Source organism: Chryseobacterium sp. MA9, from assembly GCF_024399315.1.
Taxonomy (GTDB): domain Bacteria; phylum Bacteroidota; class Bacteroidia; order Flavobacteriales; family Weeksellaceae; genus Chryseobacterium.
This window is the reverse complement of record NZ_CP075170.1, coordinates 3,287,276-3,517,961: the sequence shown is the minus strand read 5'-3', so window position 1 is coordinate 3,517,961 and position 230,686 is coordinate 3,287,276. Positions and strand designations below refer to the sequence as shown.

The 230,686-nt window shown below is 36.4% G+C and carries 230 protein-coding genes and 7 tRNA genes (2 of these 237 cut by a window edge); 131 read left to right on the top strand and 106 right to left on the bottom strand.

Going from position 1 to position 230,686, the window contains the following annotated elements:
* The 3 genes in view from KIK00_RS16070 to hflX are tightly spaced (at most 21 nt apart) and all read right to left on the bottom strand, a layout consistent with a single transcriptional unit that may run on beyond the window.
* Positions 1–1,241, bottom strand: partial view of a sodium:proton antiporter gene (locus KIK00_RS16070; protein WP_255813377.1) — the 5' portion only. Its footprint begins 46 nt before the window's first position; the window shows 1,241 of its 1,287 coding nt (coding positions 1–1,241); its start codon is at positions 1,239–1,241; its stop codon lies beyond the left edge, outside the window.
* Between the two features lie 21 nt (positions 1,242–1,262).
* Positions 1,263–1,898, bottom strand: coding sequence for a DUF4919 domain-containing protein (locus KIK00_RS16065; RefSeq protein ID WP_255813376.1), 636 nt, complete (start codon positions 1,896–1,898; stop codon positions 1,263–1,265).
* Positions 1,898–3,124 carry a GTPase HflX gene (hflX, locus tag KIK00_RS16060; protein ID WP_149387511.1) on the bottom strand — a complete coding sequence of 409 codons (1,227 nt, stop codon included), beginning with the start codon at positions 3,122–3,124 and terminating at the stop codon, positions 1,898–1,900. The genes KIK00_RS16065 and hflX overlap by 1 nt, the downstream gene beginning before the upstream one ends.
* Positions 3,125–3,317: 193 nt before the next feature.
* Here hflX and KIK00_RS16055 point away from each other — a divergent pair, with 193 nt between their 5' ends.
* From KIK00_RS16055 to KIK00_RS16040, 4 genes are all read left to right on the top strand, one after another.
* Positions 3,318–4,025 carry a LytTR family DNA-binding domain-containing protein gene (locus KIK00_RS16055; protein ID WP_255813375.1) on the top strand — a complete coding sequence of 236 codons (708 nt, stop codon included), beginning with the start codon at positions 3,318–3,320 and terminating at the stop codon, positions 4,023–4,025.
* Positions 4,026–4,184: 159 nt separating this feature from the next.
* Positions 4,185–4,658 carry a T9SS type A sorting domain-containing protein gene (locus KIK00_RS16050; protein WP_255813374.1) on the top strand — a complete coding sequence of 158 codons (474 nt, stop codon included), beginning with the start codon at positions 4,185–4,187 and terminating at the stop codon, positions 4,656–4,658.
* 6 nt (positions 4,659–4,664) lie between these two features.
* A complete protein-coding gene (locus KIK00_RS16045; protein ID WP_255813373.1) occupies positions 4,665–7,187 on the top strand; it encodes a collagen-like protein in 2,523 nt (840 codons plus the stop codon).
* Between the two features lie 6 nt (positions 7,188–7,193).
* Positions 7,194–7,613 carry a hypothetical protein gene (locus KIK00_RS16040; protein WP_255813372.1) on the top strand — a complete coding sequence of 140 codons (420 nt, stop codon included), beginning with the start codon at positions 7,194–7,196 and terminating at the stop codon, positions 7,611–7,613.
* Positions 7,614–7,718: 105 nt separating this feature from the next.
* On the opposite strand, the gene KIK00_RS16035 is transcribed toward KIK00_RS16040, so the two are convergent.
* A complete protein-coding gene (locus KIK00_RS16035; RefSeq protein ID WP_255813371.1) occupies positions 7,719–8,153 on the bottom strand; it encodes an META domain-containing protein in 435 nt (144 codons plus the stop codon).
* An 86-nt stretch (positions 8,154–8,239) separates the two neighbouring features.
* Here KIK00_RS16035 and KIK00_RS16030 point away from each other — a divergent pair, with 86 nt between their 5' ends.
* From KIK00_RS16030 to KIK00_RS16020, 3 genes are all read left to right on the top strand, one after another.
* Positions 8,240–10,447, top strand: coding sequence for a S46 family peptidase (locus KIK00_RS16030; protein WP_255813370.1), 2,208 nt, complete (start codon positions 8,240–8,242; stop codon positions 10,445–10,447).
* A gap of 78 nt (positions 10,448–10,525) precedes the next feature.
* Positions 10,526–11,002 (top strand): YdeI/OmpD-associated family protein, encoded by a 477-nt coding sequence (locus KIK00_RS16025; RefSeq protein ID WP_255813369.1) that lies wholly within the window; start codon positions 10,526–10,528, stop codon positions 11,000–11,002.
* Between the two features lie 131 nt (positions 11,003–11,133).
* The gene (locus KIK00_RS16020; protein WP_255813368.1) at positions 11,134–12,360 is read left to right on the top strand and encodes a spondin domain-containing protein; all 1,227 of its coding nucleotides are present in this window, start codon (positions 11,134–11,136) and stop codon (positions 12,358–12,360) included.
* A 218-nt stretch (positions 12,361–12,578) separates the two neighbouring features.
* On the opposite strand, the gene KIK00_RS16015 is transcribed toward KIK00_RS16020, so the two are convergent.
* Together KIK00_RS16015 and KIK00_RS16010 are read right to left on the bottom strand one after the other, a co-directional pair.
* Entirely contained in the window at positions 12,579–12,701 is a 123-nt protein-coding gene (locus KIK00_RS16015; protein WP_255813367.1) for a hypothetical protein, read from the bottom strand.
* 162 nt (positions 12,702–12,863) lie between these two features.
* Positions 12,864–15,971: a non-ribosomal peptide synthetase gene (locus tag KIK00_RS16010; RefSeq protein WP_255813366.1), complete on the bottom strand. Its 3,108-nt coding sequence runs from the start codon at positions 15,969–15,971 to the stop codon at positions 12,864–12,866.
* A gap of 526 nt (positions 15,972–16,497) precedes the next feature.
* Here KIK00_RS16010 and KIK00_RS16005 point away from each other — a divergent pair.
* A complete protein-coding gene (locus KIK00_RS16005; RefSeq protein ID WP_255813365.1) occupies positions 16,498–17,430 on the top strand; it encodes an MBL fold metallo-hydrolase in 933 nt (310 codons plus the stop codon).
* 30 nt (positions 17,431–17,460) lie between these two features.
* Here KIK00_RS16005 and KIK00_RS16000 read toward each other — a convergent pair whose 3' ends face one another.
* The 10 genes from KIK00_RS16000 to KIK00_RS15955 all read right to left on the bottom strand — a co-directional run bounded on the left by KIK00_RS16000 (position 17,461) and on the right by KIK00_RS15955 (position 31,515).
* Complete coding sequence (locus tag KIK00_RS16000) at positions 17,461–18,996, bottom strand: YifB family Mg chelatase-like AAA ATPase (protein ID WP_255813364.1); 1,536 nt, start codon at positions 18,994–18,996, stop codon at positions 17,461–17,463.
* Between the two features lie 751 nt (positions 18,997–19,747).
* Positions 19,748–20,710 (bottom strand): T9SS type A sorting domain-containing protein, encoded by a 963-nt coding sequence (locus KIK00_RS15995; RefSeq protein WP_255813362.1) that lies wholly within the window; start codon positions 20,708–20,710, stop codon positions 19,748–19,750.
* A gap of 45 nt (positions 20,711–20,755) precedes the next feature.
* Positions 20,756–22,156, bottom strand: a complete 1,401-nt coding sequence (locus KIK00_RS15990) for a porin family protein (protein WP_255813361.1) — start codon at positions 22,154–22,156, stop codon at positions 20,756–20,758.
* Positions 22,149–22,715: an RNA polymerase sigma factor gene (locus tag KIK00_RS15985; RefSeq protein ID WP_255813360.1), complete on the bottom strand. Its 567-nt coding sequence runs from the start codon at positions 22,713–22,715 to the stop codon at positions 22,149–22,151. Before KIK00_RS15985 ends, KIK00_RS15990 begins: the two co-directional genes overlap by 8 nt.
* 99 nt (positions 22,716–22,814) lie before the next feature.
* A complete protein-coding gene (locus KIK00_RS15980) occupies positions 22,815–23,393 on the bottom strand; it encodes a DUF4840 domain-containing protein (RefSeq protein WP_255813359.1) in 579 nt (192 codons plus the stop codon).
* A 257-nt stretch (positions 23,394–23,650) separates the two neighbouring features.
* On the bottom strand, positions 23,651–25,066 hold the full coding sequence (locus KIK00_RS15975) for an efflux transporter outer membrane subunit (RefSeq protein ID WP_255813358.1): 1,416 nt from the start codon (positions 25,064–25,066) through the stop codon (positions 23,651–23,653).
* Positions 25,053–28,211: an efflux RND transporter permease subunit gene (locus KIK00_RS15970; protein WP_255813357.1), complete on the bottom strand. Its 3,159-nt coding sequence runs from the start codon at positions 28,209–28,211 to the stop codon at positions 25,053–25,055. The genes KIK00_RS15975 and KIK00_RS15970 overlap by 14 nt, the downstream gene beginning before the upstream one ends.
* 29 nt (positions 28,212–28,240) lie before the next feature.
* Entirely contained in the window at positions 28,241–29,362 is a 1,122-nt protein-coding gene (locus KIK00_RS15965; protein WP_255813356.1) for an efflux RND transporter periplasmic adaptor subunit, read from the bottom strand.
* A 273-nt stretch (positions 29,363–29,635) separates the two neighbouring features.
* Entirely contained in the window at positions 29,636–30,400 is a 765-nt protein-coding gene (locus KIK00_RS15960; protein WP_255813355.1) for a LytTR family DNA-binding domain-containing protein, read from the bottom strand.
* Positions 30,397–31,515, bottom strand: coding sequence for a sensor histidine kinase (locus KIK00_RS15955; protein WP_255813354.1), 1,119 nt, complete (start codon positions 31,513–31,515; stop codon positions 30,397–30,399). Before KIK00_RS15955 ends, KIK00_RS15960 begins: the two co-directional genes overlap by 4 nt.
* A 229-nt stretch (positions 31,516–31,744) precedes the next feature.
* Here KIK00_RS15955 and KIK00_RS15950 point away from each other — a divergent pair, with 229 nt between their 5' ends.
* From KIK00_RS15950 to KIK00_RS15895, 12 genes are all read left to right on the top strand, one after another.
* Positions 31,745–32,569, top strand: coding sequence for a universal stress protein (locus tag KIK00_RS15950; protein ID WP_255813353.1), 825 nt, complete (start codon positions 31,745–31,747; stop codon positions 32,567–32,569).
* A 317-nt stretch (positions 32,570–32,886) separates the two neighbouring features.
* Entirely contained in the window at positions 32,887–33,441 is a 555-nt protein-coding gene (locus tag KIK00_RS15945) for a hypothetical protein (RefSeq protein ID WP_255813352.1), read from the top strand.
* Positions 33,442–33,453: 12 nt separating this feature from the next.
* Positions 33,454–34,098 (top strand): hypothetical protein, encoded by a 645-nt coding sequence (locus KIK00_RS15940; protein WP_255813351.1) that lies wholly within the window; start codon positions 33,454–33,456, stop codon positions 34,096–34,098.
* Between the two features lie 13 nt (positions 34,099–34,111).
* Complete coding sequence (locus KIK00_RS15935) at positions 34,112–34,882, top strand: sensor histidine kinase (RefSeq protein ID WP_255813349.1); 771 nt, start codon at positions 34,112–34,114, stop codon at positions 34,880–34,882.
* Entirely contained in the window at positions 34,879–35,523 is a 645-nt protein-coding gene (locus tag KIK00_RS15930; RefSeq protein ID WP_129038916.1) for a response regulator transcription factor, read from the top strand. The genes KIK00_RS15935 and KIK00_RS15930 overlap by 4 nt, the downstream gene beginning before the upstream one ends.
* Before the next feature lie 263 nt (positions 35,524–35,786).
* Positions 35,787–36,632 (top strand): caspase family protein, encoded by an 846-nt coding sequence (locus tag KIK00_RS15925; protein WP_255813346.1) that lies wholly within the window; start codon positions 35,787–35,789, stop codon positions 36,630–36,632.
* Positions 36,633–36,705: 73 nt separating this feature from the next.
* Positions 36,706–37,716 (top strand): serine protease, encoded by a 1,011-nt coding sequence (locus KIK00_RS15920; RefSeq protein ID WP_255813345.1) that lies wholly within the window; start codon positions 36,706–36,708, stop codon positions 37,714–37,716.
* Positions 37,717–37,863: 147 nt separating this feature from the next.
* The gene (locus KIK00_RS15915; RefSeq protein ID WP_255813344.1) at positions 37,864–38,373 is read left to right on the top strand and encodes a hypothetical protein; all 510 of its coding nucleotides are present in this window, start codon (positions 37,864–37,866) and stop codon (positions 38,371–38,373) included.
* Positions 38,370–38,717 (top strand): tRNA-binding protein, encoded by a 348-nt coding sequence (locus KIK00_RS15910; RefSeq protein WP_255813343.1) that lies wholly within the window; start codon positions 38,370–38,372, stop codon positions 38,715–38,717. Before KIK00_RS15915 ends, KIK00_RS15910 begins: the two co-directional genes overlap by 4 nt.
* A gap of 19 nt (positions 38,718–38,736) precedes the next feature.
* Positions 38,737–39,438, top strand: a complete 702-nt coding sequence (locus tag KIK00_RS15905) for a 3'-5' exonuclease (RefSeq protein ID WP_255813342.1) — start codon at positions 38,737–38,739, stop codon at positions 39,436–39,438.
* 3 nt (positions 39,439–39,441) lie between these two features.
* Positions 39,442–39,768, top strand: coding sequence for an SUF system Fe-S cluster assembly protein (locus KIK00_RS15900; RefSeq protein ID WP_034691980.1), 327 nt, complete (start codon positions 39,442–39,444; stop codon positions 39,766–39,768).
* A gap of 14 nt (positions 39,769–39,782) precedes the next feature.
* Positions 39,783–39,926 carry a hypothetical protein gene (locus tag KIK00_RS15895; RefSeq protein ID WP_255813341.1) on the top strand — a complete coding sequence of 48 codons (144 nt, stop codon included), beginning with the start codon at positions 39,783–39,785 and terminating at the stop codon, positions 39,924–39,926.
* 65 nt (positions 39,927–39,991) lie between these two features.
* On the opposite strand, the gene KIK00_RS15890 is transcribed toward KIK00_RS15895, so the two are convergent.
* Positions 39,992–40,828, bottom strand: coding sequence for a sulfurtransferase (locus KIK00_RS15890; RefSeq protein ID WP_255813340.1), 837 nt, complete (start codon positions 40,826–40,828; stop codon positions 39,992–39,994).
* 154 nt (positions 40,829–40,982) lie between these two features.
* Positions 40,983–41,831, bottom strand: coding sequence for a hydroxymethylglutaryl-CoA lyase (locus KIK00_RS15885; protein WP_255813339.1), 849 nt, complete (start codon positions 41,829–41,831; stop codon positions 40,983–40,985).
* Between the two features lie 187 nt (positions 41,832–42,018).
* Here KIK00_RS15885 and pepT point away from each other — a divergent pair, with 187 nt between their 5' ends.
* From pepT to KIK00_RS15850, 7 genes are all read left to right on the top strand, one after another.
* Positions 42,019–43,266, top strand: coding sequence for a peptidase T (gene pepT / locus KIK00_RS15880; protein ID WP_255813338.1), 1,248 nt, complete (start codon positions 42,019–42,021; stop codon positions 43,264–43,266).
* Positions 43,267–43,272: 6 nt separating this feature from the next.
* Entirely contained in the window at positions 43,273–43,839 is a 567-nt protein-coding gene (locus KIK00_RS15875) for an energy transducer TonB (protein WP_255813337.1), read from the top strand.
* A 154-nt stretch (positions 43,840–43,993) separates the two neighbouring features.
* Positions 43,994–45,301 (top strand): hypothetical protein, encoded by a 1,308-nt coding sequence (locus KIK00_RS15870; protein ID WP_255813336.1) that lies wholly within the window; start codon positions 43,994–43,996, stop codon positions 45,299–45,301.
* A 166-nt stretch (positions 45,302–45,467) separates the two neighbouring features.
* Entirely contained in the window at positions 45,468–45,707 is a 240-nt protein-coding gene (locus tag KIK00_RS15865; RefSeq protein ID WP_255813335.1) for a hypothetical protein, read from the top strand.
* Between the two features lie 153 nt (positions 45,708–45,860).
* Positions 45,861–46,454 carry a porin family protein gene (locus tag KIK00_RS15860; protein WP_255813334.1) on the top strand — a complete coding sequence of 198 codons (594 nt, stop codon included), beginning with the start codon at positions 45,861–45,863 and terminating at the stop codon, positions 46,452–46,454.
* Positions 46,455–46,532: 78 nt separating this feature from the next.
* Complete coding sequence (locus KIK00_RS15855) at positions 46,533–47,594, top strand: sensor histidine kinase (protein WP_255813333.1); 1,062 nt, start codon at positions 46,533–46,535, stop codon at positions 47,592–47,594.
* Entirely contained in the window at positions 47,584–48,318 is a 735-nt protein-coding gene (locus KIK00_RS15850) for a LytTR family DNA-binding domain-containing protein (RefSeq protein WP_255813332.1), read from the top strand. Before KIK00_RS15855 ends, KIK00_RS15850 begins: the two co-directional genes overlap by 11 nt.
* Positions 48,319–48,419: 101 nt before the next feature.
* Here the strand turns inward: KIK00_RS15850 and KIK00_RS15845 are convergent, their stop codons facing one another.
* The 5 genes from KIK00_RS15845 to KIK00_RS15825 all read right to left on the bottom strand — a co-directional run bounded on the left by KIK00_RS15845 (position 48,420) and on the right by KIK00_RS15825 (position 53,360).
* Complete coding sequence (locus KIK00_RS15845; RefSeq protein ID WP_255813331.1) at positions 48,420–49,328, bottom strand: DUF6268 family outer membrane beta-barrel protein; 909 nt, start codon at positions 49,326–49,328, stop codon at positions 48,420–48,422.
* Positions 49,329–49,413: 85 nt separating this feature from the next.
* Entirely contained in the window at positions 49,414–50,649 is a 1,236-nt protein-coding gene (locus tag KIK00_RS15840) for a multidrug effflux MFS transporter (RefSeq protein WP_255813329.1), read from the bottom strand.
* A 165-nt stretch (positions 50,650–50,814) separates the two neighbouring features.
* Entirely contained in the window at positions 50,815–51,636 is an 822-nt protein-coding gene (locus KIK00_RS15835) for a helix-turn-helix domain-containing protein (protein WP_255813328.1), read from the bottom strand.
* Between the two features lie 98 nt (positions 51,637–51,734).
* A complete protein-coding gene (gene thiL / locus KIK00_RS15830; RefSeq protein ID WP_255813327.1) occupies positions 51,735–52,787 on the bottom strand; it encodes a thiamine-phosphate kinase in 1,053 nt (350 codons plus the stop codon).
* A 78-nt stretch (positions 52,788–52,865) separates the two neighbouring features.
* Entirely contained in the window at positions 52,866–53,360 is a 495-nt protein-coding gene (locus tag KIK00_RS15825) for a thioesterase family protein (RefSeq protein ID WP_255813326.1), read from the bottom strand.
* 114 nt (positions 53,361–53,474) lie between these two features.
* Here KIK00_RS15825 and KIK00_RS15820 point away from each other — a divergent pair, with 114 nt between their 5' ends.
* From KIK00_RS15820 to KIK00_RS15800, 5 genes are read left to right on the top strand one after another with little or no spacing between them, the layout of a single operon-like run.
* Positions 53,475–54,677: an NAD(P)/FAD-dependent oxidoreductase gene (locus tag KIK00_RS15820; RefSeq protein ID WP_255813325.1), complete on the top strand. Its 1,203-nt coding sequence runs from the start codon at positions 53,475–53,477 to the stop codon at positions 54,675–54,677.
* Between the two features lie 31 nt (positions 54,678–54,708).
* Positions 54,709–56,010, top strand: coding sequence for an alpha/beta fold hydrolase (locus KIK00_RS15815; RefSeq protein ID WP_255813324.1), 1,302 nt, complete (start codon positions 54,709–54,711; stop codon positions 56,008–56,010).
* 19 nt (positions 56,011–56,029) lie between these two features.
* Positions 56,030–56,443, top strand: coding sequence for an energy transducer TonB (locus KIK00_RS15810; RefSeq protein WP_255813323.1), 414 nt, complete (start codon positions 56,030–56,032; stop codon positions 56,441–56,443).
* 5 nt (positions 56,444–56,448) lie between these two features.
* Positions 56,449–57,087, top strand: coding sequence for a DUF2306 domain-containing protein (locus KIK00_RS15805; RefSeq protein WP_255813322.1), 639 nt, complete (start codon positions 56,449–56,451; stop codon positions 57,085–57,087).
* Positions 57,084–58,004: a YARHG domain-containing protein gene (locus KIK00_RS15800; protein WP_255813321.1), complete on the top strand. Its 921-nt coding sequence runs from the start codon at positions 57,084–57,086 to the stop codon at positions 58,002–58,004. Before KIK00_RS15805 ends, KIK00_RS15800 begins: the two co-directional genes overlap by 4 nt.
* 17 nt (positions 58,005–58,021) lie before the next feature.
* Here KIK00_RS15800 and KIK00_RS15795 read toward each other — a convergent pair whose 3' ends face one another.
* The 3 genes from KIK00_RS15795 to KIK00_RS15785 form a co-directional block, all read right to left on the bottom strand.
* On the bottom strand, positions 58,022–58,423 hold the full coding sequence (locus KIK00_RS15795) for a DUF2809 domain-containing protein (protein WP_255813320.1): 402 nt from the start codon (positions 58,421–58,423) through the stop codon (positions 58,022–58,024).
* 70 nt (positions 58,424–58,493) lie between these two features.
* The gene (locus KIK00_RS15790; protein ID WP_255813319.1) at positions 58,494–59,147 is read right to left on the bottom strand and encodes a thioredoxin family protein; all 654 of its coding nucleotides are present in this window, start codon (positions 59,145–59,147) and stop codon (positions 58,494–58,496) included.
* Between the two features lie 10 nt (positions 59,148–59,157).
* Complete coding sequence (locus KIK00_RS15785) at positions 59,158–59,646, bottom strand: TlpA disulfide reductase family protein (protein ID WP_255813318.1); 489 nt, start codon at positions 59,644–59,646, stop codon at positions 59,158–59,160.
* 263 nt (positions 59,647–59,909) lie between these two features.
* Here KIK00_RS15785 and KIK00_RS15780 point away from each other — a divergent pair, with 263 nt between their 5' ends.
* The 7 genes from KIK00_RS15780 to KIK00_RS15750 all read left to right on the top strand — a co-directional run bounded on the left by KIK00_RS15780 (position 59,910) and on the right by KIK00_RS15750 (position 61,782).
* Entirely contained in the window at positions 59,910–60,104 is a 195-nt protein-coding gene (locus tag KIK00_RS15780; protein WP_255813317.1) for a hypothetical protein, read from the top strand.
* Positions 60,105–60,228: 124 nt separating this feature from the next.
* The gene (locus KIK00_RS15775; protein WP_255813316.1) at positions 60,229–60,606 is read left to right on the top strand and encodes a hypothetical protein; all 378 of its coding nucleotides are present in this window, start codon (positions 60,229–60,231) and stop codon (positions 60,604–60,606) included.
* A gap of 114 nt (positions 60,607–60,720) precedes the next feature.
* A complete protein-coding gene (locus KIK00_RS15770; protein WP_156118377.1) occupies positions 60,721–60,882 on the top strand; it encodes a hypothetical protein in 162 nt (53 codons plus the stop codon).
* A gap of 42 nt (positions 60,883–60,924) precedes the next feature.
* Positions 60,925–61,080 (top strand): hypothetical protein, encoded by a 156-nt coding sequence (locus tag KIK00_RS15765; RefSeq protein WP_236852263.1) that lies wholly within the window; start codon positions 60,925–60,927, stop codon positions 61,078–61,080.
* Between the two features lie 29 nt (positions 61,081–61,109).
* Positions 61,110–61,268 (top strand): hypothetical protein, encoded by a 159-nt coding sequence (locus KIK00_RS15760; RefSeq protein ID WP_255813315.1) that lies wholly within the window; start codon positions 61,110–61,112, stop codon positions 61,266–61,268.
* A gap of 160 nt (positions 61,269–61,428) precedes the next feature.
* Positions 61,429–61,593: a bacteriocin gene (locus tag KIK00_RS15755; protein ID WP_255813314.1), complete on the top strand. Its 165-nt coding sequence runs from the start codon at positions 61,429–61,431 to the stop codon at positions 61,591–61,593.
* Between the two features lie 30 nt (positions 61,594–61,623).
* A complete protein-coding gene (locus tag KIK00_RS15750; RefSeq protein ID WP_255813313.1) occupies positions 61,624–61,782 on the top strand; it encodes a hypothetical protein in 159 nt (52 codons plus the stop codon).
* Positions 61,783–61,814: 32 nt separating this feature from the next.
* On the opposite strand, the gene mutS is transcribed toward KIK00_RS15750, so the two are convergent.
* Positions 61,815–64,406, bottom strand: a complete 2,592-nt coding sequence (gene mutS, locus KIK00_RS15745; protein WP_255813312.1) for a DNA mismatch repair protein MutS — start codon at positions 64,404–64,406, stop codon at positions 61,815–61,817.
* A gap of 124 nt (positions 64,407–64,530) precedes the next feature.
* Here mutS and KIK00_RS15740 point away from each other — a divergent pair, with 124 nt between their 5' ends.
* Positions 64,531–65,061, top strand: coding sequence for a GNAT family N-acetyltransferase (locus KIK00_RS15740; RefSeq protein ID WP_255813311.1), 531 nt, complete (start codon positions 64,531–64,533; stop codon positions 65,059–65,061).
* 116 nt (positions 65,062–65,177) lie between these two features.
* Here the strand turns inward: KIK00_RS15740 and KIK00_RS15735 are convergent, their stop codons facing one another.
* Positions 65,178–66,056: a cupin-like domain-containing protein gene (locus KIK00_RS15735; RefSeq protein ID WP_255813310.1), complete on the bottom strand. Its 879-nt coding sequence runs from the start codon at positions 66,054–66,056 to the stop codon at positions 65,178–65,180.
* A gap of 264 nt (positions 66,057–66,320) precedes the next feature.
* Here KIK00_RS15735 and KIK00_RS15730 point away from each other — a divergent pair, with 264 nt between their 5' ends.
* Positions 66,321–67,199: a bestrophin family protein gene (locus KIK00_RS15730; RefSeq protein WP_255813309.1), complete on the top strand. Its 879-nt coding sequence runs from the start codon at positions 66,321–66,323 to the stop codon at positions 67,197–67,199.
* Positions 67,200–67,211: 12 nt separating this feature from the next.
* On the opposite strand, the gene KIK00_RS15725 is transcribed toward KIK00_RS15730, so the two are convergent.
* A complete protein-coding gene (locus KIK00_RS15725; RefSeq protein ID WP_255813308.1) occupies positions 67,212–67,811 on the bottom strand; it encodes a hypothetical protein in 600 nt (199 codons plus the stop codon).
* Between the two features lie 64 nt (positions 67,812–67,875).
* On the opposite strand from KIK00_RS15725, the gene KIK00_RS15720 reads away from it, so the two are divergent.
* The 9 genes from KIK00_RS15720 to KIK00_RS15680 all read left to right on the top strand — a co-directional run bounded on the left by KIK00_RS15720 (position 67,876) and on the right by KIK00_RS15680 (position 75,326).
* Positions 67,876–68,487: a toxin-antitoxin system YwqK family antitoxin gene (locus KIK00_RS15720; protein WP_255813307.1), complete on the top strand. Its 612-nt coding sequence runs from the start codon at positions 67,876–67,878 to the stop codon at positions 68,485–68,487.
* Between the two features lie 5 nt (positions 68,488–68,492).
* On the top strand, positions 68,493–69,023 hold the full coding sequence (locus KIK00_RS15715; protein WP_255813306.1) for an RNA methyltransferase: 531 nt from the start codon (positions 68,493–68,495) through the stop codon (positions 69,021–69,023).
* Between the two features lie 187 nt (positions 69,024–69,210).
* A complete protein-coding gene (locus KIK00_RS15710) occupies positions 69,211–69,864 on the top strand; it encodes a CBS domain-containing protein (RefSeq protein ID WP_047375984.1) in 654 nt (217 codons plus the stop codon).
* Position 69,865: 1 nt separating this feature from the next.
* The gene (locus KIK00_RS15705) at positions 69,866–70,732 is read left to right on the top strand and encodes an NAD kinase (RefSeq protein WP_047375982.1); all 867 of its coding nucleotides are present in this window, start codon (positions 69,866–69,868) and stop codon (positions 70,730–70,732) included.
* A gap of 70 nt (positions 70,733–70,802) precedes the next feature.
* Positions 70,803–71,873, top strand: a complete 1,071-nt coding sequence (gene fbaA / locus KIK00_RS15700; protein WP_255813304.1) for a class II fructose-bisphosphate aldolase — start codon at positions 70,803–70,805, stop codon at positions 71,871–71,873.
* Positions 71,874–71,962: 89 nt separating this feature from the next.
* Entirely contained in the window at positions 71,963–72,817 is an 855-nt protein-coding gene (accD, locus tag KIK00_RS15695; RefSeq protein ID WP_121486672.1) for an acetyl-CoA carboxylase, carboxyltransferase subunit beta, read from the top strand.
* Positions 72,818–72,871: 54 nt separating this feature from the next.
* Positions 72,872–73,381, top strand: a complete 510-nt coding sequence (locus KIK00_RS15690) for a hypothetical protein (RefSeq protein ID WP_255813303.1) — start codon at positions 72,872–72,874, stop codon at positions 73,379–73,381.
* 112 nt (positions 73,382–73,493) lie between these two features.
* Positions 73,494–74,897, top strand: coding sequence for a nucleoside recognition domain-containing protein (locus KIK00_RS15685; protein WP_255813302.1), 1,404 nt, complete (start codon positions 73,494–73,496; stop codon positions 74,895–74,897).
* Between the two features lie 36 nt (positions 74,898–74,933).
* Positions 74,934–75,326, top strand: coding sequence for a hypothetical protein (locus KIK00_RS15680; RefSeq protein WP_047375971.1), 393 nt, complete (start codon positions 74,934–74,936; stop codon positions 75,324–75,326).
* 14 nt (positions 75,327–75,340) lie between these two features.
* On the opposite strand, the gene KIK00_RS15675 is transcribed toward KIK00_RS15680, so the two are convergent.
* From KIK00_RS15675 to KIK00_RS15660, 4 genes are all read right to left on the bottom strand, one after another.
* Positions 75,341–76,225 carry a ferric siderophore ABC transporter substrate-binding protein gene (locus tag KIK00_RS15675; RefSeq protein ID WP_255813301.1) on the bottom strand — a complete coding sequence of 295 codons (885 nt, stop codon included), beginning with the start codon at positions 76,223–76,225 and terminating at the stop codon, positions 75,341–75,343.
* A 35-nt stretch (positions 76,226–76,260) separates the two neighbouring features.
* The gene (locus tag KIK00_RS15670) at positions 76,261–76,659 is read right to left on the bottom strand and encodes a biopolymer transporter ExbD (protein ID WP_255813300.1); all 399 of its coding nucleotides are present in this window, start codon (positions 76,657–76,659) and stop codon (positions 76,261–76,263) included.
* Between the two features lie 12 nt (positions 76,660–76,671).
* The gene (locus KIK00_RS15665; protein WP_047422081.1) at positions 76,672–77,376 is read right to left on the bottom strand and encodes a MotA/TolQ/ExbB proton channel family protein; all 705 of its coding nucleotides are present in this window, start codon (positions 77,374–77,376) and stop codon (positions 76,672–76,674) included.
* 174 nt (positions 77,377–77,550) lie between these two features.
* A complete protein-coding gene (locus tag KIK00_RS15660; protein ID WP_255813296.1) occupies positions 77,551–78,012 on the bottom strand; it encodes a hypothetical protein in 462 nt (153 codons plus the stop codon).
* A gap of 169 nt (positions 78,013–78,181) precedes the next feature.
* Between KIK00_RS15660 and KIK00_RS15655 the strand changes: the two genes are divergently transcribed.
* Genes KIK00_RS15655 through KIK00_RS15645 form a run of 3 tightly spaced genes read left to right on the top strand, consistent with a single transcriptional unit; the run spans position 78,182 to position 80,995 of the window.
* Complete coding sequence (locus tag KIK00_RS15655; RefSeq protein WP_255813295.1) at positions 78,182–79,978, top strand: DUF885 family protein; 1,797 nt, start codon at positions 78,182–78,184, stop codon at positions 79,976–79,978.
* A 6-nt stretch (positions 79,979–79,984) separates the two neighbouring features.
* Complete coding sequence (locus KIK00_RS15650; RefSeq protein ID WP_255813293.1) at positions 79,985–80,542, top strand: hypothetical protein; 558 nt, start codon at positions 79,985–79,987, stop codon at positions 80,540–80,542.
* 6 nt (positions 80,543–80,548) lie between these two features.
* The gene (locus KIK00_RS15645; RefSeq protein ID WP_255813292.1) at positions 80,549–80,995 is read left to right on the top strand and encodes a DinB family protein; all 447 of its coding nucleotides are present in this window, start codon (positions 80,549–80,551) and stop codon (positions 80,993–80,995) included.
* 191 nt (positions 80,996–81,186) lie between these two features.
* On the opposite strand, the gene nth is transcribed toward KIK00_RS15645, so the two are convergent.
* A complete protein-coding gene (gene nth, locus KIK00_RS15640) occupies positions 81,187–81,807 on the bottom strand; it encodes an endonuclease III (RefSeq protein ID WP_047375946.1) in 621 nt (206 codons plus the stop codon).
* Positions 81,808–81,840: 33 nt separating this feature from the next.
* Here nth and bcp point away from each other — a divergent pair, with 33 nt between their 5' ends.
* Positions 81,841–82,290, top strand: a complete 450-nt coding sequence (gene bcp, locus KIK00_RS15635) for a thioredoxin-dependent thiol peroxidase (protein WP_255813291.1) — start codon at positions 81,841–81,843, stop codon at positions 82,288–82,290.
* 79 nt (positions 82,291–82,369) lie between these two features.
* Here bcp and KIK00_RS15630 read toward each other — a convergent pair whose 3' ends face one another.
* Genes KIK00_RS15630 through KIK00_RS15610 form a run of 5 tightly spaced genes read right to left on the bottom strand, consistent with a single transcriptional unit; the run spans position 82,370 to position 86,569 of the window.
* On the bottom strand, positions 82,370–82,903 hold the full coding sequence (locus tag KIK00_RS15630; RefSeq protein ID WP_255813290.1) for a GNAT family N-acetyltransferase: 534 nt from the start codon (positions 82,901–82,903) through the stop codon (positions 82,370–82,372).
* A complete protein-coding gene (locus KIK00_RS15625; RefSeq protein WP_255813289.1) occupies positions 82,872–83,534 on the bottom strand; it encodes a hypothetical protein in 663 nt (220 codons plus the stop codon). The genes KIK00_RS15630 and KIK00_RS15625 overlap by 32 nt, the downstream gene beginning before the upstream one ends.
* Before the next feature lie 32 nt (positions 83,535–83,566).
* Complete coding sequence (locus tag KIK00_RS15620; RefSeq protein ID WP_255813288.1) at positions 83,567–84,649, bottom strand: mannose-1-phosphate guanylyltransferase; 1,083 nt, start codon at positions 84,647–84,649, stop codon at positions 83,567–83,569.
* A 2-nt stretch (positions 84,650–84,651) separates the two neighbouring features.
* Positions 84,652–85,245, bottom strand: a complete 594-nt coding sequence (locus KIK00_RS15615; RefSeq protein WP_255813287.1) for a SprT-like domain-containing protein — start codon at positions 85,243–85,245, stop codon at positions 84,652–84,654.
* 1 nt (position 85,246) lies between these two features.
* Positions 85,247–86,569, bottom strand: a complete 1,323-nt coding sequence (locus KIK00_RS15610; RefSeq protein ID WP_255813286.1) for a TolC family protein — start codon at positions 86,567–86,569, stop codon at positions 85,247–85,249.
* Between the two features lie 186 nt (positions 86,570–86,755).
* Here KIK00_RS15610 and KIK00_RS15605 point away from each other — a divergent pair, with 186 nt between their 5' ends.
* The 4 genes from KIK00_RS15605 (at position 86,756) to KIK00_RS15590 (ending at position 89,464) form a co-directional block, all read left to right on the top strand.
* Positions 86,756–88,000: a folylpolyglutamate synthase/dihydrofolate synthase family protein gene (locus KIK00_RS15605; RefSeq protein ID WP_255813285.1), complete on the top strand. Its 1,245-nt coding sequence runs from the start codon at positions 86,756–86,758 to the stop codon at positions 87,998–88,000.
* Positions 88,001–88,042: 42 nt separating this feature from the next.
* Positions 88,043–88,117: transfer RNA gene (locus KIK00_RS15600), tRNA-Val, on the top strand.
* 33 nt (positions 88,118–88,150) lie between these two features.
* Positions 88,151–88,225: transfer RNA gene (locus tag KIK00_RS15595), tRNA-Val, on the top strand.
* Between the two features lie 117 nt (positions 88,226–88,342).
* Positions 88,343–89,464: a hypothetical protein gene (locus tag KIK00_RS15590; RefSeq protein ID WP_255813284.1), complete on the top strand. Its 1,122-nt coding sequence runs from the start codon at positions 88,343–88,345 to the stop codon at positions 89,462–89,464.
* Here KIK00_RS15590 and KIK00_RS15585 read toward each other — a convergent pair.
* The 4 genes from KIK00_RS15585 to KIK00_RS15570 are packed head-to-tail and all read right to left on the bottom strand — an operon-like array spanning position 89,454 to position 92,213.
* On the bottom strand, positions 89,454–90,377 hold the full coding sequence (locus tag KIK00_RS15585; protein WP_370647753.1) for a glycosyltransferase family 9 protein: 924 nt from the start codon (positions 90,375–90,377) through the stop codon (positions 89,454–89,456). The two genes, KIK00_RS15590 and KIK00_RS15585, sit on opposite strands and share 11 nt — an antisense overlap.
* Positions 90,378–90,427: 50 nt before the next feature.
* Complete coding sequence (locus KIK00_RS15580) at positions 90,428–90,847, bottom strand: SufE family protein (protein ID WP_047375924.1); 420 nt, start codon at positions 90,845–90,847, stop codon at positions 90,428–90,430.
* Between the two features lie 47 nt (positions 90,848–90,894).
* On the bottom strand, positions 90,895–91,989 hold the full coding sequence (locus tag KIK00_RS15575; protein WP_255813282.1) for a glycosyltransferase: 1,095 nt from the start codon (positions 91,987–91,989) through the stop codon (positions 90,895–90,897).
* Positions 91,989–92,213, bottom strand: a complete 225-nt coding sequence (locus KIK00_RS15570; RefSeq protein WP_255813281.1) for a uroporphyrinogen decarboxylase — start codon at positions 92,211–92,213, stop codon at positions 91,989–91,991. Before KIK00_RS15570 ends, KIK00_RS15575 begins: the two co-directional genes overlap by 1 nt.
* Before the next feature lie 151 nt (positions 92,214–92,364).
* On the opposite strand from KIK00_RS15570, the gene KIK00_RS15565 reads away from it, so the two are divergent.
* Positions 92,365–94,902 (top strand): ATP-dependent Clp protease ATP-binding subunit, encoded by a 2,538-nt coding sequence (locus tag KIK00_RS15565; RefSeq protein ID WP_255813280.1) that lies wholly within the window; start codon positions 92,365–92,367, stop codon positions 94,900–94,902.
* A 163-nt stretch (positions 94,903–95,065) separates the two neighbouring features.
* On the opposite strand, the gene KIK00_RS15560 is transcribed toward KIK00_RS15565, so the two are convergent.
* Positions 95,066–95,593, bottom strand: a complete 528-nt coding sequence (locus tag KIK00_RS15560) for a hypothetical protein (protein ID WP_255813279.1) — start codon at positions 95,591–95,593, stop codon at positions 95,066–95,068.
* Positions 95,594–95,787: 194 nt separating this feature from the next.
* Here KIK00_RS15560 and mnmA point away from each other — a divergent pair, with 194 nt between their 5' ends.
* Both mnmA and KIK00_RS15550 read left to right on the top strand, forming a co-directional pair.
* Positions 95,788–96,975, top strand: coding sequence for a tRNA 2-thiouridine(34) synthase MnmA (gene mnmA / locus KIK00_RS15555; protein WP_255813278.1), 1,188 nt, complete (start codon positions 95,788–95,790; stop codon positions 96,973–96,975).
* Between the two features lie 137 nt (positions 96,976–97,112).
* Complete coding sequence (locus KIK00_RS15550; RefSeq protein ID WP_255813277.1) at positions 97,113–97,292, top strand: hypothetical protein; 180 nt, start codon at positions 97,113–97,115, stop codon at positions 97,290–97,292.
* A gap of 91 nt (positions 97,293–97,383) precedes the next feature.
* On the opposite strand, the gene KIK00_RS15545 is transcribed toward KIK00_RS15550, so the two are convergent.
* Both KIK00_RS15545 and KIK00_RS15540 read right to left on the bottom strand, forming a co-directional pair.
* Positions 97,384–97,734 carry a hypothetical protein gene (locus KIK00_RS15545; protein WP_255813276.1) on the bottom strand — a complete coding sequence of 117 codons (351 nt, stop codon included), beginning with the start codon at positions 97,732–97,734 and terminating at the stop codon, positions 97,384–97,386.
* An 11-nt stretch (positions 97,735–97,745) separates the two neighbouring features.
* A complete protein-coding gene (locus KIK00_RS15540) occupies positions 97,746–98,483 on the bottom strand; it encodes a hypothetical protein (RefSeq protein WP_255813275.1) in 738 nt (245 codons plus the stop codon).
* A 138-nt stretch (positions 98,484–98,621) separates the two neighbouring features.
* Between KIK00_RS15540 and KIK00_RS15535 the strand changes: the two genes are divergently transcribed.
* Together KIK00_RS15535 and KIK00_RS15530 are read left to right on the top strand one after the other, a co-directional pair.
* Entirely contained in the window at positions 98,622–99,518 is an 897-nt protein-coding gene (locus tag KIK00_RS15535; protein WP_255813274.1) for a hypothetical protein, read from the top strand.
* A gap of 214 nt (positions 99,519–99,732) precedes the next feature.
* On the top strand, positions 99,733–100,959 hold the full coding sequence (locus KIK00_RS15530; protein ID WP_255813273.1) for a DUF6051 family protein: 1,227 nt from the start codon (positions 99,733–99,735) through the stop codon (positions 100,957–100,959).
* A gap of 123 nt (positions 100,960–101,082) precedes the next feature.
* On the opposite strand, the gene KIK00_RS15525 is transcribed toward KIK00_RS15530, so the two are convergent.
* From KIK00_RS15525 to KIK00_RS15480, 10 genes are all read right to left on the bottom strand, one after another.
* Positions 101,083–101,826, bottom strand: a complete 744-nt coding sequence (locus KIK00_RS15525; RefSeq protein ID WP_255813272.1) for a LytTR family DNA-binding domain-containing protein — start codon at positions 101,824–101,826, stop codon at positions 101,083–101,085.
* Between the two features lie 68 nt (positions 101,827–101,894).
* The gene (locus KIK00_RS15520; RefSeq protein WP_255813271.1) at positions 101,895–102,161 is read right to left on the bottom strand and encodes a 2TM domain-containing protein; all 267 of its coding nucleotides are present in this window, start codon (positions 102,159–102,161) and stop codon (positions 101,895–101,897) included.
* A 30-nt stretch (positions 102,162–102,191) separates the two neighbouring features.
* On the bottom strand, positions 102,192–102,488 hold the full coding sequence (locus tag KIK00_RS15515) for a 2TM domain-containing protein (RefSeq protein WP_255813270.1): 297 nt from the start codon (positions 102,486–102,488) through the stop codon (positions 102,192–102,194).
* Positions 102,489–102,613: 125 nt separating this feature from the next.
* Positions 102,614–103,183, bottom strand: a complete 570-nt coding sequence (locus KIK00_RS15510; RefSeq protein WP_255813269.1) for an isoprenylcysteine carboxylmethyltransferase family protein — start codon at positions 103,181–103,183, stop codon at positions 102,614–102,616.
* 56 nt (positions 103,184–103,239) lie between these two features.
* On the bottom strand, positions 103,240–103,545 hold the full coding sequence (locus tag KIK00_RS15505) for a 2TM domain-containing protein (RefSeq protein WP_255813268.1): 306 nt from the start codon (positions 103,543–103,545) through the stop codon (positions 103,240–103,242).
* Between the two features lie 4 nt (positions 103,546–103,549).
* On the bottom strand, positions 103,550–104,863 hold the full coding sequence (locus tag KIK00_RS15500; protein WP_255813267.1) for a 2TM domain-containing protein: 1,314 nt from the start codon (positions 104,861–104,863) through the stop codon (positions 103,550–103,552).
* A gap of 141 nt (positions 104,864–105,004) precedes the next feature.
* A complete protein-coding gene (locus KIK00_RS15495; RefSeq protein WP_255813266.1) occupies positions 105,005–105,664 on the bottom strand; it encodes a hypothetical protein in 660 nt (219 codons plus the stop codon).
* A 51-nt stretch (positions 105,665–105,715) separates the two neighbouring features.
* Positions 105,716–107,962, bottom strand: a complete 2,247-nt coding sequence (locus KIK00_RS15490) for a TonB-dependent receptor (RefSeq protein ID WP_255813265.1) — start codon at positions 107,960–107,962, stop codon at positions 105,716–105,718.
* Between the two features lie 93 nt (positions 107,963–108,055).
* A complete protein-coding gene (locus tag KIK00_RS15485; RefSeq protein WP_255813264.1) occupies positions 108,056–108,958 on the bottom strand; it encodes a GyrI-like domain-containing protein in 903 nt (300 codons plus the stop codon).
* Between the two features lie 87 nt (positions 108,959–109,045).
* Positions 109,046–109,693 carry a 4'-phosphopantetheinyl transferase superfamily protein gene (locus KIK00_RS15480; protein WP_255813263.1) on the bottom strand — a complete coding sequence of 216 codons (648 nt, stop codon included), beginning with the start codon at positions 109,691–109,693 and terminating at the stop codon, positions 109,046–109,048.
* Between the two features lie 235 nt (positions 109,694–109,928).
* On the opposite strand from KIK00_RS15480, the gene KIK00_RS15475 reads away from it, so the two are divergent.
* Positions 109,929–110,432 carry a superoxide dismutase family protein gene (locus KIK00_RS15475; RefSeq protein WP_255813262.1) on the top strand — a complete coding sequence of 168 codons (504 nt, stop codon included), beginning with the start codon at positions 109,929–109,931 and terminating at the stop codon, positions 110,430–110,432.
* Positions 110,433–110,484: 52 nt separating this feature from the next.
* Here KIK00_RS15475 and KIK00_RS15470 read toward each other — a convergent pair whose 3' ends face one another.
* Positions 110,485–112,614, bottom strand: coding sequence for a carboxy terminal-processing peptidase (locus KIK00_RS15470; RefSeq protein WP_255813261.1), 2,130 nt, complete (start codon positions 112,612–112,614; stop codon positions 110,485–110,487).
* A gap of 344 nt (positions 112,615–112,958) precedes the next feature.
* Here KIK00_RS15470 and KIK00_RS15465 point away from each other — a divergent pair, with 344 nt between their 5' ends.
* Both KIK00_RS15465 and surE read left to right on the top strand, forming a co-directional pair.
* Positions 112,959–113,129, top strand: a complete 171-nt coding sequence (locus tag KIK00_RS15465) for a lmo0937 family membrane protein (protein WP_184558962.1) — start codon at positions 112,959–112,961, stop codon at positions 113,127–113,129.
* A gap of 402 nt (positions 113,130–113,531) precedes the next feature.
* Positions 113,532–114,320, top strand: coding sequence for a 5'/3'-nucleotidase SurE (gene surE / locus KIK00_RS15460; RefSeq protein WP_255813260.1), 789 nt, complete (start codon positions 113,532–113,534; stop codon positions 114,318–114,320).
* Between the two features lie 58 nt (positions 114,321–114,378).
* Here surE and KIK00_RS15455 read toward each other — a convergent pair whose 3' ends face one another.
* The 3 genes from KIK00_RS15455 to KIK00_RS15445 are packed head-to-tail and all read right to left on the bottom strand — an operon-like array spanning position 114,379 to position 116,777.
* Complete coding sequence (locus tag KIK00_RS15455; protein ID WP_047377905.1) at positions 114,379–115,782, bottom strand: radical SAM protein; 1,404 nt, start codon at positions 115,780–115,782, stop codon at positions 114,379–114,381.
* Positions 115,783–115,800: 18 nt separating this feature from the next.
* Positions 115,801–116,028: a hypothetical protein gene (locus KIK00_RS15450; protein WP_255813259.1), complete on the bottom strand. Its 228-nt coding sequence runs from the start codon at positions 116,026–116,028 to the stop codon at positions 115,801–115,803.
* A complete protein-coding gene (locus tag KIK00_RS15445; RefSeq protein ID WP_255813258.1) occupies positions 116,025–116,777 on the bottom strand; it encodes a prolipoprotein diacylglyceryl transferase in 753 nt (250 codons plus the stop codon). Before KIK00_RS15445 ends, KIK00_RS15450 begins: the two co-directional genes overlap by 4 nt.
* A gap of 61 nt (positions 116,778–116,838) precedes the next feature.
* Between KIK00_RS15445 and KIK00_RS15440 the strand changes: the two genes are divergently transcribed.
* The gene (locus KIK00_RS15440) at positions 116,839–117,879 is read left to right on the top strand and encodes a GMP reductase (RefSeq protein ID WP_255813257.1); all 1,041 of its coding nucleotides are present in this window, start codon (positions 116,839–116,841) and stop codon (positions 117,877–117,879) included.
* Between the two features lie 48 nt (positions 117,880–117,927).
* Here the strand turns inward: KIK00_RS15440 and KIK00_RS15435 are convergent, their stop codons facing one another.
* The 5 genes from KIK00_RS15435 to KIK00_RS15415 all read right to left on the bottom strand — a co-directional run bounded on the left by KIK00_RS15435 (position 117,928) and on the right by KIK00_RS15415 (position 123,847).
* Entirely contained in the window at positions 117,928–119,247 is a 1,320-nt protein-coding gene (locus tag KIK00_RS15435) for a DUF6056 family protein (RefSeq protein WP_255813256.1), read from the bottom strand.
* Positions 119,248–119,250: 3 nt separating this feature from the next.
* A complete protein-coding gene (gene fabG / locus KIK00_RS15430) occupies positions 119,251–119,994 on the bottom strand; it encodes a 3-oxoacyl-[acyl-carrier-protein] reductase (RefSeq protein ID WP_047377912.1) in 744 nt (247 codons plus the stop codon).
* Positions 119,995–120,164: 170 nt separating this feature from the next.
* Positions 120,165–121,676: a WG repeat-containing protein gene (locus KIK00_RS15425; RefSeq protein WP_255813255.1), complete on the bottom strand. Its 1,512-nt coding sequence runs from the start codon at positions 121,674–121,676 to the stop codon at positions 120,165–120,167.
* Positions 121,677–121,682: 6 nt separating this feature from the next.
* Entirely contained in the window at positions 121,683–122,357 is a 675-nt protein-coding gene (gene rsmI, locus KIK00_RS15420; RefSeq protein WP_047377914.1) for a 16S rRNA (cytidine(1402)-2'-O)-methyltransferase, read from the bottom strand.
* A gap of 2 nt (positions 122,358–122,359) precedes the next feature.
* Positions 122,360–123,847, bottom strand: a complete 1,488-nt coding sequence (locus KIK00_RS15415) for a hypothetical protein (protein ID WP_255813254.1) — start codon at positions 123,845–123,847, stop codon at positions 122,360–122,362.
* Between the two features lie 61 nt (positions 123,848–123,908).
* Between KIK00_RS15415 and KIK00_RS15410 the strand changes: the two genes are divergently transcribed.
* From KIK00_RS15410 to KIK00_RS15385, 6 genes are all read left to right on the top strand, one after another.
* Positions 123,909–124,496 (top strand): thymidine kinase, encoded by a 588-nt coding sequence (locus KIK00_RS15410; protein ID WP_047377916.1) that lies wholly within the window; start codon positions 123,909–123,911, stop codon positions 124,494–124,496.
* A gap of 149 nt (positions 124,497–124,645) precedes the next feature.
* Positions 124,646–127,093: a bifunctional UDP-N-acetylmuramoyl-tripeptide:D-alanyl-D-alanine ligase/alanine racemase gene (locus KIK00_RS15405; RefSeq protein ID WP_255813252.1), complete on the top strand. Its 2,448-nt coding sequence runs from the start codon at positions 124,646–124,648 to the stop codon at positions 127,091–127,093.
* A gap of 2 nt (positions 127,094–127,095) precedes the next feature.
* Positions 127,096–129,255 carry a patatin-like phospholipase family protein gene (locus tag KIK00_RS15400; RefSeq protein WP_255813251.1) on the top strand — a complete coding sequence of 720 codons (2,160 nt, stop codon included), beginning with the start codon at positions 127,096–127,098 and terminating at the stop codon, positions 129,253–129,255.
* Between the two features lie 5 nt (positions 129,256–129,260).
* A complete protein-coding gene (gene ybeY, locus KIK00_RS15395; protein ID WP_255813250.1) occupies positions 129,261–129,680 on the top strand; it encodes an rRNA maturation RNase YbeY in 420 nt (139 codons plus the stop codon).
* A 147-nt stretch (positions 129,681–129,827) separates the two neighbouring features.
* On the top strand, positions 129,828–131,690 hold the full coding sequence (mnmG, locus tag KIK00_RS15390) for a tRNA uridine-5-carboxymethylaminomethyl(34) synthesis enzyme MnmG (RefSeq protein ID WP_255813249.1): 1,863 nt from the start codon (positions 129,828–129,830) through the stop codon (positions 131,688–131,690).
* Positions 131,691–131,804: 114 nt separating this feature from the next.
* Positions 131,805–132,626 (top strand): bifunctional 2-polyprenyl-6-hydroxyphenol methylase/3-demethylubiquinol 3-O-methyltransferase UbiG, encoded by an 822-nt coding sequence (locus tag KIK00_RS15385; RefSeq protein ID WP_255813248.1) that lies wholly within the window; start codon positions 131,805–131,807, stop codon positions 132,624–132,626.
* Between the two features lie 1,506 nt (positions 132,627–134,132).
* Here KIK00_RS15385 and pgk read toward each other — a convergent pair.
* The gene (gene pgk / locus KIK00_RS15380; protein ID WP_142717580.1) at positions 134,133–135,323 is read right to left on the bottom strand and encodes a phosphoglycerate kinase; all 1,191 of its coding nucleotides are present in this window, start codon (positions 135,321–135,323) and stop codon (positions 134,133–134,135) included.
* A gap of 643 nt (positions 135,324–135,966) precedes the next feature.
* Between pgk and rpiB the strand changes: the two genes are divergently transcribed.
* From rpiB to tsaB, 8 genes are all read left to right on the top strand, one after another.
* On the top strand, positions 135,967–136,401 hold the full coding sequence (gene rpiB / locus KIK00_RS15375; protein ID WP_255813247.1) for a ribose 5-phosphate isomerase B: 435 nt from the start codon (positions 135,967–135,969) through the stop codon (positions 136,399–136,401).
* Between the two features lie 337 nt (positions 136,402–136,738).
* The gene (gene rnr, locus KIK00_RS15370) at positions 136,739–138,892 is read left to right on the top strand and encodes a ribonuclease R (protein ID WP_255813246.1); all 2,154 of its coding nucleotides are present in this window, start codon (positions 136,739–136,741) and stop codon (positions 138,890–138,892) included.
* Positions 138,893–139,140: 248 nt separating this feature from the next.
* Positions 139,141–139,827 (top strand): LysE family translocator, encoded by a 687-nt coding sequence (locus tag KIK00_RS15365; protein ID WP_255813245.1) that lies wholly within the window; start codon positions 139,141–139,143, stop codon positions 139,825–139,827.
* A complete protein-coding gene (locus KIK00_RS15360; protein WP_255813244.1) occupies positions 139,824–140,753 on the top strand; it encodes an LD-carboxypeptidase in 930 nt (309 codons plus the stop codon). The genes KIK00_RS15365 and KIK00_RS15360 overlap by 4 nt, the downstream gene beginning before the upstream one ends.
* 43 nt (positions 140,754–140,796) lie before the next feature.
* On the top strand, positions 140,797–141,168 hold the full coding sequence (locus tag KIK00_RS15355) for a YraN family protein (RefSeq protein WP_255813243.1): 372 nt from the start codon (positions 140,797–140,799) through the stop codon (positions 141,166–141,168).
* 55 nt (positions 141,169–141,223) lie between these two features.
* Complete coding sequence (locus KIK00_RS15350; protein WP_255813242.1) at positions 141,224–141,619, top strand: tautomerase family protein; 396 nt, start codon at positions 141,224–141,226, stop codon at positions 141,617–141,619.
* Between the two features lie 15 nt (positions 141,620–141,634).
* Positions 141,635–142,384, top strand: a complete 750-nt coding sequence (locus KIK00_RS15345; RefSeq protein WP_255813241.1) for an SDR family NAD(P)-dependent oxidoreductase — start codon at positions 141,635–141,637, stop codon at positions 142,382–142,384.
* A 79-nt stretch (positions 142,385–142,463) separates the two neighbouring features.
* Complete coding sequence (gene tsaB, locus KIK00_RS15340) at positions 142,464–143,138, top strand: tRNA (adenosine(37)-N6)-threonylcarbamoyltransferase complex dimerization subunit type 1 TsaB (RefSeq protein WP_255813240.1); 675 nt, start codon at positions 142,464–142,466, stop codon at positions 143,136–143,138.
* A gap of 67 nt (positions 143,139–143,205) precedes the next feature.
* Here the strand turns inward: tsaB and KIK00_RS15335 are convergent, their stop codons facing one another.
* The 4 genes from KIK00_RS15335 to KIK00_RS15320 form a co-directional block, all read right to left on the bottom strand.
* On the bottom strand, positions 143,206–145,785 hold the full coding sequence (locus KIK00_RS15335) for a lipopolysaccharide assembly protein LapB (protein ID WP_255813239.1): 2,580 nt from the start codon (positions 145,783–145,785) through the stop codon (positions 143,206–143,208).
* A gap of 150 nt (positions 145,786–145,935) precedes the next feature.
* Entirely contained in the window at positions 145,936–146,499 is a 564-nt protein-coding gene (locus KIK00_RS15330) for a Maf family nucleotide pyrophosphatase (protein ID WP_255813238.1), read from the bottom strand.
* Positions 146,500–146,506: 7 nt separating this feature from the next.
* Positions 146,507–147,025, bottom strand: a complete 519-nt coding sequence (locus KIK00_RS15325; protein WP_255813237.1) for an HAD family hydrolase — start codon at positions 147,023–147,025, stop codon at positions 146,507–146,509.
* Positions 147,015–147,764 (bottom strand): Rossmann-like and DUF2520 domain-containing protein, encoded by a 750-nt coding sequence (locus KIK00_RS15320; protein ID WP_255813236.1) that lies wholly within the window; start codon positions 147,762–147,764, stop codon positions 147,015–147,017. Before KIK00_RS15320 ends, KIK00_RS15325 begins: the two co-directional genes overlap by 11 nt.
* Positions 147,765–147,946: 182 nt before the next feature.
* Between KIK00_RS15320 and KIK00_RS15315 the strand changes: the two genes are divergently transcribed.
* The 5 genes from KIK00_RS15315 (at position 147,947) to lepA (ending at position 152,679) form a co-directional block, all read left to right on the top strand.
* Complete coding sequence (locus KIK00_RS15315) at positions 147,947–148,498, top strand: RNA polymerase sigma factor (RefSeq protein ID WP_142717485.1); 552 nt, start codon at positions 147,947–147,949, stop codon at positions 148,496–148,498.
* A gap of 19 nt (positions 148,499–148,517) precedes the next feature.
* Positions 148,518–149,060: a hypothetical protein gene (locus KIK00_RS15310; RefSeq protein WP_255813235.1), complete on the top strand. Its 543-nt coding sequence runs from the start codon at positions 148,518–148,520 to the stop codon at positions 149,058–149,060.
* A 6-nt stretch (positions 149,061–149,066) separates the two neighbouring features.
* Positions 149,067–149,576, top strand: a complete 510-nt coding sequence (locus tag KIK00_RS15305) for a hypothetical protein (RefSeq protein ID WP_255813233.1) — start codon at positions 149,067–149,069, stop codon at positions 149,574–149,576.
* 96 nt (positions 149,577–149,672) lie between these two features.
* Complete coding sequence (locus KIK00_RS15300; RefSeq protein ID WP_255813232.1) at positions 149,673–150,698, top strand: hypothetical protein; 1,026 nt, start codon at positions 149,673–149,675, stop codon at positions 150,696–150,698.
* A gap of 184 nt (positions 150,699–150,882) precedes the next feature.
* A complete protein-coding gene (gene lepA / locus KIK00_RS15295; protein WP_255813231.1) occupies positions 150,883–152,679 on the top strand; it encodes a translation elongation factor 4 in 1,797 nt (598 codons plus the stop codon).
* Between the two features lie 48 nt (positions 152,680–152,727).
* Here lepA and KIK00_RS15290 read toward each other — a convergent pair whose 3' ends face one another.
* Positions 152,728–153,372 carry a DUF1579 domain-containing protein gene (locus tag KIK00_RS15290; protein WP_255813230.1) on the bottom strand — a complete coding sequence of 215 codons (645 nt, stop codon included), beginning with the start codon at positions 153,370–153,372 and terminating at the stop codon, positions 152,728–152,730.
* Positions 153,373–153,494: 122 nt separating this feature from the next.
* Between KIK00_RS15290 and KIK00_RS15285 the strand changes: the two genes are divergently transcribed.
* The 15 genes from KIK00_RS15285 to KIK00_RS15215 all read left to right on the top strand — a co-directional run bounded on the left by KIK00_RS15285 (position 153,495) and on the right by KIK00_RS15215 (position 165,277).
* Positions 153,495–154,190: an NUDIX domain-containing protein gene (locus KIK00_RS15285; protein ID WP_034694004.1), complete on the top strand. Its 696-nt coding sequence runs from the start codon at positions 153,495–153,497 to the stop codon at positions 154,188–154,190.
* 296 nt (positions 154,191–154,486) lie between these two features.
* Positions 154,487–155,029: an NADAR family protein gene (locus tag KIK00_RS15280; RefSeq protein WP_255813229.1), complete on the top strand. Its 543-nt coding sequence runs from the start codon at positions 154,487–154,489 to the stop codon at positions 155,027–155,029.
* 28 nt (positions 155,030–155,057) lie between these two features.
* The gene (locus KIK00_RS15275) at positions 155,058–155,606 is read left to right on the top strand and encodes a 2OG-Fe(II) oxygenase (RefSeq protein WP_255813228.1); all 549 of its coding nucleotides are present in this window, start codon (positions 155,058–155,060) and stop codon (positions 155,604–155,606) included.
* Positions 155,607–155,684: 78 nt separating this feature from the next.
* Positions 155,685–156,020, top strand: coding sequence for a hypothetical protein (locus KIK00_RS15270; protein WP_255813227.1), 336 nt, complete (start codon positions 155,685–155,687; stop codon positions 156,018–156,020).
* A 2-nt stretch (positions 156,021–156,022) separates the two neighbouring features.
* Entirely contained in the window at positions 156,023–156,877 is an 855-nt protein-coding gene (locus KIK00_RS15265; RefSeq protein ID WP_255813226.1) for a hypothetical protein, read from the top strand.
* A 76-nt stretch (positions 156,878–156,953) separates the two neighbouring features.
* Positions 156,954–158,024, top strand: coding sequence for an adenylosuccinate synthetase (locus tag KIK00_RS15260; RefSeq protein ID WP_255813225.1), 1,071 nt, complete (start codon positions 156,954–156,956; stop codon positions 158,022–158,024).
* 65 nt (positions 158,025–158,089) lie between these two features.
* Positions 158,090–158,509, top strand: coding sequence for an ADP-ribosylation/crystallin J1 (locus tag KIK00_RS15255; protein WP_255813224.1), 420 nt, complete (start codon positions 158,090–158,092; stop codon positions 158,507–158,509).
* A 1-nt stretch (position 158,510) separates the two neighbouring features.
* Complete coding sequence (locus KIK00_RS15250) at positions 158,511–159,020, top strand: O-acetyl-ADP-ribose deacetylase (protein WP_255813223.1); 510 nt, start codon at positions 158,511–158,513, stop codon at positions 159,018–159,020.
* Positions 159,017–159,601 carry an SMI1/KNR4 family protein gene (locus tag KIK00_RS15245; protein ID WP_255813222.1) on the top strand — a complete coding sequence of 195 codons (585 nt, stop codon included), beginning with the start codon at positions 159,017–159,019 and terminating at the stop codon, positions 159,599–159,601. Before KIK00_RS15250 ends, KIK00_RS15245 begins: the two co-directional genes overlap by 4 nt.
* Positions 159,598–160,284 carry an NAD-dependent deacylase gene (locus tag KIK00_RS15240; RefSeq protein ID WP_255813221.1) on the top strand — a complete coding sequence of 229 codons (687 nt, stop codon included), beginning with the start codon at positions 159,598–159,600 and terminating at the stop codon, positions 160,282–160,284. The genes KIK00_RS15245 and KIK00_RS15240 overlap by 4 nt, the downstream gene beginning before the upstream one ends.
* A complete protein-coding gene (locus KIK00_RS15235; protein WP_255813220.1) occupies positions 160,284–161,225 on the top strand; it encodes an ADP-ribosylglycohydrolase family protein in 942 nt (313 codons plus the stop codon). The genes KIK00_RS15240 and KIK00_RS15235 overlap by 1 nt, the downstream gene beginning before the upstream one ends.
* 10 nt (positions 161,226–161,235) lie before the next feature.
* Complete coding sequence (locus KIK00_RS15230; protein ID WP_255813219.1) at positions 161,236–161,778, top strand: RNA 2'-phosphotransferase; 543 nt, start codon at positions 161,236–161,238, stop codon at positions 161,776–161,778.
* A gap of 2 nt (positions 161,779–161,780) precedes the next feature.
* A complete protein-coding gene (locus KIK00_RS15225) occupies positions 161,781–162,509 on the top strand; it encodes a metallophosphoesterase family protein (RefSeq protein WP_255813218.1) in 729 nt (242 codons plus the stop codon).
* Positions 162,510–162,663: 154 nt separating this feature from the next.
* On the top strand, positions 162,664–164,388 hold the full coding sequence (locus KIK00_RS15220; RefSeq protein WP_255813217.1) for a hypothetical protein: 1,725 nt from the start codon (positions 162,664–162,666) through the stop codon (positions 164,386–164,388).
* A gap of 100 nt (positions 164,389–164,488) precedes the next feature.
* Positions 164,489–165,277 carry a T9SS-dependent choice-of-anchor J family protein gene (locus KIK00_RS15215; protein WP_255813216.1) on the top strand — a complete coding sequence of 263 codons (789 nt, stop codon included), beginning with the start codon at positions 164,489–164,491 and terminating at the stop codon, positions 165,275–165,277.
* A gap of 52 nt (positions 165,278–165,329) precedes the next feature.
* On the opposite strand, the gene KIK00_RS15210 is transcribed toward KIK00_RS15215, so the two are convergent.
* On the bottom strand, positions 165,330–166,211 hold the full coding sequence (locus KIK00_RS15210; RefSeq protein WP_255813215.1) for a cupin-like domain-containing protein: 882 nt from the start codon (positions 166,209–166,211) through the stop codon (positions 165,330–165,332).
* A gap of 563 nt (positions 166,212–166,774) precedes the next feature.
* On the opposite strand from KIK00_RS15210, the gene KIK00_RS15205 reads away from it, so the two are divergent.
* Positions 166,775–169,477 carry a Plug and carboxypeptidase regulatory-like domain-containing protein gene (locus KIK00_RS15205; protein ID WP_255813214.1) on the top strand — a complete coding sequence of 901 codons (2,703 nt, stop codon included), beginning with the start codon at positions 166,775–166,777 and terminating at the stop codon, positions 169,475–169,477.
* Positions 169,478–169,534: 57 nt separating this feature from the next.
* On the opposite strand, the gene KIK00_RS15200 is transcribed toward KIK00_RS15205, so the two are convergent.
* Positions 169,535–170,032, bottom strand: a complete 498-nt coding sequence (locus KIK00_RS15200; protein WP_255813213.1) for a DinB family protein — start codon at positions 170,030–170,032, stop codon at positions 169,535–169,537.
* A 181-nt stretch (positions 170,033–170,213) separates the two neighbouring features.
* Between KIK00_RS15200 and KIK00_RS15195 the strand changes: the two genes are divergently transcribed.
* The 8 genes from KIK00_RS15195 to KIK00_RS15160 all read left to right on the top strand — a co-directional run bounded on the left by KIK00_RS15195 (position 170,214) and on the right by KIK00_RS15160 (position 179,510).
* The gene (locus KIK00_RS15195) at positions 170,214–171,113 is read left to right on the top strand and encodes a GLPGLI family protein (protein ID WP_255813212.1); all 900 of its coding nucleotides are present in this window, start codon (positions 170,214–170,216) and stop codon (positions 171,111–171,113) included.
* A gap of 181 nt (positions 171,114–171,294) precedes the next feature.
* Positions 171,295–171,501, top strand: a complete 207-nt coding sequence (locus KIK00_RS15190; RefSeq protein WP_052184769.1) for a FeoA family protein — start codon at positions 171,295–171,297, stop codon at positions 171,499–171,501.
* A complete protein-coding gene (gene feoB / locus KIK00_RS15185) occupies positions 171,501–173,534 on the top strand; it encodes a ferrous iron transport protein B (RefSeq protein ID WP_255813211.1) in 2,034 nt (677 codons plus the stop codon). Before KIK00_RS15190 ends, feoB begins: the two co-directional genes overlap by 1 nt.
* A gap of 217 nt (positions 173,535–173,751) precedes the next feature.
* Positions 173,752–174,768, top strand: coding sequence for a DUF4421 family protein (locus KIK00_RS15180; protein ID WP_255813210.1), 1,017 nt, complete (start codon positions 173,752–173,754; stop codon positions 174,766–174,768).
* A 68-nt stretch (positions 174,769–174,836) separates the two neighbouring features.
* Positions 174,837–176,219, top strand: a complete 1,383-nt coding sequence (glmM, locus tag KIK00_RS15175) for a phosphoglucosamine mutase (protein WP_255813209.1) — start codon at positions 174,837–174,839, stop codon at positions 176,217–176,219.
* A gap of 22 nt (positions 176,220–176,241) precedes the next feature.
* Positions 176,242–176,847, top strand: a complete 606-nt coding sequence (locus tag KIK00_RS15170; RefSeq protein ID WP_255813208.1) for a Crp/Fnr family transcriptional regulator — start codon at positions 176,242–176,244, stop codon at positions 176,845–176,847.
* 104 nt (positions 176,848–176,951) lie between these two features.
* Positions 176,952–177,920 (top strand): zinc-binding alcohol dehydrogenase family protein, encoded by a 969-nt coding sequence (locus KIK00_RS15165; protein WP_255813207.1) that lies wholly within the window; start codon positions 176,952–176,954, stop codon positions 177,918–177,920.
* 207 nt (positions 177,921–178,127) lie between these two features.
* Positions 178,128–179,510: a tetratricopeptide repeat protein gene (locus tag KIK00_RS15160; RefSeq protein ID WP_255813206.1), complete on the top strand. Its 1,383-nt coding sequence runs from the start codon at positions 178,128–178,130 to the stop codon at positions 179,508–179,510.
* Between the two features lie 45 nt (positions 179,511–179,555).
* On the opposite strand, the gene KIK00_RS15155 is transcribed toward KIK00_RS15160, so the two are convergent.
* Genes KIK00_RS15155 through KIK00_RS15140 form a run of 4 tightly spaced genes read right to left on the bottom strand, consistent with a single transcriptional unit; the run spans position 179,556 to position 182,426 of the window.
* A complete protein-coding gene (locus KIK00_RS15155; RefSeq protein WP_255813205.1) occupies positions 179,556–180,422 on the bottom strand; it encodes a hypothetical protein in 867 nt (288 codons plus the stop codon).
* Between the two features lie 47 nt (positions 180,423–180,469).
* Complete coding sequence (locus KIK00_RS15150) at positions 180,470–181,348, bottom strand: DMT family transporter (protein ID WP_255813204.1); 879 nt, start codon at positions 181,346–181,348, stop codon at positions 180,470–180,472.
* Entirely contained in the window at positions 181,335–181,988 is a 654-nt protein-coding gene (gene aat, locus KIK00_RS15145; protein ID WP_255813203.1) for a leucyl/phenylalanyl-tRNA--protein transferase, read from the bottom strand. Before aat ends, KIK00_RS15150 begins: the two co-directional genes overlap by 14 nt.
* Before the next feature lie 60 nt (positions 181,989–182,048).
* Positions 182,049–182,426 (bottom strand): DUF3127 domain-containing protein, encoded by a 378-nt coding sequence (locus tag KIK00_RS15140; RefSeq protein WP_255813202.1) that lies wholly within the window; start codon positions 182,424–182,426, stop codon positions 182,049–182,051.
* A gap of 179 nt (positions 182,427–182,605) precedes the next feature.
* On the opposite strand from KIK00_RS15140, the gene KIK00_RS15135 reads away from it, so the two are divergent.
* From KIK00_RS15135 to KIK00_RS15115, 5 genes are all read left to right on the top strand, one after another.
* Positions 182,606–182,687 (top strand) — tRNA-Leu (locus KIK00_RS15135).
* A 4-nt stretch (positions 182,688–182,691) separates the two neighbouring features.
* A tRNA-Gly gene (locus tag KIK00_RS15130) sits at positions 182,692–182,767 on the top strand.
* Between the two features lie 6 nt (positions 182,768–182,773).
* Positions 182,774–182,857 (top strand) — tRNA-Leu (locus tag KIK00_RS15125).
* Positions 182,858–182,977: 120 nt separating this feature from the next.
* A tRNA-Leu gene (locus KIK00_RS15120) sits at positions 182,978–183,059 on the top strand.
* A 75-nt stretch (positions 183,060–183,134) separates the two neighbouring features.
* Positions 183,135–183,218 (top strand) — tRNA-Leu (locus KIK00_RS15115).
* Between the two features lie 47 nt (positions 183,219–183,265).
* Here the strand turns inward: KIK00_RS15115 and KIK00_RS15110 are convergent.
* Positions 183,266–183,424, bottom strand: a complete 159-nt coding sequence (locus KIK00_RS15110; RefSeq protein ID WP_255813201.1) for a hypothetical protein — start codon at positions 183,422–183,424, stop codon at positions 183,266–183,268.
* A gap of 130 nt (positions 183,425–183,554) precedes the next feature.
* Positions 183,555–183,899: a helix-turn-helix domain-containing protein gene (locus KIK00_RS15105; protein ID WP_255813200.1), complete on the bottom strand. Its 345-nt coding sequence runs from the start codon at positions 183,897–183,899 to the stop codon at positions 183,555–183,557.
* Between the two features lie 331 nt (positions 183,900–184,230).
* Here KIK00_RS15105 and KIK00_RS15100 point away from each other — a divergent pair, with 331 nt between their 5' ends.
* The 3 genes from KIK00_RS15100 to KIK00_RS15090 are packed head-to-tail and all read left to right on the top strand — an operon-like array spanning position 184,231 to position 186,553.
* Entirely contained in the window at positions 184,231–184,599 is a 369-nt protein-coding gene (locus KIK00_RS15100) for a hypothetical protein (RefSeq protein ID WP_255813198.1), read from the top strand.
* Between the two features lie 41 nt (positions 184,600–184,640).
* Positions 184,641–186,056, top strand: a complete 1,416-nt coding sequence (locus KIK00_RS15095; RefSeq protein WP_255813197.1) for a PLP-dependent aminotransferase family protein — start codon at positions 184,641–184,643, stop codon at positions 186,054–186,056.
* Positions 186,057–186,070: 14 nt separating this feature from the next.
* A complete protein-coding gene (locus KIK00_RS15090) occupies positions 186,071–186,553 on the top strand; it encodes a GNAT family N-acetyltransferase (protein ID WP_255813196.1) in 483 nt (160 codons plus the stop codon).
* 74 nt (positions 186,554–186,627) lie between these two features.
* On the opposite strand, the gene KIK00_RS15085 is transcribed toward KIK00_RS15090, so the two are convergent.
* From KIK00_RS15085 to KIK00_RS15060, 6 genes are all read right to left on the bottom strand, one after another.
* The gene (locus KIK00_RS15085) at positions 186,628–188,481 is read right to left on the bottom strand and encodes an alkaline phosphatase family protein (RefSeq protein WP_255813194.1); all 1,854 of its coding nucleotides are present in this window, start codon (positions 188,479–188,481) and stop codon (positions 186,628–186,630) included.
* 407 nt (positions 188,482–188,888) lie between these two features.
* Positions 188,889–189,557 (bottom strand): HAD-IA family hydrolase, encoded by a 669-nt coding sequence (locus KIK00_RS15080; protein ID WP_255813193.1) that lies wholly within the window; start codon positions 189,555–189,557, stop codon positions 188,889–188,891.
* A 7-nt stretch (positions 189,558–189,564) separates the two neighbouring features.
* Positions 189,565–190,719 carry a TIGR03364 family FAD-dependent oxidoreductase gene (locus tag KIK00_RS15075; RefSeq protein WP_255813192.1) on the bottom strand — a complete coding sequence of 385 codons (1,155 nt, stop codon included), beginning with the start codon at positions 190,717–190,719 and terminating at the stop codon, positions 189,565–189,567.
* Between the two features lie 11 nt (positions 190,720–190,730).
* Positions 190,731–192,029 carry a DUF5690 family protein gene (locus tag KIK00_RS15070; RefSeq protein ID WP_255813191.1) on the bottom strand — a complete coding sequence of 433 codons (1,299 nt, stop codon included), beginning with the start codon at positions 192,027–192,029 and terminating at the stop codon, positions 190,731–190,733.
* A gap of 9 nt (positions 192,030–192,038) precedes the next feature.
* Complete coding sequence (locus KIK00_RS15065) at positions 192,039–194,864, bottom strand: TonB-dependent receptor (RefSeq protein ID WP_255813190.1); 2,826 nt, start codon at positions 194,862–194,864, stop codon at positions 192,039–192,041.
* 539 nt (positions 194,865–195,403) lie between these two features.
* A complete protein-coding gene (locus KIK00_RS15060; protein WP_255813189.1) occupies positions 195,404–195,973 on the bottom strand; it encodes a helix-turn-helix domain-containing protein in 570 nt (189 codons plus the stop codon).
* A gap of 206 nt (positions 195,974–196,179) precedes the next feature.
* Between KIK00_RS15060 and KIK00_RS15055 the strand changes: the two genes are divergently transcribed.
* The 10 genes from KIK00_RS15055 (at position 196,180) to KIK00_RS15010 (ending at position 205,564) form a co-directional block, all read left to right on the top strand.
* On the top strand, positions 196,180–196,887 hold the full coding sequence (locus KIK00_RS15055; RefSeq protein WP_255813188.1) for a response regulator transcription factor: 708 nt from the start codon (positions 196,180–196,182) through the stop codon (positions 196,885–196,887).
* Positions 196,888–196,890: 3 nt separating this feature from the next.
* Positions 196,891–198,291 carry a HAMP domain-containing sensor histidine kinase gene (locus tag KIK00_RS15050; protein WP_255813187.1) on the top strand — a complete coding sequence of 467 codons (1,401 nt, stop codon included), beginning with the start codon at positions 196,891–196,893 and terminating at the stop codon, positions 198,289–198,291.
* Between the two features lie 231 nt (positions 198,292–198,522).
* On the top strand, positions 198,523–199,017 hold the full coding sequence (locus KIK00_RS15045) for a hypothetical protein (protein WP_255813186.1): 495 nt from the start codon (positions 198,523–198,525) through the stop codon (positions 199,015–199,017).
* A gap of 28 nt (positions 199,018–199,045) precedes the next feature.
* Positions 199,046–199,873, top strand: a complete 828-nt coding sequence (locus tag KIK00_RS15040) for a YoaK family protein (RefSeq protein ID WP_255813184.1) — start codon at positions 199,046–199,048, stop codon at positions 199,871–199,873.
* Positions 199,874–200,187: 314 nt separating this feature from the next.
* On the top strand, positions 200,188–201,978 hold the full coding sequence (gene mutL / locus KIK00_RS15035) for a DNA mismatch repair endonuclease MutL (RefSeq protein WP_255813183.1): 1,791 nt from the start codon (positions 200,188–200,190) through the stop codon (positions 201,976–201,978).
* A 6-nt stretch (positions 201,979–201,984) separates the two neighbouring features.
* Positions 201,985–202,713, top strand: a complete 729-nt coding sequence (locus KIK00_RS15030) for a rhomboid family intramembrane serine protease (protein ID WP_255813182.1) — start codon at positions 201,985–201,987, stop codon at positions 202,711–202,713.
* A 9-nt stretch (positions 202,714–202,722) separates the two neighbouring features.
* On the top strand, positions 202,723–203,715 hold the full coding sequence (locus tag KIK00_RS15025; protein WP_255813181.1) for an endonuclease/exonuclease/phosphatase family protein: 993 nt from the start codon (positions 202,723–202,725) through the stop codon (positions 203,713–203,715).
* Between the two features lie 73 nt (positions 203,716–203,788).
* Positions 203,789–204,760, top strand: a complete 972-nt coding sequence (locus KIK00_RS15020; protein WP_255813180.1) for an endonuclease/exonuclease/phosphatase family protein — start codon at positions 203,789–203,791, stop codon at positions 204,758–204,760.
* A gap of 4 nt (positions 204,761–204,764) precedes the next feature.
* Entirely contained in the window at positions 204,765–205,127 is a 363-nt protein-coding gene (locus KIK00_RS15015; RefSeq protein ID WP_255813179.1) for a hypothetical protein, read from the top strand.
* Between the two features lie 26 nt (positions 205,128–205,153).
* Positions 205,154–205,564: a hypothetical protein gene (locus KIK00_RS15010; RefSeq protein WP_255813178.1), complete on the top strand. Its 411-nt coding sequence runs from the start codon at positions 205,154–205,156 to the stop codon at positions 205,562–205,564.
* 95 nt (positions 205,565–205,659) lie between these two features.
* Here the strand turns inward: KIK00_RS15010 and KIK00_RS15005 are convergent, their stop codons facing one another.
* From KIK00_RS15005 to mraZ, 17 genes are all read right to left on the bottom strand, one after another.
* Entirely contained in the window at positions 205,660–207,174 is a 1,515-nt protein-coding gene (locus KIK00_RS15005) for a GH3 auxin-responsive promoter family protein (RefSeq protein ID WP_255813177.1), read from the bottom strand.
* A gap of 105 nt (positions 207,175–207,279) precedes the next feature.
* Positions 207,280–207,690, bottom strand: coding sequence for a BrxA/BrxB family bacilliredoxin (locus KIK00_RS15000; protein WP_027372869.1), 411 nt, complete (start codon positions 207,688–207,690; stop codon positions 207,280–207,282).
* Between the two features lie 457 nt (positions 207,691–208,147).
* Positions 208,148–208,594: a GatB/YqeY domain-containing protein gene (locus KIK00_RS14995; RefSeq protein WP_255813176.1), complete on the bottom strand. Its 447-nt coding sequence runs from the start codon at positions 208,592–208,594 to the stop codon at positions 208,148–208,150.
* Positions 208,595–208,685: 91 nt separating this feature from the next.
* On the bottom strand, positions 208,686–210,599 hold the full coding sequence (gene ftsZ, locus KIK00_RS14990; RefSeq protein WP_255813175.1) for a cell division protein FtsZ: 1,914 nt from the start codon (positions 210,597–210,599) through the stop codon (positions 208,686–208,688).
* 120 nt (positions 210,600–210,719) lie between these two features.
* Positions 210,720–212,105: a cell division protein FtsA gene (gene ftsA / locus KIK00_RS14985; protein ID WP_255813174.1), complete on the bottom strand. Its 1,386-nt coding sequence runs from the start codon at positions 212,103–212,105 to the stop codon at positions 210,720–210,722.
* Positions 212,106–212,192: 87 nt separating this feature from the next.
* On the bottom strand, positions 212,193–213,164 hold the full coding sequence (locus tag KIK00_RS14980; protein WP_255813173.1) for a cell division protein FtsQ/DivIB: 972 nt from the start codon (positions 213,162–213,164) through the stop codon (positions 212,193–212,195).
* Between the two features lie 65 nt (positions 213,165–213,229).
* The gene (murC, locus tag KIK00_RS14975) at positions 213,230–214,588 is read right to left on the bottom strand and encodes a UDP-N-acetylmuramate--L-alanine ligase (RefSeq protein WP_255813172.1); all 1,359 of its coding nucleotides are present in this window, start codon (positions 214,586–214,588) and stop codon (positions 213,230–213,232) included.
* A gap of 81 nt (positions 214,589–214,669) precedes the next feature.
* Positions 214,670–215,767: an undecaprenyldiphospho-muramoylpentapeptide beta-N-acetylglucosaminyltransferase gene (gene murG / locus KIK00_RS14970; RefSeq protein WP_255813171.1), complete on the bottom strand. Its 1,098-nt coding sequence runs from the start codon at positions 215,765–215,767 to the stop codon at positions 214,670–214,672.
* Position 215,768: 1 nt separating this feature from the next.
* Positions 215,769–217,007 (bottom strand): FtsW/RodA/SpoVE family cell cycle protein, encoded by a 1,239-nt coding sequence (locus KIK00_RS14965; RefSeq protein ID WP_255813170.1) that lies wholly within the window; start codon positions 217,005–217,007, stop codon positions 215,769–215,771.
* A gap of 65 nt (positions 217,008–217,072) precedes the next feature.
* The gene (gene murD / locus KIK00_RS14960; protein ID WP_255813169.1) at positions 217,073–218,398 is read right to left on the bottom strand and encodes a UDP-N-acetylmuramoyl-L-alanine--D-glutamate ligase; all 1,326 of its coding nucleotides are present in this window, start codon (positions 218,396–218,398) and stop codon (positions 217,073–217,075) included.
* A 62-nt stretch (positions 218,399–218,460) separates the two neighbouring features.
* Positions 218,461–219,702, bottom strand: coding sequence for a phospho-N-acetylmuramoyl-pentapeptide-transferase (mraY, locus tag KIK00_RS14955; protein ID WP_047377995.1), 1,242 nt, complete (start codon positions 219,700–219,702; stop codon positions 218,461–218,463).
* Positions 219,703–219,745: 43 nt separating this feature from the next.
* A complete protein-coding gene (locus KIK00_RS14950) occupies positions 219,746–220,123 on the bottom strand; it encodes a four helix bundle protein (RefSeq protein ID WP_255813168.1) in 378 nt (125 codons plus the stop codon).
* Positions 220,124–220,164: 41 nt separating this feature from the next.
* Positions 220,165–221,625, bottom strand: a complete 1,461-nt coding sequence (locus KIK00_RS14945) for a UDP-N-acetylmuramoyl-L-alanyl-D-glutamate--2,6-diaminopimelate ligase (RefSeq protein WP_255813167.1) — start codon at positions 221,623–221,625, stop codon at positions 220,165–220,167.
* Positions 221,626–221,683: 58 nt separating this feature from the next.
* Positions 221,684–223,675, bottom strand: a complete 1,992-nt coding sequence (locus tag KIK00_RS14940) for a penicillin-binding transpeptidase domain-containing protein (RefSeq protein ID WP_255813166.1) — start codon at positions 223,673–223,675, stop codon at positions 221,684–221,686.
* On the bottom strand, positions 223,659–224,024 hold the full coding sequence (locus KIK00_RS14935; protein WP_047377999.1) for an FtsL-like putative cell division protein: 366 nt from the start codon (positions 224,022–224,024) through the stop codon (positions 223,659–223,661). The genes KIK00_RS14940 and KIK00_RS14935 overlap by 17 nt, the downstream gene beginning before the upstream one ends.
* Before the next feature lie 96 nt (positions 224,025–224,120).
* Positions 224,121–225,014, bottom strand: coding sequence for a 16S rRNA (cytosine(1402)-N(4))-methyltransferase RsmH (gene rsmH / locus KIK00_RS14930; protein ID WP_047378000.1), 894 nt, complete (start codon positions 225,012–225,014; stop codon positions 224,121–224,123).
* Between the two features lie 47 nt (positions 225,015–225,061).
* Positions 225,062–225,520 carry a division/cell wall cluster transcriptional repressor MraZ gene (gene mraZ / locus KIK00_RS14925; protein ID WP_255813165.1) on the bottom strand — a complete coding sequence of 153 codons (459 nt, stop codon included), beginning with the start codon at positions 225,518–225,520 and terminating at the stop codon, positions 225,062–225,064.
* A 272-nt stretch (positions 225,521–225,792) separates the two neighbouring features.
* Here mraZ and KIK00_RS14920 point away from each other — a divergent pair, with 272 nt between their 5' ends.
* From KIK00_RS14920 to KIK00_RS14910, 3 genes are all read left to right on the top strand, one after another.
* Positions 225,793–226,554, top strand: a complete 762-nt coding sequence (locus KIK00_RS14920) for an alpha/beta fold hydrolase (RefSeq protein ID WP_047378002.1) — start codon at positions 225,793–225,795, stop codon at positions 226,552–226,554.
* Between the two features lie 69 nt (positions 226,555–226,623).
* A complete protein-coding gene (gene yihA, locus KIK00_RS14915) occupies positions 226,624–227,247 on the top strand; it encodes a ribosome biogenesis GTP-binding protein YihA/YsxC (protein ID WP_255813160.1) in 624 nt (207 codons plus the stop codon).
* Entirely contained in the window at positions 227,240–227,689 is a 450-nt protein-coding gene (locus KIK00_RS14910; RefSeq protein ID WP_255813158.1) for a GNAT family N-acetyltransferase, read from the top strand. The genes yihA and KIK00_RS14910 overlap by 8 nt, the downstream gene beginning before the upstream one ends.
* Before the next feature lie 61 nt (positions 227,690–227,750).
* Here KIK00_RS14910 and KIK00_RS14905 read toward each other — a convergent pair whose 3' ends face one another.
* The 4 genes in view from KIK00_RS14905 to KIK00_RS14890 are tightly spaced (at most 9 nt apart) and all read right to left on the bottom strand, a layout consistent with a single transcriptional unit that may run on beyond the window.
* Entirely contained in the window at positions 227,751–228,647 is an 897-nt protein-coding gene (locus KIK00_RS14905) for a hypothetical protein (protein WP_255813156.1), read from the bottom strand.
* 9 nt (positions 228,648–228,656) lie between these two features.
* Positions 228,657–229,997, bottom strand: coding sequence for a beta-carotene 15,15'-monooxygenase (locus KIK00_RS14900; protein ID WP_255813155.1), 1,341 nt, complete (start codon positions 229,995–229,997; stop codon positions 228,657–228,659).
* A gap of 7 nt (positions 229,998–230,004) precedes the next feature.
* Positions 230,005–230,412, bottom strand: a complete 408-nt coding sequence (locus KIK00_RS14895) for a hypothetical protein (RefSeq protein WP_255813154.1) — start codon at positions 230,410–230,412, stop codon at positions 230,005–230,007.
* Positions 230,413–230,417: 5 nt separating this feature from the next.
* Positions 230,418–230,686 carry the 3' portion of a DUF6804 family protein gene (locus KIK00_RS14890; protein ID WP_255813153.1) on the bottom strand. The gene runs 133 nt beyond the window's last position, so the window shows 269 of its 402 coding nt (coding positions 134–402); its start codon lies beyond the right edge, outside the window; its stop codon occupies positions 230,418–230,420.

Genomic DNA, 230,686 nt, shown 5'->3' with positions numbered 1-230,686 from the left:
TTTGCAATCTTATTAGGGTTGGCCACCTTAGCAATGGTAAGTCCCTGAACAATAATTGAGAAGACTACTACACAGTACGTAATGCTTAAAATAATCTCACTGTATTCACTTTTAGGAATAGACATCGCCAGAGCAATAGAAACCCCACCTCTGATTCCTCCCCAAACCAGAACTTTTACTGTCTGCGGGCTGAAACTTCTTCTCAAAGAGGTAAACTTCGTAGGTCCCCAGATTGAAATAAATCTTGCGAACAACACTACAATAATTGCCAGTAATCCAGGAATCATGAAATGCTTCAAATCTTTAATCATCAAAAGTTCAAATCCGATGAACAGGAATAATACAGCATTCAGAATTTCATCAATCAGTTCCCAGAATTTGATCAGATAATCCTGAGTAACCGATTTCATTTTGAAACTTCTGTTAAAGTTCCCCATAAATAATCCTGCAGCCACCATTGTCAACGGTCCTGAGATATGCATTTGTCTTGCAATAAGATAACCACCCATCACTACAGAAAGCGTTACTAATACAGAAATAATATAATCATCCACTTCACGCATCAATCTTGAAGTAACCCAGCCAAGGAGAACTCCAAGTAAAAGACCGCCTCCAGCTTCTTTAAGCAAAAGCAATCCGATAGTTTCAACACTAAGATCCACTTCTTTTCCAACCGCCAGCTGTAAAATCACTGTAAAAACAACAACCGCCATACCGTCATTGAAAAGAGACTCTCCGGCTACTTTTGTTTCAAGTGATTTTGATACATTTGCCTGTTTCAGTACACTCAGAACCGCTACCGGATCGGTAGGTGAAATCAGAGCACCAAAAACAAGACAGTAGATAAAAGGAAGCTTAACACCCACATATGGAAGCAGATAAAACATCCCAAATCCTACCACGAAAGTAGAAATCACAACGCCTACCGTGGAAAATATTACTACAGGTCTGAACTGTTCTTTCAGATCATTAATATTAATATGAATTCCTCCTGCAAAGAGTAGAAAATTAAGCATTGCTCCCATCAACACCTCTGTAAAGTCGATACCGTTCATTAGGTTATGAAGATGTCCGAAAGTTCTCGGAAGTACTGTTTCTCCGAACATTACCAGAAAAATAGACACCACAATGGCGATCACCATAATTCCGATAGTACTTGGAAGTTTTAAAAACCTGTAATTGAGATATGCAAATATTGATGCTAATACGATTAATGCTGAAAATGAATAATATAATTCCACTAAGTGTTTCTTATTTTGTGATTAATTGGTTAATTCCAAATAGAGTATTTTAATATAGAGCTGCTGCCCCTCTTTTTCCCAAACATCAAACATGCCATCCTTAGCAGGTTTTGAGCTTCTTGTATAATCCTGTCCTATATTCAGAATGTTCAGCAGAATGTATTCATCACCTACAGAATTAACGATATAGGCCGTTTTTTCAGACTTTCCGTCTCCTGAAATTTTTATTCCTTCAGTAAGCGAACGAAACTGATTCAGGTGATGCATAAAATTGCTGCCGTCCTTCACAGAATCATATGCTCTGAGAAGGATCAGCAGAATATCCAGATTCGTAGGATCTTTGTAATACAGAGCTTTTCCCTGTCTGATACAGTCAGCAAAATTGTTTTGCTTAAAGGCTTCGGCGAGGCTTTTGAAGCTATCGTCTGACGTACTTACCTTATCTTTCATGAAGTTTCTTCCATAGTAAAGATATTGTGACTCTATACTGTCCAAAGACTTCGGATATCCTTTATATTTAAAAATAAGCTTCTCATAATTGTAAGGAGAATCAGAATTTTTGAGACTTTTCTCAACATCTTTTAAATCAAGTTTTGATTTCTGGCTGAAACCAAAAACTGAAAATATGATGAATAAAAGGAAAAAGTGATACTTCATTAATTGTTGCTTTCTTCTTCCTCGTCGTTATCGAAATATTCAAAAAGGAAATCGTTATATGGAAATCTGGAGATATGGATTTTCATTACCTCATCGTAAATCATTTTCTTCATTTCCGGAAAGTTTTCCTTCGTTAAAGCAGAAATGAAAACCGTTGGATATTTTGATTTCCCCATCCATGTTTTCTTCCACTCTTCCAGAGAGATGTTTTTACGGGTTGAAGGGGTAAGATCGTCTTCATCCTTTTTTTCATAGCTGAAATCATCAATCTTATTGAAGATCATAATCATTGGTTTCTGATGGGCATTGATTTCCATCAAAATATGGTTTACAGATTCTATGTGATCTTCAAAACTCTCATGCGAAATATCCACTACATGAATCAAAAGATCAGCTTCACGAACCTCATCCAGAGTAGACTTGAATGATTCTACCAGCTGAGTAGGTAATTTTCTGATAAATCCTACCGTATCCGTAAGCAGGAACGGTAAGTTTCCGATCACCACTTTTCTTACGGTGGTATCCAGAGTGGCAAATAGTTTATTTTCTGCAAAAACCTCAGATTTTGAAATAGAGTTCATCAAAGTAGATTTTCCAACGTTGGTATATCCTACCAAAGCTGCACGAACTACTTTTCCGCGGTTATTACGCTGAGTCGCCATCTGCTTGTCAATCGTCTTCAGTTTTTCTTTCAGCAATGTAATTCTGTCACGGATAATACGACGGTCAGTTTCAATCTCCGTTTCTCCGGGACCTCTCATTCCAATTCCCCCTTTCTGACGCTCAAGGTGAGTCCACATTCTCGTCAATCGTGGCAAAAGATATTGATATTGTGCTAGTTCCACCTGGGTTCTTGCATAAGAAGTCTGAGCTCTTTGGGCAAAAATATCAAGAATAAGATTGGTACGGTCCAAAATCTTAACCTCCATCTCTCTTTCCAGATTTTTAAGCTGTGAAGGAGAAAGTTCATCATCGAAAATTACAGTTCCGATCTCGTTTTCTTTTACATATTCTTTTATCTCAATTGCTTTTCCACTTCCGATAAAGGTTTTGGAATCCGGCTGAGTCAGTTTTTGGGTAAAACGCTTTTGTACGGTTGCTCCGGCTGTGAAAGCTAAAAACTCAAGTTCATCTAAATATTCTGTCAGTTTTTCTTCGTCTTGATTTTGAGTAATAACACCCACTAAGACCGCTTTCTCATAGTTATGTTCTTTCTTTTCTAACATTAAGTTCTGTCTATGTTTATGATTTTTACAAGTTAATATTTTTCAGAAAAAAAACAAAATCAATTTTTATTTAATAACATATTTTAATATAAATTTAAGTTTACTGATGAAGGGTTTATAAAAAATCAATAACTTTATGTAATAAATTTCTGATTTTTAAATATTTAAGTTAAAAACTAATCTCCGGAATATCATGATTACCCATATTAGATGTATGATTATTGATGATGATGAACTGGACAGACTGGTTCTTCAGCATTATATCAAACAATATCAAAACATTGAAATTGTCGCCTCTTTTGATTCTGCTGAAAAAGCAGTACCCTACCTTGACGTTCCTGCTGATCTCCTGATTATTGAGACTAATTTGCGGGGTATGAGCGGACTTGAATTCCGGAGGCTGGCCCATAAGATACCTGCCTGTATTTTTGTAAGCTCCCATCCCGAGCTGGCTGCCGGAGCTTTTGAGATCAGTACTTTAGATTTTATCACCAAACCTCTTACCTCAGAACGCTTTCATTATTCTATGGAAAAGCTTTTTGATTTTTTTGAAGTGAAAGAAAAATGTGAATGCTATGATGCTATGGTAGGAGAAAACTGCATCAAAATAAAAGAAGGAGGACATATTTTTCAGATTAATATGAAAGATATTCTGTATCTGGAAGCCCTGAAAGATTATACCAGAATTATCACTCTTGAAAAAAATCACTGTATTCTAAATTCTCTGGGAAATCTTCTGCAAAAAAAAATCTTTGATTCTTTTGTCAGAATACATAGAAGCTATGCTGTTCCACGTCACCTTATCCGTGGAAAAAGCTGTCATGAAATAGAGCTTGCACATCACATCAAACTTCCTATCGGCAGAACTTACAAGGATAATCTTTCTTTTTTTAATCCTTAAAAAGCCCGAAAAACATTCAACAATAATTCACAAAATGCCATTGGTCGATTATTTCTGCCGTTGGTCTATTTTCCTGTCATTTGATTGAGATAGGTGGTAATTTAGTCTTCCCAAATTCCCCCAGAAAAACACATCTATTAATCACCAAAACTGTTATCCATGGAAAGAATATCTATTTATTGTATTATTCTGTCTGTCTTTTCCGTCCCCATACTGCACGCACAATCTGCAGTTTTGGCAACCGGATTGGATGCTTCAGCAGCTAATGGTTTTGTTTCTTACAGTGTAGGCCAGATGACCTACCTCGAAAAAGGAACAGGACAGGTTCTCGAAGGCGTTCAACAGCCTTATGAAATTACCACTCTTACTTCCCTTGAAACTTCTTCTGAATTAACAGGCATTCTGCTCTACCCTAATCCTTTCAGAGATTATTTGTATTTAGATTTTACCTCAAATAATTTTAAAGGATCAGAGTATCAGTTATTTGATGCCCAAGGTAAGCTGGTAAAAAAAGATAAGATTTCACAATCAAAATCTGAGCTTAATTTCTCTTCACTTCCTTCTGCTATGTATATCATCAGGATCACTCAAAATGGAGAAAATATTAAAACATTTAAAATCATCAAAAAATAAAATGCCATGAAAAAAATATTATTACTGTTTTGGATCCTGACTGGTTTCTTTATGGGACTTTCTCAGGCTCCGGAAAAAATGAGCTACCAGGCTGTTATGAGAAATGGTTCCGGACAACTCTTAGTAAATCAAGCTGTAGCCGTGAGAGTAAGCATATTACAGGGATCTCCTGCCGGCGCCGCAGTCTATTCAGAAAGACTCACCGGAAATACCAATGCCAACGGGCTTATCAGCCTTGAAATAGGAACAGGAACTGTACTTACAGGAACATTTGCTACCATCGACTGGCCCGCAGGAAGCTATTATTTAAAAACAGAAACTGATCCTGCCGGAGGAACCAGCTATACTATAGTAGGAACCAGCCAGCTGCTAAGTGTTCCTTATGCTATGTATGCCAAATCTGCAGGTGGTGGAGGCGGAAGCTTTGCAATTCCCTATACTAATACAGTCAATAATGCCTCAACCTTATTTTCATTAACCAATGATGGTGATGGAACTTCAGTGGAAGGAATCAATAATACAACAACATCAAGTATCGCTGCTGTAAGAGGAATTGCAAGCAATACTGCTCCAGGAGGGTTTTCTTCAGCAGTGCGCGGTATCAATAACGGAACCGGCGGACTGGGAATCGGAGTCTGGGGAAGCCAGGCCGGAAGCGGATGGGGAGTATATGGTGTTACCCCAAATGGATTGGGTGTATATGGTAATTCCAGTGCTAACGGAACCGGAGTTTATGCTAACAGTAATACAGGAACCGGTCTTACTGCTACCAGTAATAACGGAATTCCTGCCAGTATTTCAATCTTCAATAACGCGAATAATAATGTTGCTCTTAATGCATCCAGTGTAGGGAATGGTACAGTTATAAATGTTACAACCTCAGGAAACGGAGCCGGAGTAAGAAGTTCTACCGGAGCCGGATTTGCCCTGCATGGAATAACTTCTGCACAAACTTCCGCTGGTGTTTTAGGTGATAACAACGGAGCTGGTGAAGCTGTAGTGGGTAGAACAACCAGTGATATTGCCGGAGCTGTTGTAGGCCGTAATGATGGAGGTGGATATGGAGTAAGAGGATTTGTGGCTACCAATACATCCGGAACCGGAATAGGTGTTTACGGACAGGTAGGTTTAAATAACAGTACTGGTCGTGCGGGACGATTTGAAAACTTTAACCAAACAAATACTACGGGAAATACCTTTGAGGTAGAAACCAATGGAAATGGAAATATCCCTGATGATACACAGGGGAATGCCGCCTCTTTTATTGTTGACAATACCAATAGCGTTGGAGCAGCAGTAAGAGGAGAAGTAAATACTATTTTCGGGAATTTTGGTGCAGCCGCTATTTATGGAATTTCTTCTGGTACAGGAGGACGTGCCGGTTTATTCTATGCATCAAATCCTGCTGGAAACGGAGCTTCATTGATCGCTCTTACCGATGGTAACGGAAATGCTATCACGGCCAATGCAGGAAAAGACGGAAACGGAATTGAAACCAATATTGACGGCGCAGGAAATGCACTTTATGCATGGGTCCCTACTTTTGCAACGGGACGGGCAGGAAGATTTAATATTTTTAATGATGCCAACACCAGTGATGTTATTACTGTAACTACTGTTGGAAATGGTATTGCAGGAAATTTTAAAGTAGATAAAGTGACCGGGACTTCAGCAGCGGTGAGAGGTGAGGTTAACTCTCAGTTTGCCAATTTCGGTACCGCAGGTATTTATGGAATATCCTCAGGAACAGGCGGATTTGCTGGTTTATTCCATGCCAGTAATCCTGCAGGAAACGGTCCTGCACTGATTGCTATTGCAGATGGAAATGGAAATGGTATTACAGCAAATGCCTCTAATAGTGGAGACGGAGTTGAAACAACTGTAGATGGAACAGGAAACGCCATTTTTGCATGGGTTCCTAATTTCAGTAATGGACGAGCTGCAAGATTTGTGAATTTTAATACTTCCAATACCAATCCGGCGCTTACCGTAGAAACTCACAGTGCAGGATCTCTGGCTCTGTTTAAATCAGGAAACCCGGGAACAGTAAATGTTGCCCGTATTGATAATACCGGAAAAGGATTTTTCAATGGTGGTACCCAAAACAGTGGTGCTGACGTTGCGGAAGCTTTTGATGTAAACGGAAATATTTCTGAATATGAGCCTGGTGATATTCTGGTTATATCAACAAAAGCAGACAGAACGGTTGAAAAATCTTCAACTCCTTATTCTACTCTTGTTGCCGGAGTGTATGCTACTAAACCAGGTGTACTTCTTACAGAAGAACATATCGACATTGATATTTCCAATAAAGCTCCAATGGGCGTCATTGGTGTTATTCCAACCAAAGTATGTCTTGAGAATGGAAAAATAAAAAGAGGAGATCTTCTGGTAACTTCATCTAAAGCTGGTGTTGCAATGAAAGCCAATATCAAAAAGGTGAAAATTGGACAGGTAATCGGAAAAGCACTTCAGGATTATGACCAAAAAGAGACTGGAAAAATTCAAGTATTAGTCAACATAAAATAAACCGTCATGAAAATAGTATATATTATCCCGTTATTATTTCTAAGCACTATTATCTATGCTCAGGAAAATAAAAAGGCAGCTCCGATAGATGAAGATCAGACTCTTGTTGTAAAACAGGCACAGGAACAACAGGCAAAATTAATGCAGGATGCCAAGGAAAACAATGAAAAGAAAACTGTCAACTCAGGTCTTGTTTCGGATCATGGACTTGAAGTAAAAAAACAGGATTCCAAACCCAAAGCAGCTGCAGACAATTCAGGAAAGCTTCTCCCTAATACAGCAAGTCTTGAAGACATAAAAAAAACGATCCCTAACAGACAGGCATATCACAATACTATAAATTCTAGGAACACAAAAACGACAGTTACCGGGCTGCCTAACACAGCAACCTTGGAAGAAATAAAAAAAACAATTCCCAAAAACTAATGACTCTCAAAAGCTAATAACCGCAAAAAGCTGATAACCAAACTAGATTTTTCAAACAAAGAAGTCCGCTGTAATGCGGACTTTTTATATTGTAATAAGGTATTATTAATCCCAATCAGCAGCTACAAATTTCATTGTATTTCCATGATCATCGGATAAGGTAAGAAAATGTCCTTCAATGGAATACTTAGTCATTGTCTCAATTTTTTTCTGAAAAGATGTTTCAAGATTCATATCCTGACAGGCTTTCATAGTACTTACTCCGTTTGAAATTTTCGCTTTCCCTCCTTTTTTAAATTCGGAAACAAAAGACATTTGGTTACATCCCATATAGGCGTTTCCCTGAATTTTATTGTCAACCATACTGGCTGTCAGATTCATTTCAGCTTTATTAGCAATCAATTGTTCTTTTGAAAAGCCATCAAAGGAAACCAGCATCCATTGCCTTTGGAGGGCAGGATTTTTATCCGGCACAGAGGAACAATTTAAAACAAGTCCTAAAAATAAAACTGCAAAAATTGATAAGAGTATCTTTTTCATGCGGACTATCATCCCATTTTCATACCAATCCGGGACAGAATCTCGTAAAAATTAGTAAATTAGCGACACAAAAATTATTTTATAAAATGAAAAGACTATTTCTACTATTCACTTTCTTACTGGGCTTTGCTCAGATGAGGGCGGATGAGGGGATGTGGCTGCTAATGCTCATCAAAAGACTTAACGGTGTTGATATGCAAAAAGAGGGTCTACACCTTACGCCTGAAGAAATTTATTCTGTAAACAATTCAAGCTTAAAAGATGCTATCGTAAGTTTCGGTGGTTTCTGTACAGGTGAGATTGTTTCTGATAAAGGACTTATATTTACAAACCACCACTGTGGTTACGGTGCTGTTGCTGCGGCTTCTACACCAGAAAAAGATTATTTGAAGAACGGTTTCTGGGCAATGAAACAGAAAGACGAATTCAATGCAAAGGATCTTTATGTAAGATTTTTAGTGAGAATGGATGATGCTACGCAGAGAATCACTTCTAAACTAAACAACAATATGACCGGAGCAGAGAGAAAAGCTGTTATTGATGCTGAAACAAAAGCAATCCAGACAGAAAACTCTGAGAACGGAAAATATACTGTAGTGGTAAGAGATTTCTTCAACGGAAATGAATTCTATTATTTCGTATATCAGGATTATAAAGACATCAGATTAGTAGGTGCTCCCCCTTCATCATTAGGAAAATTCGGAGGAGATACAGATAACTGGGAATGGCCAAGACATACAGCGGACTTCACTGTTTTCAGAGTATATGCTGATGCTGCAGGAAATCCTGCTGAATATTCTCCAAGCAACACTCCTTTGAAGCCTAAGCATTTCCTTCCGGTTTCTCTTAAAGGAATCAAGCCTGGTGATTTCTCAATGATCTTAGGTTACCCTGGAAGAACAAACCGTTATCTTACTTCTTACGGAATTCAGCAAATGGTAAACAAAGATTACCCGGCTTGGGTTGAGGCTTCTAAACTTGCCATGGATGTAATGAAAAAGTATATGGATAAGGATAAAGCAACTCAGCTTAACTATGCTTCTCAATATGCTTCAGTAGCCAACTACTGGAAAAACAGACAAGGAACTATTGACGCAGTAGAGAAAAACGGAACAATCACTGACAAACAAAAAACGGAGGATATCTTCAGAAAATGGTCTGTGATGCCTGGAAATCAAGATTATGATGGTATTTTAGAAGATATTGAAATGTATTACAAGCAGGTCTCTGAAAGAAATGTTGAAAGAAACTATGCTTCTCAGTTCTCAAGAAATGCGAAATATATTTCTCTTGCTATGCAGGTAGGTTCTGTATTGAAGACTTATGCTGCTCAGGATATGCAGGGAAGACTGGCAATGAAGGCTAAAACTGAAGCTGCTATCAAAGCTGCTTATGAAAACTTCAATCCATCTTTAGAAGGAGAAATGCTTGCCTCTATGGCCGGCCTATATCAGGCAAGAGTTAAAAATCCTGAGGTTGCTTCTGCCACTATTTTAGGATTGGATGCTAAAACAGTTTCTAATTTAGCTTATTCTTCAATCTTTGCTAACAAAACTTCTGCAACAAACTTCCTATTGAACCCGGATGCTTTGAAACTGGATGCTGATCCGCTTTGGAAAGTAGCTAACGGCATCGTTGCTGATCAAAAAATAAGCACTGAGAGATTTGTTAAAGTAGATGATAATTTTGCTAAAAAGAACCGTATGTTCTTAGCTGGATTAATGAAGGCTATGCCTGAGAAAAAATTCTACCCGGATGCTAACTCTACCATGAGATTAACTTACGGTACTGTAGATAAATTACCTATCAGAAATGACAGAAACTATTTCGGTATTACTGATAACTATTATACTGACATGACTGGTCTTGTTGGAAAATACAAGAAAGGTGATGAAGAGTTTGATCTTCCTCAAAGAGTGATCGACCTTTACAACCTTAAAGATTTCGGACAGTATGCTGATGCAGCAGGTTATATGCCTGTAAACTTCCTTTCTAACAATGATATTACAGGGGGTAACTCTGGTTCTCCGGTAATTGATGGAGACGGAAACCTTATCGGTATTGCTTTCGACGGTAACAGTGAAGCATTAAGCGGTGATATCGTATTCGAGCAGGAATGGCAGAAAACAATCAACGTAGACGTACGTTTCGTTCTTTGGACAATCGATAAGTTTGCTGGCGCAAGAAGATTAGTTGACGAATTGAAGCTTGTAAGAGGAGAAAACACTCCAGCTGATACAAAAACTAAAAACTCAGGTACTACAACAACGCCTAAGAAAAGCAATAAAAAATAATCTTATTTGATTTATTTTTTGAAACCGTGAAATTTAATTTCACGGTTTTTTTATTTTTAACTATTAAAATCTTTCATCATGAATCCTCAAATAATCAAATTTTCAGCTATTATTCAACAAAACGGAGAGATGAACGCTGCATTTGTAGAATTTCCTTTTTCTACGGAAGAACTGTTTCATAAAAAAGGACAGGTAAAAATTAAAGCCGTGTTTGATGATAAAGTTGAATACCGTGGAAGCCTTGCCAAAATGAAATCAAACTGTCATATTTTAGGACTTACACAGGAAGTCAGGAAACAGCTTGGGAAAACTTTCGGAGATGAGGTTTCCGTTTCCCTTACTGAAGATAAAGAAGAGAGAGTGGTTGAGATTGCTGAAGATATTGTTTCTGTTTTTAATGAAAAGCCTGAAGCAAAGACTTTGTTTGACAAGATGAGCTATACCCACAAAAAGGAATATATCCGCTGGATTAAAGAAGCCAAGAAACCGGAAACTAGAGAAAACAGAAAAATAAAAATGATCCAGATGATTCTGGATGGAAAAAAGGGAATATAGTGTGTTCTACTTTCACGCTCAAAATCTATATTTAAAAAAAATTGAACTAAGAAAATATTTTTTGTCAGGATCTCAAAAAGTAGTCGACTATAGTTGCAGATATCATTTATAACTATAAAAAATTTACTTTTATGAACAAGTTTATTTTCAGAACATCAGTTTTAGCGGCAGCTGCTCTAGCTGCATTTACTCTTTCCTCATGCAGTGATTCTAATGACGACATGATGATGGATATGTCTTTTCAAAGAAGCATTACCTTTGAAAATGTAGTAACCCCAAAAGATTTTGTAGAAAGCGGAAGTTTTCAGGGAACAGGAACTCCTCCTATTATTCTGCCGGGACAATCTGTTTCTGTTAAATTCAGTGCAGGAAAAACACAGGCACTAATGTTTGCTACGATGTATGGAGCTTCAAAAGACTGGTTTTTTGCTTCCCAACAGCCGGGTATCAAATTATTTGACGCCAATGGAAATGCCATTACCGGAGATGTTTCATCAAGTGTACGATTATGGGACAACGGAACGAAAGATGACACTACAGGACAAGCCGAAAGCAAGCCTATTATACAGGTTCCTAATGTAAATGCATCCCAGCTTATGAAACTCAATCTGGCTTACAATGATGTAAGTTCGGAATTCACCCTCACCATTACGAATACATCTGGCGGAACGGCCAACGAAACTCCTTTTTCTCCAGGAGTATGGGCGGTTTCCAACTACAATGGTTCTCAACTGTTGAACAGCGCTCCGTTTTTTACACCTAATGCTTTATCAAATCCTGAAATTACAGATATTGCTCAAATGGGAAATATCAGCAAGATGATGACTAAACTGAATGCCAACACAGGAATTATGACCGGACTCTCCCCTGCATTAGTTGTTGTTTATCGTGGTGATAAAAATCCAATTTACGAACTGGGCAAATCAGACAGCGGAATGGGACTGAAAGACATTGCACAGTTTGGAAATGTAGCCAAGCTTCAAAACAGTCTTAAATCTCTATCCGGCGTAAAAGGTGTATACGTGGCTGGAAATGCTCCGGTAACACCCGGAAGTAAAGTAACAACAAGCTTTAATGCTGAACCAGGTGATAAAATTGCTTATGCAACTATGTTTGGATTTTCCAATGACTGGTTCTATGCCAATGAACAAAATATTGATGCCAATACCAAAGGAGACATGAGTTCAAAAACCTCATTATTTGATTCCGGGACGGGTATTGACCAATATCCGGGTGCCGGAAATCATCAGGCATTATTTGGTGGAACTCCACAAAGTGAAAATAAGATTATTTCCAAAGTAGGAACCCAATATCCTGTTCCTGAAGTCCAGAATGTGATTAAAGTAACCGTGAATTAATCTTCAGATAAATAAAAGGTCAGACAGTAATGTTTGACCTTTTTAATTTCAATATAATATCCTGAAAAATAAAATCATATAAACATGATTATGTTTCCAGCCCACCTTCCAAATATTGCTCCTCCATTAGTAACGGTTGTAAAACCTTCATAATGGCTTACTTTTACCCCAGATCACTGTTTATTTCTTTAAAATAACCCGTTTTTTTCTGTTATAGATTACATCTCCCTGCCAAGCCCTGTTTTATTTTGAAATGTAAGGACTCTCAACGAATTTACAAATCCACAGGATTTCAGATCTACCACAGCAAAATCTTTAGACAATACAATAATGGTATCCATTTATTTTTCTTTGGTTTTCGGTAAATTAAAAACTGAGCAATATTTTTTCATTACCCTGGTACAAATATCATCCTGCATTGCGACAAAACTTGATGCTTTTATCTGTTAAAAAATTAAAAAGCCCAAACAGAATCTGTTTGGGCTTTGTTTAGTGGTCAACTACTATTCAATCGGAATTCCAAGGTATCTTAAATAGGAATCCAATATTTTTTTATCAAATACCGGTTCCTTAATACCTGAACCTTCCAGATACTGAATCACGTTGGAGCAATCCCATATGTAAGTATTCTGGTAAAGTTCTACAGTGGATAAGCCTTCATGCATATTATCTCTGAAAAGACTTGTCAATGGATATAAACGGTTTTTACTGTCATCTTCCCATTGTTTTCTCCATTCTTTATAAGGAAGATCTTCGAGTGTAAAAGGATAATATTTTTTCAGAAGTCCAAAGAAATCCTCCAAAGTAAGATTGGTTTCCGGGCGGGCTATCAAATTAAATTTTTTACCTATTGCTTCTTTATTTTTTGTGATATGAGCCATCGCTTTGGTCATATAATCTACCGTAATAAGACCTTCTCTAAGCTCAGTGAGTGCCGGATAAGATTTGAATTCTATGCAGTTTTTCACCAATCCGGACCACCATTGGTAAGAAGCACTCGCTCCTGTTTCGCTATGGCACATTGCATACCCAAGACGGTAAGTAATCAATGGCAGGCCTTCTTTTGCCGCTAAATCAGCAACTGCCTCCATTACCCATTTGCTTCTTACATAGCCAATGTCTTTGCTTACAGACAATAAATTCTGCTCAATATCATCAGACTCCAGCATCACTGTTTTTCCCGTAAACACATGTCCCCAGCTGTATACAGAAATGGTGGATAACAAAGCGAGACATTTGGTCCTTTCTGCCCCCGCCAATTTGATGATTTCTCTTAACCCTTCTACATTGGGAGCTTTCATGTAAGAATAAGGTTCAATGAAGTTGACAGAACTTCCGGAATGGTAAATCAGATCGGTCTGTTTTGCCAGTTTTGTGAATATTTCTTCTGACAGTCCCAAAGCCGGCAATGCCAGATCTCCGATTACCGGAATAATTCTCGATTTCTGTTCTCCTTTTTGAGGAATGTGATATTGTTTAAAACACCTCTCTATCTTTTCCATCGCATGAAATTGATCCTGAGCTCTTACAAGGCAGTAAATATCAGCATTTGTAGTGTCCAGAAGCTCCTGCAAAAGATGAATTCCCACAAATCCGGTAACTCCTGTTAAAAATATTGTGGCGGGGTTTTCTATTTGTCTAGGATCAAATCCACCTGCAAAAACAGTTCCGGGAGCAAGATAAACATCCTTCTGCAAGGCAACATAAGGTTCTACATCTTCCATTGGAACAGCCTCTCTTGTTGATCTGGATCTGGCTATAAGCACTTCCGAGAGCTCCTGCAATACCGGAAACTGATAAATATCCCGCAAATACACTTTTAGATCAAGCTTTCTTTCCAATGCCACGGCAACCGTTGCTACCAACAGAGAATTCCCCCCGATATCAAAGAAATTATCTGTAATATTAATAACAGGACGTTCCAGAGCTGAAGACCAAACATCTACAACAATCCGTTCTGTTTCATTGGTTGGCGGCTCAAATGAAATAAGCTCTTTCGCTTCCTTATCTGCCAGATCTTTTAAAGCCTGAGCATCTGTTTTGCCATTTGCCGTCAAAGGAATTTTATCTATAAAAATAATCTGGGCAGGAATCATATAACCCGGAAGTTCTTCTTTCAATGCATTTCTAACTGATGAAATATCTTTCTCCGCTTCAGATCTTGAAACAATAAAAGCAATCAGATATTTACTATTTCCTCCTGTATCTCTGCTGATGACCACCGCCTCTTTGATATTTTTCTGCTGAAGCAACGTACGTTCTATTTCTCCCAATTCAACCCGGAATCCACGAATTTTCACCTGATTATCTATTCTTCCAAGGAATTCAATATCACCATCTGGCTTCCATTTGGCAAGATCACCGGTACGATACAGTTTTTCTGTTTCCCGGAATGGATTATCAATAAATTTAGAATCTGTAAGTTCCTCATTATTAAGATATCCATCCGCTAAAATATTTCCTCCGATGCATAATTCTCCCACAGCTCCTAACGGCAGCAACTCCATATTCTCACCTAAAATATAGGCTTTTGCGTTGGCAATAGGTTTCCCTATTGAAGAGACATATTCTCCATTGATATCTTTCACTTTTTTAAATGTTGCAAATACAGTACATTCCGTTGGGCCATAATAGTCTATTAGCTCGTAACTTAATTCTGTAGTGAGCACAGGCTTCAGTTTTTCACCTCCGGTAAAGAGATATTTCAATTTCAGATCATTATAATTTCTGGTATTGTTAACAACCTGCGGACCTAAAACAGAGGGAACAAAACCGTGTGTAATCTGATTTCTCCTATAATAATCCACCAATGCATGAGCATCTGTTCTGTCTTCATGATCTGCAATAAATATAGTTGCTCCGGAAATAAGCGCCGACCAGGTTTCCCATACGGATATATCAAATGCCAATCCTGCTACCAGGGTCAGTTTTGAGCTGTAATCCACGTGAAAATGATGATTATGCCAGGTTACCAAGTGCTGAATAGCCTGATGGCTTACCATTACCCCTTTCGGTTTTCCGGTAGAGCCTGAAGTATAAATTGTATATGCCAGACTATTCTGATGGATTTTAATTTCCGGGTCATCTGAAGATAAATGATTAAGGTTTTCCATGCTGCTCAGATCAAACACTTTTGTCTTTTCAGTTTCGGATAAAAGGGGGGCAAGATTTTGATTGGTAATGATAATATCAGCTGCAGTATCTGAAAGAATAAATTCTACTCTTTTAGCAGGATAAGCAGGGTCTATAGGAACATATGCTGCTCCTGTTTTGATCACGCCAAGAACAGCAGCAACCCATTCTAAAGAACGGTCCAGCCAGACAGGAACATACTTACCTTCTTTTATTCCCTGGCTCAATAATAGATTGGCAATCTGATTACTTCTCTGATCTAAATCACGGTACGTGATCTCCTGATTCTGATAAACAACAGCTGTTTTATCGGGATGAAGGAGTGTCTGTTTTCGGAAAAGAGACTCTAATGTTTCTTCATGGTGATAGTCCCAGCCCGTTTTATTGAATCCGTTTAAAAGTTTTTCTCTGTCTTCAGATGACAGTAATATGGCTGCACCTAATGATAAGGTTTCTAATGAGGGAATTGTGTTTGGCATATTAATAATGTAATTTGGTTAAAAACTTTATAATCAACAGCTTCAGTCTTCTGTAAAATTGATTTTAAGCTATAAAAAAGCAGAAACAAAAGGGTATACGAGATAGCCACAGTTTATTTACTAAGTGTGTTTATAATACTTTTCAAAAAGCGAATGATACAGAGCTTGAAGCGATCTACTTAATAAGCAGAACGTAAACAACGCTTAAACGTTATTTATTGCAATCGAAAAATGAAAGAATATGTTTGACCTATTCTTCAAAGATGATCGCTATTCCGTGTTTGAAAATTTTATTTTCATAATGTAATATTTTTATTGATTTAGCAATCAAACTTAACATAATAAATTAACCTATGTGTTACATAATTACTATCATTTACCACATTCTGAAATTGATATTTTAGAATTAATAAAATATTGAATTTTAATTTATTACAACATTAAACCCCCTTTATTACTCTGTCTAACAGTCAAATTACGGAATATTATTTAAATTTGTAAGAAAGAAAAAACGCATCATTTTAATATGAATCACAAACAGAAGAGAACGCATGGATTTATGCATATTCCATGTCATGAACTGGATATTTTTATACTTTCTGACGGGTATTTTGGTATTGGTTACCACCAGCCGATTTTAGCTCCCGGTATTCCTCAAAATATGGTAAAAAATGAACTCCGAAATCTTTATTTATCAGACTCTTATTATGAAGCTCCTATCAATGTAATGCTTGTCAAAAAAGCTGACCGCATCATTTTAATAGACACTGGAGAGGGGTTTTATGATGAAGAAAATGCAGGACAACTATTACACAGTCTTACTTCAGCAGGGTTTACACCGGAGTCTATAACGGATATTCTAATTACACATGCCCACAGAGATCATATTGGAGGTATTCTTTCGAAAAATGATGAGCTTGTGTTTCCGAATGCGAATTATTATATTTCACGTCAGGAATTCGAATTCTGGATGGCTGATGAGCCGGATTTTCAAAAAAGCAAAAATCCTGAGGGAGGAAAGCCAAGCATTCCATTGGTTAGAAAAATTCTTTCTGTCATTGGCAGCAGACTTACAAAATTTGAAATGGGAGATCTTGTGTTCTCCTGTATTCAGACGCAGGCTGCTCCTGGTCACACTCCTGGACATATTATTTATACGGTGAATGATGGAGATATATCCATTACCAATGTAGTAGATGTTTTCCATTCTCCCCTTCTCATTGCAAAACCGGATTGGGGAACGCAATGGGATATTGATTTTGAAACAGGAGTAGAAACCCGTAAGAAGATTCTGGAAAATTGTTATCAGAACAGAACACTGATCTGTTCCGCCCATCTTCCATGGCCAGGTATTGGGTATATTAATAAGGTGGATGATCAGTTTCAATGGGTTCCTAAAGTTTACAACCATCCTTTTTTGATCAAGCTTAAGATGGATGCTGAAATAGATGCCCTATAACATTATTTCAGCAGTAGAAGTCTGAATCTGTTATCCACTCCAGAATTCCCGGTCCAGACTTCTGTATTGTATTGCTTCGGAAATATGGTGAGACATAATATTTTCTGATTCATCAAGATCAGCAATTGTTCTGGCTACTTTCAGGATTCTGTCATAAGCTCTCGCCGAAAGATTAAGTTTTTCCATCGCCAGTTTGATGAGCCCGAAAGAGGTTTCATCCAATTCACAAAATGCTTCAATTTCTTTAGGCCCTATTTGGGCATTACTGCTAATATTGAGGCTTTGGTATCTTTTATTCTGAATATCTCTGGCTTTCAATACCCGATTTCTGATATCCTTACTTTTCTCTCCTTTTCTTTTTTCAGAAAGCTGTTCAAATTCCACTTTTTGTACTTCAATGTGAATATCAATCCTGTCCAAAAGCGGTCCTGAAAGCTTATTCATGTACCGCTGCATTTCATAAACAGAGGAGGTATTGTTAGGATCATCGGGAAAGAATCCGCTTGGGCTGGGATTCATAGAAGCTACTAACATAAAACTTGCGGGGTAATTTACTGTAAATCTGGCTCTTGAAATAGTCACTTCCCGGTCTTCCAGAGGCTGTCTCATTACTTCCAGCACTGTTCTTTTAAACTCAGGCATTTCATCAAGAAACAGTACTCCGTTATGAGCAAGGGAAATCTCACCAGGCTGCGGATAACTTCCGCCACCCACCAGGGCAACATCAGAAATTGTATGATGGGGAGATCTGAAGGGACGAACTGTCATCAATGAAGCTTCAGTTCCTATTTTTCCGGCCACGGAATGAATTTTTGTTGTTTCTAAAGCTTCTTTCAGAGTCAATGGAGGTAAAATACTGGGAACTCTTTTAGCCAGCATGGTCTTTCCACTTCCGGGAGGGCCTATGAGGATGATATTATGTCCCCCCGCTGCAGCCACTTCCATTGCTCTTTTGGCCGTTTCCTGACCTTTAACTTCAGAGAAATCGAAAGGGAAATCATTAATCTTCTCATGAAATTCTTTCCGGGTATCCAGCGTAATCCTGTTAAGAGGTTTTCCTTCATTAAAAAAATCAATTACTTCTCTTATATTTTCTACTCCGTATACTTCGAGATCACTTACAATGGCTGCTTCTCTGGCATTCTGTATAGGAAGAATAATTCCTTTAAAACCTTCTTCCCTGCCCTGAATAGCAATAGGTAAAACTCCTTTGATAGGCTGGAGGCTTCCATCGAGAGAAAGCTCGCCCATAATAATATAATTTTCAATTTCCTCTGCCAAAATCTGATCTGAAGCTGCTAAAATACCAATCGCAATACTCAGATCATAGGCAGAACCTTCTTTTCTGAGATCAGCTGGAGCCATATTGATGGTGATTTTCTTTCCGGGAATTTTATATCCTACATTTTTCAGTGCTGCAGAGATTCTATAGCTGCTTTCTTTAATTGCGTTATCAGGCAGACCCACCAGATGGTATCCTACTCCGCCGGTATCTACATTCACTTCAATTGTTATTGTCTGTGCAGCCACTCCATGAATGGCACTTCCATAAATTTTGATCAGCATAGTGTGTTTTTGAAGTAAAAATAATCAACATACTATTTTGAAAATCTGACGTTTACATGAATGATATTCTAGTTGACCGGATATATTGAAAAAGATATTAATAAAAATAGGAATTGAAAATATATCTGTCACAAGCAAGATTTTTATACAAGGACGAAGTATGACTAATCTCATAGGATTTGAGTAAAAAAGAATACCGTTTTCATGAAACTGGGAGAAGTGAAAACAATTAACCGGAAAAGAGCTTTACTGGCCAATCAGGTTTCTTACATAAGTGATTACTTCAATTTCAAAAAGGATATAAAATACTTTATACAAATCACTATAAACTTCGACAATATCTCTATAAAGAAACATTAAATCCTTTCGATCTTGATTCTTTAAAAGGGAGTCATATTAAGATTTTCCATGGAGGGCTTACAACAAAAAAGACCCCGTTAGTAGTAAATTAAAAAAATCGGTACAAAAAAATTTGTACCGACCCAACCATTATTAAAAACTAACGAAAGAGATTATTTCATCTGAGTTGCGGATAAAACACCAAATGTGAGTCAGGAAGCCGGATGCCTGAAAGAGAGGGCTCCTTTTGGGGGTAATTATGACCGTCATTAGATTAACAAGGATGAAACTTTATCTATTGAGCGTAAAGTAAAAATACTTTAGTTCTTCTTCAATACAAGGAACATCCCTCTTCTGACATCCGTTCTTCCTTCCCACAATCAATATTTTAGCACATTCAGACTATGTAATCCTATTTTTTTATAAATCTATTTTTATATTCTTTTCCATCTGCGCTTTTAGAAACAATGATATAGTTTCCTGGCACAAGATGACTTACATCAATCGCCTGATTATATTGATGGTCATTTTTCTTCAGAACAAGCTTTCCAGACATGTCTATAATGGTAACTTCCTTATAGATTTTATCTGATTCTTTTCCGATATAAAGATGCTGAGTTGTAGGATTAGGATAGATTTTCAGATTATTATCTTTAATCTTGGTCTCTCCTGTTCCCAGATTGCTGCAGAAATCCCAATTTCCGAAATTCACTTCCACAAAAGCAAACGGATCCAGCATCTGACATTGATCCGGGCAGTATTCTGTACACGCATAAAACCCATATTTTCCGGAACTTGTCGCAACATAAGTATCTCCTATCACTCCAGGGATGATGCAAGGATCTCCCAATACCGGAGGATTACTGCTTGGCACACATCTGAACCAGGTATGTTTGCCATATACAACAGGAAATATATTATCAAACTGTACAGAAGCTCCGTTGCAGACATTCACTGTTCCTGCATTTTCCTGATATGTTCCGGGCGTATAAGTAGTCATCATAGCCGGCAGACCATAGACAAATCCATCTGCAAATACTGCAGGACTTTCCGCGATACAGTCTCCATCTGTCACTTTAACTTTAAAATAATTCAGCTGGTCATTACCGCTAATGGTTAACTGCTGTGATGTGGCTCCCGGAATGGCTACCCAAGGGTTGTTATTGGGTGTCTGCCAGGTCCATTCCTGTTTGTACCATTGATAGCTTCCATATGTCTGTGTGGTAGAAATTATTTCATCTTCCACATCACAGAACAAGATTGTTCCCGGATATTTCTGTCCAAGTCTCGGACTGGTAATTGTAGGGGTACACTGTGCTTTTATATCCAGAATGCTGAATAATAAAAACATTAAAAAAATTAGTTTTGTTTTCATATATAGATTATTAAGTGTGATTTTGGTCTTAAAAAATCCTCTACATTAATCCAACAGCACTCTGATTCCGAATTTCATGTTAAAATGAAACGGTTTCTCTTTATAAATGGTGTTTGGAGCATTTTCTTCCTTGAAATGGTATCCTATTCCCGGTTCTGCATAAATTCCAACCTTGTCTATGACCTTCAGCTGAAATCCTACTGCGGTGTTAACAGAAAACTGTAACGGTTTATGATCAAGACGTTCCTTTGAACTTTCCTTTATTTCATCATTCACGACGTAGGTTGTTGTAACACTTCCCGACACAGGCTTTTCCAGAAGTGCCCCACCTGTAATATATCCTGTAAACCGGCCTTTCTGAATGATATTATAATTAACCTGAACAGGAATTCCTATATAATGAACCGTCTGATCTCCTTTAATATAATTGTTCTCGGTTCCGGAATGCAGTTCAGAAGCCAGTTTGGTATAGTTCAGTCCCGTTCCTATCCCCCATTTTTTTCCTAAATTATAGTAAAGAGACAGCCCAAATGTTACCGGCACTTTATGCCTGATTCTAGCTTCTACCGGCTGGCTCTGATTCGCAAGCAATATGGCCGTAAGGGGATCATCATGATGCTCGGATGTAGTAAATACCTGCTCAACATTCATTGCTTTTCCAGTGATGGAAGCATACCCCGGAAACTGCTGTTCTGCAGAGTTGGAAGCAACATTTCCTGTGAGCATACTCAGCATCCACGACTTTTTGTCTCTGGATTTTGGTGTATTTCGTTTTGTATTTTCAGCATAGATTTCTTTTAGCTTCTCCTCTTTAAACAGAACCTCATCAGAAGTCTGCTCTTTTGCAGATTCTTTTACTGTATCATCAACAGAAGGGACTTTCTGAGCAATTCTGCTTTCCTGTTGAAAAGATTCTGATGCTGTGGGAAACTTGAAAATATCCTGGATTTTTTGATGATTTTCTGCTTGATTTTCCGCTCTGCTCTCAGCATATCTCTGTGCTGTAATTTTCTCCGAAGAATCTATATTTAATATGTTATCCGCTAAAAAAGCTTCCGTTTTGGACTTTACTTCCTTGCTTGAGCCCTGTTCATTTTCTATAGATTTTAAAGAATTTTTCTCATCCTCTGTTTTCACATCTGCCGGTTTCTGAGACAGGGTCCTACCTGTATCATTCTGTGGCAGTATTTTCGTCAGCAAAAAGAGCAATGCAATGGCAGCAGCAATACCTCCGAGACGATAAAATAAGGATTTTTGTCCCCCACTGGCCCCCTTCTCTTTCTTATCTGCTCCGCCTTCATGAATTTCAGGAATAAACCCGGGAATGCTGTTGTTTTCTTCCCCGGCGAATAGTTCATCTTTGATGTCATCCCACAATCCTTCCGGAACGTCCTCTTCATGGTCATCCATTCTGCTTCGCAGGTTATTTAGCCATTCATTATTCATATTGTGCTTTTTTTGACATTTTAAATTCTTTTATTTTCTGAACAAGCAGTCCTTTTGCACGGTGAAACTGAGATGCAGAAGAATTTTCTGCAATTCCCAGCAGTCCGGCAATCTCCTTATGGCTTTTTTTCTCAAATACATACAGATTAAAAACAGTTCTGTACCCTTCAGGAAGAGATCTTATCATCATCATAATATTATCACGAGGAATCTCTTCAAAGTCCGGTTCTTCTTCATTAGGAATATCCGGAAGATCATCTACTTCCACTGCAGATTTAAAATCTCCTTTCTGTTTAATATGTTTTAAAGATTCATTGACAGTAATACGGGTCATCCAGGCTTTTAAAGAACCACTTCCCCTGTATTCAAAAGATTCTATCGAGCGGAACATTTTGATAAAACTGTTTTGCAGTACATCATGAACATCTTCTTTCTCAGCCACATAACGGGAGCAGACATAGGCCAGATTTCCGGAATAAGCTCCAAAAAGCTCTTTCCAGGCAGCTTCCTCCTTCTTCAGAAGGTGCTTTACCAAAATCTGTTCTTTACTTTCTTCCATATAATGCCGCCGTACCCAGTGGGATGTTATAAACTGTCAAGCAAAAATAGATTGCATCTTAGTAATAAAGCGCAATCCATTGATGATAATATCTATTAATTAATTTTTTATACAGAATGGAAAATTATAATCAATCACCTCATAAGGGGCAACCAATGTACCATCTACTGTAATTTTTTCTGCCGTTATAGCGTACCTCAGCGTCTGATCCAATCCTACATAATATCCTTTTTGCTTTGCTACAAACTCTACGACTGTCTTTTTATTCACTCCATCTACAGGGATCTGAAGTTCCATAACTTTTGGAGCCAAAGTAAGTTCTATTACATTATTTGCAGTATTAATTACCGCGGCATACTTAAGGTCATATTTCACTTTTCCCATTGATTTCAATGCGGTTTCTGCTTTTGCAGGGTTTTTCACCACAGTCTTTACAATTTCTTCTATTGGAAATTCAGCAAACGAGATCGTATCTTTTTTTACTTTAAACTCTTTTACTCCTTCTCTTTTGCTATTTCCCTGTACAATAACCAGCTTACCTTTATAGTTTCCTTTTAAGTCTTCCATTTTTACAGGAGGTATGTCCGGACCATCATTATTATTACATGAGGATAGGGTAAATCCTACTAAAACCATTAAAACTGTTATAAAAAATCGGGGTACTGTCAATCTTTTCATTGCATTATTTTTTTCGTTAAACATTAATTATTTTCGAGTACTCATCTATATAAATCTCACTTTTCAAAAATCTTGCATCTATTTTTGAAAAAAAAGATAAAATTTTTCATAAACCACTGATTTAATGAATATAAAATTTCATCACTGCTCTGCAAATTTCGGACCTGATGTTAAAATTAAACTGTATTTACCTTCAGAAATAACCAAAAAGGAAGCTATATAATGTAGCTTCCTTTATTATTTATCACTTTTACATTTTATTCTACTCCACCGCCAAGCGATCTGTACAGGTCTACTTCTGCATTTAACCTTTCAAGGGTTACATTAATGGCTTCCAGATCATTCTGAAGCTTACTGTTCTGAGCTGTAATTACTTCAAGATAGGTTGCCATTCCACTTTTATAGAGCTTCAGGGCATCATTGATTCCTTTATCAAGAATAGCGGTTCTCTGCTCCAAAAGCTGCAGTCTTTCTGAAGAACCTTTAGACTTGGCCATGGCATCGGATACTTCTCCAACAGCAGTCATTACAGATTGTTTAAAATTGATGGCTGCTTTTTCCTGTTCAATCAATGCCGTCTCATAAGCTGTTTTCAGTTGTTTTTTCTGAAAAACGGGAGCTGCAAGATTCGCTGCGATTGCCTTGGTAATAGATACTGGGATATCAAACCATGAACTGAATTTATTAGAATTCACTCCTATCTGCGGGCTCAGACTTATACTTGGGTACATCGCTGCTTTTGCCAGCCCGGTTTTAGAATTTAAACTGATTACGTTAAATTCTGCCACTTTCAGATCCGGTCTGCGGCTCAGCAGTTGTGCAGGCAGTCCTTCTGAAAGTCTATTTTCAGGAATCATTGTTTTCAGATTTCCTTCTCTTTCTATTTTGTCCGGATATTCTCCACAAAGTATACTCAAGGCATTTTCCTGGATAGAAATATTCTGCTTCGCCAAAGGGATCAACAGTTCTGCTGTTTTCTTTTGCGCTTCTGACTGCTGAACGGCCAAAGAATTTATCTGCCCTGCTTTAAACTGCAGATTCATCATTTTGAGCGTATTATCACTTAGCTCAATGTTTTGTTCTGCTATTTTCAGCTGTTCATCAAGACTTATAAGGTTATAATAAGCTTGAGCCACCTGAACTACAATCCTGCTTTTGATTGCATTTAAGTTTTCTTTCTGACCAAAATATTCTGCAGCGGCAGATTCTTTCTGCATTTTAGCTTTTCCCCAGATGTCTACTTCCCATGAAAGTCTCAGCGCTGCACTAAAATCATCAATGTATTTTGTCCCTACAAACTGTTCATTAAGAGAACCGTTAAGGGTATTTTTGGAAGCCCAGCTTCTGTTAGCTCCTGCGCTGAAATCCAGTGTTGGCATAAGAGACAGTTTGGCCTGCTTATAAATAAGGTCCAACTGTTCCATATTTTTCAGAGCAACGTTCACTTCATTATTTCTGGAAAGGGCTTTATCTATTAATCCTATCAGCTTCGGATCTTTGAAAAAGGTTTTCCACGGAAGCACTACAGTATCTCCTGTTACCTGCACAGATTCTTTGTATGTTTCGGGAACATGAAGGTCTGTTCTTGTATATTTTTTCCCTACGGCACAAGACATCAGAAGGGATGCCATTGCGCCTGAAATAAGGAAATTATTTATATTAAATATTTTCATTTGTCAATTGATTTTCTATCGTATTATACCTCTTCTTGCCAGAGAACTTCTCATCCAGATACTGAAAGAACATATACAGTACAGGAATCACAAAAACTCCTAAAACTACTCCACTCAGCATTCCCATTGCTGCACTTGTACTGATTGATTTGTTTCCTGAAGCCATTCCTCCTGTAGAAATCATCAGCGGAACCATTCCTACAATAAAAGCTAATGAAGTCATGATAATAGGACGTAATCTCGCCTTTGCTCCTTCCAGTGCCGAATCCAGAATCGAAAGACCTGCTTTTCGCCTTTGTATGGCAAATTCTACAATAAGAATTGCATTTTTGGCCAGAAGACCGATAAGCATGATTAATCCCACCTGTACATAGATATTATTATCCAGTCCGATCGCTTTTATTCCTAAGAATGCTCCTACAATTCCTGTTGGGATGGAAAGCATTACTGCCAGAGGAAGAATATAACTTTCATATTGAGCAGCCAGCAGCAGATATACGAAAAGTAAACACAATCCAAAGATGGCAATCGTCTGATTCCCTGCTGATTTCTCTTCTAAACTCAATCCTGTCCATTCGTAGCTGTAATCAGATGGTAATTTGCTTAAGGTTTGTTCCAGCTTACCCATCAATTCCCCGTTACTTACTCCTGGTTTTGGAGACACGTTGATATTTAATGAGTTATAAAGATTGTAACGCTGAACGGATTCCGGACCGTAGACTTTTTTCAAAGTAATCAATGTATTCACCGGAACCATATCCCCTTTTTCATTCTTTACGAAAATATCGTTGAAGGCTTGTTCATCCATTCTGAAAACTCCGTCTGCTTTAATATTCACCCTGTAGAATTTCCCGAATCTTGAGAAATTCTGAGACTGATCTCCTGAGAAATAGGTCTGAACAGCTCCTAACAAATTTGAAATGCTTACTCCAAGCTGTTTTGCTTTATCTTCATTCACTTCAAGCTCCATCTGAGGATAATCTGCCCTGAACATGGTGTAGGCAAATGCCACTTCCGGAACCTTCATCAGCTGACCGATCAGTTCATCCGCTTTAGCTTTAAGAACCTGAGGGTCTCTTCCCATACGGTCCTGAAGTACAATTTCGGCATCATTTGTCATTCCATATCCTTCTACCGGAGGCATTCTAAAGGTCATTACACTTCCTTCTTTGATCACTCCCAATTTTGCAGTCGCCATATCTACCACTTCCTGGATATCCTGAACTTCACCTCTTTCTTTTTTAGGTTTCAGCTTAACAAATCCCATCGCATAAGCCGGTCCTGCACTGTTACTAAGAAGGTTGTAGCCTGTGATGGAAGTATTTTCCTGCACTGCGTCTACACCTTTTAAGATGTCATTGATCTTATTGGAAACTTCTGTAGTTTTAGTCAATGCTGTTCCCGGAGGCATGCTTAAGGTGTACATAAAGAATCCGTCATCTTCCATCGGTACAAAACTCTTAGGTGTGCTTGACATCAGCCATCCTGCAACACCGATAACGGCTACTATTAATCCTCCTGCAATCCATTTTCGTGCTATTAAGAAACGTACTCCTTTTGCATAACGGTTGGTCATATTATTAAATCCAGCATTGAATGCTACCGCAAATCTTTGCCCGAATCCTTTTGGCTTTTTGCCTTCTCCTGAGTGGTTGTTTTTCAAAAAGACAGCACATAAAGCAGGGGTTAAAGTCAATGCGTTAACCGCTGAAATGATGATCGCTATTGCTAATGTATAGGCAAACTGCTTATAGAATAATCCTGCTGAACCGGACATAAATCCGATGGGAATAAATACCGCCGACATCACTAATGTAATAGAAATCACCGCTCCTGTGATCTCACTCATCGCCTTGTGAGTAGCTTCTCTTCCTGAAAGGTCTGTTCCTTCCATATTACTGTGGACGGCTTCTACCACTACAATGGCATCATCCACTACAATCCCAATGGCCAGTACAAGAGCAAAAAGTGTCAAGACATTAATTGTAAATCCTAAAACCAGAAGGAAGAAGAATGTACCGATAATTGCTACCGGAACCGCCACTGCCGGAATAATCGTAGATCTGAAATCCTGCAAGAAAATAAATACAACGATAAACACAAGGATAAATGCTTCTATTAAAGTAGATTTTACCTGTCCTGTAGCCTCGTCCAATCTTTCTTTGGTACTCATTACCTTCGTATATTTAATACCCGGAGGGAATGATTTTGATAATTGGTCAAGAGCTTTATTTACTCCTATTTCAATCTGATTTGCATTGGATCCCGTGGTTTGCATGATCGCAACAGTAACCGCATTTTTCCCATTGGAAAGGTTATCTCCTGTATTTGAAATAGCTCCGAACTCTACACGGGCGACATCTTTTAATCTGATGACCTGACTTCCGGTATTTTTAACGATAATATTTTCATATTGTTCCGGCTTGTTCTTTTTTCCCTTATATCTGATTACATATTCTAAAGCAGCATCAGATTCTTCTCCCAATTTACCCGGAGCAGACTCCAAACTGTGGTCTGCGATTGCTCTGGAAACATCTGCCGGTTCAAGTCCGTAAGATGACATTTTCTGAGGGTTAAGCCATATTCTCATGGAATAATCCTTCAATCCGAAGACCATTGCCTGTCCTACTCCTTTTACCCTTTTAACCTGCGGAATGAGGTTGATATTCGCATAGTTCTGAAGAAAGGTTTCATCATACTGTTTATTATCTTCAGTATATATATTGAAAATCAACACCATACTGTTCTGCTGCTTGGATGTAGTCAGTCCCATTCTAACAACTTCCTGCGGAAGTATCGGAGTGGCCTGTTGTACTCTGTTTTGCACGTTTACCGCTGCCTGATCGGCATTTACCCCCTGCTTGAATATAATGGAGATGGAGAATGTACCATCATTACTCGCTGTGGATTTCATGTATTCCATGTCTTCCACTCCATTAATTTGTTCTTCCAGCGGAGTTACCACGGAACGGATCACGGTTTCACTATTTCCTCCAGGATATGATCCTGAAACGGTAATCGTAGGCGGAGAAATATCCGGGAATCTGGTCACCGCCAGCTGGTTTAATCCTATAATCCCTAAAATAACGATGATAAGGGATATTACCGTCGCCAGTACCGGACGGTCTATTATCTTTTTTAACATTTTTGAATTTTCTAAGAATGGTTATACAACTACTTCAAATGAACTGTTGTCGCCACAACCTGTGCTCCGTCTGTAAGAGCATCAATTCTGTTGATGGCAATCTTATCTCCTGCATTCACTCCTTCTTTGATAAAATAATCCTGAGACGTACTTCCTGAAACCGTAATCTGAGTCATTTTCACTTTATCTTTACCATTCAGTTTATAGACAAAGAACCTGTCCTGAATATCTTTTACGGATGTTTTCGGAAGCTTGACCACTCCACTCAAAGCATTGTGAATCATTACTCTAGCTGTTCCTCCGGCTCTTAATAATTTATCAGGATTTTGAAAAACGGCTTTCATCTGAATACTTCCTGTATTTCTGTCGAAGTTTCCGCTGGCATTTTCAAGTTTTCCTTTAAGAGAATAGGTGGAGCCGTCTGCAAGGATAAGCTCTACATTTTCTACAGTATTTCCTGATGCAGAGGCTTTGCTGTGTGAAATAAAATCAGCTTCATTCATTGAAAAATATACATTCACGCTGTTTATGCTTGAAAGTGTTGTCAAAGGAGAGGCGTCTGATGGACTGATAAGGTTTCCTACTCTATTCGGAATTCTGCCTATGTATCCGCTAACCGGGGCTTTGATATACGTAAAATTGGCATTGATCTTTGATGATCCTAATGATGACTGTGCCTGTGCAACCTGTGCTGATGCTGCTTTATAACTTGCCTGTGCGGTTTTCAGCTGCATATCAGAAACTACTTTTCCTTCTACAAGAGGTTTCAGTTTTTCAACTTCAAGTCTTGCTGTTTCCTGTGCTGCCATGGCCGATTTCAGAGCAGCTTCATTGGTGTTTACCTGCTCGTTGTACACGGATGGATTTATTCTGAAAAGGGTCTGTCCTTTGCTCACATACTGCCCTTCTTTGATATATACAGCTTCCAGATAACCTGTCACCTGCGCTTTAATATCTACATTGTCCTGCCCTTCTATGCTTCCCGGATATCCTGTAGACACATCTGCATCTCCGGACTTCACCTGGATAAAATCTGTAGGCAATGCCTGCTGCATCTGCTGGGCATTTTCCTGGCCGTTCCCGGAACCGCATGAATAAAGTATCGCTGCAGCTGTAAGTGAAAGTACCAAATATCCTTTTCTGTAATTCATAACATTGGTTTTTAAATTTTACAGGAGCAAAATAACTTCATCTTATAGTGATATTCATTCAGAAGTTGGGTGAAGTGTCGTTAATCGCAGGTGAAACGTATGATAGCAAAAATGAAAGGAAAACAGTTATTTTCCCTATAAAAACGACAAAATAAGAGTTTATCCGGGGGAAATAAGAGTGAAATCACCAGAAACAAATTAATGGATGCTACAAATGAAACGAAAAAAAAAGATTACTTATGTAAAAGCAATCTTATCTGTATTTTTATGAAATTAATAATCCATCCAGGATTTGAAAATAGAAGCTTTTTCCCGGCTTACAATGACTTCCATATCGGGCTGTTTCCTCAGTTCCAGCTTTAATTTTCCATTAAAATGATTAAAAATCTGCTTTACGGAATTGATATGAATGATAAATTGTCTGTTGGCCCGGAAAAAGAATTTGGGATCCAACTGTTTTTCAAGTTCTTCCAACGTTTGCGGAACATTCTCAACCACTCCGGTATTCAGCATCGCTTTGCTCATTCCCAATTCAGTATAAAAGTATAAGATGTCTTCTGCCAGAACGGTTTTATATCCATCTCTGTGGGCAATCAGAAAGCGCTTTCTGTAATCTTTCGGCTGGATATAATTCAGCAGTCCTTCGATGGCCGTTCCTACTACCGGAACAGCTTCCATAAAAGTTTCGTAGCGCTTTAAAGCAGCATCCAACTCTTCTTCTTCAATAGGCTTCAGAAGGTAATCTACACTGTTGTATTTGAATGCCTGTACTGCATATTCATCATAGGCCGTGGTAAATATGACTGCACTTTTAATTTCATGTTTATTAAATATTTCAAAGCTGAGTCCGTCTGCAAGACGTACATCCATCAGGATAACATCCGGAACGACATTATTTTCCAGCCAATGCACTGTTGAGGTTATCGAATCTTCCACAGACAGGATTTCGATATGGGGTCTTAACTTCAACAGCAGTCTTTTTAATCTATCAGCATTGGGTCTTTCGTCTTCAACTATTAAAACTTTGTTAATCTTCATATCAATGGGAGTTTTACAATAAATTTATCTTCAGTTTTTTCGATAACAGGTTTAGGATATCCTAAAATTTCGTATCGCGCAATTATATTGGTAAGTCCTACTCCTGAGGAATCCGGCTTATTGATCAAAGGCAAAAATGTATTAGAAACGACTAATTCTCCTTCAGCGTTTGTATAAACATGGATTTCCAGAGGGTTTATTTTAGAGGTTTGATTATGCTTAATAGCGTTTTCAACCAGTAATTGTAAAGACAGCGGCAGGGTAAATCTGGATCTGTATTCGTCATGAATATTTATTTTGAATATAACGCCTTCGCCAATTCTTTTTTCAATCAGAAATATGTAGGATTCTAAAAATTTAAGTTCCTCTTCTACTGCAATAATATCTTTTTTGGAATTGACTAACAGGTATCTGTATACTCTTGCAAATTTCTCGGAATAATCATAGCCCAACTGCTGATCTTCCAGGATGAGTTCTGACAATACACTTAAGTTATTGAAAATAAAATGGGGATCTATCTGCAGCTTAAGCGCCTGAAGTTCTGCTGCCATCGCAGCCTGCTTATGTTTGGAAGCCCTCAGTTTATGCTGGGCCGCTTCTACTGCTGTTTTTTTCCAGTTTTCAAGTAAATAATCCACGGTATTAAATGCACTGATAATCAATGATATTACAATATTGGTTGCGATCCATTGGCCGAGAAGCGTATATTCTTTTCGGGAATCCATTTCAGGCAATGTCACTGAAGTACAGTCTACAATGGCATTAATAATAATCACAATCATGACACTACCTACAATCTGCAGCAAACACTGAATGAGCAGTCGTTTTATGGTTCTGTCTCTCCAGGGAAGCAGTTTATTGAGCGTCCTGTCTATAAATATACTTACCTCGGAAATAATGATAGAAAAAAAGACAATCCAGGTAGCATCTTCCAGAATCATCTTTAGCGGAGCGTCCAAATATCCTTTCCAAACGGGGTCAAAGGGATCAATAAGGTAGGAAAAAACACAGAAAGTGACTACTGCTACGGCCCAGATTACGAGCCTTCTTTTCATGGTGGAAAGAATCTTCTTATTCCGTACTATATTTTTCCTGATGGTAGAAATCCTATTCATATCTGGGACTTTATGAATGTAAATATAGAAATAGATTTTATATGGGTATCCTCTATTTTAGACGAGACCGCCAAAACGGTACCTGAAACGTAAAATAGCAGCGTTAAAATGGATGTGACGGTTCATCACCTGAAAAAGACATTTCATCATCATTTTATGCAATGTCACCCTATTTTTATGACCGGGCAACTGCTGTGTATCATAGTTTTGCAGTATTAAATCCGGTACAATGAAAACAATAATTGTCTGCACAGATTTTTCCCAGGAAGCTGAAAATGCCACTCATTACGCAGCATCTATGGCTAAAGAGAATAAATACAGTATCATACTTTTTAATCTGCAAACCGTTTCTATTCATGCTTTGAACGCACAGGTTTCGGCAGATTTTTTCTATACTCAAACGCTTAAAAACCAGAACAAACTGGAAGATAAAGCGAGTGAACTAAAGACTCTTTACGCTATAGATACCGGACATCATCTGGCTTCCGGCAATTTCATGGAAGAACTTGAAAACTGCATACAGCTTCACGAATGCGATTTTATTGTGATGGGCATGGCCGAAAAAACTCTTGAGCAAAAGCTTTTAGGAAATAGTGTAACAAGAGCTATTCATAAAATAAAGAAACCCATATTAATTGTTCCTGCCCATATAGAATATACAGGAATCAGGAAGATTCTTTTTGCCTACGATACGCACAAAAGCATGACCTGGTCTGCAATGAACGATATTTATTATTTCATTAATGAATTTAATGCAGAGGTTGAGGTATTCAATGTAAGTGAAAGCTTAGAAGATTTTGCTGAAGTCATTCATGATACTGATCTGAATTCCGGATATGATCTGGATGATATTAAATACAGTTTTAAAATGATTCAATCCATCGAAGTCATCAGGGCAATTGAAGAGGAAATAAGACTGACGAGCCCGGATCTTCTAACCATGGTCCCATATAAATATAATCTTGTGGAATCTCTTTTCCACCGCAGTAAAACAGCCATTATGGCGTACAAAAATAAGGTACCATTGCTATCGATACCACTAAATATAGATTAAGGTCAATAAAAATCTGTTCACATTTGAGTTATCCTTTTTGCCTTTAAAGGCTAAATTTTACACTTAATCTTGTTTGACAGGACCGGAAATTTCTTCCCGGTCCTGATTTTTATACTCATCTTCGGAATCAAACAACAATTACCATTTTAACAACCATAATTAATATTTTTTTTAAAAACCAAAATAAATCGACAATTTAAATTCATAGGAGTATAAAAAAGCCGTAAATTTAGTAAAGGATAAAAAACAGTGTTTTCCCTCTTTTTTATAGTTATGTCGTTAGCTAATTTTGTTCCATAAAATTAAAAACCATAAAAATGAAAACTTCCTTTTTTGCTAAGATTTTAAGTTTGCTCTGTGCAGCATTTATTCTAACCCTCTGTATGCTAAGCTGCACCCGCTGCTCTGAACCACCTAAAGAACCCGTTAGTGACAGTTATAAAAAGAAACTGATCAGCTACCGTGAAGGCCGGGTCCTTTTTGATGAATACACCAGGACCAATCATGAAATTCTCATGAAGTACAGAAACGGTGAACCTGACTCCCGATGGTACTGGTTTTCGCTGGAAGACATGGAAGGATATATTAAATATGTAAAAGAAAATGCCAAAAAACAAAAATTAAAAAACCCGGGAATCAGGATTTATATGGGAAAATACCCGATGAATCATCCTAAAAACAGAATGGCAAAACCTGAATATGCAGGTTATCAGACTATATTTTTAGTTCCTACTGCTCAAAAAAGAGAAAGAACCAATGCATTGTCCAGATCAGCCACCACCGAGGAAAATACAGATGTTCCTTCTATAGAATCTATGAACATGACCAATCTGGCACCTCCGCCAAAAACTCTGTCAGGAACAATGCCTTAAAAACACAAAATTATGAACTGGAATATTGAAACAGGGAAACAGATATCGATGATCCTATCTATCATAGTAATGCTTTTAATGGTCATAAAATATAGAAAAACCAGAAAAGAGAACTTATTTTTTATTATTGGATATCTGTTGTTTTCCCTGATTGATATTTTCTGTTATTTCTACTACGACCTGACAAACCTGCCTACGGACATATTTTATGTAATTGGGTTTTTAATGATCGTATTCTTTTTATATTTATTTTATTATCATCAATTATTATATGTTCCGCTGCTCAAAAAGATACAGACTATCATCCTGATTCTTTTTGTCCTCAATATTGCTGTAATGTTTTACACGGAAGATGATCTGCTTCATCATTTTTCTTTTAATATGCTGTATGTAGATATTCTTCTGTTATTATTTTCAATTATTTTGTTCCTGTACCAAACCTTTAATTCTGATAAAATACTTGAAATTAAAAACTATTTACCTTTCTGGATATCAGTGGCTTTACTGATCTTTTTTATTGGAAGTATTCCGATACTCTTTTTCAGAACTACTGTTTCGGAGACTATATATTTCTTCATTTTATTTATGCTGAATCTGATCAGTAACGGTATACTTATATTAGGCTTAATTTGGAACAAACAAGAAAAAATCAGATAAATCCTTTTCAGATATGGAAGAGAATAATTTGGTCATCATCTTTACGATTACTTTATTCATCGTTGTTTTAACAATGATCTTCATTTATGCTGTTTTCATCAAGAAAAAGACAACATTGCTGATAGAGCAAAAAGAAAAAGATTTGCGGTTTGAAAAAGAGCTGGCCACTTCACAGGTAGAAATGAAGGAACAGACCCTGAATTATATCGGACAGGAATTACACGATGATCTGGGACAAAAACTTTCCGTAGTCCGGCTGCGACAAAACCAACTGATTACCAAATTAAAAAACAATGAAAAAGAGGACCTGATTGAGCTCAATGAACTATTGGGCGAATGTATACAGGATATAAGAAACCTATCTAAAACATTAATTACTGAACAGATTATTCATTTCGGATTGGCAGAATCAATAGAAAGAGAAGTTCAGCGGATCAAAAAACTGAAATTATTAAAAATAGAGTTCATTACCCAGAAACAGGATATTGATATTTCCCCAAAACATGGTCTGATTCTTTTCAGAATTGTCCAGGAAAGTATCAACAATATCCTGAAACATTCCAAAGCCAAAAATGTTTCCATACAAATTGAAGATGACTGTGAAAAATTACATATCAGCATTTCCGATAACGGAAGAGGCTTTGATACCAACAGCATTCAGGACGGTTCAGGATTAAAAAACATGGAACTGAGAGCAAAACTGATTCATGCCGAACTGTCTATACACTCAGAATTGAATAAAGGAACACAAACTTTGATAACCTATCACAAAAATTTATTATGAAAACTATCCCTATAGCGATCGTTGATGATCATACCTTAATCTCCAAAGCTTTGGAAAATATGATCACAGAAAACACTCAATATCGGGTAATTATGAATCATCCCAACGGAGAAGAATTTATTGCAGGTGTGGAAAAAGCTTCTGAATTACCCGCCGTAGTACTGATGGATGTTAATATGCCTTATAAAAACGGTATAGAAACTACAGAATGGCTTACCGAGCATTATCCCGACATTAAAGTCATTGCCCTGACAATGGATGATGATGAAAAAGTTCTGATTAGAATGCTGAAAGCAGGTGCTAAAGGATATTTATTGAAAGACATGCAGCCTTCTATTCTATTCCAGGCCATAGACACCGTATTTGAAAAAGGTAGTTTTTATACTGATTTTGTGGCCCAGAAATTATTGAAAGTAAAAACAGAGGAAATGAAAAATGCCTCCTTGCTTTCTGAATTGAAAGACAGAGAAAAAGAATTTATAAAATGGGCATGCAGTGAACTTACTTATAAGGAAATTGCTGACAAAATGTGCCTGAGTCCTAAAACAATAGACGGCTACCGAGATTCTGTTTTTGTAAAACTGGATATAAAAAACAGAGCAGGTCTGGTTCTTTTTGCTTTGAAACATGATCTGTGCTGACTTCATTTTTAATCTTATTTCTTATCTTATAAAATAAACATCTTTACATTCTATTTACATATCCGGCAGCTTTTCAAGCTGCCGGATTTTTATTCCATAACACACTCATATACAATTAAAAAGGTGTTTTCCCTTTTCTAAAATACGGTTTTCTCCTCTGTTTTCGTCCTTCGGAATGATGGAAATTTGTCATAGAAAAAAACACAGAAAGGCAGCACCTGAAAAGCCGAAACAGAGTAGGGAATATTTTTAAAACTAATACAATGAAAAAAGCACTTATCGTAGGTATTAATGATTATGCACCCATCGGTTACGGAGGTCCGGACCTTAATGGCTGTGTAAATGATGCGAGAGATATGGCAAATACATTGGTTATTTGTGGTTTTAGTCCGGCAAAGATTAAAATTCTGACCAATCAAAATGCAACAAGAGCGAATATATTGAACTATCTGAAATCCATGATCAGCACAAGTGTAAAAGGTGATTCTCTGGTTTTTTATTATTCAGGACACGGAACGAGAGTGGCCAATATAGGATCAGATCTGGAACTGGATGGTTTGGATGAAGCAATTTGCCCACATGATTATGCCAATAACGGAGTCATCCGAGATGATGATTTTAAAACCGTTCTCAGCAAACTGAAAGCCGGGGTTAATATGGAAATCATCTTCGACTGCTGTTATTCCGGAACAGGAACCAGAAAAATGGACCTGGGACTGGAAGCAGATTTTCTCAACGAAACCGCCCGTTATATCCCGCCAATGCTCGAAGATGAATTTTATCTGACGTACGCCAGTGAAATGGAATCTTCTAAAAATTCAAAAAAATCAACGGTTCTTACTAAAGCTCTTATCCCTGTTACCGGAATGAATCATACGTTATGGGCCGCAGCGAAAGACAATCAGGTATCTATGGAAGGTAGTATCAGCGGACAAATACGAGGGTATTTCACCTATCACTTCTGTAAAATATTACGTGCCACCAATGGAAACATCGTCCGAAAAACACTTGATAAACAGGTTGCCATCGCATTAGCAGCTATGGGAGCAGCTCAAATCAACCAAACAGAAAGCATCACTGCAGAATTTTCACAAAAAATATTCACTTAATCATAAACCATTACCGGCGGAATCCGAAAAGCCTTCAAAAGAGTAGGAACACACTAGATTAAAAATAATAATCATGTCTAAAATTGAAAACAACAACCCAATGACCGCTGAAGAGTTTCTAAGACTTAGAACTGTTAAAGCAAAATCAACTGAAAAACCGTCAGCAATTGAAAAATTATTCAGCCAGGCCCCTGCTATGGAAACCATTAACGGAAGAACTTTCCCGAAAGGAATGAAAACAATAGGAATGCCTATGGATGAAAAAACAGCAGAAAACCGATCTCTGGAAACCGATCATTTCTACCCTACCCATGCTGATTTTGAATACAATCCAAAACTGGAACCTAAAAAAGACCGTAAACCAAAATTCATTGAAAGAGATTCTTTCCTGACTCCGGAAAATGCAAGAACTATTTTTGGAGCAGATCAAAGAAAAGTATATAACTCTACAGCCTATCCGTGGAGATGTGTCGGCAGAGTAGAAAGTTCTTTAGGTTCAGGAAGCGGTGTAATGATAGGGCCAAGACACCTTCTTACCTGTTCTCATATTGTAGACTGGCAGCCTAATAATACAACAGGATGGCTGAAGTTCACACCCATGTATTATAACGGAAGCGCTCCTTACGGAACTGCTTGGGGAACATTAACTTATTATAAGTACAAAGTAGCTGGGCCTACCATAGACTCTACTGAGATTCAATACGATTATGTAGTAATTGTATTAGACAGACCTATCGGAAACAGCACAGGCTGGTTAGGCTCAAAATCCTACTCAGATTCGTGGGATGGAGGAGCTTACTGGACTCACGCAGGATATCCGGGAGATCTTACAGGAACACAAAGACCAACGTACCAAACAGGTATCGCACTGGATGGAGATTTCTGGAGTGCTGATGACAACCAAAGCATGAGCCATAAAGCAGATATATGGCCTGGACAAAGCGGAGGTCCTTTTTGGGGATATTGGGACGGTTCTCCGTATGCTGTGGCTACTCAAAGCGCGCATAATCCAAGCGATAATTTTGCAAGTGGCGGCTCAGATTTAGTAAATCTGGTCATCAGAGCAAGAAATGAACATCCTTAATTTATTTTTTTAGTTTAAATAGAATCCCGTCTTTTAAGGCGGGATTTTTATGCTATCTAAATTTAGTTCTGTTATAATTGTCATTTTTAAGTAATCTTTCTGTGTATTCTCAATATTTTAATACATTTGTTATTAAACATATTTCAGATGAATTTCGAGCAGATCAATTTACACCTTGACGCTTACAAAGAACACAACCAGATTCTGGATGCAGCAAAATATCTGATCCATTCTTTTGACCTGGAACATGAAAATTTTGCAGGCTTCGGATTCAGGGAAGAACTCTCTCCTACTTCTATGCTTCTTACAGCAGAAGGAAATTTGGGAGGACCTCAGACCGTAATGATCCCACGGAATTTATTTGATTTTGACCTTAACCTTGTTCTGAATATGGTTGCCCACGAAATGCTTCATGTAAGGCAGAAAGCCCCCGGACAAGTCATTGAAGACAAAAATGAAAGAGAATTCCAGGCCTATTATGAGATGCTTTTTCACAAGGTGTTTCCACAAATACCGGAGGTTTCAGATTTTCATAAAAAATTCTTCGGAGGAAAGGCGTTGGAATATTACAAAAGAATGGGTGAAGGCTCAGTGTTGCAGCAAAAATATGCAGAACAGAAAACAGAAGTAGAACATTTAATCAACGAATTACCATGACAGTAAAACCAGACATTACCTGGGCAGATTTTGAAAAAATAGATATCAGATGTGGAACCATTATTTCAGTAAATGATTTTGAGAAAGCAAGAAACCCGTCTTACCAGCTGGAGATAGATTTCGGAGATTTAGGAATCAGAAAATCAGCTGCACAAATTACTTCTCTTTATGAAAAAGAAGAACTGATAGGAAAACAGATTTTAGCCGTTGTCAATTTCCCTAAAAAGCAGATTGCCAATTTCTTCAGTGAATGTCTTGTGTTAGGATTATATGGTGAAGACAAAAAAGATGTCACTCTTTTAGCCCCTTCATTACCTACAAAAAACGGAATGCAGGTAGGATAGATACCCAACAAAAACACATATGATACAGAACATACCCTTAGAAAGAGTTTTATTCCTTGATATTGAGACCGTTCCACAGGCTGGATCATGGGACGAATTATCCGAAACAGAACAACACCTGTGGGATAAAAAAACAAAATTCCAGAGAAAAGAAGATATCACAGCGGAAGAATTTTACGACAGAGCCGGTATTATGGCTGAGTTTGGAAAAATCATCTGCATTACTATCGGAATGGTTGAAAAGAATGATACGCTTAAAATAAAAAGCTTTTCCGGACATGATGAAAAGAAATTACTTCAGGAATTCGGAGAAATTTTCAACAGCCCAAGGCTTCACAATATTATTCTCTGCGCTCACAACGGAAAAGAATTTGATTTTCCCTGGATTGCCAGACGATACCTTATCAATGGGATGCAGCCCCCGACTCCCTTTCAGATGTTTGGGAAAAAACCCTGGGAGGTTCCTCACATAGATACAATGGAACTTTGGAAATTCGGGGATTATAAGAGTTTTGTATCTCTGGAATTACTGGCTCATGTCTTTGGAATTCCTACTCCGAAAGATGATATTGACGGCTCAATGGTTTCATCAATTTACTACATAGAAAAAGACTTGCAGAGAATTGTAGACTATTGTGAAAAAGATGTCTTAACTTTGGCAAATATTTTCCGGCGCATGCGTCAGGAAGATTTGTTGAAAAGGAATATCAATCTAGATTAAAAAATGAAATTTACAGACGATCAAATTGCTGACATTGGTGAGGAAATCATTGGTGTGCTGAAAACCGTATATGACCCCGAAATTCCGGTAGATATTTACGAATTAGGGCTGATTTATGATGTCCAGATCTCCGATGATGCTGACGTAAAAATTATAATGACACTTACTACTCCCAATTGTCCTGTTGCAGAAACACTTCCTCAGGAAGTAAAAGATAAAGTAGCTGAAGTAGAGAACGTAAAAAGTGTAGATTTAGAGCTTACTTTCGAACCGAGCTGGAATAAGGATATGATGAGTGAAGAGGCCAAGTTTGAACTGGGAATGCTGTAAAATCATTCAGAAAAATGATAAAGAAAATTGCAGCAATAGCCCTTGCTTTCCTTGGAATATATATGCTTTATTTAGGAGCGCAGATGAAAGCACAGCCTCCTTTTATTACAGGATTAGGATTTATCATTATTTCTCTTTTTCACTTGAGTAAAAAATAAGTACAACGTAATGTGTACACATAAAAAAGGATGTCTTATCGGACATCCTTTCTTGTTTTCTATAATTATACTTCTTTTGCTATTTCCTTTCCTTCTCTCCTGCTCCACTCACTCCAAGAACCTACATAGAGATCCGGCACCGGGAACCCTGCATAATCCAGTGCTAAAATAGTATGACAGGCAGTCACTCCCGATCCGCAGTGAATAATCAGATGTTCAGGTTTATTTTCTAATAACTGCTTGTATTTTTCTTTTAAAACTTCCGGATTCAGAAACTTTCCGTTTTCATCAAGATTTTCAGAAAAAGGAATATTGATCGCACCAGGAATATGCCCGGCAACCAGATCAATCGGCTCTGATTCTCCTTTATAACGATAAGCATCTCTTACATCAACAACAGTAGAAGAATTATTTTTCAATTCATTTTCAACAACTTCAAGGCTCGAAACCGGAAGACTCCAGTGATCTTTTTTGATTAAAGAAGCCTTATCAAATGCCTCTTCTCCAGAAGAAAACTCTAATCCTTCTTTTTCCGCCGCCTGCATTCCGCCATCAAGAACCTGAACTTTTTCAAATCCGAAAGATCTTAACATCCACCAGGCACGTGCCGCTGCATTCGAAGCATTTTTATCATCATACACAATGATATGAGCACCTTCTGATATTCCAAGATCTGAAAGTGTTTTGCCAAATTTTTCTACAGAAGGAAGCGGATGTCTGCCTCCAAAAGCAGCATTCTCTCCTATCTCAGCCAGATCTTTATCCAGATCAATGAATCTGGCTCCTTTAATATGTTTTTCAAGGTAATTCTGCTTTATCTCTTTTCCAGTTCTTGCATCAAGAATGACAAGATTTTCTGCTGGAATATTTTTGAATTCGGATGATGAGATTATTGGAGACATTTTGTTGATTTTGGAGTTAAAATTTAATTATGTTTTAGCTAAAGCCATTTGTATTTCAATATAGTAAAGCGGGTTTTAGCCCGCTCCTATTGTTTTTTCCCACAGATTCTGCTGATTGTGCAGACCTCTTTTCTATTTATGAGATTGATTCTTTTTAAAAATGAAAAATATCCTTCGCCTTGTTATAAGAGCTTTCAAAATTCAGAAGATTCAGTTTATGATCTACTTTTTCTACACTCATAAAATTGATCACCTGCTCTGTAGGCATATTTCCTACAAGATCATCTTTAGCCATTGGACATCCTCCGATTCCTTTGATGGCACTGTCAAATCTTCTGCAGCCTTTATCATAAGCTGCTTTTAATTTTGAATAGGAATCCTCATAACGGTTATGAAAATGCCCGCCGAAGTTGATTTCAGGATATTTTGAAGGTATTTTTTCAAACAAAAGAGCAATCGTTTCGGGAGTTGCCACTCCGGTAGTATCTGACAATAAGATATCTTTCACTCCAATATCTGAAAATCGTTGTGCCCAATGATCAACATCTTCCCACTTCCACATTTCACCGTATGGATTTCCAAAAGCCATGGAGAAATAGATATTCAGCTGTTTCCCTTCACTTTTTACCAGATCAAGCATTTTAATAATTTCATCAAAAGCTTCTTCCTGGCTTTTATTGGTATTTCTGTGCTGAAAAGTTTCGGAAATAGAAAACGGAAAGCCAAGAATATCAACAGACTGGTGTTTCAATGCTTTTTCAGCACCTCTGTAATTGCCGATAATTGCGGAAACTTTCGTTTTGGAGCGTGATTTGTCAATATTTTTGGCTACCTCATCAGAATCAGCCATCTGTGGAATTGCTTTTGGAGAAACAAAACTCAGACAATCCAATACATCAAAGCCAACATCCATCAAGGAGTTGATATAATCTATTTTTTTATCGGTAGGGATAAATTCTCCCCATCCCTGCATGGCATCTCTAGGACATTCGGTAAGAAACATTGTTACTTTTTGATTTTCTCAAATATAATAAAACTAAACTACTTAGTATACTGTACATACAAAGCTAACACTATTTTGATTTTCAAAGTTTTATATCTGATTTATAATTTCAATAATTGATATTAAGTCGCAAATAACGTATTCTGAGCATCAAATTTGCTAACTTTGTTAAAATTTATGATATCTGATGAGTACAATAGAATTCAACCCATTGTGGAAAGAGAAATTACTGAACCGTTTTCTTAGCTATGTAAAAATATATTCAACCAGTGATGCAGAAAGCGAAACAACACCTTCTACTCCTCGCCAGTGGGATATTGCCAATTACATTACGGAAGAGTTGAAAACCATCGGCCTGGAAAATGTTTCAATTGATGAGCACGGTTATATTATGGGATATGTTCCTTCTAACCTTGAAAATGATGACAGACCTACGATCGGATTTATTTCACACTATGATACTTCACCGGACTTCAGTGGAGAAAATGTAAAACCTCAGGTTTGGGAAAATTATGATGGAAATGATCTTCTTTTGAACCACGTTACAGGATTCACATTATCCCCTTCAAGATTTGAAAGTTTAAAAAAATATATCGGACAAACGTTAATTACCACTGACGGGAATACTCTTCTTGGTGCTGATGATAAAGCAGGTTGTGCAGAGATTGTAACTGCTGCTGAGTATCTTATTGCTCATCCGGAAATCAAACACGGAAGAATTGCTATAGGATTTACTCCTGATGAAGAGATCGGAAGAGGAGCGCATAAATTTGATGTAGCTAAATTTGGTGCAGAGTGGGCCTATACAATGGACGGCGGGGAAGTTGGAGAACTGGAGTATGAAAACTTCAACGCTGCCGGAGCTGTAGTAAAAATCCACGGATTGAGTGTACACCCAGGTTATGCTTACGGAAAAATGATCAATGCAGCTCTTTTAGCAGCTGAGTTTGCCCAAATGCTTCCGGCTAACGAAACTCCGGCAACGACAAAAGGTTTTGATGGGTTTTATCATCTAATGGATATTACAGCTGATATCTCTGAAGCTAAACTTCAATACATTATCCGTGATCATGATGCAGATAAATTTGAAGCCAGAAAAAAATTCATGGAGGGAAAAGTAGCTGAGTTCAATCAAAAGCACGGTGAAGGAACTGCTGAAGTGGAAATCAAAGAGCAGTACAGAAACATGAAGCAGCAATTTGAAGGTAAAATGCATATTGTAGATCTTGCAGCAAAAGCAATGACTGAAGCTGGTATTGAGCCTAAAATCAAAGCAATCAGAGGGGGTACAGATGGCGCTCAGCTTTCTTATATGGGACTTCCATGCCCTAATATTTTTGCAGGAGGAATCAACTTCCATGGGCCATACGAATACGTAGCTTTGGAAAGTATGGAGAAAGCAACTGAAGTAATCATTAATATTGTAAAAGCTTAATAAATCATGAAAAAGGTCTTAGCATCAGCATTCATTTTCACTTTTATTTTCGGCAGTGCCCAGATTTCTGAATTTCAAAGGGCAGATTCACGCTATGAAAGAAAGAAAACGGCTCTGTATAACAAATATCCTAAGCCTAATGATTTAAGAACGAAGAAAGAATGGCTTTTGACAGAAGATAAAATAGCAGCTTACAAAGAAGCTTTAGATAAGGCCTCTCTTGAAGATCAGAAAATGATCGCTGCAGATCCTCCGGCAAAAGCAAAAGTTACTAAAGAAGCTGAATACGATAAGGGTAGGGCAGCCTTTCAAAAATTATTATATGAAGCTGTTGATCTTGATTTTTTAAACTTTTCTTCGGAGACTTACAAAGCAACAATAACTTTTGTTGTTGACTCTAAGGGGAACGCCCTAGATCCTAATGTAAAAGGAAATAATGAGGATGTAAATGCATTTATTGAAGCCGCTTTTTACCGGATTAAAAATAAAGGCAAGTGGAAACCAGCAGAAGACAAAGGGAAGCCAGTCTCTTCAAATGTTTCTGTTCCTTTAACACTATCCTTTAAAAAATAATATACAGAACCCGCTACTATGATGGCGGGTTTTCTTTTTTGTATTTTTCAAAATATCATTGAAAACCATTATGTTATTGATACTAATTTAACACTATTCTTTTGTAAGCTTTAAATAATTCACCTAATTTAGAGAAATCTTAAAATCACTGTATATGAAAATGAAATCTAACCACTTCAAAATCAACAGAAAATTTTACTTTCCCTTTCTTTTATCTATTTTCTGTTTGTTTCTTATAACGTCTTGTTCTCAGGATGATCCCGCGGATGATCCTGTTGAAAAACCTGCAGAGTCTGTACATATGAAGACTTTGGGAAATCTGACCTTACAGAAGAATGTTATTATTCTGAATGATGAATCGGTAAATGCAATTTCCACTCATAATGACGGAGAAATTACATTTGGCCGAACGACTCCGCAAACAGACAGCATTTCGGTAGGAACCGTTATTGTAGGAACTAAGATTGAAGGTGATCAGGTGAGTACCATCCTTTCAAAAGTAAGTTCTGTTTCTAAATTGAATAACCAGTTTAAAGTACAAACTTCCAGTGCAAAACTTGAAGAATTTATCTATAGTGGAACACTGAGTGGAGTTTATGATCCATCAGGTAAAGCTCCAGTTAATATTGATGGAAGAATGGTAAATTACGTACCTGTAGAAGGTATGGTTTCAGAAGAAATCAATCGTAAAATACTTTCTATTGAAGCCAAAAACATTCAAAATCAAAAAATAGTTGCCTTCAACCGTTTTAATTTTGATAAAACTTTTTCCTTTCCTTTATCTTCGGCAGGAACTTCCAGCGTGAATGTAAAAGGTGGGTTCACTCCAAAAATTGATTACAATATTACATTCTCATGGGGACATTTAGCTGATTTTTATGTCAATCTTATCATGGATGATATCCAGCTTAAAAGCTCTGCAAGTATTGTAGGAAGCCTGGGTTACACAGCAAGCACTACAGATTACCTGAATATTCCTATTGTTCCTATTGTTTTGGGGCCTACAGGGTTGATTTTAAGCCCTACTCTTTCTGCCGGGCCATTTCTGGGAGTACAGGCTACAGGAAAAGTACAGGGACAGCTTTTGGATCTTGAAGGAAATGCCAACTTTTTGGTAAGCAAAACTCCAGCGATTAATATCAATCTTCAAAAGAAATCAGATCCTGCCATCACAGGAGCAGAGGGAAACTTATCTGCTGAAGCAGGCTTAGAGGCAAAAGGAGCTGTAGGACTGATGTTTATTTCTATTCCTATTGCTAATTCCGGATTGAGAGGAAGAGCTTCTGCCCTTTCTTCTTTAGGGTTAACATTCATTCCTGAAAGAAAAGGCGTGATCTCTGTAAAAGGCAAAATTCAGGCTGATATGTTTTATGGTTTTGGAATATCTCCTCTCAGATATGAAGGGACCATTCCTCTTTTCAAAAAAGAATATATGCTGTATCAAAAGGATTTCAGTTTCTAAAACAAAACTTTATATCTATCATAAGAAAGCCGCTCTTGTAGTGGCTTTCTTCGTATAATGTATCTGCATGCAATTCATTTACAATCCATTAAGACAATTTTATTATATTTACAAGGATGTACAATTTTAAACAATAACATTTAACACCAAATTAATCATGAAAACAATGAAAAAACTTTTGAGAAAGGACTTATCTGTAATTCTGGGCAGTGGAATAGACGGATGCCATATGGGAGGCAACTCTTATAATTGTCAGGACGACTGCCAGTGTGCCTGGGGATATGCATGTGAAATGTATGAAGACGGAAATCCGGGACAATGCATCGCTGTAGGAGGTGGTGGAAACCCTGGCGGAGGTGGCGGAGGATGCAATCCTCCTTCTATTTGTGAAGAACAACCGTATTAGTAATAGCAAACCGGGAGTATCACTACTCCCGGTTTTTTATTTTTCACCCTAAAACAGGTACTTGTCAAAGTATCTTTGCCGTTCATCAAATAAAATTTCATTCCCTCTTTCATAGTTGTTGTTTTGTATCAGATTTTTAACAATAATTAATTTATGAAGCAGCAATTTTTCGCCCTAAGTACATTGTTATTATGTATTTTTTGCAGTATAGAAACGAAAGCACAACAGGCTCCGGCTTTTCACATTGGGGTCAAGGGAGGGGCAAACTTTACAAAAACCTCAACGGAATCTTCTTTGGAAGGGAAATATGGACTCGGCTATCAGGCAGGAGTAATGACAAGAGTGGATCTCGGAAAGTTATATGTACAAGGAGAAGCTCTGTTCAACAAAAGAAAGACATCATACACATCCCAAGACGGAAGTTCTTCAAAACTTTCATGGAACGCTATTGATATTCCTGTGGTGGTAGGATATAAACTGATTAAAGCAGATGATTTTAATGTAAGAGTATTTGCCGGAGGTGTTTACAGCTACGCCTTTAACAATAAAGTTTCTGCTTCTCAGGCTTTTCAGGAGGGATTTAAAAATTTTGACAAATCCAATATTGGCATTACGGGAGGTGTTGGTGTAGATTATAAAAACTTCACGGCAGATCTTAGGTATGAAACTGGTCTTTCAAGCATCAGTAAAGAATTTAAGTCCAAACCCCACAGTTTTTCCCTCGGAATAGGTTATTTCCTGTTCTAAAAAACTTAAATTATCTTTACCTATTAGAAACTGTTTTCCCTGCAGTTTCTAATTTTTTATCAACCTATTTCCATTTCCATGACGAAATCTTTTGTTTTCAAAGAATACATATTTACTTTTATTTTCTGGCTTGCTCTTGCTATCGTATTATGGTGTAACCTCCAGATCACTACAGATAAATACCTTGCTATGATTCAAGCTGTTATAATTGCAGCTTCTTCTTTTACATTCACCCATTCTTTAACCAATAAGTTTCTTCCGAAAGCCCTGCGGGAAAAAAAGATGAAACAGTTTTTGATGCAGGTAGTAATTGTTATTCTCATATTGGGACTGATCTTCGCTGTTATTTTTACTTATCTTGAAGTCACTCCAAAAAATCATCTTCCACTGAGTTTTTCGGATCAGCTGCCTATTTTATGGCAAGGCTTCTACATGTCTTTACCAGCCTCATTTCTTATCACCGGAGTAGCGTGTGGTATAAAATTTTATAAGGAACATGGAAGGATAGAGCGTGATCACATTCTTCTCCAGCAGGCGCATCTGGAAAACCAGCTTAAACTTTTACAGGATCAGATCAATCCTCATGTTGTATTCAATATCCTGAACCATATTCATATTCTGATGAAAACGGACACACAGCTTGCAGACTTTTTACTGATGAAGTTTTCGGATATTCTAAGATATCAGCTGTATCATTGCAACCAGCCCCTGGTACCTTTGGATAAAGAGATTGAGTATCTTCAGAATCTTGTTGAGGTAGAAAAACTGAGGTGGGGAAATGAACTGGATGTAAGGGCTTCCTGGGAAATTGATAACAGGAAAGCTTTTATTGCTCCGTTACTGCTGGTCCCTTTTATTGAAAATGCCTTTAAGTATGTCTGCAGGCTCCCCGGGCATAAAGGGTATGTAAAAATCTCCTGTAAAGAAAAAGACAATAATCTTTATTTTTATGTTGAAAATTCCTATTCTGATATGGCAACCTATAAAAAGAAAGACGGAGCGGGCGGAATTGGTCTTCAAAATGTAAAAAAACGTTTAAAGCTGCAATATCCTGAATTTCATGATCTAAAAATTGAATCAGATCATCATACCTTCAAAATAACTTTAATTTTAACTTTATCTGACCATCATGAGCTCTAATATTCCTAAAATGAAATGCCTGATTATAGATGATGAACCTCTGGCAAGATTCCATCTTAAGGAACTGGCCGGTCAAATTGATTTTTTATCTGTTGAAGGAACGTGTGCTACAGCACTGGAAGCAGATACCAAAGTAAAAGAGAGCGAAATAGATCTTCTTTTCCTTGATATCAATATGCCTTATCTTACCGGTCTGGAATTTCTGGAACAGCTGGAAAATCCACCTTTGTGCATTCTTACCACAGCTTATTCTGAATATGCCCTGGAGGGATTTCGTTTGCAGGTAGTGGATTATCTTTTAAAACCCATTGCTTTTAACCGTTTTTATCAGGCAGTAAATAAGGCACAGCAACAGTTTATCATCAGTGAGAAATTGAAAAAGAATACTTCTCTGGACGACCCTTTCTTGTATGTAAGACAGTCCGATTCTTTTATTAAGGTTTCGTGGGTAGATATTTTATACATTGAAAGTATGCAGAATTACACCAGGCTTCATTTTAAGGACAGATCTCTGACTATTCATCAGACGATGAAAGCCATTGAGGAATCTCTTCCTTCAGATCATTTTTTCAGGATTCACAAGTCTTACCTCATCAATATCACCCATATTGATATGATCTCGGGAGGGCGTCTTTTCATTAATAAAATTGAGCTTCCGATTTCCCGTACCCGAAAAGAAGAATTGCTTAATCAGGTGGTGTATAAGAAATTAATAAGTAAGTAGCTGGGAGAAAGAAGCAGGAAGCTGGGAGTTATAAAGTACAATGAATAATTAACTCATTATATTCAATATTTTACGTTCTCAGCCTCCAGCTTATTTTTTTCTTATGGCAGATTCCAGCGTAATGATACTGCAGCGTAGAATGTACTTGCAAATCTTGGATCCGCTATTTTTTTATCTCTGAAAATACTTTTGATCTTACGGTCATTTTCGTTGAAGCTTCTCAGTATTGCCGTTCCACCTGTGAGACGTAACGTAAGCCTGTCATTGATTTTCAATTCTGGCCTGAGTCCCGCAGTAATCTGCTGGTAGCCAAGCAGCATAGATTTTCCGCCTACATTTCTCTCTACCGTCATCCCATTGAGATCTACAACGGCTTTTAAAGCAAATTTGTCTGAAAACAGATAACCGGCTTCCATCCCCTGTGGGAAATTGATGTTGAATTTAATTTTTCCGTTCGTCTTCCAGTCAAAATAAATCCATGGTAAAATCATAGGAACTCCAAAAGCAGTGGTAAGGACAGGTCCTCCACCTAACGAAAGATTAGGATTAAAATGTCTGATAAATAAAAGTCCTCCCTGCCCCAGTACATCATCAAAACTTACTCTTTCAAGGTCTGTATACACTCCCACAGATGCAGTCATCATCATACTCCACTTTTTGCCTAAAGGTCTCAGATGCTGTATCCCGACCTGCGCGTTCAGCATCTGATCCGGAAATAACTGGGTTTCGTAATTTTTGTGTGTCATCTTTGCGTAAGATCCGCTCAACAGCATAGACCACGACCTTACTTTCCCGTCAGTATCTTTTTTTACGGATAACGGAATACTCAGGTTAAGATCTATTCTTTTAAAATCACTTTTGGAATTCGTCTTTGTACTGTCTTCAGGGCGAATATAGTTTGAGCCCGGAATATATTCTGTTTTCAGTTCTGCAGAGATTCCGGATTGTGCACTTACCCAATATCCTAATGGCAATAAACAGCATAAAACCGTCGAAAGGGTTCTTTTCATATTTTAAATTTTATGCAAAGAGAACCCTTTGGCTATTTTTTTCAAAAATTACTTGATTAAGTGCCCGGATTGTATGACAACAGGATCAAATAAGAGGATGAGTTTCCGGATTAGAACTGGTATTTAAACTTTCTTTTTTTTGAGTTTTAAAAATACGATACCCGAACCATACGGCAATCAACGCCATTGCAGACCGTGTTACCACCATTGGAATTATAGAATCTGCTTCTAAAAACCCCAGTAATGCCGACATTAAAAATGTAACCATCAACTGCATAAAACCCAATAAAGCCGCTGCTGTTCCTCTTCCTTCTTTAAACGGAGACAGCGCATGGGCGGATGTAATAGGAAACAAGATACCAATAGCCAGTAATGAAAGATAAAGCATTGCAATTTCCAAGGCTACAGAAACATTTTCAGCAGCAATCAGAATATGAAGGGAACATACAACCAGTAATACAATGGTAGCCATAAATAAAAGTGCTGAATTGCTTATCCTTTTGATCAGTTTAGGCGTGATATAAGCTGCCGTTATTAATGCCAGGGAGTTAAAAGCAAATATAAAACTGAACACGCTGCTTGAGAAACCATGGATTTCCATGAATAAAAACGGGGCATTCGAGATGTAGATAATAAGGGAAGCAAACGCAATACTTCCTACCATCGTACTGTTGATAAAATCTCTGTTGGAAATAATCATTTTCAACTGATCTTTTAATCCTTTTTCATTCATCAGTTCCTCATCCGGAAGATTGATTCTGTTATTGGTTTCCGGTACATATTTGTATACCATGAAAAGCGTTATCAGCCCCATAATGCATAAAAAGGCAAAAGAACTGTTCCAGCCCCAGAATTTAAGAAAAACACTTCCCAATAATGGAGCTACAATGGGAGCGATGCCACTGATCTGAGACTGCTGGGAAAAGATTGTTACCGATTTCTGTTTATCGTAGAGATCAATAATGATTGCCCTACCGATAACAATTCCGGCACTTCCTCCGAACGCCTGCAAGAAACGCATTGCCCATAAAACATAAATATCTGAGGTAAAATAGATGGCTGTAGCACCTATAATAAAAAGTAAAAGCCCGCAATACAGCATAGGTTTTCTTCCTTTTTTGTCTGATAAAGGGCCCCATAATAATTGCCCGAAAGCAAATCCGGCAAAGAACACCGAAATGGATATCTGGATATGGCCGATATCGGTATTAAAGATTTTAGCCATACTTGGGAAAGCGGGAAGATAAAGATCTATACTTAGCGACTCCAATGTGTTGAGCAGTGCTAAAATAAACACTACAATATTCAAATTCTTCTTCATAAATACATAAGCCTTCACAGGCGGTTTTTCAGCTGCAAAGTTGCTGTAAAAAGCATCATATTTCAATAAAAGAACTGAAGGAAGTATAGGACAAACTGAAGATTTAAATACAACAATAAATGAAAACTGTTACTTTAGCCCCATCATTACGGTAAATATTGAGGATTATTTTTTTTCATTATTCTTAAAACTGTCGGGATTTTGGCTGGTCTGTTTCTTAAAAAACCTTGAAAAATATGAAGCATCATTAAAACCTAGTTTAAAAGCAATTTCCTTTACCGTGAGAGCTCCAAAGCTAAGCTCTCTTTTGGCTTCCAGGATAAGACGCTGGGAAATCATTTTTTTTACTGTTGTTCCTCTCAAAAGGCGCACAATATCATTAAGATGATGGGTACTTATCTTTAATTGATCTGCGTAGAAAACTGTTTCTTTATGCACTATATAATGCTTCTCAATAAGCCCCACCAGTTCCTGAATGCGTTGGCGGTCATTCAATAAAGGTTCCTGAGGGTTGATTTGCTCTCCGATGATGATACAAAATGCTTTCAGATATGCCTTTAAGAGCTCCGTTCTTGATGATGTTTTATATTCCTGCTCAATCAGTGATATAATTGTACTGCAGGTTTTTTCATTTTTCGGATTTAAAAAAAAGGGGAGTTCTCCTCCTGTGAGTACCGATTCTATATCACATGCTTCGTTGAAAATTTCCCTGCTTATTGCCATTGCATATCCTTCCTCTCCTTCCAGTTTCATATTGAATGCCTGTCCTGGTGCAATAATACAGATTTGATTGTTCTCAAGTTTGTAGCTTTCAAAGTCCAGCTCTAAACGGCTGTTTTCATACACCTCTCTGAACCAGATAATTTCAAAAAAATTATGCCGGTGAACATCATGAAAATTTTCAGGGCCTGCCGCACTCAGAGTACTCATCTGAAATTTTTCAGAAGTCAGATGATGAACCGGGATTTCTTTTTCTGGTGTAATCATTACTGTATGATAAAGTAATTAACTATAAACAAAAACCACAGCAAAAAAAGTGCTGCGGTTCTCTTACAATATTTAAAATTAAATATAATTTTTCGGTTTTATTGATTTAAAAAAGCATCCCAACCCTGAGCAGTAAGTGCTACCAGCTGGTTAGATCCTCTTGCTACCATAAAGTTTCCTTCTTCTTTTTCTACAGCATGCCCTATAATGGTAAAGTCCGGGTGATTTTTAATTTTATCAAAATCGTTTGCTGAAATGGTGAACAAAAGTTCATAATCTTCACCACCACTTAAAGCAGTCATTACCGGATTCAAATTCATTTCATCTGCGGTAGAGATCGTAAGATTGTCTAACGGAATTTTTTCCTCGTACAATCTGAACCCTACGTTTGACTGATCTGAAAGATGAAGAATTTCAGAAGCCAGACCATCTGAAATATCGATCATAGAGGTCGGCTTTATATCCAGTTCTTCTAAAATCGTTTTAACGTCTGTTCGTGCTTCAGGTTTCAGCTGTCTTTCCAGGATATAGTCGTAGCCTTCCATTTCCGGCTGCATATTCGGGTCTGCAAGGTACACCGCATGTTCTCTTTCCAGAATCTGTAATCCCATGTATGCTCCACCTAAATCTCCGGTTACCACAAGAAGATCATTCGGTTTTGCTCCGCTTCTTTTTACGATATTTTCTTCATTTTCAATCCCTACAGCGGTAATACTCATTACCAGCCCTGAATTGGAACTTGTAGTATCTCCTCCGATCAGATCAACCTTGTATCTTCCACAAGCAGCCTGAATTCCGGAATAGATTTCTTCTAAAGCTTCCACCGGAAAACGGTTGGAAACCGCAAGGGATACCAATATCTGCGTAGGAGTTGCATTCATAGCTGCAATATCACTAAGGTTTACTACTACAGCTTTATATCCTAAGTGCTTCAACGGCACATACCCCAGATTGAAGTGCACTCCTTCCGCCAGTACATCTGTTGTAAGAACAACTTTTTTATTATCAGGATTGATCACTGCCGCATCATCTCCTACTCCAAGTTCCGAAGATTCATTGGATAGCGGAAAATGTTCTGTCAAATGCTTAATAAGACCGAATTCTCCTAATTTTGAAATGGGCGTCAGCTCCTGTGATTTATCTTCAAACATGATTTTTTGTATTAATGTCTAATGTAAAATGCATTAATGATTTTAAAATCATCATCACATTCAACCTAAAACTTTGAATTATTTAATAAATTCTGCCGGGTCAATATTGCTTGGATGGAAAGGAAGTTTTTTAAAGTCTTCTTTCGACAGTACAACAGTTTCCGGGCTCTTATACTTATTCATTGCTTCCACTACATCATCCGGCGGAGTGGTCATTTTTCTAAGCATCATATCAATCCATACTCCTGTAGCTTCTGAAGTGGCACAGTGCACTCCATCAGGTGTATAGAATTTGTGCAGGAAACGGTAAATGGAAGAATCTTCCGAGCATCCGTCTATTTCCACACTTACGATTACGGTTTGATCTGCATAGATCTCTTTAAAGAAAGAATATCTTTCGTGCAGAATTACAGGACCAATTCCCCATCTGCTTAGCTGGGTTACTCCCATTTTCTCTTTAGTCATAAAAGCCATTCTGGCTTGCGCACAATACTGTACATATGATGAATTGGCTAAGTGCTTATTAGCATCAAGATCGCTCCATCGCACTTCAAATTTATGGTAGAAAATCATTTGAAAATCGTTTTTGGGTATTATAAAATAATAATCTTCAAAAATACTCAAATAAGATGGTTTATAAAAATTGTACTTTTGAAAAAATAATCTTCCGCATAGGATTACATATACATGAAACAGATCATTATTATCGGAGGCGGTGCTGCAGGCTTTTTCTGCGCATCCAATCTTGACGAAAAGAAATATACAATTACGATTTTAGAACAGAACTCGGATGTCCTTCAGAAAGTTAAAATTTCCGGAGGCGGACGTTGTAATGTCACCCACGCATGCTTTGACCCCAGAGAACTTGTTCAGTTTTATCCTCGTGGAAACAAGGAGCTGTTAAGTGTTTTCAGCAAATTTCAGCCTGGGGATACAATGGAATGGTTTGATCAGCGTAATGTTCCGCTGAAAATTGAAAATGACAACAGAACTTTTCCTGAAAGCAACTCTTCTCAGACTATCATTAATGCTTTTCTGAATGAAACCCAAAAGAAAAATGTATCTGTAAAAACAAAATGTACGGTAAAAGAGATTGAAAAGCAGGATGAAAAATATATTGTAAAAACCAATTCAGGGGATTTTGAGGCAGATTATATTGTTTATACTACCGGAAGCTCTCCAAAATCTTTAAAAATGGTTGAAAATCTGGGCCATAAGATTGTAGACCTTGTCCCTTCCCTTTTTACTTTTAATATTAAAGATGAATTGCTGAAAGATCTTCCGGGAACAAGCTTTGAAAACGCAGGAATTTCAATTCCGAAGCTGAAAACCGAGGAGAGCGGGCCGCTGCTTATTACCCACTGGGGACTTTCCGGACCTGCTGTTTTAAAAATTTCCGCATGGGAGGCCATAAGTCTGGCAAAACTCAAATATAACTTTGAAATTGAAGTTAATTTTATTTCGATAGAAATGGATGAGGCGGAAGAAATTTTTAATAATTTCAAACAAAGCAATCCTAAAAAAAACATCGGCCAGTCAAAGATCTTCGATATTACTAACAGATTCTGGCAGAAAATTTTAGAGATTTCAAAGGTTGACCTTAATAAACAGGTTGCGAATATTTCCGGAAAAGAAATGCAAAAAGTTCTGGAAAATCTTTGTCAAAAAAAGTTTCAGGTGACTGGAAAATCAACTTTTAAAGATGAATTCGTAACGGCCGGAGGTGTTGATTTAAAAGAAATTAACTTTAAAAACATGTCTTCAAAACTACTTCCTAATTTCTATATTGCCGGTGAAGTTTTAAATATAGACGCTGTGACTGGCGGTTTCAATTTTCAGGCATGCTGGAGTGAAGGATGGCTTATCGCACAGGATCTCAATGCCTTATAAAAAAGTATTATTTTTACTAAAAACTATAAACATGAAAAAAAATTTCGGTTTCTTTCTTTTATTCTGGTTCTTTTTAGGATATAGCCAGGAAAAAACGATTGTTTCTGACTGGACTTCATTTACACAAGCTGTCAATATAGAGAATAAACAAAACTGGAACTTCCGCGTCACTGCAAAAATCAGGAAAGACAATCAGGATAATGGTTCCAATTGCGGACTATGGTGCAGAATAGACAATAAAGATCAGTCTGTCGGCTTTTTTGAAAATCAATATTACGGAATCAAAGTAACCAATGAATGGAAAACGTATGAAATAAAAGGCATCATCAACTCCTCTGCGCAGACCATGAATATCGGCGCGTTTGCACAAAACAACGGAGATTTTTATTTTGACGATTTTAAGCTGGAAATCAATGACGGAAAATCTAAAAAATGGATTGAAATCCCTTTGGAAAACTCAGGTTTTGAGAAAGATATTACAGCATCTAACGGTTGGTTTGAAGGAATCCGTTCTCAGAAAGTAACGCACGTAAAATACTTTACGATTGGAACTTCAGATTATAAGTCATTTAATGGTAATAAGTCATTGCTGATCAAAGGACGTGACATTATCGGCACAATGCCAGATGGAAAATTTATGGAAGTTAATGGTATCAAACTATATTACGAAGTTTATGGAGAAGGAGAACCTGTACTTATGCTTCACGGTAATGGCCAATCCATCAGCGCCTTTATGAACCAGAAAGATACGTTTGCAAAAAAATACAAAGTTATAATCGTAGATTGCCGTGAACGAGGAAAATCTACTTACGACAAGACGAAGGAACTTACTTTTGATATTCAGACAGAGGATCTTAAGCAGTTTTTAGAGAAACTCAACATTAAAAAAACAAAGATTCTGGGCTGGAGTGACGGCGGAATTCTTGCCCTGTCTATGGCCATGAAGTACCCTCAGATGGTGGATAAAATTGCCTGCTCAGGAGCCAATATTTTTCCGGAGGGAACCAAAGATGATGAGTTAAAATCTATGAAAGAAATGCTTGTTAACCTTACAAAAGAAAATAAAGACCATAAAAATGATGTCATGATAGATCTTTTAAATCTGGACTTGAAATATCCGAACTGGAAGTATGAAGATCTGAATAAAATTCAATGCCCATCATTAATCATTGCCGGTGATAAAGACCTTATAAAAACAGAACATACGGTAAAAATAGCTGAATCTATTCCGCGAGGGCAGCTGGCTATTATTCCGAATGCAAGCCATTATGTTCCTGAAGAAAAACCGGAATTGTTCAATGAACTAGTCATCGATTTCTTTGAAAATAAATAACCAGAATACAAAGTAAAGCATGAAAAAGATATCAGTATTCATTTTATGTCTTGGGTTTGGGCTCGCCTTTGCCCAGACACAGGAAACCAAAACACAACCTGCAGAAAATCATTCCAGAGATAAATATATGCCTGAACAAAGTAAACAGGCAGAATATCCCGGCGGGCTTTCAGCATTTATGCGGGAGGTAACTCAAAAAATTGATTCTAACCGAATAAAAGGACCAAAAGGTAAATCCCGTTCCAATGCAAAGTTCTCCGTCAATGCCAAAGGTGATATAGAAACGATTCAGGTAACCGGAGGCAATGAATCCCTTAATAATGAAGTGGAAAGAGTGATGAAATCTATGACAACCAAATGGAAACCAGGAAAATACAAAGGAAACCCTGTACTCATTTGGTTTAATCTTCCTTTCACTGTCAATTTTGAATAATCAGGATGCTCTCGGCTAAAAGAAATATTTCATCTTTCTTTAAAATCCTTCTCATTATAGGATTTGGGTATTTCTTTTGGCTGATGCTGAAGATCACTTTGGAATATATTCCTTTTAATCCTGAAATCAGTTTTCTGATGATTAAACAGACTGAAGTGGCGGAAAGACCGGAATATCTTACGTTTTTCTATACTCATGTTTATACGAGTATCTTTGTACTTCTTTCTGGATTTCTGGCTATTCTCAGAAAAGATTTTACAATTAAAAACTTCCATCGGAATATAGGAAAAGTATATATTTTTCTCATTCTGATCTTCGCTGCGCCTTCAGGAATTTATATGGGAATCTTTGCCAATGGAGGTCTTTTCTCAAAGGTTTCATTTGTTATTTTAGGCTTTTTATGGTGGTTTTCAACATATAAAGCGTATCAGCTGGCAAGACAGAAGAAGTTTAAGGAACACAAGCAATGGATGTGGCGAAGTTTTGCTTTTACATTATCTGCTATTACCCTGAGAATGTGGAAAGTTATTATTGTATATTTATTTCATCCCAATCCTATGGATGTGTATCAGATCATCGCATGGCTGGGCTGGATTCCCAACATCCTTATTATTGAATATTTAATCACAAAAAAACATATATGAAATTTGTAAATTACACTCTTATTTCTTTACTGGCAGTTTCTTTGGCAAGCTGCAAAAAAGAGGGGAAGACCAATGAATCAGGGAAAGATTCCCTGACCGCAAAAAAGGATTCTGTTGTTGTTCCTGAGGTTCACAAAGAATATTACGGAATTTATACCGGTGAGTTTGCCGGAATGGAAAAAGTAGTTGACGAGACAGATGGTTCGGAATATGATGTTAACAATTATAAAAGAATTTCTTTAAAGATCAACAGAATCACCAGGGACAGCGTTTACGGACAAAGTATCGTTAATGGCAATCAGCGCCCGTTCAGGGGAGTTTTCAATGAAGCATCAGCATCTTTTGTACTGGATGAACCAGGAAATGACAAAACAGATGGAAGATTTGAAGTAAAATTGAAAGGTGACAGCTTAACCGGAAAATGGAATGCCTTTGATAAAACAACAGTTAAAGCTCCTTCAAAAACCCTTAAACTGACTAAAAAAGAGTTTGTTTATAACCCCAATTTTATGCTGGATAAAGATTCTGATCTGGTAGACTGGTCCAATCCTAAAGAGTTTACAGAAAAGTACAAAGATGAAGAAACCGGAAAGACAGAAAGCTATAAAACGTCTAAAAACCGTATTGCTTCAGAAGCGATATTCAAACTGAATGCATCTAAACAGAAGCTGACGGAAAAAGATCTTAAAAACTTAAGAAAGCTGGATCTTGAGATCATCAAAAACTCTGTATTTGCAAGACATGGCTATTCTTTCAAAAAAGAAACATACAGAAATTTCTTTGAGCAAACAGACTGGTATATTCCGGTTTCAAGCAATGTAGACAATGATCTTTCACCTATGGAAAAGGAAAATGTGGCTTTACTGAATCGCTTTACCAAATATGCAGAGGATAAATATGACAGTTTTGGGAGATAAGTGTCAGGTTGCAGGAATTAGGGATTAGGGGTTGAGGTTAAGCCATCATTGTTTGTCATCTTTATGATAAGATAGAGCAACAAACAGCCTGCGGCGTAGCATAGATTATCAATCCAGGAGAAAGAATTTCCGATAACAATATACATCAGGCTTCCAGGACGGAAGCCTAATTTTTCTGCAATATGGAAAAACTGTCCAAATTCTATCAGAAATGAAAAAATCAGAATTCCAAGAATGAGTTTCTGATCATTTACTTTTACAAAACTTTTCACAAAGGTATAAAGAAGCATCACCACAATAACATCTCCGAGATACGCTCTTACGAAGAAAATACCACTTAATTTGGTGGCAATCAATACTTCTACCAGAAAAATAAATACGGTCAAAAGAAGATACTTCAGGCTGAATTGGAATTTCATTTCAAAATGGATTAGGCATAAAAAATCGGTGTTCTTTGAACACCGGTTTATCTTTAGGAAAACAAATATATTATTTCTTTACTTTAATTGTACATCCGATAGCTACTGTTTTTGTCATTTTTACAGGATCTCCTTTTATCAGAGCATTTACGGCATCCTGAGCATAATATTCGGATACATCATTCGGGTTATCATAATTATTGTCGATAGCACCAATATATTTCACGATATTCTTTCCGTTTTCTTTCTTCAGTACAAAAACATGAGGTGTCTTTGTAGCTCCGTACTGCGGATAAATTTTCTGTCCCTCATCTATCAGATACGGAAAAGTAAATCCTTTCTGCTTTGCTCTTTCAATCATCTGCTGGTAACCGTCTTCAGGCTGTACATTAGGATCATTCGGGTTAATGGCTATTACCGGATATCCCTGATCTTTATATTTTTTATCCAGCTCAATAATTCTGTCTTCATATTTCTTGGCGTATGGGCAATGATTGCAGGTAAATACAACAATAAATCCTTTTGCACTCTTAAAATCGCTTAAAGAAACCATTTTGCCGTCAATATTTTTAAGCTTAAAATCCGCCGCTTCATCTCCTACTTCATAGCCTTTTGCAGAAATATTCTCTTTCTGAGTTTTGTTTTTATCATGATCTGTTGTTGTAAAGCTCAGTAATCCAAGCCCAACGATCAGTGCAGTTACTAAAATTTTCAGGTTTTTCATAATAGATTATTTATTGTAGATTTTCTTTGATTGTTTTTTCAAGATCTTCTTTGCTCATTTCACCATCATTGAAATGAAATTTCATCCCGTTTTTATAGAACAGCGTTACGGGAATATTCCCATCCCAGTCTTTTTCAAACTTGGGAATCCAGGTATTCATTCTTTTAATATCATCCAGTAAGAGGACCTCAGCAGTAAGATTTTTATTTTTAATGAATTTTAATACTCTTTCTTTATCTGCCAGCCTGTCCAGTGAAACCAAAATCATTTTAAATTTCTGATTATCTGTAAACTCAGCATTCACTTCCATAAAGTGAGGAAGCTCCTTTACACATGGCCCACAGGTTGTAGACCAGAAGTTGACAACCAGCAACTTATCTTTTTCCTGTTGAATTCTCTTCTCCAGATCTTCATATTTTATCACAGAAACTTCAGTCTGCTGGGCTTTACAAACCATACCAAACAGAAGTATAGTGAATATTTTTATTAAGTCTCTCATATTAAAAACATAAGCTATTACAATTCAACAATATACAAAAATGAAATTTACCTATCTCATAAATTGACAAATGAACAACTTATTTTCATCAGCAAAACATTAAATATTTTTACAGCCTTAAACTTAAAACCATGAAAAAAACTTATTTGCTTCTGCCAATTTTCTTTTAGGCATCATGCTCAAGCAGCAACGATAATATTAATTCATCTAATAACAATGGAAACAACAATGATAACAATCCGGTTCTGGTAACGAAAATAACGATGGACGGAGATGTTTTAACGTTTTCTTATAACGGTTCAAAAATTGCTCAGATCAAAAATCTTACTGGAGGAAGTGTAACTACATTTACCTATTCTGGTGATCTTATCTCACAATCTGTAGTCAATGGTTCAAATACCTCTCTTACTACTAAATATACTTACGACGGAAATGGCAGATATCAAAAAAACAACTAGCGGGACTGATTTCGGTGGACTATGGAGTTCCGAATCTAACTATACTTAGCAAGCGAATAACAATGTAAAAATAGTATATACTGCATCTACTTCAGCATCAATAAGAACTGAAACAAGAAATGCTGTGCTGAATGCTGATGGCTCGATGAGCAGCTGGAACGGCACTCTTTCAAGAACTCAAAATAATACTACTGAAACAGCAACTTCTACCTTAAAGACCGTGGTATATGATACAAAAAATGCTCCTTTGAAAAACATTACCGGATACCTAAAAATCATTGACAATGAAGATGAAAGCGGATCTGCACATAACACGCTAAGCTACAATCATATCATCAGTTACAATAATGGAACCGGAACTGAATGGACAATATTTAAATCTATTTTTGAATATAATACCAGTGGTTATCCTACAAAAGAAACCCGAAGCTATTATGATAAAACAGGAACCACAGCTACAGGTTCCACAGACATTAATACTTACGAATACAATCATTTATAATACAAGAGAGCCTCTAAGGCTCTTTTTTTTTTGCAGATATGTTAATTTTTTCACAACTAATAGAATTATATAAATCATTTTTATATATTTGAATTCAATCAAACTAAAAATACCATGAAAAATTCAAACACTCAAAAGAGAAAGCTTGTAAAAAGCGAATTGAAAGAAATTAACGGAGGGGCACTTCCTCCAAGATGTCTTCGCGGGTTCTGTATGCAGCCTGATTCAGGAGAGATGGTACCAGGCCTTGTAGGAAAAGACGGATTCTGCTGCTAATCAAAAAATTTCAAGAAAAATCAAATCAAAACTAAAATTACCATGAAAAAATCAAACATTCAAAAAAGAAAATTGACAAAAAGTGAATTGAAAGATATTAAAGGAAGCGGAAGATTATGCTTTGATGGGTTCTGTCGTATGGGAGAATTTGAAGAATGGCAGCTTGGTGCTGGTGACAAAAATGGATTTTGCTGCTAATCAATTAAAACTTTAATAATCAAATTACTATGAAAAAATCAAATATTCAGAAAAGAAAGCTTAGCAAAAGCGAATTGAAAGAAATTAACGGAGGCAACGGACCTATTGTATGCCCGGAAGGACTTTGTGATAGAGGTGACGGCGAGTTTGTAATCGGACCTGTAGGAAGAGACGGATATTGCTGTTAATATCAAAAAAGCTTTGTTAGATATAAAGATTGAGGGCAACCCCCTCAATCTTTTTTTGAACTTATAATTGATAGCCAAAAAAAATATAACAATTTGAATAGCAATATTTTGAATCAATAAAAATAAAGTGTAAATTAGCTTTTACCAAATTCAAATTATTATGAAAAATTTAAAAAATCAAAAAAGAAAGCTTAGTAAAAATGAGCTTAAAGAAATCAGCGGTGGATTGAGACCTATCTGCCCAAGAGTCATAAGCTGTACAGATCCGCACACCGGAGAAGAACGCTCAGGAGTGCCTGGCATGCAGGACGGATTTTGCTGTTAACCAAGTTGAGAATACTTAAACAGGACGAAAATGAAAAATTCAATCCTTACAACAAGAAGACTCACCAAAACTGAGCTTAAAGAAATCAACGGAAGCGCTGCCGCATGCGCAGAAGGTTTATGCAAACTAAGAGGAGTAAGCCATTTCCTTATTATTGGACCGAGAGGTAAAGACGGCTATTGCTGCTAATTAAAACTTTAACACAATAAAAAATGATTGGATTACCCTCCAATCATTTTTTTTATCGAATTAAGCTTCATTAAAGCTTCAATAGGCGTCAGCGTATTGATATCTATTTTTGTCAGCTCCTCGCGGATGTTTTCCAGAACAGGATCATCCAGCTGGAAGAAGGAGAGCTGCATATTTTCCTCAGTCACTCTCTTGATACTTTCTGAAGTGCCTCCGCTTCCTTGCGTTCTGCTCGCTTCAAGTGTTTTAAGAATTTCGTTTGCTCTGTTGACCACTTTAGCAGGCATTCCGGCCAGTTTTGCCACATGGATACCAAAACTGTGCTCGCTTCCACCCGGAATCAGTTTTCTCAGGAAAATGATATTTCCCTTATTTTCCTGAATAGAAACGTGAAAATTTTTCACCCTTTCAAAATTGACTGTCATTTCATTCAGTTCATGATAATGCGTTGCAAACAAAGTCTTAGCTTGCGTTGGATGCTGATGAAGATATTCTGCAATCGCCCATGCAATAGAAACTCCGTCATAAGTGGAAGTTCCACGACCGATTTCATCCAGCAAAATCAGGCTTCGCTCTGAAATATTATTCAGAATATTGGCGGCCTCGTTCATTTCTACCATGAAAGTAGATTCGCCTGCAGAGATATTGTCTGTAGCCCCCACCCTTGTGAAGATCTTATCCAACATTCCGATTTCAGCATGTTTTGCAGGCACAAAACTTCCTATCTGAGCCAAAAGACAAACAATAGCCGTCTGGCGCAGAATTGCCGATTTACCGGCCATGTTCGGCCCCGTTACCATAATGATCTGTTGGGAGTCTTTATCCAGGAAGATATCATTCGGAATATACTTTTCACCCAGTGGAAGTGCATTCTCAATGATCGGATGTCTGGCTTCCTTTAAATCGACAGCATACCCGTCATTTAAAATGGGTTTTGTATAACTCTCAGAAACCGCCAGTTCAGATAGTCCGGCTGCCACATCAAGCTGAGCAATGATATTGGAGTTCCCTTGGATCTGATCAATATAAACCATTGTTTCCGCACATAAATTTCTGTATAGCGAAGTTTCCAGAACGCCTATTTTTTCTTCGGCACCCAGGATCTGGCTTTCATATTCCTTTAATTCTTCGGTAATATATCTTTCAGCATTCACTAAGGTTTGTTTTCTCAACCAATCATCCGGAACTTTATCTTTATGAGTATTTCGAACTTCAATATAGTATCCGAAAACGTTATTAAAATCAATTTTAAGACTGGTAATACCTGTTCTTTCAATTTCTCTCTGGCACATTTCATCCAGAAAACCGCGTCCTTTGCTCTGAAGGTTTCTCAGTCTGTCCAATTCTTCAGAAACACCTTCTTTAATAATATTTCCTTTGGCAATGCTTACCGGAAGTTCTTCATTAAGATGATTCTGCAGGAACTTAATCAATTCTTCAAGATCAAACAAAGGTTCAAGCCAAGCCAGTACATCCGCATGAGGATGCAATAATGCTTTGATTTTATGGATATTGATTAAACTTTGGCGAAGATATCCCAGTTCTTTAGGCGAAATTTTCTCTGCAGCCAGTTTTCCCATTAATCGGTCAAGATCAGAAATCGACTTCAGAAGCTGGCAGATCTCATATTTAAGATGGTCATTTACATTTAAGAAATCAATCAGGGAAAGTCTTCTCATAATCTCATCCACTGATTTTAAAGGAAGAATGATTCTTCTTCTCAATAATCTTCCCCCCATTGGTGTAGAGGTTTTATCAATGATATCTAACAGTGATTTCCCTTGTGGATTACTTGGATAAACAATTTCCAGGTTTCTCAGGGTAAAATTATCCATCATCAGATAATCTTCCTGTGGAATGATCTGCAGTTTTGTAATATGAGCCAGCAGATTATGGTGAGTATCTTCTACCAGATACGCAAAAATAGCTCCTGCTGCAGTAATAGCCAACGGAAGGTTTTCTACGCCAAATCCTTTTAAAGAATTGGTTTTAAAATGATTCGTTAACTTCTCGTAGGCAAAATTATACTGGAAAGCCCAGTCTTCCAGTTTAAAGGCACTCTTATTCTTAATCTGCTCCGGAATCTGTACACTTCTCTGATAAATAATCTCACTGGGATCAAAAGTATTGACAATATGGAGCAGCTTTTCCAGGTTTCCTTCACTTACCAGAAATTCTCCTGTAGAAATATCTACCAAAGCAATTCCATATTTCTCTTTTTCTTTGTGTAAAGAAAGCAGGAAATTATTCTTTTTTGAATTTAAGACCTGATCATTGAAGGTAACTCCCGGTGTAACCAATTCGGTGACCCCTCTTTTTACAATTCCTTTCACCATTTTAGGGTCTTCCAGCTGATCACAAATTGCCACTCTCATTCCCGCTCTTACCAGTTTCGGAAGATAAGAATCTATTGAATGATGCGGAAACCCTGCCAGTTCCACACTTCCTTCCCCATTGTTTCTTTTGGTAAGAACAATACCAAGGATCTGGGATGTTTTCACGGCATCCTGCCCAAAAGTTTCATAAAAGTCCCCTACCCTGAAAAGCAAAAGTGCATCCGGGTATTTACCCTTGATGGTATTGTACTGTGTCATTAATGGGGTTTCCTTCTTCGATTTAGCCATAGTAAAAAATGAGCCCCAAATTTAGAAAAATAAATTCAGGGTAAGAGAATTGTTTGGGGATTAATCTTCTATACTTTTCTTTATCAGTAATTAATTGTATTTTCACCATCAAATCACATCATTCATGGAATTTCCTGTTTTAGAGACTGAAAGGCTTATTTTACGTCAGCTTACTTTCAATGATACCCAAGACCTGTTCGAGTATTTTTCTCTGGATGAAGTCATGGAATATTATGATTTGGAAACCTTCAAAACAGAAGAAGACTCCCGGCGTATTATTCAGCACTTTAACAGTGAATTTGAAAAAGGAAAAGGATTCCGATGGGCGCTGGAACTTAAATCCAGTGGTAAAGTCATTGGAACCTGTGGCTACCACAACTGGTACAGAGAACACTTTAGAGCAGAGATTGGCTATGAGCTCAACCCAATATTCTGGCAGCAATCCTATATGAAAGAAGCCATTCTCCCCATTCTGACTTATGGATTTGAAACCATGAGACTTCACCGTGTAGATGCGTTCATTGACCCATCCAATATTTCTTCTGAAAAACTGTTGTCTTCATTAAATTTCAGCAAAGAAGGAACTTTGAAAGATTATTTTTTTGAAAAGGGAAAATTCGTAGATGCCACAATCTTCGGATTGATTAATAAATAAGCACGAAGATGGGAGATGGAAGTTTCTATTGGTCGTTTAAGTAATGGTTATCCTTTAAATTAAAATGAAATCCAGCAATACTAAGCTGTAAAGGGGCTTCCTTCTCTCTTTCCCTTTTATCTTTCTGCTTTCAGATGTTTTTCCAATGCTTCTGAGCTTTTCTTGTAAGCCCATTTCTGTTTGTAATTCACCCATTTAGCTTTAAAAAGTTTACGCATGAGTTTATCTGTATATCTCATAATAAAAACGTGATACAGCATATTGGCAAATACATTCGGTTTATTGGGAAGCGCTCTCAGTGAAAGAGAAAAACCCGGTTCCAGATACCTGTTGAAGTGCCAGAAAGCTCCCGGAATAAAAAGAGCATCACCATGCTCCATAAAAATTTCATATCCTTTGGCATATTGTAAGGCCGGAAACTTTTCATAATCAGGGTTTTCATAATCCAGCTCATAAACTGTATGAACAGATAAAGGAACTTTATATAAAAATGGAGACTGTTTCTGATCAAACAAAAGAATTCTTTTCTTTCCTTCGAAATGGATATGCATAAAATCACCCAAATCCACATCATAATGCATTAAAACATGGGCTTCACTTCCCCCGAAGAATAACGTTGGAAGTCTTTTAAAAAACTTTATTCCAAGGTCCGGATATGTGAAATTTTTCAGCAGTTCAGGAAGCCTGTCTGTAATGATATAGAAAAAGATACGCAGATCTGAAGGTTTACTTTTTATGGTATCAATATATTCCTTCATTTTCATTTGGGCTACCGGAGCATCGGAGCTTTTGGCAGCATCCGCAGGCTTATTGTCATACAGCGGAACTTCCTGATCTCCCGCTTTTTCCCGGATGTAAGCCAGGTTCCATTTGTCAAAGGCATCCCATCGACTGGCAAAATTCTTGATTAAAAGAGGTTTTTGCTTTTTAAAATAATTCTTCTGAAAATCTTCTTTACTGATATCATTTACAGTATCTACGTTTTCGAGGATCATGTACTTTGTATTTAATGCGAAATAAAAATAGTGTTTTTTTGAAACCTGAGAAAATTAAGATCAAAAGGGCTGGAAGTTGGAAGAGGGATGCTGGAAGTTAAGATTTGTCTGTAAACGTCTATACATCATTCCATAAAAAGATTTTTATGAAAACCTTAGACCACTTCTTCGGCTGCAATAACTTCCAGTTTCCAGCTTCAGCCTTCCTTACTTTATTAGCAGAGCTCAGATGAAAAATTTATATTTGTGGTAATAAGTGAATTTATGAGAGTCTATAATACCAAACATTTCCTGAAAATTCTTTTCAGTTTGCACAAAAGTGATACACTGAAAATTCTTTTTCCAAGTATGCTTCTTATAGGACTGTACTCATGGGGAATTCAGTATCTGGAAGTTGAATATCTGCATCTTACCTCAAAATCCGGAATCAGTAACGTGGGAATGATTCACTCTCTTTTGGGGTTCGTGCTTTCGCTTTTATTGGTTTTTAGGACCAATACGGCCTATGACAGATGGTGGGAGGGCCGAAAGCTTTGGGGAAAATTGGTAAATGACACCAGAAATTTTGCTATAAAAATTAATACTATTCTTGGAGACAACCGCCAGGATGCCGAGCAGATAGCAAGATATTTAAAGTATTTTCCTCACTTTTTAGCCAAACATCTTTCAAAGGAATCTACAAGGCTTGCTTTGGATGGGGATTATTCTGAAATTGAAAATTCTTTAAAAAATCACGGCCCCAGTGAAATGGTTATCCTTCTCACTCATAAATTGAACCAGCTAAAAAAAGAAGGAAAAATCTCAGAAATTGAAATGCTGTATCTAGATACCCAACTTTCAGGATTTCTGGATGTATGCGGAGGCTGTGAAAGAATCAAAAATACTCCGATTCCTTATTCTTATTCTTCTTTCATCAAGAAATTTATTATCCTGTATGTTTTTGCCCTGCCTATTGCTTATGTGATCACCATTGGTCTTTTCATGATTCCGCTTACGGTTTTTGTATACTATGTTTTAATGAGTCTTGAGCTTATTGCAGAAGAAATTGAAGATCCTTTCAACAATGACGAAAATGATATTCCTATGGAAACATTAGCGCAGAATATTGAAAAAAATGTGCATCAGATTATGATCAGAAAATAAAAAATCAAGCTTTTAAAGCTTGATTTCTTTGAGTTCTCCGTCCTGTTTTATCTCTACAAATTTACTCTCTCTGTTGGCAGCAGAATATCCGTAGAAAAACGTGCTGTATATAGGAGTAGAATATAAATAGGCTCCATATCCGTTATAAGCATTTGAAGTCCCGGTCTGTTGCTGGTAACTTGCCGTCGCCGTAAAATTTACGATCGTTTCAAGATAATATTTCCCAGGTTTAAGTTTTTCGAATTTAAATCTGCCGTGATCATCTGTTAAAGCCTCTACTCTGTATTTAAAAGCTTCTTCAGACATATATACCGTTGTTTTTTTATTTTCATATTTCTTTCTCATGTCATAAAATTCCTCAAAATAAGGAGTTACAGGAAAAAGCATGACAACAGTTCCTTTGGGTGCATAATGTTTTTCTCCAAGCAAAGGTTTGATACCCCAATTGTTTTTTTGTTTTGTGGAAGCAACGCCTTCAATCGTGGAATTTCCGAATCCCAGCATGTCTCTGGCTAATTTTTTATCGAAAAATGCTTGAGGATAATACGTATTTTGTGCTTCCAGATACATAAATCCCCACATCAACATGAATAATGTGAATAATTTTTTCATAGTATATTTTTGAGTCAAATATAAGTATTTTACTATTTTTGAAATAAAAATAGCTATGAAGTACATGTTTCTATTGTTTTTTTCCACTTCTGTCATGATTACGGCACAGAAACCTTGTGGATATAAAAACGGATTGCAGGAAGGTTCCTGCAAAGAATTCTATGACAACGGACAGGTAAAAAATACAGTAGAATGGGAAAAAGGAAAGCTGGACGGAGATGCTGTTTTTTATTATGATAACGGAAAAGTACAGTCTAAAGGAGAATACAAGAAAGGATTCAAAGTAAAAGAATGGTCTTATTTTGATAAGAATGGAGTACTTACTTCCAAAGAGGCTTTCAGAAACGGAGAAAAGAATATTTATGATAACAGTCTTACAGCTACTTTTTATTCTCCAGCCGGAAAAATAACTGAAATTTCGAATTATAAATTCAATAAATTACAGGGTGAAAGCAAAACCTTCCATGAAGATGGAAAATCAGTGAAAGACATCGGCCAGTATGACAACGGCCTTGCTACCGGAAAATGGAAAGTGTTTTATCCATCAGGAAAGTTACAGCGCGAAACTGAGCTTGCCAACGATAAGAGAAACGGCAACAGAGTTCATTACCGTGAAGACGGAAGCATAGAAAAAACAGAGGTCTATAAAGACGGAAAATTAATCTCAACAAAATAATACAATTGGTACATAAACTAAAACTGGAAGAACTTAACAGAATAGATGTAGAAACATTTAAGAAGGTTGAAAAAATTCCGTTGGTCATCATTTTAGATAATATAAGAAGTATGCATAATGTAGGTGCAGCCTTCAGAACAGCAGATGCTTTTTTAATTGAAAAAATCGTTCTTTGCGGAATTACACCGCAGCCACCTCACCGTGAGATTCATAAAGCGGCATTGGGAGCAACGGAAAGTGTAGACTGGTCTCATGAATCAGAAACCAATACAGCGATTTCTGATCTGAAAAGCAAAGGATACGAAATCATCGGAATTGAGCAGACTACCGGCAGCCAGCTTATCACTGAATTTACGATTGACAGATCGAAAAAATATGCCTTGATTTTAGGAAATGAAGTAGAAGGAATCAGTGATGAAGTACTTCCAAATGTTGATGTATTTTTAGAAATTCCGCAGCTTGGAACTAAGCATTCTCTTAATGTAAGTGTGTGCGCCGGAATTGTGATGTGGGAATTTGCGAAAGCATTAAAATAAAAAAACTGCATATGTCGTTAGTAGACAGTGCAGTTTGAAATAAATCTAATAAAAAGTAAAAATGAAAGGCGACAAAGGTACTTTATTTTTCTTTACAAACAAATTTTGATGGCTTTTTTTTTGTTTCAGCTTAAAAAAAATCGGGTTTTCAGAAAAAGTTTCATTTAATTTTTTATAAATTAGCACAATGTTTATCAAGGACTATATCTCAAAAGACTTTCCATGTTTTAGCCTGTCTGACTCCATAGAGTCAGCCAGAAATATGTTGGAGGATTTTGGATATTCCCATGTTTTTATCAAAAAATCCCACCATTTCTACGGAGCTCTTGCAATGGACTTTCTGTATGAAGAAGATGGGGGAACTTTGAAGGATCTTGAACACCAGATTGAACGGTTCGCTATTCTGGAGGACAGCAATATTATGGACAGTATCCGTCTGTTTTATACCTTCAGCAGCAATGTGATCCCGGTGATTAATAAAAATGAAAAGTATCTTGGGTATATTACCTGTGAAGATGTTTTTCAGGACCTTTCCCGTTATCCTTTATTTTCAGAAACAGGAGCTATTCTTACTGTAGAAACTCCTGCCAGAAAATATTCTATGACGGAAATTACCAATATCGTAGAGAGCAACAACTCGAAGTTTTATGGGGGGTTTATAAGCTTTATGTCTGAAGAAGTGGTCCAAATCACAATAAAGATCAGCAATGAAAACCTGGCCTCGATAGACTCTACATTTGACCGGTACGACTACAGAATTGTTGAAAAATATTATTCTGATGAGAAATCCGATCTGTTTAAAGACCGATTTGGGTTTTTACAAAAATTCATAGAAATATAACATGAAGGCAGCCATATATTCTCAGAAAAAAGATCTTGATACTTTTTTATATTTAAGCAAGTTTATCTCTGAACTTGAAGCCAGAGATGTAAAATCTGTTCTGTATGATGAAATGGCTGAAGCACTTCAGTTCTCAAAAATTTTTGAAACTTTCAACTGTAAGCAGGATCTTCTCGATAAGGAAGTTGATCTGTTTTTCACTTTCGGTGGAGACGGAACCATTGTAAATTCTTTAACATTCATTGAAGATCTTGAGATTCCTGTTGTAGGAGTGAATACCGGAAGACTTGGTTTTTTGGCCTTTTTCACTAAAGAAGAAGCTTTTAAAGAACTTGATTCCATTTTAAAAGGAAATGTAAAGACGAGCCGCCGTTCGGTCATTGAAGTCGTTTCTCCGAAACTTGAAGGATCTTTTCCTTATGCACTGAACGACGTTACCGTTTCCAGAAAAGAAACTACATCCATGATTACGGTAGATTCCTACATCAATGATGAGTTTTTGAATGTATTCTGGGGTGATGGTGTTATTATTTCCACTCCCACCGGTTCTACCGCCTACTCTTTGAGCTGCGGAGGGCCCATCATTTCTCCAAACAACGAAAATTTTGTCATCACTCCAATTGCTCCTCACAATCTGAATGTGAGACCCTTAGTAGTAAATGACAAAGTAGAAATAAAATTCAGGGTAGAAAGCCGTGTACCTCAATACTCTCTTTCCTTAGACTCCCGACTGATACACATAGAAACGGATAAGGAAATTATCATCAAAAAGGCAGCATTCCAGCTTCTTCTGGTACAACCCAACAGTTTAAGTTTCTATGAAACGATCCGCCAGAAGCTACTTTGGGGAAGAGATAAAAGAAATTAGTCATTTCTTAAAAATGATTACCTTTACACGAAATTAAAACACCTAATAAATTTATAATAAAAAGTAAAACATGAGCAGAATTTTTCCGGCAGGAGTTGCCACAGGTCAGTTAGTTACTGATATCTTTCAGTATGCTAAAGAAAACAAATTTGCATTACCTGCAGTAAACGTAATTGGATCAAGCAACATCAATGCTGTGATGGAAACTGCAGCGAAATTGAACTCTCCTGTAATTATTCAGTTTTCAAATGGTGGAGCTGCTTTTAACGCAGGGAAAGGATTAAGCAATGACGGACAAAAGGCTGCCATCTTAGGATCTATCGCTGGAGCAAAACATATTCACACTCTTGCAGAAGCTTACGGAGCAACCGTAATTTTACACACAGACCACTGTGCAAAAAAATTACTTCCTTGGATCGACGGATTGATGGATGCTAACGAAGAATTCTTCAAGCAGACAGGGAAATCTCTTTACTCTTCTCACATGTTAGACCTTTCTGAAGAGTCTTTAGAAGAAAACCTTGAGATTTCAGCTCAGTATTTCGAAAGAATGGCTAAGCTTCAGATGACTCTTGAAGTAGAAATCGGAGTAACAGGAGGTGAGGAAGACGGTGTTGACAACTCAGACGTTGATAACTCTAAATTATATACTCAGCCTGAAGATATAGCTTACACTTATGAAAAGCTAAAAGCTATTTCTGACAACTTTACCATTGCTGCTGCTTTCGGTAACGTACATGGAGTTTACAAGCCAGGAAACGTAGTTCTTACTCCGAAAATCCTTGACAATTCTCAGAAATATGTTCAGGAGAAATTCGGAACAGCTGCTAAACCTGTTAACTTTGTATTCCACGGAGGTTCTGGATCTACTTTAGAAGAAATCAGAGAAGCTATCGACTACGGAGTTATCAAAATGAATATCGACACTGACCTTCAGTTTGCTTATACAGAAGGCGTTAGAGATTACATGGTAAACAATATTGATTATTTAAGAACTCAAATCGGAAACCCTGAAGGAGAAGAAAAGCCTAACAAAAAATTCTATGATCCAAGAGTTTGGGTAAGAAAAGGTGAAGATACATTCTCTACAAGATTAGTGAAAGCATTTGAAGATTTAAATAACGTAGATACTTTAAAATAAGAACTGTACATTTGTATCAATGTAAAAAGTATTCATAGGAATGCATTTACATTGGTACATTTTACATTTATACATTAATACACGCAAAAATGGCATTCGACTGGTTTAAAAGAAAAGCAAAAAACATAACCACTTCTACTGATGAAAAAAAGGACGTTCCCAAGGGCCTATGGCATCAGACTCCATCCGGAAAAGTTGTGGAACATGATGAACTAAAGAGAAATAACTATGTTTCTCCTGAAGACGGATTTCATGTAAGAATAGGAAGTGCGGAATTTTTTGACATCCTTTTTGATGGTGGTAAATTTACCGAACTGGATGCCAATGTTGAAAGTATTGATATCTTAAACTTCAAAGATACAAAGCCTTATAAAGACCGTCTGAAAGAAGTAAAAGCTAAGACCAAGCTTACTGATTCTATCAGAAATGCTGTAGGAACTGTAAAAGGAACTGAAATGGTAGTTTCTTGTATGGATTTTGCTTTTATTGGTGGATCTTTAGGTTCTGTAATGGGAGAAAAGATCAGAAGAGCAGTAGACTACTGTATTGCTAATAAACTTCCGTATATGATTATCTGTCAGTCCGGAGGAGCAAGAATGCAGGAAGCAACCTACTCTTTGATGCAGCTGGCAAAAGTTCAGGCTAAATTAGCTCAGCTTTCTGAAGCAGGACTTTTATACATCGCTTATCTTTGTGACCCTACATTTGGAGGAATCACAGCTTCTTTTGCAATGACCGCTGATATCATCATGGCAGAACCGGGAGCATTGATCGGTTTCGCAGGACCAAGAGTAATCCGTGAAACAATCGGTAGAGATTTACCGGAAGGATTCCAGACATCAGAATTCTTACAGGAAAAAGGATTTGTAGATTTTATCGTAAAAAGAACTGAAATTCAAGACACTGTGGCTAAAACAGTTAATTTATTAGCTGTAAAAGCATAGTATCTGTAACAAAAACAATACAATCTCTCTCTAATTAGGGAGAGATTTTTATTTATGAGGACTTTTAAGATATTTTTCAATACCATCAGAAGTATGAGTTTTAAAAAGATTATACGTCTTTTATCACTTATCCTTCCCCATCCTCTTTTTGCCCTGTTGAGCTTTCATGCTACCGTAAAAGCATTTACCATAGCACAGAAAAAATTCCCACAAACAGCCTCCAATAATGGAATTGGAAACGCTTTCAGACACGCTCTCTGGTGCTCCTTCATTATGATGTACTGCTGTAAGATCTCTTCTCCTAAAAAAGCGCTTGATTTCTGCAAAAGAATAACAGATATGCATGAAGAACTATTCCCGAATGAGCCTTTGGAAACAAAAATGGATCTCCATAATAACAAAATCGGAATGGATTATTTTATGGAACTTCTGCCAGGCATTCACCGCCAGTTTTTTGAAAAAAGCTTTTTTGTAGAGTCATTAGTCAAAAAAATGGATGATGCTAAAGTTCTTAAAAACCTGGATGACAATTTTGAGGGATATCTTGTATATTTAGAAGAGTAGATCTATTTTTATTCAGCCACAAAGTTTTATTTGAATATTTAAGTGTTTAATTCTTTTATGACTTTTGTAGTTTAAAGTATTTTTGATAAGTTTAAACAATTAAATCAATCAGATGGTTCTCAGCAGAATTTGGTCGGCTTTTATTATCATTGCCATTGCCATTGCCAGTATAAAATACGTTTCGTCAGGTCATTACAAAACCATTTTCAATGATATGGTAGTAGGAAAAGGAGGTGATACGGTGAAGATTGCATCACAGCCAATGAACAGCCTCTCCCCCGTTGTAAGAGACAGTCTGATGAAAAAGAATGATTTTGCAGACAGCAGAATTCACTATAAAACAGATTCTTTAAAGCAAAATGTAAATGTTTATCGTGTTCAGGAAGCTGATGGAGTCATCGGAACGTCTGAAACGGCGGTAAAGATCTGCCTTGGTCTTATCGGGATCATGACCTTATTCATGGGATTCATGAGTATTGCTGAAAAAGCAGGAGGTATCAATCTTTTAAGCCGTCTGATTCAACCATTTTTCTCTAAGTTATTTCCCGAAATTCCTAAAAACCATCCCGCATTTGGGCATATGCTGATGAATTTCAGTGCCAATCTTCTGGGACTGGATAATGCAGCGACTCCTTTTGGGTTAAAAGCCATGGAAAGCCTCCAGACTTTAAATCCTAATAAAGATACAGCCAGTAATTCACAGATTATGTTCCTGTGTCTCCACGCCGGAGGAATGACCTTGATTCCCGTATCCATTATTGCTATCAGAGCATCTATGGGATCAAAGACACCTACTGATATCTTTCTGCCATGCATGATTGCTACTTTTGCGGCTACTTTGGCAGCAATGATTATCGTTTCTCTCTATCAGAAGATCAATCTACTTCGCCCTGTAGTTATTGCTTATGTAGGAGGAATTTCAGCAATTATCGCTTTATTAGTAGTATACCTTGTACAGCTGAGTAAAGATCAATTGGATGACTTTAGTAAAATCCTAAGCAATGGTTTAATCCTGTTCATATTCCTTGCTATTGTGCTTGGAGCCGTTTATAAGAAAATCAACGTTTTTGACGCCTTTATTGAAGGAGCAAAAGAAGGATTCACGACCTGTGTTAAGATTATTCCTTATCTGGTTGGGATGCTGATTGCTATTTCATTATTAAGAACTTCCGGTGTTTTTGATGTGATTATTGACGGAATGAAATGGGTAGCCAACATAGCCAATATGGATCCTAGATTCGTGGACGGACTTCCAACAGCTTTAATTAAACCTTTATCAGGATCAGGAGCCAGAGGAATGATGGTAGATACAATGGCAACATTCGGAGCTGACAGTTTCCAGGGGAAATTAGCCGCGGTACTTCAGGGCAGCTCAGACACCACGTTTTACGTGATCGCGGTCTATTTTGGCGCCGTAGCCGTTAAGAATACAAGATACACAGTAATTGCCATGCTCCTGGCCGATCTGGTGGGTGTTATAACTGCAATTGCATTGGCCTATCTGTTCTTTGCTTAATTTACCAACTTTAAACCCTAAACTTTAAACTATCATATGATCACAGATAAAGAATTTACCCTAAGGCTCATCCGCCAATTGACTCAAGCATTAGAAAAACTGATTCTGGACAAACCTGAAGAAAGTTTAATGCAGAAAGAACTGGATTTTGATACGCTGATGAGAGACATTTTCAAAATGAGTTTCACAGAAATTTCTTCTAAAACCAAGGAAGAAATGATTGCTATTGTGAATGAAAGACAGGAAAGAGATCACAAAGATTATTATGAAATGCTGGGAAACCTTTTCTACTTCAACAGCAGACATGATCATAACAAAGATTTTCAGGATAAAGCAAAGACATTCTACGAACTGTATCTGCAGACCAGTGGTATTTTTGCACTTCCCATTATCAACAGAATAAATGAATTAAAAAAAGCACTTGAATAAAGTGCTTTTGTATTTTAGAATGTAATTTTATAAGTTCCAGTGGAAGAAGTGCTGGCTTTCTCTGCCTTTACATATTTCTTCACCCAGGCTACTGATGTAGATGATACACAAGGATCTGAAACACCTCCTAATCTTCTTGCAGACACCACATTTCCCGCTTTATCTACAGTATAGGCAATGGTAATTGATCCGCTTGCCGTACAGCTGTGAGATGGCTGAGCGCCTCCTCTTCCCATTGTTCCAGGAATATATCCAACCAGTTTTCTGTCGATTCCTACTTTACTGTCTCCATTTCCGTCACCTCCTAAAGGATCTCCTGCATTCCCTATACCTTCTCCTGTTCCCTGGCTGCCGGCTTTTGTTCCTCTTCCTTTGATCAGGTTTCCAATAGCGGCATTTCCTTTTCCATCTCCATTTCCTGTTTTTGAATTCGCTGTGGTGGCTCCAGATTTCTTAGTATTTTTAGAAGTGCTGGTACTTGTTGCTTCTTTTTTTACAGCTTTTTTTGATTCCTCTTTCTTAGGAACTGTTGCTTTTGAATTATTTCCTGTGATAACCTTCTCCTTTGTCTCTACTTTCTTTGGTTCAGGTGCTGGTTCTGGTTTTACAATGGTTTTTGTTTCCGGAACAGGTGTTTCTGCGGGTTCAGGTGTCACTTCTTCTGTTGCTGCTGCAAGACTTCCCGGCTGTTCAGCAGGTTCTTCAATCCCTTTTCCGTTTCTGTTATCTCCGAAGTTGACCAGCATGGTAGTAACCACTTCTGGGTCTTTGTCCAGCTCTGGTTTTAATTTATACAAAAAAACAAAAAGCAGAATAGCAGCCCAGATAAGGACAGAAAGCAGAGCGCTCTTTATCCTATCTTTGTTTTCTTCGTTTCTGTTTGCTGTATAGCTTCTCATCTTAAAAAGTAATTCTTTCCGGAAACCCGGATTTGTTATTTATCTTTAACAGTTGCAATTGCAATGTTAAATTTATGTTTTTCAGCAATTTCCATTACAAAAACAACATCTTTATGCAATGTGTTTTCGTCTGCTCTGATTGTGAATGATTGATTGGTCTGACCAGCCAATTTATCTACAATAGTCTTCTCCAGTTCCCCTTTATTGACAGGATTATCATCTACAAAGAATGAACCGTCCGGCTTGATGCTTACCGTCACAGGATTTGGTATATTATCATCAACAGCTCCGGCTTTCGGCAGATTCACATCAATCGCACTTTGATTGGCTGCAGAAGATGTGATCATAAAGAAAATCAGCATCAACAGGATAACGTCTGTCATCGCTGCTAAACTAAATTCCGGGTTTGCTTTATTTCTTCTCTGAATTTTCATCTTAAGAAAGATTTATAAAGGTTTGTTGATAAGGTCTAAAAATTCTCCTGACATATTCTGAGCCTTCAGTACAAATTTATCAATCCTTGTCAAAAGGATATTGTAACAGAAATTAGCAGGAATTGCTACTGCTAAACCTACAGCGGTTTGTCCCAAAGCGGTATAAATACCTTCTGAAAGTGTTTTCGGAGAGAAAGATCCTGTAGCGTGGGATAAATTAAAGAAAGCAATAATCATCCCGATTACCGTACCCAAAAGTCCCAACATTGGCGCAATACTCGGTACTACAGCCAAAAGGTTAAGGTTTTTCTCCATATTGGCAACCTCTACCTGGGCCTGTGCTTCCATAGCACTTACAATATCAGAAACAGGACGTCCTAATCTTGAAATTCCTTTTTCTAAAATTCTTCCTTCCGGAGAGTTTTGTGTTTTACAATAATCTGTCGCAGCCTCTATTTTTCCTGCTTTGATAAAGTCTTCAATATTGTTCATGAAGTTGGAATCCGTTTTTGAAGTCAGTCTTTTGATAAAGAAGAATCTTTCAAAAAACAGGTACAGAGAAAATATTCCCAACAGCAATACCGTGACCATCACTATTTTAGCGAACGCTCCTCCATGGAACATAATTTTCCAGAATGAGAACTCTAAGTTGTCTGCAGCAACTGCAGGTGTGGCGATTTGTGCAAATAAAATCTGAGAAAGTTCCGTTAACAGCATTAAATGTGAATTTTATTAAATTTTCAACGACAAATGTAGTAGAATATTATGAATTGAACTCTTAAAAATTGCTTAAAAACAACTTAAAATTTGTTACAATTCTATCAATAGCAAATTTCTCTCCAAAAATAATTTTGAAAAGAAACTCGGTATTAAAAAAGATAGAAACTTTTGTTAGTCTTCGTCTACCTCAATATCATCCTGCCTGAATTCGCATTTTAATCTAAAAGGAATTGGTGTATCTGATCCGGTATAGAAATCATCAATGGTACCTTTCCAGATGACCTGAAGCTCTCCTTCTTCATTTTTATCAAAAAGAAGCTCATTGTCATAGATATAGGCATCTTCGTCATCGAAAAGATCTACTTCTGTGTAGGTTTCTTCATCAGAGTCATTGATTGTGATAGTTTTTCCTTCTATTTCCGCTGATTCGATAGGAAAATCAAAAACTTCAAGTGAAAGCTGCGGAAAGTTGTACTGTAATGAATCATCGTCTACGTGATCCAAACTGTCATCCGTAATAACTTCAACCTCTAAAAAATGTTGTTGGTTGCTGTAAACTGCCTTACAATAAGTATTTCTGATATTGTATTTTAGCGTCTCCTCCGGATGGTAAATTTTTAAAATCCCTTTCATTTTTTCTTAAAAAAGAACTGTAATAATATGATTGTTAAACGTTTTAGACAAAGATAAAAAATTGATTCAAAGTTGAAAGGATTTTGAAAATAATTTTTTAAAATCAACTCATACCATAAGTCTGAATATCCCAATAATACTTACTTTTGTTTTCATAAAGATTCTGAAAATGAAAAACATTATATTGAAGAGTATTCTAGGAATGGGATTGATAATCGGTCTTGCTTCATGCAAAAAATCGGATTCTCCCCTTACGAAAGTGACGCCCAGCAACCTGGATTCTATTGCTTCCAACTATTATGAGCAGTATCTTAAGCTCTACCCCTTAGATGCTACTTCTCAGGGAGATACAAGGTATAACGACCAGCTTCCGATCAATATAGATAAAGATTTTATCTCAGGAGAAATCGCTTTCTACAATTCTGTGCAGAAGCAGCTGGAGCATGTAGATTACAAAACTCTTTCTGATGAGGATAAAGTGGTGTATGATGTACTGGATTATACTTTAAAAGATAAAATCGAGGCCTATGCCTATCATCCGGAATATATTCCTTTTACCCAATTCGGGGGCCTTCCACTTACTTTTCCGCTGTATGGAAGCGGACAGGGCAGCCAGCCTTTCAAAACCGAAAAAGATTACAGCGACTGGCTGAAAAGAATGGAAAAATTCCCGGAATGGATGAATGCAGCAGCAGATAACTTCCGTGAAGGAATCAATAATAAAGTTGTACTTCCTAAAAAACTGGTGATTAAAATGATTCCTCAGATGAAAGCAGAGGAAATCACAACATCTGATATGGAAAAAAATATTTTCTACGGCCCGATCAGAAATTTCCCGAAAAGCTTCACTCAGGATCAAAAAGACAAATTCTCAGCACTTTACAAGGATGCTATTACCCAAAAAATTATTCCAGCATATGCTAAAATGGGAGCTTTTCTTGAAAAAGACTATCTTCCAAAAGCAAGAGATACAGACGGATACAACAGCCTTCCTAATGGAAATGAAATCTACAGCTATTATGTAAAAAGCTGGACAACTACCAAGAAATCACCTGATGAGATCAATAAAATCGGGCAGCAGCAGGTGGCTATGCTTCGTGCAGAAATGGAAAAAGTAAAACAGCAGGTTGGTTTTACCGGAAGTCTGGAAGAGTTCATCACTTTTGTAAAAACGGATCCAAAAGCAATGCCTTATAAAACCTCAAAGGAAGTTTTAAATGCCTTCAATGGTATTCTGACGAAGATTACTCCGAAACTGAAAACGATGTTTAACGTAACTCCAAAAACAAAGTTTGAAATCCGACAGACAGAGAAATTCAGAGAGGCAAGCGCCAGTGCAGAATACATCCCGGGAACTCCCGATGGAAAAAGAGCGGGTATATTTTATGTTCCGCTTCCCGATCCTACCAAGTTCAATGTTACTTCAGGAATGGAGTCTCTTTTCCTTCATGAAGCCATTCCAGGGCATCATTACCAGGTTTCTTTACAACAGGAGAATACTAAACTTCCTAAATTCATGAGATTCGGATGGTTTGGAGCTTATGGAGAAGGCTGGGCACATTATTGTGAAACTTTAGGCCCTGAATTCGGTTTGTATACAGATCCTTATCAGAAAATGGGATACCTGAGCGATCAGATGCTGAGAGCTGTAAGATTGGTAGTAGACACAGGACTTCACACCGGAAAAATGTCAAGAGAAGAAGCCATTAAATATTTCTTAAGCAATATTTCTTACGATGAGGGATCTGCCACAGCTGAAGTAGAAAGATATATGGCAATGCCCGGACAGGCTTTAGGCTACAAAATAGGTTCTTTAAGAATCCGTGAACTGAGAGAAAAGTATCAGAAAGAACTTGGAAACAAATTCAATCTGGCAAGTTTCCATGATGAAGTATTAAGCCAGGGATGTCTTCCTTTGGATGTTCTGAACAGAAAAATGGAGCTTTGGGCTCAAAAACAAAAATAGTTTCTTATGAAACTATTTTTGTTTTTCGCAGTTATTTTATTGACTGCCTTAAGCTGTCAAAAGGATCAAAATTTTGAAAAAATTACTGTTGATCAAAACTTACCCACCCAAGATACAATTCGGCAGCTTTCCAAATATCCAGAGCTGAAGCTGTATAACAGTGAAATTATTGAAAGTAAAACAAGAACAGCCTACATTGTTCAGAAAGCATTTTATTATGATGGCCTTCTTAAAGGATCATTTCTGTTTGAAGATTATAAATGTAAAGCCCAATATCAGAATGACACTTTAAATATCTTGCTAAACAATGATAATGGATATTTTGGAAATGGCGTTTTAGTAAAAGTCTTCAATAATCAGTTTTATATAAAAGATATTGATCCTAAAACCTTAAAAGGTGAAAAAAAATTCATAAAATCTAAAGTTTCAGAACAAAAACTGATTCTAAACACCAACAGATTCAACAAAAATGACAGTATTTATGGATTCATAGATTATAAATGCAAGATTGACAGCTTGGTTTATAAACACTTCAGAGGATATTTTAAAACTACAATACAATAAATTGATATGATCACAGAAAGCCTTAGATCTCTCTATAATAGAGATTTGAACAAATTAAAAACAGAGATAGAAGCCTATCAAAATGAAGAAAATCTATGGAAAATTGATAAAAACATAGCCAATTCTGCAGGTAACCTGGTTCTTCATTTGGTTGGAAACCTCAACCATTTTATAGGAACGCATCTTGGAAACACAGGATACGTAAGACAACGTGACCTGGAGTTTTACTTAAAAGATGTTCCAAGATCCGAACTTATTGAAAAAATAGAGGCAACTATAACAATGATAGAGTCTACTCTTTCTAAATTATCTGAAGAAGATCTGAAAAAAGAATACCCTCTGGTTGTTTTTGAAAATAAAATGACTACAGATTACTTTCTGATTCACCTGATTGCTCACCTGGATTACCATTTGGGACAGATCAATTACCACAGAAGGTTGTTGGATTATTAATTACCTTTTTATCACACCATGTCAAGGTTTTGAATCTTGACATAGTGTAAAATTCAAAAATTCTTAATCTTTCTAAATTTAACTAAAGGACACAAAGACCCTGTCTACAAACATTTTATATTACTTGAAATAACTCTATTGAAATTTCCTCTTATTTTCAGAAGGAAATTTATTGCGTCTCAATGAGAAAATTATTTCTCAAACATCATTTTCGTAATAAAGTCCTTCTCTCCTTTCCCTCTTGCCGGAGAATATTCTCTTCCATAGAAAATGATCTGAAGGTGAAGTTTATTCCATACTTCTTCTGGAAATAAGCTCTTTGCATCACGCTCGGTTTCCACCACATTTTTCCCTGAAGTAAGCTTCCACTGTGTCATCAGACGATGGATATGGGTATCCACAGGGAAAGCAGGAAACCCAAATCCCTGACTCATTACTACCGATGCAGTTTTGTGCCCTACTCCCGGAAGCGCCTCCAATTCCTCATAAGTCTGAGGAACAATACCGTTGTGTCTTTCTAACAGAAGTTCAGCCATTCTTTTCAGGTTTTTGGCCTTTGTATTGGACAGTCCTATTTCTTTGATCAGTTCTTTGATTTCAAATTCTTCCAGCTTAGCCATTCTTTGTGGCGTTCCTGCTACCGCAAAAAGGTCAGGGGTAACCTGGTTTACTTTTTTATCTGTGGTCTGTGCAGAAAGTGCTACTGCAACCATCAATGTATACGGATCAGTGTGATCTAACGGAATAGGCGTTGTAGGATATAATTTATCCAGTTCTATCTGAACGAGCTCAGCTCTTTGTTTTTTTGTCATGTAACGCTTAAATTTGAACAAAATTAAATCATTATGCTGAAAGTTGGAGATAAATTACCTGAATTTGAAGAACTCAATCAAGATGGAGAAACAGTAACCTCATCAAAATTAATTGGAAAAAAACTAGTGGTTTTCTTTTATCCACAAGCGAATACGCCAACCTGCACTGTGGAAGCCTGCAACCTGAGCGATAACTATGCTAAGCTTAAAAAAGCAGGATTTCAATTATTGGGAATAAGTGGTGATTCTGTAAAAAAGCAGAAGAATTTCCACAGCAAATTTGCTTTTCCTTATGATCTTATTGCAGACGAAAACCGTAATATTATTGAAAAATTCGGGGTATGGCAGGAGAAAAAAACATTTGGAAAAACCTATATGGGAATTGTAAGAACCACTTTTATTTTTGATGAAAATGGCGTTTGTACAAGAGTAATTGAAAAAGTGACTTCTAAGACTGCCGCTGAACAGATTCTGGAAGGATAATTTTCTCTTTAAAACAAATATTTCCACCAATAGCACAGGAATATAAAAGTGTTATTGGTGGATTTTTTTAGAATTTATATTATTCTGTTTCGTAATAATTCAATTCTTCGGTTTCTCCGGGAAGAGTTACATGTTTTTTAAACCTTAATCCCAACTTTTCGATCAGCTTTTGAGAAGAAACGTTATCTTTTGAAATGATAGCAGATATTTTTGATAATCCAAACTCATCCATACCAATAGATTTGACTTTCTGAGCAGCCTCAAAAGCATATCCTTTACCTTCAAATTCTTCCAGTAGAGAATACCCGATATCCACAATATCAAGACCTTCTCTTTCGAAGATTCCTACTGCTCCTACTTTTTCGTTTCTGTCTTTAGTTAATAAAAGATAGTTTCCGAATCCCAGCCTTTCAATCTGTGGAGCAAATCTGTTCAGGATATAGTTTTCGGCATCTTCAATACTATTAACATTACGATTGCCGATATGTTGGATAAATTTTGGTCTGTTATAAAGTTCAAAGACAAAATCTCTGTCATCACGAGACATCGGACGAAGTATTAATCGTTCAGTCTCATAGGTATTATCTGCGTTTGGGTGTTTTTTTAGGCTCATCTTTCTTTGGTTCTTCTTTTTTTTCGATTTTTAAAAGTCTCGGGTTATTAGCACATTTTTTATTGTAAAGCTCAATATAGGTTCCATTGTCCTTTACATTGCTTACAGCGCCTGTTGATTTGTTTACAGTCACTGTATAATGCGTTTTCTGATAAGGACACTCCTTTGAGGTCAGTTTTCCAAGGTCCAGATAATAATTCGATTTGTCTTCATGATAGTTACCCGCAAGGTCTTTGAATTCCTCATCTACCATATATCCTTCCGCAGCCAGCATTACAGCAGCTTCCTGAGCATTATCAACCTTGTCTATGAACTTCTTAAGTCCCTCAACATCGGTAACATAATTTACTTTACCTCCTTCTGAATAAGCAATATAATAAAAGCTGTCTTCACTGGGAAAAAGATTAAACCCTGAGAACTGAGGGGTATAATTCACCTTACCCGAAATCTTTATTTCTTCACCTTTTCCATAGCTGTTGTATACCAATATCCATGAGTCTACCTTATTGCTTGGGTTCACCTGCTGTAAAATATTTGGAATGCTTGAAAATTTTTTCTTCTCCTGAGAATATCCTATGACTCCCAAAAGTAAAAATGTAAGAATTATAAATTGGGTTGCAGCTTTAATCATAATTTAAGAATCAGCAGAAAATATACCAAATATTACATAAACTTATCTCCTTTCTTGAAGTTTTTTAAGTCAAGGACATAATCCTTTATAAGCTGGTCATTATCGCGCGGGCAGATAAGAAGTGCTTTATCGGTATCTACAACAATGTAGTTTTCAAGACCGTCAATGATTACCGCCTTGTTATTATTTCTCAGACGGATTATGTTTCCTTTTGAATTATAGGAAAGCAAATGCTTTAATTTCACAGCATTTCCGTCTTTGTCTTTTTCTGTATTTTCGTAAACAGAAGTCCATGTTCCCAGATCACTCCATCCTAAATCCGATGGAATCACATATACATTCTTTGCTTTTTCTAAAATTCCGTTATCAATTGAAATTTTCTGAACTTTTGGATAAATGGTTTCAATACAGCTGTTTTCCTTTTCTGAATTGTATTCACAAGCCATAAAATGCTGCATCATCTCCGGAAGATAAAGGTCAAAAGCGTGGTGAATACTTTTTACGTTCCATATAAAAATACCCGCATTCCAAAGGAAATCACCGCTCTCTAAGAAGCTTTGGGCAATTTCAAGGATCGGTTTTTCTGTGAATGTTTTGACTTTAAAATAATCTGAACCCTTCTTTTCTACAAACTGAATGTAGCCGTAACCTGTATCAGGCCTTGTTGGGGTAATCCCTAATGTTACCAGATAATCATGTTTAGAAGCCACCTCAAATGCCAGCTCCACTTTTTCCAAAAATACATCTTCTTTAAGGATCAGGTGATCCGCAGGAAGCACAATCATTGTTGCATCCGGATTGATCTCAGCAATCTTGTTGGCCATATACAGGTTACATGCAGCTGTATTCTTCATAAGCGGTTCACCCACAATATTTTCTTCAGGAATCTCCGGAAGCTGCTGATGGGAAAGAGCCACATACTCTTTATTCGTAATCACGAATATTTGTTCTTTAGGAATTGCCTTGCTGATTCTGTCATAGGTCTGCTGAATCATAGTACGCCCGGTACCTAAAATATCCTGAAACTGTTTTGGAAATTTCTGCGTGCTCATCGGCCAGAATCGGCTCCCGATTCCTCCCGCCATTATAACGCAGTATCTATCTGATTTTAACATTATTAGCTACATTTTTCTACCCTGGCTAATGGCTTGAAAGAATACTTCCTTCCAGTAGCCAGGTTCTTACAAAGATAGTTTTTTTTAACTAGACCTTCTAATAAATACTTTTCGTTGCGGTATATAAAAAACTCACCCTTCTGAAGTTCCTCAATAAAATGAAGAGTATCATCTTGTTTCTCAGTATGAAAATACCTTACCAGATCAGGGCTGGCCATGAAGTTCGCTTTGGGTGATTTTGAAAATTTTATAATGATAGGTTTCAGCTCTTCATCATAAATTTCAAGACTTTCCAGGAGCATATTTCTGAAAGTTTCTTTCCATTCGTTACCGTGAGGAGAGATTTTTCGTCCATATTTTTCAAACGCAATCAGGTGCGCGAGCTCATGAGTCAGCACAAAGAAAAAAAGCTGCGGGGTAAGCGTAGAGTTTACCGTTATTTCATGGGAATTGTCCGGAAGTCTTCTGTAATCTCCCAGTTTTGAATTCCTGTTTCTTGTAACTTTTATATGTATATAGTAATCTGAAAACCAGATTCTTAAATATTTAAGAGTATTGTTTTGAGGTAAATATTTTTCTAATGATTGGATAGACATTTTACAAACTTAATGGAATTCCCGCATAGAAATTCAATAGTTTAAGACTAAAAAGATAATTATATTTTGCCTGCGCTACTGATCCCTGTGCATTTGCATAATTATTTCTCGCCACATTTACGTCATAGATTGTTGTTCTTCCGGCAGCATAGCTTTTATCCGCAAAATCAAGAGCCAGTTTCGAGCTTTTTTCTGCTTCTACTGCAGCAAGATATGTTTCATAGTTGGCATCAGCATCAAACTGAGCCTTCTGTACATTTTGTCTTACCGTTTGTTTCTGCTGTTCAAGGGAAATTTTGCTAACACTTTCATTTAACTTAGACTGCTCAACCTGTAGTTTTGTTTTCCCTTTATTGAAGATAGGAATATTAAGTGACAATCCTACATTTTGTCCAAACTGATCTTTATATTGCTCAAAAAAAGTTCCCTGCACAACACCAGGAGGAACATTAAATGATTTATTGTAGAACGTATTAAGACCGGCACTAGCCGTTAATGTAGGCCAGAATGCTGTTTTACTTACTTCAGTTTGTGCTTCGGCAGATCTTATCCTGCTTTCGGCTGCTTTTATCTGGGGTTGTCCATCATAAGCTTTTGTAAGAACCTCGTCAGCAGTTACCAGCTGTGAATCCAATGCTTCAGGAATTTCTACATTTTCCACATCAAAATCCTTATAATCTGAAAGCTGTAAAAGCTGAGCGATTGCAAAAAGAGCTCTTCCTACATTAACCTCTGCTGTTTTAAGATTCTGCTTTTCTCTCGCCAAAGCTGCTTCTGCTTCCGCTAAAACGGTCTGAGCGGTAGTTCCAACCTGTGTGGTTATCCTTGCTCTGTCATACTGCTTTTTAGCATTTTCTACAGCGCTTTGAGAAATCTTAACAATTTCTTTGTTCAATAAAGCTGTTAAATATTGTTGTGCAATTTGTACCGAGATATCATTTTTGATTGCTTCAATATCATACTGGCTAGCTTCTACATCAAACTGGATTTTTCTTACATTCTTCTCTAATCTCCCATTATTATAGACCAAAACATCGGCACCTACACCAATACTGTTATTGAATCTATCGTTTCTATAGCTTCCTGCTCCCAATGATCCTTGTCCAAAACTCACCCCATTCGTAATACTCCCTGATACAGAAGGTAAATAATCTCTTTTAGCTGCTTTAAGGTTGTATTCCTGGTTTTGCTTGGTATATTGATTTTGGATAACCTGAAGATTATGCTCCACTGCATAGCTTACACATTCTTTTAAGGACCATTTCTTCTGAGCACTTAAACCCAGACAGCTTAGTCCAAAAACGATAATCCAAACTTTTTTCATATTATGTAGATGTTTATTTGTTTTTAATGGTCATATAGAATCGCGTCATCTTCATTCAGTATCTGTACCTACAAATCACAGCGATTTTATATTAAGATTTTTCCCTATTAGACGAAGTAAATATAAAAAAGTTACAGATTGAAAAAAATAGTTTCATTTTAATAAAACTTTTGAGAATTTTGTATCATGACAAATGAACAATATCAGGAAGCTATTGACTGGCTTTTCGTACAGATGCCCAACTATCAGATAGATGGACAGAAGGCTTATAAACCTGGACTTGACAATATCATCAAGCTTTGTGCTTTCTTTGGAAATCCCCAGGATAAAATAAAGTGTATCCACATTGGCGGAACCAATGGAAAAGGTTCTTCAAGCAATATGCTGGCATCGGTTCTTCAGGAGGCTGGTTATAAAACTGGATTATACAACTCCCCGCATTTGATAGACTTTACGGAGCGTATTAAGGTTAACGGAAAAAACTGTAATAAGGAATTTGTCTTTGATTTTATTCAGAAATTAAGAAAACTTCCTGAAGATATCCGGCCTTCATTTTTTGAGTTTACTACCATAATGGCCTTTGAATATTTCTATCAGCAGCAGGTGGATTTTGCCATTATTGAAGTTGGATTGGGAGGAAGACTGGATTCAACAAACATTATTAAACCTCTGATTTCTGCGATTACAAATGTTCAACTGGATCATCAGAATATTTTGGGAGATACCATTGAAGAAATTGCAGCAGAGAAAGCAGGAATTATTAAAAGCAAAATCCCAGTTATCTCCGGTGATGAAAATGAAGTAGTCAAAAACATCATCAGAGAGCAAGCAATAAAAGAAAATGCTCCATTTATAGATGCAACTTTTATTGAGACAGCCCTTACCTCTGATCTGAAAGGAAATTATCAAAAGAAGAATATCAGAGTGGTATTGGCTGCGGTAGAAGAATTAAGAAAACTGGGGGTACATATTTCTGAAAAAGATCTTGAAACCGGGCTACTCCATGTTCATCAGAATACCGGATTCATTGGCCGATGGTTTGAATTTTCAAAAAATCCGCTTACGATTTGTGATACGGGACACAATCAGGCAGGTTTGGAGTATGTTTTTTCACAATTAAATTCAATTGGCCGCCACAAGCATGTCATTTTGGGGTTTGTGAATGACAAAAAAATAGATGATGTGATGAATTTACTTCCTGAAAATTCTGAGTTTTATTTTGCAAAACCATCTGTCAACAGGGGAAGACACCCGGAAGACTATGAAAATCTACTTCAGGAGGCGAAAATTTTTTATAAAATTTTTGATTCTGTACAGGAAGCGTATCTTGCTGCAAAAGAACGATGTACAAACGAGGAAATGATTTTCATCGGCGGAAGCAACTTTGTAGTGGGAGATTTTTTAGAAAAAAATTTGGAGATTAAAGAATAAGTCGTATATTTGCACCACTCTAAACAAGAGAACAAGTCTAGAGGGTTCTTAGCTCAGTTGGTTCAGAGCATCTGGTTTACACCCAGAGGGTCGGGGGTTCGAATCCCTCAGGACCCACAGAAAAGGAAACGAAACCTTTCAAAAAAATTCGGGTTCTTAGCTCAGTTGGTTCAGAGCATCTGGTTTACACCCAGAGGGTCGGGGGTTCGAATCCCTCAGGACCCACAGAAATCTCTCAAGAAATTGGGAGATTTTTTTGTTTTATTCCTAGGCTATTTAAGAGTTCCCTTACCACTTTTCCTTATATTTATTTACCTTTGTCTGCATTTGAATCTGCTTGACGTGAAGGAACTCCATATCATATCATTCAACTATCCCTACCCTCCTTCTTATGGTGGAATTATTGACGTGTATTATAAGATCAAGGCCTTATCTGATCTGGGAATAAGAATCCACCTTCATTGTTTTGTAGACAAAATTCCTGTAAAGATTGATCCGGAAGTTGAGGAAAGTACAGAAAATGTGTTTTTTTATGAAAAGAAAAAAAATCTCCTTCTTTATTTCTCAAAAATTCCTTTCGCTGCTGTAATAAGAGATTCTGATCTGCTTCTTAAAAATCTGGAAAGCATTCAGGCTCCAATATTGTTTGAAGGCCTGCAGACAACATCCATCATCAGGTTTCTGAAATACAGCAGACACAAACTATATCTCCGCCATCACAACAACGAAACAGAGTATTACAAAGGTCTTTCATTATCAGAAAAAAATATTTTCAAAAAGATTGTTTACAGAATTGAATCTTTAAAATATAAAGGATATCAGAAAAAGCTTTTAAAGAAGTTTGAAACTGTGTTCTGCCTGTCTGAAAAGGAATATAATGAAGTGGAGGCTTATTCGGGAAATGCCCGGTTGGTCCATATTTTCCATGGCAATCCATCAGTAAGGCAACTGGATAGAAAAGGGAATTACTTTCTTTTTCATGGAGATCTCACCACAGCTGATAACAAAAAGGCACTTATTGAAACTCTTGATTTATTCAAAACTCTTCCACAGTATAAACTTGTTGTTGCCTCCGATCGTGCCAGTGAAGACATTAAAAGGAAAATATCTGCAGTTGAAAATATCACCCTCGTTCCTATTCGTACTACAGAAAATCTTCATCATCTTCTGGAAAATGCTCATGCAAATATTCTGATTTCTTATCAGAATTCAGGAACAAAGGTGAAGCTTTTCAACACCCTTTACAACAGTCGTTTTGTGATTATTAATGGAAGTATTACAGATGATCCTGCTTTGAAGGATTTATGCCTTTATGGAGCTGATATGGCCGAAATTCGCCAACAGATTATTGCCTCTGCTGAAAAAGACTATAATGATACTGAAAAAAGAAAGCAAATCTTAGAAAACACACACTCGGATCATGCTAAAGCCGAAGAGATTGTAAAGATTATTTTTAAAAATTAACCCTATCTATCACTTTCTGGATATTAAATTCCTCAAGACAAGCCCAGTCTCCTCTGTAACATTCTTTATCTCCAAAAACAGAACACGGCCTGCAGGTAAGATCTTTTACCTGAACAACATCTTCTTCACTCTGTCCGAATCCTAAAAACCCGGCATATGGATGGGTAGCTCCCCAAATAGAAACACATCTCGTTCCTACAAGACTGGCAAGATGCATATTCGCAGAATCCATGGAAATCATCAGTTCCAGCCCGGCAATATGATTGAGTTCTTCAGTAAGGTTTAATTTTCCGGAAAGATTTTTGGTATTAGGAATCTCACTTTCCCATCTTTCAAGGGTCTCTGTTTCTTTTTTACCTCCACCAAAGAAATATACAGTATGTTTCTGAGCCAGAATTCTGACCAGTTCATAGGATTTTTCCAGAGGAAGCATTTTTCCTTTGTGTTGGGCAAAAGGGGCAAAACCAATCCCTGATTGATGCTCCGAAGTTGGTCTGAGTTGATGTGAAAGCTCAACTTTGAATCCCATTTTCCGGAATACATCAGCATAGCGCTCCACTGTTTTTTTCAGCTGTACTTTCTCGAGATTCCAAACATCCGTAAGGTGCTCTTTTTCCTCTTTACCCTTATCTATTTTGAAAACTTTAAGCCCCTTTCTTCTATATATCCGGTCTAAAACCTTGGTCCGGATCACATCGTGAAGATTGGCAATACAATCCGGATTAAACTCCCTGATCAGTTCATTGCTCAGTCTCCTCAGTCCAAAGAGACCTTTATAATCATCCAGATCAATGCCTTTAAAGGTCACATTAGGGACTCCTGCAAACAGGGCTTCAAAATTTTTTCTGGACACCATAATAATTTCCACACCGGGGTTCTGCTCCAGAAATTCTCTGAAAACAGGCACAGTCATCGCAACATCTCCGAATGCGGAAAAACGATATGCTAAAATTTTTGTCACGGCTATGATTTCAGTTGATAGGCAACTGCATAAAACTTGATCTGCTTGGTCATTGCCATCAATCCGTTAGCTCTGGATGGCGAAAGAAATTCCTGTAACCCTATTTCAGCAATAAAATCAAAATCAGAATCCAGAATTTCCTGAGTGGAATGCCCGCTATAAATACTTACTAAAAGAGAAACAATTCCTTTGGGTAAAATACCGTCAGAATCTGCATTAAAGAAAAGTTTCCCATCTTTAAATTCAGCATCAATCCAAACTTTACTCTGGCAGCCTTTTATCAGATTTTCTTCTGTTTTTCTTTCTTCCGGCAGGCCTTTCAGTTCTTTTCCAAGATCAATGATGTACTCGTACTTTTGCTCCCAATCGTCAAGAAAAGCAAATTCGTCAATTATTTCCTGCTGTTTTTCTTTAATGGTCATTTTTAATCAAATTTCTTTTGCAAAGATAACCAATTTTGTAAAAGTTATTAGTGGGATGCTTTTTCAAAAAGCTCAAGGATTTTTGTTTCTTCGTTCTCCCAGCAAAATACATCTGCAGCTTTGTTAAGTTCGCTCTGATAATACAGTCTTCCTCTTTCAAGAACCAAATTAATGGCTTTTTCAATCGTTTCAGGCTGATGATCTGTAATGATTTCGCCTACATTAAACTGATTTTTTATACGCTGCATTTCCGGAAAATTAATCATAACAAGCGGCACTCTGGACTGGATATAATCACAAACCTTATTGGGGAGTGAGTAATAATAGCTTACTCCGTTGTTTTCTTCAAGACTGAACCCTGCATCGGCAGTTTTGGTTATTTCCCTGAGATTTTCCGGTTTCAGTTTACCCAGGAAAAATACTTTATCCTGAAGTTTCTCCTGAATGACAAGATCTTCATATTCTTTTTTCTTTGGTCCGTCACCGGCGATTTTCAGAACAGCATCTTTAATGTGATGCATTGCCACAATCATTTTTTCTATTCCTCTGGATTGATTAATCGCTCCCTGATACAAAATAATCTTAGGATGATTCTGTGGAATTTCGGGGGCAGAAAGAATTTTTCTCGGAATATTTCTGACAACTACCGGGTTCACATTATATTTTTCATGAAACCATTCTGCATAGCTTTCGCTTTCTGTCATCATCAGTTTCATATGAGGAACCAGCTTTCTTTCAAGCACTCGCCAGAATTTCTGGGAAAACCTCTTTTGAACCGATGGCATTTCCGTAAAAATTTCATGACTGTCAAAGACCAATGGAATGTTCATTTTTTTGGCAATGAGATAATTTGGCAGAAGTGCATCAATGTCATTGGCATGAAGGATAGTATCTTTGTCCGCTTTTTTCTTAAGTTCATGGTATAATTTCCAATTGAACTCAAAGTAAGCTGTCTTTAGGCTTTTTGATCTCAATCCTATTCTAGAAAAAGGATAAGGCCGTTCCATTGCCTCATTTCCTTCCCAATTGTTTCCAATCAGTTCAATGGGATATCCGTTGTCAAAAAGGGTTTTGCATACCTTTTCTATTCGCTGATCGGTATACAAACTGCTAAAGGCAGATACTAGTATTTTTTTCTTCATTAGTTTTTCCTGTCTAGTATTAAATAATAGATCTGAATGAAACAAATGAGCCCGTTTGGAATGATAACCGGCCAAAGCATTCCATTGAAGATACCATAAATGACAAAACAAATACAGCCGATCATGTTGACTACTCTGATTTTTCTTACATCTTTCAGTATGAAACTCAATACAATAAAAAGAGAAGCAGAATAGCCGATGTAGGTTGTAATTTCAGTATTCATGGGGAAAATTTAAGGATAACAAACTTAATCATTTTCAATAAGATAATAAAATTTTTTCTGCCATAAAGTCATTAATTGATTTTTGGTAAAATATTTGTAATTTAGATAATGAATAAAAGGTAATGTTGCCTTTGTTCTAATGAGATATATTATGGATTATAAGTTTTCACAAGGTTTGAGCCAGGTGTTCAAACAAAGCAAAAGCGAAGCTAAAAGGCTGAAAAGTGAATTTCTTAATACAGAACATCTACTTTTAGGTATTATAAAAACGGAAAACTCTGCAAAAGAAATCCTTCAAAACCTTAATGCGGATTTAACACAAATCAGAAGAAAAATTGAAACTTTAAATACAGCAAGTCTTAATCCCATTTCTGAAGAGGTTACCAATATTTCTTTCACTAAGATGGCAGATCATGCCATTAAACGTGCAGAGTTAGAATGCCGTCAATATAAAAGCAATGAAATTAATACCGTTCACCTGCTTTTAGGTATTCTTTATAAATATGAGGATCCTACTTCAAATATTCTGGGAGCTTATGACATCGACTATGAAGGAGTTTCAAGAGAATACCAGACTATGCTTAAAAATTCAGGGCAGTCACCACAGATGAGTGCTTACGATGATGATGATGAGAGAGAAGAATTTGAGCAAATGAGAAAGCCTACAGGAAATCTAGGTTCTGCAAAAAGTAAAACACCTACATTGGATAACTTTGGTAGAGACCTTACTTCTTTGGCTAGAGATGGAAAACTGGACCCAGTAATCGGGCGTGAAAAAGAAATTGAGAGAGTTTCTCAGATCTTATCCCGCAGAAAGAAAAACAACCCTCTTCTTATTGGAGAGCCAGGGGTTGGTAAATCTGCTATTGCTGAAGGTTTAGCATTAAGAATTCAACAGAAAAAAGTGTCAAGAGTTCTTTACGGGAAACGTGTGATCACTTTAGACCTGGCAAGTTTAGTTGCCGGAACTAAATACCGTGGTCAGTTTGAAGAAAGAATGAAGGCCATCATGACGGAACTGGAAAAAAACAGAGATGTCATCCTATTTATTGATGAGCTTCATACTATTGTAGGAGCGGGAAGTTCTACAGGAAGTTTAGATGCATCCAATATGTTCAAACCTGCTTTGGCAAGAGGCGAAATTCAATGCATCGGGGCTACAACTCTGGATGAATACCGTCAGTATATTGAAAAAGACGGTGCTTTAGAAAGAAGATTCCAGAAAGTAATGGTGGAACCTACTTCTATTGATGAAACCATTCAGATTCTGAACCAGATCAAAGATAAGTATGAAGAGCACCACAATGTAATTTATACTCCTGAAGCCATCACGGCGTGTGTGAATCTGACATCGAGATATATTACAGACCGTTTCTTACCGGACAAAGCTATTGATGCAATGGACGAGGCGGGATCACGAGTTTATATCAAAAACATGAAAGTTCCTACCGAAATCATTGATTTTGAAAAGAAAATCGAAGATATCAAAGAACTGAAGCAGAAAGCTGTAAAAGCTCAGGACTATCTTGAGGCAAGAAAGCTGAAAGATGAAGAAGAACGTCTTCAGATGGAACTGAATGCAGCCCAGGAAAAATGGGATAAAGATGTAAAAGAGAAAAAAGAAACCGTAACGGAAGAAAATGTAGCGGAAGTGGTTTCTATGATGAGCGGTGTTCCTGTAACGAAAGTTGGCAAAAATGAGCTTGACAAACTTGCGCAGATGGATGAAAAACTGAACGGAAAAGTAATCGGTCAGGAAGATGCAGTGAAAAAAGTTGTGAAAGCAATTCAAAGAAACAGAGCAGGTCTTAAAGATCCGAACCGTCCTATCGGTACATTTATTTTCCTTGGAACAACTGGGGTTGGTAAAACCGAGCTGGCTAAAGTAATGGCAAGAGAGCTATTTGAATCTGACGAATCTTTGATCAGAATTGACATGAGTGAATACATGGAGAAATTCGCCGTTTCAAGATTAGTGGGTGCGCCTCCGGGATACGTAGGATACGAAGAAGGTGGTCAGCTGACTGAAGCAGTAAGAAGAAAACCTTATGCCGTGGTTCTTTTGGATGAGATTGAAAAAGCTCACCCGGATGTATTCAATATTCTGTTACAGATCCTTGATGAAGGTCATGTTACAGACAGCTTAGGCAGAAAAATCGATTTCAGAAATACGATTATTATCCTTACTTCCAATATCGGAACCAGAGATCTTAAAGACTTTGGAGATGGTGTAGGATTCGGAACTTCAGCTAAAAAGACAAGCTCAGATACAAGAGCGAGAAGCACCATTGAAAGTGCTCTTAAGAAAGCATTTGCTCCTGAATTCTTAAACAGAATAGATGACATTGTGATCTTCAACTCTCTCGTTCAGGATGATATCAAGAAAATTATTGATATTGAATTGAACAAATTGTATGGCAGAATTGAAAAATTAGGATATAAAGTTGACTTGACTGAAGATGCTAAAAATTTCATTTCTGAAAAAGGATGGGATAAAGATTTCGGTGCAAGACCATTGAAACGAGCAATCCAGAAATATATTGAAGACTTATTGGCAGAAATGCTGGTAAACAAACAATTGAATGAAGGAGAAACCGTGGTTCTTGACCTTAATGATGCTAAAGACGGACTGATTGGAAAAACGCAGAAAGCTAAAAAATCAGCTGCTGAAAAGTCTTCTCAATCATAATTGAATAAATAATTTAATTTTAATAGAAAAGCCCCGGGAAATTTCCCGGGGCTTTTGTTATTATACGTTTTGCCTAAAGCTAATTCCTGATTATTCAAGACAAGCCTGCTTAATCTCTAAAATCTGCGAAAGATTATTCAATTATAAACGATACAAAATCAAATTAAAGCCCCACTACGAAACCGATATTCGGGATCAGACCGCTTGAAAACACACTTGAATTTTCCTTCCAAAGCACATTATACATTAATCCAAGCTGCATAAAAGAGTTATTTCCGATTCTCTGCATATATCCACCTCCAAGGTATAAAGCATTTTCTTCTGTATTGTATTTATAATCATAATATTTATCCTTATAATCTACAAAATAATGTTGATAGTTTGCTCCCACATAAAATGATCTGGCAAAATAGTAATTCACAAATGGTCCTACTCCAAACATCGTAGATTTATAATAATTGGACGTCTGCCAGGATACACTTCCCACGACTCCCGCTTCGAGATCATCCGTAAGTCTGTAGCCTACTCTTGGTGAAGCAGACAGATTAAAAGCACTGTTGCTCCCAAATCCGAGTCCGATTCCTCCTCCAAACGTCCATTTGCTGCTTTCTTCTGCCTGGGTACCCACTGAAACCTGGGAAAAAGCTGATACTGAGCTTATCAGCATCATAGAAATAATAAACTTTTTCATATGTAGATATATTTTGTTTTTTGATGGTATTGTATCCTTACATCACCCGCTATTAGTGCCTTATGATGGGGTTTACAATTAATATCGTTTTTATCAATGTTTAAAATTATGGTTTTTTTACGAATTTATTTAGTTGTATTTTTGCCGCATCAAACTAAGAACTCCCGTTAAGAGTTTCGTAAAATTGAAATACAATGAAAATAGTAGTAGGCCTCTCCGGAGGTGTAGATTCTAGTGTTGCAGCGTATTTGCTGCAACAGCAAGGCCATGAAGTGGTGGCTTTGTTTATGAGAAACTGGAACGATGCTTCCGTAACCCTGGAAGATGAATGTCCCTGGATTGAGGACAGTAATGATGCCCTTATGGTGGCACAGAAGCTTGGAATTCCTTTCCAGGTGATAGATATGAGTGAACTTTACAAGGAACGTATTGTTGACTATATGTTTGCAGAATATGAAAAAGGAAGAACTCCCAACCCGGATGTATTGTGTAACAGAGAAGTAAAGTTCGATGTTTTCATGAAGACTGCAATGTCATTGGGAGCAGATAAGGTGGCAACAGGACATTATGCAAGGGTAAATTCTACTTTTGACGAAAACGGAAAAGAAATTTTCCATCTTCTTGCCGGAAAAGACAACAATAAAGACCAGTCTTATTTCCTTTGCCAGCTGAGCCAGGATCAACTTTCAAAAGCGCTATTCCCTATCGGAGAACTTACAAAGCCTCAGGTAAGAGAAATCGCAAAAGAAATCGGATTGGTAACTGCAGATAAAAAAGATTCCCAGGGATTGTGTTTTATCGGAAAAGTGAGCCTGCCACAATTTTTACAGCAGCAATTAAAACCTAATGAAGGGGAAATCGTAGAAATTTTCAAAGATTCACCTTTATTTTCGGAAGAAAAACCGGAATTCGCCTCTAAAGAAGAAGAACTTGAGTTTTTATCCAGAAAAATCAACTATAAAAAATCTGACGGAAAAGTAATCGGGAAACATCAGGGAGCCCAGTTTTTTACGATCGGACAAAGTAAAGGTCTTGGAATAGGAGGACACAAAGAAAGCTGTTTTATTGTCTCCAGAGAGATGGAAAACAATATCATTTTCGTGGGAGAAGGAAGTCACTTCCCGGGACTTCACAAAAAAGCACTGAAAATTGATAATGCTGAACTGCATTGGGTACGTGAAGATATGAAACTTCAGAACGGTGAATCCATGGAAGTAATGTCAAGATTCAGATACAGACAGTCTTTGCAGAAAGCAACATTGTATCAGTTTGAAAATGCATTATATATTGAGTTCAATGAGCTTCAGTCTGCTATTGCAGAAGGACAGTTTGCTTCATGGTATATTGATGAGGAACTTATAGGAAGCGGTGTGATTGCGTAAGGGATATGAGATTTGGGTTTTGAAATCTGAGGATTGAGAATATGGTGGGATTGTTTTTGAAGAAATAATTTTAAATTTTTCTGTAACGTTTTTGAAGTTGTCATACTTACTGAGTAAATAACAATAAAAAAACAACTATGAAAACAACTGCAAGAAACCGCTATGCTTATGTAAACAACATCCTGATCGCTATTGTATCCGCAATTTTCGGTTATAATTTCTATCAGTCAATTGTTCATCCGGAAAACTCGAATATTGCTATCAGCCTTATTTTAGTGATTATCACTTCCGTTATGGTTAGAAAATATGGTTACTAGCCCATAAAAGAAAAAAAGTGAGAGATTTGATCTCAACACCTTATTATAAAGCCCGGAACAGTTTTGTTTCGGGTTTGTTTTTATGAAACAATTACTTCATTTTTCTGTTGATATGGCTCATGATAAGAAACACTGCCACAATACATTCCAGGATTAAAATCATAACCAGAAATCCAACGGGTTTTCCCAACATTATTCCTCTTATCAGTTTTATCATTCCCAGTAAAAAAATGAAGCCTATGAAATAAAATGCAGTTTTCGAAATGGCTTCTCCCATGGAGTTTAAAATAAAAACCGAAACATAGAATCCGAGAACCAGAATGAGATAAAATTTCAGAAAATCCGGACCTTTTAGAATAATTGGATTCAAAGTCTGACATACTGTTATAAGCCATATAAAGCTTACTACAGCCGAAGCTGAATGAATGATTAGTTTTTTCATATAGATTATTTTTATCCACCACATCCCCCGCAACCGCCGCAGCCTCCGCCACAGCCACCTCCTCCACTGCAGCTTGATCCTCCGCAGCTTCCTCCTCCTCCTCCATCACTGCTTTGCTTATCTTTCCTATTGGGATCGGAGACTTCATTATCTCCCATAAATGAGGTTATTATTCCCAAAATAAAAATAATGGCAAAAACCACTGCTGTGACCAGTAATCCAGTGAAATTTGTTCCTTCTGTACAGGAGAACAACATCAGTAAAATAAAAACCGGAGCAAAGAAGCCCATTTTTTTCATCCATAGTCTTACTTTAGATTTTTTCCTCATCCCTTTCCAGATGTCTTCAGGCGCTTCCTGCTGAAATATGTTCCTGTAACCTGACATTGTGTCTGCAAACCAATTCTCATGCTTCACTCTTTCTGCATTTCCTCCTTTAGAAGGGTGATGGTGAAGCGGTCTTTTTAAAATATTCGGGCAGAATTCTTCCCAATAATTCTGGGTATAGATCAGGTGCAGATGCCATACTTTATCCACTATTTCACTGGGAGAAGCTCCATTGGGAAGAATACAGCAGAGATAAACAAACTTTTTATATTCTTCAATCGCTTTTTTTGCAAAATCAAGGCTCCAGCTTTCTTCTTTTGCCAGTTTTTTTGAAAAAGGGAAATCAACACCCGGAACATCCAGAGAAAATCCCTGTATTCGGTTCCAAAGGGATTCATCTTTTAATAACATTCTTGTTTCCATTGTTTTAAATTTTGTTTCCTATTCAAATATCAATGGATTTTAAAATATAAAAATCCCTCAAAAGTCTTTTTTGGTTTGATAAAAATCTTAAATTAGTCTTATAAAACTAAGATTAATCTGACTCTAAAAAATAAACAGATGAAAAAGGAAGATATACTGCATCTTGAAAAACTGATGAATTTCTTAAGCCACCACTTTTTGAAGAAAAACCATTGGGAAGACGTTACCAAAACCGAATGGTCCTACATCAGTGCAGAACTGAATGAGCTTATTATCAATGACCATTCAGAGAAAGAGATAAAAAAAGAACCTGATCTTCTGGGGACCAATTACCTGTATGAACACCTGATTATCAATAAACTGAAAAAATTCAGGCAGAATGAAAATGCTGTTCTGAGCAGACCGAACCTTGCAAAACTGAGCCTCATTGTTAAAGTTCTGGGTTACTCCAATTATATAGATTTCATTAATTCCACTACAGATTCATTCAATTTTAATGACCTGAAGATTGATCTCAATAATGTAAATCTGAATACAGCTCTTTTAGACCGCCTGGTAGGCTGCTGGTATTCTTATAACAGAAACCTTCCTGATAATCCTTTAATGGCAAAGGAAGACCGTATATGGCGCTCTGCGATGGAAATTTATAAGTCGGAGACAACCGGAGAATATTTTATTGAAAGAAGCGGCGGTGACCACCATAAATATTTTGGTAAGGTTACAGCGTATTCAGATTATGTTTTTATCATCATGAACAGCAATACTTTTATCCGCCAGCGGCATTTTATTTCAAGAATAAAAGACATTAAAGAAAAGCTTAAGAATCCGGACTATAAACTCCACGAAATCCATTTTATAAGTACCTGCATCAGTTTCAATCAGGAGCCGATTGCTTTGTTTGAAATCTTCAGGAAAGCAGAAAGAAAAAACTTTATTTCAGACTCCATCAGCTTTCCAATTGACAGTGATGAAATTCCAGAATCTATCCTTAAACAGCTTGAAGACACTGAATCTAACAGGATTGATTACAGATAGTTATTGAATTAAAAAGCTGAAAATCTCTAATGCCTGGGAATGGCTGATTATTTTTTTAAATTGCCGTAACGCATTTTGAATTGTCATACTTACTGTTCCGGTGTTTACTTTTTCTCCTATGCCTAGAATACATTTAACTATTAAAAATCAATAGATTACAATAATAATTCTCTAAATTGATAGTTCATAAATATGAATCTTCAATTGTCTTACTATGGAATATTATGAATTGTATGAAGTTTTAAAAAATAATTTTGATTCCGGAAAAGACAGGGTTGAACTCAAAGAACTGAATGTAACCATTGAATCTTTTCCTTTTGAATCAAAGGTTTCTGATCTGCTTTATGGTTCGGAACATCAACATTGCAGCAAACATCAGAAATCACTGGAAATCAACGAAAAAGGGTATCATTTTTACGGCCAGCCAGCCGTAGACATCAAGGATTTTGATATTGAATGTAATAAAAAGTTTGTATATTATATCCTGAAAAGAGCAGATATAGAGACTGCCAAAGGATGTATTTTTCTCTTCCATGGCCTGAATGAAAAGAAATGGGACAAATATCTGCCATGGGCGTATGAACTTACCCAGAGAACACAAAAAGCCATTATTCTGTTTCCTATTGCCTTTCATATGGATCGTGCAGAGCCAATCTGGAGTGACCGCCATCACATGATGGAGGTAGTTCGTTTCAGGAAGAAAAAATATCCTGAAAATATGAATTTCTCCTATGTAAATGCTGCGATAAGCTCAAGATTGGAAGCTCACCCTCAAAGAATTTTCTGGTCCGGCCTGCAGACTTATTCTGATATTACTGAAGTAGTGAAAGACATTAAAAACAATAAAGTAAAAGGAATTTCCCCTGAAGCAGACCTGGATTTATTTGGATATTCCATAGGTGCTTTTCTTTCAATGATTATTAAAATGGCAGATCCTAACCATCATTTTACCCGGTCTAAAGTTTTCTGTTTTTGTGGAGGAATGACTATTGACCGGATGTTTCCGATATCCAAATACATAATGGATACCCAGGCAACTATTAAAATGCAGTCTGTCTTCACAGAGCTTTTGAGTTCAGATTTTAAATCAGATACCCGTTTGAAACATTATCAGAATGATGACCTGCATCCACAGGAAAGCTGGTTCAAAAAAATGCTCCGTTACAATTATTTTCAAAAGGAAAGGGAAGAAAGAATTCATGAAATTCAGTCTCAGATAAAAGCTTATGTATTGGAAAAAGATAGTGTTGCCCCTCCAATGGAAGCCTTAAATACCTTACAAGGAGGCTACAGGAATATCAATGTAGATATAGAAATCAAAGATTTCCCGTATGAATATTCCCATATGGTTCCGTTTCCTCTTGCTCACAAGAATAAAAAAGAAGTTACGGAAGCTTTTCACCAGTTTGTACAGTCTGCCAGTGACTTTTACAACTCCTGATTATTTCTGTTTTTCAGGTATAAAATAGTGAAAGGAATAATTTAAAAATCAATAATATAAGATCCATGGTGTTTGCTTTATAGTATTATGAGGAAGTCAATTTATGATCAAGTTTCTTCTTTATCAACTGACCAGCCAGTCTTTGAAGTCTTTAACACGGTCTCTGCTCACCGTAATTTCTTCTTCAGGCTGAAACTCCATATCCACTTTATAGTAAGGTGAAGTATGGATATTTTTAATGTAATCTGAACTTACAATGAACTGTCTGTTTACTCTGAAAAACTTTTTCTCATCCAGAACGTCTTCCAGTTCATCAAGCGTAAAATCTGACGGATATGTACGGTCTTCTGTCTGAAGATAAACGATTTTGTTCTCACTGAAAAAACAGCTTATTTCCTGAGTCTGGATAATTTTCAGGTTGTACCCTATTTTTACCAGAATTCTGGAAAGCGTAGATTTTTCTTTTCTGATCAACTGTTTGATATCCTGAGAGCCATTGGTGTTGTTGGCAGGAATAAAGGATTTAAACTTCTCCACTGCCCCTTCCAGATCTTCATCAAGAATGGGTTTTAAAAGATAATCGATGCTGTTCAGCTTAAATGCTTTCAGTGTATACTGATCAAAAGCCGTGGTATAGATGATGAACCCTTTTGTCGGAATTTTTTCAAAGATGTCGAAAGACAATCCGTCACCTAAAACAATATCAGAAAATATCAGTTGCGGATGTTCATTTTCAGAGAACCAGGCTACTCCTTCTTCTACTGATTCTATTTTCGCAACGATCTCAATTTCAGGGAAATTATTCAACATACGTTCTAACTTCCTTGAAGCAGGTTTTTCATCTTCTATAATGACAGTTTTGATCATTGAGCTTTAATTTTGGTTTTCAGATTTTAGGAAATAAAGGTAAATAAAAGCGGGCATATTTTAATATTTTACCGACTTTTCTCCTTCTGAAGCTCTTTTTCAATCATATTTCTTTCCCACTCGGAATCAAAAAGAAACAGTTTTACGGCCTTGATAAGGATAATAAATCCCCAGATCCCAAGGATGGTATACCTGTCAAATAATCGAAAATTAATCATCTTTTCGCCAAAAATATCATCAGGAATGATAAGAACAGCAAAAATGGCAAATATAAAAATGCTTTTATAGAATTTTCTGATGTTCTTTGTTCTTTCGGTTGCAGTTTCGTAATCCATGATCGTGTAAGTTTTTAATTATGATGATTATTAGAATGATTTTATTTTACTTTTTTCCTCTTTCTCCATCAGCTCTTTTATCTTTTTTTCTTCCCAGCTTTTTCCAATTCCGAATACGTTTATTGCATGAAACGTAATTCCTATTCCCCAGCCCAGCATTGGCCATAAAAACCATAAGTATCCCGGAGCTGTTATAAGGTTCAGGATTGCCAGAAATGGAATAACAATACAGTAAGAAGTAAGATTTCCGTAAAACTCTTTTAATTCTTTTACTCTTCTGGATGCCTTTCTGTAAGCGATCGTTTCTTTATTTGGTAAAATTTCCATAATGTTTTGTTTTTAAAAGGTTAATTTGTTTTTTCTTGAGTCAAAGGTAGGTCAGGAAGAGGGCTCAAATCAATTTTATATTACCGAATCGTAGATTATGATGTCCGAATCGTAAAAACGTGTAATTAATAGATAAACGGGATCAGTTTCTTTGTACTTTTTCTGTATTCAAGATATTCATCACCGAACCGTTCTACCAAAGCCTGTTCTTCAATCTTAATCCTGTAGGCAAAAGCTAAAAACGGAGGTACAAAAGCAAAGATTAATGACAGCCAGTTATTTAAATACAAACCAAGGCCAAGAGAGGTCAGCAGAGAAAAGGCATAAGAAGGATGTCTCAGGTATTTATAAAACCCCTCTTTTTTGATTTTATGATCCTGTCTGATGGTAACATCTACCGTAAAATATTTCCCCAGAGATCTGATAATCATATATCTGAAGAGAATCCCGATAACAATAAGGAGTTCCCCCAGATAAAAAATCCAGGTTTCATCAACAATCGTGAAATGGGTATTATAAGATATGAATATCGAACTCATTATAGAAAAAGGAATGGCTAGCCATAAAATATTCAGAGTAGATTTATCCTTGTTTTTTTGATCTTCTTTACCTGATTTCAATATATTTTTGTAAAGGAATTCTGTAAGAAACCAGGCGACCATTGAAATGTAGAACAGAATTGATAAAGTATTCATGTTTAATGAGTTTTAAAGTTAAAAGTGTTTTTAGCTAAAAATAAAAAGGTATTTCCTTAATGATCTTTTTGCTTATCCATAAGTTCTTTTATCTTCTTATCTTCCCATTTTCTGATAAAATTAACCCCGGGCAAAAAAACCGTAACAGCGTGTGCTGCAAGCCCTATCCCCCAGAAAGTGGCGGTAAAAAAATTTTTAAACTGAAAATAACTTTCACCGGGTTTCAGGTTCATACAGTTATACACAACAATCATAGCATTCACTGCGATATAAGCGAATAAATGTCCGTAAAATCCCCGTAACCTTTCTACCTGTCTTCTGGCACGTTGATATTCAATATCATTTTCGTCAAATCTTTCCATCGCTTTATTTTTTTTGTTTGTTCATAATTTCACGAATCTTCTTTTCCTGCCATGATTCTCCTACTCCAAACACCTGAAAAGCATGGGAAGCAACCCCAATTCCCCATCCCAGTACAGGAAACCAAAACCAGTGGTTTCTGCTGCTTGTAAAAAGATTAATGAAGATTAAAAAGGCGCTTACGGTACAATAAGAAATAAGGTTCATATAAAAGCTTTTAATCTCTTTTACTCTCTTTTGTGCGCGATTGTAAGCTACAGAATCATCTTCAGGTTTTGCATTGGAAATATGCGGCTTAGTCAAAAGCATCGGAAGTTTTACTTTAAAATGATCTTCTGACTTTTCTATGAAGACATTTCGATCGGTAAGCAGAGAATAGCGCTGTACAATATTAGCAAGACCAATCCCAGAGCTTTCTTTGATCTGTTCTCTTACCTGAAGATTATTTTCAATACAGAGGATATTTCCGGCTGAAAAAATTCTTATCACCAAAGGTTTTGATGACGTAGCAAAATTATGCTTGATGCAGTTCTCCAACAGCAGCTGCAGAGCCAATGGAACAACATATTTCTGATAGTCTTCCTCGGCAACATCAAAAGTAAAATCTACACTGTCTTCAAACCTTGTTTTCAAAAGATCGCAATAGGTTTTTGCAAATTCTATCTCATCTTCCACCGTTACAAGCTCTTTATCTTTCTGTTCAAGTACGTAACGGTAAATCTTTGACATTGAAGCTGTAAACTTCTGGGCCTGTTGTGGATTTTCATCAATCAGTGAGCTTAAAACATTCAGAGAATTGAAAAGGAAGTGAGGGTCCAGCTGGTTCTTTAAGCTCTCAAACTGAGCATTTGCCGATTTGGCGATAAGCTTCTGCTCTACTACTTCTTTTCTGGAAGTCTTCTTCAGCTCTTCCATAAAACTCTTAGCATGAAGGAAAGCTGAAATAAGAAGAGCAATATTGATCATAAACCAATTGGTGACTCCATATTTTGATGAAAAAAACTCTTCTGTAGTTGCCGTTTTTTGGATAACCACATAGTTCATATAATTGCAGAAATAGACCAGAATAAAGTTGCCGATAATGATAGAAATAATACTTAAAACAGCTCTCGTTCGGGTAGCTTCCGACCACGGAAATTTCCTGTTGAGAAATTCATTGATAAATCCGTTTCCAAATCCCAATACAAAAGAATACATTGTTGAAAGAAGCAGTGTGATCAAAAAGGTCTGCAAAGTCTTTTCATCATTAAAAAACAAAAAGAAAAACAATGTGGTTCCTAATGATGTCCAGAGTAATATTGTAAAGTATTTCCGTTTCATGATCTGTTTTCTTGACTCAAAATTAGTTTTTATTAAAGGTATCAAAAATTAATTCTTACCGAAGGGCTGATTTTCTTCTCTGAACGGTATAAAAAAACCTTCACGAATGAAGGTTGATTGATATGTAAAGCAGAGAATGTACTATTTCGCTTTTTCTGCCGGAAGACTTAGAAAATAATCGGCTTCTCCTCTTCCCCAGTTAGGATCTAAACCAGTCTTAGGTTTATAGGTTTTAAATTTTGCCTGTGCATCTTTGAACATTTCCAATCCTTTGGTTTTGCTTCCGCCGTACTGTTCAGGAGTAAAGTAAATGTCTTCTGCCTTAATCAGGGCAATTCTTGGATTCGCGGGTTCCAATTTTTCTGCAATATTAAGTTCTTCAGCAGCTCTGGCACCGTCCGTCATATAACGCTGTGCCGGATTTACCATCATTCTCAGGGAATAAGACATTTTTCTTAACAGATGAATTTCTGCATTATCTGCTCCGGCAAGATTCTGCGCCATTGACAGCTGCTTCTCGGCCTGATCTGCAATAGCATCCAATTCCTGCATTTTTCCGTCTCTCATCAATGTTCTTCCTTTTTGGATATAAGAAAATGCCGAATAATATGCCGGAAGCCATTTTGTGCTTTCCTTACTTCCTATTCTCTGAAAATCATTGGCCAGAGTCTGAAAATCTTCCGCTGTTTTACAGACTTCTATTCTTCCGATTTTTTCAGCCATTATTTTGTCATAATCTGCCTGTGCAAAAGCTGTTAAGCTCACAAAAGCTAAAGCAAAGCTTAAAAGGTATTTTTTCATAATATCAAATTTTAAAAGTTAGTTATGTTTGTTTGCCCTAAGGTATGTTTTTTATAAATTATTATTGATGGCATCGTCTGTTTTGTCTACTCCAAAACTTATAAACGCTCCTATAAAAACAAAAGTATTGACTGGTGGAACGATTGCAGAACTTCTGGAACCATCCGCTGAGAAATTATAGCCATATACATTTTTTGATCCTAAAATATTGCTGACACTCAATACAAATACCGGAAAAGCTTTCGCATCTTTTTTACCAATATTCGGAAGATAGTTAACACTGAAATTCAATGCGTTGTAATCTTTTAACCGTCCTTCATTCCGGATAAAATTTACAGCTTTTCCATCTTTAAATGTAGAGGCAATATCATAATAAGGTCGTCCTTTTGCATACGTATAAGATAAGTTTACCCCAAGTTTCCATTCCGGAATAAATCTTTTTGCTACTGCAGAAAGGGTGTGTTCAGCGGCAAAACTTGGCTGCAGGCTGACCGGATAATTAAGAAAATCTCTTTTGGAATCCAGGTATGAGTAGCTGATCCAATAATCAATATTTTCAAACGTTTTTTTATTGTCTCTCCAGAAAAACTCCACTCCTTTTGCATATCCGTATCCACTGTTGCTTAATGCGGTTTGAGTCTGCTGATTCTGTTCCTTATCCGGTGTAACATTAAATGTTTTAATCAATTGGTCATATTTTTTGTAAAATGCTTCAAAACGCAACGTCCTTCCTTCCGATGCTCTCTGAACCTGAAAAATATAATGCTGAGACTGCTGGAAACCAAGATCTGCAGGACCATTGATGTATTTACTTTCCGGATTCTGATAAAAAAGACCGTAAGCTAAGGAAGTTGTCCAGTCTTTTGCCAGACGGTAAGCAATGGCAAAACGCGGAGCAATATTATTCTTTCCTAAAAAAGAAGAATGTTCTGCCCTTACTCCTATTTTCGCTGACAGTGCATTACTGAACCCCAAATCTGTTTCAAGAAAAGCGGAAGAAATCAAATCTTTATAATGCTTCTGCACTGCTTCAAAATTCAGGTTTTCATCAGTATTATTCAACTCAAACCCTCCTCTTACAGCACTGATTCTGTTGATCTTTCTTTCAAGAACCGCTTTGAAATTCAAATAATTTCCATCCGTGAGAAGTTGACTTCTATTGGATTCAACATCATTGGTTTCTGTAGAAAAATGAAGATCAGATCTGTTGTAAGAGTAAGATCCGCCTACATTCAGAAGGTATTTTCCAAATTTCTGTTTAAAAGAAAGATTATGAAAAGTATTTTTACCGTTAAGTTTTACCAGACTGAAATCATATTTAGGCTCAAGACTTTCTGACCTGACTCCCATTTTATTGGAGTTGAACATCCCATAATATTTGAAAAAGCCACCTGATTTTGTTTTAAATCTGAAATTCAGATCTCCATTAAGACCCTGTGGTGCTTCAACAAAATCTGTATTAAAATTAAAGACTTTCTGCATCAGACTTAAAATAGAATATCCTGCTGTAGCACCGTAAGAATAGTTTTTATTATCTCCCAACTTTTGAAATCCGGCACTAAGGAAAATAGGCGAAACACCTAAACTGTAAGAACTCTCATCCGGAAGATCAACACTTTCCAGCATCAAAGCACCTGAAAGAGCCTGACCGTATAACGCAGAATATCCACCGCTTGAAAATATATTTCCTTTGAAAAGGGAGGTATTGAACTGATCTCTTCCTGCAATTCCTGGTACAGAATTAGAAAAATAATTGTTGATAAGACTTCCGTCCATAAAAATTTTAGACTCTGTTCCTGTACCTCCTCTGATAAAAAGGCCTTCAGTTCCACCTACTTTTTGTACTCCCGGAAGATAGGTCAATGCTGAAGAAATCTGTCCGTCCGCACCAGCTGTAGTATAAATATCTATGGGAGTAAGTAATGCTGTTGCTCGTTTCTTATCACTCGCTTCAATGGATCCTGCAGAAACTACTACTGCATCAATTTCACTGATCTGTTCTTTAAGATCAATATTCAAGGAGAGATCCTGGTTTTCAATAGAGACCGCCCTTTCTACATCTTCATATTTCGGGTGGGTAAAAATGATTTTGTGAGCTCCTTTTTCTGAAGTTTCAAATGTAAAATTACCCTGAGCGTCTGTAGTTGTACCGTCATAGGTATCTTTCAGAGTAACGTTTACTTCGCCTACGCCTTTATTTTTAAAGGATACTTTTCCCGATATTTTTACCTGGGAATATCCCATGATGGAAGCGAGAAGGAGAATCAGGAACAGTATGTTTTGTCCTTGTGTTTTCATTTTTATTGTTTTCTGGGTCAAAAATAGTACAAGAAATGCCCTTCTGTAAAAAATTTATTACCGAAAGGCATTCTTTTGCTACCGAATGGGAAATTAGTGAATCGGAATACAAAAATCAACGATCATTTTTCCTTCCGGATGCTCTTTAAAATTAGAGTGATAGATTTCGTAAGGAAAGGTTCTTCTGGTAGTGTAATTGTTCTCATTCATCCATAAAAATAAAGAAACCCAGCATTGCTCGAAGTCATCCAAAGTAACTTCACCACTTCCTACAATATATTTTCCGGCATCTATGGTTTCAGCAAATACTTCGCCCTCCTGCTGTATCAGTATTTCATCCAGGAGCATGCAGGCATGGATTCTTACTTTATCAAGAGGCGTTATTTTGCAGCTGTCATGATAAACGGAAATCATTTTGACACTTTCCCGCGGAAAAAGGTTTTTCCTGATAGCCCAGTCTATTAATATGTTGAAAGAAGATTCAACATTGGCAATTCCAAGGCTCATCACAGATGCCAGATTCATTTCCGGCATTTCCTTTACTTCGATTTTTAAATTCATATTGGTCCAATTTAACAGGTTTTCGATATTGCAAATGTATTGGCTGAAAACCGTATCAATTTGTCCGTTCTTGCTATGTGTTTGTAAAATCTTGTGAAATTTTTCTGGAGCTGATCTGCGGAATTCTGTAGGAGGCAGACCGTAATGTTTTTTGAATGTTTTGCAGAAAGTTGAGTGGTTTGAAAATCCAAGATTCCAATAGATATCTTTGATCTCCATGTTTTTATGCATCGCCAGATGAAGAGCGCTTTTTTCTATTTTCTTCCTGATAATATAGCTCTGAAGGGTCTCACCGGTAACGAGCTTAAATATTCTGTGGAAATGAAAAGGTGAATAAGCGCTTACCTCTGAAACTTTCTCCAGAGACAAATCCGAATCAATATGATGATCAATATATTGAATTGTTTTTACAATCCGTTTTTTATACTCTTCCAATTCAAAGTTGTTAGTTTACAAAGATATTTTTCCAGGACGGAATTCTGTTGTCATTTATTGCTATTATATGGGATCCGGCTTTTTTTACTATAAAATATTATCTTCAAAATGTTTAAAAAGAGGGATTGTATTTTTAATTTCCGGATCTGAAGAGGCAATATAACTATGGTAGTTTTCATGAATAAAAATTTTTTTTATAAAGAACTTTTCTTCATCAATAATACATTCGTCATGTATCACTTCAAAAGAATCTAAAGAAAGCATCATACCCGCTCCATGTGCTTTTATGACAGCTTCTTTTCTTGTCCAACAGGTAAAAAATGCTTTTGCTCTGTCTTCTGAATCATAAATTTCCCGAATCTCATTAGAAGTCATCTGAGATGTAAAGTCAAAATAACTTACTTCAGGATCATTAAATTCCAGATCTATTCCCAAAGGATATTCTGCAATTGCACAGGCAACAAGATCTTTGGAATGCGATATATTAAAATGAAGGTTTTGTCCTATCAAATAAGGTTTTTTGTTGGGGAGAATACCTGTTTCCACATCCGTGATGTTATAAAAAGTTCTTAATCCGTACTGTAGAAGCACTTTTCCCAATAAAGAAAGCTGTGCATCCTGCCACCTTCTATATTTCAGAATATCTCTTTTACTATCTTCAGAAAAAAGAGGCACATACCGGTCAATGAGAGACTGGTGTTTTTCTTCGCTAATGAATGTATATAGAATGATCATTTTCTATTTCTTCTTTTGATACTGGGAATAATTACTTTCACGTTAAAAATAAGCTTTTTTTCATCCCTTTTTAAAGCAATTAACCTTGTTGGTCAAAGTTGCAGAATCTGAGGCTGAAACGTAAGGGATTTCGGCCATACTGTGCTGTGTCTTTTGAAAAAAAGACTGGAATCATAAAGCGCTTTGGAAAATCTTTTATAATTTTAGGGTAAAATCACTATAAATCATTTAAAAAATGAAAGTACAAACATTAGCATTATTGGCGGGATTTACATTTTTTGCAGTTTCATGCGGAACAACAAAAACGTACTCCGTAAATGCCAAAAGCGGAACACAGACAGGAGGAACGGCCAAGTTTACTCAAAATGGAAATGAGGTAACAATGAAGCTGGATATCACCAATCTTACTCCTGGAATCCATGCAGTACACATTCATGAAAAAGGAGACTGCTCTGCAGCAGACGGAACTTCTACCGGAAGCCACTGGAATCCTTCCAAGAATGATCATGGTAAATGGGGTGCTGAACATTTCCATATGGGAGATATAGGAAACCTGATTGCTGATGAGAGCGGAACTGCAACATTGACTTTCAAGACAGACAAATGGTGTCTGGGCTGTACAGATGAGTCTAAAAACATCATCGGAAAAGGTCTTATTGTACATGCAGCAGCAGATGATTTCCATACCCAGCCTACCGGAAATGCAGGAGGAAGAGTGGGATGTGTAGAAATTAAGTAATCCTGTTACTCAATAAAAAAACCGCTAATTTTCATTAGCGGTTTTTTTATGTTTAGGATTTAGCTCCCATATCTGATACAATATTCATTGCTTCCTGCAGGTAAAGATCTTTTTTCAGATTTTTGATCCACATTTCAGATTTCTTCTTGAAAGCTTCGTCTTTTTTCTCTCTTTCAATTTCACTTGGATACATGATGAACTGAAGTCCGTTCTCAAATTTAGTCAAAGCCTTGAACTTTTCAATCTGAGACTTCCTGTTCTTCATCAATTCATTAAACTTAGTGATATTCAAAGTGATGTTTTCTTCTTTGTCCAGTTTTTCTCTCCACTGAGCAGACTCTAATAACAACTGATAATTGCTGTTTTTAGCCATTCTGTCTGCACTTGCTTTTTCCAGCGCCTGAATGTTGAAATAGTTCAGTTTCTGGAATTTTGTAGGTGGAATCTTATCCCATGCCAGAGCATAGTCATCATATCGCTCTCCTACTTCGGCATAGGTAAAGAAGTCTTTCATCTGGATATCAGAAACGATTCCTTTTCTCTGTGTAGATTCTCCGGTAATTCTGTAGAACTTCTGGATAGTAAGTTTTAAAGATCCGAAATCATCTTCTGTGTTCAGGAATCTGTTCAGATCAACAAAAGTCTGAACGGTTCCTTTTCCGAAAGACTGCGGAGATCCGATAATCATTGCTCTTCCATAATCCTGCATCACTCCTGCAAGGATTTCTGAAGCCGAAGCTGAAAGCTCGTTTTGCATGATCACCAATGGACCTGTCCAGATAGGAGTTTCATTTTTATTTTTAAGAGTCTGAATTTTGCCATTTCCATCTTTCACCTGAACGTAAGGGCCTGCTTCCATGAAAAGCCCCATAATATCTCCTACTTCAGTTAAAGAACCACCTCCATTATTTCTAAGGTCAAGAATGATTCCCTGAATATTTTGTTCTTTCAGCTTAATGATCTCATTTTTAATATCATCAGAAGCATTTCTTCCTTTTGCATTTTCAAAATCAGCATTAAAGCTTGGAAGGTTGATGAAACCATATTTCTTTCCAGTTGGAGTGTTCACTACGATACTTCTTGCGAAAGTGTCTTCAATAGCTACTTCCTCACGGATCATTGTTACGTCCTTGATAGTACCGTCTTTTTTCTGAACAGTCAGTGTTACCGGAGTTCCTTTCTCACCTCTGATCAGTCTTACCGCTTCATCAGAAAGCATTCCTACCACATTTACAGCATCTTCTTTCGGTTTGGACCTTACTTTCAGGATTTTATCACCTTCTGAAAGCTGTTTAGATTTCCATGCCGGTGCACCAATGGTAAGAGCACCCAGATAAAGATTTCCTTTTTTCTCCTGGATCAATGCTCCGATACCGATTACTTTTCCAGTAAACTGAGTATCAAAATCTTCTTTATCTTTTGGGGAATAATAGTTGGTATGCGGATCAAATACTTCTGTATAAGCATTCATATATACGGTAAACCAATCCATTTTCTTTCTCTTTTTGAATCGGGTAAAGGTATCTTTTACAAGATCTTTTACTTCATCAGTCGCTTTTTTGATCTTTTCGTCCTGAGTAAGAGGCTTAAACTTGATCGTATCTTTCAACTTGTACTTCTGAACAGAGTCTTTCTTTTCTTTCTGAGCTTCTTCTTTGCTGTTCATTGACTCTACTTCCTGTAGGATATTGTATTTGATGAATTTTTTCCACTCGTTATACTGTTCCTGCTTGTTGGCAGGTACCTTTTTGAGTTTAGGCTCAAGGGTAAGCGTTTCATCTTCCTGAAGATTGATTGGCTTACTGAAAATATCCTGTGTTATTTTATCGATCTCATCCACTCTCTGGTATAGTCTGTCAATCGTAAGCTTATAGAATGTAAGATCACCCTGGCTGATATAGTCATCAAGCTTTGTTTCATGCTTGTTGAATTCATCCATATCAGATTGCAGAAAATATCTTTTCGCTGGATCTACCAATTCGAAATAATGCTTATAAACGTCCTTCGAATAGGCATCATTGATAGATTTGGGGCTATAATGCAGATAAGAAAGTGTGTTTTTTACGCTCACCATTATCGTCTGCATCTTTTCATCGTCATTCTTTGGCGAGTTGAAACAAAACATTAGACTGGTTAATGGAATAAGGAGTAAAAATTTATTCAGTTTGAAATTTTTCCACATAAACTGTCTTTATTTATTAATTTTTTTAAAATAAGTATAATAATTAGTAGCAGTAAGTTTGGTACTGTTACAAATGATCAAATTTAATACCTTATTTGCAATTATCAGATAGTTTTGAACATTTTTATTAAATAGATTTACAAATAATAATAACAGTGTTAGCCATTTCCTATTATCAGGCAGTTTAACTCCAGAAATGAAGTAATTATCATTTTATTTTCAGGGAAGAGATCCAACTTTTATTTCTTACTGAAAATTAAAACAGATACCACAAAAATGAATTTCAAGGCATAAAGGCACAAAATATGCTGATATTTAATCAAATAACTTTAAAATGTAAAGTCATGAGAAGTTTATTATGGTTAATTGCAGTCATCTGCATCGTTGTTTGGCTTTTAGGAATGTTAGGAATAGTTCCGGGTATCAGCACGGGTTATTTGATTCACATTCTACTGGTCATTGCCATTGTTGTTATTCTTTATAACATCATTACAGGCAGAAAACCTCTTGATTAGTTTATTATTTTGTACAACCACTTAAATTAAACAACCATCAGGCTTAACAGGTGCTTTTCAGCTGAACAGGATCAGATTCTGTTTGGAAAAGCATCTGTAAAGTACTGAGGGTATTAATGAAACAGAAATCGATATTTTGATAAACTAAAATTAAATCAATGTATTAATTTTCCTTAATTCCTGATTTATTTTCCAACCTTAAATTCTCCTTTTCCTTTCCCGCAGCCCATTTTATAATAAAAACAGGGCAATCTCTACTCTGAATCCGAAACAATTAATAATAAAAACAGCTGTTTTATTACGTCTTATTTTTGCCTACATTTGATGTGTTGAAAATCTATTTGTTCAATTCTAAAATGAACAAATTCACTCTATTTGAATAAAAAATATTAAAGATAATTTATGGAAAGACCGCTTATTCTGGTTACTAATGATGATGGAATTACAGCTCCTGGTATCAGAAATCTTATCAGTTTTATGAATGAAATCGGAGAAGTAGTTGTTGTAGCACCCAACTCTCCTCAAAGTGGAAAAGGCCACGCTATTACCATTAATTCTACCCTAAGCTACGAAGAAGTTACTCTGGATGGCCCGCAGACTGATTTCTCATGCAGCGGAACTCCTGTAGACTGTGTAAAAATGGCTCTTGATAAAATTCTGAAAAGAAGACCTGATATTGTGGTTTCAGGAATCAATCATGGAGCAAATTCTTCTATTAATGTGATCTATTCGGGAACGATGTCTGCCGCTGTAGAAGCGGGTGTTGAAGGAATTCCAGCTATTGGGTTCTCATTACTGGATTTCAGTTGGGAAGCTGATTTTACCCAAGCTAAAGAATTTATTCAGAATATCGTAAGAAGAACCCTGGAAAACCCAATGCCAAAAGGTGTTGTACTGAATGTGAATATTCCTAAGCTTCCTGCTGAAGAAATAAAAGGAGTAAAAGTATGTAAACAGGCTCACGCAAAGTGGGAAGAAAGCTTTGATGAAAGAATAAACCCACACGGTAAAAAATATTACTGGCTAACTGGTTATTTTAACAATATGGATGATTCTGAAGATGCTGATGAAACAGCTTTGGCTAACGGGTATATTTCCATTGTTCCGGTAAAGTTTGACCTTACGGCATACGAATACATGAAAACATTAGAAGAGGTAATGACTTTTGAAAATGTAAAAGAAGAAAAATAAATCCCAGAAATTAAAAGTAAAAAAAGCGTGAAATTTGATTTTCACGCTTTTTTATGTATTAAAACAATACTTTATCTTCTTTTCTAAGTTCTTCGAGATAAGCCTTTTTTTCATCCCTATAGAAAAGGTTCATGGTTTCAAAAGGAATTAACTTCAAGTCTTTATTGACAATATGCACACAGGACTTTTTTACTGCCCGCACATCAAAATCATGGGCATCCATAAAGTTCATAATAATAATTCTAAACAGGTTATCATAATCAAGATCCGGGGCACAAACTTCCGGAAGACAGCATAGTAACTGATTTACTTTGGGCTGCACTTTATCTACAGAAATACCGGTACTGAATATATCCAGCAGTTGCATATGCAGCCCCTTATCCTGTTCGTAAACGATGGTATTTCTTGATTCATTATTCAGAAGATCTGCAGGATTTATATACCTGGTCAAAGGAATTGTTTCGTCCTGAAGTTTTAAAATATATCCCATAGCCAGGGAATCCGGATTACATGGAACCGGAATAATATCATCAGAGTTTAATAAAGGAAACTGATTGATTATTTCCTGCCTTACCTCAGTTAAAGTAATCTTTTCATGAGCAGAATCTTCCCGGTTTCTTCCTGCAATTTCAACAGGCTGGAAAGTGATTCCCCTCACACATTTTTGTTTCAAGGCAAATTCTATAATTTTTCCAATTTCATCAATATTTTTTCCTTTTTGAAGGACAATAACTAATGTAGTGGAAAGATTAAGCTCATTAAGTTTTTCCAACGCTTTCATTCTTACAGCAGTAAGATCCTTTCCTCTAAAGTCTTCTAATACTTCCGGTTTAAATGAATCAAACTGCAGGTATATTTCAAACTCAGGAGCGTAGGTCGCCAGCTGTTCAGCAAATCCCGGATCATTGGCAATTCTGACGCCATTGGTATTCAGCATGAGATGTTTAATTGGTTTTGACTTTGCAATATCCATAATTTTGAAAAACTCCGGATGAATCGTAGGTTCTCCCCCACTGATCTGGACTACGTCCGGCTCACCTTCATTTTTTACAATAACATCAAACATAGCTTCAATTTCTTCCAGACTTCTATGACTTCCATAATGCGGAGATGACATAGCGTAACAAGTTGGACAAGTCAAATTACATCGATCCGTAACTTCTACGATAGAAAGACAACTATGCTGTTCATGATCTACACAAAGTCCACAATCATAAGGGCATCCATATTCTACATCGGTTCCGAAGTGAAGCGGCATTTCTGATGCTTTGTTATAGTTTCTTATGTTTTTATAATAAGGTACATCGGAAGCTATTTTTGTTTTAAAAAAACCATGATCAGGACATCTTTTGGTCATAAAAACAGCTTCATCCTCAATAATGATCTTAGCACCGACTCTTTTAAGACATTCCGGGCAAAGACTGATTGTATAATCGTAATAAGTATAATTTCTTACTGGCATAGTTAATTTTTAAAATGCTTATCCGCAGATATATCCGCTTATTAGCCCACAGATCAATAAACAAATAACAAAAGTCTGTATAAACTGTTTTTTGCTGAACTTCCTGTTATCCTTGCTTTCATAAATCAGTTTTGTAATAAATGTAACAATAATAGACAAAAACGCAGCTCCCAAAATCATTGCCCCAACAATAAAGATTACCAGGCCGGTCAGATCACCAACTTCCAAAAGTGTTAATAGGTTCATCTTGAATATTTTAAAGTGGTTTGACTGTTTTTAATAGTATAAATGTAGTAAATAATAATACAAATACATACAAGTTGAATAGTTCCCAGATTTCCAGCAATTTCAATTCTTGGTTTAATGAAGTCTAATAAGAATCTGAATGTAAAATAACTCAGCATAAAGATCTGAAAGAGAAAACCAGACGTGTATTTTTTCTTTCTCTGTATATATTTAAGAACGACCCAAAGACTAACAAGAAAGACTATTTCATATAGGGCTACAGGATGTCTTAAATATTGATCACCTAGATGCATTCCAAAAGCAGAATCCGTTGGAATGCCATAAGTTTCCTCATAAACTCCTGTAAGAAAGCAGCCAATCCTACCAATGATCATAGCCAGCATTAAGGGAAAAACCACCAGATCTCCTGTACTTTCTTTATGATTGACTACTTTTTTAGCCAGTTCGACACCTAATAATCCAAAAGCCAGGCCTCCGACAATTGTATTACTTGACCAGAGCTTCTGAAAACTAAAACTGTCAAACATTGTATAAGGATTTTCCAGATTTCCTATACATTTGGAGCCTAGTAATGCTCCTGCCGTTGCTCCGATCAAAACTGAAGCAGAAATATTGAATGATAGCTTCTCAGCTGATTTTCTCTTAAGGTAAAAATAATACCTCATACCCAAAAATATTCCTACAGCCTCAAAAAGAGGATGTGCAAGGATTGCTTTGCCGAAAATATGAAAAGTTACAGGAAAATCCATTATTTCAAAAATACACTATTTCATATTATTCACTACCTTTATTCTGACAAATAATTACAAAATGCGTATAGAAAATGACATAAAACTGGGGTTTAAGGATGTAATGTTCCGCCCCAAACGTTCTACTTTAAAATCCAGATCAGAAGTTGATTTACAGAGGGAATTTACTTTTAAACATACTAAGAAAAAATGGACAGGCGTTCCTGTAATTGCCGCCAATATGGATACTGTAGGAACTTTTGAAATGGCTGTAGAGTTGGCAAAAGAAAAGATTATTACAGCTATTCATAAACATTACACTCCTGAACAATGGGATGAGTTTCTGCAGAGCCAGCCTGAAAGTATTCATCAATATATTGCTTTAAGCACAGGAACAGGAAAAGCTGATGAAGAAAAAATAAGACTGATCCTTGAAAAGCATCCAAAAATAGAGTTTCTATGCATTGATGTAGCCAATGGTTATTCTGAGCATTTCGTTGGGTTTGTGAAGAAAGCAAGGGCTAATTTTCCAGATAAAATCATCATCGCCGGAAATGTCGTTACAGGAGAAATGGTAGAAGAGCTTCTTCTTGTAGGTGCAGACATCATAAAGGTAGGTATTGGCCCCGGGTCTGTTTGCACTACCAGAGTAAAGACAGGAGTAGGTTATCCTCAGCTTTCTGCTATTATTGAATGTGCTGACGCTGCCCATGGTCTGGGAGGTCATATTATTGCTGACGGAGGATGTAAAGTTCCCGGCGATGTTGCAAAGGCTTTTGGAGGCGGTGCAGATTTCGTAATGCTGGGCGGGATGTTTGCCGGTCATGATGAAAGTGGAGGAGAAATGATTGAGGAAAATGGTAAAAAATACCGCCTTTTCTATGGGATGAGTTCCAAAACTGCAATGGATAAGCATTCCGGAGGTGTAGCAGAATATCGTGCTTCGGAAGGAAAAACCGTAAAAGCAGCTTACAAAGGTCCTGTGGCAGACACCGTAAAAGATATTTTGGGAGGTGTAAGATCTACCTGTACCTATGTAGGAGCTTCAAAGCTTAAAGAGCTTTCCAAGAGAACCACTTTTATCCGGGTTCAGGAACAGGAAAACCAGGTTTTTAAAGACTAAAATAAAAACATAATAAAAGGCTTTAGAATTATTATCTAAAGCCTTTATTTATTCTTTTGTTCTGATATATTTCTTATTAAAGTATTTTTGGAGCTGATCATTTACATAGGTTTCCTTTTCTTTTACTGAAGCCATTTCGTCTATATATAAAATTCTCGGAACCTCTTTTATTTTATCTACTACAACGGAGTCTTGAGAAGAATTTCTAATGACATTTATTCTTTTGTCCATTTCTCTCTCATATTCCTTAAGATCTGTGTCCAGAAGCTCCATGACTATATTTTCACCATTAAAATCAATATTAAAATAATAATATTTTTCCGGGAAAATTTTAAGTTCAGGAAGAAAAATAATGAGGAGAGAGACCCACCAGAACTTTTTAATTTTTTCAAATCTAAAATATAATAACAGTGAAAAAGTCACGAGAAAATAAAATAGTATGCTTTCAAACTGTCTTGCAATAGAGGTGAGAATATAGCTCGTAAATAACAAAGGAATCAGGGAGACAGACCAAAATAAAACGGCTTTTTTAAATGTTATCTGAATGGTAATCTTTTTAAGTTCTTCTTCAAAAACCTTTATAAATAATGGAATTACTGCAATAACTTTTAATCCTACATAGGCCGTATCAGCACCAAAAAGAGCAATTCTTTTCAGCCATTTTACAATTCCTCTTTCCACCTCTCCCATTCTGTTGAAATTTCCTGGTGCGAGAAAACATGCAAGCAAAAAAACGGTTCCTAACAGGACCAAAAACAAGCTTTCTTTATTGCGTTTCTGATAATAAGATACTAACAGAAGGCCTTCAAGAATCAATGCCAGAATTTCATTAGATCCCATCAGAATTATGATAAACAAAACCGAAAGGTAAAACCACATTTTCCGTTTTGTATCCTGATATTTTTTGAAAAGATACAGTAAGATACCGGATAAAATAACAGGAACGAAATAGACATTGGAACCTGTAATCCAGAAGTAATGCTCTGGTAAGCTTACAAGAAGTACGGTATAAAAGAAAAACAGAAGAAATCCTTTTTTGAGGGATTCTTTCAGAGAATAGTTGAAATATTCTTTAAAGTTTAATGCTGAAACTCCAATAAAGGAGAGCATTAAGAAGACAGGATATATTTTCGGGAGAATATTATTTTTGTCATAAAAGACAGGATTAAACATATTAATTGAATATCCGAAATACCTTCCGCCCCAGTTTGTATAGGTATCTATAAAGCTTTGCAGCAACCCTGATTTTCTGGTCGTATAGGACCAGAAATAATCATCGGTCTGATATACATTAAAAAAACTGATGTATGCCAGACCGATGCCTATTAAAACCGACAAGAATAATACTATATTCTGTACTTTTTTCATTTTTTAAGTTAACATTCCACCGTCAACGTTTAACGTTTGTCCGGTAATGTAAGCTGACATTTCGCTGCCCAGGAATACACATGCATTCGCGATATCTGCAGGCTGTCCTCCTCTCTTCATTGGAATTTCTTCTCTCCATCCCTGAACTGTTTTCTCATCCAGAACGGCAGTCATTTCCGTTTCAATGAAACCTGGAGCGATAGCGTTACATCTGATATTTCTTGATCCCAATTCCAGTGCCACAGATTTTGTAAACCCGATAACCCCAGCTTTAGAAGCTGCATAGTTGGCTTGTCCGGCATTTCCTTTCACACCTACTACAGAAGTCATATTGATGATAGATCCAGATCTGGCCTTCATCATCGGCTTGATTACCGCTTTGGTAAGGTTAAAAACTGAATCTAAGTTTACTTTGATTACTTTATCCCAATCTTCTTTGGACATTCTCAATAATAAGTTATCTTTTGTAATCCCTGCATTGTTTATCAAAATATCAATCTGCCCGAACTCTGCCATTACATCTTCCACCAATTTCTGAGCAGCATCATAATCTGATGCGTCAGACTGATATCCCTTAATTTGGGTTACAGAACTTAAAGCTGCTTCTAATTCTTTTGCTTTGTCTACAGAGCCCGCGTAGGTAAATGCTACTTTTGCTCCCTGCTGAGCAAACATTTCAGCGATACCTTTACCGATTCCTCTTGTAGCTCCGGTAATTAGTGCTACTTTTCCTTCTAATATTTTCATATCTATTGACAATTATTTTCTTTTAACTCATTCAGCTTGTGACAGCTGACTCTTATAGTTTCTACAATTCCTATCCGGAATTAAACGGTTTGCAAAGATATTATAAATTGTTATTCAACCCATTTAAATTGTTAAAATACTGGATTTTTTTAATGATTATCTGGATTTTATTAAAGCTGAACAGAATTATTTTTAAATCTTGTGAAATAAATAAAGTCTGTCTTTTTGCTTCTATCCAGCTTCAGTACTTCTTTCTGCCAGAAATATTTATCATAAATAATTTCTTTCAAAGGTTCATTCTGGAAGTTTAAAACTCCGAATTTTCCTTCTTTTTTTACTACAATTTCGTTTTCAGCATTCCCGAATGTGATGATATCTTCGTAAATAAAGGGAACAATTTCTGTTCCTTTTCCATCCAGAATGCCATATAAATTGCCTGTATTTTTACATACCAAAGGTTTTGAATACTGATTAAGCGGATTAAAATATTCAACGTCTTCATTTCTGATCTGACTGATGTTCTTCAACTCTGCCTTTGAGCCATCCTTCACAGAAAAACTATAGTAACGATCCTGTTTTCCAATAATAAGATTGTCCGGATAAAAACCTAAAATCTGTACTCCTTCTCCAACAATATTTTTAAGATCCTTATCCAGGAATTTTTCTTCATTTCCTTTTTTAAGGTAGATAAAATCTTTCCCGGAAATGGTAAAATCTTTGATAAAATCATACTCCTGAGGAAGAATGATATTCCCCTCCAGATCAACAATTCCGGATTTTTTTACTTTATCATTATAAACACTGAAGAAATTATTCAATAAAGGATTTACATATTTAAAATTCTGGGGATACAGCTTCTGGTCTTTCTTATCGAACACAGTTGCTTTACCATTTTTTATAAGGTAGATATACTCCTTTCTTCCAAAGTATTCCGGTGTGATATCATTAAATATTTCTTCTGCAATTGTATTTTCTTCTGCATCTATCAAACCATATTTTCCTGTACTTTTATTTTTAGTAATCAGATAAGGATATGCATTGATATCTACCACCTTTTTAGAAAATTTATGCAGGGTTTGCCCATTGTTTCCAATGATTTCACTCTCATTTTCTTCATTAATGATCAGTGCTTTGCCATCTTCGAAGTTGTAATCTTCTTTAAATTCGCGGCTGCTGAGCTGTTTTCCGTTAAGGTCATACAGAAACCATTTTTTACCTTTTAAAACAAAAAATCTGTTCTTTCCCGAAAAACGGATCTTTTCAGCATAAGGAATAATTTCATTCCCATTATAGTCATAGACGGCTTCTTTATTCTGCTTTGAAGAAATAATACGGTCTTTGCTCCACCAGGGTGTATTGAATTCCTGATCATCCAAAGCAATGAATTCCTTCCCTTTTTCATCAATAATGGCTGATTTTCTCCTATTTCCGTCTTCAGAATAAAGAATAAATCTGTTTTTAAAAATATGTAAAATTCTTCCTCTGTAAGGTGATTCAAAGGTAACGGTTCCTAAAGAGTCTACTATTCCCTGCTTTTTAGACCCGGAATCGTAAACTGTTCCGTATCCCTCTGAATAGGAATTTACTTCCTTTCCTGTTTTTTTTGACAGGATCACTTTCATATATTGGTTGGTCTGTGCTGTACAAACTACAGAACACAATACAAAGACTAATTTTTTCAAGAAAAATTAAATAGAATTGTTGACAATAAGAACGATCTCTCCTTTTAATGTTTTACTCTTGGAAAATTCAATTAATTCATTGATTGTTCCTCGTTTAGTTTCTTCAAATTTTTTAGAGATCTCACGGCTCAGACTTACTTTGGTTTCTTCTCCAAAAAATTCTTTGATCTGCTCCAGAGTCGTGTTGATTTTATGGGGACTTTCGTAAAGAACGATGGTCTTTTTTTCTTCAGCAAGCTGTTTAAGCTTTGTCTGTCTTCCTTTTTTCTGTGGTAAAAAACCTGCGAATAAAAATTCATTATTGGGCAGTCCTGAAACTACAAGTGCAGGAATAAGAGCAGTTGCTCCGGGAAGGCAGATCATATCAATATTATTATCTGCTCCAGCCTTTGCCAGTAAATATCCAGGATCAGAAATACCGGGTGTTCCTGCATCGGTAATAATAGCGATATTCTGACCGTTTTTAAGGTCTGTAATTACTTTCTCAGTTGCCTGGTGTTCATTGTGTAAATGATAAGATTTTAAAGGCTTTGAGATCTCAAAATGTTTTAAAAGTATTCCGGAAGTTCTGGTGTCTTCACATAAAATATAATCAACTTCTTTAAGGACATTTACTGCCCTGAAAGTCATATCTTCCAGATTCCCAACAGGTGTGGGAACAAAATATAAGATTCCGCTCAAAATTATAAGAATTTATTTTCCACCAATATCCAAAGTCTCTGAGCATATTCATCCACTTTATTCCATTTTCTTTCGTAATACAGATCACTAAGATATTCTTTGGCTTCTTCCAGTGTTTTGAACTGGTTCAGCTGAAATACTGTATCATTCAGATCGGTCTGACTTCCTTCAAAGAGCATTTTTGAAAAAGCAATCCTGTCATTCAAATCCAGCTTAAATTCCGGTTTCTGCTTGTCTGCTTCCATAAAATTAGTAGGAATATTAGACTTCAGAATACTTCCGGTAACTTCTTTCTCAAGTACGGGCTCCTTTTCGTTAGGAAATTCTCTTTCCAAAGGATCGTCATCAAAAAGTGACTGAACGGCCTTCAATCCCTTGATATTGGATAATTTTATTTTTTTCTCCTGATGATATTCTTCTAAGTTTTCAAAACTTTCATCAGAAGGATGTTTTTCTGTTTCTTCGGCAGCAGGTTTATCGAATTCTACGATTTTCCTTCTGTCATAGACTTCAGCAAGGATGCTTTCCTCCTTCGTCTCTTCTACCGAATGATCATTTTTTATCTCATTCAGAATATTTTCTACATTGGACGTTTCTGTGGCCAGTTCTCCCTGTTCAATAGAAATATTTGAAGCAACAAACTGTTCTTCATTTTCTTCAATCAGTATTTCATCTTCCAGAGTTTCTGTATCAAAAATACTTGGAATAATTTCTGTCACAGGAACTTTAGCATCATTTACCCCGGCAAAATCGGTTTCTTTTTTTGATTCCGGCTCAGTATTTTCCTCCTCCTGGTCATCTATTTCATTCAGCTGGTTGTTGAAAGTGGCTTCTTCCTCCGTCACTTCATTGTGAAACAGGTCTTCATTAAGATCTTCATCAGAATCCGGTGTAGAATCAGCAAGAATTTTTTCTTCATCTACAAAGCTCAGAACAGCTCTCTCCTCTTCTGAAATTTCATTTTCATCAATTTCGTTCAATTGATTATTGAAAACCGCTTCTTCTTCCAGGGTTTCATGATCAGAGGTTTGTTCCTGAATGCTTTCCGGTGTTTTTTCTTCGTAACTCTCTTCTGCAAAGCTTACAATATTTTCATGGAATTCATTTTCAACAATTTCATTCAGCTGGTTATTGAAAACGGCTTCCTCTTCTTCAGATCCGGTTGAGAAAATTTCATTCTCATCAATTTCGTTCAGCTCATTATTAAAGATAGCTTCCTCTTCTGTCACCTCATTTCCCTTATCATAATGTTCTGTTTCTCCGGATGCAAAAGAGACATACTGATTGTCCGCGTGCTGTCCCGGAGGATCTGTAACGAAATATTCAATATTCTTTTCCAGCAGTTTCAAAAAAGAAATCCTGTTAGCAAGCTCATCTACAAGATCTTGCTTGGAAAGTAATTCGTCTACGTTGTTTATTTTGTCCAGATTATCAATGATATTCATGGATTCAAAAAAAATCTTTTCCTTTAAATCTTGGATATTCTGCATAATAAGATTCTTATTAAAATTGCTTACTTTTGATGTTAAAAATATACGGCTAATTTAACAAATGTTTTTAGAAAATACAATTAATCATTCCAAACAAAGTGGTTGGATGGAAGTGATTTGTGGCTCTATGTTTTCCGGTAAAACCGAGGAACTGATCCGCAGATTGCGAAGAGCGGAAATGGCAGGACAGAATGTGGAAATTTTTAAACCAAAAATGGATGTACGGTATTCTGAAGAGGATGTAGTATCTCATAATCAGAATAAAATCCGTAGTACAGCAGTAGAAAATCCTAATGAAATTCTTCTGTTGGCTTCCAATTGTGATGTAGTAGCCATTGATGAAGCTCAGTTTTTTGATGAAAGTATTGTTGATGTTGCCAACCAGCTTGCCAATAGCGGGATCAGAGTGGTAATTGCAGGATTGGATATGGATTTTTTGGGCCGTCCGTTCGGGCCAATGCCCAATTTGATGGCCACTGCTGAGTATGTCACAAAAGTGCATGCTATTTGTAAGAGAACTGGTAATCTCGCCAACTATTCTATGAGAACTTCTCAGGGAGATAATCTGGTAGAATTGGGAGAGACTGAAAGCTATGAGGCAGTAAGCCGCCGTGTATTTATTGACGAAGTACTTTTAAAAAGAAAATAAGGGATTGAATACCCCATTAATATATTCACTCAGTAAAAATAAAAACGGAAAAGCAATAGGATAAAATCTGGAAAAAGAAATCAGTATAAATAATCGGTTTCTTACTTTCTTGCTGTTTCGTTCAAAAAAATAAAGCAGAAAGGGCACCAATGAACTATACAGTACAACACATTGCAGAGATCACCAATGCACAAATCATTGGAGACGAAAATTTAATGATTAAAAATATAGCATATGACAGCAGAATTATTTATTCTACTAAAAACACTGCTTTTATCGCGATCAATACCCATAAAAATTCCGGTGAAAAATTTATAGAGTCTGCCATAGACAGGGGTATTAATGTCATTATTTCCGAACATCATTTTCCGGAATTTGAAAATATAACCTGGATTATTGTTGAAAATTCTGTAGAGTTTCTTCAAAAACTGGCAAAGTATCATTTCGAAAATTCTCATTTACAATCTATCGGAATCACGGGAAGTAATGGTAAGACTATTTTAAAAGAATGGTTATATCAATGTCTCTGGAATGAATTTCCTACTGTAAAAAGTCCTAAAAGTTTTAATTCTCAGATTGGTCTTCCGCTATCTCTTCTTCAGATTAACAGCTCTCATCAGCTCGGTATCTTTGAAGTGGGAATTTCAAAACCGCATGAGATGGAAAAGCTTGAAAACATGTTCCATCCTCAAATCGGATTGCTTACCCACATTGGAACAGCTCATGCTGCCAATTTTTCTTCCGAAGATGAGCTTATTGATGAAAAGATCAGACTTTTTAAAAATTCTGAAGTCATCATTTATAATGGTGACAATTCTTTGGTCGAAAAAAAAATTAAACAATCCTATTCAGATAAAAAATTAATTTCTTACGGCTTTAAAAAAGAGAACCAGATTTTCATCAAAAGCAATATTTCCAAAGATGACGACATTATTGTTGATTATTTTGGTGAAGAAATTACTTTTCCTGCACATCAGAGAGACGAAGCAACATTAACCAATGCTATGGCGCTTATCACAGTCCTTAAGGAACTGAATGTCGAAAATAAAAAGATCGTTGAAAAAATCAACCTTTTAAAAGCCGTTGAAATGAGGCTTGAAGCGATTGAAGGAATTAAGGGCAATATCGTCATCAATGATTCTTTTAATCTTGACCTTGATTCTTTGAAGACTGCCCTGCAGTTTTTGAATGAATATAACAAATCTAAAAAATCGCTGGTCTTAACAGACATCGTTGGGGTGAGTACCAATGTAAAAGAATTATATGAAGAAGTTTCTGAGCTGGTCAATGAACAGCATTTTGATTCTGTATTCTTAATTGGTGATGATATATCAAAATTTAGTGAATTATTTAAATCTAAAACATATACTTTCATTGACACTAAAGAGTTAATTGAAAGTAAGCATCTTACTGAAATAGAAAACCAGATTATCTTGTTAAAAGGAGCAAGAAAATTTGAGATCGAAAGACTTAAAGACATTCTTGAACTCAGAAAACATGATACAGTATTGGAGGTAAACCTTAATGCCATTCTTCATAATATTAACTATCATAAATCGCTGCTTGAGCCGGGAACCAAAATGATGGCAATGGTAAAAGCCAATGCATATGGATTGGGAAGTTATGAAGTATCAGAATTTCTTCAGCACCATCACATAGATTATCTGGGTGTGGCCTATGTTGATGAAGGAGTTGAACTTCGTAAAAAAGGAATCACAACTCCAATTATTGTCATGAATCCTGAACAGCATAGCTATCAGACTATTATAGAGTATAATCTGGAGCCAGAAATCTATAGCTTCAGAGTATTGGAATTATTCTATGAGGCCGTTCAGAAATCAGGTTATGATAAAAAATATCCGATTCATATCAAGCTGGAAACCGGAATGCACCGTCTTGGTTTTAAAGATTTTGAACTGGATCATTTAAGCGAAACTTTAAGCCAGAAAAACCTGAAGGTTCAGAGCATGTTCAGCCATTTGTCATCTTCTGACATGCCTGAAGAAAAAGAATTTACTTTGAATCAGCTCGAAGTTTTTGAAAGGAACTCCAGCTACCTGATACAAAAATTAGAATATTCTCCTATACGCCATATCCTGAATTCATCCGGAATAACAAGCTATACCAATTATCAGTTTGATATGGTAAGAATCGGTATCGGAATGCTTGGAGAATCTCCTGATAATGAAATTCAGAAGCAGCTGCAGTCTGTTGTAAGTTTTAAAACTGTAATTTCACAGATATCAATGGTTGAAAACGGTGAATCTGTAGGCTACAGCAGAAAATACAAAGCTGACCATCTAACCAGAATTGCGACAATACCTGTAGGATATGCAGATGGTATTCCGAGACTGATAGGAAATCAGGTAGGAAATGTAGGGGTCAGCAAGACACTGGCACCAATTGTGGGAAATATCTGTATGGACATGATGATGATTAATGTAGATAATATCCCGAATGTTAAAGAAGGCGATACCGTAACAGTTTTCAACGCCAAACCAAGTTTAAAAGAATTCGCAGGCTACTGCAAAACGATAACCTATGAAGTATTAACCTCCATTTCACCTCGGGTGAAACGGATTTATATAAAAGATTAACTATGAGAAAACTCCTGATACTGCTTTTCATATTCCAACTGTTATTGATCCATTCTCAGGTAAAAAAAGATTTGGTGATTCCTAAGAACCCAAAGATCGGACTCTCACTAGCGGGTGGCGGAGCCAAGGGGTTTTCACATGTAGGTGTTCTTAAAGTTTTAGATTCATTGGGAGTGAAGGTGGACTATGTTTCCGGAACAAGTATGGGAGCCATCGTAGGTGGTTTATATGCCGCAGGCTACTCCGGAAAAGAAATAGAAAAAATTGTCATGGATACAGATTTCTATTCTTTAATTATGGATCCGAAGTCCAGGCAGGAATCCAGCTTTTTTAACAAATCTGTAGATAAATACCTTTTATCCATTCCGCTAAAAAACGGAAAAATAACACTTCCCTCTTCTATCAGTACCGGCCAGAGAAATGTTTATCTTCTGAAAGAACTTTTTAAAAACGTTTCCAATATCGAGGACTTTTCCAAAATGCCAATTCCATTCCTGTGTGTTGCAACCAATCTGGAAAGCGGCAATATGCAGATATTTGAAAAAGGAGATCTGGTACAATCAATTATGGCAAGTTCTGCATTTCCTTCTTTAATGGATCCCATTAAAATTGGTGACAGTATTTATATTGACGGAGCCATGACCGTGAACTATCCTTCAAAGCCTTTAAAAGACAGAGGAATTGATATTGTCATTGGTGTGGACCTTAATCAGGATCTTTCAAAAAGAGAGGATTTAAACAATATTATATCCATTCTGAACCAGGTAATTGATTTCGGAATAAAGAAAGATACAAGAAAACAATATAAATATACAGACATTAATATCAAACCCAATCTGAAGGGTATGTCAGCTACAAGCTATGATGATAAGAAGAAAATTCTGGACAGCGGGTATGTAGAAGGCCTCAAATATTCCCAGGTACTGGATCAACTACCCAAACGTCCTTTTGACCGTCTCAGACAGCGTGTAAACCCTATATATTCCAATGTATACAAGATAGACAGCATTTCTATTGAAGGAAGTAAAATATATGGTAAAAACTACACACTGGGAAAAATGGGACTTCGCCTCCCCTCTTTACAGACTTATGGAAGCATCAATAAAATGGTAGATAAATTGGTGGCCACAAATAACTATCGTTTTATCAATTATGATATCGTTCAGGAAAATGATGCCAACTATTTAAAACTTTATGTCACTGAAGATGACACCCGCCATTTTCTAAAATTCGGTCTTCATTATGATGAAGTTTTCAAAACAGGACTTCTTTTGAATTATTCTGCAAAGAGACTTTTATTTAAAAATTCTAATCTATCCCTGGATGTTGTCGTAGGAGACAGATTAAGATATTACCTGAACTATTTTATTGATAACGGATATATTCCGGGATTTGGTATTTACTCGTCCGGAATGAGCTTTGATATAAAAAATGTTGATAATTATGTTGTAGACCGATGGGAATGGTTGAGAAATGAAGCTTATATACAATCTATATGGAAGGATAAATTCGCTATCGGAGGTGGTATCAGCCATGATTACTTCAAAGCAGAAAACAGCAATGGAGATAACAGGCGTTACAGCCGTTTTCTGAACCCTTACATCTTCATAAAAACCGATACGCAGGACGATAAGGAGTTTCCTACCAAAGGAATTTATTTTGCTGCAGAAGGAAAGGTAGTAGATCTTTTAAAGTCTGAGGTTGACAAAAGGATAATTCAGATCAAAGCAGATCTTAAAGTCAACATTCCTCTGGGCAAACAATTCACTTACCGCCTTAATGTGTTTGGAGGTGTTACTATTGGTGAAAATCTTCCTGCCTATTATCAATACAGATTAGGGGGAATTTTTGAACAAAATCTAATGAATTTTAAAAGCTTTGGAGGATTTTATTTCGCCCAGCTTTATACTAACAATGTGATATTGGCATCCAACGATGTCCAGTTTAAATTTAACAAAAACTATTTTATCAGTGGAAACTTTACCTTTGCAAACCTATCAAACGATATCAAGTTTGAAGATGCAGTTAAAGTAAATTATAGCTCGCTGGGAATTACGGCCGGTTACAAATCTCCTTTCGGGCAGATAAAAGTAAACTTCAGCCACTCACTCAAAAATAACCAAAAAGGTATATTCAGTGTTATTTTAGGACACTGGTTTTAAAAAAAATGATACAGTTCTTTTACGAAAACTTACCAGAATCAGTAAGTACAGATTACAAAAAATGGCTGGAAGATCTTATTCTTTCAGAAGGAAAAAAGCTAGGAGAAATCAATTATATTTTCTGTGATGATGAATATCTTCTTAAGATCAATCAGGATTATTTACAGCATGATTATTATACGGATATCATCACTTTTGATTATGTAAAAGGCAAGACAATAAGCGCTGAGATTTTCGTATCTTTGCAGCGCATTTCTGATAACGCCTCTACCCTTTCTCGAGATTATGAAGAAGAATTAAGAAGAGTTTTAGCCCATGGTATTTTACATCTTGCAGGCTATAAAGATAAGACAGAAGAGGAAGAAAATGAGATGCGGAGAATGGAAGATTTGTACTTGGCCAAATACAGGGATTTAAAGTTTTAAAATTGAACAATCACTTAAAGTTCCATACCTAAAGTACTCTGTTCTAGCAATAATATTAGTTTATCTAGAGTGCATTCTCCAAAAATGTTTCACGTGAAACATTGGTTATAAAGATAAGGTTTAAAGCTTAAAACAAGCGAGATAAAAATGATTTCAGAAATATATGATGTGATAGTAGTAGGTGCAGGACACGCAGGTTGTGAAGCAGCTGCGGCAGCAGCCAACCTCGGTTCAAAAACACTACTCGTTACAATGAATATGCAAACCATCGGACAGATGAGTTGCAACCCGGCAATGGGCGGAATCGCAAAAGGACAGATCGTAAGAGAGATTGATGCAATGGGAGGATATTCCGGAATTGTAGCAGACAAATCTGCTATCCAATTCAAAATGCTGAATCTTTCAAAAGGTCCTGCGATGTGGTCTCCGAGAACCCAAAATGATAGAATGCTTTTTGCCGAAGAATGGCGCTTAGCATTAGAGAATACTCCCAATCTTGATTTCTTTCAGGATATGGTGAAGCAACTGATTGTTGAAAACAATAAAGTAACAGGAGTGGTTACTTCTTTAGGAATTGAGATCAAAGCAAAATCTGTAGTTCTTACTAACGGAACTTTTCTTAACGGATTAATTCACGTTGGAGATAAACAATTAGGCGGAGGAAGAATGGGTGAACCAAGAGCATTTGGAATTACAGAGCAATTGGTCACTTTAGGATTCGAAGCAGGAAGAATGAAAACCGGTACTCCACCAAGAGTAGATGGAAGAAGTTTGGATTATTCAAAAATGGAAGAACAAAAAGGAGATGAAAATCCTCAAAAATTCAGCTATCTTGATACTCCGAAATTAACAAAACAATTAAGCTGTCATATCGTATATACGAACGAAACGGTACACGATATTTTGAGAGAAGGTTTTGATAGAAGCCCAATGTTCAATGGTACTATTCAAAGTTTAGGTCCGAGATATTGTCCAAGTATTGAAGATAAGATCAACCGTTTCGCAGAAAGAAACAGACACCAGCTTTTCGTAGAACCTGAAGGATGGAAAACTGTAGAGATCTATGTAAACGGATTCAGCTCTTCTCTTCCGGAAGATGTACAGATCAAAGCAATGAAACAAATTCCTGGATTTGAAAACGTAAAAATCTTCCGACCAGGTTACGCAATTGAATATGACTACTTCCCTCCTACCCAATTGAAACACACCCTGGAAACAAAATTAATTGATAATTTATATTTTGCAGGACAAATTAACGGAACAACAGGATATGAAGAAGCGGCAGGCCAAGGTTTAATTGCTGGTATTAACGCTCATAATAAAGTTCATGAAAAAGGAGATTTCATTCTAAACAGAGACGAAGCCTACATCGGAGTTTTAATAGATGATCTCATCACCAAAGGAACTGAAGAACCTTACAGAATGTTTACTTCACGTGCGGAATACAGACTTCTTTTAAGACAGGATAATGCAGATATCAGATTAACTGAAAAAGCTTACCAATTAGGATTGGCAAAAGAAGACAGGTTAAGAAAAATGGAAACAAAAGTATCTGAAAGTCAATCACTTGAAGAGTTTCTTCGTGAAACTTCTTTAAAACCGGGTATTATCAATCCAGTTCTTGAATCTATAGAGAGCAATCCGGTAGATCAGGCATACAGAGCGGCACAAATTCTTACCAGACCTCATATGACCTTAGGAAAACTGGATGAAATTGATTTCATTAAAGAAGTTTCAAGTCAATACAACGATGAAGTAAGAGAACAGGCAGAGATCAATATTAAGTATAAAGGATATATTGAGAAAGAAAAAGAAAATGTAGCCAAACTGAACCGTCTGGAAAACATTAAAATTCCTGAGGATTTTGATTATACAAAGCTAAGCAGCCTTTCCGCAGAAGCAAAACAGAAGATGTCTAACGTACGTCCGAAGACTATTGCACAAGCAGGAAGAATAAGTGGCGTTTCTCCAGCCGATATAAACGTTTTACTAGTCTATTTAGGACGTTAAAAAGATATGTTTCACGTGAAACATTAAAAAATAAAACAAAAATTAAGGTATTTATGAGCATATCAAGCTCAAAATATCTTAATTTTTTTTACAATATAAAAGATAACGATTTCAATGAAAATAAAAGATCATTTTCTTTCACAGGAAATTTTTGAAATTAAAGAGACAGAAACCAAAGGGGTCTTCAAGACCACTCCTATTCCATCCAATATTTCCAGATATTATGAAAGTGAAGATTATATTTCTCATCATCAGGATTCCGGAAGTCTGAAAGAAAAGCTATACAAATTTCTTCAGTCTTTCAATCTTCAATACAAAAAAAATGTATTGGTAGACAGAATAAAAAAAGGATCAAAAGTTCTTGATTATGGATGCGGTGCCGGAGAGTTTGTTAAATTTATAGAAAATGATTTTGAGACTTTTGGTTTTGAACCTGATGCAGATGCGAGAAAAGCAGCACAAGGAAAAATTACAAAAGCTTCCATATTGGATAATATCAATACAATTGAAGAAAACAGCTTAGATGCTATTACATTATGGCATGTGTTTGAACATATAGAGAATCAGGATGAAATGCTTAATGCTTTTCACGGGAAATTAAAAGAAAAAGGAATTCTTATCATCGCTGTTCCCAACCCTACTTCATATGATGCAAAACATTATAAAGAATATTGGGCAGCTTATGATGTACCGAGGCACATTTATCATTTTTCAAAAAATGGAATGGAAAATCTGATTTCAAAAAAACCAGACTGGAAAATGAGAAAAATTAAACCTTTAGTATTAGATTCTTATTACATTTCCATGTTAAGCGAAAAATACAAAAAATCACCCCTATTTTGGATAAAAGCTGTGGTGTATGGAACGATTTCGAACATAAAGGCATTATTTTCAAACGAATTTTCAAGTTTGATATACATTATCGAAAAAAGATAGAAAATTGATTTTTGACCCATTTCTGAAGGTCAATTTTCAGCATTTTCAGCTTTAAAAACAAAAACTCAGGATTTTTTCTCCTGAGTTTTATTTTTATCTGATGAAGAAGATTTTCAAAATTTACTCAATCTTATAAAAATTTAACATCCTTGTTTTATTTTTCAGAACTAATCTCCCCTACTCCATTTTTAAAAACAGTATAAAAAGGGAATAAGTATTTTTCTTATTCATTACCTAAAGTTTTCCTTGAACATTTAAATCTGTTTTCAATATCTACCTCAAAACTGGTATAAAAACAAAAAAAATTGATTAAGATGGTAAATTCCTTCATAAAAGCCACTAATTTACCGTAAAAATAGAAAAAGGTATAAATACTCAGAAAAAAATAGTTTTTTAATTTTAGAAGTGATTATAGAGGTCAATTTTCAGGGATTTTTTCAAAAATTCTAAATTTTACATTATTGGTAAATATTTTTCTCATTAAATTCAAAAGTGTAAAATCTATTGTAAGCAAAATAATTTCATTATAAATCAAAAAAAAAATAATAGATGGAATTTATAACTCCCCTACTCCCTCCTATCAATATCAAAAAAATTGAAAAAGATTTTTAAAATATAATTTTCGAAGAAATAATGAAAACTGAAAATTACAATAAGAAGAAATTTAAAAATTAATAATTGATAATGCTTATAAATGTAAAGCGATAGAAAAAAAAATTATTAATCCAGAAATAGAAAATAGGTCAATTCTAAAAATTTTAATAAAAGTGCTTTATAAAAAATTGATTGCTTCTTTTTTATAGTATTAAATGAGTAATTTCTAATCATCAGCTATAATATCAAATGAAAAGACTATATAATTCAGTATTATAAAATAGTTTAATTATTGATATACAATCACATACAATACTATCACAATTATGTGAAATAAATAAAATATAAAAATTCACTCAAAAATTATGCTTAATGATATAAAATCTGTGTAAAAGTCAAAAAATTAGATATTAAGTATCATATAAAATCAAATTCCAAAAGAATTCGGGAGTTCCTAAATTAAATCTTAAAGATATAATTCAAAAAATTTACAGCGTCTCATCTCGATCAAGAAATAATCATCAGAAATTACTCTCATATCTTTTAGAAATTTCATTTCTCTCCATATCATTTTATGATCTTTTTTATTAAAATACGCGAACCAATTAAAGAAAAAAACTAGCTTGATCTCTTATTTTATTGCAAAAAAATATAGTCATTTAGCACAAAAATTAAAGCATACAATAAGAATTAAACCTCTCAAATTTTTCAATTTTTAAATAGAAAACCTGAGCAAAAACTTTCCGAAAAGCCTAAGTAACTGAAAAAGAATTAATGCAAAATCAATATAACCACAGGTTATATCTAAAACCCGTTCAAAACTTCGATTAATAAAGGATTTCCTTACAATTTCAGAAATAAAAAAAGCCTGCTAATATAATTAGCAGGCTTCGAAATATTTATTCTTTTGTATTAATTATTGATTGCAGCTACACCTGGTAATTCAAGTCCTTCAAGGCTTTCAAGCATTGCTCCACCACCGGTAGAAACATAACTTACCTGATCAGCATATCCGAATTGCTTAACGAACGCAACACTGTCTCCTCCTCCAACTAAAGAAAAAGCTCCTAATCTTGTTGCTTCAGCAATACTCTCACCCAATGCAACAGTTCCACCAGCAAAATTTGACATTTCAAAAACTCCAATCGGTCCATTCCAAAGAATAGTTCTTGAATTTAATAAGACATCATTAAATTGATCTCTGGATTTGTGGCCAGCATCAAGTCCCATCCATCCTTCAGGGATTGCGTAGATGTCAGCTTCTTTTCTTTCCACATCATTACTAAAACTTTCAGCGATAATAGCATCAGATGGAAGATAAACTTTTACTTTATGTTCTTTAGCTTTCCCTAAAATCTCAAGTGCTAAAGGAAGTTTGTCTTCTTCTACCAAAGAATTACCAATTTTCCCTCCAAGAGCCTTAATAAATGTAAACGCCATTCCTCCACCAATAATCAGATTATCTACTGCAGGAAGAATATTTTCTATAATGGTAATTTTAGTTGAAACTTTAGATCCTCCAAGGATAGCCGTAACTGGTCTCTCACCGCTTTTCAATACCTTATCGATTGCCTGAAGCTCATTAGCCATCAATAAACCGAAATATTTAGTTGATGGGAAATATTGAGCAATCACCGCTGTAGAAGCATGAGCTCTATGTGCAGTTCCGAATGCATCATTTACATAAGCATCTCCTAATTTAGAAAGTTTCTCAGCAAAACCTGCATCTCCTTTTTCCTCTTCATTATGAAAACGTACATTTTCCAGTAATAAGATCTCCCCCGGTTTCAATTCAGCAGCAGCTTGCTCTGCTTTTTCCCCAATGCATTCATCAACAAACTTAACCTCCTGCCCAAGAACAGCAGAAACTTCGCCAAGAATATGTTTAAGAGAAAATTCATCTTTAACCTCTCCCTTAGGTCTTCCAAGGTGTGTTATTAAAATGACCGAACCACCATCATTAAGGATCTTCTCCACTGTTGGTTTCACAGCAACAATTCTTGTATTGTCTGTCACCTTCAGCTGATCGTCCTGAGGAACATTGAAGTCCACTCTTACCAGAGCTTTCTTGTCTTTAAAATTGAAATCATTGATTGTTTTCATAAGTAGATTTATTTTTTTCTGAGTCAAATGAAACTCCTGTGTCCAGATCCCGGTTTGCTTTTCCGTAAATCCTGCAAAGACAATTTCATAAATCTCATTGAATTTTCGTTTCACAAATGTAAGGTTTTAAACTTTTTCAACAGATTGATTAAAATAAAAGTTTTCAAAAACTTTCCCCGAACCCAATCACCCATTAATCAACAATTTTTTCTCTTTAAAAAAAAGAAATAATGTAGTTGTTGTTGAGTGTTGTTAGTTTCGGGGATAAGTTTTAGACTAAAAGTTGGTAACACTCAACTTTTATTCAATTCATATTTAACTCACAATATAAATCCTTGTAAACCCGCTATTTCACATACTTATTAACAAATGTTGGTAACTTTGGGAAGAATCAATTATTAGTTATTTTATTATGGAGAAATCTGGGGATAGCTTGAGAAAAGATCTGGAAAGTTGTGGTAAAATTTTGCGGAAAGATTTTCCATTACGAAATAAATTGGTCTTTAAAAATAGAAAGTTGATAAAAGTTTTCCACAGTTATTAACATACCTCTTAACAATTAACTCAGGGTTTACTAACACGAATTGTTATTATTCTTACCTTTGTATGGAAATAGAATCTAATAAAGCTTAATAAGAGTATTATGAAAAGAAAAATTGCTATTGCAGCGGACCATGCAGGCTATGAATATAAGGAGATTGTTAAGAACTATCTTTCAGAACAATTTGAAGTTCAGGATTTTGGGACGTTTTCCACAAACAGTGTGGATTATCCGGACTTTGTACACCCTGCTGCAACCTCTGTGGAAAATGGAGAAAATGAGCTAGGAATTCTGATCTGTGGAAGCGGAAACGGAGTTCAGATCACTGCGAACAAACATCAGAAAATAAGATGCGCACTTTGCTGGATGCCGGAGATTGCAACACTGGCAAGACAGCATAATGATGCCAATATGATTTCAATGCCTGCAAGATTTATATCAAAGGAACTGGCGATTGAGATTGTAGACAGATTTCTTTCAACAGACTTCGAAGGTGGAAGACACCAGAACAGAGTTGATAAAATTGCAGTTTGCTAAAATATACTAAGGCTTGTAAATCATATTACAAGCCTTATTTATTTTTTATTTGTACATTTGCAGTGTCCAATAGAAATTACACTCTATTATTCTCCAAAGCCTTTCTTATATTTGAAACATATTTAATAGAAGGTTTTTCTCTTTTCTTCTCGAGAATTGTATTAAATTTATACAAAACTAAAGCTCCCGTTCTAAGTAAACTGAAAGATAATTTCTAATGATGTACGGAAAGATTCCAATGATGAAATTGAATGACCTTATATAAAGGAACGAATAAGGAAGATTTAGAAAAAGGTCTTACTTGAGATAAGACGAAAACAATTAAAAGAAATTTAAAATGCCAAAAAAAAGAAAATATATAAGTCATAAAAATGATTTAAAAATGATGGAGATCGGAAGACTGATTCTCCGTTTTATGAATGCGAATTCATCTAAAATTTATAATTACAAGCAGATTGCTGACGGAATAGATTACAAAAATCCAAGACAAAGGGAACTTGTAATCCAGGCTCTGCATAAACTTCAGGGCTCTGAAAAAATCAAAGAAGTAGAAAAAGGAAAATATATAGTGAACCTGAAAATAGCAGGAACGCTTACCGGAATTATTGACTTCAATCAAAGTGGAAATGCTTACGTAAGTGTGGAAGGTTTGGAAGATGATGTCTTCGTTCATGCGAAAAATGTGAAGGATGCCCTGCAGGGAGATAAGGTCCTAATTATAACTTATCATTATAAAGGAAAGAAACTTGAAGGCTCTGTTCTGGAAGTTTTGGAGCGTAACAGAACTGAATTTGTAGGAACATTTCAGAAGGTGGCTCATAAAGAATTTGGGTTTGTTGTTTGTGATAAAAAATCAATCAATACAGATATCTTTATTCCGAAGGGAAAATTCAACAATGCTGAAGATGGAGATAAAGTTATCGTAAAAATGACAGAATGGAGACCGGGAGATAAAAATCCTGAAGGAGAAATTATCCAGGTGCTGGGTGCTCCGGGAGAACATGAAACGGAAATCCACTCTATCCTTGCAGAATATGGTCTGCCTTATGAGTTTCCATCAGAAGTAGAAGCAGATGCAGATAAAATAGACAGAAGTATTACGGATGAAGAAGCTGCAAAACGTTGGGATATGCGTAATATCTGTACATTTACGATTGACCCGAAAGATGCGAAAGATTTTGATGATGCTTTATCCATTAGAAAGCTGGAAAACGGAAACTGGGAAATCGGTGTTCACATTGCTGACGTATCTCATTATGTAGTTCCCGGAACTATTCTTGATGATGAAGCGTATAAGAGAGCTACTTCGGTATATCTTGTTGACAGAGTTGTTCCGATGCTTCCGGAAGTTTTAAGTAATGATGTTTGTTCCCTTCGTCCTCACGAAGATAAGTATACTTTTTCTGCAGTTTTTGAACTGAATGACGAGGCTGAAATTCAGAAACAGTGGTTTGGAAGAACAGTGATTCATTCAGACAGAAGGTTTACGTATGAAGAGGCTCAGGAACGTATAGAAAGCGGACAAGGAGATCTGGCAGAAGAGATTAATACTCTTGACAGGCTGGCAAAGATTATGCGTCATGAACGTATAAGAAGAGGAGCTATTACTTTTGACAGAAGTGAAGTAAGATTCAATCTGGATGAAAATAATGAACCGATTGGAGTTTACTTTAAAATTAGTAAGGATTCCAATCACCTGATCGAAGAATTCATGCTTTTGGCCAATAAAAAAGTATCTGAATATGTATCTCTGAGTAGAAAGGGTGAAATCACCAACAATACATTTATTTACAGGGTTCACGATGATCCGGATCCGGCAAAACTGGAATCTTTAAGAGATTTTGTGGCTACTTTCGGATATAAAATGAATCTTGCCAACACCAAAAAGGTTGCAGAATCTTTGAATAAACTTCTTCATGATGTAAAAGGAAAAGGCGAAGAGAATATGATTGAAACCCTTGCGATGAGAAGTATGAGCAAAGCGGTATATTCTACAGAACCAATTGGCCACTATGGTCTTGGTTTCGAGTATTACAGCCACTTTACCTCTCCTATCCGTCGTTACCCGGATTTACTTGCACACCGTCTTCTTCAGCATTATTTGGATGGGGGGAAATCTCCAAACAGAGGAGAGCTTGAAGACAAAGCAAAACACTGCAGCGCTATGGAAAGACTGGCAGCAGATGCGGAAAGAGACTCTATCAAGTTTATGCAGGTGAAATTCATGGAAAAACACTTGGGAGAAACTTTCAGAGGAGTGATTTCCGGAGTGGCAGAATTCGGTTTCTGGGTTGAAATTCCTGAAAATGGTGCTGAAGGTCTTATCAAACTTAGAGATCTTGTGGATGATTCATATATGTATGATGCAAAAACCCATGCGGTATACGGAATAAGACACGGAAACAAGTATCAGTTGGGAGATGAAGTTCAGATCAAAGTGGTAAAAGCAAATCTTATTCAGAAGCAGCTTGACTTTCAGATTGTGAAGTAAGAAACATGTCTTAAAATAAGACTGTAGATAATTTATAGAAAGGTTGAAATGTTAATGAACATTCAGCCTTTTATTTTTTTAAGCAAAAGCTTTTGAATATACTCTCCTCTCCTATTTTCTTAAAAATTTTACATTAAACTCTCCTTAAAATCCACTTGATATATCACAACTTTATTGAATAATTAAATCATAAAGTATAACTTTGTATAAAACGAAATGAATTTATTTTCATTTTAAAATACCACTTAATGCTAGAACTTGTACTATCTGCCATCATATTAGGATTTATGCTGAGCCTGGTTTTTATAGGACCTATCTTCTTCCTTTTAATTGAAACCAGCTTTTCCAGAGGCCCAAAGCATGCATTGTCACTAGATCTTGGTGTGATTACAGCAGATTTATTATGCATTGTAGCGGCTTATTATGCCAGTACGGATATTGTTTCGTTAATTGATAAACATCCCGGATTTTACAGAATCACCTCTATTCTTATTTTCATTTATGGAATTGTGATGCTGGTTACCAAAACCAAAATGCATTTGCCCGGCGAAGAAAAGATCATTGGCCAAAATTATATTAAAACATTTTTCAATGGCTTTTTCTTTAATCTTCTCAATGTTGGAGTCATCCTTTTCTGGCTGGTAACGGTAATTTCCGTAAGGAATCAATATCCGGACACCAGCAGTTTTATTTTATACATAGGGATAGTACTGGCCACTTACCTTTCAATAGATCTTGCCAAGATATTTCTTGCCAAGCAGTTTCATGATAAATTAACACAAAAACTGGCCAACCAAATCAGAAGAGTTGTTGGCTGTATTCTTATTATTTTCAGTTTCTTCATCTTTCTGCAAAGTTTCAAAAAGTTCAATCAGTTTGAAAGACAGCTGGAGGAAGCAGAAAAGAAAGAAGTAAAATATCAAAAAACAAAATGAAAAAAATGATCTTTCCAAAGTCTCTTAAAAAAGGAGACAAAATAGCTGTTATTTCCCCTGCTGGAGCGGTAGATGCCACCCAATTGGAAAAGGGAATAGAAATGATTAAAAGTAGAGGTTTTGAACCCGTTCTCGGAGAACATCTCTTCACTAAATTTTCAAACGGATACAATTATGCCGGAACAGAACAGGAAAGAATAAAAGATATCAATTGGGCTTTAAACGATACAGAAATCAGAGCGGTATGGGCTTCCAGAGGAGGTTATGGATGCCAGCACCTGGTTCAGCATCTGAAAATGAAAGGTTTTACAGAAAATCCGAAATGGTATATCGGGTATTCTGATAACACGGTTATACAAAGCTATCTGTTGAAAAAAGGTTTTGTGTCCATTCATGGGCAAACCATTAAGACATCAAGTTTTGGAGTTACCGATGGCAGCTATGATCTGATCTTCGATATTTTAAAAGGAAAAATGCCAAAATATAACCTTGAATCAAATCAATTCAATAAAGAAGGGAATATTGAAGGAGAATTGGTTGGAGGTAATCTAGCCCTTATTTATGCCCTTTTAGGAACTAAGTATTCTTTCTACTTTAAAGACAAGATCTTGTTTATCGAAGATATCGGAGAAAACTTCTATGCACTGGACCGCATGATTATGAGTCTGGAGCTGGCAGGAGTCTTCAGTAAGATCAAAGGACTTATCGTTGGCGGGATGACCAATATGGGAGACGAAAAAGAAAATAAAAGCTATGAAGAAAGCTTTGATGAATTTGCTTATAAACTTATCTCTGACAGAATTTCAAAATATAAATTCCCGGTAGTATTTGCTTTCCCGAATGGACATATTAAAGATAACCGACCACTTTTAATCGGTGGTAATGTTAAAATGAAGGTTGGAACTAAAGTAAAGCTCGAATTTTAAAAAGACAACTACTCTCCTATCTTCAAACTCTTAAATACAAAATATGGCTGATCATAACGATTTTGGAAAAATAGCAGAAGATATGGCAGCCCATTATCTTCAGAAAAAAGGCTGCAAAATTCTTGCGAGAAACTTCCGTTTTCAAAAAGCGGAGATAGACATTATTGCTGAAAAAGATCATCTGATTATCATTGTGGAAGTGAAAGCAAGATCTACTGATGCATTTATGCTCCCCCAGGAAGCTGTAACCAAAACAAAAATAAAATCAATTGTTTCTGCAGCCAATCATTATCTAGAAGAGTTTAATAAAGATAACGAAGTCAGATTTGATATTATCTCCGTTCTTCCTGATGAAAATAAAACCTTAATTATTGACCATATTACAAATGCTTTTGAAGCATTTGATGCCAACTAGTTATATCTTTTCTATCTTTGAATATAGAATAATTATTAATCTAAAAACTTACTATATGCCTTTTGTAAGAATTAGCTTACCTAAAACGCTGAGACAAGAAGTAAAAGATCAAATTTCTATCTCTGTTCACCAGAGTTTGATCAATGAATTTAATATCCCTGCTGATGATTATTTTCATGTTATTGAAGAATTAGATTCACACCAGATTAAATTTCCCAAAAGTTATCTTGAGATCCCACATACAGAAGAAATAGTCTATATACAGATTATTGCAGGCAAAGGAAGAACCTTTGAAAAGAAAAAAAGGCTTTATGCTTCTATCGCTGAAAAAATAGCAGAATCAACCACAATTACAAAAAATAATATCATTATTGTATTAACTGAAAATAACGGACAGGAAGATTGGTCATTTGGAAATGGAGGGATACAGGGAGCAAAACATATTATTTAAGAATATAAAAAAATTATGAAGACAATATTAATCACCGGAGCTACTTCCGGTATAGGTAAGGCCACTGCAGAGCTTCTTGCAAAACAGGGAAACAGAATCATTATCTGCGGAAGAAGAAGCGAAGTATTGGAAACGGTAAAATCAGAGCTATCTCAATATACCGAAGTATTTAGTTTATTGTTTGATGTGAGGGACCTCAAAGAAGTAGAAACATCCATTAATTCACTTCCTGAAAACTGGAAAGAGATTGATGTTCTGATCAATAATGCTGGAAATGCTCATGGATTAGATCCTCTTTCAGCTGGCAAGACTGATGACTGGGATTCTATGATTGACGGAAATGTAAAAGGACTACTCTATGTTTCTAAAATGATCATTCCAAATATGAAAACTAAAAATTTAGGTCATATAGTAAACATCAGTTCTGTGGCGGCAAGGCAGACTTATGCAAATGGAGTAGTGTACTGTGCAACGAAGAAAGCAGTAGACGTTATTTCAGAAGGAATGAGACTGGAACTTACCGAATTTGGAATCAAAGTAACCAATATTCAGCCGGGAGCTGTAGAAACCGATTTCTCTTTGGTAAGATTCAAAGGAGACAGCGAGAAAGCTTCAACGGTGTATGCAGGCTATGATGCCCTGAAAGCAGAAGATATTGCTGATGCCATTGCTTATTGTGTAAATGCTCCGAAACACGTTACCATTTCAGATATGACAATCTACCCGAGTGCTCAGGCAGAACCGAGAACTATTTATAGAAAATAGTCAAAATAATGGATTAAATTTGCAGAATATTAAAGCAATGTTGCGAAAGCAAGATCGCTGTTTAGCTTAAAACAAGAAAATGAAAATTCTATATCTGGAAACATCATCCAAAAACTGTTCGGTAGCAGTATCAGACAATGAAAAGCTACTGTGCGTGTGTGAAGAAGTTTCCGAAAATTATAAACAGTCTGAAAGCCTTCATACCTATGTAGAATGGGCGTTGGAAGGTGCGGGTATTGCTCTTAAAGATATTGAAGCTGTTGCTTTAGGGAAAGGTCCCGGATCTTATACAGGGTTAAGGATTGGCGCAGCTTCTGCAAAAGGATTCTGCTATGGTCTTAGAGTTCCCCTGATTGCCGTGAATTCTCTTGAAAGCATGATAGAGCCTTTTTTAGGCGATAACTATGACTTTATAATACCTTTGATTGATGCAAGAAGAATGGAGGTGTATACGGCCGCTTATGACGGTAATACGGGAAAAGAACTATCTGAGACAGAAGCTAAAATTTTGGATGAGACTTCTTTTGAAGAATTCAGAGATAAAAAAGTGTTGTTTATAGGAGATGGGGCTAAGAAGGCAAAAGAGATACTGAATCTTCCTGATGCCGTTTTTAACGAGGATGTTTATCCTTCTGCACAATATCTTATCAGAAAGACATTGGAAAAAATAGAAAATAAAGAATTTGAAGATATGGCTTATTTTGAGCCTTTCTATCTCAAAGATTTCCATGGGGTAAAGAAAAAGAAATCGTAAGATTGTACCAGACAATAAACATTTATATAAAAATAAAAAAGCGAAGAGCAGATCTTCGCTTTTTATTTTATTGAGGTCTTGGCGGTACCTTTGACGCTGGTTTGGTTTCTGTTGATTTTTTATTTTTTTGCTGCTGCTGGTTAGGATTTGCCTGCTGTGGAGTAGGGTCCAGAGTTTGCGTACTTATATTTTCCAGCTTCTGTATTTTTCCATTATTCATTTGCGGAACTCCGGTGTTCTGGGTATTAGGTTGTACAGGTGTTCCTGAGGGTTGTTGCGGGACAGCATTTCCTTTATTATCCGTTGCCTGGAAGCTGAGGTCGCTTTTCAGATAAATCAGCATTTCTTTAGCTCTTATCCCTTCAGGAGTTTTAGAATAATTCAGTGCAATCTGTTCAAGCTGCAGAATCATTACTTCCTTTCCGCTGGATTTCCCTGCGTTGAATGCGTTGAGCAGGTACAATTTAGGGACCAGCGCATCCTTAGGAAATTTTTGAAGAGTCTGATCTATCACATCCTTACTTTCCGCAAATTTTTCCGATTCAAATAAGGCATATGCTTTTTTATATTCATTTTCAACCTCTTCCGTTGATTTTACGAACGATTTGTTTTTAGGATTTCTGGCAAATTCAGCATAAGAAGTGTAAGGATAATCCGCCAATAGAATTTGTTTCGCTTTTTCGGATGCCTGTGGATTTTTCTCATAATTCATGGCAAAAATCTCATACAATGCCTGCAGCATTACCTTTTCTTCCGGTTTTACATCTACAAGATCATACAGTGTTTTTGTAGCTAGGGGAGTGTTGGTAAAGTAGTTCTGATACATGATTCCCAGACCTAATGAAGCGGTATCTCTGTCCTTTTTCAATTGGGATAATTTACCCTGATCTGTTGGAATCTGCTCAATATAGTAAGAGGGCTCAAAACGTCTAGGATTGGGTGCTGAAGTTACCCCCAGCGCTTCATTCTTCATATCTTCAATAGAAGCCATTTTCTTGGAAAAACGCCAGTTATCAGCAAGAGCACGATCTCCCCAGACTTGTTTAAACGTGGATGTTCCTTTGCTTACAGTTCCGGTATTTCCGAAGTAAAATCCTTTAGTAGTCACCCCGAAATCCTCAAAAGCATTGGAGCTGTTAGCAAAAATAGAATTAGCGCTATAGTCTCCGGTATCAAATCCTTTGCTCCTTTCTGCACGTCTTCTTTCCTGTTCCTCTTTTTCTTCTTTAATCTTTAATTTTGCTATATATTTTGTAAAATAGTCTGTTTTCTGGCCTTCATCCATCTTTGCCAGTGAAAGAATACTGTCATTCTTTTTGATCAGATAATAATTCTTTGAAATTTTTTTGATGTAGGCAGACTGGTCTTTTAAAAGGATTTTTGAGGGCTCATACGTCATTACTGCAAGCGCAGAATCATAATAGCTTCCGGCTCCAATGTAATCATTCTTGTCAAGATAGCTTTTACCTATTTCGTAATAAGCCAATCCACGGATCTGAGGGTCAGAAACCTTTTCAAACAGGGACTTTCTGAAGAATTGCTGGGCTTCATCTTTTTTTCCTGCTTTGTTGGCCATTAAACCTAAAGCATAATAAAATTCGTTTTTTCTGGAACCGTAAGTCCCTTTTTTACTGATTCCTTCCAGATAGTTTTTGGCTCCGGCATAGTCACCTTTACCATTAAAAGTTTTAGCAATAGCAATCTGAGATTTTACTTCAAATTCAAAATCATTGGCATATTTATATGCTGCGGTATAGCTTTCTCTTGCTTTATCATTCTGGTTCAGATTTTCTAAAACCTGGCCTCTCAGATAAGCAATTCTACTCTTTAGTTTTCTGTTGCTGTTCAGTTCAAAGGCTTCATCAAGCTCTTTGGCTGCCTCTTCCTTTTTACCTGCATCCAGCAGAGATTCAGAGTAATAGATGCTCAGCAGTTTTGCATAGCTTTTATTAATGTCTTCTCCTTTCAGTTTTGCAAAAGTTTCATGAGCTCTGTGATAATCTTTGATTTGATCATAGGCAAGCCCCTGATAAATTCTTGCCAGTGCAATTCTCTTATCGTCTTTCATGTGAGTGAACACATAATTAAGAGCATCCAGTGCTTCCAGAGATTTACCTCTATAAATTCTCGCTTGGGCAAGAATCATATAAGCATCAAAAATCTGCTTGTTTTTCTCTTCACCGTTTCTGGTCACAGAATATTTATTAATTGCTTTTAAAGCTTTTGCTTCTGCAATTTCAAGTGTAGTAGCTCCTTTACCTTGTTCTCCGTCAGGTCTTGCAGGGGCATTTCCCTGAGGACCACCAGGAATATTCGGTACTCCGGAATTTCCTCTTCCTGAAGGTTTGTTAGCTACTTCAGCCATTTTCATGGAATTTTCAGCAAAAGCCTCTGATTGTCCAAGATCACTTCCCAAAGGCTGTTCTTCATAGGTAAGAATAGGAATATAAGGAGCATAAAAATTATCTTTATGTCCCTTATCTCTGGTTGTAAACTCACTGTTTAATGCATCTTTCGCATTAAAAAGAGTATTGTAATATGTGGAAAATCCTTTCAATAGTTTTGATCGCTGCTCCGGCTTTTTTGTTTTGGTAGCACAGGAAGCAACAAGGCATATCACTAAAAGGAATAATATATTCTTTTTCATTATTCAATTATAACTTGCTAATCTGCTTTTTATTATCAGCAGTTTGATGATTTTGTAAAAATAATAAAATTTTATAATGAATAATATTTATATTTCTTGTGGAAATATTTTATTTCTTCTTTAACTGATATTCGAAATTTCAATAATTTCTTAAATCAGAGAGGTTTCTTTCAATATTTTGTAAACAAGATGGGTAGGGAGTCCCATGATGGTATAAAAACTTCCTGTAAGGCTTGTGATCTTTGCCATTCCCAGCCATTCCTGAATACCATAGCTGCCCGCTTTATCGAAAGGCTTATAGTTTTGAACATAATAGCTTATTTCTTCATCAGAGAGCTTATCAAGAGTAACATCGGCAACATCGGTTTCAGTAATGGATTTATCCGTCGTTTTGATAGTAATTCCTGTGTAAACCTGATGGGTTCTTCCAGAAAGGCTTTTAAGCATCTTAAAGGCTTCAGCTTCATCTTTAGGCTTTCCAAGAATCTGATTATCAATAGCTACTACAGTATCAGCGGTCAGCAGAACTTCATCTGCCTCCAGATGTCTGAAAGCATCTGCTTTTAAATCAGACAGGTAAGCTGCAGCTTTTTCTATTTTTATATGTTCAGGAAGAATTTCTTCACAGTCTATTTTTACGACTTCAAATTCAAAACCAAGGCTTGAAAGAAGTTCTTTTCTTCTTGGCGATTGAGATGCTAAAAGTAATTTCATACCGTAATTATACAGATTGAGTGTTATCATCATGCCAGTTTCCCTGGACCTTCATCACCTGTTCAATCACATCGCGTACTGCTCCGGCTCCTCCTTTTTTCGGAGAAATATAATCGGAGATTCCTTTTACTTCAGGAACTGCATTTTCAGGACATGCCGCAATAGCAGAACTTTCCATAATATGAATATCCGGAAGATCATCACCCATAGTCAGGATTTCTTCATTTTTAAGATTGTGTTTCCTCTTAAAATCTTCAAAATCCTCTATTTTGTTGTGGGATTTCGAATAGTAATCCTGGATACCCAGGTAATTGATTCTGTGTTTTACCATTTCGTCATTTCCGCCGGTAATCACTCCAATCAAATAATTATTTTTTAATGCTTTCACTACTGCATATCCGTCCAGAACATTCATTACTCTGCACATATTTCCTCCGGGAAGCAGATAAACACTTCCGTCTGTGAAAACTCCGTCAACATCAAATACAAATGCCTTAATATCTTTTAATTTCTCTTTATAGCTCATACATTTTCTGAATAGAATGATTCATTGTTTTATAAATTTCAAGACTTTCGTCTTTTAATAACTGTTCATGCAGCTGTAAAATTCTTACATCATTTCTCACTGCAGGTCCGGTCTGTGCCTGTTTAGGTTCAATTTCATAAATTTTCTGAACCGTTTCATCAATCAGCGGTAAGAAATAATCAAACGGAATATCCTGAGAATCCGAAATTTCTTTAGCCCTTGAAAAAAGATGATTTACAAAATTACAGGCGAAAACAGCTGTTAAATGAATATATTTTCTTTTTTCGTGGCTGCTTTCCATTACTTTCTCAGAAATCTGTGAAGCGAGGTCAAGCAATATTTTCTGATCTCCTTCATTTTCTGCCTCTACGAAAAATGGTATTTTTTCATACTCCAGTTCTTTGGATTTTGAAAAAGTCTGTAAAGGGTAGAAGCTGGCTTTTCTGTACTCACCAGTTAAGGCTTCTTTTGGAAGCGATCCTGATGTATGGGCAACCAAACAGTCTTTTTTGGCAATGATCTTTGAAACTTCTTCTACAGAATTATCACTTACACAGATGATATAAAGATCTGCCTCCTCCAGATGGTCTGTGGAATAAGGAATGTTTAATTCTTCTGAAATCTTACTTAATTCTTTTTCGTTCCTGCCAAAAATCTGGGCCAGGGGAATGCTTTTCAAAGTGAAAGCTTTTGCGATATGATAGGCAACATTTCCGGAACCGATGATTACAATTTGCATATAACAAATATAAGATTTTAAGCTGAGCCGGAAAAGGAAGATGTCCTCAGAAATCCTGTACTTCAATATGGGCACGTTTATTGCGTAAGTGTCTCATATTATTTTAAATATTTAAATTGAAAATTGAAGATTTAATTTAACTTTCAGTTATTTTTGTAATCCAAAACAATGTAAGGCATCTCATGAAGATTAAGGACGCGGAAATTATTTCGTTGATGCAGAATCCACGGACCCAGGATAAAGGTGTCCGGGCCTTGATGGATGCCTATCAAAGCAGATTGTACTGGCACATAAGAAGAATTATTGTGGACGGAGATCTTGCACAGGATACTTTGCAGGAAACTTTTATTAAAGCTTATCAAAATTTTCATCAGTTCAAAAATGATAGCCAGCTGTACACTTGGTTGTACAGAATTGCAACCAATGAAGCATTACAGCAGGTGAATAAAATGAAGAAGATGCAGAAAACTGATGAAGATCCGGAGTATCACATGCAGAATCTTGTGGCTGACAATACAGAAGGAGATGCCGAAGAAATACAGATTTTGCTGCAGAACGCCATACAAAGCCTGCCCGAAAAGCAGAAACTGGTATTTATGATGCGGTATTATGATGATTTGCCCTACGAAGAAATATCAAAAATTGTAGATATGTCAGTAGGAACTTTGAAAACGAATTATCATTATGCTAAACAGAAAATAGAAGATTATATTAAAGAAAATTACGAAAGATAATTTTTTGATCCCAACAAAGATGAAAGAGTTCGACATAGAAAAATTAGAGCGTAAAAACATTTACACAGTTCCTGATAATATGTTTGAAAATATTCAGGAGAACGTTATGAATGATATAAAGACAAGTAAAAAAGCACCTGTCTTTAAACTGAACTGGATGTATGCAGCAGCGGCATCACTGGCTTTGATCTTTGGAGCAACTTATGTTTTCAATTCGGATAATGATTCTACTCAAAAAGGATTGAATTCTGAAACAGCGTATGCTGCCAATACCAAAGAACCCAAAACAGAAGGTGAACTCGCTTACGAAACTTTAAAATCTGATTTAACTTCTGTTGAAAATAATAATCAAACAGTTGAAAATCAAAAGAGTAATGATACTTATGCTTATAAAAGTGTAAACGAAACTGAAAAAACAATTGAGACACCAAAACAGGTGAAAACTGTAAAGAAAAAAGAAGAAACACGAATGAATGAATATCTGGACTCGTTTTCTAATTCTGAAATTGCAGAGTTAGCAAGTAATTCGACTCAGGACGTTTATTTGGATATTTATAATTAAAAGAAAATGAAAAAGATATTATTGACGTTTTTGATTATTTATGGCTTTGGATTAAATGCCCAAAGAACTGATTACGACTGGAAGAAGATGGACCCTAAGCAACGAAAGGAAGTCATCAATAATCTTTCTCCGGAAGAGAGAAAAGAGCTCCTGAAGAAATTCAGGAACAATATGATCATGGATAATCTGAATGTTGATCCAAGTGATAAAGCTGAATTTACACAGCTATACAATGAATACCTGGAAAGCCAGAAGCAGATAAAGAGTCAGTTTGATCCGGGATTTGACCCTGAAGCTTTAACGGATGAAGAAGCAAAAGCTAAATTGCAGCAAAGCTTTGAAGTAGGACAAAAACTGTTGGATAACAGAAAAAAATATGCAGAGAAAATGCAGATGGTAATTCCCTGCCAGAAAGTTCTGAAGCTGTTTCAATCCGAGAAAATGATGAAGGATAAAATGGATGAAAGAAAACCTCACGGAAATCAAGATGCTTCGGGACCTAAACAAAACCCATAATAGTTTATTTTTTTAATGTTGGACGGCTCTTACAGAATTCTCTGTGAGAGCCGTTTAATTATTTATCAAAATTTTTAATTTTGCTGAAAAACAAATATGAAAAAAAGACTGTTATTTTTCCTGTTCCCTATCTTTATTTCTGCTCAAAAATATCAATTTATAGAGCTCAGAAAGAGTATAAAAGATAAAAATCATACTGCCGAATCTCTTACATTACTTGACAGAAGAGAGGATAAATTCATTGGAATTGTATCTCATAGAAAAGATCCCTATGAAGTAAAATTTGAAAAGGATGATCTGGAAAAATTATTTTCAGACTGGTTTATAGAATATAATAAAGAGCGTGGAAGTAATCAATATTTCTTTATGCTGGAGCATTTAAAAGTTGAAGATATACTAACAGAAAGATCAATTAAGGGGCATTTGGAGATGCGGATAGCAACTTTTCTTAAAAAAAATAATCAATATTATTTTCTTAAAAAAAATAGAATTTCAAAAGATTATCAACAGAAAGATCACGCTTATATTACAAGAGCAATAGCTGCCAGTATATCAGCAGAATTTTCTAATATAATAAAGGATTCTTACGATATAAAAGAGTTGAATATTCCAATTTTTGAGACAGATATGGAAAATTATGAAAAGGTAATATCTGAAAAATTGCCAATTTTTAGTTCAGAGTCTTTTACAGATGGTGTTTATAAAGATTATGAGTCATTTGCGATGCAAAAGCCGGATAAGGAGCTTATGGTAAGAAAGAATAAAGACGGGGTAATTAAAGGAGTGAAAAGAGTTGATGATTATGATAATTTAAGCAGAGAAGTTTTTGCCGTTGTTGATAACGGAATTGTCTATAAAAAAACACCCACAAGTCTCATTGAAATTGAAAAAGACAATAATGGTTTCTTTATAATGGCATCCGAAGAGGAGTTATTTCCACAGAATAATACAATGACCATTGCAGGAGCAGCGTCTTTTGGTATAATAGGCGGTATAATAGGTGCTGTAATAGATGTTGCTTCTTCAAAAGCCCGCAAACAAAATGCAAAGTATTATAGAGTTGGAATTGATGCACTCACAGGGGAGTATATTTTACCAGAAAATTTTGGTAGATCAAAGTAAAAATAATTCCGTTTTTGGATTTTGAATACGATTTTTCCATTCAAATTTTCATTGATAAAATAAGTGGGCGAAAGAGTTTTAATTTAATATTTTTAAGTTGAATGATAAGTTAATTTACGCTTCTAAATTATGTGTGATAAATTCACTTTCATTTTCTTATCTTTGCAAACTACAAGATTCTTAAATGAAAAACATACGAAATTTTTGCATAATCGCTCATATCGACCACGGTAAAAGTACCCTGGCAGACCGTCTATTGGAGTATACAAATACCGTTACCCAAAGAGAATTACAGTCTCAGACGCTTGATGATATGGATTTGGAGAAAGAACGTGGGATTACAATCAAGTCACACGCCATCCAGATGGATTATGAGTATAAAGGAGAAAAATATATTTTAAACCTTATTGATACACCGGGACACGTTGACTTTTCTTATGAAGTATCCCGTTCTATTGCTGCCTGTGAAGGAGCGCTTCTTATTGTAGATGCTGCACAGAGTATTCAGGCACAAACCATCAGCAACCTGTATCTGGCATTGGAAAATGATTTGACGATCATTCCGATTCTAAATAAAATTGACCTTCCGTCTGCAAACCCTGAAGAAGTAACCGATGAGATTATGAATCTTATCGGATGTGAATATGAAGATGTACTGAGAGTTTCAGGAAAAACGGGAGAGGGTGTTCTTCATCTTTTGGAGCAGATCGTAGAAAGAATTCCTGCTCCGGTAGGAAATCCAGACGGACCGCTTCAGGCCCTGATTTTTGACTCTGTATACAACCCGTTCAGAGGAATTGAAGCCTATTTCAAAGTTGTGAACGGAAGTATTACTAAAAATGAAAAGATTAAGTTCTTCGCAACCGGAAAAGAATATGGAGCTGATGAAGTAGGGACATTGAAATTGAAGCAGGTTCCGAAGAAAACTATTCAGTGTGGAGATGTAGGATATCTGGTTTCCGGGATCAAAGATGCCCGTGAGGTAAAAGTAGGAGATACAATCACTTCTTTTGAAAAACCAGCTGAAGGTCCTATCGATGGATTCGAAGAAGTAAAGCCAATGGTATTTGCTGGTATTTATCCAATTGATTCTGAGGATTTTGAAGAGCTTAGGTTCTCCCTTGAAAAATTAAGACTGAACGATGCTTCTTTGGTTTTCGAGCCGGAAAGTTCTGCCGCTCTTGGTTTTGGTTTCCGTTGCGGATTCTTAGGAATGCTTCACATGGAAATCGTTCAGGAACGTCTTGACAGAGAGTTTAATATGAACGTAATTACAACAGTACCGAACGTTTCATATTTTGGATATACTAAAAAAGAACCTGAAGTTCCGATTCTGATCAATAACCCATCTGAAATGATGGACCCTTCAACGATGGATAGAGTAGAAGAACCTTTCATCAAGGCTTCTATCATTACAAAATCCGATTTCGTAGGAGCAGTAATGACTTTATGTATCGAAAAGAGAGGAGAAATTGTTAACCAAAGTTATTTAACATCAGAAAGAGTTGAATTGATTTTCAATATGCCGCTTGCTGAAGTTGTATTTGACTTCTATGACAGATTAAAATCAATCTCTAAGGGATATGCTTCATTCGATTATCACCCGATCGGATTCAGAGCTTCCAAGCTTGTAAAAATGGATATCCTGATCAATGGTGATATGGTAGATGCATTGTCTTCTTTGATTCACGATTCTAACGCTTATTACATTGGTAAAAGAATGTGTGAGAAACTTCGTGAGCTGATTCCGAGACAGCAGTTTGATATTGCTGTTCAGGCTGCATTAGGTACGAAAGTAATCGCCAGAGAAACTATTAAAGCCTTAAGAAAAGACGTTACCGCAAAATGTTACGGTGGAGATATTTCCAGAAAGCGTAAGCTATTGGAAAAGCAGAAAGAAGGTAAAAAGAAAATGAAGCAGATTGGTAGAGTAGAAGTACCACAATCAGCGTTCATGGCTGTATTAAAACTGAATGATTAATTCCTTATAAAATAAAAACCGCTTCGGATGAAGCGGTTTTTTATTAATTTATTTCTTACGGGTGTATTTTATTTCCATGGTTTTGTACTCTTTCCCTGTTTTGGAATCAGGACCGTACATTTCCAGTTTTTGAGTATTATCATCTACAAATGTGAAAACTTCTCTGAAATCACAATCCTTTCCTGGTCTCGAAGGATCAGTCATTTTTCCTTTAAACTCAACCGATTTCGTGGAAGCATTCCAATCTCCTTCACTATGCATGATTCCGGATCCCATATTGTCTATCCATGTACTGACAAACTTTTTCTTTGAGTTGTCATATCCTACAATGCTCATCCCTTCAAATGGCATTCCCATAAAGCCTCCTTTGTGATTGGTGATCTGATAACGTCCGCCATACATCATTTTATTAGTAGCCTCGGATTTACTCACCGTAGGTTTTGCTCCGTTTTCCATCCACATTGTAGTTTCTCCTGTCCAGGTTCCATCAGATTTTGCCAGCATTTTGTGCATTTCTCCGGGAGTAGAGTACTCTATCCAGGCTTTCATAGCCGTTGCAGAATCTACAGGCTTCCATTCAGAGTTTGCAGCAGTAGAATCTGTTTTATCAGTACCATTGGCAGCAGTTGTTTTTCCCTTCTCACAAGCTATTAATAAAAAAGCAGCAGAAAGAATTGTTAATAAATTTTTCATAATAATTTAGTTTTAAGATGGTTAGAATGATAACTTAAAGATAGGAACTTTTATTATAAACGAAATTATTTTTTATTTTGAGCATAAATTGTAATTTTGTGTATTCGTAACGCAAATTAATTATGGAGTCTCCAAAAAAATTACAGGATATAAAAGTGGCTGTAGATGCCGTCATTTTCGGATATTTTGATAAAAAAGATCTTCAGATCCTTCTGATTAAAAGAAATATTGAACCTTTTAAAGGAGGCTGGGCTCTTCCGGGGGGACTTGTTCTCGATGATGAAAGCGTGGATGATGCGGTAAAACGGGAACTCTATGAAGAAGCAGGCATAAAACCCGATTTTCTGGAACAGCTCTACACATTTGGTAATCTGGGTCGGGATCCGAGAAACAGGGTAGTTTCTGTGGCTTATCTGGGACTTGTGAACCCATCTTATCATGAACTGTTTGCAGACTCTGATGCTGAAGATGCACAATGGTTCAGCATTAATAAACTTCCCTCAGTGGCTTTTGACCACAAAACAATTATAGAGACAGCCTTAAAAAGACTTCGCACAAAAATTCAATATCAGCCAATCGGTTTCAATCTTCTCAATGAAGAATTCCCCTTCTCAGACCTTGAAAATCTCTATAAAACGATTGTGGGACAGGAAATCGACAGAAGAAATTTCCGCAAGAAAATCATGAGTTACGGGTTGCTTAACGAAACCAATAATGTTAAAAAAGAAGGCAGCGGCAGACCCGGTAAGCTTTTTACATTCAATAAAGAAAAATATAAAGAGCTTGAAGAGCAAGGTTTTTATTTTGAAATTAAATAGATTTTTAAACACAAACTTCACAAATGTTTTGTACAAATATTCACTAATATTTTGAAGTTACAGTATAAAATATCAATTGAAAACATTCAATAGAAACGGGTTTTAGCCCGTTTTTTATGAGCAATTCCATCGGCTTTAGCCTAAATATCTTAAAGACTTGTGTCATTTGTGTTTATGAAAAACTAAATTTTTATCGTTGAAAATCAGTTAATTAAATTAGTTAGTGTAAAATTAACGCAAATAAATTTGGTGCAAAGACTGATATTATTTTAAATTTGTGTCAAAATAACGCAATCATGAAATACACCATACAAAATATTAAAGAACGTTTTCAAAAGAAAGAAAAGATAAAATTTCTCTTTTTCTGGGGGCACACAGCAAAGGATATTGTAACCAAATCATGCTTCAGCCAATGGTTTTCCGGAAAATTTGAAGAAAACGGGATCATATATAAAACGGCAGAACATTATATGATGGCCGGAAAAGCAAGATTATTTAACGATTCTGAAACGGAAGAGGAAATTTTAAAGACAGCAACTCCTAATCAGGCAAAAGCTTTAGGGAGAAAAGTAAAAAACTTTGATCCGAAAATTTGGGATGAATATAAATATGAAATTGTAACCCAGGGAAATCTTTTAAAATTCTCTCAAAATCAGAAATTTAAAGACTTTCTTTTATCAACTGGAGATAAAACTCTGGTGGAAGCAAGTCCCTATGACAGAATCTGGGGCATTGGTATGCTGGAAACGGACAGTAGGGCAGAAAATCCTTTACTCTGGAACGGAGAAAATCTTTTAGGATTTGCTTTGATGGAAGTAAGAGATAAATTGAGAAACTAAAACACAACACCAACACAAAATAAGAATCATGGAAAAAATAGAATTACACCCAGAGGTATTTCTGATTGAAGATTTTCTGACTGAAACAGAATGTGATCACTATATAAATCTTTCTCAGGAAAAAATTTTTGAAGAAGCAAAGATCAATGTATTCGGACGTCAGCAGATGAATAAAGGGATCAGAAATAACGACCGGCTGATGATCTTTGATGAAAGAATTGCTGAGGAACTTTTTAAAAAAGCCGCTGCATTTCTACCTCAGGAACATGATGGACATCAGCTTCTTAACTTTAATGAAATGCTCAGGGTTTATAAATATGCTCCCGGACAGCAGTTCAAAATGCACAGGGATGGAAGTTATATCAGGAATGAAAAAGAGAAAAGTTTTTACACCTTTATGATCTATCTGAATGATGATTTCGGAGGGGGAGAAACAGAATTTGAAAACTTATTCACCGTAGCTCCCAAGAAAGGAACAGCACTTATTTTTTATCATCCTTTAAGACATGAAGGTAAAACCCTTATCAGCGGATTAAAGTATGTGCTGAGAACAGATGTAATGTACTCAAAGGAATAAAATCATTCGTAAAAAGAGATAGCATTACTATATCTTGTTTAATTAGCGTAATATTAACACAAATAAAAATATTTGATCATGGAAGATGAATTAAAACCAAGATTTATCGAATCATTACAAAGAAATAATGATCAGATCAGAGAAGACCGTGCAAGGATCATTGGAGCAGATTCCGAATTGATCTACAGACGCAGAGTTGAAGATATCGAATTAAGAATCAAAAGACTCGAGCGAGAACAGGAAGGGCTTATTGATATCAGTCCTTTAGACAGGAACAGTCTGACTTTTGCGGATTTCAATCCCGAATCATTCGTTCAGAAAGACATGGAATTATCATTAACAATCAGAAATCTGAATATTCAGCTTGAAGTTACCCAAAAGAGATTTGAATATTTATTTGGAAAAACATTGTAATCATGGGAAGTACAAGATACGATTTAGACGCTCGTTATGACAGAGCAAGAAAAGCAGGTTACGGAACAAAATCCGCAGGAGAAATTTTTACCCAGAATGCCAAAAGAATGGCTCATGAATCGATGAATCCTCACGGAATTTCCTTCAGAGAATCCAGAGACTCAGAAGTTCATCCAAACTCAGTTCCGATTATTCTTGGGTTGGATGTTACCGGAAGTATGGGACATATTCCTCACGAATTGATCAGAGATGGATTGCCTAAACTGATGGGAGGAATTATTCAGGGAGGCGTTCCCGATCCGGCCTTATTGTTTCTTGGAATCGGAGATCATGAATGTGATGGCTATCCGCTTCAGGTAGGACAGTTTGAGTCAGGAGATCAAGAACTGGATATGTGGCTCACCCGTACCTATATTGAGTCCGGAGGAGGTGGAAATGCCGGAGAAAGCTATCTTTTAGCTTGGTATTTTGCTGCTTTCCATACCAGAACAGATGCCTTTGAAAAAAGAAAACAAAAAGGATTATTGTTTACGGTAGGAGATGAACCCTGTTTAAAAACACTTCCTGCTTCAGCGATCAGAGAAATTATGGGAAAAGGACAGCAAACCTATACTCATATTGAATTGCTGGAAGAAGTAAAGAGGAAATACGAAGTATACCATATCAGTGTTTTACATTCAGATCAGGCGCTGAGAGCAGACAGGGGATGGAGAGAACTATTGGGACAAAACTGTATTTCCATAGAAGATCACAGAGAAATTCCGAATGTTATTAAAGGAATCATCTGCGATAAATTTAAAAATCAAACCTTTGGAACAACAGAGACAGAAGGTTTAGATCAATTTCAAATGCTTTAGAACAAGGTAATTGTCATTAAAGAAAACTCTAAGAGCACAAATAAAGAAGGCAAAGGCTTTCAAAAAATAAAAGGACATGAAAAAGGCGCAAATAGTAATAGGACTTGGTTTTGGTGATGAGGGAAAAGGGATCACTACAGATTTTCTGGCTTCTCAAAATCCGGAGGCGGTGGTAATCCGGTTTTCAGGAGGTCAGCAGGCTGCCCATACGGTGATGATTGATGATAAAAAGCATGTACATTCAAGTTTTGCAAGTGGATCTCTTCGCGGATTACCTTCTTATTTCACTGAGCATTGTACCATTCATCCTGTTTTTCTGCTCAATGAGAGAGAAGAATTAAAAACAAAGAACGGAAATATTGAGCTGCATATTCATCCATTGGCAAAGGTTACGACTCCTTTTGACGTATGGCAGAACAGAACCAATGTAAGAAATCTGGAACACGGAACCTGTGGAAAAGGAATAGGAGCCACCATGAAAAGACATGAAAGTCCCTATAAACTGTTTGCTATAGACTTAATTTCGCCCAGAGAAATGCTGATGGAAAAACTGAAAGGTGTTGCCTATTATTACGGCTTTACAGATGAAAAAGAGATCAGTGAACTTTTACGCCCTTTTTTAGAAGCTGTTGACAGCATTGATTGGAAAATAAATGATTATGCCTGGCTTGCTTCATTCAATCACCTTATTTTTGAAGGAAGTCAGGGTATTTTACTCGATATGGACCATGGTGTTTTTCCCAATGTGACCTATGCTCATACCACGTCAAAAAATGCATACGAAATCTGTAAGCTATTAAAAATTGAAGACATTGAAATGTATTATGTGACCAGAAGCTACGCCACCCGCCACGGAAACGGCTGGATGAGCAATGAAAAAGATATGAACCTGAGAAATAATGAAGAAGAAACCTGTACATTTAATGAATATCAGAAGGAACTGAGAACCGGGGAAATAGATTATAAATTGCTGAATTATGCCTTAAAGCTGGATGGAGCTTATGTATTTCCGGTTAAAAAGAACCTTGTCATCACTTGTATGGATCAGATTGATGAACAATTTGAAATAGAAAATCTGGATATAGAATTTGATGCAGTCTATGGATCCTATTCTCCGTATTCAAAAGATTTTAAACAGATTTTTTAATTTAAAAAGAATAAATCAGGAATAGCATTAAAGCATTAATTTTATTTAAAAATAGAAAAACGATCATGAAAACAACAACACTATACAGACCGGTAGGAGAAAAAGAAATGATCTTGATTATAGAAAGTGGATTTAAAAAATTCCCTCCAAGGTTGGAATGGCAGCCCATTTTTTATCCCGTTCTTGATGAAAATTATGCTTCAGAGATTGCTGAAAAATGGAATACCAGAGACGAAGCCGGAAACTATCTTGGTTTTGTAACTCAGTTTGACGTACAGAAAGAAGTGGCAGATCAATATCCTGCACAGAATGTAGGAGCAAAAAACCACAACGAACTGTGGGTGCCATCAGAAGAATTGGATGGTTTTAATAAAGCAATTATAGGAAACATCAAAGTAACCAAAGTATTTATAGGAGATGACTTTGAGAAAACCGCGAATAGTGAGTTGAAAAAACTGATTTCCAACATTAAAAAAACAACGTAAGATGAAAATTGAATTAATAAAAGGAGATATTACAAAAATTCAAGCTGATGCTATTGTCAATGCTGCCAACTCATCCTTACTTGGCGGAGGCGGTGTGGATGGAGCTATTCACAGAGCAGGAGGATCACAGATATTGGAAGAATGTAAAGCGATCAGAAACAGACAAGGCAAATGTAACACTGGAGAATCTGTAGTAACGAGTGCAGGAAATCTCCCTGCAAAATATGTTATTCATACTGTAGGCCCGGTTTGGAATGGAAATGAGGAAAAAGAATCAAAACTTCTGGCAAACTGTTATTATAATTCGTTGAAATTAGCAGAAAGTCTTGGTGTGAAAACCATTGCTTTTCCCAATATTAGTACAGGCGTATATAGGTTTCCAAAAGAGCTGGCAGGAAAAATTGCAATAGATGGGGTCAAAAAATTTCATTCAGAAATCATTGAGAAAGTTATTTTTGTCTGTTTTGGTGATGAAAATGAAATGATTTATAAAAATCTTTTACAGCAGTGAAAAAAAATAATTTCAGATTTGTAGATCATTCTGAAGATCCTAATGTGGGATTGGCAAATGAGGAAATTGCTCTTCTTCAGAAAGAATTGAATCTGCAGTTTCCTGAAACCTATATTTTTTACCTTCAGAATGCAGGAAGAAGGTCAAATGTTTTTCCAGTGGAGCATGATATTGTAAAGCTGAAAAAATATCAAGAACAATTAAAAGAAGCTCTTAACGAAAGAAATTTATTGAATGCTGAAAGTCTTTTTTGTTTCCAATATAATATAGAATATGAACCTCTGATTGGAGAGGATTCTGAAACCTTTTATTTTTTCAATTTATCTGAGCCAAAATCTCCTGATCTATATGTTTTTGGAGACTTCATTATAAATTATGACTGGCGGGGATATGCAAAAGAGCTTACAAATAAAGAAAATTTTGTAGATTTTATCAATGAGAGAACGAAAAAGAAATTTGGACCAAAATTACTTAAAAAAATAGGAAATATCCTTTTAGGAATTCTGTTGGCGCCTTTTATTGTAACTGTGTTGATTATTGTTGCACTCCAAGTTTTAATAGAAAAAATTAAAGACCAATGAAAAAACTAACCATATTAAGCGGCGCAGGAATCAGTGCCGAAAGCGGAATAAAAACCTTCAGAGACGGAGACGGTCTTTGGGAAAATCATAATGTAACAGATGTGGCAAGTCCGGAAGGATGGAGAAAAGACAGAGCTTTGGTTCTGGAATTTTATAACCAGAGAAGACGCCAGCTTCATGAAGTACAGCCCAACGAAGCTCATCAATTACTGGCGGATCTGGAAAAGCATTTTGAGGTTCAGATTATTACCCAGAATATTGATGATCTTCATGAAAGAGCAGGATCTACCAATATCCTCCACATTCATGGAGAATTGTTTAAATCATGCTCTTGCAACAATAAAAGTCTGATTTATGACCAAAAAGAAGATATCAATATTGGAGATAAAGCAGAAGATGGAGCGCAATTAAGACCTTTTATCGTGTGGTTTGGAGAAGATGTTCCTTTGTATCAGAATGCGCGGGAAATTGTCAAAGAATCAGATATTTTACTGGTAATAGGTACCTCTTTGCAGGTATATCCTGCCGCCGGACTGATTCATGATATCAAAGATGATTGTCTCTTAATTGTTATCAATCCTAATGAAACAGGATTTGGATACGGCCAGAGAGCAGTAGTGATGAAAGAAACTGCAACCCAGGGAATGAAGCTGTTGTTTGATAAACTGATCAATCTTGCCTGATGGAAAATAAAGTAAAAGCAGGAATCATGGGTGTCTGCATCGGAGATGCTCTGGGTGTTCCTGTAGAATTTAAAAGAAGGGAAGACCTGAAAAGAAATCCGGTAACAAAAATGCTGGAATATATGTCCTGGAATCAACCCAAAGGAACCTGGAGTGACGACAGTTCTCTTACGCTTTGCCTTACTGATGAACTTACCAAAGGGTATGATCTGGAAAAGATCGGACAAAGCTTTGTAAAATGGAATAAGTATGGTCATTGGACTGCCCATGGAAAGCTCTTTGATATTGGAGGAACAACAAGACATGCTTTGGCAAGATTAATCAAAGGTGAAAGTGCCAGATTTTCAGGAAATATTTTTGAAGAAGATAACGGGAATGGCTCTCTGATGAGAATTCTTCCCCTTGCTTTTTATCTTGAGGATGAAAATGACATTCAGAAACTCTATCTTACAGTAAAAGAAGTGTCGGCAATTACTCATGGTCATTTCCGTTCAGTTTTTGCGTGTTTCATCTATATTATTTTTGCTATTCAATTGTTGAAGGGCAAGAGCAAAAAAGAATCCTACATTCAAACACAAAAAGATGCATTGAAGTATGCTGAAAAACAGGATTTTAATCCAAATGAAATTGAACTTTTTGGTAGAATTTTAAAAAATGATATTTCCGGATATCCTGAAGATGAAATTAAAAGTGGCGGATATGTTCTCCACAGTCTGGAAGCTTCCCTATGGTGTTTTCTAAACTCAGAAAGCTATGCGGAAGCAGTTTTAAAAGCAGTTAATCTGGGAGAAGATACCGATACAACAGGAGCCATTACCGGAGGAATTGCCGGAATTTATTACGGATTTGAAAACATTCCGGAGGACTGGATTGCTGAGCTGGTGAGGAGGGATGATATTGAAAAATTGTGTGAAAAATTACACAATAAATTAATGAATTAAAACACCAACAATGAACGAAATAGAAAAGAAAAAAATAAGTAAGTTTTTAAGCCTGATCTTGCGCCATCAGCCGGAAAGCATAGGACTTAAACTGGATGAAAACGGCTGGGCAGAAGTAGAAGAACTGAGAGGGAAGTCAGCTAAAAAGAGAATATATTTTACTCCCGAAGAATTGAATGAGGTAGTAGAAACCAATAATAAAAAGCGTTTTGCTTTTAACGAAGATAAAACCATGATCAGGGCCAGTCAAGGTCATTCTATTGATATAGATCTTGCTCTGGAAGCATTACAGCCTCCTGAATTCCTGTACCACGGAACAGCTGAAGCCAATATTTCTTCCATTTTAGAAAAAGGAATTGAAAAGAGAACACGCCAGCATGTACACTTAAGTGCTGATAAAGAGACGGCTGCAAAGGTCGGGATGAGACATGGCAAACCTGTGATTCTTACCATCAGAACCGGAACGATGCATAAAGATGGACTATCTTTCTATCAGTCTGCAAATGGGGTTTGGCTCACAGATTTTGTAGATGCAAAATATATTTCAAAATAAAAATGAGCAGAACATTAGTAGTAGGTGATATTCACGGAGGGTTTAAAGCGTTACAGCAGGTTCTTGAACGGGCTGAAGTCACGCAAAGTGATCAACTGATTTTTCTCGGAGATTATGTAGACGGATGGAGCGAATCCTTCCAAATTATACAGTTTTTAATTGAACTTTCCGAAAAACAGGAATGCATTTTCATCAAAGGAAATCATGATGCATGGTGTGAAGATTGGCTGGCATTGGGCCAAAATCCTGATATATGGCTTTTCAATGGCGGAAAAAGTACCGTGGAAAGCTATGCGGATTATCTCCCAGAAGAGCGGGATATTCATCTGGAATTCTTTCAAAGAATGAAGAATTATCACATTGACGACCAGAACCGCCTGTTTATTCATGCGGGATATGCTTCCATGCACGGCCCGGAAAAAGAAGTTTATTCCAGTAATTACCGATGGGACAGAACCCTTTGGGAAACGGCTGTAGCAATGGATAAAAAACTGGAAAAGAATTCAGAGTTGTATCCCAAAAGACTGCTTTTATACAAAGAAATATTTATCGGACATACTCCCACTCTTGATATTGGAATTACAACGCCGGCCAACAAAGCTAATGTCTGGAATATGGACACCGGAGCAGCTTACACCGGAGCTTTATCAATGATGGACATCAATTCCAAAGAATTCTGGCAAAGCGATCCGCTTCCTTCTCTCTATCCGGACGAAAAAGGAAGAAACTGATGAAGTATATTCAAATAAGATTATTGATCAGCAACATAAACCTCACGGATTTTAAAGCCTGTGAGGTTTCTATTTTAAAAAACAATTTCACCGCTTCCTCTATTCTTCCATTCATAAAAGATGATTAATTTTAAAGTCTGAAAATATGACTTCAATGAAACTGAAATATCTTTTATTCACCCTGAGTTCTGCCTTATTTTTTGCTCAAAAATCATTTCAGACACCTTTTGAAAAAGGAAATGGCAACCAGACCGTTACCTATGATGAAATGAATAGCTATTACCAAAACCTGGCTAAGAATTTTAATACCATTCAGTACCTTAAAAAGGGAGAAGATGATAATGGAAAACCTATTTATGTGGTGGTCTATAATCCTTTTGCTGAAAAAGACCTTGAAAAATTAAGAAAAGATAAAGCCATTCTCTTTGTCAACAACGGTATTCACCCGGGAGAACCGGACGGAATAGATGCAACTATGATGCTGATGAGAGATCTTGCCACCCAAAAGATCAAAACTCCACAGAATTTTATCATTGCTGCTATTTCTGCATATAATGTCAGTGGAATGCTGAACAGAGGTTCCCATTCCAGGGCCAACCAGAATGGGCCGGAACAATATGGTTTCAGAGGAAATGCAAGGAATTATGACCTGAACAGAGACTTTATTAAGGCAGATTCTAAAAATGCAAGAAGCTTTCAGGAAATCTATCAATGGCTAAAACCGGATGTTTTTATTGATAACCATGTCAGCAATGGTGCTGATTATCAATATACATTCACCTATATTTCTACCTTTAAAGAACGTCTTGGAAACATACTGGGAGCTTATTTCTATAATGATTATCAGGCTAAAAACCTTGAAGACATGAAGAAACTGGGCTATGAAAGTACACCTTATGTGAACATCCACGGAGATGTTCCCGAAGTAGGATTTGCTTCATTTGAAGATTCTCCGAGATATTCCACAGGATATGCTTCCCTCTTCAATTCTTTAGGAACGGTTCCGGAAACCCATATGCTGAAACCTTATGACAAAAGGGTAGATGCTACTTACAAATACATGCTGGTTAATCTGCAGAATTTAGACAAAGATTATCATACCATAAAACAGCTTCGTATTGAAAACTTAAAACAATATCAGGCTGGAAAACAATACGGCATCCGTTGGAAAATAGACTCTACGAAGTTCTCCTCAATGGATTTTAAAGGATATGAAGGAAAATACAAACCCAGTGAAGTTTCCGGAAAGCCAAGGTTGTATTATGACAGAAACAAACCTTTTACAAAAAATATAAAGCTCTTTACTACCGCTGTCCCAACAGGATATATTACGATTCCTCAATATTATGTGATTCCCCAGTCACAGTATCGTGTAATCGAAGAGTTCAGAAGAAATAACATCCAGATGAAACCGATTCAGAAAGACAGTACTTTGGCCGTTGAATCTTATAGAATCAAAGACTTCAAAACCGTTAAAAACCCCTATGAAGGTCATTACCTGCATTTTGAAACTACTGTAGACACTTCCCGTAAGAATATGATGTTTCCCGCTGGAGATTATTTGATTTCTACCAATCAGCCTGGTGTAAAATATGTCATAGAAACACTTGAACCTGAGGCATTAGACTCATTTTTTAACTGGAATTTCTTCGATGGAATTTTAGCTCAGAAAGAATATTATTCCGCCTATATTTTTGAAGATACTGCTGCTGAACTGCTGAAAAAAGATAAAAAACTGAAAGAAACCTTTGAAGCAGCGAAAGCATCCGATAAAAAACTGTCTGAAGACGGAGATGCACAATTGGATTGGATTTACAGGCATTCCCCTTATTTTGAAGAAAAGACTTTCAGACAATATCCTGTTTATAGGGTGTTGTAGATTTTTTTCATAAAAAGTCTGATAATTTTTGTTTTTTTTCATAACAATTTGTTAATCAATGTATTTGTTTTTTATTAAATTAGCATCAAAAACAAACACCATGAAACAAATTTATCAATTCGTAACATTGCTGTGCTTTATACCGATAGGTCTATTAGCACAATATTCTCAAAGTTTTGATTCAGCAACAATGCCTGCCGATTGGACGATCATTAATGGAGGAGATCCCGGAACCTGGGAAACCTTTAGTTCTTATGACTCTTCATTCAATGCTCCTCATTCAGGAACCCATTTCCTGGGATTGGAATATGGCAGTACTGCCCATGATGATTATGTGATCAGCCCTGCTATAGTGGTCACTGCAGGAGTATCAGATAAGCTTACTTTCTGGGCAAGAAACAGAGGGACCGGGCTTGCTGAGACGGTGGATATAAAAGTATCAACAACAACTCCCACCATCGCAGGTCTTACCAATACGCTCGCTGCTGCAGTAAAACCTCCTACTTCATGGAATCAGTATACTTACGACCTGACGCCTTATGTAGGACAAACAATTTATATTGCTTTCTATTCTACTACAGAAGATATCTGGTTTATTGGGATAGATGATTTCCAGATTTCAGCAAACAGTCTATCGGTTTCTGATGCAAAAGCAGATAACAGCCGTGCATCCATCTATCCAAATCCGGCAAAAGATATCTTATACATCAAAAATAAAACGAAGATATCTGAAATCAATATTTATGATCTTAACGGAAAACTGGTGAAAAAAGAAACAATGAACGCAGAAAACGGAAGTGTAAATGTAAGTGATCTGGCATCAGGAAATTATATAGTGAAGGTCAAAGATAAAGAGACTGAAAAAGGCTATAAAATGATTAAGAAATAGTATTTTTTATAATAGCATTAAAAAAGACGTTTCATTTGAAACGTCTTTTTGTTTATCTAGGTAAGCCTCTTTTTAAAGCGATTTCTGCCCTTTCAATAGCAAGCTTTTCTTTCCAGTCCATGTATTTACTTTTAAACTGAGACTTCATGACATCGTCAAATTTACGCTGTACAGTAAGATTCCATAGAGAATGTGCTTTTACAGCCCATGATTTGTCCCATGCTCTTAATGAAATAGAGAAACTTCCATCCAGGTATTTCATCCAGTGCCACCATCCTGTAGGCATGAATAAAGTATCTCCATGTTCCAGGAAACATTCAATTCCTTCTACGCCATCCAATGCAGGGAACTTTGTAAGGTCTGGATTTTCGATATCATAGTCTTCCAGTGCATAGGTTGCATAGGGTATCTGATAAAGTCTTTCTCTCCATTTGTAATCGAAAAGAAGAATATGTTTTCTTCCGTTGAAGTGAGTATGGAAAATATGCGCCATATCAATATCAAAATGAAGGAATGTTTCAGATCCTTTTCCGCCGAAGAACATATTAGGATATTTATCAAGAAACCCTCCCATCAGTTCTTTGGGCGAAATATAATCTTCCAAAAGATTCGGGGCGTATTTTATAGGGTCAAAAAGGAATATTCTGAGATCGGTTGGCTCGCGCTGAATGAGATCTATATAATCTCCAAATTTCATTTTTGCAGCAGAAGCATTGATGGGAGCTGAAGGATCTGCTTTTGAGCTGTCATATAAAGGAACCTCTACATCTCCTACAACCTCCTTCATGTATTCCATCGTCCATTTTTGGTAAGCAGGCCACTTTTTTGCCATATTTTTGATGACAACGGGCCTTCTTGGCTTCAGATATTTTTCGTGAAATTCCTCTTTGGAAATGTCATCTACAATATCTATAGGCTTTAAAATAATTCCCATTTTAGTAAATTTATATGACAAAATTATTAAATAAATGTTAACGATCCTCCTCTTTAATTTTTTTTTAATCTATGATTCAAATCAGATTTTACTATTTGGAACAGTTAAAAATATTATTTTTTTTATTAATTGATTAAATCTCTGTTTTTGTTGTAAAAAAAGAATCAAAATGACTTTATATTACATCAATGATCTAAAAATTAACCAACGCTTGAATAGGATTTTATTATTGATTAATATGAAATATTTATTTAATGGATTGTTTTTTTTAACAAATTGTAAAATTGTAAATTTTAAAACAGATATTGTGAGGAAATAAAAATAAAGCTTTGATATAATTTATCTATTAAGGGTGCTGTTAAAACATAAAAAAATAGAATTTACTTTGTTAATTATAGTTAATTTTTTGAAAGAAATTACAATTAGTTTTTTAAGACTTGTAAAAAACAAAATTATAACTATGTTTGTAGTGATAAAGAATTTAACTTTTACTCATAAAAGCTATCTTTATAAAAAGTGTAACAAAAAACTACAATGATTAACTAATTGAGCAAATAATAGGTATGAAAAAAAATATTACTTTATTTCTGATGCTTTTCTTTACTGTGCTTACTTTTGCACAGAAGACCGTTTCGGGAAAGATTACTGATGATGACGGGGTAGCAATACCAAGCGCCAGTGTTACCATAGAAGAACCAGGTAAAGACGCTATTCTGGCATATGGAATTACCAATTCTAAAGGAGAATATAAAGTAACTTTTACTTCTGCTGAGCCCAATGTGGATCTTAAAGTGAAAGCATTTAACCAAAAACCCCTTACAAAGCAAATCAGTAACTCTGATCAAACCCTGAGTTTCAAAATGCAATCTGAAGCTACAGAAATTAAGGAAGTACAGCTAAAAACAAAAATGATTACAGCCAGGGGCGATACCATTTCTTATGATCTTAAAGCTTTCAACAGCAAAAACGACAGAACCCTGGCAGATGTAATGAAAAAGATTCCGGGGATTGAAGTCAATAATGACGGAACAATCCTTTATCAGGGAAATGCCATCAATAAATTCTATGTCAACGGGAAAGACCTGATGGAAGGAGGTTATGGAACGATTAACAACTCCCTTCCAAAAGACGCTGTACAGAAAGTAGAAGTTCTTGAAAATCACCAGCCGGTAAAAATACTTCAGGACAAAGTGCCCTCTGATCAGGCAGCGATTAATATCAAACTGAAAAACTCTGTTACCATGACAGGTAGAGGAGAAGTAGGAACAGGCTTCGGAGATCCATGGCTTTGGAATGTAAAACTGACTCCAATGTTTTTCGGACAGAAAAGCCAATGGGTAGTCAACTATAAAACCAATAATATGGGTGAGCAGGTGGAAAATGAGGGGAATATTCTTGCTTTCGGTAACAGGTTCGAAGGGAAAAGAATCAATGCTTCTCAAAATGACTGGCTAAATGTAGAAAACGCAAGCACGCCTAATCTTCCGGTGAAAAGATATCTGATGAATAATGTTCATTACTTATCTGCCAACTATCTTACCAATATTGATAAGAAAAAGGAATGGGAGCTTAAAGCTAATGCCAACTATACCAATAATGCTGTAGATAGAGAATCTTATAGCCAAACAGATTATTTTGCTACCTCTAATCAGCCAGCTTCAAGAGTTACTCAGAATATTTTCAATAATTTCTATACTAATAAAGCAAAAGGAGAATTAATTTTTACTAAAAACGCAAAAAAAGGATTCTTTAAAAATACAACAAGCTTTTCTCAGTATTGGAATGCAGACAGAGGAATTGTAGACCGAACAGATGCCAGTAACAGCAGACATGGAGAGGAAGCAATAGAGTCTCCAACCACTTCATTTCAAAACTCTTTGAGTACTATTATTCCATGGAAAGAGAAAATGGTTAATGTTCAGTCTTATATTAATTATCAGACAGATAAGCAGACATTGGAAGTCTCACCTGCTTCTTATTTACAGATCCCAGGATTCACAGCAACAGCACCTACGGATATTGTAAGACAGAATATGAGGCTTAAAACATTCGAAGCCAATCATTCTGCCAATTTAGGGTTTTCAGCTAAAGGATGGACTTTTACCCCAGAAGTTGGGTTTAATTTTAAAACTACTGACCTGACTACAGACCTTTCAAACCTTCAGAATAGCAATTTTTTAAGACCAAATGAAGCTTATAATAATGATTTGAAATACACAACAGCTACACCATATGGAAGCTTAGGAGTAAATTATAAAAATGAATCATGGATGATATATGCTAATCTTCCAGTAAACTCAAACAATATTAAAGCTGAAGATCCATTAAGACTTGTCTCAAAATCAGTAAATAAAGTAACGTTTGAACCTAATATTTTTGCTCAATATTCATTTGCTTCATTCTGGAAAGCTTCATTAACCGGAAATATCAGCAATAATTTTGGGGAAGTCAATACAGCATATTCAGGATTTTTAATGACTTCACCTAATGGCATTAACGCAATGGATGCCTCCAACCCAATTCCTCAAAACAATACAAAATCTGGAGGAACACGAATAGAATATAGAAATCCTCTGAACAATTTGTTCTTTAATCTTAATTACAGATTATCGGATGTTAAAAGAAACCTTATTTCTTCTCCGGTAAGAAATGAAGCAGGATATACAACAGTGAAATATCTTGAACAGGATAATCACACAAAAAATAATGGATTTAGTGGAGAAGTAGGAAAGTATTTCCCGAAATTTAAAACAAATGCTTCATTAAGCTATAGTAACAATACTTCAACATCAGATGCTTATCAGAATGACAAATCTTACGAAAGCAAAAATAATTCTCAATCTGTAGGATTTAAATTCAATAATACCTATTTCAGCTGGATGAGTGTTGATTATAATTTTACGATTTCCAAAACAAAACAATACAATACAAGTGCAACACCTGAATTGAATAATGAAAACTCAAGAAATGGATTTAACCATAATTTAGGAGTGTTTTTTTATCCATTGGAAAATCATACTATTGGATTTAACTGGGATCAGGTAAACAGTAGTGCCGGAACTCAGAAATATAATAATGGATTCTACGATTTGTCTTATCAGTTCAGTTGGGCAAAGAAGAAAATTGATTTTGAATTGAAATGGATGAATATTGCAAACAAAAAAGTTTTTGAAACATATGATATTAATGCACAAAATATTTCTTACACAAGAATTCAACTCCGCCCTAGTCAAGTGATGTTTACTGTAAAATTCAACTTTAAATAAAATAAAAACCAATCCATTCGGATTGGTTTTTTGTTGAGATATATTTAGGTATTAAAACTAAAAACTTTGCTGGTCAGCTGAAGGCCCATAGCTTCCCGGCAAAGGAATGTTGTTCAGTCTGTAATACACACCCAGTTGTGCTCTGTGATGCGTAATCTGGTTTAATGCATGTCGGATGGCTCCGTATTTACTCCAGCTTGCCAGTTCATGGCCGTCATTTTTAATGGTCCAGCTTGGGCTCAGATCCTCTTCCGAACTGTTTTCTAATGCTGTTTTTGCTGATTGGTAATCGTCTTCCAGTTTTTTCATGAGATCATCTCTTGTAGAAAGAATGGTAGGTTTGTAATCTCCTTTGGCAAAATCCAGTTCAGAAGTTTTCAAAATGGTGTTCGGCCATTCAAAAACTTCTACAAGATGGGTGGCAAGAGGCATCATTTTCATGCTTTTTTCATGGGGAGCGAAGTCATTTTTTCCTTCAGGGAACAGTTCAATAAATTTTTTTGTGGTTTGGAATTCTCCCTCCAGTTCGGATTTTAATTGAGATAAAGTGTCCATAATATTTTGTTTTTTAGAAACTTAAAGGTAAGCGTTTTAAAAATGAAACTGTTTTAAGAGAATCATAATTTTTTAATTACCGTGTAATCCGGAGGAGATAAATCTTTTCCTGAAAATAAAATTTCAAAAAAACTGTAACAAAAGAAGACATGTGATTACTAATTATATAAAACTTGATATAATGAAAAAGTTATTCTCCGTATTTCTCATTGCTCTTTTTGCGTTTGCGGGAGCTCAGGAATCAAAGGAAACTGCTAACCGTTTCTTTTATGAACTGACTTTTAAACCGAAAAAAGATTCAGCGAAGCTTGAGAAAGTAATTATGGCTCTTGATATAGTTAAAGACAGATCTGTTTATAGAGATTTTACGGCTATTGGACAAGATTCTATTCTGAAAGTTCAATTTGAAGCAATGCAAAAGGCAGGAGTCTATAAAGATCTATCTAAATCTTTCAAAATGCCAAAGTTTTCTGCAAAAATAGTGAAGACATATCCAGATATGAAAATCCAATATATTGAGAGAATTGCAAGCGGATTTTCTCCTATGAGCATTGGATATAACGAAACATTAAAATTAGACTGGAAAATTTCTAACGAAAAAGCAAAAATTGGAACTTATAATGCTCAGAAGGCAACAACTGAATTTGCAGGAAATAAATGGACGGCTTGGTTCAGTTCAGAGCTTCCTTTTCAGGATGGACCGTATAAATTTTCAGGACTTCCGGGCTTAATCGTAAAGATTGAAGACGAAGGCAAAAATTATTCCTGGGTACTTCAGGGAAATAAAAAAGTTCCAAACTGGGAAGAATTGACATACATGGAAAAGCTTTCTAATATTGGTTTAAAAGTGACTGAAATGCCGAGAGAAAAGTTTGAAAAAACGTTCAATGATTTCAAAAAAGATCCTTTTGCTTCTGTAAGGCCTATGATGACCCAAGAAATGATGTCTAAATCAATTCCTGGAATGGATGGAACAATTGGAGACATGATGAAGAAGCAAGAAAAGATGTATAAAGATTTCTTCAATGCCAATGACAATCCAATAGAAAAAGAGCAAGCTTCTGATAAGAAGAAAAAATAAGCATTCATATCAACTAAATTATATTTTGAATCAACCCAGATACAGCAATGTATTTGGGTTGATTTCTTTTATTCCAAAACGTTATTTAGATTAAATTTAAATAACGTATATTTGCAGGACTAAAAATTAGGCTTTGAAAGAGAAAGGATTACATAAATTAAGTGGATTCCCTAAAAACAAAATGGGGAAGATATTGGGGTATGATAATGACCATCTGAAAATGCCCAATAAAATCATTGAAATGGGGCTTCTTCCGGAAACCACTTTCAGAATTTTGTATCAGGCTCCGTTCAGCGGGCCAATGTATGTGGAGTTTGGAGCAGAAAAAAGCCGGATTGCTCTTCGTGAGGAAGAAGGAGATTACATCATTGTTGAAGAATTGAATTAATGCAGGAAAACAAGAAAAAACAGATACTTTTAGTCGGAAATCCTAATGTAGGAAAGTCAACGGTTTTTAATACGCTTTGCAACAAAAAGCAGAAGACCGGAAACTATGCCGGCGTTACCGTTGCAAGTCATTCGGGGAACTATGCTTATAAAAATGAAGAAGTTGAGGTGATAGACCTTCCAGGTTCTTACAGCGTTTACCCGAGTTCAGAAGATGAAGCTATTTTTTCCAAATACCTTATTGATGAGCAGAAAAACTATGCAGGAGTTGTTTATATTCTTGAAGCACTAAGTTTAAAAAGAGGACTGCTTCTGTTTCAACAGATCCAGGACCTTGGAATTCCAATGATTCTGATTGTCAATCAGATTGATCAGGCAGAAAGAAGAGGAATCACAATAGATATTCAGAAATTTTCCGAAGCATTAGGCATTAAAATTATTCAGACCAATGCCAAAGAGCAGATCGGGATTGAGGAAGTAAGAGAAGCTGTTTACAATAATGAATTTGTAAAAACAGATCAGGTTTCTTTTGAAACACCGAACGAACACAGAGACTTTATTCAGAAACTGGCAGCACATAAAGGTTTCGATAATGAATACAAAGCCTGGATGAGCCTTTCACTGGGAACAGACCTTGGCAGAATAAGCTCAGTAATGGAACAGCTAAATGAATCTGATTCTAAAAGCTTGGTTCCAAAAAGATTACAGGTTCAGGAAACTGTAAGAAGATATCAGAATGTAGACAGAATACTGGAAGATGTAATTTCTAAAAAAGTCCAATTCAAAGAATTATTAACTGAAAAACTGGATAAAGTTTTAGTACATAAATTCTGGGGCTATGTAGTTTTTTTAGCGATCTTACTGGTTATTTTCCAAAGCGTTTTCTTCCTTGCAGAATATCCGATGAACTGGATCGAAAGTACATTCTCATGGCTTGCAGCATTCACCAGCGAACACCTTCCTGAAGGACCTATTAATTCACTTATTTCAAACGGAATCGTCCCGGGAATAGGAGGAATTGTCGTTTTTGCACCACAGATCGGAATCCTATTGTACTTCCTTTATCTATTGGAAGATTCAGGATATATGGCTAGAGTAGTATTCCTAATGGACAGATTGCTTCGTCCGTTTGGGCTAAACGGGAAAAGTATTGTTCCGCTGGTATCAGGAACCGCTTGTGCTATTCCTGCGGTAATTTCCACAAGAAATATTGAAAACGTAAAAGAAAGATTGCTTACCATCTTGGTAACACCTTTTATGACATGTTCTGCAAGACTTCCGGTTTATAGTATTATTATCGGACTGATTATCTCAGAAGGAACTTTTTTAGGAATAAAATATAAAGCGCTGGTTTTGATGGGAATGTATCTCCTGGGCTTCTTAGTCGCTTTATTCTCCGCAGCAATCCTTAAAAGATTTATTAAAAGTAAAGGAAAAACATATCTGGTAATGGACCTTCCAGCCTATAAAAAACCACTTTTTGGCTACGACTTTAAAATGGTTTTAGGAAAAGTATGGGACTTTATTACCGGAGCTGGAAAAATAATTTTCATTGTAAGTGTCATTATCTGGTTCCTGAGCTATTTCGGGCCAAGCCAGAAAGCAGATGAATTTGTAGCAACAGATGTTCACCTTGATCATTCTTACCTTGCCAAAATGGGTAAAGGAATAGAACCTGCTATCGCTCCGTTAGGGTACGATTGGAAAATGGGAGTAGGAATTCTTACAAGTTTCGTAGCAAGAGAAGTATTTGTGGGAACAATGTCTACACTTTACAGCCTGGAAGATGATGCTCCGGAGGTAAAGGTAATTGATAAAATGAGAAGAGATGTAAAACCAAACGGAGAAAAAGTCTTCAGTTTTGCAACCGGAATCTCGGTTCTTCTTTTCTATGCATTTGCAATGCAGTGTGTTTCTACACTTGCAGTAGTCTACAGAGAAACCAAAAGCTGGAAATGGACCGGCTTTCAGGTGGTCATGATGACAGGTTTGGCATATTTTGTGTCGATGATAGTATATCAGATTTTAAAGTAATGGAATCATCATTAATCATTCAATACGTACTTATTACATTAATTGTAGCATTTGCCTGTTACTCTTTATTTAAAGTGCTTAAAAAGAATTTCGCACCTAAGAAATTCAGCTCCAAAAGAACCAACTGCGATAAAGATTGTGGCTGTTCTTAATATTAGGTTCATCAGATAATTGAAAAAAATGTAGTAAATTCATTTTTCTAATGTAAATTATTAATTTGAATTTATTTAAAGCAGGATTATTAATCCTATTTTCTTTATTTGCCGCTCAGGTAAAAGCACAGTCAGATACCGCAAATACCAAGTCTTATGCAGACCAGGTGATGATTCGTGTCAATCTTGATACCAATATCGAGAGTTATGTTTTCTCGGAAGGAGAAGGTAAAAATGCCAATGAGACAATTCTTTCAATCAATAATAAAACCAAAACATCCTTTTCAGTCGATTATAGAATTATAAGTGCGACGGTATCATTTTCGCCCAGATTTTTAGAGGGAAATAATGATGATGAAATGAAAGGAAAAAGCTCTTATACCGATTTAAGCTTCAGATTTTTTCCGGGAAGATTTATCCAGAATGTTTATTATAAAAATGTAAGAGGTTTTTATGTAGAAAACATGAAAGATCTGTCCCCTGAATGGCAGGAAGGAAGAGATCCATACATTCAGTTTCCGGATTTAAGGGTTCAAACCTTTGGTGGGTCTACCTCCTATATTCTCAATAAAAATTTTTCAGCAAGAAGTATCTATACACAAGGAGAATGGCAGAAGAAAAGCAGTGGAAGCTGGGTGCCATTTCTTGATTATGACCTTACCATTTTCAGAAATACAATTGACGGGGTAAAAAGCAAAGAGACTCAATATAATATCGGCGGAAATATAGGGTATTTCTATAATTGGGTCATTGGAAAGAATGTCAATATTTCACCTTATCTGGCGCTCGGAGTTGGAGGGAAGTTTTCCAGTTACAGGGATATTCAGAACGAAGGAACGAAAGAAAATGCCCAGTATGCAACTATAAGAATGCAGGGAGGCCTTCATGTAGGGTACAATACAGACCGGTTTTTGTTCGGAGGTAAAATGAATTTTAAGACCTATGCCTATGATGAGAAAAATAACCAGACAGTAGAAAATAATAATCTCTATGGACTGTTATATATAGGGTATCGTTTTGCACCACCGAAAGTTGTAAAAAATACCTACGATAAAATCCAAAAAAAGATTCCGGTTTTATAAGTTGAAAGGTCTTTTAAGTATCTTTGCGTTGGAAAATTTAGAAAGAACAAAATAAAAGTAAAAACATCATGTCATTAATAAAATCTATTTCCGGAATTCGCGGAACCATTGGTGGAAGGGTAAATGATAACTTAACACCGCTGGATGTAGTAAAATTCGCATCCGCATTCGGAACCTGGCTTCAAAATAATAAAAACAAAAAAGATCTTACCCTTGTCATCGGAAGAGACGCCAGAATTTCTGGTCAGATGGTTTCTTCTTTAGTTACTGCTACCTTGCAGGGATTGGGGATTAATGTGGTAGATCTTGGCCTTTCTACAACGCCAACAGTTGAAATAATGGTTCCTGAGCTGAATGCAGACGGAGGAATCATCCTTACCGCTTCCCACAACCCAAAACAGTGGAATGCCCTTAAATTATTGAACGAAAAAGGTGAATTCATCACTGGGGAAAACGGTGCTGAGGTATTGGCTTTAGCAGAAAGTGAAGACTTCAATTATGCAGAAGTAGATGATCTTGGAAAATATGAAACAAGAGACGATGCTTTTGATATCCATATTCAGCAGATCCTGGATTTACCAATGGTAGATGTAGAAGCGATCAAAGCTAAAAACTTTAAAGTAGCTCTGGATGCGGTAAACTCTACAGGAGGTATTGCCATTCCTATGCTTTTGGATAAATTAGGCTGTGAAACCATCAAATTGTACTGTGAGCCTACAGGACATTTCCCACACAATCCTGAACCTTTGAAAGAACATTTGGGAGACATCTGTGAATTGATGAAGAAAGAAAATGCAGACGTAGGAGTTGTAGTAGATCCGGATGTAGACAGATTGGCCCTGATTGATGAAAAGGGCGAAATGTTCGGTGAAGAATATACCTTGGTTGCAGTTGCTGATTATCTGTTGAAACACAAAAAAGGGGCAGCTATTTCCAATCTTTCTTCTAGCCGTGCTTTGAGAGATGTGGCACGTTCGCATGACTCAGAATACTTTGCCAGTGCTGTGGGAGAAGTAAACGTAGTGACTTTAATGAAAGAAAAAAATGCCGTCATAGGTGGAGAAGGAAACGGAGGAATTATCTATCCTGATTTACATTACGGAAGAGACTCTTTGGTGGGAGTTGCCCTATTCTTAACGCATTTAGCCAAAGAAAATAAAACTGTTTCTGAACTGAGAGCAGGATACCCAAGCTATTTCATGGGTAAAAAGAAGATAGAACTGACTCCGGAGATTGATGTAGATGCTATTTTAAGCAAAATGGAGCAGGAATATCAGAATGAAGAAGTTTCTACAGTAGATGGTGTTAAAATAGACTTTGAAAACAATTGGGTTCATCTTAGAAAATCTAATACAGAGCCAATTATCAGAATTTATACTGAAGCTCAATCTCAGGAAGAAGCTGATCAGTTAGGAGATGATATCATTGCTAAAATTAAGAGTTTAATCTAAAAAAATACAAGAAGAACGGACAATGAGTCCGTTCTTTTTTATATCAGACATGTTTGAGCATATCAAAAAAAAGTTTCCCTTCCCTAAAGAAAAATGGAGAAAATTCCTGGGCAGCTTTGAACGCATGGAAGTTCCTGCCAAAACCTTACTTTTAAAAGAAGATGAGGTTTCCTGTAATGCCTATTATATTGAAAAGGGAATGGTGAGAGCATGGTATAATAATGACGGAAAAGACGTAACATTCCAGTTTTTTCTTGAAAATACAATGTTTTCTTCCCTTGAAAGCTTTAAAAAAGGCTTACCAAGCATGGTGTCATTTGAGACCATAGAGCCCTGTATTTTATACAGAATCAACAAACCTGATGTAGAAGCTTTCCTGGAAGAAGTCTATGAAAATCCAGAGCTCAGAAATCTCTTTATGGATGCTCTTTTTGAAAGAGTATTCGATTATATGAAACATTTCTTTTCCTTCATTAAAGATACGCCTCAGCAGAGATACCTGAACCTGGTTAAACAAAAGCCGGAGATTATCAAAAGAGTTCCCCAGCATTATATTGCCTCCTATCTTGGTATTACTACGGTACATCTCAGCAGAATTAAAAGTAAAATACTGAAAGAAGGACCTTAATAACTCCCAGCCTCCTCCCTTCCAGCTCCCTTTCCCAAACTGATAACAAATGTTATCGCTTCGCAGCCTTCTTCCCTCCTAATTTTGTATAAAAAATTAAAAGAATGAAAGCAGCAGTAGTATTTGAAAAAGGAAGCATCCCTCAATACATGGATTTCCCAGAGCCTGAAGTACAGGAAAATGAAATTTTGGTTTCAGTAAAAGCAGCCTCCATTAAAAATCTTGACAAAGCCAGAGCAGGTGGAAATCACTATTCAACAGAAAACCAGGAGCATCAGCCAACAATTATTGGAACAGATGGAGCAGGATATCTTGAAAACGGAAATAAAGTCTATTTTTTCAGCAAAAAAGGAACTGTATCCGAAAAAGCCGCAGTAGATAAAAAAATGATCATTCTGATTCCTGAAGAGCTGGATTTTTCTTTAGCAGCCGCATTGCCAAACGCTGTTATGGGATCAGCGATGGCTTTGAAATTCAAGGCCGGACTGCAGCCGGGAAATACTGTCCTGATTAATGGAGCAACAGGAATTACAGGCAGAATCGCTGTTCAGATTGCCAAACTATATGGAGCTGGAAGGGTCATCGTTACCGGTAGAAATGAAGAATCTTTGCAGTCTTTACTTGAGTTGGGTGCTGATGAGGTGATTTCACTCAAGCTGGATGATCATGATTTTAAACAAAAAATAAAAGAAATTCACAACCAGACGCCTATAGATATTATTTTGGATTATATCTGGGGCCATTCTGTAGAAATGATATTGTCCGCCTTTAAAGGAGACGGAACTTTTTCCCATAAAACAAAACTGGTAACAATAGGAGGAATGAGCGGAGATACTATTCAGCTTTCTTCACAGATTCTCAGAGGGACTGATATTCAGATTTCCGGATCAGGGTTGGGAAGCTGGACGAAAGAAGAATCTGCACTTCTTTTTTCAGAAATCATTCCGGAAATGTATCAGGCAGCTGTAGAAGGAAAAATTAAAATGGAAACAGAAGACGTTGATATTAAAAATATCGAAGCCTCCTGGAATGCTGAGATACAAAGCGGAAAACGTCTCGTCATAAGAATTTAACCCCAATTTCCATTTTTTTATCCACAATCCTTTTATCGGTTTTCTTTTTTTACTATTTTTATAATAGAAATTTATGAAATGGAAAATTCAAAAAAAAGTTGCAACTTTGCATAAATATTTGAATATCAGTTTCAGATGTATTATTAACTAACCGTTTGCCGAGGTTTGTAAGCAAATTCAGACATCAGGCCGACAAAGAGGACACTATTGGAAGAGTATTTTGGAAATGAACTTGTAAAAAAGTTCGAGGAAATGATGGAAAACAATGACGAATTCTACTTTGATACAGAAGAGTTAGAAGACATTATTGTTTATTATTTGGAGCTTGGTGATTTTAATTACGCTGATATGGCGGTTAATTATGGTCTAAAGCTTCATCCCAATTCGTTGGATATTAAGATCAAAAGACTTGAGATCCTTCTGGAGTGGGAAGAGTATAATATGGCGAAGGAACTTATCAACGAGTTAAAAGGTGCTTCTATGGAGAACACTGACTTTTTGGTTTGTTACGCCAAATATTATTCGAGCTTAGGAAATCCCAGAAAATCCATTGAAATTTGTAAAAAAGCTTTGACATTAGAGGAAGAAGAAAACTTTCTCCACAACTTTATTGCGGATGAATATGTGAATCTCGGAGATCCTTTTAACGCACTTAAACATTACAGAAAAGCACTGAAAGAAGATCCAACGGATGAATATTCGCTGGAAAACTGTATGGTGTGTTTCAGTGACCTGAATAAGAGCGAGGAGGCTATAGCCTTTCTTAATGAATATTTAGATGAATTCCCTTATTCTGAAACCGCTTGGTTTGAATACGGACAATTCTATTTCAACAGGAAAAATTATGATGAAGCCATAAGAGGCTACGATTATTTGTTGGCAATCAATTCAAACTCCGTAGGAGTGTATGCCAATAAATCAGCTTGTTATGAGGCGATGGGACAATACCAGAAAGCTATCGACACTTATGAAGAAATGCTGGAGCTGGAATACACAAAAGCATTTACTTTTTATAAGATCGGATTGTGCAATAAGGCGCTAAAACAGCCTATTCTAGCTTTAAACGCATTCCAGAAATCATTGAGAGAAGACCCTCAGTTTTATCTTGCAATGATGGAGCAGTCTTACCTTTATGAAGAAATGGGCGGAATGTCTGAAGCTTTGCATTATGCTAAAGAAGCTACCCAGCTGAATGAAAACAATCTTGATTATCAAAAAAGATTAGCGTTTTTATTCATCGATTCAGGAAAGTTTGAAGAAAGCCTTTCCTGTCTTAAAAAGCTGGTGGATGCGGAACCTACAAGGTTCTACAACTGGTATGCCTACTCAGAAGTTTTGATGTTGGTAGGAGAGTACGAAGATGCGGTAACTGTTTTGAATAGTGCCATAAAAAAGCATCACAGAGCTGAGCTGTTTTATCAGTTGAGTAATTGTTTTTTCAATCTGAAAGATCAGGATAAAGGAACAGAATCACTTCAGAAAGCATTAGACCTTGATCCGTCTTTAGTTAAGGATATGCAGAAAAAATATCCTTTTATTAAAGATGAAGTGAAAAAAGTTAAGGCTACTAAAGTGAGGAAAAAGAACTAGACTAATCTAAAAATAATAGAAAACCTGCAGAAATGCAGGTTTTTTTTATTGATAGTTGTATTCATAAATGAATTTGTCAGGAGCACTTGTAAGAGGGTTTCCATTAATATCAAGTAGCTGTCTGTCTTCTACAGACGGATAACCTGCGGTATTAAATGTGGTGGTATATTTATGAGAAGTCGTTCCGCTTCCGGTTCCCCCTCCGGCTGTAGTATTAGTGAATACTCCTTTATAAGTGCTTAAGCTGTTCTTTATATTCGAAAATAACATGCTTACTCCATCGCTGCTTTCATTTCCATTGAATATAATTTTATCAAAGCCCTTTACATTTTTAAAAGGATAGTTTTTATCTGTGTAAGTGTAGGTCTCCGTTTCTGTATAATTAACGGTATTTCCATTTATGGTTCCGGTGCCTGAGCCTACATTGCTTACCATATTTCCATTGCTGTATGTGAATACACTGTTAATGGTAGAAGAACCGGCAGCTCCCGAATTCGTTTGTCTTTTTACACTAATTTCTGTAGTGCTTGTATAAGTGTAGGTGAATGTAACCGTGTTCTGTACTGTCCCGGTAGTAGAATATTCCTTCGTAACCGCTGTTGCCATACGCCCGTTGGAATAGCTGTATTCAACTGCGCTTTCAAGAACGTTATTTTCGTAATGTTTAATACCGGTAACATAATCATCAGTATAAGTGAATTCAATTCTTTGCCCATGATTAATGTTGTTCATCATGCTGATGATTTTAGTTCCGTTGTAATTGATTTTCATTACAATACCATCCATAGTCATCCTTGTAGGAAGAATTACACTTTGATTGGAAGGGTCGCTGTTGTCAAAAGGAGTATCATCAGATGAAGAACACGAAAGTGTTAATAAGGCTATTGAGCCACAAAGTAGAATTTTTTTCATAGTTATAAGTTAAATCGGTCAAATATAATTTAAATTATAATATGATTTTACTTTTTTGAATTTGTTCTTAAAAATAGTAGCCCGGCAATAATGATTCCTGCTCCTATAAATTGTAAATAAGTCAGTTTTTCACCATCTAAAATTCCCCATATAATAGCAACAATAGGCATTACTAAAGTAACTGTAGATGCAAAAAGAGGGGTGGAAACTTTCAGCAAGCGATAATTCATCATCATCGCCAGTCCGGTTCCGAAAACCGATAAAAGACTCACAAACATAAGGCCCAGCAGATTATCTTTCGAAAAACTGAATTCCGAAAAGAATCCGGTGCCTGTCAATGCAATAATAGAAGGAAATAACAAAACAAATGAGAACACAAAAGCTGATAAAACAGTGGAAGAAACCTCCATAAGCTTTGATTTGACAGTCGTTGTACTCAGGGCATAACATAAAGTAGCTAATAATAACAGCAGGATTGGGATCATTTTCAGTTCCCCGCCATCACCGCCGCCAAATGCAAGAATGCAGACTCCTGTGAAGCTTATTAATGTTCCTATAATTTGTTTTTTTGTCGTCTCGAACTTCCATACCAATCCTCCTACAATAATCACAAAAATAGGCATCATAGAGTTGATGATTCCCGCAATACTGCTGCTGACTTCAGTTTCTGCGATCGGAAAAAGGAACATCGGAATAAAATTTCCTGTAAAAGCAGCCAAAATTAACCACTTCAGATGTTTTTTGGGGAAAAGCTTATAATTTGAAATGGCAATTGGAAGCAAAATAATCCCGGCAATAAGAACTCTTAAAGAACCTACCTGAAAAGGATTAAAATGCTCGAGAGATTTTTTAATCAAAATAAAGGATGATCCCCAGATAATACTCAGGATAATCAGAAGAACCCATTTTTCTTTATCCGCGTTCATTATTTTCGTGTAAGATTTTTAGAAATTCTTTTTTAGAAATCATTTTAGCACCCAGGCTTTCAAGATGCTCTGTATGAGATTGACAATCAATTAATTCAATGTTGTTTTTGTTGCTCTCTACAAAATGGATAAATCCTGCCTTGGAAGCATTGCTCACTTTAGCAAACATACTTTCTCCACAAAATACGCTGCCAATCTGTAATCCGTAAAAACCACCCACAAGCTCTTCATCCTGCCACACTTCAATACTTTTGGCAAGGCCATATTCATGAAGCTGGATAAAAGAATGCATCAGCTCATCAGAAAGCCATGTCCCGGACTGGCCTTTTCGGTTCGCGTTTTGACAGTTCCTGATTACTTCCCTGAAATTTTTGTTTTCCGAAAAAGTAAAAACATTCCTGTTTAATATTTTTCTCATTGATTTTGAAACCTTTATTTCTTCAGGTAGCAGTACAAACCTTGGATCCGGACACCACCATAAGATTTCTTCTCCGGGATTGTACCAAGGGAAGATACCAAGTTGATAAGCAAACCAGATACGCTCTACAGACAAATCACCACCAAAAGCAACCACTCCTTCATGACCATCATACAGTTCAGGGTCAGGAAATGAAATCTCGTTTTCGTCTAATCGAACCATGCTTAGAAAAAAAATCCCACTTCAAAAAGCAGGATTTATATTTGATCTTGTATTCTTTAATTAAAAAGGTAAATCATCATCATCGTCTCCTGCAAACGGATTTTCGTTTGAAACTGGAGCTGCAGATTGCTGAGACATTGCCTGAGTTGGTTCTGAAGCATTCTCAGAAACCTTCTCTACTCTCCACCCTGTAATAGAGTTGAAGTATTTAGTTTCACCTTGAGGAGAAACCCATTCTCTACCTCTGATGTTGATTCCTACCTTTACGTTTTCTCCTTCTTTAAGGTTATCTAATAAACTGATTTTATCAGATAAAAATTCTATGTTTATCGGCTGTGGATACTGTTCTTGAGTTAAAATAACCATTTCTCTTTTTTGAAACCCGCTCGCAAATGTTTGAGCATCAAAAAGTTTCTTTACCGTTCCTTGTAATTCCATATCGTATATATTAACGATGTAAAAGTAAGAAAATGAAATGTAATAAAAGGTGCCGTGAAAAAAAAATGTAGAAATTTTAATTTTTTTTCTTGAAAAGTTTGGTAGTAAAGGAAATTGCCCTATATTTGCACTCACAAAAACGAAGCAAGCTCTTTAAAACTTACAATATAAAAAAACCAGCGGATGTGGTGTAATTGGTAGCCACGCCAGACTTAGGATCTGGTGCCGTGAGGCGTGGGGGTTCGAGTCCCTTCATCCGCACTATGCGAAAATAGCTCAGCTGGTAGAGCACAACCTTGCCAAGGTTGGGGTCGCGGGTTCGAATCCCGTTTTTCGCTCCACACCATGCCCTGGTGGTGGAACTGGTAGACACGCAGGACTTAAAATCCTGTGTCCGCAAGGACGTACGGGTTCAAGTCCCGTCTGGGGTACAAGACCCTCTGTAATATCTTACGGAGGGTTTTTTGTTTTAATAGAGAGCGTTCTTTAAATAAAAATCTTATATTTGTAAGAAATATAGCCCGAATTTGTAAAAACAGATCGGTAAATCAGCGGATGTGGTGTAATTGGTAGCCACGCCAGACTTAGGATCTGGTGCCGTGAGGCGTGGGGGTTCGAGTCCCTTCATCCGCACTATGCGAAAAGGCTCTTAAGAGTCATTCAAAAGGTTGGAACCTCGGTTCGGATCTTTTTTTTTGCCCACACCATGCCCTGGTGGTGGAACTGGTAGACACGCAGGACTTAAAATCCTGTGTCCGCAAGGACGTACGGGTTCAAGTCCCGTCTGGGGTACAAGTCCCTCTGTAATCTGATTACGGAGGGATTTTTGTTTATTACCTTTATAACATATGATTGTTTCCAGTTTTCTTTTCCAGTCTTTCCAGCCTTTCAAAAATACAGGTGAAGATATTCTTGTCTGCTGTGGAAACATATCCTACAATCTTATAATATTCTTTAATGCTTTCGTTTGTTGATTGATTTTCAGTTATATATTTCAACGTTTCATTTGTATAAACCAGTAATTTATTAATAGGGTCTGTATTCAGATCGGATTTATTCAGAAATACAATATCTCCGTATTGATATTGCGGTAATAGATGTTTTTCTGTAGTAAATTCATAGATTAAATCAACGGATGCTAATATTTTTTTGCAATATTGGCAGGTCGGAATTTTCCGTTGTTACTTGCGTTTTCTTCTCATTCTGATTGGTGAATTCCGGAAAAAGCATAAGCTGATCAGTGCCTGAAACACTTCCCAATTGGCTTGCCTGTAGGGTTTCTGTCAGAAATTTATCAAGATTAAGGTTAAAATGATTCGCTACTTTCAGTATTGTTTCGATTTTTGGTTCTGCACGTCCTTCTTCATAAGAGCTTATTACTCCTCTGTTTAAATCAAACAAATCTGCAAAAGCCTTTTGGCTCAGTCCTTTAACCTGTCGTATCTTCTTAATATTACTTCCAAAGAAGCTCATTTTGTCTAAAATTTTTTGCAAATATAGAGAATGTGAGATAAATGATTGATAAAAAAATTTGCAATTTTGTCCAAACGAACGGTATGCAGACATTTGATATCACAATATTTTAAAGGATGAAATAGCGATTCTACAATCTGTTTTAAGAATATAAACGGGCAAAAAATGAGTTCCGTATTATATCAATTTTTGGTCTGGTTATGGAACCGTTTCTTTTCGCATTACAGATTTCAGACAATACAATATACTCTGTACCCATAATATTGTGTAGTTCTGTATCTGTATCCGGACTTAAAGACTCCATAATTTTGTTAAGTAAGAAAGAGTATTTATGGAAACGATAGTTCAACGTCAGGAGCAGATTCAGTACACCGAAGCTTATATTTCGGACATGCCGGAACTGAAAGAGATTTTCCTCCAAATGAAAGGAGTAAAGAAAGTAGACCCGAATTTCGGACTTCCTTTTATATTGGCGAAAAAGAGAAATGAGACCATTGCATTTGCCAGTCTTATTGTGAATGAAAAGAATGAAATCTCTTTTAAAATATATGATAAATACAGAATGCCAGAAGCAGAAAAGAGAACTTTTTTTTCCCGTGCTGAAAGATGTTTTAAAAAAAATAATGCCCCTAACTTCAGGAATTCAGGACAATTGAAAAGCAGTATAAGAAGAATGATCAGCTGGCTGAATCTTGAATAAAACCATGATAAAATTGTACATTTACTTAAAACCGTAATGCAATGCCGAAAGACGTTCTGTACCTTAAAATAGCCAACTCTGTTACGGAGCAGATCAAAAGTGAAACCCTGCAGTTTGGAGACAGACTGCCTTCATTGAGAAGTGCCCAGAAGTTATACAACGTTAGTCTGAATACTATAAAACAGGCCTATATGGAACTGGAAAGCCGTTCTCTGGTAGAATCACGTCCTAAATACGGATATTATGTAAGCCAGACCTCTCAGCGAAAACTGGCGCTGCCCTCCGTGGCTCAGATGAAGGTTTCAGAAGGAAAAAATACGCCACAGGATTTGATTGACAAAGTATTCGGGAGTATCGGAGGTACAGATGTTACACAGTTTGCTCTTGGGATTCCGGGGAAAAGTCTTCTTCCGGTGGCAAAGATGAAGAAATGTATGATTGATGTAATGAAGAGGAAAAGCGACAGCGGAACCAATTACGAACCCGTACAGGGAAGCGAAGTTTTGCGTCGGGAAATTGCCAAATGGTCAATGGTAATGGAAGGGAAAATTACAGAAGATGATCTGGTCATTACTTCCGGAGCAATGAATGCCGTTTATAATTGCTTAATGGCTGTAACTCAGCCAGGAGATTCAGTGGCGGTGGAAAGTCCTGTATATTTCGGAATTCTTCAGGCGATTCAGTTATTAGGGCTGAAGGCTGTAGAAATTCCAACCCATCCCATTACGGGAGTGGACTTGGATGCTTTAAAAAAAGTGCTTCCTAAGCTATCAGCGTGTTGCTTTGTGGTGAACTATAATAATCCACTGGGATTTCAAATGCCTGATGAGAACAAAAAAGAACTGGTGAAAATGCTTACCGAACATAATGTTCCTTTAGTGGAAGATGACGTTTATGGAAACATTTATTTCGGGGCAGGAAGGCCGAAACCGTGTAAATTTTATGATGAAGCAGGAATTGTGATGTGGGTAGGCTCGGTTTCTAAAACATTGGCTCCGGGCTTTAGAGTAGGATGGGTTGCGCCCGGAAAATTTAAAGAAAAAATCATTCGCCAAAAGTTGGTTCAGACGGTAAGCGGGCCTTCTTTGTTTTCAGATGTGATTGCGGATTTCCTTGCCCACGGACGTTATGATCACCATCTTCGAATGTTCAGGAAAAAGCTCTACGCCAATTATCTTCAGATTCAGAAATCGGTGATTGATTATTTTCCGGATAATACAAAAATATCAGAACCCAAAGGAGGTTTTATGCTCTGGCTGGAACTGGATAAGAGAATCTGCACAGAAGATCTTTATGATATCGCAGTAAGCCAGAAAGTAAACTTTGCCCCGGGAAGAATGTTTTCACAATATAACCAGTATCAGAACTGTATGCGTCTGAATTATGCATTAGAATGGACAGACAGAGTAGAAAGTGACCTGGAGATGCTGGGAAAAATGATAAAAAACAGAATTTAATAAACCCTATAGTGATGAATATCAGTAATGAAGTAAAAATTGTAGCCTATGAACCTCAGTATAAAGAAGCTTTCAAAGCTTTAAATGAAGAGTGGATCAAAACGTTTTTTGTGATGGAAGCCAGTGATTATAAGCTGCTGGATAACCCGGAAGAACATATTTTAAATAAAGGGGGACATATTGTTTTTGCGCTATTAAATAATGAAGCCGTAGGAACCTGTGCATTGGTGAAAGCGAAAGATGAGCCTTTTACTTTTGAGCTGTCAAAGATGGCGGTAAGTCCTAAAGCTCAGGGCAAAAAAATAGGATATTTATTGGGAACATCATTAGTGGAGCTGGCAAAAAACCTGAATGCTGAAAAGATAGTTCTGGAAACAAATTCTGTGCTGGTTCCTGCAATAAAACTTTATGAAAAGCTGGGTTTTAAGCATGTACCTATTGTGGATGCAGGATATGACCGTGTAGATGTGCAGATGGAGCTGAATCTGAGTGTGTAACAAAAAAATATTAGAACTCGGATAGGAATATCCTTGTTCTAATATCAAAATTTAAATCTAATTGCTTTACTGTTTTATTTCTTGATGAAAGCCTTAGTCAGTGACTTTTTGCTTCCGTTAATTTTAATAAAGTACACTCCAGCAGGAAGATTTCCGAGATTGATTTTTTCATCATAATATCCTCTTGAAGACTGTAGTTGTGAAGTTGAAACAAGCACTCCTTTACTGTCGATGATTTCTGCTTTAATTTCTTTATCTTCAGATGAATACTGAATACCGATGAATGTTGACACTGGATTTGGATATATTTTAAAATAATCAGCGGTTACCTTCATCTCTTTTGCTGCCAATATTTCTTTTGAACATACAGGAATTCTGTTAACTCCATCTATTCCCCATGAAGCCTGTACCGGAATACAAAGCCAGTTCAGTACAGTAGGAAAGTGGTCTGTTTCCCTTGTTGTCGAGGTGTAGTCATAAACTTTAAAATTGGTAACTGTATTGGCATTATAACTCGGAGAACCTGTTACAGCCATATTATTAGTACTTGGACTTGAATCCGTCAACGTATTTCCTGAAGTTCCATTACATTTCCAATTGGCTAATAATTGAGAATAATAAGGGTGTGAAGACGTAATATCCTGATTAGCCCAATTCACAATGACATCGTTAGGAAGAGCAGATTTCCAGACTCTCACATCTTTATAGGAAGCTGCAAGATTGATTCCATAAGTATTTGTTCCATCCTGATTTAAGGTTAAAGGAAGTCCGGAATCAATATTTCCGATGGTGCTCATTTTAGCAAAAGTTACCGGAACGCCATCTTCATATAGAGTTACAAGGCCATCCCTGTCGAAGCTGGCAGCAATATGTTTCCACTTATTGGTCTCTACTTTTCCACCCACAAGATCTATTCTGTTGGTTCCGTCACCAATATTCATTTTGAAAGTCTGCCCGGAATATCCTGAGAAAACAAATCCCTTATTTTTCCCATTAGCCCAATTTTTATTACTGATCATTACCGGGTCACTGGAATAAGAGGCATTAGGTTTTACCCAAAATTCAATGGTAAAATCTTGATTGGCTCCAAAATTAAATGGAGTCTGGTTCGCTGGTTTTGCATAAGTTCCGGCAGGAAAATTCAACTGATTAAATGTCTTATTGGATTCCAGCACCGTTTTGCTGATCTGATGTGGAGTAAATCCAGGATTGGAATACACAGTAAAGATATTTCTTTCAGAAAGATTTCCGCCTCCATGCGAACTGTCTATGGCCCCGTGGTCTGTAGTCAATACTACCAGCCAGTCTTCATTGTTATAAGAGGGTCTGTTTTTCATGGCAGCCACAATTTCTCCTATATAAGTATCCGTTGTTTTAATAGAAGATACGTATTGTGGAACTGTTGATGAAAATCCATAAGAATGTCCCGCATGGTCTACATCATCAAAATCTACAAAGAGAATATCTGGATTGTCATTCTGTAACGCGTTTATGGCTGCATTTTTTACAGCAAGATCTGTTGCCAGATTGGTCTTAACATCTGCATTCTGTACGATTTTATCATTGATTGGTGCCCAGTGGGCTAGAGAAATGGTTCTCAAATTCGGATTGTAAGTTTCCGCTCTTGTTATGAAATCGGGGTAATTAACATAATTCGGACTGGTGAAATTATTGTCCTGAACATTGTGTTTAGTGTGCCATACACCGGTAAGCATGGTGCTCCATCCGTTTCCACTCCAGGTAGTGGCAGCGCAAAGCCCGTCAACAGAATAAATTGACTGACTGATAAGGGTTTGGATGTTTGGAGTAGGCGTAGACATCATTACGTCTGCACGACATCCGTCAATTCCGATAAAAAGCACTTTTTTTGTCTGAGCTCCAAGAAAGCAACTCATTACAACAGCCATTGAGAATAGTTTTGTTTTCATAGGGAAAAAGAGTTTTTTGAAAATAAAAAAGTTTACAAATAGTAATTTATTTTTAACTATTGTAAAATTAGTTTACTATTTGTAAACATATGTGAACTGAAAATTAATTAATTGATAATTAAAAAGTTCTGAAAAAGAAGGATGAAATGTTTAACCACAAAAGTCACAAAAGATGTTGGAGTCTTGTTTGATTTAAGCTACAGACTTTACGAATATAAAGTTCATAATAGGCTTAGAAAATCTCCGATTTTGATAAATCTTCAACCAATCGTATGATATTCTCCTCCTCCGGAGGGGTGTCAAATCAGAGATTTGACGGGGTGGTAAAAAACACAAACATTTCCAATGGATTACTATGAAAACGTTTGTGTCAAGAAGTACTAAAAAATAGTTTGAAAAAGAGGTATTTAAAGAAGATCTTCAGCCTCAGAAATAGTATTAAGAATATAATCAGGTGCTGCTTTTTCCAGTTCTTTTCTGTTTTGAGCTCCCGAAAGTACAGCTACTGTAAGTCCGCAACCTGCATTTTTACCCTCTTCAATATCAATAACAGAATCACCCGCCTTTAAAACCCTATTGGCTTCAGTGATATTGAATTTCTTCATGGCAAGATGAATCATTTCTGGGCTTGGGCGGCTTTCTGACACGTCATCAGCAGTAATTAAAGCATCAAAGTGAATACTTTCCTTCCAGTTAAGTTTATTCAAAAGCTGATGAGCGATTTCAGAAGTATATCCGGTATTTAAAACGATCTTTTTGTTCTGAGACTTCATGCTGAGCAGGAAATCTTCCGTTCCGTTGATGGGTTTTACCTCAAGATTTTTATAGGATTCTTTAAGCTGATCAGAGAAATTCTCAAAAATAGCAGGAGCATCTTCTTCATTCCCATTGATTTCTTTTAAAAGACTTGTAATGGCTTCTAGTTTTTCCATTCCGGCACAGCTGGATAATACTTTTTCCAGACTTACCACATAGCCGTAATCATTTACAGCATTGGTAAGTGTTTTGTAGACTACATTATCTTCATCAATTGTTGTTCCGGCCATATCCAGAACTAATAATTCTATATTTTTCATTTGAATTTTATGCGTAAATTTTTTCAATATTAAATTTGGAAAAGCCACCGCTTCCCGTCATTCCTTTCCCTCCGATACCTGTTATAATGTGAATGTTGGCAGATGGGCTGTGCTCAAAAACATCTTTGGTTTTGCATTGGGAATAAATTCCGAACCATCTTCTCTGAATTTCATACGTAGGAAGATCAATGATTTTTTTAGCCTCCAGAATCATAAATTCATCAATCTCCATATTAAGATCATATCCAAGATCATCAGCATTTTTAGCATCAGCATACTCATGAGAATCTCCTATAATTACAGATCCGTCAAGAGCCTGCTTGAACAAAATATGAACTCCGTATTTCTTTTCAAACGAGTTGGGATCTTCTAAAGCCTTGATTATCTGAAAAGAAGGGCATTCGCTGAATGATTCATATCTTCTCACAGAAAGCCCTGTAAGAATATTCCCCTGAAGCGAATAGATTCCCTGGGGCTTGGTTTGAAGCATCTGCAGTTTGCTGACTTCCAGATCACTGTCATTGAATACTTTAGGGTATAAAGTCTTAAACTCATGTCCGCCGCAGATGATGATTTTTGAAGCATTAAACTTCGTTCCATCTGCTGTTACAGTTGTACATTTCTGATCATCTTCATAGGTTTCAAGAACTGTTGTATTATAGAAAATCTGCAAGCCCATTTTTTCCTGAAGCAACTTATGAAGCTTTACAATCATATCTGCAGAATCTACAGAAAGTTCCTGCGGAAAAAAGAGACCTCCTTTACAATAATCTGAACGAAGGCCGTCATATTTCTTGATGCAGTCGTTTTTGGATAATAAAACAGATTCATAATCATTATTTCTGTTGATTTCATAAAGCTCTTCAATCAGTTGAAGCTCTTCATCATTTGAAGCAATATATATGGAACCATTTTGTCTGATGGTAAGGTCTGCCTGAGTGTGAAGTTCATTATATATTGCAAGGCTTTCTCTTCCGAAATTTTGCCATTTAAGATCCATTCCGGAAGGCACTACCTGCCCGAAATTCCTTACTGTAGCTCCTTGAGGAACAGAATTTCTTTCCAGTAAAGCTACCTTAAGATTTTTCTTCAGCGCATGATAAGCATGGAATGTTCCTAAAATTCCACCTCCTACAACGATTAAATCAAATTTTGTTGTCATTGTACTATAATTTATAAAATTTTCGACGTATCGAAATTGATGAATTGATTAGAGTTTGATTTTGGCTTTGATTTGTTCCTGAAAGCCAGAAAAGTAATCACCGAAAGAACAAAAACCGCAACGGTGATGATATAATTTAAGTTGATATAAAAATGTAACCATGAAGTCTGTGCCGAACCAAAGTTTTTATACAGCAGGATCAGCACACTTCCCAGATATCCGAAGGAATCTACAATATAGATCAGAAAGCCTACATTTCCTTTGATTTCAAAGGCCGCGATCATCCGGTCAAAATAAATTCCGTTAAAAGGAATATAGCAGATATACATTCCGAAGCCAGAAATGGTCATCCATAAAAAAGGAGACAGAGAACCCTGCTGAAACAGATAAGTAGAAAGGCCTACCGTAAGAATACCCACAAAAAGAATATAATGATAATAGGCAAATGCTTTTTTATTGTTTTTGACTTTTACCATAAAGCTTAAAACCACAAGAACCATTACAGCAATAGGAATTTCCGTTAAAGTGAAAATGGAACTGTCAAAAGTAAAATTCAGTCCATCCCAGATTTCACGATTGAAATTATCTCTGAAATCCCTTAAAACCGTTAAGCTGATATATAAAAAGATAATACACAGGATGGGAACAAAAAACTGCTGGATCAGAGCTTTTCTTTCCGAACCATTCAACGGTTGTCTCTTGTTTTTAAGCAAAATATCTTCTTCTGAAGGCTTGGGAATCCTTTCGAGAAGTAGCCCGGAAAAAATCAGAGGGATAATGAAAACAAGTCCGGCTGAAAACGGCATCCAGAATTCTGAAATGGAGAAATTATCCATTAAAAATTTTCCTACAGATTTTGTAAATCCTGAAGAAACCACAAAGCTTGAACATAAAAAAAGTCCGATGATTTCTGTGGTTTTGCGTCCTTCGATATAAGAGAAAACAATTCCCCAGATCATTCCCAATGGAATACCATTGATAAACATAAATAGAATATTGTAAGGAGCGGGAACAGCTGCGAATCCTAGCAATGCAAGCTCGGCAATAGCAATGAAAACAAACAGATAGGAGAGTCTTTTCTGAGGCTTCAGTTCCGAAATAAATTTGATTCCGATGAATTTTGAGATAAAATAACCTACAGCCTGAGCAATAATAATCAGGATCTTATAATCTACCCCAAAATAGGAAAGTCCTTCGAAAGAAGCTACAGTAAAAGGTTTTCTGAAACCGTACATGCAGAAGTAAACACCGAAAGCGGCAAAAGCAGCCCTCAGTGTTACTAGTGTTTTTTTATTAATGGTTCTGGCCATGGTAATGGTTTAGAAGTTTAGTTTTATTCCGAGATTAAATCGTACTCCATAATATTCTACCTGTTCAGGACGGTCTTCGTTTTTACCGAAGTGATAGATCAGAGGTTTGTTCAGAATATTGTTCACATCTGCATACAAGGTCAGGTATTTTGTAAACTGGTAAGAACCTCCGAAGTCAAGATTGCTGTATTTACCATAATAAGAATCATTGATATCCTCTTCAGCATATTCTACAGCATATTTTCCTTTGTAGTTGTAAGCCAGCCTTGCATTGAATCCCTTTTTCTCAAAGAAAAGCTGTGCGTTGTATAATTCTTTTGCCTGATAGGGCAGTGCTACCGTTCTTCCGCTTGGCTTTTCCATTTCTGAAGTCATGAATGTAGCATTCAATTGCACTCCGAAGTACTGTAAAAATCCTGGAAGGAAATCAAATCTTTTGTTAATTCCAAGTTCAATACCTCCTAACCATGCTGCTTTTCCATTATTAGGTGCTGTAAACTGAACTCCGTTGATTCCATTATAATTTCCGATAAATGAGTCCTGGAAAATAGGATCTGTAATAGATTTATAGAAAACGCCGCCACTCAGAATCCCTACATTTGAGAAATAATATTCTCCCATCAAATCAAAATTCAAAGAATACGTAGGATTAAGATTTGGGTTTCCGCCTTTAAACTCGTTGTCTGCTTCAATATAAGTTCCTCCGGGAGTCAGATCTCCAAAATTTGGTCTTGAGAAAGTTCTTGTGGCAGCAAAACGAAGGTTGGTTTTATCGTTTAATGTATATTTCAAATGAATCATAGGAAGGACGGCCAGGTAGTTTTTTGTGTTTTCTACTGGTGTCAGGACGTTATCATTTACGCTATAACCCTTCACTTTGGTATTGGTATTGGATAATCTGATTCCCCCTAAAATGGTGATCTTATCATTCAGTTTGTAGGTTGCCATACCATAGGCATCCGCATGTTTTTCAAACACATCAAAGTTTCTTCCTAATGCTTTATTATATTCCAATGCTTCGGAATCTGCAGTATTGATCTTTAAATTTCCCTGATTCTGATACCAGAACTGATTCATTCCTGTGGTAGAAAGTACCGGACCAAAAGTATTGCCGATGTGGGCATTCATTTCACTTAAATATTTCGGTCCATTGGGTTGGGTCGTGATATATTGGGAAAAATCAGACAGAAGTGGTGCTGTTCCGTTGCTCCAGTTGTAGAAAATATCGGAGAATTTTGCATTACGCTCCTTATCACGGTATTTAAAACCATATTTTAAGGTCAGCTTATCAGAAGCATTGATCTCATGGTTGAAAGCTGCTACGATTTTATCCTTCTCCTCTACAAAAACCTTATAAAATTCAAGATCGGTAAATCTCATCTGTGAAGCATCCATCTTAAAATTAGGGTCACTGTAGAAACCAAATAAAGCATCCGGATTTTTATAATCTAATTTCCCTCCATCAGCTTTCCAGTAAGCTCTAGGACCATTTCCATGATTTGAAATATAATCAGGATTGATGCCGACACCAGATTGAGTGTACTTGATGACATAATAAGAATTGTTCTGTTTATCAGGGATATTTCCATACTTGAATTTGTTGTCGTAGTAAGATAAATCCCAGTCGATTTTTCCTTTATTTAATTGATGAACTGCGCCCAAAGAAACAGAAGTAAGTTCTGTAATCAGTAAATTATGGATATTCTGAAGTTCCACTCTTGCTGTATTGTTGGCACTGCTGAATTTATCAAAGCGGATTCTGTGTTTATAGTGGGTTTCATCATCCGATAAGGTGCCATACATTCCTTTTAAATAGAAGGTTGTTTTTGGCGAGAGTACATATTCAAAAGCAGTATTGATTCCCGTTGTTTTTCTTACTCCGTTATAATCACGAAGTTCCAGTCTGAAAACCCCTTCGTCACCACTTCTTCTTGCCTCAAAGTTATCTGTAGACCAGTTCCTTATGAAATGCGCAAAGTTGAATAAATACCCGAATTTTTTATCCTTCGTTCTTCCTCCATATAAAAATCCCAGGTTATAAACTCCTTTATCAGCTTTAGCATTATACCCGCTTCCGATAGTTGCTTTGAATTCTGTTTTCATAGGCGGAGTTTTGGTGATAAAATTGACACCACCGCCTATTCCGTCAGCTTCGATATCTGGGGTAAATGACTTGTTTACATGTATATATGAGATCAGTTCTGTAGGAAAGAAATCGAATGCTGTTGCTCTGGAAGTTGTTTCTTCCTCTGCAGTGGGAAGCCTGTTACCATTAATGGTTGTTGATGCCCAGAATGGCGGAAGTCCTCTCAGGGAAACAAATCTTCCTTCTCCCTGGTCTCTTTCGATGGAAACACCCTGTACACGCTGTACTGTCTCTGCGGCATTTCTGTCCGGAAGTTTTCCAATTCCGTCAGAAGCAATGACATTGGTAATGTTGATGGCATTTTTCTGAAGATTTAAAGCTCTTGCTTCCGTATTTTTCAACGTTCCGGTCACTATTACTTCATCAATGTTTTTTCGGGGCTGGGAAAGCTTAATGATTCCCAAGTTAACCGTTTGTTCCGGTTTCAGATCAACAGTAATATCTGTAGATTCATAGCCAATATAGCTGATTTGTAATGTGTATTGACCTTCTTTGATATCATTGATGGTAAACTTTCCTTCAATATCAGTCGTTGTATTTTTAGATAAGCCTTTTATTTTGACTGTTGCCCCGGGGAGAGGCTGGCTGTCGTCAAGAACAGTTCCTATAATTAACTGTTTTTGCGCTGAAACAAAGACCATGAAACAGACAAAAACAAGGGTAAGTAATTTCTCTAATTTTGTTTTCATTTTTACATATATTAAATTTTTTATGCAAATCACGCTAATAATTTTAATATATATAAATATTTTGTGTTAAGTATTGTTTAACAAATAAGTCTTATTTGTTACGCTTATTTTACTTTTAAACTCATGAGTGACAACATTTGAAAATAGTTTGAAATAAGGTTTAAATTCACTATTTCAATACTTTTCGCAAATATTTACTGTAAATAAAAAGAATAGAAATCTTCCTAGAACAACCCAGTTTTGGTTAATATTTCGTTCATCTTGGAAGAAAACAGAAAAATAAAAGTTGCATATTTGTAAACTTTTGTATGTGCTGGAAAATTAAAAATTGAAGAATGATGTAAAAATTGTAATATGATTTAAACGCAAAGTTTAATAATTATAACGCCAAATTATAAGTGTGCAAAGGTTACGATGTTGGCGTTGATGAAGCGTGATTATTATGCATACGCTTAGAAAGAATCAATGAAATTGATTCCATTCTTTGCTCCCTTAAAAATATAAGATTTAATAGTAAAGACTTTGCGCTGAAAAAGTATTTAAGCAGTATAAAAATAAAGAACAAGCATCACACAGCTTTCATCGCTGATGCTTACCGGAACGTGAGGAAACTTACCGTTGAAATAAAGAGAATCACCTTCTTTTAAAATAATTTCTTCATTATCAATTACATATTTTACTTCTCCTTTCAGAATATATTTAAATTCCCAGGCATCTGTAATGACCTTTTCTCTTTTAGAATTCGGTTCGAGAGTTAACAAAACGGCTTCAAATCCTAAAGAATGAAGACTCTTGCTGAAGATATGCATGTATTTGAATCCCTCGGCTTCTACTTCCTTTTCGATAATTTGCTGGTTCTCCTTCGGAACATAGATGAATTTGGCATTGGATTTTTTCTCAACCCCTTCAAAAAAATAACTGGCATCAATCTCAAGAGACTGAATCAGATCCAACAGAACAGGAAGTGAAGGAATGGTTCTACCGTTTTCAATTCTGGAAACAAGACCGTTACTCACATTCGCTTTGAAAGCCAGTTCATTGATGGTTAAATTATTCTTTTTTCTAATATCCTTTAATCTCTTGCCGATACCTATTAAAAAGTCGTTCATACTGTGTGAAATTTAACCTGAATTATTTTTTCGTCATTCTACTAAAAGCAAAGGTAATATTATTCTATAGAGTTTGGATAAGAGAAGGAATCAATTCATTGAAAATTATTATTGAAAAGGTATGCTGAATTTGTCTTCTGCTTTCTTTCCCTTTTTGCCCATCCCAATAAAATTTCCCTATTTTTGTGAAACTCCTTATTTCATTTATGAAAAAAATCATTCTTATCGAAGACGAAACCAGTGTGGTATCTTTTATTAAAAAGGGACTTCAGGAAAATGGGTATGAAATTTCTGTTGCTTTCGACGGGCGTACAGGAGTGCAGCTGGTGCAGGCTAACGATTTTGATCTGGTAATTTTAGACATTATGCTTCCGGAAATGAATGGTCTGGACGTATGTAAAGAAATAAGAAAAACCAATCAAAGTGTTCCGATTTTATTTCTGACTGCTTTGGGAACTTCTGAGAATATCGTTCTTGGGCTGGAAAGCGGTGGTGATGATTATCTGGTGAAACCTTTTAAATTTATTGAACTGGTGGCCCGTGTGAAGTCTCTGCTAAGAAGAAGCAATAACAACGGGCCACAGGAAATTGCTGAACCGGAGCCGGATAATGAACATGTATTTCAGTTTTCGGATCTGATGGTGAATGATTATAGCAAGAAAGTGACTCGTGCCGGAGAAGATATTTCTCTTACTTCCACAGAATATAAACTACTCCTGTATTTCCTGAATAACCCGGAAAAAGTAATTTCAAGAGCTGAAATTCTGGATGCGGTCTGGGGTGTAAACTATGAGCTGGGAACCAATGTGGTGGATGTGTATGTCAACTATTTAAGAAAAAAACTGGATAACCAGGACGATAATAAATTGATTCATACCGTGATAGGAATGGGGTATGTGTTGAAAAAAACATAATGAATGTTTAATAAAGTCATTACAAATCAGACCAAAACGATGGTGCTTTTGATGTTGGTTTTTACCGCCATCATCCTGCTGTTCAGTGGTTTGGTCTATTTTTCTATTGTTAATTTCTCACATCAAAGATTTTATGAACTGCTGAAGATCAGAACGGCAACCATTGTTCAGATCGAAAAAAGCAAAGATCATCTCGACCTTCCGGAAAATTATATTCTCAACAGCCTGAATGATGAGGAACTTCCGATGGAAAAAGATTATGTTTTTGCCGTTCCTGCCGATTCCAATTTCAAAAAAATATCTCAGGAAGTTCATATCCCCGATTATTTCTTTAAAAATATCATTAGAGAAGGAGAGTCTAATTATAATGATGAAGAATTCTATTATATAGGACAAAGCTTCAGATATGACGATAAAGATTATATCGCCATTGCTTCTGCCAAAAACCACTATGTCATTTATTATCTGGGCTTTTTAAAAAGGACGCTGCTTACCTGTATTGTACTTTCTTTGTTCTTCAGTATGATATTTTCTTTTTATCTGTCTAAAACCTTATTCAGACCTATCTTAAAAATTACAGGAAAAGTAAAGGAAATCAGTTCTGAAAATCTTCACCTAAGACTGGAGTCTCAGCCTGATAATAAAGAACTGAATGAGTTGGTAGATACATTCAATGATATGCTCAATCGTATTGAAACTTCTTTTGAAACCCAGAATCACCTGATCGGAAATGTTTCCCACGAATTGAGAACTCCTCTTACATCCATTATGGGAGAAGCCGATGTTGCGCTTTCCATCAGCAGAACAGCCGATGAATACAAAGAAACCCTTGGTATCATTCTGGATGAAGCCGAAAAGCTGGATAAAAAAATCAAAGCTCTGCTCATGATTGCCCAAACCGGATTCGATGGAAAGATCCAGAAAATGGACAAGGTAAGAATTGACCAGCTTCTCTGGGATGTTATTGAAACACTGAGAAGAATTGATTCCCGAAATAATATCTATCTTGATATCAGCATGCTTCCTGATAATCCGAAAAAACTAAAAGTACAGGGGAACGAACAGCTATTACATCTTGCTGTGGCTAATATCATCAGTAACGGCTGTAAATACTCTAACTTTCAGCAGGTTAAAGTTTCTTTGGGAGCCACCAATACAGACGTTTATATCATTGTAAAAGATAACGGTATCGGAATTCCTGAAGTAGAAATGAATAAAATCTACGATCCATTCTTCAGAGCCTCCAATACAAACAACTATGAAGGCTATGGAATTGGGCTTCCGCTGGCAAGAAATATCGTAAGAATGCATCACGGTGAACTGATCGTAAGTTCGCATGAAAATCAGGGGACAACGGTACAGATGCGTTTTCCGAATTTTTATAGTATGCAGAAAGTAGAATAGTCAGATCCCTTTTATTCAGTCTGAAAAACAATCCGGTAACAAGCAATATTCATGAGCAGTTTCGTTATTTACGATTTCGCTTTTTTGTTATATTAACTCCCTTTAACAATTTTCTAATCTCATTTTAATCTCTTTAATCACATTTTAATTCCGTTCCAAAGATCCTCTAATATGGTCGTTCTAGTTTTGTATCATCAAAAAAGATAAACACAATACAAAATAATAAAGAACATGGCTAAAACAATTTTAATTGCGACAGATTACTCTCTTGAGTCATTGAATATATTGAAGAAAGTACTTAAGGAGAAAGATGCATCAGAAGATCAGAACCAATATAATATCCTTCTGACTTCCGGATATGACTCCGGAGATTCTATCAGAGACCTTTTATTCACTACCAAAACATCGGTTTTTAATAAAATAAGACCGGAAGAGTTCTGTGATGCCTATGGAATTATCAGTAATAAATATCCCCATTTGGTAAATAAAATCATTTGTGATGTTTTTACAGGAAGTTTCCAGAGAACATTCAACCAGTATGTAAAGGCGGAAAATATTGAGGAGGCTTATTATTCTCCTTCCATCAAAAGCAAAGGAAAGGGTAAGTTTGATCTGATTCCTTATATCAAAAAATGCAAAGAGCTGCAATCCCATGAAATTGCCGTTGAAGTAAGAGAAAGACTTCCGGAAAGAGGAAGATTGGCAGAGATCTTTGTAGAGGTCTAAAAATAAAACACTATTTAAAAAATAAAAAATGTTAAGAAATTATAGTAACAGCAGGACACTGGGAGATAATATCAGGTTGGGGACGCTGACTGCCTTTACGGCGGGTACTATAAATATTGCTTCCCTATTAATATTTCTTTCTTTTACCTCGAACGTAACGGGACACTACGCTATTTTAGCAGCAGAAATAAGTAAAGGAAACTGGACGCAGGTGGCCGTCGTAGGCGGATGGATCTTTTTATTCTTCTTCGGAAGCTTTCTGTCCAACTTTATTGTCATCAATTTTAACAAAAAAAGTAAATATTTTGCCCATTCTATGCCCATTGCACTGGAAATTATATGTCTCCTTTTTGTAGGAATATACGGGCAGTTTTACTATCAGAAAACATTAGAAGAAACAGAATATTTGGTAGCATTAATGCTTTTTGCCACTGGACTGCAAAACGGTCTTACGGCAAGTATCTCCAACTTCTCTGTGAAAACCACACACCTTACCGGAACAACCACCGACCTGGGAATTCTGGTATCTATGTTTACGCAGAAAAAATACAGAAGAAACGGAGAACTGATTGGCAGAGCGAAACTATTGATGAGTATTATGCTTGCCTATATCATGGGAGCTGTATTCTCAGGATTGACTTATTACTATCTGGAATTCAGAGTTTTCTATGTAATCAGTCTATGTCTTCTGTTTGTCATTGGGTATGATGCCTATAAAATTCATATTCGCCACTTCAATACGAAGTACAGATATAACAGGATTTACAGAAAGCCCAATATATTTGCCTACCTGTATGAGAAAATCCATGGAATTCCTAAAAGAGAGAAGAAAAGAAAGCTTGTCTTTGAAGATTAAAATATAAAACACACTATTAATTTTTTGTATAAACTAGCTGTAAATGCCCTTATTTTATCATAGAATAGGGGCGTTTTTCTGAAAAATTATCTTATGATCTGTCTTTCTGTTGTTTTTACCATGCTTTTCATGCTTATAGAAATGAAAATTCCCGGCTCAGACAAATAAACACGCTAAAGCCCTTCATTACAAACATTAAAAAAATTGGTTGGGGATAAATAGGCAAAAATGTTGATAATTAAATATTAAATCACGGTTTTGGTATTTTAATTCCCGTTTTCATTGACTATTTTTGTAAGTTGATTTACGTTTTTATGTCAGATATTATTCAGCTTTTACCGGATCATGTAGCGAACCAAATTGCAGCGGGAGAGGTGGTGCAGCGGCCTGCATCCATCGTGAAAGAACTTTTGGAAAACGCTATAGATGCAGATGCAACGAAGATTGAACTGATTGTCAGAGATGCCGGGAAAAACCTTATTCAGGTGGTAGATGACGGAAAAGGAATGTCCGAAACAGATGCGCGAATGGCATTTGAAAGACATGCTACCTCCAAAATCAAAGGAACAGAAGATATCTTTAAGATTGCCACAAAAGGCTTCCGCGGTGAAGCCCTTGCCTCTATTGCAGCAGTTTCTCAGGTAGAACTCAGAACGAAACAGCAAGACACATCTATCGGAACCAACATTTATATCGAAGGTGGGGTTTTCCAGTTTCAGGATCCGATTCAGACAGCTGACGGATCAAATTTTTTAGTAAAAAATCTTTTCTATAACGTTCCTGCAAGAAGGAAGTTTTTGAAAAATAACAATATTGAATTCAGACACGTAATTGATGAATTTCAGCGTGTTGCACTGGCTCATGAAAATCTGGAGTTTTCCCTTTTTCATGATGATGAAGCTGTTTTCAGACTGAGAAAAGGAAGTCAGATGCAGCGTATTGTAGATGTTTTCGGAAGAAAACTTCAGCCGCTTTTGATTCCTATTAAAGAAGATATTATCTGGTGTAAGCTGCATGGGTTTGTTGCCAAGCCTGAAGGAGCCAAGAAAGCAAGAGGAGAGCAGTTTCTTTTTGTGAACGGAAGATATTTCAGAAGTCCATACTTCAATAAAGCAGTACAGGAGGCCTTTGAAGGATTACTTCAGCCCGGATATGTACCTTCATTTTTCCTTTTTCTGGAGCTTGATCCGGAGAAAATTGACGTGAATATCCACCCGCAGAAAACCGAGGTAAAATTTGAAGATGAACACCTTATTTTTGCTTTGCTCCGCTCAACCATCAAAAGATCTTTAGGAATTTATAATGTCTCTCCAAGCCTTGATTTCGACAGAGACCCGGAACTGGATGAAATGATGAATAAACCGATACCAAGTAAAGGAAACGGTGGCGGAAGCGGTTTTGTAAAAATGCCTGAAATAATTGTAGACAAGGATTATAACCCTTTCCTGGAAGAGAAAAATGTAGTGCATCCGGAAGAAATTCAGAACCTTACGGAAATGTACCATCAGAATATTACCGCAGAGCCTTCAAAGATCAATTTATTTGAAGATGAAGATTTTGACGAAGATCTGATGAGACTTCCAAACGGCTACTGGCTTTTCAATAAAGGAGATGTGACACTGATGCTGGATCTTGGAAGAATGCACAGGCTTTTGGTTTCTGAAGGGAATAAATCTATCAGAAAATCAAACACAAACAGCCATGCCCTTCTATTTTCTCTGGAGTATCATATGAATGAGATTGAAAAGACAAAATACAATTCGATAAAAAAATATCTTCCGGAATTAGGGTTTGACATGAAAATTGCTCATGAAAGTGTGCTTCGAATAGATTCACTTCCTGAAGGACTGAAAGAAACCCAGGCGATGAAATTCCTGGAAAACCTTTTTGAAATCCTGGAATACAAGACAGAAGAAGAATTTTTACAATATTACCATAATCAATGGAGCAAAATGCAGTCGAAGTCAAGATTTGATTTTATTTATAAAAAAGATGCGGAACAGCTTATCAAAGACTTTACAGCATTAGGTTTCCCGGAATTTTTACCGGATGGGAAAAGATGCTATTATGAAGTTCCGTTTAACGACTTTAAAAACAAATTTTAAAAAATTATGTTTAACAATATACCACCAATTACAAGGAACATCATTATAATCAATGTTATAGTATTTATTGCTACTTACTTCATGGGAGATCAAATGATTGGTTATCTCGCTGGCTTTTATCCATTTTCGCCCTATTTCCATTCATGGCAGGTTGTTACCCATATGTTTATGCATGGAAGTATTATGCATATTTTATTTAATATGATGACCCTCTTTAGCTTTGGGCCAATTCTGGAACAGACATTAGGAGATAAAAAATATTTGATTTTATATTTTGTAAGTGGTTTAGGAGCCTTTTTCCTTTTCAATGCATGGAATTTTGTAGAAGCCCAAAGTATTTCCCGTGAATTGCAGGAATTAGGATTCAATGTGAATGCATATCTATCAGGAGCAAACGTTAATTTGTCCGGAAATGCAGATTCCATTCTTAAGCAAAAAGAGTTACTGGAAAGCTTAAAAGGTATCATGTATACTCCGATGGTAGGTGCTTCCGGAGCTATTTTCGGAGTGGTAGCTGCCTTTGCAACATTATATCCTGATGCAAAAATAGGAATCATGTTTATTCCTGTTCCTATTAAAGTAAAATACCTTTTACCGATCATTGTGGTGATTTCAGTATATCTTGGTGTTTCCGGAAATGGAGGAGGCATTGCTCACCTGGCTCACGTAGGTGGGGCTTTAGTAGGGTGGCTGCTGGCACTAAATTGGAAAAAACATTTGTACAGATTCAATTAAAATAATTTTGTGAAGGTTTTAAGACTCATACTATTTGTTCTGCATTTTGGGATTCTATTTTTGCTGTTAGGTACATTATTGAATGCATATGTTCCACCGAAGGTGTTTCCATGGTTTAACCTTCTTTCTTTAGGTTTTCCTGTTCTTATTATTTCATATATCATCCTGACCATATTCTGGGTTTTCAGCTGGAAAAAGAGAGCTTTTGTATTCATGTTTCTGGGGTTGGCTTTTATCAATCCTGTAAAACGATGGGTAAATTATTCTTCTCCTAAAAATGGAAATTCAGAAATAAAAATAGTCTCCTTCAATACCAGGGCTGGTGGAAGAGGAAATGCTGAAATTGGGCCCTATCTGAAATCTCAGAATGCGGATGTTATTCTTTTACAAGAGGATTCAGGTAGAGAATATCAATTTGAAGGGTATCAAAAAGCAAATCCTGAGGTAGGTGTTACTGTATTAACTCGGCATAAAATTATTGGATATAAAATAATAGATCCGCACGATGAAAGTGTAAGGATTCCGGGGTTGCAGGTTGATATTGAAATAAGAGGCAGGGTTTACCGGTTTATTGATGTTTATCTTCATCCATTCCATTTTGACAAAGACATGGTGAGACTTAACAGAAATACCGATGATAATGAACAAAAGGTTAAAGGGGTTGTTAAAAGGCTGATTCCCACCTTTAAAAAGCATCAGGAACAGGTTGCTTTGATTCGTGAAGTAATTGAAAATTCACCCTATCCCGTTATCCTTGCCGGAGACTTCAATTCCGTACCTAATTCCTACGAATATTACCATTTATCGGATGGGCTTGAAGATGCATTTTTAACGGCAGGAAAGGGAAGTGCAACCAGTTTTCACGATTATAAATTTCCAATCAGAATCGACTATGTTTTTTCTTCAAAATCATTAAAGGCAATATCTTATGAAGTTGACCGTTCTGTAAGTATTTCAGATCATTATCCTGTCACAGTAAAGTTTTCTACGGAGAACAAATAATCATAAAAATAGTTAAAATTATCTGCTTGGTAGGATTTTTGTTTAAAGAAAACCGTACCAAGACCGTTTTTTCATGAAGTCGAATCAGATATTACTATTTATACATATCGTTATTGCCGTTTTGCTGTTATGCACCTTAGGGAATGCATGGATTCCGCCCAATCTTTTGGGCAATCTTAATCTTCTCTCGCTTGGTTTCCCCTATCTTATACTGGCACATGTACTTCTTACACTGGTATGGATCTTTAAAAAACAAAAAATAGCTATCGCTTTTGCATTAGGTACACTTATTTTCTATAATCCAATCAGACGATGGATCAACTTTTCTCCCAAAACAGAGAATGTGAAAACAATACGGGATATTAAAGTATTGACATTTAACGTAAAATATGGAGAATACGGTTGGGATAAAGTAAAAAATTATATCAAAGAACAGGATGCAGATATTATTCTTGTGCAGGAAAAAGATACCAACCGCGCCATAAAACGAGACCTTATAAAATATCCTTCTGTTATTCTGAAAACAAAACATAAAATTCTAAGACAGGCCGAGTTGATTGATGAAAAGGCACGTGGAAATTCATTCTACGCTGATATTGATATCAATGGAAAAGTCATCAGAATAGTGAATGTTTATCTTGAACCTTTCAGACTTCATAAATCTATGTTTACGAAACTTGACGGGCTAGGTTTTGGAAATGTTTCGGCATTACTTTCTCATATGACGCCTACATTTCTGGCCCACGAAGATCAGGTGAAAAGAATCAGAAAGATGGTAGATTTATCACCTTACCCGGTTATTTTAGCCGGAGATTTTAATTCTGTTCCCAATTCTTATGAATATTACAACCTGGGAAAAGATCTTCAGGATGCCTTTTTAGTGGCAGGAAAGGGAAGTGCAAGCAGTTTTCATGACTATAAAGTACCTTTGAGAATTGATTATATCTTCAGTTCAAAATCCATTATTCCTCTAAGCTATAAAGTAGACCAGTCTGTGAAATTATCGGATCACTATCCTGTAATTGCAGAATTTCTGCTAAATTAGCTCCATGAAAAATATACTGCCTGCAATTTTTATTTTCATAATTTTTCTCACTGCGTGTTCCAAGAAAGAATCTCCGGGATTCGCTGCTGAACAGGAAGTTAAAAGGAACTATGATACTGTTGCTGTTGATTCCTTTTCTACCGGTGCTGTTTCAGTAGATATTGCCCGAAAGATAAGAATGTCTTCCCCTCAATATCTGGACTCTGTAAAACAGGCTAAAAAGCTTCAGGAAGAAGAGAACAAGTTAAAGGCAGAACTTGAAAAAGAAAATAAGGCAAAACAGGAAGAGGAAAAGAAAAAGACTGAAGCAGAAAAGAAACAGAAACCTGCAGAAACATCGACCGCTCAAGAGACTAAAACTCAATAAAGCCAATATCATTAAAAATATATAATATGAAAAAACAAATCCTTACAGCAATAGTGATCTCAGTATTCACTGTAGCATGCACAAAATCAACAACGAAAACAGAACAAGTAGAAAATGCTGACGGATCAGTTACTACAACTACTACCACCGTTACTGAAACCCCAAACACTGTTGATACAGCAAAGATCAACAATGCGAAAGAAGATGTGAAGGCGAAGGTAGATGCAGCAGGAAATAAGATTGACGATGCTGCTCAAAAAGCTAAAGATAAAATTGATGCCACTGCAGACAAGACAAAACAGGATCTTAATAAAGCAGGGCAGGATATCAAAGCTGAAGCAAACAAAGTAGGAAAAGACGCAAAAGAAGCCGCCAAAACAGGAGCTTCAAAAGTGGAGGAAGCCGCTAAAAAAGTGAAAGAAGACTTAAGTAAATAAAATAGAAAGCCGTAATTCAACTGAATTACGGCTTTTTTATTTTTAGCTTTAAATAGAGTTTTTTAAACGCTAAGTTTTTTTATTAATAACAATCTTTATTTATTCATTTCCAGCAAAGGTTCAATATATTCTCTGTCGTTGCTCAATCTGGGCACTTTATTTTGCCCGCCAAGTTTTCCTTTAGCTTCCAGCCAGTGATAGAAAAGGTTGCTTTTAGCAATGTGTACGATAGGTCTTTTAAGGGTCATATTGTTGTATCTCTTTGCTTCATAATCAGAGTTGATAGTCTTTAAATGCTTGTCAAAAGCATCAATAAAGTTGTCCAGATTATCTGGATGCTGACTGAATTCAAAAATCCATTCATGGGCACCTCCTTCGTTTCCTTTCATAAAGACCGGAGCTCCTGTGAAATCTGTGATCTGTGCTCCCGTAGCTTCACAAGCCTTTGAAAGGGCAGATTCCACATTGGTGATCATCAGTTCCTCTCCAAAAGCATTGATGTAATGTTTTGTTCTTCCTGTTATTTTAATTCTGAATGGATTGGTTGATGTAAAGACAACAGTGTCTCCAATAAGATATCTCCACAGACCGCCGTTGGTTGTAATAACCATGGCATAATTTTTCCCCACTTCCACATCTTCCAGACTTACCACTTTCGGATTTGAAAAATGGAACTGATCCATGGGAATGAATTCGTAAAATATACCATAATCAAGCATCAGAAGCATCTCATCACTATCTGACCTGTCCTGTATCCCGAAGAAGCCTTCAGAAGCATTGTAAATTTCGTAGTAATTGATGTTTTTTCCGATGATCTGCTTGAATTGCTCCCTGTAGGGCTTGAAACTGATTCCACCGTGAAAAAACACCTCCAAATTCGGCCATAGCTCTGAAATATTTTCGATATTGGTTTCCTTTAATACTTTTTGAAGAAGAACCATCATCCAGCTTGGTACTCCAAGGATACTTCCTACATCTTCATTTTTTACCTCAGAGGTGATCGCCTTCAGTTTGCTTTCCCATTCTCCCATCAAAGATACTTTCTTGCTTGGGGTTGTAGTAATTTCTACCCAAAACGGAAGGTTGTCAATTAAAATAGCGGATAAATCCCCAAATTTTGTGTTGAAATCAGCATACAGTTCGGAACTTCCGCCTAAACGTAAATTTTTATAATTAAAAAGCTGATTTTCGGGATGGTTATTAGCATAAATGGAAACCATGTCCTTTCCGGCCTTCATGTGACAGTATTCAAGGCTTTCGGCAGAAATAGGGATAAATTTGCTCTTGGCATTGGTGGTTCCCGATGATTTGGCAAAATGTTTTATGAGCCCCGGCCAGCTTATATCTTTTTGTCCCTGTCTTGCTTTTTCAATATAAGGCTCCATTTCTTCGTATGTAACAATCGGGACCTTGTTTTTAAAATCCTGATAACTGGATATTGAATTGAATCCGTATAATTTACCATATTCCGTATCCTCTGCATGAAACAGTTGAGAAAAGAGTATACCTTTCTGGGTTTCAATGGGGTGGTCCATGAAATTCTGTATCTGATCTATCCGTTGGCGGATGAACCAGTTGACTACGGTATTGAAAAGTGCTTTGGTTGCCATTCCAACAAATATAATGATATTTGAATTTTCTGAAAATTTTTTACCTAATTAAATAAAAAAACCGTTACAAAATTTGTAACGGTTTGATATTTAGATTATTGTTTCTTAGCAATATTCGTCATAAGCAGCCTGAAGGTTTGCTGCGATAGCTCCTGCAGGGTTCCCTTCGATGTGGTGTCTTTCCAGCATGTGAACCAATTCACCATCTTTGAAAAGTGCTACACATGGAGAACTTGGAGGGAATGGAGCAAGGTGTTTTCTTGCCTCTACTACAGCCTCGGTATCAAATCCTGCAAATACAGTTGTTAAATGGTCAGGTTTTTTATCTCCAGTTAAAGAGTATACAACTCCTGGTCTTGCAGCACCTGCAGCACAACCACATACGGAGTTAATTACCAGTAATGTAGTTCCAGACTGCTTCAATGCATCTTCTACCTGGGCTGGAGTTGTCAAGTCCTGGAAACCTTTATCTGTAAGCTCTGCCTTCATAGGCATTACTAAATCTGTTGGGTACATATATTTTGTTTTTATCTGCACAAAGTTAAGCATTTCTTCGCTTTTGTTCAATATATAAAAACTATCAATCGATTAGTCATTTAAAATTAATCAAATATTAATATTGTAATAATATTCAAAAAAAAGTGAATTAAGACTAGGAATAATGGAAAATTATTGTTAATTTTGAAATGATTCTGAAAAACAAACGACCATGAAAAAAACATTTAAGGCTTTCCCTCAAGCAATCAACCACTTAAATACTCTATGAAATATGGTAGTATCTTAATTCTTTTTACAGTTAGAATCAAAACTGATTAACAAACTTTAATATCCAAAGAAAGTGAAGCCCGGAACTGAAAAGTTCCGGGCTTCTTTAATCAAATCGATATGCAAAGGTTGTATATCCTAATATAAATAGGTGATAGAAAAAATAAGTTGAGGGGTTATGGATTGGCCATCAACGGTTGGTTTCCAACTAAGACAGCAGTTTTTTAGTCATCTCAGAAATACTTTTTCCATCTGATTTTCCGGCTAATACTTTCGATGCGGCTCCCATTACCTTCCCTAAATCTTTGATAGATTCAGCTCCGGTTTCAGAAATAATATTTTTAATTTCTGTTTCAAGTTCTTCAGCAGAAAGCTGTTTAGGTAAAAACTTTTCAATTACTTTCATTTGAGCTTCTTCTACTTCTGCAAGATCCTGTCTCCCTTGAGCAGAAAACTGTTCGAAAGAATCTTTACGCTGCTTGATCATTCTCTGCAGAATAGCAATTTCCTGCTCTGCAGAAACTTCAGCACCTCTTGCTTCTGTTTGTAAAAGAAGAATCTGAGATTTTACGGCACGAAGAGAGTCCAGAGCTACTCTGTCTTTTTCTCTCATGGCTGTTTTTATAGCTTCGCTTATTATATTTTCTAAACTCATGTTATCAAATTTAACAATGTATCAATGTAACAGTTTACCAATAAAATTATAGTAATTGTTACATTGATACATCTCTACATTGTTATAATATTTAGTCTACGTCTTTATTTAAAAATCTGTTTTCTCTGATCTGCATAGAGCCGTTGTTGTCAGACAGGTACGTGTTGATGTTCTGATCTGAAGCATTGGTCCCATCGATCGAAATATTTTTTCTTTTGAAAGCAGGAATAGATTCAAATTCGCTAGTGCTGTCAAAGCTCTGGTAGCGGGAATTGAATTCTTTCAATTTATTTCTTCTTTCAATCACTCTGTCCTGGTCGATCGTTTTATTTACAAAAGTGAATTCTGATTCTTCCGTTTTCGGAGTTTCAATTTCTGTTTTGTTTTCAAAAGCAGTTCTTATTTCAGCTTTCGGTTCTTCTTGTTTCTGGTAGAAGGTTTCAATCTTCTGAGCAGGTTCAGCTACAGCAGCATTGCTAGGGTTGTTAAATTCTGCTTTTGGCTGTCCAAAATCGGTATTTGGCTCATTTCTGATAGGCTCGTTTACAAAGAAGCTGAATTCAACAGGTTTTTCTTCTGAAAAAGAGTTGTTGAAGGTACTTCCTGCCTGTGGCTCATCTTTTTTATTTTCGAAATCAAATGAGAAAGATTGGATTTCCAGGTCATTTGGATCTTCACTCTCTTCGTCAATAGTAAATAGGCTGTATTCCTGCTCACTTTCTTCTTCGTTTCTCCAGCCCTGTTCAGGAGTATTTACTATATCTTCTTCTTTATCAGAGAATTTTATTTCGGGTTTCACCTGTTCTTCTTCAATGATCATTTTTTTTTCAATAGATGTAACCTTGAACTGTGTGCCGTGGTCTTCATCATCTAATCTGAAATGATTGGCTCTGCTGGAATCGTAGGTTGCATCAGGTGCAGATTCTCTTTCTTCTCTTGTTTTGAAAGGAGAGTTTTTCGGAGCATCAAAGCTGTCGTTAAGACTGATTCTGATTTTCTCTGTAGGTCCTGCAAATTTCTTGTTGTCGTTAGAGAATCCAGTTGCAATAACAAGAACGCTTACGGCATCTCCTAATTCTTCATCAGCTCCCACCCCGAAGATAATATCTGCTGTGTTTCCAGCTTCTTTCTGAATATGGTCCATGATGATACCAATCTCATCCATGGTAACTTCTTCAGCACCACTTCTGATCAATAACAGAACGTTTTTGGCACCTGTAATCTTATTATCATTCAATAACGGAGAATCAAGGGCTTTTCTTACAGCTTCTTCAGCTTTATTTTCACCTGAAGCAGTTCCTGTAGACATCAATGCGGTACCTGAATTCTGAAGTACAGATTTAGCATCTCTAAAGTCAATATTTACATCAAAGTAACCTGTAATAACTTCTGCCATACCTTTGGCTGCATTGGCTAAAACTTCATCGGCTTTTGAGAATCCTTGCTTGAATCCAAGGTTTCCGAACTGCTGTCTTAGTTTATCATTGTTGATCACAATTAATGAATCAACATTATTTTTTAGTTTATCGAGACCGTTTTCAGCCTGATCTAGTCTTCTTTTACCTTCAAAACTGAAAGGAACGGTAACAATACCTACGGTAAGAATTCCCATGTCTTTTGCTACTTTTGCAATGACAGGAGCAGCTCCGGTACCGGTACCACCACCCATTCCGGCAGTGATAAACACCATTTTGGTGTTTTGTCCCATAGCAGCTTTAATATCTTCAATACTTTCGATTGCAGATTTCTCTCCAACCTCAGGGTCTGCACCAGCTCCAAGACCTTCTGTGATTGTGGTTCCTAATTGAACTTTATTAGCAACCGGGTTATTATCAAGAGTCTGAGCATCTGTATTACAAATCACGAAATCTACTCCGTGAATTCCTTTCTCGTACATGTGCTTCAGAGCGTTGTTTCCACCGCCCCCTACACCGATTACTTTTATGATGGATGAATTTCCTTTTGGCAAATCAAATGAAAATCCTTGTGTACCTATATTTTCCATAACTATACTTTTAATAATTGATAACTGATAGATGATAATTGATGAATGATATTCGTTTTAAGTTAATAAATATTAAGCTATTTCAGGTATCATTACTCATTATTCTTTTATCATTTATATTTATTCTACTTCTTCAAAGAATTTTTTTACTTTTTCCATAAGCGACTGGCCGAAGGTCAATTTCGCTTTTCTGTTCTCCTGTCTTTCATTTTCAAAAGACTGCTGCTCCTGAACGGGTGCTGCCTGCTGAACCGGTTGAGCCGTTTCTGACTGTGCTGAAGCGGTTTCCAGCTTTGGCTGCTCTGCAACAACTTCTATGATTTCGTCAGCATTCTGCTTTTTGTCTCTGATCTTTAAACTCTCCATCAGTAACCCGATAGACGTAGCAAATTCAGGGCCTTTCAGGTACTGATTTTTATCGTTGGCAATATATTCATTCGCAAAACCGATTCTGCTGTCAAAACCAGTGGTATAATTAGCCAACTGACGAAGATGTTTTAAGTTTGAACCACCACCCGTAAGAACGATTCCGGCAATAAGCTTTTTCTTTTGTTCAAAAGCACCATAGGCTTTCAGCTCTGTATTAACCATTTCCAAAACTTCTTCTACTCTTGCATTGATGATCTGTGCTAAAGTTTTTAAAGAAATTTCTTTGTCCGGTCTGCCATGAAGTCCGGGAATGGTTACAAAAGTACTGTCTTTTTCTAATTCGGGAACAGCCGAACCAAACTTTACTTTCAGTTGCTCTGCATGTTTCTCTATGATGGAACAACCTTCTTTGATATCTTCGGTAATAATTCCACCTCCGTATGGAATAACACAGGTATGACGGATGATATTATCTTTAAAGATAGCAATATCAGTTGTACCACCACCAATGTCAACAATCGCGACACCGGCTTCTTTTTCTTCTTTTGTAAGGACTGCTTCTGAAGATGCCAATGGCTCTAGAGTAAGCGCTTCCATTTCTAATCCGGCTTCACGGACGCATCTTGCAATATTTCTGATGCTGCCCATTTGCCCTACTACAACGTGGAAGTTTGCTTCTAAACGCTTTCCATGCATCCCGACGGGTTCCTGAATTTCCCCCTCGGAATCTACTTTATATTCTTGAGGAAGTACGTGGATAATTTCTTCTCCAGGAAGCATGACCAGCTTTTTCACCTGATCTTTTAGTGCTTCAATGTCATCATCTGTAATAAATTTATCAGGATGTTCACGCATAATATAATCAGAGTGCTGCAGAGAACGAATGTGTTTTCCTGCAATACCTACCGTAACTTTGCGGATAGGAACACCGGCACTGGATTGTGCTTCGGATACTGCAGCCTTGATTGAATTAATAGTCTGTGAAATATTATTCACAATACCTTTATGAACACCAAGACTTTTAGCTTTTCCTACACCGAGAACTTCTATTTTCCCGTGTGCATTCCTTCTTCCGACAATCGCGACTATCTTTGTTGTCCCGATGTCCAGACCTACTGAATACTCTTGATTTTCCATTTTTATATCGATTTGATTTTTTCTACTTTTTTCCTTTTTTTTCTCTAAGGATGATCTCCTATTTGTGTATTAAATGCCGTGAAAGGCCTATTCTATTTTTACTTTTGCTTTTGGCTTGGACAAGGCCTTAGCAGTTGATTTTTTCTCTGTTTTTTTTGTTTCTTTTGTATGTGCTTTCGTTTTTGTATTCTCTTTCGGCTTTGCCGGAGCGGAACTTACTTTTTTTACTTCTGCAGTCTTTGGCTTAGGCTCTGTCTTTTTCGTTGCTGCTGCAGGAGTAGGAGCCTTTGCCAGTTCTAGTTTTCCCGCTTTTAAAATGCTGTCATTTTCTTTAAAATAAGGGTTTAAAGTGGTAACAATCTGGTTCTGGTATTTTACAGAAACCATGCTGTACTTCTGTGGATCCTGATAGACAAGATATTTTTCCACGAAGGTTTTAAATCCTCTTACTTTAAAATCAATATTATCCAGATCTCCAATCTCTACCCGGTAATTCCCTTCACTTGTCAGAAGATTGTAGCTTTCTTTACTTTTTGAAATCCCAATAAAATATTTTTTACTAAAATCATCTTTATCTATCTTTCCTACCAGCTCTGCCAGTTTTTCATATTCATCCGGCTGTACATTTCCGGTTACCAGCATACATGGATGAGAATATGTTCTTGAAATTGGAAATTCAACCCCTTTTTCATCCACATAAAAGTCTTTTCCATCTTTATTGAGTCTGAAAACAGGAACTCTCTGCTTAATATCCAGATTCAGTTTTCCGTTCAGATTCAGGTAGACATTAGCACTGTCAACTGCCGGAAGAGAATTGATTCTTTTTTCTAAAGAAGGAATATTAAGATCACCTACTTTTCCTGAAGGGTTTTCTTTTTTTACAATCTCCCGGATGTCTTTTTCATCAACAAAATAAACCGGAGTTTTTTCACTCATTTTTACAGAAATCTTATTGTCTGTAATCTGTTGGTGGCTGAATCTCCTCAATGAGAAACTCAGTAACAATCCAAGGATGATTACAGTGACAGCAATTTTTAATATTCTGTATTTATTTTTCATACATTTTTTGTATTCATGTATTTATGTAAAGTGTATTCATGAATACGTAAATACTTTATTACTTTTTACAATTTATTTATCCATTCACAAATAGGATCGTACAGGGTGTCAATATTTCCTGCGCCTACTGTAAGAAGGATATCAAAATCTTTTTCTTTTATTTTTTCAAAAGCATCGGATAATGTCGATACCTCTTTTTTATCTAATGTTACTTTGTCCAGCAGCCAGCTTGAGGTAACTCCTTCAAAGTTCTCCTGAAGTTCTCTTGCAGGGTAAATATCAAGCAGAATAAGTTCATCTGCTTTGCTTAAACTTTCTGCAAACCCATCTGCGAAATCTCTTGTTCTGCTGAAAAGGTGAGGCTGGAAGACTACCACTAGTTTTTTATCAGGGTAAAATGTTCTGATTGAGCTCATTACAGCATTGATTTCTGTAGGGTGGTGGGCATAATCATCAATGTAAATTTTACCGTTTTGATAAATATGTTTGGTATATCTTCTTTTAATTCCTTTAAAGTTGGCAATTGCTTTTTTCAGCGTATCAAAATCTGCGCCTAAATTATGCAGAATGGCCAGTGCTACAGTAGCATTCTCCACATTGTGGATTCCCGGAATTTCCCAGATAAAATCCTTTATTGTTTCAGTAGGAGTATGGAAGTCAAAATAAATTTTATCATGATCCATTCGCAGGTTGTCTGAATAATAATCTGCAGGCTCATTAACAGCATAGGTTTGATGGCCTCTGCCAATTTCTACTCCTTTTCTTACAAATAGCTGTTGATCATTAGGAACCAAAGCGGCAAACTGTCTGAATCCTTCTTCAATATGGCTTTTGTCTCCATAAATGTCCAGGTGGTCTGCATCTGTAGAAGTTACTACTGCCCAATCCGGAGAAAGGTTCAGGAAGCTTCTGTCATATTCATCTGCCTCTACCACAGAATAAGTAGAACCGTTGTACAGGAAGTTGGATTTAAAGTTTTCAGAAATTCCTCCCAAAAAGCATGAGAAAGGTAGATCTGCTTCTTTGCATAAATGGGCTACAAGGGTAGACGTGGTAGTTTTTCCATGAGTCCCTGCAATAGCGATACAATTGGTGTTTTCCGTAATCAGTCCTAAAACTTTAGCTCTTTTTAAAACTTCAAACTGATTTTTACTGAAGTAATCTAATATTCCAAGCGTTTTGATGGCTGGTGTATAAATAACCAATGTATCCTCTTTCTGAAGAGATGAGATCCTTTCATCAATAAGGTCTTCAAAAACAATATCAATTCCTTCATTCATCAGGTTCTGAGTCAATTTTGTATTGGTTTTGTCATAACCCAATACTTTTTTTCCGGATGCATTGAAATAGCGTGCTAAAGCACTCATTCCGATACCTCCGATACCGACGAGGTAAAAAGTCTGATATGTTTGTAAAATGTTCATTTTTTTGTTTTGTATTGCTGTATTTATGTACAATGTATTCATGAGTATTCTTGTCATTAATACATTTTACAATGATACTTTTTACAGTTTATTAAATATTTCGTCTACAATCTCTTTTGCGGCGTTTGGCTTGGCAAAATATTTCAGATTGTCGGACATTTCTTTTCTTACACTTTCATTTTCGCAGATTTCTGATAATGTATCCCAGAATTTTTCCTGCATTTCAGAGTCCTTTACCATTCTTGCTGCATTTTTTTCAACCAGATTCATGGCATTTTTCGTTTGGTGGTCTTCCGCTGCAAAAGGGAAAGGAACCAAAAGCACTGGTTTTTGTGCTACAGCCAGCTCTGAAATAGCAATAGCACCGGCTCTGGAAACAATGATATCGGCTGCAGAGTAAGCCAGCTCCATATCTTTGATGAATTCAAGGATCTGAATGTTTCTGGTATCTGTATCTTTTGTTTCTGCTAAAATATCTTTATAATCAAGCTTTCCTGTCTGCCAGATCAGCTGATAATCTTTATCTACAATTTGTTTTAAATGAGATTTCCATGCATTATTCAATGTTCTGGAGCCTAAAGAGCCACCTACAGACAGAATCGTAAGTTTATCTTTATTCAATCCCATTTTTTCTTTTGCCTGGGCTGTATCCTGCATTCCTGAAACAATGTTCTCACGAATCGGATTCCCTAGAAATTTTATTTTCTCTGCCGGAAAACCTTCTACTTTTGGATAAGCTGTAAAAACGGCTTTGGCTTTCTTGCTTAAAATTTTATTGGTTACCCCTGCATGAGCATTCTGTTCCTGTATGAAAATCGGAATTCCCATTTTGCTTGCTTCATAAAGAGCGGGTCCGCTGGCAAATCCTCCAGTTCCTACTGCAAAATCGGGGGCGAAGTTTTTAATAATCCTTTTAGATTTTGATAAACTTTTCAGAATCTTGAAAGGCAGTCCCAGATTGGATAAGAGATTTCCTCTGTCAATTCCTGCAATGTCAATTCCCTCAATTTTATATCCTGCCTGTGGAACTTTTTCCATTTCCATTTTCCCGTTAGCACCAATGAACAAAAATTCTGCATCAGGAAATCTTTTTCTGATCTCATCAGCAATAGCGATGGCTGGGAAGATGTGTCCTCCGGTTCCTCCGCCAGATAATAATATTTTTAATTTTTTGTCCATTTTAAGCGATATCGTTTATTTCTGCTACACTTTGTTTTTTGCCCATTCCTTCTTCATCATAAATCTGAATCCTTGAGCTTATATTTAAAATAATACCTAATTGCAAGTAGGTTACCAGCATTGAGGTTCCTCCGTAACTTATCAGGGGCAGTGGCTGTCCTGTTACCGGGATCAGATTTACTGCAACGGCTATGTTTACCGAAAGCTGAATAAAAATCATTACCCCGAGACTGAGTACGAGCAGCGATCCGAAAAATGCCGGCATCTTACTGGCAATCATTACAATCCTTATCATCATGATCAGATATAAACTGATCAGAAAAGCTGCTCCTATTACTCCATATTCTTCTACAATAACCGCAAAAATAAAGTCGGAGGCAGATTGTGGAAGCATTTGTTTCAAAGCGCTTTTTCCTGGTCCCATTCCGGTAATTCCGCCATGTACGATGGCTGCTTTGGCCTGCATCACCTGATAGTTCTTTGCTTTTATACTTTCATCATCTACATCAGCTGATTTTGCTTTGCTTGAGGTAAATGTTTCTACACGGCTCATCCATGTATGTACACGGTTTCCGCCGATCATGTTAGTATTCAGAGCTATCAGTAAGAACAAGACAATGGCTACAAATGAGGCAGAAATAAATCCTGCAATGTATTTCCAGTGAAGCTGCCCTATGACAAGAACCACTACGGAAACCATTAAAATCATTAATGCCGTGGAACCGTTATCTTTTGCTACCAATACGAAAACAAGCAGGATAGGTCCAAAAATATACATGATATTCTCTATCGGAAGTCTTTCTCTTGTTATTTTTTTGGTTAAATATCTGCACAGATAGATGATTAGCATTAAAAAGGCAAATGATGAAGGCTGGAAGGAAATTGGTGTTCCCGGGATTTTCAGCCATCTGGAAGCACTGGCTCCATCAATGGTCTGTCCGGTAAACATGGTAACAATCAGCAAAACAATCATAAGGCCGAGCAGGATACTGCTGAGCTTTCCGATGTATTCATATTTTATGGTTCCTACCAGTCTCATAATTGCTAATCCCAAGACTACAAAGAACATGTGCTTGATAACGTGACCAGTTGTAGTCCCGTTATTAACAATGTATTCGAGATTTGAACTTGCAGAGTATACAGGGAAAATAGAGAAAATGGAGATCACAAGGATGACCATCCAAAGTACTTTATCACCCTTTAGAAATTCAAATCTGTTTTCTGTGTTCTGTTCGTCCATATTTTTTGTATTGATGTATGATGTACAAAGTAAAATGTACTTTTTACATCCGACATTTTACATTTTTACTTTAATACCTGCTCTTTAAACTGGCGTCCTCTGTCTTCATAGCTTTTGAACAAGTCAAAGCTTGCGCAGCATGGAGATAATAAGACGGTATCGCCTTTTTTAGCCAGTGATTTTGAAATTCTTACTGCCTCTTCCATACTTGAAGTATCATAAATGACCTCTTTTTTATCTTTAAAGAAATCTATGATCTTCTTATTATCTACTCCAAGGCAAACAATTGCCTTCACTTTTCTTTTGACTAAATCTTCAATTTCGGTATAGTCATTTCCTTTATCTAATCCACCAACAATCCACACGGTTGGTGTTTTCATACTTTCTAAAGCATAATAAGTGGCATTCACATTGGTTGCCTTACTGTCGTTGATGTATTTTACACTATCAATTTCAGTAACTAATTCCAATCTGTGTTCTACAGCCTGGAATGTCATCAATGAATGTCTGATGCTTTCATTATTGATTTTTAATATCTTACCTGCAATAGATGCTGCTAAACTATTTGCTACATTGTGATTTCCCAATAGAGACAATTCATCAACTTTCATTGAGAACTCGTCTTTCATTTTTACTACAATCTCATCTTCATTCACAAAACCTCCTTCGGGCAACTTCTCTTTTGTTGAGAATGGAATCATTTTAGCCTTTATTTCAAGCTTTTCAAGAAGATTTTTGCTCATTTCATCATCCTTGTTATAGATGAAAAAATTATCATTTTCCTGATTTTCAGTGATTCTGAATTTTGCCAAAGCATATTCTTCATAGTTGTAGTTGTACTGATCCAGATGATCCTGAGACAGATTCAACAGTAAAGAGATATAAGGTCTGAAATTCTGAATATCATCCAGCTGGAAAGAGCTTACCTCCAGTACGTAATATTCATGGTTTTCATCTGCAACCTGCTTAGCAAAACTGTATCCGATATTTCCTCCCAAACCTACATTCAATCCGTCATTTTTCAGGATATAATAGATCAGGGAAGTAGTGGTTGTTTTTCCGTTGCTTCCGGTTATGGCAATGATCTTTGCATCTGTAAATTCAGAAGCAAATTCAATTTCAGAGGAAAGTCTGATTCCTTTTTCATGAATTTTATTGATGATGTCCGCCTTTTTCGGAATTCCCGGGCTTTTTACGATCCAGTCAGCATTTAAAATCCTTTCTTCATCGTGGTTTCCTTCTTCAAATTCAATTTCATTATCGGTAAGAAACTGCTTATAGTTATCCTTAATGGCTCCTTTATCTGAAAGAAATACTTCCAGACCTTTCTTTTTAGCCAAATAAGCAGCTCCGCATCCGCTTTCTCCACCTCCTAAAACAACTATTTTCATATTATAAAAGCTTTATGCTATAGGCTTTAAGCGTATTGCTTATTGCTTACAGCTTTTAATTTTTATCTCATTTTTAATGTGATCAGACATACAATCGCCAATATTACCCCGATGATAATCATTCTGTTCACGATTTTACTTTCATGGAACCCTTCTTTCTGATAATGGTGGTGTAATGGTGACATTTTGAATAGTCTATTGTTTTGGGCATATTCCAACCCGTATTTTCTTTTTCTGTATTTGAAAACAACTACCTGAAGCATTACAGAGAGGTTTTCAATTAAGAAGATTCCACATAATACAGGAATCAATAATTCTTTTCTTAAAATAATGGCTAAAACGGCAATTACTCCTCCCAGCATTAAACTTCCGGTATCTCCCATGAAAACCTGTGCAGGATAGGTGTTATACCAGAAGAATCCGATCACCGCACCTACCATTGCTACGGCAAAAATGGTGGTTTCACCCATATTGGGAAGGAACATGATATTGAGATAATCTGCAAAGATGATGTTCCCGGAAAGGTAAGCAAAGAGAGCCAGCGATAGTAGTATAATGGCACTTGTCCCTGCTGCCAAACCATCAATTCCATCTGTAATATTGGCGCCGTTTGAAACAGCTGTTACAATGAAGATGACAATAGGAATAAAGACAATCCATGCCCACTCATGGGCATCTTTATCATTCATCCAAAACAAAATTCCACTATAATCGAACTCATTGTTTTTTGCAAAAGGAACGGTAGAAACAGTAATTTTTTCCGTAGGCATGAAGTTTTGCTCTACATTGTTTCTGTTTACCACCTTAGCATCAGCATATTTTCTTTTAACGGTAATGTCCGGGTGGAAATACATTGTAATTCCGACAATTAACCCTAAACCAACCTGGCCTACAATTTTGAATTTACCACTTAAACCGTCTTTGTTTTTTTTGATTTTCTTTAAATAATCATCCAGGAAACCAATAGCGCCCATCCAGAACATTGAAACCAGCAACAGAACAATATACACATTGGTAATTCTTGTAAACAGCAATACCGGAATAATGGTTGCCAAAATGATAATAAGTCCTCCCATAGTAGGAGTTCCTTCTTTTTGTTTTTGACCATCCAATCCTAGATCACGCACCAATTCTCCCATTTGTTTTGTTCTCAGGTAATTGATTACTCTTTTTCCGTAGACAAGAGCAATAATCAGAGAGAATAGTACAGCCATTCCGGCACGGAAGGAAATGTATTTCAACAATCCTAATCCCGGAACATGAATTCCATGGTTGGTTAGATATTCGTATAGATAGTATAGCATGTTTCTGTTTTTTATTATTTAAAAATTTAATTTATTTAAAGATTTAAAGATTGGGTTTCTCAATATTTTCACTTAAATATTTGATGAAGTTTGAAATGTTTGAAGAAATTTCCTTGGAAAGAATTATAATTTCTTCAGCTTTATTTTCGTCACCTAATTTTAATCTTTTACTTACAATCAGCATGCTTCTTACTTCAGCGGAGCTGCCTTTTGCAATTTTTAAATATCTTATAAATTGTCTGTTATTATTATACTCTGAGCCTTCCGCAATATTGTTGCTAATTGAAAAGCTCGCTCTTTTTATTTGGTTATTAAATTCAAATTCTTTTTCAAAACTTTGACTTCGAAGAAATTGATAAACTTTTTCAATCAGATCTAAACTTTTGATGTATACAGGAAAATTTTCAAAATTCTTTGTCATTATCAAATTTTTAAATCTTTCAATGAATTCAATCTTTCAATCTATTTGGACATTAATTTCCAAAGCTCATTAATTACTTCTTTGTCATCAAAATGATGTTTCACACCATTGATCTCCTGATAAGTTTCGTGGCCTTTTCCGGCAACCAAAACAATATCTTTAGGTTCTGCAAATTTTATCGCCATCTTTATGGCTTCTCGTCTGTCCGGAATTGAAGTGTACTTGCTGAAGTTTTGAGGTTCAACACCTGCTTCAATTTCTTTGATGATCTGCGCGGGATCTTCTGTTCTCGGATTATCTGAAGTGATGATTGCCAGTGTTGATTTTTTAGAGGCAATATTTCCCATTTCAGGTCTTTTGGAGTGATCTCTGTCTCCTCCGCAGCCAAATACGGTGATTAATCTTTCGTTTTTGGTTCTGATATCATTGATGCTGTCCAGAATGTTTTCCAATGCATCCGGAGTGTGTGCATAATCTACAATAAAGAAAATTCCGCCATCGGATTTGAAGGTTTCAAATCTTCCGGAAACTCTTTTTAGTTTGCTGACCGCCTGAAGAATTTCATCCTGCTCAAAACCAAGTTCAGCAGCAATTCCGAATACAAGCAATAAGTTGTATACATTGAATTTCCCGGTCAGTGTCGTCCAGAATTCTTTTCCGTTGAAGTTCAACAGCATTCCATTGAAATCTACTTCCAATAATTTTCCGTGATAGTCTGCCATGGTTTTCAAAGCATAAGACTTCTTTGCGGCCTTAGTATTCTGAAGCATAACATTCCCGTTTTTGTCATCTACATTAGTGATGGCAATGGCTGTATCTTCTAATTGGTCGAAGAATCTTTTCTTCGTTTTTAAATATTCTTCAAACGTTTTATGATAATCTAAATGATCGTGAGTAAGGTTGGTGAAGCCCGCTATTTTGAAGTGTAATCCTTCAATTCTGTTTTGGGCAATTCCGTGTGAGCTTACTTCCATGAAGGCAAATTCACATCCTTTTTCTACCGCTTCCGCTAAAATTCTGTTGATGGTAATTACATCAGGAGTGGTATGGGTAGCTGGAATAATTTCTTCCCCTATTCTGATCTCAACAGTGGAAAGCAAAGCAGATTCATATCCCAGGTTTTTGAAAACATCAAAAAGAAGGGTAGAAACAGATGTTTTTCCATTAGTTCCGGTAACTCCTATCAGTTTCAATTTCTGAGAAGGATTTCCGTAGAAATTGGAAGCAAGGTGACCTAAGGCTTTAGATGAATCTTTTACCTGAACATAGGTTACATTTTCCATCAATGTTTCGGGAAATTCTTCGCAAACGATTGCGGCAGCTCCTTTTTCAATAGCAGATGCAATGAATGAATGACCATCCACTACGGTTCCCCTCATAGCAATGTAAAGAGAGTTTTCTGTAACCTTTCTGCTGTCGATCACCAATTCAGTAACCTCACGGTTGTTATCACCGTGGATTTCCAGTACTGGGATTCTGTTTACTAATTCTGTTATAATCATCTTTATCAATAAGGCTTTGCCCTATTTTGTTTTAAATGGTCCTTGCGGGACTTTGTTTTTAATTTTGCAGAGACAAATAAATTCTCTGGTTCTTACTAATCGCTGTACCTTCCAGAGGGAATTGTTCTTTAATTCTTCCTACTCCTTTATAGTCGACACGGTATCCTAAGTTTTCCAATTGCGGGATTACGTTTTTACCGATTAATCCTACCACATTTGGCATTTGTTTATCATTTACTGCTACTTTTACATTTGGTTCAACCATTTTGCTCAGGTTTACCTTTTTGTCTACAAGCATTTCTTTTTCAATATTCTGAGGAGTTTTCAGGAATGTTTTTCCTGCTATTTCCTTGAATACCGGTGCTGAAACGGGTCCTCCATAAAATCCTATTGATGTATTGGGTTCACTTATCATTACATAGCAGGTGTATTTTGGTGCGTCTGCCGGATAAAATCCAGCAAATGATGCTCTGTATTTCATAGGGCCAGGCAGCCAGTATTCAAATCTTGCGGTTCCTGTTTTTCCTGCCATTTTAAGGTTAGGAGTAAAAATGCTTCGTCCTGTTCCTTTTTCTACCGCTTTTGTTAAAGCACTGGTCATCATTTTAATCGCTTTCTCAGAAGCCATCTTGTTGACCATTACTTCAGGTTTGGCGCTGTACATCACTTTTCCATCTTTCATGATTTTATCGATGAATAATGGCTTAAGCATTTTACCTCCGTTAGCAACTCCGTTGTAGAATGTTGTTAATTGTAAAAGGTTAACATTGGAAGAGTATCCGTAAGAAATAGAAGCCAGCGTTGCAGCATTCCATCTTTTATTTTGTGGAGTTACGATCTTTGGTTTTGTGATTCCTGGAAGTTCGATATCCATTTTGTCGAACAGTTTCCAGCGCTTCAGGTGATCAAGAAATATCTGGGGCTTTTCTGCATAATATTTTGTGATCAGTTTTGCAGTTCCCACATTACTGGATTTAGCTAAAACATCACTGATATCGTAGGTTCCTCCGCCGTGTCCGTCTGAAATTCTTTGTTTTGCATAAGTCCAGACGCCATTTCCGACGTTTACGGTTGTATTTTCATCAATGAAACCGTCATCCATTGCTGCTAAAAGAGAAATGGTTTTAAAAGTTGATCCCGGCTCAATATTATCTTTCAGAGCATAGTTGTAAGAGTCTTCGTAATCTCCTGAATCTGTTCTTCTTAAGTTGACAAGAGCACGTACCTTTCCGGTTTCAACCTCCATGACAATTACGGTACCATGTTTTGCTTCAAAATGGATCAGCTGCTTCTCCAGTGCGGAGTGTGCAATATCTTGAATTCTAAGATCTAAGGTTGTATATACATCTTCTCCATCTACCGGTTCCTGAACTTTCCAGAAGTCAATAGGCTTCCATTGAGATGAATTGATTCTTTGTTCAAGTCTTTTTCCATCTGTTCCTGTTAAATATTTAGAGAAAGCACCTTCAAGCCCCGATCTAAGCTCTCCGTTATCCATACCGATGGTACCTGCGCCGATTTCTGAAGTGGCTAATTCTCTTTTATAGTTTCTGTCAACGATAAATCCTCCTTTATTTTTACCTTTTTTGAAGATAGGGAACTTTCGGATTCTGTCATATTGATCGAAATCCAGTCCTTTTGCCAAAGTATAGTACTGGTTTTTCTTTTTCTTCTGTTCATCAAACTTCTGTCTGAATTCCCCTCGGGATTTTCCAAACATTTTGCTCAGAGAATCCGTAAGCGCTCCGATGTTATTGGAGTACACTGTATCCTTCATTGTTTTGAAATCAAGATAGATGTCATACCGCATTACTGTGGTTGCGAGAATAGAGCCATCAGACGCAAAAAGATTACCGCGGGCAGCCTTTAAAGTAGCTTCACGATAGTTTTTATTAATGTAATCGTCTTTAATTTCCTGAACATTGGTATTCTGAAGAATAACAATTCTTGCCAAGAACATTACAAACACGCACAAAGCTACCACTGCAAAGAGGTAGCCCCATCGTAACGTTTTCTTACGTTTATTATCGTATTCATTTTGCTTTTGCATCTGTACTGTCCAGTTTTATTAGCAATTTGTGAGGATGGTTTTCCAGGGTCATCAATGAATCCCGGGCAACCTCTTTCCCCAGCTCTGATTCCATTTTTACTTTGATCAGCTTACTCTGGGCGTAAGCGTTTCTTGATTTGTATTCTTCTGTTTCCTCTTTTAAGGCGTTTACAATTTTAATTTTTTTATTGACGAGATGGTTGGTATAAATCATGGCCATCATCAGTATAAACAACAGGAGAAAATACTTGTAATGTATTTTGATCTCATCACGGTTCAGAAAGTTTCCTTTTATAATATCTATAAAAGTGAGTCTTTTCTGGGGGCGATTTGTTGTTCTTTTTGCCACTTTATAATGTCAGTTTGTTTCGCAGTGAATTCAATTTGTTCGTCGTGGTGAATATTATGATATTAAAAATTGACCATTGACGATACATTATTCATTTTATACCTTTATTCCTGTTCTCATTTTGGCACTTCTTGCTCTTGAATTTTCTTCGATCTCCTGATCATCAGGAATGATCGCTTTACTCTTTATCAATTCAAATGCCTTTTTATAATTTCCGTAGATATCTCTTGCCGGTTCTCCTTCGAACATTCCATTTTTCAGGAATCTTTTTACCAAACGGTCCTCTAAAGAGTGGTAAGAAATAACAACCAGTCTTCCTTCCGGCTTCAACACATTGTAAGCCTGTACCAGCATTTCTTTTAATACTTCAAGTTCCTGGTTCACTTCAATTCTTATTGCCTGAAAAAGCTGGGCATAAAATTTATTAACCTTATGAGGCGGAATGTAGCTGAAAAGCTTTTTCAAATCCTCAGTGGTATCTATGCTTTTTGTTTTTCTGTGATGAACAATTTCTCTCGCCAGCTTTCTTGCCTCTCTTAATTCTCCATAGTGATAGAAAAGGTCTGCAAGTTCACTTTCTTCATATTCATTGATCACTCTTTTGGCATCAAGGTTCTGCATTACGTTCATCCTCATGTCCAAAGGAGCATTGCTTCTTGTAGAGAAGCCTCTGTCTGCTTCATCAAACTGGTGTGAAGAAACTCCCAGGTCGGCCAAAACACCATCTACCTGAGGAACTCCGTACATTAGCAATGAGTTTTCCAGAAATCTGAAATTCTGATTAACTAATGTAAATCTAGGATCATCAATTGTATTTTTAAGTGCATCCAGATCCTGGTCAAAACTGAACAATCTCCCTTTATCAGAAAGTCTGCTCAAAATCTCCCTGGAGTGGCCTCCGCCTCCAAAGGTGCAGTCCACATATATTCCGTCAGGATTCGTCACCAAATCATCAACACTCTGCTTCAACAAAACGGGGTTATGATACATGCTTAATTGTGTTTTTTATTTAATAATATTCAATTAATAACCTACAGTTATTCTTCCTCGAAAGAGCCCATCACATCTTCGGCAAGGCTTGCAAAATCAGTTTCGTTGGTTGAGATTACCTTTTCGTAGGCTTCTTTATCCCAAATTTCGAAGAGCTCTCCCGCGCTGGTAATCACAATATCTTTCTGAAGATTTGCAAAATTCGTCAGGTCTTTGGAGATCTGTAACCTTCCTGCATTATCCAATTCTACTGTCTTTACTCCTGCCGTAAACATTCGTATGAAATCAGCATTCTTTTTTATGAATCTGTTCAGTTTATTAATTTTGCCCATCAGTTTGTCCCATGCATTCATAGGATAAACTTCCAGGCAGGGTTGGAACACAGATCTCTTGACTACAAACGCCTTATCGTCGAAGTTTTCCATCTGTTTAATTAAAGATGAAGGAACTTTTAAGCGGCCTTTATCGTCAATTTTACACTCATATGTCCCAATGAAATTTTTCATTTGGGACAAATTTATATAATAATTTCCAAAATTTCCCACTTTTTCCCACTTTTTGACTCAATGTTAATAAGTTTTATTAGAGATTGAATTTCAATAATGTAAAATACTGATATGAAGACAGTTGCAAAAAGTGTTATTTAGGCCATAGTAAGGCGCTTTTGAAAAAAAAAGTTAAAAAGGAGAATATTATATTATTTTTATCTTAAATTAGGATAATCAAAATTTTTTTGAGGTTTAATTTGTATTTTTGCAAGGCTTTATTAAGGCGTTTTATGATATTTAGTACAAAAAAAGAAAAGAAATATTCCTATGTAGAAGCGGGAGAAGGACATCCATTAGTGCTGTTGCACGGGTTAATGGGTGGTTTGAGTAATTTCGATAAAATGGTAGATTTTTTTTCGGAAAGAGGCTTCAAAGTATATGTCCCTCAGCTGCCGATCTATGATCTGCCGGTACTCAATACGAATCTTACCACTATCGCAAAATATATTATCAAGTTTATAGAAAGTCATATTTCAGGCCCGGTTACCATTATGGGAAACTCAATGGGAGGACATGTGGGGCTTATCTTGACTTTAGCAAGACCTGATTTGGTAAAAAATCTTGTGCTTACAGGAAGTTCCGGATTATATGAAAGAACTTTTGGGGACAGTTTTCCAAGGAAAAATGACCGATCTTATATCAGAAAGAAAACGGAAGAAGTTTTCTATGATCCAAAGATTGCGACAGAGGATCTTGTAGATGAAGTTTTCGGGGTGGTAAATGACAGAATGAAGGGAATAAAAACCGTAATGCTGGCAAGAAGTGCCATCAAACACAATATGCTGAACGACCTTCCGAAGATTGTAACACCTACGTGTCTGATCTGGGGAAAACAGGATAATGTAACTCCTCCGGAAGTGGCAGAGGACATGCACAAATTTATTCCTAATTCGGATTTATTCTGGATAGATCATTGCGGCCATGCAGCCATGATGGAAAAACCGGATGAATTCAATGAAATCCTGTATAACTGGATAAAAGATAAAGTTTAATAAATAACATCATAAAATGACCATTAAGAGCTTTTCTTAATGGTTTATTTTTCTAAAATACATTCAAAAATGATTATCAAGACAGCAGAGTTTGTAAAGAGCAGTGGAAAATGGCAGGAATGCCCTGAACCCAATATTCCTGAATATGCTTTTATCGGAAGATCAAACGTAGGAAAGTCATCATTGATCAACGCAATGATGAATCATAAAGACCTGGCTAAGACATCACAGACTCCAGGAAAAACCCAGCTGATCAATCATTTTTTAGTGAATGAAAACTGGTACCTTACCGATTTACCAGGCTATGGTTATGCAAAGGTTTCAAAAGTTCAGCGAAAGGATTTTGAAAAGCTGATCACGAACTATATTCTGAACAGAAGAAATCTTGTCAATCTTTTTGTATTGGTAGATATAAGACACACTCCACAGAAAATTGACCTTGAATTTATCCAATGGTGTGGAGAAAGTGGAATTCCTTTTTCAATTGTATTTACCAAGGCTGATAAACTAAAGCCCAATGTTGCTGTTAAAAATGTTGAGGATTATAAAGCTGAGCTTCATAAAACATGGGAAGACCTTCCTGAGCTGTATGTTACCTCAGCAGAAAAGAAAGAGGGTGGAGACAACATTCTTAATTTTATCCAAAAGACCAATGAATTTTTAACTCATAATAATATAAGTTTCGATGAGTAATATTGTCTGGAAAATCAAAACGTTTGATGAGTTCACTGTTCCTGAATTGTATTCGGTATTGAAAGCTCGTATTGATGTTTTCGTTATTGAACAGAACTGTCCTTATCCTGATCTGGATAATTATGACCAGAAAGCGGTTCATATCTGGGCTGAAGAAGACGGGCAGGTGCTGGCTTACTGTCGTATATTTGATCAGGGAATAAAGTACGATGAGACTTCTTTCGGAAGAGTTCTGACTACGGAACAGGCAAGAGGAAAAAGCCTTGGGAAACAGCTGATACAATATGCTGTAGAAACAATTGAAAACCGTTTTCATACTTCTGAAATCAAAATATCCGCACAGGATTATCTGTTAAGATTTTACAGCGGGTTTGGATTTGTAGATACGGGGAATAAATATCTTGAGGATGATATTCCGCATACGGAAATGATAAGAAAATAAATAAAAGCGAAGAATAAATTTCTTCGCTTTTTTGATAGTTAAATATATATTGGATGTGCTTTTATTTTCCTGAAATCGTTTTTAAGATAATGGGTTCGAGATTGGAAGGAAGGTCAGCGGATTTGATTTGGTACTTTTTGATTTTCATTTCCTTAAACCAATTTTCCCAATATTCTTTGATTACTGCTTCTTCAAAAGGATTTCCCTTTTCGGGATTGATTCCTAAAACGATGACCTCGAGATTATTAAGATTTTCATTTGCTTTTACAAATCCATAGCCGTTTTTTTCAATGGCATCTTTGAAGCTTGAGGTAGTTAGATTGTTAGCTTTTACAAGTTTAGTTGTTAGATAAGACGTTTTGTGTGAGTTTTCCTTGTTTTCGTCAAACTTGGTGTTTTCATGATACATATATCCATCCGTCAAAATGAACAGAATATTTCTGTGATCATCTTTTATGCAATAATCTTTTACTTTGTTTTTGAAAAATTCCCAGATATCGGAACCTACATATTTTCCATCTTTTATAGCTGACTGATAAATATTTAAAGGCAATTCAGAGTATTTTTTGTCTACAGAATCAAAATAACTCCTGGGAATATCTTTATTGAAGGAAACTTTCAATTCTTTTGTAAGCTCATTCATTTTTGGGTCTGAAGGTTCCGGGTTAAAGAATACCTGCATCTGATCATCATAAGTGATGATTCTTTTTGATTTAATATGGTTTAAAAATCCTTTTTCAATGGCTTTGATATATTCTGTATCCCGCTGAAAATATTGCATGGTAGGATTTGGATTTGTGTTAGGATCAATTCTGTCTGATAAATCAATCAGAATGCTGATATTGATGTTGTTTGAATCAACAGTAGGACCTTTCTTTTCTGTGTTTGTTCCATCGTTTTTGCCTTTACAACAAGAAACCAAAGAAATGATCATTAACAAGTAGAATATTTTTTTCATGATAGGTAATTATAAAGATGATAAATACACTAAATTTTGATTGTCGGAATTAGCTCCTACGGTTTCCAGATTAATATTGTAAGTTGCAATACAGTCATCAATCATCGTTTGTTTCTCTGTTCTTGACACGGCTATCTTTTCACCAATAAAAGTGATCCAGCCCTGAACATATTCTGAAGCATACAATTTGTAATCTTTGGTCGGAATAATGACCCCGTCAATAATATTTTGAAGCTCTTCGATTCTTCCCCGGGTTTTGATAACCGTTTCTTTTATTGTTCCGATACTGGCTAGGATTTCTTCAATGTCTTTTTTCAAAATATTGATTTTGTCCTGAAAGAATTCAACCCTCTTCTGTCTGATTTCCTGTTCATTTTTAATCTTATCTTTTTCACGGTGTTCTTTCATTACAAAGTCGAAAACCAGTCCCCAAATAATGTACACAATGAATCCTGCGAAAATAATTCCCCAAAATTGAATTTTGGTAAAAGCTATTTTAACATCAAATGGAGGAGATTCAAAAGTTTTATTTAATTCATATAATTTTGACTCAATTTCATAGGCTAGAATAGAATCAAAAATAAATGTTACAATAAATAATAACCCAAGCTTTACGTAGTTTGCGGTCGTTTTATTTTCCCAAAACATATGAATCAAATAGCCTAATCCAAGAAACACAAACGGAATCAGAGTAACAAAAGCTCCTTCAATAACTCCTTCGTTCCATGCCTTGCTGAAAGCCTGTGCATCCAAAACACTTTGAATAACAGTACTTTTTGCATCAAAACTTTTGAAAAAAGCTGAATAAGAAGTTGAGATATAAAATGTTCCTAAATATAAAGTGATGGGAAGCAAGAGAAAAAGCCCGATCCAGAATTTTGCAGAAGCTCCTCTTGTCGCTTTTATATTGTGCTTTTCCGGGTTTCTGGGTAAATCAAGGATTTCAGACTTCAAATTTTCAATTGTATGCAGATAATTTTCAATTTCTATATTTTTGTTTTTTAGCTGCTCTTCTTTTGTTTCCTGTGATACTGTCAGCGCCTTAATTTCAGTTTCTCTGTTTTTTTGTTCGTTGACGTAGGATTCTTTCAGATTTTTCTGTTTTTCGACCATTTCCTTTTCTTCGTTCTGAAATTTGGAATAAACGGCATCCAGGCATATGGATAGGGTAGAATGGTTTCCGTTGGTTCGCGAACTGTCTCTATATCCCGATTCATGATAGGTTCTTTTTCTGGTTTCTTCCAGAGATTCATCATCCGAGGTGTCATTATTTGAAGGAAGCGGTTCCGGTTTCGGTTCTATCGGAACGGATTTGAGTTTGAATAAATTTTTTATACTGGCGGTGTCCATGATGTGGTTAGTTTTTTAATTCATATAAAATTTCACTTTTGTTCTTTCCGATTCTTACGGCTTCAATGAGGTAGTCTACAATTGCCGTTACATTTTCTTCCAAAAAACCAAACATCAGAACGTATTTTTGCATTGCAGAATATTCGTTTGGTGAAACAATTCCGTCTGCCCAGATCATAATTGTGAGGTCATATAAATAATCTATTTTTTCTTCAATAGATTGAGGAACTAATGATTTTAAATTGATTGGGTTTAAAAGGATTTCATCCAGATTTTTTGAAGGAATTCCCCTTTCTTCTGCACATTTATAAAGCATTTTGAGTTCTAATGCGCTGAAATCATCATCACAGATGGCCATTTGATATAACCTTAAAAAATGGGCTTTGAGATTTTCCGTTATATGATTGTTTTCCATGATGGTTATTCTTCTTGGTTTTTTTTAGGATTAATAATTCTGTCTCTTGAAACAGTTCTTTGATGAATGGGTAATGAGGGCTCTGTAGTTTCTTCGGTAATTTCTTCTTCCTTTTTTTGTTCTTTTCTTTCTATGAAATTGATCAATAAGAACAGAACTCCCGTTATGGTATCAATAGGAATCCAAATACTTTTTCGATACATATAAATGGGAAAAACGGGGTTGAAAAGAATAAGAATGATCAGAAATAGTATACTGAAATAGTGTTGTTTAA

What these genes read in the sequence shown, in the direction of transcription:
- KIK00_RS16065 (WP_255813376.1), bottom strand. Translation starts at nt 1,898, where the DNA reads ATGAAGTATCACTTTTTCCTTTTATTCATCATATTTTCAGTTTTTGGT.
- hflX (WP_149387511.1), bottom strand. Translation starts at nt 3,124, where the DNA reads ATGTTAGAAAAGAAAGAACATAACTATGAGAAAGCGGTCTTAGTGGGT.
- KIK00_RS16055 (WP_255813375.1), top strand. Translation starts at nt 3,318, where the DNA reads ATGATTACCCATATTAGATGTATGATTATTGATGATGATGAACTGGAC.
- KIK00_RS16050 (WP_255813374.1), top strand. Translation starts at nt 4,185, where the DNA reads ATGGAAAGAATATCTATTTATTGTATTATTCTGTCTGTCTTTTCCGTC.
- KIK00_RS16045 (WP_255813373.1), top strand. Translation starts at nt 4,665, where the DNA reads ATGAAAAAAATATTATTACTGTTTTGGATCCTGACTGGTTTCTTTATG.
- KIK00_RS16040 (WP_255813372.1), top strand. Translation starts at nt 7,194, where the DNA reads ATGAAAATAGTATATATTATCCCGTTATTATTTCTAAGCACTATTATC.
- KIK00_RS16035 (WP_255813371.1), bottom strand. Translation starts at nt 8,153, where the DNA reads ATGAAAAAGATACTCTTATCAATTTTTGCAGTTTTATTTTTAGGACTT.
- KIK00_RS16030 (WP_255813370.1), top strand. Translation starts at nt 8,240, where the DNA reads ATGAAAAGACTATTTCTACTATTCACTTTCTTACTGGGCTTTGCTCAG.
- KIK00_RS16025 (WP_255813369.1), top strand. Translation starts at nt 10,526, where the DNA reads ATGAATCCTCAAATAATCAAATTTTCAGCTATTATTCAACAAAACGGA.
- KIK00_RS16020 (WP_255813368.1), top strand. Translation starts at nt 11,134, where the DNA reads ATGAACAAGTTTATTTTCAGAACATCAGTTTTAGCGGCAGCTGCTCTA.
- KIK00_RS16015 (WP_255813367.1), bottom strand. Translation starts at nt 12,701, where the DNA reads ATGGATACCATTATTGTATTGTCTAAAGATTTTGCTGTGGTAGATCTG.
- KIK00_RS16010 (WP_255813366.1), bottom strand. Translation starts at nt 15,971, where the DNA reads ATGCCAAACACAATTCCCTCATTAGAAACCTTATCATTAGGTGCAGCC.
- KIK00_RS16005 (WP_255813365.1), top strand. Translation starts at nt 16,498, where the DNA reads ATGAATCACAAACAGAAGAGAACGCATGGATTTATGCATATTCCATGT.
- KIK00_RS16000 (WP_255813364.1), bottom strand. Translation starts at nt 18,996, where the DNA reads ATGCTGATCAAAATTTATGGAAGTGCCATTCATGGAGTGGCTGCACAG.
- KIK00_RS15995 (WP_255813362.1), bottom strand. Translation starts at nt 20,710, where the DNA reads ATGAAAACAAAACTAATTTTTTTAATGTTTTTATTATTCAGCATTCTG.
- KIK00_RS15990 (WP_255813361.1), bottom strand. Translation starts at nt 22,156, where the DNA reads ATGAATAATGAATGGCTAAATAACCTGCGAAGCAGAATGGATGACCAT.
- KIK00_RS15985 (WP_255813360.1), bottom strand. Translation starts at nt 22,715, where the DNA reads ATGGAAGAAAGTAAAGAACAGATTTTGGTAAAGCACCTTCTGAAGAAG.
- KIK00_RS15980 (WP_255813359.1), bottom strand. Translation starts at nt 23,393, where the DNA reads ATGAAAAGATTGACAGTACCCCGATTTTTTATAACAGTTTTAATGGTT.
- KIK00_RS15975 (WP_255813358.1), bottom strand. Translation starts at nt 25,066, where the DNA reads ATGAAAATATTTAATATAAATAATTTCCTTATTTCAGGCGCAATGGCA.
- KIK00_RS15970 (WP_255813357.1), bottom strand. Translation starts at nt 28,211, where the DNA reads ATGTTAAAAAAGATAATAGACCGTCCGGTACTGGCGACGGTAATATCC.
- KIK00_RS15965 (WP_255813356.1), bottom strand. Translation starts at nt 29,362, where the DNA reads ATGAATTACAGAAAAGGATATTTGGTACTTTCACTTACAGCTGCAGCG.
- KIK00_RS15960 (WP_255813355.1), bottom strand. Translation starts at nt 30,400, where the DNA reads ATGAAGATTAACAAAGTTTTAATAGTTGAAGACGAAAGACCCAATGCT.
- KIK00_RS15955 (WP_255813354.1), bottom strand. Translation starts at nt 31,515, where the DNA reads ATGAATAGGATTTCTACCATCAGGAAAAATATAGTACGGAATAAGAAG.
- KIK00_RS15950 (WP_255813353.1), top strand. Translation starts at nt 31,745, where the DNA reads ATGAAAACAATAATTGTCTGCACAGATTTTTCCCAGGAAGCTGAAAAT.
- KIK00_RS15945 (WP_255813352.1), top strand. Translation starts at nt 32,887, where the DNA reads ATGAAAACTTCCTTTTTTGCTAAGATTTTAAGTTTGCTCTGTGCAGCA.
- KIK00_RS15940 (WP_255813351.1), top strand. Translation starts at nt 33,454, where the DNA reads ATGAACTGGAATATTGAAACAGGGAAACAGATATCGATGATCCTATCT.
- KIK00_RS15935 (WP_255813349.1), top strand. Translation starts at nt 34,112, where the DNA reads ATGGAAGAGAATAATTTGGTCATCATCTTTACGATTACTTTATTCATC.
- KIK00_RS15930 (WP_129038916.1), top strand. Translation starts at nt 34,879, where the DNA reads ATGAAAACTATCCCTATAGCGATCGTTGATGATCATACCTTAATCTCC.
- KIK00_RS15925 (WP_255813346.1), top strand. Translation starts at nt 35,787, where the DNA reads ATGAAAAAAGCACTTATCGTAGGTATTAATGATTATGCACCCATCGGT.
- KIK00_RS15920 (WP_255813345.1), top strand. Translation starts at nt 36,706, where the DNA reads ATGTCTAAAATTGAAAACAACAACCCAATGACCGCTGAAGAGTTTCTA.
- KIK00_RS15915 (WP_255813344.1), top strand. Translation starts at nt 37,864, where the DNA reads ATGAATTTCGAGCAGATCAATTTACACCTTGACGCTTACAAAGAACAC.
- KIK00_RS15910 (WP_255813343.1), top strand. Translation starts at nt 38,370, where the DNA reads ATGACAGTAAAACCAGACATTACCTGGGCAGATTTTGAAAAAATAGAT.
- KIK00_RS15905 (WP_255813342.1), top strand. Translation starts at nt 38,737, where the DNA reads ATGATACAGAACATACCCTTAGAAAGAGTTTTATTCCTTGATATTGAG.
- KIK00_RS15900 (WP_034691980.1), top strand. Translation starts at nt 39,442, where the DNA reads ATGAAATTTACAGACGATCAAATTGCTGACATTGGTGAGGAAATCATT.
- KIK00_RS15895 (WP_255813341.1), top strand. Translation starts at nt 39,783, where the DNA reads ATGATAAAGAAAATTGCAGCAATAGCCCTTGCTTTCCTTGGAATATAT.
- KIK00_RS15890 (WP_255813340.1), bottom strand. Translation starts at nt 40,828, where the DNA reads ATGTCTCCAATAATCTCATCATCCGAATTCAAAAATATTCCAGCAGAA.
- KIK00_RS15885 (WP_255813339.1), bottom strand. Translation starts at nt 41,831, where the DNA reads ATGTTTCTTACCGAATGTCCTAGAGATGCCATGCAGGGATGGGGAGAA.
- pepT (WP_255813338.1), top strand. Translation starts at nt 42,019, where the DNA reads ATGAGTACAATAGAATTCAACCCATTGTGGAAAGAGAAATTACTGAAC.
- KIK00_RS15875 (WP_255813337.1), top strand. Translation starts at nt 43,273, where the DNA reads ATGAAAAAGGTCTTAGCATCAGCATTCATTTTCACTTTTATTTTCGGC.
- KIK00_RS15870 (WP_255813336.1), top strand. Translation starts at nt 43,994, where the DNA reads ATGAAAATGAAATCTAACCACTTCAAAATCAACAGAAAATTTTACTTT.
- KIK00_RS15865 (WP_255813335.1), top strand. Translation starts at nt 45,468, where the DNA reads ATGAAAAAACTTTTGAGAAAGGACTTATCTGTAATTCTGGGCAGTGGA.
- KIK00_RS15860 (WP_255813334.1), top strand. Translation starts at nt 45,861, where the DNA reads ATGAAGCAGCAATTTTTCGCCCTAAGTACATTGTTATTATGTATTTTT.
- KIK00_RS15855 (WP_255813333.1), top strand. Translation starts at nt 46,533, where the DNA reads ATGACGAAATCTTTTGTTTTCAAAGAATACATATTTACTTTTATTTTC.
- KIK00_RS15850 (WP_255813332.1), top strand. Translation starts at nt 47,584, where the DNA reads ATGAGCTCTAATATTCCTAAAATGAAATGCCTGATTATAGATGATGAA.
- KIK00_RS15845 (WP_255813331.1), bottom strand. Translation starts at nt 49,328, where the DNA reads ATGAAAAGAACCCTTTCGACGGTTTTATGCTGTTTATTGCCATTAGGA.
- KIK00_RS15840 (WP_255813329.1), bottom strand. Translation starts at nt 50,649, where the DNA reads ATGAAGAAGAATTTGAATATTGTAGTGTTTATTTTAGCACTGCTCAAC.
- KIK00_RS15835 (WP_255813328.1), bottom strand. Translation starts at nt 51,636, where the DNA reads ATGATTACACCAGAAAAAGAAATCCCGGTTCATCATCTGACTTCTGAA.
- thiL (WP_255813327.1), bottom strand. Translation starts at nt 52,787, where the DNA reads ATGTTTGAAGATAAATCACAGGAGCTGACGCCCATTTCAAAATTAGGA.
- KIK00_RS15825 (WP_255813326.1), bottom strand. Translation starts at nt 53,360, where the DNA reads ATGATTTTCTACCATAAATTTGAAGTGCGATGGAGCGATCTTGATGCT.
- KIK00_RS15820 (WP_255813325.1), top strand. Translation starts at nt 53,475, where the DNA reads ATGAAACAGATCATTATTATCGGAGGCGGTGCTGCAGGCTTTTTCTGC.
- KIK00_RS15815 (WP_255813324.1), top strand. Translation starts at nt 54,709, where the DNA reads ATGAAAAAAAATTTCGGTTTCTTTCTTTTATTCTGGTTCTTTTTAGGA.
- KIK00_RS15810 (WP_255813323.1), top strand. Translation starts at nt 56,030, where the DNA reads ATGAAAAAGATATCAGTATTCATTTTATGTCTTGGGTTTGGGCTCGCC.
- KIK00_RS15805 (WP_255813322.1), top strand. Translation starts at nt 56,449, where the DNA reads ATGCTCTCGGCTAAAAGAAATATTTCATCTTTCTTTAAAATCCTTCTC.
- KIK00_RS15800 (WP_255813321.1), top strand. Translation starts at nt 57,084, where the DNA reads ATGAAATTTGTAAATTACACTCTTATTTCTTTACTGGCAGTTTCTTTG.
- KIK00_RS15795 (WP_255813320.1), bottom strand. Translation starts at nt 58,423, where the DNA reads ATGAAATTCCAATTCAGCCTGAAGTATCTTCTTTTGACCGTATTTATT.
- KIK00_RS15790 (WP_255813319.1), bottom strand. Translation starts at nt 59,147, where the DNA reads ATGAAAAACCTGAAAATTTTAGTAACTGCACTGATCGTTGGGCTTGGA.
- KIK00_RS15785 (WP_255813318.1), bottom strand. Translation starts at nt 59,646, where the DNA reads ATGAGAGACTTAATAAAAATATTCACTATACTTCTGTTTGGTATGGTT.
- KIK00_RS15780 (WP_255813317.1), top strand. Translation starts at nt 59,910, where the DNA reads ATGGACGGAGATGTTTTAACGTTTTCTTATAACGGTTCAAAAATTGCT.
- KIK00_RS15770 (WP_156118377.1), top strand. Translation starts at nt 60,721, where the DNA reads ATGAAAAATTCAAACACTCAAAAGAGAAAGCTTGTAAAAAGCGAATTG.
- KIK00_RS15765 (WP_236852263.1), top strand. Translation starts at nt 60,925, where the DNA reads ATGAAAAAATCAAACATTCAAAAAAGAAAATTGACAAAAAGTGAATTG.
- KIK00_RS15760 (WP_255813315.1), top strand. Translation starts at nt 61,110, where the DNA reads ATGAAAAAATCAAATATTCAGAAAAGAAAGCTTAGCAAAAGCGAATTG.
- KIK00_RS15755 (WP_255813314.1), top strand. Translation starts at nt 61,429, where the DNA reads ATGAAAAATTTAAAAAATCAAAAAAGAAAGCTTAGTAAAAATGAGCTT.
- KIK00_RS15750 (WP_255813313.1), top strand. Translation starts at nt 61,624, where the DNA reads ATGAAAAATTCAATCCTTACAACAAGAAGACTCACCAAAACTGAGCTT.
- mutS (WP_255813312.1), bottom strand. Translation starts at nt 64,406, where the DNA reads ATGGCTAAATCGAAGAAGGAAACCCCATTAATGACACAGTACAATACC.
- KIK00_RS15740 (WP_255813311.1), top strand. Translation starts at nt 64,531, where the DNA reads ATGGAATTTCCTGTTTTAGAGACTGAAAGGCTTATTTTACGTCAGCTT.
- KIK00_RS15735 (WP_255813310.1), bottom strand. Translation starts at nt 66,056, where the DNA reads ATGATCCTCGAAAACGTAGATACTGTAAATGATATCAGTAAAGAAGAT.
- KIK00_RS15730 (WP_255813309.1), top strand. Translation starts at nt 66,321, where the DNA reads ATGAGAGTCTATAATACCAAACATTTCCTGAAAATTCTTTTCAGTTTG.
- KIK00_RS15725 (WP_255813308.1), bottom strand. Translation starts at nt 67,811, where the DNA reads ATGAAAAAATTATTCACATTATTCATGTTGATGTGGGGATTTATGTAT.
- KIK00_RS15720 (WP_255813307.1), top strand. Translation starts at nt 67,876, where the DNA reads ATGTTTCTATTGTTTTTTTCCACTTCTGTCATGATTACGGCACAGAAA.
- KIK00_RS15710 (WP_047375984.1), top strand. Translation starts at nt 69,211, where the DNA reads ATGTTTATCAAGGACTATATCTCAAAAGACTTTCCATGTTTTAGCCTG.
- KIK00_RS15705 (WP_047375982.1), top strand. Translation starts at nt 69,866, where the DNA reads ATGAAGGCAGCCATATATTCTCAGAAAAAAGATCTTGATACTTTTTTA.
- fbaA (WP_255813304.1), top strand. Translation starts at nt 70,803, where the DNA reads ATGAGCAGAATTTTTCCGGCAGGAGTTGCCACAGGTCAGTTAGTTACT.
- accD (WP_121486672.1), top strand. Translation starts at nt 71,963, where the DNA reads ATGGCATTCGACTGGTTTAAAAGAAAAGCAAAAAACATAACCACTTCT.
- KIK00_RS15690 (WP_255813303.1), top strand. Translation starts at nt 72,872, where the DNA reads ATGAGGACTTTTAAGATATTTTTCAATACCATCAGAAGTATGAGTTTT.
- KIK00_RS15685 (WP_255813302.1), top strand. Translation starts at nt 73,494, where the DNA reads ATGGTTCTCAGCAGAATTTGGTCGGCTTTTATTATCATTGCCATTGCC.
- KIK00_RS15680 (WP_047375971.1), top strand. Translation starts at nt 74,934, where the DNA reads ATGATCACAGATAAAGAATTTACCCTAAGGCTCATCCGCCAATTGACT.
- KIK00_RS15675 (WP_255813301.1), bottom strand. Translation starts at nt 76,225, where the DNA reads ATGAGAAGCTATACAGCAAACAGAAACGAAGAAAACAAAGATAGGATA.
- KIK00_RS15670 (WP_255813300.1), bottom strand. Translation starts at nt 76,659, where the DNA reads ATGAAAATTCAGAGAAGAAATAAAGCAAACCCGGAATTTAGTTTAGCA.
- KIK00_RS15665 (WP_047422081.1), bottom strand. Translation starts at nt 77,376, where the DNA reads ATGCTGTTAACGGAACTTTCTCAGATTTTATTTGCACAAATCGCCACA.
- KIK00_RS15660 (WP_255813296.1), bottom strand. Translation starts at nt 78,012, where the DNA reads ATGAAAGGGATTTTAAAAATTTACCATCCGGAGGAGACGCTAAAATAC.
- KIK00_RS15655 (WP_255813295.1), top strand. Translation starts at nt 78,182, where the DNA reads ATGAAAAACATTATATTGAAGAGTATTCTAGGAATGGGATTGATAATC.
- KIK00_RS15650 (WP_255813293.1), top strand. Translation starts at nt 79,985, where the DNA reads ATGAAACTATTTTTGTTTTTCGCAGTTATTTTATTGACTGCCTTAAGC.
- KIK00_RS15645 (WP_255813292.1), top strand. Translation starts at nt 80,549, where the DNA reads ATGATCACAGAAAGCCTTAGATCTCTCTATAATAGAGATTTGAACAAA.
- nth (WP_047375946.1), bottom strand. Translation starts at nt 81,807, where the DNA reads ATGACAAAAAAACAAAGAGCTGAGCTCGTTCAGATAGAACTGGATAAA.
- bcp (WP_255813291.1), top strand. Translation starts at nt 81,841, where the DNA reads ATGCTGAAAGTTGGAGATAAATTACCTGAATTTGAAGAACTCAATCAA.
- KIK00_RS15630 (WP_255813290.1), bottom strand. Translation starts at nt 82,903, where the DNA reads ATGAGCCTAAAAAAACACCCAAACGCAGATAATACCTATGAGACTGAA.
- KIK00_RS15625 (WP_255813289.1), bottom strand. Translation starts at nt 83,534, where the DNA reads ATGATTAAAGCTGCAACCCAATTTATAATTCTTACATTTTTACTTTTG.
- KIK00_RS15620 (WP_255813288.1), bottom strand. Translation starts at nt 84,649, where the DNA reads ATGTTAAAATCAGATAGATACTGCGTTATAATGGCGGGAGGAATCGGG.
- KIK00_RS15615 (WP_255813287.1), bottom strand. Translation starts at nt 85,245, where the DNA reads ATGTCTATCCAATCATTAGAAAAATATTTACCTCAAAACAATACTCTT.
- KIK00_RS15610 (WP_255813286.1), bottom strand. Translation starts at nt 86,569, where the DNA reads ATGAAAAAAGTTTGGATTATCGTTTTTGGACTAAGCTGTCTGGGTTTA.
- KIK00_RS15605 (WP_255813285.1), top strand. Translation starts at nt 86,756, where the DNA reads ATGACAAATGAACAATATCAGGAAGCTATTGACTGGCTTTTCGTACAG.
- KIK00_RS15585 (WP_370647753.1), bottom strand. Translation starts at nt 90,377, where the DNA reads ATGACTGTGCCTGTTTTCAGAGAATTTCTGGAGCAGAACCCCGGTGTG.
- KIK00_RS15580 (WP_047375924.1), bottom strand. Translation starts at nt 90,847, where the DNA reads ATGACCATTAAAGAAAAACAGCAGGAAATAATTGACGAATTTGCTTTT.
- KIK00_RS15575 (WP_255813282.1), bottom strand. Translation starts at nt 91,989, where the DNA reads ATGAAGAAAAAAATACTAGTATCTGCCTTTAGCAGTTTGTATACCGAT.
- KIK00_RS15570 (WP_255813281.1), bottom strand. Translation starts at nt 92,213, where the DNA reads ATGAATACTGAAATTACAACCTACATCGGCTATTCTGCTTCTCTTTTT.
- KIK00_RS15565 (WP_255813280.1), top strand. Translation starts at nt 92,365, where the DNA reads ATGGATTATAAGTTTTCACAAGGTTTGAGCCAGGTGTTCAAACAAAGC.
- KIK00_RS15560 (WP_255813279.1), bottom strand. Translation starts at nt 95,593, where the DNA reads ATGAAAAAGTTTATTATTTCTATGATGCTGATAAGCTCAGTATCAGCT.
- mnmA (WP_255813278.1), top strand. Translation starts at nt 95,788, where the DNA reads ATGAAAATAGTAGTAGGCCTCTCCGGAGGTGTAGATTCTAGTGTTGCA.
- KIK00_RS15550 (WP_255813277.1), top strand. Translation starts at nt 97,113, where the DNA reads ATGAAAACAACTGCAAGAAACCGCTATGCTTATGTAAACAACATCCTG.
- KIK00_RS15545 (WP_255813276.1), bottom strand. Translation starts at nt 97,734, where the DNA reads ATGAAAAAACTAATCATTCATTCAGCTTCGGCTGTAGTAAGCTTTATA.
- KIK00_RS15540 (WP_255813275.1), bottom strand. Translation starts at nt 98,483, where the DNA reads ATGGAAACAAGAATGTTATTAAAAGATGAATCCCTTTGGAACCGAATA.
- KIK00_RS15535 (WP_255813274.1), top strand. Translation starts at nt 98,622, where the DNA reads ATGAAAAAGGAAGATATACTGCATCTTGAAAAACTGATGAATTTCTTA.
- KIK00_RS15530 (WP_255813273.1), top strand. Translation starts at nt 99,733, where the DNA reads ATGGAATATTATGAATTGTATGAAGTTTTAAAAAATAATTTTGATTCC.
- KIK00_RS15525 (WP_255813272.1), bottom strand. Translation starts at nt 101,826, where the DNA reads ATGATCAAAACTGTCATTATAGAAGATGAAAAACCTGCTTCAAGGAAG.
- KIK00_RS15520 (WP_255813271.1), bottom strand. Translation starts at nt 102,161, where the DNA reads ATGGATTACGAAACTGCAACCGAAAGAACAAAGAACATCAGAAAATTC.
- KIK00_RS15515 (WP_255813270.1), bottom strand. Translation starts at nt 102,488, where the DNA reads ATGGAAATTTTACCAAATAAAGAAACGATCGCTTACAGAAAGGCATCC.
- KIK00_RS15510 (WP_255813269.1), bottom strand. Translation starts at nt 103,183, where the DNA reads ATGAATACTTTATCAATTCTGTTCTACATTTCAATGGTCGCCTGGTTT.
- KIK00_RS15505 (WP_255813268.1), bottom strand. Translation starts at nt 103,545, where the DNA reads ATGGAAAGATTTGACGAAAATGATATTGAATATCAACGTGCCAGAAGA.
- KIK00_RS15500 (WP_255813267.1), bottom strand. Translation starts at nt 104,863, where the DNA reads ATGAAACGGAAATACTTTACAATATTACTCTGGACATCATTAGGAACC.
- KIK00_RS15495 (WP_255813266.1), bottom strand. Translation starts at nt 105,664, where the DNA reads ATGAAAAAATACCTTTTAAGCTTTGCTTTAGCTTTTGTGAGCTTAACA.
- KIK00_RS15490 (WP_255813265.1), bottom strand. Translation starts at nt 107,962, where the DNA reads ATGAAAACACAAGGACAAAACATACTGTTCCTGATTCTCCTTCTCGCT.
- KIK00_RS15480 (WP_255813263.1), bottom strand. Translation starts at nt 109,693, where the DNA reads ATGATCATTCTATATACATTCATTAGCGAAGAAAAACACCAGTCTCTC.
- KIK00_RS15475 (WP_255813262.1), top strand. Translation starts at nt 109,929, where the DNA reads ATGAAAGTACAAACATTAGCATTATTGGCGGGATTTACATTTTTTGCA.
- KIK00_RS15470 (WP_255813261.1), bottom strand. Translation starts at nt 112,614, where the DNA reads ATGTGGAAAAATTTCAAACTGAATAAATTTTTACTCCTTATTCCATTA.
- KIK00_RS15465 (WP_184558962.1), top strand. Translation starts at nt 112,959, where the DNA reads ATGAGAAGTTTATTATGGTTAATTGCAGTCATCTGCATCGTTGTTTGG.
- surE (WP_255813260.1), top strand. Translation starts at nt 113,532, where the DNA reads ATGGAAAGACCGCTTATTCTGGTTACTAATGATGATGGAATTACAGCT.
- KIK00_RS15455 (WP_047377905.1), bottom strand. Translation starts at nt 115,782, where the DNA reads ATGCCAGTAAGAAATTATACTTATTACGATTATACAATCAGTCTTTGC.
- KIK00_RS15450 (WP_255813259.1), bottom strand. Translation starts at nt 116,028, where the DNA reads ATGAACCTATTAACACTTTTGGAAGTTGGTGATCTGACCGGCCTGGTA.
- KIK00_RS15445 (WP_255813258.1), bottom strand. Translation starts at nt 116,777, where the DNA reads ATGGATTTTCCTGTAACTTTTCATATTTTCGGCAAAGCAATCCTTGCA.
- KIK00_RS15440 (WP_255813257.1), top strand. Translation starts at nt 116,839, where the DNA reads ATGCGTATAGAAAATGACATAAAACTGGGGTTTAAGGATGTAATGTTC.
- KIK00_RS15435 (WP_255813256.1), bottom strand. Translation starts at nt 119,247, where the DNA reads ATGAAAAAAGTACAGAATATAGTATTATTCTTGTCGGTTTTAATAGGC.
- fabG (WP_047377912.1), bottom strand. Translation starts at nt 119,994, where the DNA reads ATGAAAATATTAGAAGGAAAAGTAGCACTAATTACCGGAGCTACAAGA.
- KIK00_RS15415 (WP_255813254.1), bottom strand. Translation starts at nt 123,847, where the DNA reads ATGCAGAATATCCAAGATTTAAAGGAAAAGATTTTTTTTGAATCCATG.
- KIK00_RS15410 (WP_047377916.1), top strand. Translation starts at nt 123,909, where the DNA reads ATGTTTTTAGAAAATACAATTAATCATTCCAAACAAAGTGGTTGGATG.
- KIK00_RS15405 (WP_255813252.1), top strand. Translation starts at nt 124,646, where the DNA reads ATGAACTATACAGTACAACACATTGCAGAGATCACCAATGCACAAATC.
- KIK00_RS15400 (WP_255813251.1), top strand. Translation starts at nt 127,096, where the DNA reads ATGAGAAAACTCCTGATACTGCTTTTCATATTCCAACTGTTATTGATC.
- ybeY (WP_255813250.1), top strand. Translation starts at nt 129,261, where the DNA reads ATGATACAGTTCTTTTACGAAAACTTACCAGAATCAGTAAGTACAGAT.
- mnmG (WP_255813249.1), top strand. Translation starts at nt 129,828, where the DNA reads ATGATTTCAGAAATATATGATGTGATAGTAGTAGGTGCAGGACACGCA.
- KIK00_RS15385 (WP_255813248.1), top strand. Translation starts at nt 131,805, where the DNA reads ATGAAAATAAAAGATCATTTTCTTTCACAGGAAATTTTTGAAATTAAA.
- pgk (WP_142717580.1), bottom strand. Translation starts at nt 135,323, where the DNA reads ATGAAAACAATCAATGATTTCAATTTTAAAGACAAGAAAGCTCTGGTA.
- rpiB (WP_255813247.1), top strand. Translation starts at nt 135,967, where the DNA reads ATGAAAAGAAAAATTGCTATTGCAGCGGACCATGCAGGCTATGAATAT.
- rnr (WP_255813246.1), top strand. Translation starts at nt 136,739, where the DNA reads ATGCCAAAAAAAAGAAAATATATAAGTCATAAAAATGATTTAAAAATG.
- KIK00_RS15365 (WP_255813245.1), top strand. Translation starts at nt 139,141, where the DNA reads ATGCTAGAACTTGTACTATCTGCCATCATATTAGGATTTATGCTGAGC.
- KIK00_RS15360 (WP_255813244.1), top strand. Translation starts at nt 139,824, where the DNA reads ATGAAAAAAATGATCTTTCCAAAGTCTCTTAAAAAAGGAGACAAAATA.
- KIK00_RS15355 (WP_255813243.1), top strand. Translation starts at nt 140,797, where the DNA reads ATGGCTGATCATAACGATTTTGGAAAAATAGCAGAAGATATGGCAGCC.
- KIK00_RS15350 (WP_255813242.1), top strand. Translation starts at nt 141,224, where the DNA reads ATGCCTTTTGTAAGAATTAGCTTACCTAAAACGCTGAGACAAGAAGTA.
- KIK00_RS15345 (WP_255813241.1), top strand. Translation starts at nt 141,635, where the DNA reads ATGAAGACAATATTAATCACCGGAGCTACTTCCGGTATAGGTAAGGCC.
- tsaB (WP_255813240.1), top strand. Translation starts at nt 142,464, where the DNA reads ATGAAAATTCTATATCTGGAAACATCATCCAAAAACTGTTCGGTAGCA.
- KIK00_RS15335 (WP_255813239.1), bottom strand. Translation starts at nt 145,785, where the DNA reads ATGAAAAAGAATATATTATTCCTTTTAGTGATATGCCTTGTTGCTTCC.
- KIK00_RS15330 (WP_255813238.1), bottom strand. Translation starts at nt 146,499, where the DNA reads ATGAAATTACTTTTAGCATCTCAATCGCCAAGAAGAAAAGAACTTCTT.
- KIK00_RS15325 (WP_255813237.1), bottom strand. Translation starts at nt 147,025, where the DNA reads ATGAGCTATAAAGAGAAATTAAAAGATATTAAGGCATTTGTATTTGAT.
- KIK00_RS15320 (WP_255813236.1), bottom strand. Translation starts at nt 147,764, where the DNA reads ATGCAAATTGTAATCATCGGTTCCGGAAATGTTGCCTATCATATCGCA.
- KIK00_RS15315 (WP_142717485.1), top strand. Translation starts at nt 147,947, where the DNA reads ATGAAGATTAAGGACGCGGAAATTATTTCGTTGATGCAGAATCCACGG.
- KIK00_RS15310 (WP_255813235.1), top strand. Translation starts at nt 148,518, where the DNA reads ATGAAAGAGTTCGACATAGAAAAATTAGAGCGTAAAAACATTTACACA.
- KIK00_RS15305 (WP_255813233.1), top strand. Translation starts at nt 149,067, where the DNA reads ATGAAAAAGATATTATTGACGTTTTTGATTATTTATGGCTTTGGATTA.
- KIK00_RS15300 (WP_255813232.1), top strand. Translation starts at nt 149,673, where the DNA reads ATGAAAAAAAGACTGTTATTTTTCCTGTTCCCTATCTTTATTTCTGCT.
- lepA (WP_255813231.1), top strand. Translation starts at nt 150,883, where the DNA reads ATGAAAAACATACGAAATTTTTGCATAATCGCTCATATCGACCACGGT.
- KIK00_RS15290 (WP_255813230.1), bottom strand. Translation starts at nt 153,372, where the DNA reads ATGAAAAATTTATTAACAATTCTTTCTGCTGCTTTTTTATTAATAGCT.
- KIK00_RS15285 (WP_034694004.1), top strand. Translation starts at nt 153,495, where the DNA reads ATGGAGTCTCCAAAAAAATTACAGGATATAAAAGTGGCTGTAGATGCC.
- KIK00_RS15280 (WP_255813229.1), top strand. Translation starts at nt 154,487, where the DNA reads ATGAAATACACCATACAAAATATTAAAGAACGTTTTCAAAAGAAAGAA.
- KIK00_RS15275 (WP_255813228.1), top strand. Translation starts at nt 155,058, where the DNA reads ATGGAAAAAATAGAATTACACCCAGAGGTATTTCTGATTGAAGATTTT.
- KIK00_RS15270 (WP_255813227.1), top strand. Translation starts at nt 155,685, where the DNA reads ATGGAAGATGAATTAAAACCAAGATTTATCGAATCATTACAAAGAAAT.
- KIK00_RS15265 (WP_255813226.1), top strand. Translation starts at nt 156,023, where the DNA reads ATGGGAAGTACAAGATACGATTTAGACGCTCGTTATGACAGAGCAAGA.
- KIK00_RS15260 (WP_255813225.1), top strand. Translation starts at nt 156,954, where the DNA reads ATGAAAAAGGCGCAAATAGTAATAGGACTTGGTTTTGGTGATGAGGGA.
- KIK00_RS15255 (WP_255813224.1), top strand. Translation starts at nt 158,090, where the DNA reads ATGAAAACAACAACACTATACAGACCGGTAGGAGAAAAAGAAATGATC.
- KIK00_RS15250 (WP_255813223.1), top strand. Translation starts at nt 158,511, where the DNA reads ATGAAAATTGAATTAATAAAAGGAGATATTACAAAAATTCAAGCTGAT.
- KIK00_RS15240 (WP_255813221.1), top strand. Translation starts at nt 159,598, where the DNA reads ATGAAAAAACTAACCATATTAAGCGGCGCAGGAATCAGTGCCGAAAGC.
- KIK00_RS15235 (WP_255813220.1), top strand. Translation starts at nt 160,284, where the DNA reads ATGGAAAATAAAGTAAAAGCAGGAATCATGGGTGTCTGCATCGGAGAT.
- KIK00_RS15230 (WP_255813219.1), top strand. Translation starts at nt 161,236, where the DNA reads ATGAACGAAATAGAAAAGAAAAAAATAAGTAAGTTTTTAAGCCTGATC.
- KIK00_RS15225 (WP_255813218.1), top strand. Translation starts at nt 161,781, where the DNA reads ATGAGCAGAACATTAGTAGTAGGTGATATTCACGGAGGGTTTAAAGCG.
- KIK00_RS15220 (WP_255813217.1), top strand. Translation starts at nt 162,664, where the DNA reads ATGAAACTGAAATATCTTTTATTCACCCTGAGTTCTGCCTTATTTTTT.
- KIK00_RS15215 (WP_255813216.1), top strand. Translation starts at nt 164,489, where the DNA reads ATGAAACAAATTTATCAATTCGTAACATTGCTGTGCTTTATACCGATA.
- KIK00_RS15210 (WP_255813215.1), bottom strand. Translation starts at nt 166,211, where the DNA reads ATGGGAATTATTTTAAAGCCTATAGATATTGTAGATGACATTTCCAAA.
- KIK00_RS15205 (WP_255813214.1), top strand. Translation starts at nt 166,775, where the DNA reads ATGAAAAAAAATATTACTTTATTTCTGATGCTTTTCTTTACTGTGCTT.
- KIK00_RS15200 (WP_255813213.1), bottom strand. Translation starts at nt 170,032, where the DNA reads ATGGACACTTTATCTCAATTAAAATCCGAACTGGAGGGAGAATTCCAA.
- KIK00_RS15195 (WP_255813212.1), top strand. Translation starts at nt 170,214, where the DNA reads ATGAAAAAGTTATTCTCCGTATTTCTCATTGCTCTTTTTGCGTTTGCG.
- KIK00_RS15190 (WP_052184769.1), top strand. Translation starts at nt 171,295, where the DNA reads ATGGGGAAGATATTGGGGTATGATAATGACCATCTGAAAATGCCCAAT.
- feoB (WP_255813211.1), top strand. Translation starts at nt 171,501, where the DNA reads ATGCAGGAAAACAAGAAAAAACAGATACTTTTAGTCGGAAATCCTAAT.
- glmM (WP_255813209.1), top strand. Translation starts at nt 174,837, where the DNA reads ATGTCATTAATAAAATCTATTTCCGGAATTCGCGGAACCATTGGTGGA.
- KIK00_RS15170 (WP_255813208.1), top strand. Translation starts at nt 176,242, where the DNA reads ATGAGTCCGTTCTTTTTTATATCAGACATGTTTGAGCATATCAAAAAA.
- KIK00_RS15165 (WP_255813207.1), top strand. Translation starts at nt 176,952, where the DNA reads ATGAAAGCAGCAGTAGTATTTGAAAAAGGAAGCATCCCTCAATACATG.
- KIK00_RS15155 (WP_255813205.1), bottom strand. Translation starts at nt 180,422, where the DNA reads ATGAAAAAAATTCTACTTTGTGGCTCAATAGCCTTATTAACACTTTCG.
- KIK00_RS15150 (WP_255813204.1), bottom strand. Translation starts at nt 181,348, where the DNA reads ATGAACGCGGATAAAGAAAAATGGGTTCTTCTGATTATCCTGAGTATT.
- aat (WP_255813203.1), bottom strand. Translation starts at nt 181,988, where the DNA reads ATGGTTCGATTAGACGAAAACGAGATTTCATTTCCTGACCCTGAACTG.
- KIK00_RS15140 (WP_255813202.1), bottom strand. Translation starts at nt 182,426, where the DNA reads ATGGAATTACAAGGAACGGTAAAGAAACTTTTTGATGCTCAAACATTT.
- KIK00_RS15105 (WP_255813200.1), bottom strand. Translation starts at nt 183,899, where the DNA reads ATGAGCTTCTTTGGAAGTAATATTAAGAAGATACGACAGGTTAAAGGA.
- KIK00_RS15100 (WP_255813198.1), top strand. Translation starts at nt 184,231, where the DNA reads ATGGAAACGATAGTTCAACGTCAGGAGCAGATTCAGTACACCGAAGCT.
- KIK00_RS15095 (WP_255813197.1), top strand. Translation starts at nt 184,641, where the DNA reads ATGCCGAAAGACGTTCTGTACCTTAAAATAGCCAACTCTGTTACGGAG.
- KIK00_RS15090 (WP_255813196.1), top strand. Translation starts at nt 186,071, where the DNA reads ATGAATATCAGTAATGAAGTAAAAATTGTAGCCTATGAACCTCAGTAT.
- KIK00_RS15085 (WP_255813194.1), bottom strand. Translation starts at nt 188,481, where the DNA reads ATGAAAACAAAACTATTCTCAATGGCTGTTGTAATGAGTTGCTTTCTT.
- KIK00_RS15080 (WP_255813193.1), bottom strand. Translation starts at nt 189,557, where the DNA reads ATGAAAAATATAGAATTATTAGTTCTGGATATGGCCGGAACAACAATT.
- KIK00_RS15075 (WP_255813192.1), bottom strand. Translation starts at nt 190,719, where the DNA reads ATGACAACAAAATTTGATTTAATCGTTGTAGGAGGTGGAATTTTAGGA.
- KIK00_RS15070 (WP_255813191.1), bottom strand. Translation starts at nt 192,029, where the DNA reads ATGGCCAGAACCATTAATAAAAAAACACTAGTAACACTGAGGGCTGCT.
- KIK00_RS15065 (WP_255813190.1), bottom strand. Translation starts at nt 194,864, where the DNA reads ATGAAAACAAAATTAGAGAAATTACTTACCCTTGTTTTTGTCTGTTTC.
- KIK00_RS15060 (WP_255813189.1), bottom strand. Translation starts at nt 195,973, where the DNA reads ATGAACGACTTTTTAATAGGTATCGGCAAGAGATTAAAGGATATTAGA.
- KIK00_RS15055 (WP_255813188.1), top strand. Translation starts at nt 196,180, where the DNA reads ATGAAAAAAATCATTCTTATCGAAGACGAAACCAGTGTGGTATCTTTT.
- KIK00_RS15050 (WP_255813187.1), top strand. Translation starts at nt 196,891, where the DNA reads ATGTTTAATAAAGTCATTACAAATCAGACCAAAACGATGGTGCTTTTG.
- KIK00_RS15045 (WP_255813186.1), top strand. Translation starts at nt 198,523, where the DNA reads ATGGCTAAAACAATTTTAATTGCGACAGATTACTCTCTTGAGTCATTG.
- KIK00_RS15040 (WP_255813184.1), top strand. Translation starts at nt 199,046, where the DNA reads ATGTTAAGAAATTATAGTAACAGCAGGACACTGGGAGATAATATCAGG.
- mutL (WP_255813183.1), top strand. Translation starts at nt 200,188, where the DNA reads ATGTCAGATATTATTCAGCTTTTACCGGATCATGTAGCGAACCAAATT.
- KIK00_RS15030 (WP_255813182.1), top strand. Translation starts at nt 201,985, where the DNA reads ATGTTTAACAATATACCACCAATTACAAGGAACATCATTATAATCAAT.
- KIK00_RS15020 (WP_255813180.1), top strand. Translation starts at nt 203,789, where the DNA reads ATGAAGTCGAATCAGATATTACTATTTATACATATCGTTATTGCCGTT.
- KIK00_RS15015 (WP_255813179.1), top strand. Translation starts at nt 204,765, where the DNA reads ATGAAAAATATACTGCCTGCAATTTTTATTTTCATAATTTTTCTCACT.
- KIK00_RS15010 (WP_255813178.1), top strand. Translation starts at nt 205,154, where the DNA reads ATGAAAAAACAAATCCTTACAGCAATAGTGATCTCAGTATTCACTGTA.
- KIK00_RS15005 (WP_255813177.1), bottom strand. Translation starts at nt 207,174, where the DNA reads ATGGCAACCAAAGCACTTTTCAATACCGTAGTCAACTGGTTCATCCGC.
- KIK00_RS15000 (WP_027372869.1), bottom strand. Translation starts at nt 207,690, where the DNA reads ATGTACCCAACAGATTTAGTAATGCCTATGAAGGCAGAGCTTACAGAT.
- KIK00_RS14995 (WP_255813176.1), bottom strand. Translation starts at nt 208,594, where the DNA reads ATGAGTTTAGAAAATATAATAAGCGAAGCTATAAAAACAGCCATGAGA.
- ftsZ (WP_255813175.1), bottom strand. Translation starts at nt 210,599, where the DNA reads ATGGAAAATATAGGTACACAAGGATTTTCATTTGATTTGCCAAAAGGA.
- ftsA (WP_255813174.1), bottom strand. Translation starts at nt 212,105, where the DNA reads ATGGAAAATCAAGAGTATTCAGTAGGTCTGGACATCGGGACAACAAAG.
- KIK00_RS14980 (WP_255813173.1), bottom strand. Translation starts at nt 213,164, where the DNA reads ATGAAAAATAAATACAGAATATTAAAAATTGCTGTCACTGTAATCATC.
- murC (WP_255813172.1), bottom strand. Translation starts at nt 214,588, where the DNA reads ATGAACATTTTACAAACATATCAGACTTTTTACCTCGTCGGTATCGGA.
- murG (WP_255813171.1), bottom strand. Translation starts at nt 215,767, where the DNA reads ATGGACAAAAAATTAAAAATATTATTATCTGGCGGAGGAACCGGAGGA.
- KIK00_RS14965 (WP_255813170.1), bottom strand. Translation starts at nt 217,007, where the DNA reads ATGGACGAACAGAACACAGAAAACAGATTTGAATTTCTAAAGGGTGAT.
- murD (WP_255813169.1), bottom strand. Translation starts at nt 218,398, where the DNA reads ATGAAAATAGTTGTTTTAGGAGGTGGAGAAAGCGGATGCGGAGCTGCT.
- mraY (WP_047377995.1), bottom strand. Translation starts at nt 219,702, where the DNA reads ATGCTATACTATCTATACGAATATCTAACCAACCATGGAATTCATGTT.
- KIK00_RS14950 (WP_255813168.1), bottom strand. Translation starts at nt 220,123, where the DNA reads ATGACAAAGAATTTTGAAAATTTTCCTGTATACATCAAAAGTTTAGAT.
- KIK00_RS14945 (WP_255813167.1), bottom strand. Translation starts at nt 221,625, where the DNA reads ATGATTATAACAGAATTAGTAAACAGAATCCCAGTACTGGAAATCCAC.
- KIK00_RS14940 (WP_255813166.1), bottom strand. Translation starts at nt 223,675, where the DNA reads ATGCAAAAGCAAAATGAATACGATAATAAACGTAAGAAAACGTTACGA.
- rsmH (WP_047378000.1), bottom strand. Translation starts at nt 225,014, where the DNA reads ATGTATCATAACCCCGTTTTGTTGAAGCAGAGTGTTGATGATTTGGTG.
- mraZ (WP_255813165.1), bottom strand. Translation starts at nt 225,520, where the DNA reads ATGAAAAATTTCATTGGGACATATGAGTGTAAAATTGACGATAAAGGC.
- KIK00_RS14920 (WP_047378002.1), top strand. Translation starts at nt 225,793, where the DNA reads ATGATATTTAGTACAAAAAAAGAAAAGAAATATTCCTATGTAGAAGCG.
- yihA (WP_255813160.1), top strand. Translation starts at nt 226,624, where the DNA reads ATGATTATCAAGACAGCAGAGTTTGTAAAGAGCAGTGGAAAATGGCAG.
- KIK00_RS14910 (WP_255813158.1), top strand. Translation starts at nt 227,240, where the DNA reads ATGAGTAATATTGTCTGGAAAATCAAAACGTTTGATGAGTTCACTGTT.
- KIK00_RS14905 (WP_255813156.1), bottom strand. Translation starts at nt 228,647, where the DNA reads ATGAAAAAAATATTCTACTTGTTAATGATCATTTCTTTGGTTTCTTGT.
- KIK00_RS14900 (WP_255813155.1), bottom strand. Translation starts at nt 229,997, where the DNA reads ATGGACACCGCCAGTATAAAAAATTTATTCAAACTCAAATCCGTTCCG.
- KIK00_RS14895 (WP_255813154.1), bottom strand. Translation starts at nt 230,412, where the DNA reads ATGGAAAACAATCATATAACGGAAAATCTCAAAGCCCATTTTTTAAGG.